157 protein-coding genes and 1 tRNA gene are annotated in these 188,010 nt (G+C 69.9%); 70 read left to right on the plus strand and 88 right to left on the minus strand.

The features are described 5' to 3' along the window. Window positions 1-259: 259 nt before the first annotated feature. Window positions 260-1,156 (plus strand): MarR family winged helix-turn-helix transcriptional regulator, encoded by an 897-nt coding sequence (locus tag AB0I81_RS37730; RefSeq protein ID WP_360667145.1) that lies wholly within the window; start codon window positions 260-262, stop codon window positions 1,154-1,156. Between the two features lie 3 nt (window positions 1,157-1,159). Here the strand turns inward: AB0I81_RS37730 and AB0I81_RS37735 are convergent, their stop codons facing one another. Then, window positions 1,160-1,993 carry an SAM-dependent methyltransferase gene (locus AB0I81_RS37735; RefSeq protein WP_360667148.1) on the minus strand — a complete coding sequence of 278 codons (834 nt, stop codon included), beginning with the start codon at window positions 1,991-1,993 and terminating at the stop codon, window positions 1,160-1,162. Between the two features lie 46 nt (window positions 1,994-2,039). Then, complete coding sequence (locus AB0I81_RS37740) at window positions 2,040-2,990, minus strand: helix-turn-helix domain-containing protein (protein WP_360667151.1); 951 nt, start codon at window positions 2,988-2,990, stop codon at window positions 2,040-2,042. Window positions 2,991-3,061: 71 nt separating this feature from the next. Between AB0I81_RS37740 and AB0I81_RS37745 the strand changes: the two genes are divergently transcribed. Next, a complete protein-coding gene (locus AB0I81_RS37745; protein WP_360667154.1) occupies window positions 3,062-4,327 on the plus strand; it encodes an MFS transporter in 1,266 nt (421 codons plus the stop codon). Continuing rightward, a complete protein-coding gene (locus AB0I81_RS37750; RefSeq protein WP_360667157.1) occupies window positions 4,324-4,983 on the plus strand; it encodes a peptidyl-tRNA hydrolase in 660 nt (219 codons plus the stop codon). The genes AB0I81_RS37745 and AB0I81_RS37750 overlap by 4 nt, the downstream gene beginning before the upstream one ends. A 60-nt stretch (window positions 4,984-5,043) precedes the next feature. On the opposite strand, the gene AB0I81_RS37755 is transcribed toward AB0I81_RS37750, so the two are convergent. Then, window positions 5,044-6,039 (minus strand): DUF3616 domain-containing protein, encoded by a 996-nt coding sequence (locus AB0I81_RS37755; protein ID WP_360667160.1) that lies wholly within the window; start codon window positions 6,037-6,039, stop codon window positions 5,044-5,046. A gap of 71 nt (window positions 6,040-6,110) precedes the next feature. On the opposite strand from AB0I81_RS37755, the gene AB0I81_RS37760 reads away from it, so the two are divergent. The 5 genes from AB0I81_RS37760 (at window position 6,111) to AB0I81_RS37780 (ending at window position 11,190) form a co-directional block, all read left to right on the plus strand. Beyond that, entirely contained in the window at window positions 6,111-6,929 is an 819-nt protein-coding gene (locus AB0I81_RS37760; RefSeq protein ID WP_360667163.1) for a hypothetical protein, read from the plus strand. Between the two features lie 37 nt (window positions 6,930-6,966). Further along, window positions 6,967-8,961: an ATP-dependent zinc metalloprotease FtsH gene (ftsH, locus tag AB0I81_RS37765; RefSeq protein ID WP_360667166.1), complete on the plus strand. Its 1,995-nt coding sequence runs from the start codon at window positions 6,967-6,969 to the stop codon at window positions 8,959-8,961. A gap of 67 nt (window positions 8,962-9,028) precedes the next feature. Then, a complete protein-coding gene (locus tag AB0I81_RS37770; RefSeq protein WP_360667169.1) occupies window positions 9,029-9,736 on the plus strand; it encodes a DUF937 domain-containing protein in 708 nt (235 codons plus the stop codon). Window positions 9,737-9,746: 10 nt separating this feature from the next. Continuing rightward, window positions 9,747-10,334: a nucleoside triphosphate pyrophosphatase gene (locus AB0I81_RS37775; protein ID WP_360667172.1), complete on the plus strand. Its 588-nt coding sequence runs from the start codon at window positions 9,747-9,749 to the stop codon at window positions 10,332-10,334. Between the two features lie 10 nt (window positions 10,335-10,344). Then, complete coding sequence (locus tag AB0I81_RS37780) at window positions 10,345-11,190, plus strand: EI24 domain-containing protein (protein WP_360667175.1); 846 nt, start codon at window positions 10,345-10,347, stop codon at window positions 11,188-11,190. Between the two features lie 116 nt (window positions 11,191-11,306). On the opposite strand, the gene AB0I81_RS37785 is transcribed toward AB0I81_RS37780, so the two are convergent. After that, window positions 11,307-11,633, minus strand: a complete 327-nt coding sequence (locus tag AB0I81_RS37785; RefSeq protein WP_360667177.1) for a DUF4260 family protein — start codon at window positions 11,631-11,633, stop codon at window positions 11,307-11,309. Window positions 11,634-12,127: 494 nt separating this feature from the next. Here AB0I81_RS37785 and AB0I81_RS37790 point away from each other — a divergent pair, with 494 nt between their 5' ends. Further along, on the plus strand, window positions 12,128-13,153 hold the full coding sequence (locus AB0I81_RS37790; RefSeq protein ID WP_360667586.1) for a DUF4192 domain-containing protein: 1,026 nt from the start codon (window positions 12,128-12,130) through the stop codon (window positions 13,151-13,153). A gap of 500 nt (window positions 13,154-13,653) precedes the next feature. Here AB0I81_RS37790 and AB0I81_RS37795 read toward each other — a convergent pair whose 3' ends face one another. Continuing rightward, a complete protein-coding gene (locus AB0I81_RS37795; RefSeq protein WP_360667180.1) occupies window positions 13,654-13,998 on the minus strand; it encodes a hypothetical protein in 345 nt (114 codons plus the stop codon). A 133-nt stretch (window positions 13,999-14,131) separates the two neighbouring features. Between AB0I81_RS37795 and AB0I81_RS37800 the strand changes: the two genes are divergently transcribed. After that, window positions 14,132-14,734, plus strand: a complete 603-nt coding sequence (locus AB0I81_RS37800) for a DUF1707 and DUF4870 domain-containing protein (protein WP_360667182.1) — start codon at window positions 14,132-14,134, stop codon at window positions 14,732-14,734. Between the two features lie 141 nt (window positions 14,735-14,875). On the opposite strand, the gene AB0I81_RS37805 is transcribed toward AB0I81_RS37800, so the two are convergent. From AB0I81_RS37805 to AB0I81_RS37825, 5 genes are all read right to left on the minus strand, one after another. Continuing rightward, on the minus strand, window positions 14,876-15,505 hold the full coding sequence (locus AB0I81_RS37805) for a hypothetical protein (protein WP_360667185.1): 630 nt from the start codon (window positions 15,503-15,505) through the stop codon (window positions 14,876-14,878). 47 nt (window positions 15,506-15,552) lie between these two features. After that, window positions 15,553-16,056 (minus strand): SigE family RNA polymerase sigma factor, encoded by a 504-nt coding sequence (locus tag AB0I81_RS37810; RefSeq protein ID WP_360667188.1) that lies wholly within the window; start codon window positions 16,054-16,056, stop codon window positions 15,553-15,555. Window positions 16,057-16,155: 99 nt separating this feature from the next. Continuing rightward, on the minus strand, window positions 16,156-16,893 hold the full coding sequence (locus tag AB0I81_RS37815; protein ID WP_360667191.1) for a septal ring lytic transglycosylase RlpA family protein: 738 nt from the start codon (window positions 16,891-16,893) through the stop codon (window positions 16,156-16,158). Window positions 16,894-17,195: 302 nt separating this feature from the next. Continuing rightward, a complete protein-coding gene (locus tag AB0I81_RS37820; protein ID WP_360667194.1) occupies window positions 17,196-18,719 on the minus strand; it encodes an ATP-dependent DNA ligase in 1,524 nt (507 codons plus the stop codon). Window positions 18,720-18,956: 237 nt separating this feature from the next. Then, window positions 18,957-19,331: an FKBP-type peptidyl-prolyl cis-trans isomerase gene (locus tag AB0I81_RS37825; protein WP_360667197.1), complete on the minus strand. Its 375-nt coding sequence runs from the start codon at window positions 19,329-19,331 to the stop codon at window positions 18,957-18,959. A gap of 99 nt (window positions 19,332-19,430) precedes the next feature. On the opposite strand from AB0I81_RS37825, the gene AB0I81_RS37830 reads away from it, so the two are divergent. Beyond that, window positions 19,431-20,186, plus strand: coding sequence for an SDR family oxidoreductase (locus tag AB0I81_RS37830; protein ID WP_360667200.1), 756 nt, complete (start codon window positions 19,431-19,433; stop codon window positions 20,184-20,186). A gap of 75 nt (window positions 20,187-20,261) precedes the next feature. On the opposite strand, the gene AB0I81_RS37835 is transcribed toward AB0I81_RS37830, so the two are convergent. Then, window positions 20,262-21,701 carry a GuaB1 family IMP dehydrogenase-related protein gene (locus tag AB0I81_RS37835; RefSeq protein WP_360667202.1) on the minus strand — a complete coding sequence of 480 codons (1,440 nt, stop codon included), beginning with the start codon at window positions 21,699-21,701 and terminating at the stop codon, window positions 20,262-20,264. A gap of 97 nt (window positions 21,702-21,798) precedes the next feature. Here AB0I81_RS37835 and AB0I81_RS37840 point away from each other — a divergent pair, with 97 nt between their 5' ends. Beyond that, entirely contained in the window at window positions 21,799-22,251 is a 453-nt protein-coding gene (locus AB0I81_RS37840) for a GyrI-like domain-containing protein (RefSeq protein ID WP_360667204.1), read from the plus strand. A gap of 1 nt (window position 22,252) precedes the next feature. On the opposite strand, the gene AB0I81_RS37845 is transcribed toward AB0I81_RS37840, so the two are convergent. Further along, window positions 22,253-22,771, minus strand: coding sequence for a helix-turn-helix domain-containing protein (locus tag AB0I81_RS37845; RefSeq protein WP_360667207.1), 519 nt, complete (start codon window positions 22,769-22,771; stop codon window positions 22,253-22,255). Window positions 22,772-22,851: 80 nt separating this feature from the next. Between AB0I81_RS37845 and AB0I81_RS37850 the strand changes: the two genes are divergently transcribed. After that, window positions 22,852-24,069, plus strand: coding sequence for an FAD-dependent monooxygenase (locus AB0I81_RS37850; protein WP_360667210.1), 1,218 nt, complete (start codon window positions 22,852-22,854; stop codon window positions 24,067-24,069). Here AB0I81_RS37850 and AB0I81_RS37855 read toward each other — a convergent pair. Together AB0I81_RS37855 and AB0I81_RS37860 are read right to left on the minus strand one after the other, a co-directional pair. Further along, window positions 24,026-25,177: a cytochrome P450 gene (locus AB0I81_RS37855; protein ID WP_360667213.1), complete on the minus strand. Its 1,152-nt coding sequence runs from the start codon at window positions 25,175-25,177 to the stop codon at window positions 24,026-24,028. The genes AB0I81_RS37850 and AB0I81_RS37855 overlap by 44 nt on opposite strands. Then, window positions 25,174-26,295 carry a CaiB/BaiF CoA-transferase family protein gene (locus AB0I81_RS37860; protein ID WP_360667216.1) on the minus strand — a complete coding sequence of 374 codons (1,122 nt, stop codon included), beginning with the start codon at window positions 26,293-26,295 and terminating at the stop codon, window positions 25,174-25,176. The genes AB0I81_RS37855 and AB0I81_RS37860 overlap by 4 nt, the downstream gene beginning before the upstream one ends. Before the next feature lie 187 nt (window positions 26,296-26,482). On the opposite strand from AB0I81_RS37860, the gene AB0I81_RS37865 reads away from it, so the two are divergent. From AB0I81_RS37865 to AB0I81_RS37880, 4 genes are all read left to right on the plus strand, one after another. Continuing rightward, window positions 26,483-28,030: a protein kinase gene (locus tag AB0I81_RS37865; RefSeq protein WP_360667219.1), complete on the plus strand. Its 1,548-nt coding sequence runs from the start codon at window positions 26,483-26,485 to the stop codon at window positions 28,028-28,030. Beyond that, a complete protein-coding gene (locus AB0I81_RS37870; RefSeq protein WP_360667222.1) occupies window positions 28,027-29,010 on the plus strand; it encodes a 2-hydroxyacid dehydrogenase in 984 nt (327 codons plus the stop codon). The genes AB0I81_RS37865 and AB0I81_RS37870 overlap by 4 nt, the downstream gene beginning before the upstream one ends. 130 nt (window positions 29,011-29,140) lie before the next feature. Further along, complete coding sequence (locus tag AB0I81_RS37875) at window positions 29,141-30,490, plus strand: FAD-binding oxidoreductase (RefSeq protein WP_360667589.1); 1,350 nt, start codon at window positions 29,141-29,143, stop codon at window positions 30,488-30,490. A 4-nt stretch (window positions 30,491-30,494) separates the two neighbouring features. Next, entirely contained in the window at window positions 30,495-31,754 is a 1,260-nt protein-coding gene (locus tag AB0I81_RS37880; protein ID WP_360667225.1) for a class I SAM-dependent methyltransferase, read from the plus strand. A 307-nt stretch (window positions 31,755-32,061) separates the two neighbouring features. Here the strand turns inward: AB0I81_RS37880 and AB0I81_RS37885 are convergent, their stop codons facing one another. The 3 genes from AB0I81_RS37885 to AB0I81_RS37895 all read right to left on the minus strand — a co-directional run bounded on the left by AB0I81_RS37885 (window position 32,062) and on the right by AB0I81_RS37895 (window position 34,209). Next, window positions 32,062-32,283, minus strand: coding sequence for a DUF397 domain-containing protein (locus AB0I81_RS37885; protein ID WP_360667228.1), 222 nt, complete (start codon window positions 32,281-32,283; stop codon window positions 32,062-32,064). 79 nt (window positions 32,284-32,362) lie between these two features. After that, entirely contained in the window at window positions 32,363-32,905 is a 543-nt protein-coding gene (locus AB0I81_RS37890; RefSeq protein ID WP_360667230.1) for a flavoprotein, read from the minus strand. Further along, a complete protein-coding gene (locus AB0I81_RS37895; protein ID WP_360667232.1) occupies window positions 32,902-34,209 on the minus strand; it encodes a helix-turn-helix transcriptional regulator in 1,308 nt (435 codons plus the stop codon). The genes AB0I81_RS37890 and AB0I81_RS37895 overlap by 4 nt, the downstream gene beginning before the upstream one ends. A 172-nt stretch (window positions 34,210-34,381) precedes the next feature. Between AB0I81_RS37895 and AB0I81_RS37900 the strand changes: the two genes are divergently transcribed. The 3 genes from AB0I81_RS37900 (at window position 34,382) to AB0I81_RS37910 (ending at window position 36,974) form a co-directional block, all read left to right on the plus strand. Beyond that, window positions 34,382-35,308: a radical SAM protein gene (locus AB0I81_RS37900; protein WP_360667235.1), complete on the plus strand. Its 927-nt coding sequence runs from the start codon at window positions 34,382-34,384 to the stop codon at window positions 35,306-35,308. Then, window positions 35,305-36,480, plus strand: coding sequence for a methyltransferase domain-containing protein (locus tag AB0I81_RS37905; protein WP_360667238.1), 1,176 nt, complete (start codon window positions 35,305-35,307; stop codon window positions 36,478-36,480). The genes AB0I81_RS37900 and AB0I81_RS37905 overlap by 4 nt, the downstream gene beginning before the upstream one ends. 362 nt (window positions 36,481-36,842) lie before the next feature. Continuing rightward, window positions 36,843-36,974 carry a hypothetical protein gene (locus AB0I81_RS37910; RefSeq protein ID WP_360667241.1) on the plus strand — a complete coding sequence of 44 codons (132 nt, stop codon included), beginning with the start codon at window positions 36,843-36,845 and terminating at the stop codon, window positions 36,972-36,974. Window positions 36,975-37,066: 92 nt separating this feature from the next. Here the strand turns inward: AB0I81_RS37910 and AB0I81_RS37915 are convergent, their stop codons facing one another. Beyond that, window positions 37,067-38,599 carry an AAA family ATPase gene (locus AB0I81_RS37915; protein WP_360667244.1) on the minus strand — a complete coding sequence of 511 codons (1,533 nt, stop codon included), beginning with the start codon at window positions 38,597-38,599 and terminating at the stop codon, window positions 37,067-37,069. 295 nt (window positions 38,600-38,894) lie between these two features. On the opposite strand from AB0I81_RS37915, the gene AB0I81_RS37920 reads away from it, so the two are divergent. After that, a complete protein-coding gene (locus AB0I81_RS37920) occupies window positions 38,895-39,896 on the plus strand; it encodes a LacI family DNA-binding transcriptional regulator (RefSeq protein WP_360667247.1) in 1,002 nt (333 codons plus the stop codon). A 527-nt stretch (window positions 39,897-40,423) separates the two neighbouring features. Here the strand turns inward: AB0I81_RS37920 and AB0I81_RS37925 are convergent. The 5 genes from AB0I81_RS37925 to AB0I81_RS37945 all read right to left on the minus strand — a co-directional run bounded on the left by AB0I81_RS37925 (window position 40,424) and on the right by AB0I81_RS37945 (window position 45,916). Then, window positions 40,424-41,704, minus strand: a complete 1,281-nt coding sequence (locus AB0I81_RS37925; protein WP_360667250.1) for a PHB depolymerase family esterase — start codon at window positions 41,702-41,704, stop codon at window positions 40,424-40,426. Window positions 41,705-41,844: 140 nt separating this feature from the next. Continuing rightward, the gene (locus tag AB0I81_RS37930) at window positions 41,845-42,675 is read right to left on the minus strand and encodes an aminoglycoside phosphotransferase family protein (protein ID WP_360667253.1); all 831 of its coding nucleotides are present in this window, start codon (window positions 42,673-42,675) and stop codon (window positions 41,845-41,847) included. Next, the gene (locus AB0I81_RS37935) at window positions 42,672-43,622 is read right to left on the minus strand and encodes an aminoglycoside phosphotransferase family protein (protein ID WP_360667256.1); all 951 of its coding nucleotides are present in this window, start codon (window positions 43,620-43,622) and stop codon (window positions 42,672-42,674) included. Before AB0I81_RS37935 ends, AB0I81_RS37930 begins: the two co-directional genes overlap by 4 nt. Window positions 43,623-43,632: 10 nt before the next feature. Beyond that, complete coding sequence (locus AB0I81_RS37940) at window positions 43,633-44,304, minus strand: HAD-IA family hydrolase (protein ID WP_360667259.1); 672 nt, start codon at window positions 44,302-44,304, stop codon at window positions 43,633-43,635. A 76-nt stretch (window positions 44,305-44,380) separates the two neighbouring features. Beyond that, window positions 44,381-45,916 carry a long-chain fatty acid--CoA ligase gene (locus AB0I81_RS37945; RefSeq protein WP_360667592.1) on the minus strand — a complete coding sequence of 512 codons (1,536 nt, stop codon included), beginning with the start codon at window positions 45,914-45,916 and terminating at the stop codon, window positions 44,381-44,383. 152 nt (window positions 45,917-46,068) lie between these two features. Between AB0I81_RS37945 and AB0I81_RS37950 the strand changes: the two genes are divergently transcribed. The 4 genes from AB0I81_RS37950 to AB0I81_RS37965 all read left to right on the plus strand — a co-directional run bounded on the left by AB0I81_RS37950 (window position 46,069) and on the right by AB0I81_RS37965 (window position 51,209). Continuing rightward, a complete protein-coding gene (locus AB0I81_RS37950) occupies window positions 46,069-47,616 on the plus strand; it encodes a GMC family oxidoreductase N-terminal domain-containing protein (RefSeq protein ID WP_360667262.1) in 1,548 nt (515 codons plus the stop codon). 150 nt (window positions 47,617-47,766) lie between these two features. Further along, the gene (locus AB0I81_RS37955) at window positions 47,767-49,020 is read left to right on the plus strand and encodes a cytochrome P450 (protein WP_360667265.1); all 1,254 of its coding nucleotides are present in this window, start codon (window positions 47,767-47,769) and stop codon (window positions 49,018-49,020) included. A gap of 34 nt (window positions 49,021-49,054) precedes the next feature. After that, window positions 49,055-49,903, plus strand: a complete 849-nt coding sequence (locus AB0I81_RS37960) for an alpha/beta hydrolase (protein WP_360667268.1) — start codon at window positions 49,055-49,057, stop codon at window positions 49,901-49,903. A gap of 64 nt (window positions 49,904-49,967) precedes the next feature. Then, entirely contained in the window at window positions 49,968-51,209 is a 1,242-nt protein-coding gene (locus AB0I81_RS37965; protein ID WP_360667270.1) for a cytochrome P450, read from the plus strand. A gap of 3 nt (window positions 51,210-51,212) precedes the next feature. Here the strand turns inward: AB0I81_RS37965 and AB0I81_RS37970 are convergent, their stop codons facing one another. Beyond that, window positions 51,213-53,162 (minus strand): hypothetical protein, encoded by a 1,950-nt coding sequence (locus tag AB0I81_RS37970; protein WP_360667273.1) that lies wholly within the window; start codon window positions 53,160-53,162, stop codon window positions 51,213-51,215. 436 nt (window positions 53,163-53,598) lie between these two features. On the opposite strand from AB0I81_RS37970, the gene leuS reads away from it, so the two are divergent. Continuing rightward, window positions 53,599-56,079 (plus strand): leucine--tRNA ligase, encoded by a 2,481-nt coding sequence (gene leuS / locus AB0I81_RS37975; protein WP_360667276.1) that lies wholly within the window; start codon window positions 53,599-53,601, stop codon window positions 56,077-56,079. Here the strand turns inward: leuS and AB0I81_RS37980 are convergent, their stop codons facing one another. Continuing rightward, entirely contained in the window at window positions 56,080-57,048 is a 969-nt protein-coding gene (locus tag AB0I81_RS37980) for a TIGR03557 family F420-dependent LLM class oxidoreductase (RefSeq protein ID WP_360667279.1), read from the minus strand. It abuts the gene before it with no gap. 49 nt (window positions 57,049-57,097) lie between these two features. Next, entirely contained in the window at window positions 57,098-57,526 is a 429-nt protein-coding gene (locus AB0I81_RS37985; RefSeq protein ID WP_360667282.1) for a hypothetical protein, read from the minus strand. A gap of 139 nt (window positions 57,527-57,665) precedes the next feature. On the opposite strand from AB0I81_RS37985, the gene AB0I81_RS37990 reads away from it, so the two are divergent. Further along, entirely contained in the window at window positions 57,666-60,818 is a 3,153-nt protein-coding gene (locus AB0I81_RS37990) for a PDZ domain-containing protein (RefSeq protein ID WP_360667285.1), read from the plus strand. Here AB0I81_RS37990 and AB0I81_RS37995 read toward each other — a convergent pair. Further along, on the minus strand, window positions 60,812-61,861 hold the full coding sequence (locus tag AB0I81_RS37995) for an aminotransferase class I/II-fold pyridoxal phosphate-dependent enzyme (protein WP_360667287.1): 1,050 nt from the start codon (window positions 61,859-61,861) through the stop codon (window positions 60,812-60,814). The genes AB0I81_RS37990 and AB0I81_RS37995 overlap by 7 nt on opposite strands. A gap of 125 nt (window positions 61,862-61,986) precedes the next feature. On the opposite strand from AB0I81_RS37995, the gene AB0I81_RS38000 reads away from it, so the two are divergent. The 3 genes from AB0I81_RS38000 to AB0I81_RS38010 all read left to right on the plus strand — a co-directional run bounded on the left by AB0I81_RS38000 (window position 61,987) and on the right by AB0I81_RS38010 (window position 66,029). Continuing rightward, complete coding sequence (locus tag AB0I81_RS38000) at window positions 61,987-62,829, plus strand: aminoglycoside adenylyltransferase domain-containing protein (protein ID WP_360667290.1); 843 nt, start codon at window positions 61,987-61,989, stop codon at window positions 62,827-62,829. Between the two features lie 159 nt (window positions 62,830-62,988). Further along, on the plus strand, window positions 62,989-64,338 hold the full coding sequence (locus AB0I81_RS38005; RefSeq protein WP_360667293.1) for a glycoside hydrolase family 43 protein: 1,350 nt from the start codon (window positions 62,989-62,991) through the stop codon (window positions 64,336-64,338). Between the two features lie 296 nt (window positions 64,339-64,634). Beyond that, a complete protein-coding gene (locus AB0I81_RS38010; RefSeq protein ID WP_360667296.1) occupies window positions 64,635-66,029 on the plus strand; it encodes a family 43 glycosylhydrolase in 1,395 nt (464 codons plus the stop codon). Window positions 66,030-66,556: 527 nt separating this feature from the next. Here the strand turns inward: AB0I81_RS38010 and lexA are convergent. Then, a complete protein-coding gene (gene lexA / locus AB0I81_RS38015) occupies window positions 66,557-67,264 on the minus strand; it encodes a transcriptional repressor LexA (RefSeq protein WP_360667299.1) in 708 nt (235 codons plus the stop codon). A 621-nt stretch (window positions 67,265-67,885) separates the two neighbouring features. On the opposite strand from lexA, the gene AB0I81_RS38020 reads away from it, so the two are divergent. From AB0I81_RS38020 to AB0I81_RS38035, 4 genes are all read left to right on the plus strand, one after another. Then, window positions 67,886-68,167, plus strand: a complete 282-nt coding sequence (locus AB0I81_RS38020) for a hypothetical protein (RefSeq protein ID WP_360667302.1) — start codon at window positions 67,886-67,888, stop codon at window positions 68,165-68,167. 287 nt (window positions 68,168-68,454) lie between these two features. Then, a complete protein-coding gene (locus AB0I81_RS38025; RefSeq protein WP_360667305.1) occupies window positions 68,455-68,739 on the plus strand; it encodes a LysM peptidoglycan-binding domain-containing protein in 285 nt (94 codons plus the stop codon). A gap of 982 nt (window positions 68,740-69,721) precedes the next feature. Continuing rightward, on the plus strand, window positions 69,722-70,177 hold the full coding sequence (gene nrdR / locus AB0I81_RS38030; RefSeq protein WP_360667308.1) for a transcriptional regulator NrdR: 456 nt from the start codon (window positions 69,722-69,724) through the stop codon (window positions 70,175-70,177). Continuing rightward, window positions 70,174-72,999, plus strand: coding sequence for a vitamin B12-dependent ribonucleotide reductase (locus AB0I81_RS38035; RefSeq protein ID WP_360667311.1), 2,826 nt, complete (start codon window positions 70,174-70,176; stop codon window positions 72,997-72,999). Before nrdR ends, AB0I81_RS38035 begins: the two co-directional genes overlap by 4 nt. Before the next feature lie 54 nt (window positions 73,000-73,053). Here AB0I81_RS38035 and AB0I81_RS38040 read toward each other — a convergent pair whose 3' ends face one another. Together AB0I81_RS38040 and AB0I81_RS38045 are read right to left on the minus strand one after the other, a co-directional pair. Beyond that, window positions 73,054-73,740 carry a hypothetical protein gene (locus AB0I81_RS38040; protein ID WP_360667314.1) on the minus strand — a complete coding sequence of 229 codons (687 nt, stop codon included), beginning with the start codon at window positions 73,738-73,740 and terminating at the stop codon, window positions 73,054-73,056. Further along, window positions 73,737-74,228 carry a SigE family RNA polymerase sigma factor gene (locus tag AB0I81_RS38045; RefSeq protein ID WP_360667317.1) on the minus strand — a complete coding sequence of 164 codons (492 nt, stop codon included), beginning with the start codon at window positions 74,226-74,228 and terminating at the stop codon, window positions 73,737-73,739. The genes AB0I81_RS38040 and AB0I81_RS38045 overlap by 4 nt, the downstream gene beginning before the upstream one ends. 236 nt (window positions 74,229-74,464) lie before the next feature. On the opposite strand from AB0I81_RS38045, the gene AB0I81_RS38050 reads away from it, so the two are divergent. Continuing rightward, the gene (locus AB0I81_RS38050; protein WP_360667320.1) at window positions 74,465-74,974 is read left to right on the plus strand and encodes a hypothetical protein; all 510 of its coding nucleotides are present in this window, start codon (window positions 74,465-74,467) and stop codon (window positions 74,972-74,974) included. Between the two features lie 25 nt (window positions 74,975-74,999). On the opposite strand, the gene AB0I81_RS38055 is transcribed toward AB0I81_RS38050, so the two are convergent. The 5 genes from AB0I81_RS38055 to AB0I81_RS38075 form a co-directional block, all read right to left on the minus strand. Continuing rightward, window positions 75,000-75,494, minus strand: a complete 495-nt coding sequence (locus AB0I81_RS38055) for a hypothetical protein (RefSeq protein ID WP_360667323.1) — start codon at window positions 75,492-75,494, stop codon at window positions 75,000-75,002. A gap of 161 nt (window positions 75,495-75,655) precedes the next feature. Continuing rightward, window positions 75,656-76,480, minus strand: coding sequence for a glycerophosphodiester phosphodiesterase family protein (locus AB0I81_RS38060; RefSeq protein WP_360667326.1), 825 nt, complete (start codon window positions 76,478-76,480; stop codon window positions 75,656-75,658). A 269-nt stretch (window positions 76,481-76,749) separates the two neighbouring features. After that, the gene (locus tag AB0I81_RS38065; RefSeq protein WP_360667329.1) at window positions 76,750-77,376 is read right to left on the minus strand and encodes a hypothetical protein; all 627 of its coding nucleotides are present in this window, start codon (window positions 77,374-77,376) and stop codon (window positions 76,750-76,752) included. 9 nt (window positions 77,377-77,385) lie between these two features. Beyond that, window positions 77,386-83,613 (minus strand): polymorphic toxin-type HINT domain-containing protein, encoded by a 6,228-nt coding sequence (locus tag AB0I81_RS38070; protein WP_360667332.1) that lies wholly within the window; start codon window positions 83,611-83,613, stop codon window positions 77,386-77,388. Between the two features lie 673 nt (window positions 83,614-84,286). After that, window positions 84,287-85,018 (minus strand): amino acid racemase, encoded by a 732-nt coding sequence (locus AB0I81_RS38075; RefSeq protein WP_360667334.1) that lies wholly within the window; start codon window positions 85,016-85,018, stop codon window positions 84,287-84,289. A 582-nt stretch (window positions 85,019-85,600) separates the two neighbouring features. On the opposite strand from AB0I81_RS38075, the gene AB0I81_RS38080 reads away from it, so the two are divergent. Next, complete coding sequence (locus AB0I81_RS38080; protein WP_360667337.1) at window positions 85,601-86,158, plus strand: XRE family transcriptional regulator; 558 nt, start codon at window positions 85,601-85,603, stop codon at window positions 86,156-86,158. 867 nt (window positions 86,159-87,025) lie between these two features. Next, window positions 87,026-88,600 carry an MFS transporter gene (locus tag AB0I81_RS38085; RefSeq protein ID WP_360667340.1) on the plus strand — a complete coding sequence of 525 codons (1,575 nt, stop codon included), beginning with the start codon at window positions 87,026-87,028 and terminating at the stop codon, window positions 88,598-88,600. Between the two features lie 55 nt (window positions 88,601-88,655). Here the strand turns inward: AB0I81_RS38085 and AB0I81_RS38090 are convergent, their stop codons facing one another. Further along, window positions 88,656-89,144: a TIGR03618 family F420-dependent PPOX class oxidoreductase gene (locus AB0I81_RS38090; protein ID WP_360667344.1), complete on the minus strand. Its 489-nt coding sequence runs from the start codon at window positions 89,142-89,144 to the stop codon at window positions 88,656-88,658. Window positions 89,145-89,177: 33 nt separating this feature from the next. Beyond that, complete coding sequence (locus AB0I81_RS38095) at window positions 89,178-89,576, minus strand: ester cyclase (RefSeq protein WP_360667346.1); 399 nt, start codon at window positions 89,574-89,576, stop codon at window positions 89,178-89,180. A 37-nt stretch (window positions 89,577-89,613) separates the two neighbouring features. On the opposite strand from AB0I81_RS38095, the gene AB0I81_RS38100 reads away from it, so the two are divergent. From AB0I81_RS38100 to AB0I81_RS38110, 3 genes are all read left to right on the plus strand, one after another. Beyond that, on the plus strand, window positions 89,614-90,825 hold the full coding sequence (locus AB0I81_RS38100; protein ID WP_360667349.1) for an amidohydrolase: 1,212 nt from the start codon (window positions 89,614-89,616) through the stop codon (window positions 90,823-90,825). Window positions 90,826-90,884: 59 nt separating this feature from the next. Then, window positions 90,885-91,970, plus strand: a complete 1,086-nt coding sequence (locus AB0I81_RS38105; protein WP_360667352.1) for a PrsW family intramembrane metalloprotease — start codon at window positions 90,885-90,887, stop codon at window positions 91,968-91,970. Between the two features lie 73 nt (window positions 91,971-92,043). Further along, window positions 92,044-92,664, plus strand: coding sequence for a pyridoxamine 5'-phosphate oxidase family protein (locus tag AB0I81_RS38110; RefSeq protein ID WP_360667354.1), 621 nt, complete (start codon window positions 92,044-92,046; stop codon window positions 92,662-92,664). Between the two features lie 77 nt (window positions 92,665-92,741). On the opposite strand, the gene AB0I81_RS38115 is transcribed toward AB0I81_RS38110, so the two are convergent. Both AB0I81_RS38115 and AB0I81_RS38120 read right to left on the minus strand, forming a co-directional pair. After that, the gene (locus tag AB0I81_RS38115) at window positions 92,742-92,894 is read right to left on the minus strand and encodes a hypothetical protein (protein ID WP_360667357.1); all 153 of its coding nucleotides are present in this window, start codon (window positions 92,892-92,894) and stop codon (window positions 92,742-92,744) included. Window positions 92,895-93,233: 339 nt separating this feature from the next. Continuing rightward, window positions 93,234-93,677, minus strand: coding sequence for a carboxymuconolactone decarboxylase family protein (locus tag AB0I81_RS38120; protein WP_360667360.1), 444 nt, complete (start codon window positions 93,675-93,677; stop codon window positions 93,234-93,236). Between the two features lie 500 nt (window positions 93,678-94,177). Between AB0I81_RS38120 and AB0I81_RS38125 the strand changes: the two genes are divergently transcribed. After that, on the plus strand, window positions 94,178-94,429 hold the full coding sequence (locus AB0I81_RS38125; RefSeq protein ID WP_360667363.1) for a hypothetical protein: 252 nt from the start codon (window positions 94,178-94,180) through the stop codon (window positions 94,427-94,429). Here AB0I81_RS38125 and AB0I81_RS38130 read toward each other — a convergent pair. The 8 genes from AB0I81_RS38130 to AB0I81_RS38165 all read right to left on the minus strand — a co-directional run bounded on the left by AB0I81_RS38130 (window position 94,421) and on the right by AB0I81_RS38165 (window position 105,986). Further along, window positions 94,421-95,122, minus strand: a complete 702-nt coding sequence (locus AB0I81_RS38130) for a crosslink repair DNA glycosylase YcaQ family protein (protein WP_360667366.1) — start codon at window positions 95,120-95,122, stop codon at window positions 94,421-94,423. The two genes, AB0I81_RS38125 and AB0I81_RS38130, sit on opposite strands and share 9 nt — an antisense overlap. Window positions 95,123-95,153: 31 nt before the next feature. Next, complete coding sequence (locus AB0I81_RS38135) at window positions 95,154-96,851, minus strand: ABC transporter family substrate-binding protein (protein ID WP_360667369.1); 1,698 nt, start codon at window positions 96,849-96,851, stop codon at window positions 95,154-95,156. Between the two features lie 32 nt (window positions 96,852-96,883). Next, window positions 96,884-98,899 carry an ABC transporter ATP-binding protein gene (locus AB0I81_RS38140; protein ID WP_360667371.1) on the minus strand — a complete coding sequence of 672 codons (2,016 nt, stop codon included), beginning with the start codon at window positions 98,897-98,899 and terminating at the stop codon, window positions 96,884-96,886. Further along, entirely contained in the window at window positions 98,896-99,807 is a 912-nt protein-coding gene (locus AB0I81_RS38145) for an ABC transporter permease (protein ID WP_360667374.1), read from the minus strand. Before AB0I81_RS38145 ends, AB0I81_RS38140 begins: the two co-directional genes overlap by 4 nt. Then, the gene (locus AB0I81_RS38150) at window positions 99,807-100,790 is read right to left on the minus strand and encodes an ABC transporter permease (RefSeq protein ID WP_360667377.1); all 984 of its coding nucleotides are present in this window, start codon (window positions 100,788-100,790) and stop codon (window positions 99,807-99,809) included. The genes AB0I81_RS38145 and AB0I81_RS38150 overlap by 1 nt, the downstream gene beginning before the upstream one ends. A gap of 111 nt (window positions 100,791-100,901) precedes the next feature. Continuing rightward, on the minus strand, window positions 100,902-103,253 hold the full coding sequence (locus tag AB0I81_RS38155; RefSeq protein WP_360667380.1) for an AAA family ATPase: 2,352 nt from the start codon (window positions 103,251-103,253) through the stop codon (window positions 100,902-100,904). A gap of 64 nt (window positions 103,254-103,317) precedes the next feature. Continuing rightward, the gene (locus tag AB0I81_RS38160; protein WP_360667383.1) at window positions 103,318-104,214 is read right to left on the minus strand and encodes a haloalkane dehalogenase; all 897 of its coding nucleotides are present in this window, start codon (window positions 104,212-104,214) and stop codon (window positions 103,318-103,320) included. 11 nt (window positions 104,215-104,225) lie between these two features. Further along, window positions 104,226-105,986, minus strand: coding sequence for a hypothetical protein (locus AB0I81_RS38165; protein WP_360667386.1), 1,761 nt, complete (start codon window positions 105,984-105,986; stop codon window positions 104,226-104,228). A 274-nt stretch (window positions 105,987-106,260) separates the two neighbouring features. Here AB0I81_RS38165 and AB0I81_RS38170 point away from each other — a divergent pair, with 274 nt between their 5' ends. From AB0I81_RS38170 to AB0I81_RS38185, 4 genes are all read left to right on the plus strand, one after another. Beyond that, window positions 106,261-107,790, plus strand: a complete 1,530-nt coding sequence (locus tag AB0I81_RS38170) for an MFS transporter (RefSeq protein ID WP_360667389.1) — start codon at window positions 106,261-106,263, stop codon at window positions 107,788-107,790. A 35-nt stretch (window positions 107,791-107,825) separates the two neighbouring features. Continuing rightward, the gene (locus AB0I81_RS38175; RefSeq protein WP_360667392.1) at window positions 107,826-108,509 is read left to right on the plus strand and encodes a DoxX family membrane protein; all 684 of its coding nucleotides are present in this window, start codon (window positions 107,826-107,828) and stop codon (window positions 108,507-108,509) included. Window positions 108,510-108,594: 85 nt separating this feature from the next. Further along, window positions 108,595-109,620, plus strand: coding sequence for a LacI family DNA-binding transcriptional regulator (locus tag AB0I81_RS38180; protein ID WP_360667395.1), 1,026 nt, complete (start codon window positions 108,595-108,597; stop codon window positions 109,618-109,620). A gap of 129 nt (window positions 109,621-109,749) precedes the next feature. Then, entirely contained in the window at window positions 109,750-111,597 is a 1,848-nt protein-coding gene (locus AB0I81_RS38185) for a ricin-type beta-trefoil lectin domain protein (protein ID WP_360667398.1), read from the plus strand. Window positions 111,598-111,613: 16 nt separating this feature from the next. Here AB0I81_RS38185 and sthA read toward each other — a convergent pair whose 3' ends face one another. Then, the gene (gene sthA / locus AB0I81_RS38190; RefSeq protein WP_360667401.1) at window positions 111,614-113,017 is read right to left on the minus strand and encodes a Si-specific NAD(P)(+) transhydrogenase; all 1,404 of its coding nucleotides are present in this window, start codon (window positions 113,015-113,017) and stop codon (window positions 111,614-111,616) included. Window positions 113,018-113,064: 47 nt separating this feature from the next. Between sthA and AB0I81_RS38195 the strand changes: the two genes are divergently transcribed. Further along, window positions 113,065-113,895, plus strand: a complete 831-nt coding sequence (locus AB0I81_RS38195) for a PhzF family phenazine biosynthesis protein (RefSeq protein ID WP_360667404.1) — start codon at window positions 113,065-113,067, stop codon at window positions 113,893-113,895. On the opposite strand, the gene AB0I81_RS38200 is transcribed toward AB0I81_RS38195, so the two are convergent. The 6 genes from AB0I81_RS38200 to AB0I81_RS38225 form a co-directional block, all read right to left on the minus strand. Further along, on the minus strand, window positions 113,873-114,706 hold the full coding sequence (locus AB0I81_RS38200; RefSeq protein ID WP_360667406.1) for a biotin-dependent carboxyltransferase family protein: 834 nt from the start codon (window positions 114,704-114,706) through the stop codon (window positions 113,873-113,875). The genes AB0I81_RS38195 and AB0I81_RS38200 overlap by 23 nt on opposite strands. Next, on the minus strand, window positions 114,703-115,320 hold the full coding sequence (locus AB0I81_RS38205; RefSeq protein WP_360667409.1) for an allophanate hydrolase subunit 1: 618 nt from the start codon (window positions 115,318-115,320) through the stop codon (window positions 114,703-114,705). The genes AB0I81_RS38200 and AB0I81_RS38205 overlap by 4 nt, the downstream gene beginning before the upstream one ends. Then, window positions 115,317-116,072: a 5-oxoprolinase subunit PxpA gene (locus AB0I81_RS38210; protein ID WP_360667412.1), complete on the minus strand. Its 756-nt coding sequence runs from the start codon at window positions 116,070-116,072 to the stop codon at window positions 115,317-115,319. Before AB0I81_RS38210 ends, AB0I81_RS38205 begins: the two co-directional genes overlap by 4 nt. Window positions 116,073-116,079: 7 nt before the next feature. Beyond that, complete coding sequence (locus AB0I81_RS38215) at window positions 116,080-116,865, minus strand: thioesterase family protein (RefSeq protein ID WP_360667415.1); 786 nt, start codon at window positions 116,863-116,865, stop codon at window positions 116,080-116,082. A 3-nt stretch (window positions 116,866-116,868) separates the two neighbouring features. Further along, window positions 116,869-118,359 carry a hypothetical protein gene (locus AB0I81_RS38220; RefSeq protein ID WP_360667595.1) on the minus strand — a complete coding sequence of 497 codons (1,491 nt, stop codon included), beginning with the start codon at window positions 118,357-118,359 and terminating at the stop codon, window positions 116,869-116,871. 241 nt (window positions 118,360-118,600) lie between these two features. Next, window positions 118,601-118,825, minus strand: a complete 225-nt coding sequence (locus AB0I81_RS38225) for a hypothetical protein (RefSeq protein WP_358101974.1) — start codon at window positions 118,823-118,825, stop codon at window positions 118,601-118,603. Between the two features lie 154 nt (window positions 118,826-118,979). Here AB0I81_RS38225 and AB0I81_RS38230 point away from each other — a divergent pair, with 154 nt between their 5' ends. The 3 genes from AB0I81_RS38230 to AB0I81_RS38240 all read left to right on the plus strand — a co-directional run bounded on the left by AB0I81_RS38230 (window position 118,980) and on the right by AB0I81_RS38240 (window position 123,812). After that, window positions 118,980-119,549, plus strand: coding sequence for an HhH-GPD-type base excision DNA repair protein (locus tag AB0I81_RS38230; RefSeq protein ID WP_360667418.1), 570 nt, complete (start codon window positions 118,980-118,982; stop codon window positions 119,547-119,549). Window positions 119,550-119,802: 253 nt separating this feature from the next. Continuing rightward, window positions 119,803-121,896 (plus strand): SpoIIE family protein phosphatase, encoded by a 2,094-nt coding sequence (locus AB0I81_RS38235; RefSeq protein WP_360667421.1) that lies wholly within the window; start codon window positions 119,803-119,805, stop codon window positions 121,894-121,896. A 242-nt stretch (window positions 121,897-122,138) separates the two neighbouring features. Continuing rightward, window positions 122,139-123,812: an RNA polymerase sigma factor gene (locus AB0I81_RS38240; protein WP_360667424.1), complete on the plus strand. Its 1,674-nt coding sequence runs from the start codon at window positions 122,139-122,141 to the stop codon at window positions 123,810-123,812. Between the two features lie 523 nt (window positions 123,813-124,335). Here AB0I81_RS38240 and AB0I81_RS38245 read toward each other — a convergent pair. Then, a complete protein-coding gene (locus tag AB0I81_RS38245) occupies window positions 124,336-125,082 on the minus strand; it encodes a peroxide stress protein YaaA (RefSeq protein WP_360667427.1) in 747 nt (248 codons plus the stop codon). 144 nt (window positions 125,083-125,226) lie between these two features. Here AB0I81_RS38245 and AB0I81_RS38250 point away from each other — a divergent pair, with 144 nt between their 5' ends. Continuing rightward, on the plus strand, window positions 125,227-125,880 hold the full coding sequence (locus AB0I81_RS38250; RefSeq protein ID WP_360667431.1) for a class I SAM-dependent methyltransferase: 654 nt from the start codon (window positions 125,227-125,229) through the stop codon (window positions 125,878-125,880). A 586-nt stretch (window positions 125,881-126,466) separates the two neighbouring features. Here AB0I81_RS38250 and AB0I81_RS38255 read toward each other — a convergent pair. Then, the gene (locus AB0I81_RS38255) at window positions 126,467-126,697 is read right to left on the minus strand and encodes a hypothetical protein (protein ID WP_360667434.1); all 231 of its coding nucleotides are present in this window, start codon (window positions 126,695-126,697) and stop codon (window positions 126,467-126,469) included. Between the two features lie 247 nt (window positions 126,698-126,944). Here AB0I81_RS38255 and AB0I81_RS38260 point away from each other — a divergent pair, with 247 nt between their 5' ends. After that, window positions 126,945-129,011: a DNA topoisomerase IV subunit B gene (locus AB0I81_RS38260; protein WP_360667438.1), complete on the plus strand. Its 2,067-nt coding sequence runs from the start codon at window positions 126,945-126,947 to the stop codon at window positions 129,009-129,011. Between the two features lie 419 nt (window positions 129,012-129,430). Here the strand turns inward: AB0I81_RS38260 and AB0I81_RS38265 are convergent, their stop codons facing one another. The 4 genes from AB0I81_RS38265 to AB0I81_RS38280 all read right to left on the minus strand — a co-directional run bounded on the left by AB0I81_RS38265 (window position 129,431) and on the right by AB0I81_RS38280 (window position 132,671). Then, window positions 129,431-129,817, minus strand: coding sequence for a hypothetical protein (locus AB0I81_RS38265; RefSeq protein ID WP_360667441.1), 387 nt, complete (start codon window positions 129,815-129,817; stop codon window positions 129,431-129,433). Between the two features lie 71 nt (window positions 129,818-129,888). After that, window positions 129,889-131,394 (minus strand): carboxylesterase family protein, encoded by a 1,506-nt coding sequence (locus tag AB0I81_RS38270; RefSeq protein ID WP_360667444.1) that lies wholly within the window; start codon window positions 131,392-131,394, stop codon window positions 129,889-129,891. Window positions 131,395-131,477: 83 nt separating this feature from the next. Then, entirely contained in the window at window positions 131,478-132,101 is a 624-nt protein-coding gene (locus AB0I81_RS38275) for a TetR/AcrR family transcriptional regulator (protein WP_360667446.1), read from the minus strand. Between the two features lie 75 nt (window positions 132,102-132,176). Next, window positions 132,177-132,671 carry a carbonic anhydrase gene (locus AB0I81_RS38280; RefSeq protein ID WP_360667448.1) on the minus strand — a complete coding sequence of 165 codons (495 nt, stop codon included), beginning with the start codon at window positions 132,669-132,671 and terminating at the stop codon, window positions 132,177-132,179. A 139-nt stretch (window positions 132,672-132,810) separates the two neighbouring features. Between AB0I81_RS38280 and AB0I81_RS38285 the strand changes: the two genes are divergently transcribed. Then, window positions 132,811-133,125, plus strand: coding sequence for a hypothetical protein (locus tag AB0I81_RS38285; RefSeq protein WP_360667451.1), 315 nt, complete (start codon window positions 132,811-132,813; stop codon window positions 133,123-133,125). Window positions 133,126-133,135: 10 nt separating this feature from the next. Here AB0I81_RS38285 and AB0I81_RS38290 read toward each other — a convergent pair whose 3' ends face one another. Both AB0I81_RS38290 and AB0I81_RS38295 read right to left on the minus strand, forming a co-directional pair. Further along, on the minus strand, window positions 133,136-133,939 hold the full coding sequence (locus AB0I81_RS38290) for an SAM-dependent methyltransferase (RefSeq protein ID WP_360667454.1): 804 nt from the start codon (window positions 133,937-133,939) through the stop codon (window positions 133,136-133,138). A 151-nt stretch (window positions 133,940-134,090) separates the two neighbouring features. Continuing rightward, window positions 134,091-134,654: a thioredoxin family protein gene (locus AB0I81_RS38295; RefSeq protein WP_360667456.1), complete on the minus strand. Its 564-nt coding sequence runs from the start codon at window positions 134,652-134,654 to the stop codon at window positions 134,091-134,093. 34 nt (window positions 134,655-134,688) lie between these two features. Here AB0I81_RS38295 and AB0I81_RS38300 point away from each other — a divergent pair, with 34 nt between their 5' ends. Beyond that, a complete protein-coding gene (locus AB0I81_RS38300) occupies window positions 134,689-135,060 on the plus strand; it encodes a VOC family protein (RefSeq protein ID WP_360667458.1) in 372 nt (123 codons plus the stop codon). Between the two features lie 94 nt (window positions 135,061-135,154). On the opposite strand, the gene AB0I81_RS38305 is transcribed toward AB0I81_RS38300, so the two are convergent. Then, window positions 135,155-138,208 carry a glycoside hydrolase family 3 N-terminal domain-containing protein gene (locus AB0I81_RS38305; RefSeq protein ID WP_360667461.1) on the minus strand — a complete coding sequence of 1,018 codons (3,054 nt, stop codon included), beginning with the start codon at window positions 138,206-138,208 and terminating at the stop codon, window positions 135,155-135,157. Window positions 138,209-138,473: 265 nt separating this feature from the next. Beyond that, entirely contained in the window at window positions 138,474-140,999 is a 2,526-nt protein-coding gene (locus AB0I81_RS38310) for a DNA topoisomerase IV subunit A (RefSeq protein WP_360667464.1), read from the minus strand. A 143-nt stretch (window positions 141,000-141,142) separates the two neighbouring features. Between AB0I81_RS38310 and AB0I81_RS38315 the strand changes: the two genes are divergently transcribed. Then, on the plus strand, window positions 141,143-141,964 hold the full coding sequence (locus AB0I81_RS38315) for a TauD/TfdA family dioxygenase (RefSeq protein ID WP_360667466.1): 822 nt from the start codon (window positions 141,143-141,145) through the stop codon (window positions 141,962-141,964). Window positions 141,965-142,477: 513 nt separating this feature from the next. After that, on the plus strand, window positions 142,478-144,595 hold the full coding sequence (locus tag AB0I81_RS38320; protein WP_360667469.1) for a RecQ family ATP-dependent DNA helicase: 2,118 nt from the start codon (window positions 142,478-142,480) through the stop codon (window positions 144,593-144,595). On the opposite strand, the gene AB0I81_RS38325 is transcribed toward AB0I81_RS38320, so the two are convergent. Next, the gene (locus tag AB0I81_RS38325) at window positions 144,585-147,296 is read right to left on the minus strand and encodes an ABC transporter substrate-binding protein (protein ID WP_360667472.1); all 2,712 of its coding nucleotides are present in this window, start codon (window positions 147,294-147,296) and stop codon (window positions 144,585-144,587) included. The two genes, AB0I81_RS38320 and AB0I81_RS38325, sit on opposite strands and share 11 nt — an antisense overlap. Before the next feature lie 182 nt (window positions 147,297-147,478). Then, a complete protein-coding gene (locus AB0I81_RS38330) occupies window positions 147,479-148,372 on the minus strand; it encodes a sugar kinase (protein WP_360667474.1) in 894 nt (297 codons plus the stop codon). A gap of 153 nt (window positions 148,373-148,525) precedes the next feature. Between AB0I81_RS38330 and AB0I81_RS38335 the strand changes: the two genes are divergently transcribed. From AB0I81_RS38335 to AB0I81_RS38350, 4 genes are all read left to right on the plus strand, one after another. After that, on the plus strand, window positions 148,526-151,342 hold the full coding sequence (locus AB0I81_RS38335; protein WP_360667477.1) for a GNAT family N-acetyltransferase: 2,817 nt from the start codon (window positions 148,526-148,528) through the stop codon (window positions 151,340-151,342). 132 nt (window positions 151,343-151,474) lie between these two features. Then, window positions 151,475-152,065 carry a DUF5998 family protein gene (locus AB0I81_RS38340; RefSeq protein ID WP_360667480.1) on the plus strand — a complete coding sequence of 197 codons (591 nt, stop codon included), beginning with the start codon at window positions 151,475-151,477 and terminating at the stop codon, window positions 152,063-152,065. Between the two features lie 743 nt (window positions 152,066-152,808). Further along, on the plus strand, window positions 152,809-153,921 hold the full coding sequence (locus AB0I81_RS38345; protein ID WP_360667482.1) for a nucleotide pyrophosphatase/phosphodiesterase family protein: 1,113 nt from the start codon (window positions 152,809-152,811) through the stop codon (window positions 153,919-153,921). 125 nt (window positions 153,922-154,046) lie between these two features. Beyond that, a complete protein-coding gene (locus AB0I81_RS38350; protein ID WP_360667485.1) occupies window positions 154,047-154,814 on the plus strand; it encodes a sulfurtransferase in 768 nt (255 codons plus the stop codon). Between the two features lie 219 nt (window positions 154,815-155,033). On the opposite strand, the gene AB0I81_RS38355 is transcribed toward AB0I81_RS38350, so the two are convergent. The 4 genes from AB0I81_RS38355 to AB0I81_RS38370 all read right to left on the minus strand — a co-directional run bounded on the left by AB0I81_RS38355 (window position 155,034) and on the right by AB0I81_RS38370 (window position 159,909). Further along, window positions 155,034-157,634: a CHAT domain-containing tetratricopeptide repeat protein gene (locus AB0I81_RS38355; protein ID WP_360667488.1), complete on the minus strand. Its 2,601-nt coding sequence runs from the start codon at window positions 157,632-157,634 to the stop codon at window positions 155,034-155,036. Between the two features lie 218 nt (window positions 157,635-157,852). Continuing rightward, entirely contained in the window at window positions 157,853-158,299 is a 447-nt protein-coding gene (locus AB0I81_RS38360; RefSeq protein WP_360667490.1) for a hypothetical protein, read from the minus strand. After that, window positions 158,296-158,823 (minus strand): sigma-70 family RNA polymerase sigma factor, encoded by a 528-nt coding sequence (locus AB0I81_RS38365; protein WP_360667493.1) that lies wholly within the window; start codon window positions 158,821-158,823, stop codon window positions 158,296-158,298. Before AB0I81_RS38365 ends, AB0I81_RS38360 begins: the two co-directional genes overlap by 4 nt. A gap of 72 nt (window positions 158,824-158,895) precedes the next feature. After that, window positions 158,896-159,909, minus strand: a complete 1,014-nt coding sequence (locus tag AB0I81_RS38370; RefSeq protein WP_360667496.1) for a S8/S53 family peptidase — start codon at window positions 159,907-159,909, stop codon at window positions 158,896-158,898. A 177-nt stretch (window positions 159,910-160,086) separates the two neighbouring features. Here AB0I81_RS38370 and AB0I81_RS38375 point away from each other — a divergent pair, with 177 nt between their 5' ends. Next, on the plus strand, window positions 160,087-160,581 hold the full coding sequence (locus tag AB0I81_RS38375; protein ID WP_360667498.1) for a DUF3145 domain-containing protein: 495 nt from the start codon (window positions 160,087-160,089) through the stop codon (window positions 160,579-160,581). Between the two features lie 172 nt (window positions 160,582-160,753). Here the strand turns inward: AB0I81_RS38375 and AB0I81_RS38380 are convergent, their stop codons facing one another. The 9 genes from AB0I81_RS38380 to AB0I81_RS38420 form a co-directional block, all read right to left on the minus strand. Beyond that, window positions 160,754-162,178 carry a carboxyl transferase domain-containing protein gene (locus tag AB0I81_RS38380; protein WP_360667501.1) on the minus strand — a complete coding sequence of 475 codons (1,425 nt, stop codon included), beginning with the start codon at window positions 162,176-162,178 and terminating at the stop codon, window positions 160,754-160,756. Then, the gene (fabF, locus tag AB0I81_RS38385) at window positions 162,179-163,411 is read right to left on the minus strand and encodes a beta-ketoacyl-ACP synthase II (RefSeq protein ID WP_360667504.1); all 1,233 of its coding nucleotides are present in this window, start codon (window positions 163,409-163,411) and stop codon (window positions 162,179-162,181) included. 39 nt (window positions 163,412-163,450) lie between these two features. Then, on the minus strand, window positions 163,451-163,690 hold the full coding sequence (locus tag AB0I81_RS38390) for an acyl carrier protein (protein ID WP_360667507.1): 240 nt from the start codon (window positions 163,688-163,690) through the stop codon (window positions 163,451-163,453). 112 nt (window positions 163,691-163,802) lie between these two features. Continuing rightward, window positions 163,803-164,759, minus strand: a complete 957-nt coding sequence (locus AB0I81_RS38395; RefSeq protein WP_360667510.1) for a beta-ketoacyl-ACP synthase III — start codon at window positions 164,757-164,759, stop codon at window positions 163,803-163,805. Next, entirely contained in the window at window positions 164,756-165,652 is an 897-nt protein-coding gene (locus AB0I81_RS38400) for an ACP S-malonyltransferase (protein ID WP_360667512.1), read from the minus strand. Before AB0I81_RS38400 ends, AB0I81_RS38395 begins: the two co-directional genes overlap by 4 nt. Window positions 165,653-165,755: 103 nt before the next feature. Continuing rightward, window positions 165,756-166,874, minus strand: coding sequence for a helix-turn-helix domain-containing protein (locus AB0I81_RS38405; protein WP_360667598.1), 1,119 nt, complete (start codon window positions 166,872-166,874; stop codon window positions 165,756-165,758). Between the two features lie 103 nt (window positions 166,875-166,977). Beyond that, window positions 166,978-167,409 carry a DUF350 domain-containing protein gene (locus AB0I81_RS38410; protein WP_360667515.1) on the minus strand — a complete coding sequence of 144 codons (432 nt, stop codon included), beginning with the start codon at window positions 167,407-167,409 and terminating at the stop codon, window positions 166,978-166,980. 88 nt (window positions 167,410-167,497) lie between these two features. Further along, on the minus strand, window positions 167,498-168,643 hold the full coding sequence (locus AB0I81_RS38415; protein WP_360667518.1) for a glutathionylspermidine synthase family protein: 1,146 nt from the start codon (window positions 168,641-168,643) through the stop codon (window positions 167,498-167,500). 3 nt (window positions 168,644-168,646) lie between these two features. Continuing rightward, on the minus strand, window positions 168,647-169,060 hold the full coding sequence (locus AB0I81_RS38420) for a hypothetical protein (RefSeq protein ID WP_360667521.1): 414 nt from the start codon (window positions 169,058-169,060) through the stop codon (window positions 168,647-168,649). A gap of 159 nt (window positions 169,061-169,219) precedes the next feature. Here AB0I81_RS38420 and AB0I81_RS38425 point away from each other — a divergent pair, with 159 nt between their 5' ends. Then, window positions 169,220-170,245 (plus strand): PHP domain-containing protein, encoded by a 1,026-nt coding sequence (locus tag AB0I81_RS38425; RefSeq protein ID WP_360667524.1) that lies wholly within the window; start codon window positions 169,220-169,222, stop codon window positions 170,243-170,245. Between the two features lie 241 nt (window positions 170,246-170,486). Continuing rightward, window positions 170,487-171,212, plus strand: a complete 726-nt coding sequence (locus AB0I81_RS38430) for a YafY family protein (protein ID WP_360667526.1) — start codon at window positions 170,487-170,489, stop codon at window positions 171,210-171,212. Between the two features lie 732 nt (window positions 171,213-171,944). On the opposite strand, the gene AB0I81_RS38435 is transcribed toward AB0I81_RS38430, so the two are convergent. The 5 genes from AB0I81_RS38435 to AB0I81_RS38455 form a co-directional block, all read right to left on the minus strand. Continuing rightward, complete coding sequence (locus AB0I81_RS38435) at window positions 171,945-172,682, minus strand: maleylpyruvate isomerase family mycothiol-dependent enzyme (protein ID WP_360667530.1); 738 nt, start codon at window positions 172,680-172,682, stop codon at window positions 171,945-171,947. Window positions 172,683-172,806: 124 nt separating this feature from the next. Then, window positions 172,807-174,306, minus strand: a complete 1,500-nt coding sequence (locus AB0I81_RS38440; protein WP_360667533.1) for an alpha/beta hydrolase — start codon at window positions 174,304-174,306, stop codon at window positions 172,807-172,809. 188 nt (window positions 174,307-174,494) lie between these two features. After that, window positions 174,495-177,242, minus strand: a complete 2,748-nt coding sequence (gene aceE / locus AB0I81_RS38445; protein WP_360667537.1) for a pyruvate dehydrogenase (acetyl-transferring), homodimeric type — start codon at window positions 177,240-177,242, stop codon at window positions 174,495-174,497. A 338-nt stretch (window positions 177,243-177,580) separates the two neighbouring features. Next, window positions 177,581-178,228, minus strand: coding sequence for a response regulator transcription factor (locus tag AB0I81_RS38450; RefSeq protein ID WP_360667541.1), 648 nt, complete (start codon window positions 178,226-178,228; stop codon window positions 177,581-177,583). Beyond that, window positions 178,225-179,664 carry an ATP-binding protein gene (locus AB0I81_RS38455; protein WP_360667544.1) on the minus strand — a complete coding sequence of 480 codons (1,440 nt, stop codon included), beginning with the start codon at window positions 179,662-179,664 and terminating at the stop codon, window positions 178,225-178,227. Before AB0I81_RS38455 ends, AB0I81_RS38450 begins: the two co-directional genes overlap by 4 nt. A gap of 107 nt (window positions 179,665-179,771) precedes the next feature. Here AB0I81_RS38455 and AB0I81_RS38460 point away from each other — a divergent pair, with 107 nt between their 5' ends. The 7 genes from AB0I81_RS38460 (at window position 179,772) to AB0I81_RS38490 (ending at window position 182,981) form a co-directional block, all read left to right on the plus strand. After that, window positions 179,772-179,954: a DUF1918 domain-containing protein gene (locus AB0I81_RS38460; protein ID WP_360667547.1), complete on the plus strand. Its 183-nt coding sequence runs from the start codon at window positions 179,772-179,774 to the stop codon at window positions 179,952-179,954. Window positions 179,955-179,963: 9 nt separating this feature from the next. Continuing rightward, on the plus strand, window positions 179,964-180,371 hold the full coding sequence (locus tag AB0I81_RS38465; protein ID WP_360667550.1) for a YjbQ family protein: 408 nt from the start codon (window positions 179,964-179,966) through the stop codon (window positions 180,369-180,371). A 117-nt stretch (window positions 180,372-180,488) separates the two neighbouring features. Beyond that, window positions 180,489-180,917 carry a DUF3052 domain-containing protein gene (locus AB0I81_RS38470; protein ID WP_360667553.1) on the plus strand — a complete coding sequence of 143 codons (429 nt, stop codon included), beginning with the start codon at window positions 180,489-180,491 and terminating at the stop codon, window positions 180,915-180,917. A gap of 31 nt (window positions 180,918-180,948) precedes the next feature. After that, entirely contained in the window at window positions 180,949-181,410 is a 462-nt protein-coding gene (locus AB0I81_RS38475; RefSeq protein WP_360667601.1) for a peroxiredoxin, read from the plus strand. A gap of 32 nt (window positions 181,411-181,442) precedes the next feature. After that, window positions 181,443-181,763 carry a hypothetical protein gene (locus AB0I81_RS38480; RefSeq protein ID WP_360667556.1) on the plus strand — a complete coding sequence of 107 codons (321 nt, stop codon included), beginning with the start codon at window positions 181,443-181,445 and terminating at the stop codon, window positions 181,761-181,763. 187 nt (window positions 181,764-181,950) lie between these two features. Further along, window positions 181,951-182,892, plus strand: a complete 942-nt coding sequence (locus tag AB0I81_RS38485) for an ROK family protein (RefSeq protein ID WP_360667559.1) — start codon at window positions 181,951-181,953, stop codon at window positions 182,890-182,892. Between the two features lie 17 nt (window positions 182,893-182,909). Then, window positions 182,910-182,981 (plus strand) — tRNA-Val (locus tag AB0I81_RS38490). 59 nt (window positions 182,982-183,040) lie between these two features. Here the strand turns inward: AB0I81_RS38490 and AB0I81_RS38495 are convergent. Genes AB0I81_RS38495 through AB0I81_RS38505 form a run of 3 tightly spaced genes read right to left on the minus strand, consistent with a single transcriptional unit; the run spans window position 183,041 to window position 185,900 of the window. Continuing rightward, on the minus strand, window positions 183,041-184,225 hold the full coding sequence (locus AB0I81_RS38495) for a site-specific integrase (RefSeq protein ID WP_360667561.1): 1,185 nt from the start codon (window positions 184,223-184,225) through the stop codon (window positions 183,041-183,043). Beyond that, window positions 184,222-184,422, minus strand: coding sequence for a helix-turn-helix domain-containing protein (locus tag AB0I81_RS38500; protein ID WP_360667563.1), 201 nt, complete (start codon window positions 184,420-184,422; stop codon window positions 184,222-184,224). Before AB0I81_RS38500 ends, AB0I81_RS38495 begins: the two co-directional genes overlap by 4 nt. After that, window positions 184,419-185,900 carry a replication initiator gene (locus AB0I81_RS38505; RefSeq protein ID WP_360667565.1) on the minus strand — a complete coding sequence of 494 codons (1,482 nt, stop codon included), beginning with the start codon at window positions 185,898-185,900 and terminating at the stop codon, window positions 184,419-184,421. The genes AB0I81_RS38500 and AB0I81_RS38505 overlap by 4 nt, the downstream gene beginning before the upstream one ends. Window positions 185,901-186,010: 110 nt before the next feature. Here AB0I81_RS38505 and AB0I81_RS38510 point away from each other — a divergent pair, with 110 nt between their 5' ends. Continuing rightward, on the plus strand, window positions 186,011-186,886 hold the full coding sequence (locus AB0I81_RS38510; RefSeq protein WP_360667567.1) for a GntR family transcriptional regulator: 876 nt from the start codon (window positions 186,011-186,013) through the stop codon (window positions 186,884-186,886). A gap of 291 nt (window positions 186,887-187,177) precedes the next feature. Here AB0I81_RS38510 and AB0I81_RS38515 read toward each other — a convergent pair whose 3' ends face one another. Beyond that, window positions 187,178-187,918 carry a group II intron maturase-specific domain-containing protein gene (locus AB0I81_RS38515; RefSeq protein ID WP_360667569.1) on the minus strand — a complete coding sequence of 247 codons (741 nt, stop codon included), beginning with the start codon at window positions 187,916-187,918 and terminating at the stop codon, window positions 187,178-187,180. Window positions 187,919-188,010 lie beyond the last annotated feature (92 nt).

Genomic DNA, 188,010 nt, shown 5'->3' on the forward strand with positions numbered 1-188,010 from the left:
GCTGGATCTGTCACAGGTGCGGGCCGTGTCCCGTCCGATGGGCGGGACACGTGAAGGAGGCCACGATGAGAGTCCTGCTCGCCGGTGCCATCGGACGACCGCTCGTCCGCGCACTTGGCCGCGCCGGGCACCAGACCGTCGCGATCGTGCGCGCACAGGCCGGGCTGGAGGCTGTGCGCGGTCTGGGCGCAGAGGCGGGCGTACCGGTCCATCGGCGAGGGGCTGGCCGTACGGGCGGATGTCTGACTAGAGTCAGAGAATGGATGATACGGCGATCGCCAGGGTGCGCCGCTTCCAGCGGACCGTGACGCAGCGCATCGGCGCGCTCAACGACGCTTTCATGGGCCGGGACCGGCCGCTCGGGCAGGCCCGGCTGCTCTGGGAGATCGGCGCGGAAGGCACCGAGGTGCAGGTACGTGCGCTGCGGGCCCGGCTGGGGCTGGACTCCGGCTACCTGAGCCGGTTGTTGCGCGCGCTGGAGGCCGACGGGCTGGCCGTGGTCGACGCCGGCGGGGCCGACGGCAGGGTTCGTACGGTGCGGCTCACGCAGGCCGGGATCGCCGAGCGGGAGGAGCTCGATCGCCGTTCTGACGAGGCCGCCGCCTCGATGCTCAGGCCACTCTCCGAGACCGGACGTGAACGCCTGGTGGCCGCGATGTCCGAGGTGGAGCGGCTGCTCGTCGCCTCCATGGTGGAGGTCGGCGTCTTCGACCCTGGCCACCCCGCCGCCCGGCACTGCCTCGGCGCGTACGTCGCCGAACTGGCCCGCCGTTTCGAGGGCGGCTTCGATCCGGGCCGCAGCATCCCGGCCGGCGACGACGAACTGCGACTGCCCGCCGGGATGTTGCTGATCGCGACGCTGCACGCCGAGCCGGTGGGCTGCGTGGCGCTGAAGCTGCACCCCGACTCCGGCCATGCGGAGATCAAGCGGATGTGGGCGGAATCGTCCGTACGCGGCCTCGGGCTGGGACGCCTGCTGCTCGCCGAAGCGGAGGCCCACGCCGCCGGGCACGGCCTGCGCACGCTGCGCCTGGAGACCAACCGGGCGCTCACCGAAGCCATCGCCCTGTACCGGGCCTGCGGCTACGCGGAGGTGCCCGCGTTCAACGACGAGCCCTACGCCCACCACTGGTTCGAGAAGAGACTGCCGGAATAGGCGTCACCTGCGGCCGACGCCGCCCAGAATGCCCGACCCGACCAGGTCGTACGCGTCGCCCGGTAAACCGCCCGCCGTCCAGTCGCCGACCGGCACCAGGCCGGGGCCGAGCAGTTCGAGACCGTCGAAGAAGGCGGTGATGCCGGCCAGGTCGCGCCCGGCCAGGCCGCCCGCGGCGGTGCCCGAGTAGATCTGCGACCCTTCCCGGCTCGCCTCCTCCGTGGCGTCGCCCGTGTACAGGTGGGACAGGACCAGGAAGGACCCGGGCCCCAGGCGCCCGCGGACCCGGGCGACGATCGCGGCGGCCTCGGCGTCGTCGGGGATGAAGTGCAGCACCGCCAGCATGAGCACCGCGAACGGCTGGGCCAGGTCGAGATGCCCGGTGACGCGCGGATCGCCCAGGATCGCCTCCGGGTCGCGCAGATCGCCCTCGACCGCGATGACCTCCCCGTCGGCGTTCGCGTCCCCGTCCAGCAGGGCGCGGGCGTGGGTGACCACGGAGGGGTCGCTGTCCACGTAGACGACGCGGGAGCCGGCGATGTGCCGCCTGGCCACCTGGTGCACGTTGTCCTGCGTGGGCAGCCCGGCGCCGATGTCGACGAACTGCCGGACCCCGGCCTCGGCGAGCATGCGTACCGCGCGGCTGAGGAAGAGGCGGTTGCCCAGGGCGAGTTGCCGGGCGTCGGCGCCCATGCTCAGACCCAGCTCGATCATCTTCTCGGCCGCCGCGCGGTCGGCGGGGAAGTTGTCCCGGCCGCCGAGGTAGTAGTCATACATGCGGGCGACGCTGGGCACATTCGGGTCGATCCCCGCGGGGACGCGGTCCGCCTCGGCCATCCTCCGGCCCTCCCTGTGATCTTTTGGCCGGATTGTAAGCGCCGGATCAGGTGCGGCGGAAGGTGTGGCGATAGGCCAGTGGGGACACCCCGACGGCCGCGTGCAGGTGCTGGCGCAGCGAGACCGCCGTGCCGAAGCCCGACTGCCTGGCCACCTCCTCCACGCCGAGGTCCGTCGTCTCCAGCAGGCGCCTGGCGTGCTCCACGCGCTGCCCGTTCAGCCACCTGGCCGGGCTCTGGCCGGTCTCCTCGCGAAAGCGCCTGGTGAACGTGCGCACGCTCATCCTGGCGTGCTCGGCCAGCAGGCTCAGGTCGAGCGGGGTGTCGAGGTGGGCCAGCATCCAGTCGCGGGTGGCCGCCGTGCCGCCGCCCTCGCCGTACGGGAGCGGCCGGTCGATGTACTGGGCCTGGCCGCCCTCCCGCCACGGCGGCATCACGCAGCGCCTGGCCGCCCTGTTGGCCACCTCGCTGCCGTGATCGCGCCTGACCACGTGCAGGCACAGGTCCAGGCCCGCCGCCACGCCCGCCGAGGTCAGCACGTCGCCGTCGTCCACGAACAGGACGTCCGGATCCAGCTTGACCTGCGGGAACAGGCGGGCGAAAAGATCCGCCTCGCGCCAGTGGGTGGTGGCCGGGCGGCCGTCGAGCAGGCCGGCCGCCGCCAGCACGAACGCGCCGGTGCAGATGGACATCGTCCTGGGCCGCCCCAGCAGGGCCGCGCGCAGCGTGTCGGAGATCGTGCCGTCCTTCAGCGCCCGGCCCGCGTGGATGCCGGGCACCAGGACGGTGTCGGCCGTGTCGAGCACGTCGAGGTCATAATCGGGCAGCACGCTGTAGCCCGCGCTGCACCGCACGGGCATGCGGTTCTCCGAGCAGGTCACCACCTCGTACAACTTCTCGCCCGACGGCGTCTCCGCCGCCCAGAAGACCTGACCGGGAACCCCGAGGTCGATCGTGGCGAAGTGGTTGAGCACCACGACCGCGACGCGATGTGTCATGGCCGGATTCTTGCACATATTGGCTTCCCGGCCACTCGTGCTCCCGCGTGATGATAAATCAGGATTGGCGCATGACAGTGAGCTCCTCCGCCCCTCCGCGCCGTGGGCTGCACCGGGCCTGGTACGTCGCGGCCGTCGCGTTCGTGGCCATCCTGGGCGCCGCCGGCTTCCGCGCCACCCCTGGCGTGCTGATCACGCCGCTCCAGGAGGAGTTCGGCTGGTCGACCGGCACGATCTCGCTGGCCGTCTCGGTCAACCTGGTGCTCTACGGCCTGACCGCCCCCTTCGCCGCCGCCCTCATGGACCGCTTCGGCATGCGCCGCGTGGTCGCCCTGGCCCTGCTGCTGATCGCCGTGGGCAGCGGGCTCACCGTGCTGATGACGGCGAGCTGGCAACTCCTGCTCTGCTGGGGCGTGCTGGTGGGGCTCGGCACGGGTTCGATGGCGCTGGTGTTCGCCGCGACGGTGGTGGACCGCTGGTTCGTGCGCCACCGCGGCCTGGTGACCGGCGTGCTCACCGCCGCCGGCGCCACCGGGCAGCTCATCTTCCTGCCCGTGCTCGCCCAGCTCGCCCAGGGGCCGGGGTGGCGGGTCGCCTCGCTGACCGTGGCGGGGGCGGCGCTGGCCGTGGTGCCGTTCGTGTGGTGGTTGTTGCGCGACCGTCCCGAGGACGTGGGCACGACGGCGCTCGGCGCGGAGCCGGGCGCGGTGCGGCCCGCGGCGCCCCGGGTCAACGCGGCCGTCAGGGCTCTTTCCGTGCTCTTCTCCGCGGCTCGTACGCGCCCGTTCTGGCTGCTCGTGGGCGGCTTCGCGATCTGCGGCATGAGCACTAACGGTCTCGTCGGCACCCACTTCATCCCCGCCGCCCACGACCACGGCATGGCCGAGCCCATGGCCGCGGGCCTGCTGGCGATCATCGGCATCTTCGACATCGCCGGCACGGTCGCCTCCGGCTGGCTCAGTGACAGGATCAACCCGAAGGTGCTGCTGGGCGTCTACTACGGGCTGCGCGGGCTGTCCCTGATGGTGCTGCCCGGCCTGTTCTCGGCCACCACCGAGCCCAGCATGCTGATCTTCATCATCTTCTACGGCCTGGACTGGGTGGCCACCGTGCCGCCCACGGTGGCGCTGTGCCGGCAGATCTACGGCCCCGACGGCGCCGTGGTGTTCGGCTGGGTGTTCGGCTCGCACCAGGTGGGCGCGGCCATCGCCGCCGTCGGCGCCGGCCTCACCCGCGACCACCTGGGCGCCTACGACCTGGCCTGGTACGCCGCGGGCGCCCTCTGCCTCCTGGCCGCCGGCATGTCCCTGGCCATCGGGCATGCTAGGACACGATGAACGACGAGCTGTATGTCCTGCCCCTGGTGGTCCGGATCGAGCGGGCCACCCCTCCGGAGCGCACCGACGCGCTGGAGGCGGCCGCCATGGCCGTGCTGAGCCTGCTGGACGACCCGGGCGAGTGGACCGCCGAGCTGCACGCCTGGCAGTCCACCGGGAAGATCCGCAAGGTCGTGCGCCGGGCCAGGGGCGCCGAGTGGCGCCGGGCGCTCGCGCTGCCCGGCCGGACGATCGAGCACCGCTCGGCCGAGATGCGCGTGCACCCGCCCGTGCCGCTGGACGACTGGCCGCGCGACCTGGCCCGGCTCCAGGTGTCGGGCACCGAGCTGACCGACACCGCCGTCCCCGGGCCCGCCGGGCCGCCGATCCTGTGGGCCAACCCCGCACTGGAGATGTCCGCGGGCAAGGCCATGGCCCAGGCCGGGCACGCCGCCCAGCTCGCCTGGTGGTCCAGCGACGCCGGTGAGCGGACGGCCTGGCGGGAGCGGGGCCTGGCGGTGTCCGTGCGCACGGCCGCCGACCGGGACGGCTTCGCGGCCATGGTGGCCGCTGGGCTGCCCGTGGTGCGCGACGCGGGGTTCACCGAGATCGAGCCGGGCTCGTGCACGTTCGTGGCGGACGCGCCCTGGCTGGCGGGCCGCGTCGCCAGATCGTGACGGTCGGTTCGCGTCGCCAGATCGTGACGGTCGCCAGATCTTGACGGTCGGTTCGCGTCGCTAGATCTTGAAGATGTCGGCGAGCACGCCGCCCTCCGGCGTGATCCGGTGTTCCGACGGGCTGTCGTAGACGACCATGAGCCTGCCGTCGCCGATGCAGGCCAGCCCCTCCGGATGGTCGCAGCCCACGCCGTAGGGCAGCTCCAGGACGGTCGCCAGTTCCTCCGCCTGGACGACGCTCTGCCGCTTGCCGGGCTTCCAGCGCAGCACCCGTACCGGCCCGTCGAGGTCCATGGTCGGCCCGGCGAGCAGCAGCAGCGCGTCCCCGTACGGGCACATGTCCCGCACGCCGAGCCCCTTCAGGTTCAGGAAGTGCTTGCGGTACGGCTCCCGCAACCGCAGCCGTCCCTTGCCCGCGTCCTCGATCCGCAGCTCCAGCACCACGGCCCAGCCCCGCAGCACGGGACCGCGCAGGCCCACGTACACGCGGTCCGGCGTGACCGCCAGGCCCTCGACGTCGAAGCCGTTGTCCTTGCCCGGCAGGGCCAGGAACGGTCCCAGGTGCGGATCGTCCTTGAGGTGCGTGGTGAGGCTCTGGCCGCCCGACATGATCGATCCCTTGCCGGGCAGTTCGGTGTCGGGACTGAGCGGCAGGCGGGCCAGGATGAAGCGGTTCTCCTCCCTGAGCACGGTGGCCAGCCGCTCGGCCGCCTTCTCGAAGTCCGTGGACTTGATCTTCTTGCGTTTGAGCCCGTGCGAGCCGACCATCCACAGATGGCCGTCGGCCCTGGCCAGGCCCTCGATGTCGGCCTCGTCCTCCGGCCCGGCGGGCAGGTTGACGTAGTCGGCCAGGCGGAACGTGCGCTGGGCACCGAAGTGGTCGCCCGTCCATGTGAGGTGTTCGAAGGTCGCGGTCTCATCACCGGCCACCCAGAGGCCGGTGGAGCTCTGCCGAATGGCTGAGAGGTTCGTGTGTGTTTGTGACGCTTGCGAGGCGTGGTCGAATCGCAGCTCAACCTGTTCCACCCCGCCATGATTGCACTTCGGTCGCTTCATGGGCGCGATGGCGGGATATGTCGTACGCTCCCGTCGTGCTCCATGGGGAAGATGAGATCAAGGGTTCCCGAGTGAGAACCGCCGCAAGGCACGTGATCCCTGCTTCTCCGCCCAAACGCTCCCGCATCGGCGATCTGCGCATGCGGGTGGTGTATCGGGGGCTGGCCGTGGCCGCCGCCGTCGCGGTCGCCGCCGCGACGCTGGTCGCGGTGCTCCCGTCGGAGCCGGACGAGGTAGCGGCGGGGCCGGTAACCGCGCCGCCGACCGCACCGCCCTCGTCCGGCCCCGCACCGACCCCGGTCGTCGCCCCGGGGCAGCGCGCCAGCCCGAGCCCGGGTGTCTCCCTCGCGCCCGGCTACACGGCCATGGACGCCCTGTACGCCGACCCGCGCGTCCCCCGCCTCTCCCGCGGGATCAAGCGCATGGCTATGCGCGACCCCGGCAAGCGCTATCTCAAGGACCGGCGCACGGGCCTGGCCGTGCCGAGGCTGCCCCGGCCGTGGAAGGTGTACGGAGCGGCGCCGTTCACCACCAGGCAACTGCTGCCCAAGCAGCGCGGCACCCCACTGCGCGGCGTGTTCGTCACCTGCCCACTGCCGATCATGGAGCAGAGGTCCCCGCGCGACACCGCCCTGCTGGCCGCCCGATGGACGCTCAACCACCACCCCGAGGGCTCCAGGATCACGTGGCTGGCCTCGCAGCCGGTCAAGCGCGGCTGGATGCTCGTCTACCGCGTCACCTACGGCAAGCGCACGTCACGCGCGGCAGTCCTGATCATGGACGGGGGAATGAGTAAGCCCGGACTTGCGTTCGTGTCTGTGCCGGACTCGCAGCGCGAAAAGTGGCGTGACGTCGGCCGCGTGGCCTCAGGGATGCGTGTTCTAGGCTAGAAAGATCATGTATGCGGCGATGTGGGGGAGTGACGCCGTGGAACGCTCTGGACCGCCGCAGGCTTCGGGCAAAGGCAAGGGCAAGCCGCCCTGGCGCTCCGAGGGCCTGCCCGGGACACCCGGCGGCAAGCCCAAGATCAATTGGTGGCGCTTCATCGTCACCCTGCTCGTGGTGTACGCGGGCTTCTTCGTGGTCTCGTCGTTCGTCGACAGCGAATCGGTGGAGACGATCTCGTACACCGAGTTCACCAAGCAGGTGGACGCCAAGAACGTCAAGGACATCTCCGCCCAGGGCCTGTCGGTCGAGGGCGGCCTGAGGACGGCGGCGAAGAACCCGGAGGGTGGCGAGTCGTACACGTCCTTCACCACCGAGATCCCCGCCTTCGCCAACACCGACCAGCTCGACCAGCAACTGAAGAGCGGGCAAGTCGTGATCAGCTCCTCGCCCATCACCCGCGGCTTCTTCTCCAACCTGCTGCTGTCCCTGCTGCCCGTGCTGCTGCTGGCCGGTCTGTGGATCTGGATCATGCGCCGCGGCGCCAGCATGATGGGCGGCGGCGGCCTGGGCGGGCTCGGCAAGTCCAAGTCGGCCAAACCGGTCGAGGCCGCGCAGGTGCGCGTCACGTTCGAGGACGTCGCGGGCATCGACGAGGTCGAGAACGAGCTCGTCGAGATCGTCGACTACCTCAAGGACCCCGGCAAGTACCGCAGGCTGGGCGCCAAGCTGCCCAAGGGCGTGCTGCTCGCGGGCCCTCCCGGCACCGGTAAGACGCTGCTGGCCAGGGCGGTCGCGGGCGAGGCCAAGGTGCCGTACTTCTCGGCCAGCGCCTCCGAGTTCATCGAGATGATCGTCGGCGTGGGCGCCTCGCGGGTGCGTGACCTGTTCGAGGAGGCGCGCAAGGTGGCGCCGTCGATCGTGTTCATCGACGAGATCGACGCCATCGGGCGCGCCCGCGGCGGCGCGGGCGGCATCGGCGGCCACGACGAGCGCGAGCAGACGCTCAACCAGATCCTCACCGAGATGGACGGCTTCTCCGGCGCCGAGGGCGTGATCGTCATCGGGGCCACGAACCGGCCCGAGGTCCTGGACCCGGCGCTGCTGCGTCCCGGGCGCTTCGACCGTACGGTGCAGGTGGGCCTGCCCGACGCGGCCGGCCGGGCCGCGATCCTGTCCGTGCACACGCGCGGCGTGCCGCTGGACGACGCGGTCAGCGCCGAGCAACTCGCCAAGACCACCCCCGGCATGACCGGCGCCGACCTGGCCAACCTGGTCAACGAGGCCGCCCTGCTGGCCGCCAAGCGCGGCAAGGAGAAGGTCACGATGGCCGACTTCGCCGACGCGCTGGAGAAGCTGCAACTCGGCGCGGCCCGCAGCATCGTGATGCCGGAGGAGGAGCGCACCAGGACCGCCTTCCACGAGGCGGGCCACGCCCTGCTCGGGATGCTCCAGCCCGGCGCCGACCCGGTCAGGAAGATCTCGATCATCCCGCGCGGCCGGGCGCTCGGCGTCACGCTGTCCACCCCCGACACCGACCGTTACGCCTACGACGAGCAGTACCTGCGCGGGCGCATCACCGGCGCGCTCGGCGGCATGGCGGCCGAACAGGTCGTGTACGGCGTCATCACCACCGGCGCCGAGAACGACCTGGAGCAGGTCACCATGATCGCCCGCGGCATGGTCGGGCGGTGGGGCATGTCGGAGAAGGTCGGCCCGCTGACCATCCTGTCCAACGACGGCCAGCCGCCGCAGGCTTCGCCCGCGACGCTGGCCACGGTGGATGAGGAGGCGCGGCGGATCGTGGACGAGTGCTACGAGCGCGCGGTACGGATCCTCAGCGACAACCGCGACAAGCTGGACGGAATCGTGGCGGCCCTGCTGGAGCAGGAGACGCTCGACGAGTTCGGCGCGTACGCCGCCGCGGGCCTGCCCAGGCCGTCCGAGGCCAAGGCGGCTCTGTCACCGGCCTCGTTGCCTGCCGGGCCGGTGGAGGACCCTGCCGGCGAGCAGCCTGTGCGTTTTTCCGAAAACTAGGACATTCCGGACGTTGCTTCGCGTCCGGCAGGGGCAGGTCTCCCGAGACAACGTATGGGGGACCGTCGTGACACTGAATGACGAGCTTCTCGCCGGACTCGGAGACCAAGGACTGGAACAGATCGCCGGCATGCTCGGCACGGACACGCTGACGGCCCGCAAGGTCGTCGAGGCCGTGTCGGGCACGATCGTCGGCGGCATGGCCCGCAACGCCGAACACCCGGACGGCGCCGACGCCCTGCGCGGGGCGCTGGACGACCACATGGACGCCGACCCCTTCAATGGCGACGTGGCCTCGCTGACCCGCGACGGCCACAGCATCCTGGGTCACGTACTGGGCGGCCAGGGCACCGAGCAGGCCGCGGCCGGGCTCTCGCAGCTCGCCGGGGTCAGCTCGGCCACCATCATGAAACTGCTGCCGCTGATCGCGCCCATGATCATGTCGCTGCTTGCCAACCGGGCGGTCAGCCGTGACCTGGACGCCGGGGCCGTGGCCGATGAGGTGAGCCGCGAGCAGTCGGCCATCCCGGGTGGGCTCGGGGAATTGCTCGGCGGGTTGCTGGGGGCCATTTTCGGAGGGCGGAGCGTGCCGCAGCAAGGGGGTCCGTACGAGCCGTACGAGCCCTATCGCACCGAGCGCGAGGTCGCGTCCGAGCCCTACGACCACGACCCGGACGCGGCATCGGAGCCTTACGGCGGCGAGGCGGGGGGTGCTTCGGGACCGCGTTGCGGCGAGCGGGAGGTCGCACCGGGGACGTCGAACCCCGACTGGTGACCGGTAGGCTATGCCGGTGATCGTCTTGGCCTCAGCTTCCCCTGCCCGCCTGGCCCTCCTGCGTACCGCGGGCCTCGACCCGAAAGTCATCGTCAGCGGGGTCGATGAGGAGGCATTCTCCGCCCACACGCCCGCGGCGCTCAGCAAGGTGCTGGCCACGGCCAAGGCGGAGGCGGTCGCGGGCGGTCTCGAAGAGGGCCTGGTCATCGGCTGCGACTCCATCCTGGAGCTTGACGGCCGCCCGTACGGCAAGCCCGCCACCCGCGAGGAGGCCGTGGAGCGCTGGCGTCTCATGCGCGGCCGCACCGGCCGTCTCGTCACCGGCCACTGCGTGATCGACGTCGCGGCCGGCCGCCAGGTGGCCGAGGTCGGTACCACCGTGATCCGCTTCGGCCAGCCGACGGATGAGGAGGTCGCCGCCTACGTCGCCACCGACGAGCCGCTCAGCCTGGCGGGGGCGTTCAGCATCGAGGGGCGCGGCGGCTGGTTCGTGGAGGGCATCGAGGGTGATCACGGCAACGTGCTGGGCATCTCGTTGCCGCTGCTGCGCGAGTTGTTCGCCGAACTCGGGTACGCGGTGACGTCGTTCTGGCGCTAGCCTGCCGGGCATGCGATCAGTGCGTGACTTCACGGCCGGAATCGGCTTCTTCCTGCAGGGATTCGGGTGGGTCGCCAAGAACACCCGGTGGTGGTTGTTCGGGCTGATCCCGGCGCTGATCGCGTTCGCCGTGTACGTGGCGGCGCTGATCTTCCTGGGTACGAACGCCCTTTCGCTGGCCGAGTTCCTGACGCCGTTCGCCGATTCGTGGGGCTGGCGCGACACCTTCCGCACGCTGGTGGGCATCGCCCTGTTCCTGGCGGCGCTGGCGCTGGCGGTGCTCACGTTCGCCGCGCTCACGCTGGCGATCGGGGAGCCGTTCTACGAGAAGTTGTCGGCGGCGGTGGATCCGTTGGCGGAGGAGGATGAGCAGCCGTGGTGGCGTACGCTGCCGCGCTCGATCCGCGACAGCCTGGTGACGCTGTTCTATGTGTTGTTGTTCACGATTCCGCTGTTCTTCCTGGGGTTCGTGCCCGGGGTCGGGCAGACGGTGGTGCCGGTGCTGGGCGCCATTGTGTCCGGATTTTTCCTGACAGTGGAGCTCACCACCCTGGCCCTGGAGCGCCGCGGGATGGCCCGCAAGCAGCGGTTCGCCCTGCTGCGGGGGAACAGGGCGAGCGCGCTGGGGTTCGGGGTGGCGGTGTTCCTGCTGTTCCTGGTCCCGTTCGTGGCCGTCATCGCCATGCCGGCGGCGGTCGCGGGCGCCGCCCTCCTCGTACGCAACCGACTGTCTCCCACACCTCAGCCTCCTGCGCCTCAGCCTCCTGCGCCTCAGCCACCCACACCTCAGCCACCCGCGCCTCAGCCTCCTGCGGCACCACGACCTGGGCACCCCGATCCGGGGACGCCGAGGTAGGCACGCCGACCTGGCTGCGGTGATCTGGGGACGCCCGGGCAGGTGTCCAGACCCGCCGACCCGGATGCGGCTGCTTGCGCGGCCCGCACCCCGCTCAGTGCCCTCTCAGTGCCTGCTCAGCGCCCGCTTCTGGGTGTGATGCCACGCCCGAGCGTCCGATCAAGGGCGATCCGGGTAAGCCAGCCAAGCCCGGCAGTGAACAGCGGCGGCCACACGATCGGCCCGAACGTGTACCCGACCAGGATCACGAGCGGAATCCACACCCGATGCACCGCCTGGTAGAGCACCCCGGGCGCCCGAACCCCGGCAAGCCGCGCCAGGTCGGCCAGCACGAAGAACCCGAGCGCGGCGGCCGTGGTGGGCAGGCCGTACTTGACGCTCTCGAAGACCGCGAACGCGGCCAGGAACAGCCCGAGCACCCCCCAGGCGATCCTCCCCGCCAAACCACCCCCTCCGGGGACAGGTTTCGACGTCTCCTCACGCGATCGTTCAGTCGCCACAGGCACAGCGTAAGACGGGACGCGCCCAGCACCAGCCGGCATCCCACACCCCGAGACGTCCTCGCACGCCGCGCCACTTATCCACAACCCCCAGCCTTCCGCCCACCCCTGTCCACAGAAGCGAACCGACCGCCACGGAGCCCCCTCCAAACCCGGCAGCCTATGGACCCATGACGACCAACGGCCCCACCAGCCACCCAACAACCCCCAACTCCCACCGCCCCACCTCCTCCTTCACCCCCACATCCAGTCCGACCGCGACGTCCAGTCCGGCTGCGGCGTCCAAGCCGACCGCGACGTCCAGTCCGACCACGACATCGAGTCCGATTGCGGCAGCGGGTCCGACTGCGGCCTCTTGTCCGACCACTGCCGCCTCAACCGAGGCCGCTTCCCCCTCCATCGCCGAGCCCTGCCTGACCCTGACCAGCCCCATCGACATCCTGGCCGCCGTGCCCTACCTGGTCGGCTTCCATCCCACCGCCAGCCTCATCGTCATCGGTCTGGCGCGCAGTCAGGCCAAGCTGGTCGCCCGATGGGCACTGCCGTTCCCGCCGGGCACCCTCGACGCCATGTCGCCCCTCTTCGACCGCGAGTCCATCACGGAGATCGTCGTGGTCGGCTACGGCCGGGGCGAGCTGGTCACACCGGCGGTCGACGAGGCCAGAGATCTCGCGGCCAAGGAGGGAGTCCGCGTAGGCGAGGCACTGCGCGCCCACGAAGGCCGCTACTGGTCGTACGTATGCGACCTGGCAACCTGCTGCCCCGCGGACGGCACCCCCTACGACCTGTCCAGCAGCCAGATCGCGGCCGAGGCGACAGTACGCGGCCTGGTGGCGCTCCCGAACCGGGAGGCGCTGGAACGCACGCTGGCCCCCGTCACCGGCCCTGTGCGGATGGCGATGCGCCAAGCCACGGCCGAGGCGATCGCTGCCTTCCAGACCCGGATCATGGCCACGACGGACCTGGACGCGTTCGCGGCGCAGTTCGTGTCCGAGGGCCTGGCCAGAGTGCGGTCCGCGATGGACACCCACGCCGCGGGCGGACGCCTCGACGACGCCGAAGCGGCGAGGCTGGGCCTGGACCTGACGATCATGAGAGTCCGCGACGAGGCGTGGACCGTCATGGACGAGTCCCACGCCTCACTCTGGAAGGACCTGACCCGAAGGCTGGAGCCCCGCTTCACCCCACCGGTCGCGTCCCTGCTGGCGATGGCATCCTGGCGGGCGGGAAACAGCGTCCAGGCCACCATCGCCCTCGAACGCGCCCTGACCTCCGACCCCGCCTATTCGATGGCCAACCTCCTCATGCACGCCCTGCAGAACCTCCTCTCCCCGGCCATCCTCCGCGACCGCCTCCCCACCCCGGCCGAACTGGACACCGCCATGGGCCCCGCCACCTCCGCCTGGCTGCTCCCCTTGATCAACCTCTTCGACGAGGAAGGCCCGCCCCCCACCCTCAAGTAGGAAGGCGGGACAGCGCCGCCCGCGATCGTCCGCCACGCAACGGGATCGCGCGTTCGAGCGGAGGCAGGGCCCTGCGCAGGCGCTTGCCGTAGCTGGATCGGCCGGCCAGACGGGGGAACGTTCCGGGCAGACGCTGGAGATATGGCGTAGCCGACGGGCCTCGCGGTGGACACCGAGCAGATGCTTGGGAGGCCCTGTGGCCGGTGGGACCGCCCACCGCCCGCAGCGTCAACGCCGTCGCAGTTCAGCCGGTGGTGGTCAGTTTCGGCTTGCGTTCCAGTCATGGCCGCTGGTCAAGCCGACCCTCAGCCCTCGACGTACAACGTGGTGTGAAGGGTGTTGTGGGTCTGTGGTCACAGACCGATGGCCAACACCCTTCGTCAGGTACGCGTCCCGAACCGTGGTGGCGCAGGACGCAGGACTCGTGCGTCACGTGCCGGTGGCTCAGGACGCAGGACTCGTGCGTCACGTGCCGGGGTGGCTCAGGACGCAGGACTCGTCTACAAGCTGCCTTCCTCGTTCTTGCGGCGTTCGTTGTAGGCACGCATCCGCTGTGGATACCCGGTGAGCTGAACGTCGTACACCGGCAGGGCAAGGTCGCGGGCCACCTTGTGGATCACCGCCGGTGAGCCGACCCTGCGCCGGGTCCACTCGCCGTCGTCGGCCACGGCCACGGCGGTCGTGTCGGTGGCAAAGGTCTCTGGCTCGACGTAGAACTCGACGCCACGTCGCGAACGTGCGAAGGCGATGAGCGCCTCGATGTCGGCGTCGGTCGCCTCACGGTCGAACTTCGCGATCTTGCGGCCGCGGAGCCGACGAATGCCGTAGCGGTCTCGCCATCTCATGAATCCTTTTTATACCGTCTGAAGCGCTTGCGTCGGGGATGATCTCCGGGACAGATCCGGGATTCTCCCGATGGCACCGGAAGTTCGCAGGACGCAGTATGAGGAGTGACAGCCCGATTCTCGAAGGAGAGGCATGACGATTATGGCTGGGGTACCCCAAACCCCCGGGCCGGGACAGGTGCCGCCAGCTCATCTGCGCGTCACCACCCAGGACCGAGAAAACGTGGTCGAGCACGTCAAGGCCGCGTACGCCGAGGGCCGATTCGACAAGCTCGAGTTCGACGACCGGTTGGAGCGCGCCATGACGGCGCGTACTCACGGCGACCTGGTGCCCATCATGACCGAGCTGTACGGCTCGCAGGCCATGTCCAGGTCCGTACCGTTGTCGCGTCCGGCTCGCCCGGCGAGCACGGCGGGCCCGGCGGAGAGCAACGAGCGCCTCGGTGGCGCCATCGCTCACCTGCTGCCGCTCGTCGGCTTCCCGATCCTGGGCCCGCTGCTCCTGCTGCTCACCGGCGGCAAGACCTCCCCTTATATCCGCAACCACGCCCTGGAGGCGCTCAACTTCCAGATCACCGTGGTGGGCGCTTCGATATTGCTGCCGATCACCGTCGTCGGCATCGTGCTGGTGCCGTTCATCTGGGTCGCGGCCTTCATCCTCTCCATCGTCGGCGGTGTCTCCGCACTGTCGGAGGGCAATTTCCGTTATCCGATGACGCTTCGCCTGGTGAAGTAAGTAACGGGCCACCCGGCGATGGGGCTCTCCGTCACAGCCACAAATCCATATTTCGCCCCCGCTGAGGTTCGCCAACTCAGCGGGGGCGGCCGCTTCCACGATCAGATTTATCCCGCTATGCCCTTCATGATCCGCTGCAGGTCACGCCGGGGCGCGGTCACCACGACGGCCAGACCGAATTCGGGCATCCAGACGAACGTCGGAGCGGTCGCGCTCGCCCTTCAGGCCGGCCGAGACCGCGACCTTCAGCAGGAGCCGGTGGTCGGCGAGCCACATCATCGTGGTGCCGTCGTCCGACAGCACGGGATCGCCGGGCCTGCGCGGCTCGATCGGCCCGCGGAAGACGTTCAGGGAGAGGATGTCCATCCCGTCGCGCATGATCTGGCCCGCGCGGTAGACAGAGACCTGGACGAAAGCCTCGCCCGCCTGCCATCTCAGCGCCTCGCCACGTAACCGTACCCGCCCGGCGTGATCCGTCTCCTGCGCGCGTAATCGCTGCGGCGCGCCGAACCCCTCGGGCAGGTAACCGACCCGCACGCCCGCCACCTCGGGGGAGGTGACGACGGGGTCATACCGGGTGACGGCGTACGGCGACACGAGGCCGACCACGACCAGCACCGCGGCGACTGCCGTGACCACGACCAGCACGGCGGTGAGTGCCGTGGCCACGCCCGCCGCGATCCTGCGCCGTCGCCTGCGTGCCGCCACCCGGTCCGTCACCCGGAGGGCCAGCTCAGGCGCCGCCTCGACGTGCCCGGCGGCGTCGGTCATCCCCGCGGCGCAGCCCTTCCGCGAGCATCCCTTGGCGCAACCGTTCCTCAAGAGCGTCCAACGGTCGCCACCTCCTCGCCCGGCACCGTCCGCAGCCGCTTGAGCGCCTTGGAGGTCTGACTCTTCACCATGCCGACGGAGCAGCCGAGCACCCTGGCGGCCTGCGCCTCGGTCAGGTCCTCCCAGAACCTGAGCACCACCACCGCACGCTGACGAGGCAGAAGCGCCCGCAGCCCGTCCATGACGACCTGCCGCAGCTCGACGTCCACGTGTGCGGCGGGGAGATCCGGCGGAGCGCCGATCGGGACGAACCGTAAGATCGCCAGCCGCCTCGCCCGGCTGATCGCCAGATTGACGATGATCGGCCGGATGCAGGGTTCGGGGTCACCGGCCCTGCACAGCTTCTCCCAGCGCATGCACGCCCGCTCCAGCGCGGTCTGCACCACGTCCTCGGCCTCGGCGAGCGAACCGCAGGTCAGGTACGCCGTGCGTAACAGGCTCGTGCTACGGGCGGCCACGAATTCCGTGAACCCACCCGTGTACGGCGCCACCTGACGTCCTCCGCAATCATGCCCCCATACACGTACGAATTCCGGCGAAGGTTGCCTCGGCGGTACCGCTACGAACTCGGTTCGTACCGCTGAGAAGCGTCAGGACGACTTGCGGCTGAGCACCTCGTACTTGACGCGCATGACGCCGGAGCTGACGTTGCCGATGGAGGAGAAGGCGGCCTTGGACAGGTCGAGGCAGCGTCCGCCGATGTACGGGCCCCGGTCGTTGATGCGGACCGTGACGGTCTCGCCGTTGTCCGGGTTCGTGACGCGTACCCTGCTGCCCAGCGGCAGGGTCTTGTGGGCGGCGGTCATGGCGGCGGGGTTGAAGCGTTCGCCGCTGGCCGTCATCTGGGGCTCTCCGTAGTAGGAGGCGCCGCAGGAGCCGGAGGACAGTACGCGGAACTTCGGCTTCCTGGGCTCGGCCTTGGCCGTCTCGGTTCCGGCCTTCGACGGTTCGGCGGTGGCGGTGGCGGTGGCGGTGGCGGTGGCGGTGGCGGAGGCTTCTGGCGACTCGGTCGTCTTCGGTTGGGCCGCGGCGGCGGCCGGGGTCTTGGGAGCGGACGGGTGCGGCGTGTGCCGGCGGGAGGTCTGGTCCGGAGCCGAGGCCGGAGCGGGAGTCGAGGCCGGTGTCGAGGCCGGGGCGGGAGCTGCGGCGGCGGCGCTCGGGGTTGAGGCCGTTGTGCGCTTGGAGGCGTCATCGTTGCGGATGGCGGCCCAGGCGGTGGTGGAGGCGGTTGCGACGACGGCCGCACCGACGGCGACAGTGGTCCAGCGGCGCCTGCTCGTGAAGAGCTTGCGGTTCTGTGGCGACGGCTTACGAGTGTGCTGGCCCAAGGTAAACCACGGTCCTCGTTAGGGGATGGAGAAGTCAAAGGCCGGGCCGGGCGGACGTGAAGGGGGACGGCGGCCGATTCGCGGGCAGGGTGGGGAGCCCGCGCGACGAGGACGAACATATGCGACAAACCGCAAGTAAAGGCAACTTAACGGGACAACCAGTGAAATATCTCACTTAGGTCACAAGATTGCCCAAAGCGCCAACTGCGGGATGGGTGACTGCGGTCGGGGTGACTGCGGGCAGGACGGCTGTGGCCAGGGGTGACCGCAGGCGTGAAGGGAGTCGTGAAGGGGCGGGCGGGTCAGAGCATGAGGGAGCGGACCGTGTCCACCGTGTCGGCGTCCTCGACCCTCTTGTCCGGGCGGTAACGCAGCACCCGGGCGAAACGCAGAGCCATGCCCCCGGGATAGCGCGGCGAGCGCTGCACCCCGTCGAAGGCGATCTCCACGACCAGCTCGGGCCGCAGCCGCACCGTCCACTCCTCCGTGGAGCCCTCGGCCAGTTCGAGGAAGCGCTCGGTCTGCCAGGCCAGCAGCTCGTCCGTCAGCCCCTTGAAGGTCTTGCCCAGCATCACGAACCCGCCCTCGGGGTCGCGGGCGCCCAGATGGAGGTTCGACAACTTGCCCTCGCGGCGCCCATGCCCCCACTCGGCCGCCAGCACCACCAGGTCGAGCGTGTGGCGCGGCTTGACCTTGATCCAGCCCGCCCCCCGCCGCCCTGCCGCGTAGGGGGAGGCCAGGGACTTGACGACCAGGCCCTCGTGACCAGCCTTCACCACGTCGGTGAAGAACTTCTCCGCCTCTGCGACGTCACCTGTCACCAGCCGCGGCGTCAGCAGGCCCTGCGCGACCGTACGGAGGAGGGCCTCCTGGCGCTGGGAGTAGGGCAGGTCCAGCAGGTCGGCCCCGTCCACCCGCAGGGCGTCGAAGAAGAACACGCTCAGCGGCGTCTGCTCGCGCAACCGCGCCACGTCGATCTTGCTGGAGACCCGGCTCGCGGTCACCTGGAACGGATGCGGCCGCCCGTCGGGCCGCAGGGCGATCACCTCACCGTCCAGGACCAGGTCGTCCGACGGCATCTCCAGGACCGCCTCGACCAGCTCGGGCACCTGTGCCGTGATGTCGTCGAGCGTACGGGTGAAGACCTTCACCTCCGAGCCGGAGCGGTGGGCCTGCACGCGTACACCATCGAGCTTCCACTCCAGCGCCGCGGGCGTGCCGGCCTTGTCCAGCGCGGCGGCCACGTTGGGCGCGCTGCCCGCCAGCATGGGCGAGACGGCCCGCCCCACCTCCAGGCGGAAGGCGTGCAGCGCCGGCACCCCGCCGCTCAGCGCGCCCGCGCCGACGGCCGGGAGCCAGCCGCGCAGCGTGAGCGCCCGCCGTACGTCCGCCGACGGCGCTCCCGACGCCTTGGCCACGGCCTCGATCATGACGCCGTCGAGCGCGCCCTGCCGCAGCTCCCCGAACAGCAGCCGCCGCATGAACTGCTGCTCCTGGCTGGTCAGCCCCGCGAACAGCTCGGTCACCAGGGCCTTGCGCGCCGCCTGGGAGCCCTGGCCGGAGACGGCCTTGATCCGGCTCAGCAGCGCGTCGACCTGGGTCAGCGTGGCGGTGGCCGCCAGCTTGGGCGGGGGGATGTCCTCCAGGGTGCGCCAGCCCACGCCCACCTGGCGCTGGGGCAGCTCACCCGAGAGGTAGGAGATGGCGATCTCCGCCTCCTGCGGGCCGACCCGGCCCAGCAACTCCGCCAGGTGGCCGATCTTGCCGAGTCTCGCGGACGTGCGCGTCACCGCCTCGGACACCCGGACCACGTCGATCAGAAGCACACGCCTATGGTGCCTCACACCGGTGACATTTCCCTACCTGATATCGGCATATCCGCAGAGTGTTGTCGGTTGACCGCAGGACGAAGGCCCGGTGCCGGTCGCGTGAACGCGCCCGGCGCCGGGCCTGGCGCCGTCAGACAGCGGCGGACGTCAGCTCAGAGCCGCGAGCCGCGAGCCGCGAGCCGAAAGCCGAAAGCCGCGAGCCGAGAGCCGAGAGCTGAGCCGAAAGCCGAGAGGTCAGCTCACGCCGAGCAGGTCGACGACGAAGATGAGCGTCTCGTTCGGCTTGATGCGCGGAGGGGCGCCACGGGTGCCGTAGCCGAGGTGCGGCGGGATGACCAGCTTGCGGCGGCCGCCGACCTTCATGCCCTGGACCCCCCGGTCCCAGCCCCCGATGACGCGCCCGCCGCCCAGCGGGAACTCGAACGGCTGGCCGCGGTTCCACGACGCGTCGAACTCCTCGCCGGAGGAGAACGACACGCCCACGTAGTGCACGCTCACGTTCTGGCCGGCCTTGGCCTCGGGGCCGTCGCCCACGGTCAGGTCCTCGATCTCGAGGTCCTGCGGCGGGTTGCCCCCGGGAAAGTCGATCTCGGGCTTCTGGAGTGCCACGAAAGTGCTCCTGTTGACGATCATTGCCGGCTGCCGCCGACTGTTGGTCGAAGAGATTGGACCCGACGACTCTATGCGGTCGGGATATCGTCATCGTTCATGGCCGCCCTTTCGCCCGATTCAATCCTGCTCACGGACCGCGTGGCCGTCGTCACCGGGGGCGCCAGGGGGATCGGCCTGGCGATCGCGGAGGCGTTCGCCGCGTTCGGCGCGCACGTCGCCGTCTGCGACCGCGACAAGCCGCAGGCCGAGCTCGCGATGGTGCTCGACGTGCGCGACCACGTGGCGGTGGAAGTGTTCGCCCAGGCCGTACGCGAGCGCTGGGGCCGGGTGGACGTGCTGGTCAACAACGCGGGCGGCACCTTCCACGCGGGGTTCACCGACACCTCGCCGCGCGGCGAGCAGATCCTCATCGAGGAGAACTTCACGCAGGTCACCGGCATGATCCGGCGGCTGCTGCCGATGATGCCGCAGGGCTCGTCGATCATCAACGTGACCTCCAGCGAGGCGCACCAGGCCGCGCCGGGATTCGCCGTGTACGCGGCCATGAAGGCGGCCGTGGAGAGCCTGACGAAGTCGCTGGCGCTGGAGCTGGCCCCGAAGGGCATCAGGGTGAACGCCATCGCCCCCGACGCGCTCCGGACCGAGGGCGAGGCGGGCGTGCGCGAGCGCATGCTGGCCCGCCCGCTGCCCTACGACCCGGTACGCCTGCCGCCCCTCGGCCACATGGGCGAGCCCTGCGACGCCGCCGCGGCGGCCGTGTTCCTGGCCGGCGACCTGGCCAGGTTCGTGACGGGGGCTACGGTGCACGTGGACGGGGGGATCAACGCCGCGGGCGGGTGGCGCAGGAAGTAGGGCTCGCGGTGTCTGCGGCCGTCCGAAAGTGGACGGCGCAGGCGGCAGGCGTCCGAGGTTGTCCGAGAGCGCGCGTCACCAGCTCTGGTACAGCGGCATGCCCTCCGCGTACCCGGACGAGCTCTGGATCCCCACGACGGCCCGCTCGTGGAACTCCTCCAGCGTCGAGGCCCCCGCGTACGTGCACGAGGAGCGCAGCCCGGCCACGATCGCGTCGATCTGATCCTCCACGCTGGGCCGCTTCGGATCCAGGTACATCCTGGACGTCGAGATGCCCTCCTCGAACAGCGCCTTCCTGGCCCGCTCGAACGCGGAGTCCTCGGCGGTCCGCAGCCGCACGGCGCGCGCGGAGGCCATGCCGTAATTCTCCTTGTACTTGCGCCCGTCGGCGTCGGTGTGGGTGTCGCCGGGCGACTCGTACGTGCCCGCGAACCACGACCCGATCATCACGTTGGCGGCCCCGGCGGCCAGCGCCAGCGCCACGTCGCGCGGATGGCGCACGCCACCGTCGGCCCACACGTGCCGGCCCAGGCGGCGCGCCTCGGCGGAGCACTCCAGCACGGCCGAGAACTGCGGCCGGCCCACGCCGGTCATCATCCGGGTGGTGCACATGGCGCCGGGCCCGACGCCGACCTTGAGGATGTCGGCCCCGGCGTCCACCAGGTCGCGCACGCCGGAGGCGGTCACCACGTTGCCGGCCGCGACGGGGACGCCGGGGTCGAGGGCGGTGACGGCGCGCAGGGCGGCGACCATCTTCTCCTGGTGGCCGTGCGCGGTGTCCACGACCAGGCAGTCGATCCCGGCCTCCAGCAGCTCCTTGGCCTTGGCGGCCACGTCGCCGTTGACGCCGACGGCCGCCGCGATGCGCAGCCTGCCCCCGGCGTCCACGGCCGGCTGGTAGAGGGTGGCGCGCAGGGCGCCCGTACGGGTGAGGATGCCGACCAGGCGTCCGTCGGGCCCCACGATGGGAGCCAGCCGGTGCCGGCCCTCGTGCAGCCGGTCGAAGGCGGCGCGTGGGTCGAGCCCGGCGGGGAGCGTGAGCAGTTCGCTCGACATGACGTTCGTGAGTTGGGTGAACATGTCGACGCCCTGGCAGTCGGCCTCGGTCACGACGCCGACGGGGCGGTTGTCCCAGTCGACCACGATGATCGCGCCGTGCGCCCGCTTGGGCAGGAGTTGCAGGGCCTCGCCGACGGTGGCGTGCGAGGTCAGGGTGAGCGGCGTGTCGTGGACGAGGTCGCGCTTTTTGACCCACTCGACGACGTCCGTCACGACGTCCAGCGGAATGTCCTGGGGGATCACGGTGATGCCGCCGCGCCGCGCGACGGTCTCGGCCATGCGCCGGCCGGCGACCGCGGTCATGTTCGCCACGACGAGTGGGATCGTGGTGCCCGTGCCGTCGACTGTCGAGAGGTCGACTGCGAGCCGGGAGGTGACCGAGGAACGCGACGGCACCATGAACACGTCGCTATAGGTCAGGTCGTAAAGCGGCTCGAGGTCGTTGAGAAATCTCACGTTCATCCATCTTATGTGGTGTCAGGTCAACTAGGGGTTTCCCCCTTTCGCGGGGCTCTATGATCGGCCGGGACACTTTTGGGGGAGGGGAGGGCCTGTGAACATCACGGAACGGGCCGAGTTGGTCGTGGTCGGCTTCGCCGTTCGCACGACCAACGCCGATGAGATGGATCCGGCGCGGGCCAGGCTGCCCGGGCTGTGGCGGCGGGCGGGCGCGCCCGGAGCGTTCGCGCACGTGCCGGGCCGCGTGGACGAGAATCTCTACGCGGTGATCAACGATTACGAGAGCGACCACCACGGCGCCTACACGCAGGTCGTGGGCACCGGCGTGCGCACGGTGCCGCGGCTGCCGGAGGGCATGGTGGCCGTACGCGTGCCGGCCGGGCAGGTGCTGCAGGTGGAGGTACGCGGCCAGATGCCGCAGGCGCTGGCCGAGTCGTGGCAGCAGGTGTGGAAGCACACCGAGTCGGGCGGCACCCCGGCGCGGGCGTTCACGACGGATCTCGAGGTGCACCACCCCGGCGGAGTAGATCTCTACATAGCCGTATAAGTCACAGTCCGAGCACGACGGCCGCCGCCTCGACGGCCGTCGGCTTGACCTCTTCCAGCGGCAGGTGGGCGTACTCCACCGCGCAGTCGGACATGCCGCCCAGCGCCACCGTCGCCCGGATCTGCTGCGCCCGCGTGATCTCGTCCCCGAGCAGCAGCGCGATCAGCTCCCGCCGCCATTCGAACATGCGCGTCCCCAGGTCGAGCTCCCCCAGCGTGGACAACTCGCGCACCATCATGACGAGCACCTCGCGGTGCCGCCAGATCAGCTCGAAGTAGTCGTCGAGCAGCCCCCGGGGGTCGCCTGCCCGCCGGTCGCGGGTGAAGCGCTCACATTCCTCCACCATCGGCGCGACGATGCTGCGCACCAGGTCCTCGCGCGAGGAGAAGTGGTAGTAGAGCGCGGGCTTGGTGATGCCCAGCCGTTCGGAGATCTGGCGGAGGCTGGTGTTGCGCACGCCCTGCTCCGCGAACAACTCGCGGGCCACCGCCTGGATGCGTGCCTTGGTGTCACTGGGCATGGAACCAAGACTATCCCTTACCTACCGTTAAGTAAGAAGGCGTGCTAGCGTTTTACTTAACGGTAAGTAAGGGGGAAATCATGAAGGTACTGATCTCGGGTGCGAGCGTCGCGGGACCGGCCCTGGCGTACTGGCTCACCCGCCACGGCTTCACCGTCACCGTCGTCGAACGGGCCCCCACGCTGCGCAAGACGGGCGGCCACGCGGTGGACCTGTTCAGGCCCGCGATGGACATCGTCGAGCGGATGGGCCTGCTGGAGCCGGTCCTGGCCGCCAAGACGGGCGTGGACTCGCTCCTGCTGCGCACCGAGTCGGGGGCCAGGGCCGAGCTGGAGCTCGCGCGCATCATGGGCGCCATCTCCGACCGGCACATCGAGATCATGCGCGACGATCTGAGCGAGATCTTCTACGACGCCACCCGCCACGACGTCGAGTACGTCTTCGGCGACTCCATCACCTCCATCGCCGACGACGGCGAGGTCACCTTCGAGCGCGGGGCGCCCGCCCGGTACGACCTGGTGATCGGCGCCGACGGCCTGCACTCCAACGTGCGCCGCCTGGTCTTCGGCCCGGAGTCGGACTTCACCACCTGGATCGGCGCGTACCTGGCCGTCGTCTCGGTGCCCAACCACCTCGGGCTCGACCGCCGGATGGAGGTGATCGCGGGCCCCGGCAGGATGGCCGGGTTCGGGGCCGCGCACCTGGACGACGCGCGGGCGCTGTTCATGTTTAGAACGCCCCACCAGCTCGACTACCACCACAGGGACGTCGCCAGGCAGAAGGAGCTGCTGCGCGAGCACTTCTCGGACATGGGCTGGGAGGTGCCCAGGCTGCTGGCGGAGCTGGAGCACGCGCCCGCGTTCTACTTCGACTCCATCACCCAGCTCCGCCTCGACACCTGGTCACGCGGCCGGGTGACGCTCGTGGGCGACGCCGGCTACTGCCCGGGGCCCGCCGTCGGGGGCAGCACGAGCCTGGCGGTCGTGGGGGCGTACGTGCTGGCGGGCGAGCTGGCCGCGCACGACGGCGATCACACGCGGGCCTTCCCGGCGTACGAGGCCGAACTCGGCGAGTACGTGCGCCGCAGCCGCACCTTCGCCATCAACGCGGCCAAGCGGCTCGTCCCGGCCGGCCGCTTCGACCTGTGGACGCTCACCAGGGGCATCCGGTTGATCAACCGCCTGCCCGTCGCCCTGACCAGGGCGGCCGTCAAGCTCGGCAGCAAGGGTGTGCGGCTGCACGACTCGATCGCGCTCAAGGACTACGCAGCACGACGGGAAACGACGTCACGCCCCTGACGAACGCGTTCGGCAGGATGCGCGGCCCCTCGGAGTCGGCCCAGGCGGCCGACCCCACCCGCGCCAGCCACTCCTCGAAGAAGATCCGCAGCTCCATCCTGGCCAGCGCCGCCCCCAGGCAGAAGTGCGTGCCCAGGCCGAACGCGATGTGCCCGCCCGGCTTCCTGGTCACGTCGAAGGCGTCGGGGTCGTCGAACACCTCGGGGTCGCGGTTCGCCGAGCCGTACATGAGCAGCACCTGCTGGCCCTCGCGGATCTCCCGCCCGCGCAGCGAGGTGTCGCGGGTGGCGGCGCGGCACATGTTGAGTATGGGCGTGGTCCACCGGATGAACTCCTCCACCGCCCCTTCCATCAGCCCCGGGTCGCCACGCAGCAGCCGCCACTGATCGGGATGGCGGATCAGCGCGTCGATGGCGGTGGCGATGACCGTCCTGGTGGTCTCGGCGCCGCCGTCGAGCAGCAGCAGCGCGTCGTTGGTCAGGCTCTCGTCGTCGTATCCGGGGCTGGCGCACCACAAGGACACCAGGTCCTCGCGCGGGCGGGCGCGGCGCTCAGCGGCCAGCTCCAGCACGGCCTGCCCGAACTCGCCGGCGGCCACGGCGGCCTCGTGCGTGACGTACCGCAGCCCGCCCCCTGCCACGATCGTGCTCTCCGACCAGTGCTTGAGCCGGGGCCAGTCCTCGTCGGCGAACCCGAGCAGCCAGCCGATCATGCGGGCGGGCAGCGGCGCGGCCAGCTCGCTCACCGCATCCACCGTGCCCCGCTCCAGCGCGCCGGTGAGCAACTCCACGACGACCTCGCGGACGCGGGCGGCGTACGCCTCGTGCACGTGGCGGGGCGTGAAACGGCGGTAGAGGAGCCTGCGGCGCTCGGCGTGGCCGGGATCGTCCAGCCCGATCATCGACGGATCGGAGGGGAGCTGGGGGCGGTATCCGCCGGTGCTGGTCCATAGGCGCGGGTCGCGCTCGACGGCCGAGATGTCGGCGTGGCGCGACAGGCCCCACAGGCCGTTGCCCTCGTCCCAGTGGACGGGGGAGTGCTCGCGCAGCCAGGCGTAGACGGGGTACGGGTCACCGGCGTACAGGTCGCCGTCGAGTAAGTCGATCATGCGAGCACTCCTTGACCGCGTAGTTTGTCCGCCTCCTCCTGCGACAGTCCCCAGCCGGACAGATCGGCCAGACGGGTGGCGGGTGACAGGTCCTGGGCCGGCACGCCGAGCAGGCGCGGCGCGGGCACCGGCTGCGTCACGTCGCCGACCCGCACGAAGGAGCCGCGGGCGGCGTTGTGCGGATGGCCGGCGGCCTCGGCCATGGACAACACGGGCGAGACACAGGCGTCGGAGCCCTCGAACAGCGCCTCCCACTCCGCGCGCGTCCTCTTCCTGAACTCCTGCGCCAGGCGGGCCTTGAGCGCGGGCCACTGCGCCCTGTCGTTCCTGTCGGGCAGGTCACTCAGGCCCATGAGGGTGACCATGGCCTCCCAGAACTGCGGCTCCAGCGAGCCGACGGCCACGTGCCCGCCGTCGGCCGTCTCGTAGGTGTCGTACTGCGGGGCGCCGGTGTCCAGCAGGTTCGTGCCCCTCGGCCCCCAGTGCGCGCCCTGGACCGCCTGGTAGAACATCGAGAACAGGATCGCCGCCCCGTCCACCATGGCCGCGTCGATCACCCTGCCCTTGCCGGTGCGCTCGCGTTCGAACAGGGCCAGCAGCACGCCGTACGCGAGCATGAGGCCGCCGCCGGCGAAGTCGCCCAGGATGTTGATCGGCGGCGTCGGGTCGTGTCCCTCGCGCCCCAGCATGGACAGCACGCCGGAGACGGCGATGTAGTCGATGTCGTGCCCGGCCGTCGGGGCCAGCGGCCCGTCCTGACCCCATCCGGTCATCCGGCCGTAGATCAGCCGCTCGTTCACGGCGTGCAGGTCGCCGGGCCCGATGCCGAGCCGTTCCGCCACGCCCGGCCGGAACACCTCGATCACCACATCGGCGTTGCGTACCAGCTCCTTGAACGCCGCCACGCCCTCGGGCGCCTTCAGATCCAGCCCGATCGTGTGCTTGCCGCGATCCATCACATCCGTGCGCGGCCGGTCGGAAACGGCCTTGACCCGGTCGATACGCAGGACTTCCGCCCCGTGATCGGCTAGCATCATCCCCGCGAACGGCCCGGGGGCGAGGCCGGCGAGCTCCAGCACACGCACCCCGGACAGCGGACCCCGGCGAACCTCAGGCATCGGCATCTCCTTGCTGTGGACCCTGCCCAAGTAGAACAACATTCGGTGAACTGGTGCAAGCGGCCTGCCCGACCTTCCCGCGAACTCGTGGGAGGTATGGGAAACTTGCCCACTGTTCGGGTGTCTACAGATGGCCGCGATCGGTGGCCGTCTGCAGCCGGCGCTAGCGCCGCAACAGGGGTAGGACATGGTTTCGGATAGCAACCGGCTCGTCGCAGGGCGTTACCAGTTACTGCGCGAACTGGGCCGCGGGGGGATGGGCGTGGTCTGGGAAGGCCACGACACACTGCTGAGCAGGCAGGTGGCCATCAAGGAGGTGCTGCTGCCGGACGGGCTGTCGCCCGGCGACCAGGAGCGCCACCTGCTCAGGACCGCCCGCGAGGCCCGCACCGCGGCCAAACTCAACCACCCCAACGTCGTCGCCGTGTACGACGTGGTGGAGGAGGGCGGCCGGCCCTGGATCGTGATGGAGCTGGTCAGCCATCCGTCGGTGGAGCAGGTCGTGCTCACCTCCGGCGCGCTGCCCGTACGCGAGGCGGCGAGCCTGGGCAGGCAGGTCCTCTCCGCGCTGCGCGCCGCCCACGAACTGGGCGTGCTGCACCGCGACGTCAAGCCGGCCAACATCCTGCTCGCCGACGACGGCCGGGCCGTGCTGATGGACTTCGGCATCGCCACCGTCGAGGGCGACGCCTCGCTGACCAGGACCGGCATGGTCACCGGCTCACCGAGCTTCCTGGCGCCGGAACGCGTCCGCGCCGAGACCGCCGGTCCCGAGTCCGACATGTGGTCGCTGGGCGCCACGTTGTACGCGTGCATGGTCGGCCGCTCGCCGTTCGAGCGCGGCGACCCCATGGCCACGCTCAACGCGCTGCTCACCGAGGAGCCCGACTACCGCAGGATCCCGCCGGCCATGCACCCGATCCTGAAGGGCCTGCTCCGCAAGGAGCCCCAGGACCGGGTGGGCGCCGAGGAGGCCGACCGGCTGCTGGCCGACATCATGGCCGCCAGGCCCGCGCACGGCGACCTCGACGTGCCCGAGAGAAGGAAGAAAAAGAAGGGCGCGGGGCCCGGCAGGGCGCTGGTCGCCGCCGCGGCGACGGTGGTGCTGGTGGTCACGGGCGGCACGGTCGCCTACTTCAGGACCGCCGGCCCGGCCGAGGGAACCCCGCGCGCCAGCACCCAGCCGGCCGCCGCGACCGCGTCGATCAGCCCGAGCCTCCCGCCGACGGTCAGCCCCACGCCCACGGCGTCGCCGACGCCCAGCATGACCAGGGCCAGGCCGGCCGTACGGGCGTGGAAGTCGCGTGAGGGCTGGTCGATCCTGCGGCCGAACGGCTGGCGGGGCGCGCGCGCCGACGCCTACACGCAGTGGACCCGCAGGGACGGTAACGCCCACCTCGGCGTTCAGGCCGTCTATTCCAACCTGGACCCCGACCAGATCATCCAGGCCGAGCAGGAGACGTTCCAGCAGAGCGCCCCGAGCCTGATCAACCGCGGTCGCAGGATGGTCACCCATCAGGGGGCCAAGGGCGTGGAGTGGGAGTTCACCTGGACGGCGAGCGAGGCCGGCGAGCAGCCCTGGGCGCGTCCGGGTGTGCGTTACCGCGAGGTGCGCAGGGCCGTGGCGATCGGTGACACCGCGTACGTGTTGTCCTGGACGGTCCCCGAGAAGCAGTGGCTGCGAAATCGGGCCCTTATGCGACAGGTGATCACCAGCTTTACTGTGGGGGCATGAGCCCCTGGAACCTGCTCGCCCTCCCGCCGCTGCCGGAAGAGTTCATGCGCCGCCTGCTCGCCCCGCTGGGCGAGCGGGTGACGGTGCGCGTCCCCGCCACCCGTGACAGGGACGCGCTGCTGGCGGCGCTGCCGGAGGCGGAGATCGTGCTCGGAGACTGGACCGGCACGCTCGTCATGGACGCCGGTGCGGTGCGCGCGGCGCCCCGGCTGGCGTTCGTGCAGCAGCCGTCCGTGGGCGTGGACGGCCACGACCTCGACGCCCTGGCGGCGGCCGGGGTGCCGCTGGCCAACACGCCCGGCGTCAGCGCCGGGGCGGTCTCGGAATGGTGCCTGGCCGCCACGTTGTCGTTGTCGCGCAAGCTGGCCGCCGCCGACGCCGCCGTGCGCGCGGGTGAGTGGCCCCAGCAGGGGCTGCAGCCGTACGAGCTGCGCGGCCGGCGTGTCGGCGTCATCGGCTACGGGCCGATCGGCGCCACCTGCGCCGGGATGTTCCGCGCGCTCGGCTGCCAGGTGTCCTACTGGACCCGCACGCCGCGCGAGGACCCCGGATACGAGGACCTGGACACGCTCGTGTCCGGCAGCGACGTCGTGATCGTGGTGGTCGCGCTGTCGGAACAGACCCGCGGCCTGGTCGACCCCGGCCGCATGAAACAGGGCGCCCTGCTGGTCAACGCGGCCAGGGGCGGCGTGGTGGACCAGGCCGCGCTCGTCGCGGCGCTGCGCGCGGGCCACCTGGGCGGGGCCGCGCTGGACGTCTTCGACGTCGAGCCCCTGCCGGACGGCGACCCGCTGCGCGACCTGCCGAACGTGCTGCTGTCCCCGCACGTCGCGGGCGTCACTCCGGAGTCAACGGGACGCCTGCTGGCGGCCGTCCTGGACAACCTGACGGCCGTGGTCGAAGGACGGGAGGCGGGCAACGTGGTGAACGGCGTGTCGCCCGTGATCAACAGGAAGTTTACGAAATCTCCTGCCACGTAGGGGCTTCACCTGGAACAGTGAACAGTTTTCGTGTCTTTAACGACCCCGGTCTGTTCCGGGTCGCCCTTGGGGGATACGGTCTTACGGACGATCTCTACCAGCTCCAGGGGGTGCTTTCGTGACGACGACGATGTCGGCTCACCGTCGGGCAGTAGAGCAAATCAGGCAGTCGTACGCCGAGATTCCCGGCGACGCCGCGCCTCGCCTGGCGAAGTCCACGTCCAACCTGTTCAGGTTCCGCGACGGTGGCCGCACGGCCAAGCTCTCGGCCAAGGACCTCGCCGAGGTCATCAGCGTCGATCCTGAGACCATGACCGCCGAGGTCCAGGGCATGACCACGTACGAGCACCTGGTGGACGCCACGCTGGCGCACGGGCTCATGCCGTACGTGGTGCCGCAGCTCAAGACCATCACCCTCGGCGGCGCCGTGACCGGGCTCGGCATCGAGTCCACCAGCTTCAGGGACGGACTGCCCCACGAGTCGGTCGAGGAACTGGAGATCCTCACCGGCGACGGTCGCGTCGTCGTCGCCCGCGACGACAACGAGCACCGCGACCTGTTCCGCTCCTTCCCCAACTCCTACGGCACGCTCGGGTACGCGCTGCGCATCCGGATCAAACTGCGCAAAGTGCAGCCGTACGTGCACCTCACGCACCTCAAGTTCACCGACGCGGGCAAGTGCATGCTGGCCATGCAGGAGATCTGCGACAGCATGGTGCACGACGGGGAGAGCGTCGACTTCGTGGACGGCGTCTTCTTCGAGCCCGGCGAGATGTACCTCACGATCGGCCGCTTCGCCGAGCGCGCGCCCTACATCTCCGACTACACCGGCATGCGCATCTACTACCAGTCGATCAGGCAGCGCACCCGCGACTGGCTGACGGTCCGCGACTACCTGTGGCGCTGGGACACCGACTGGTTCTGGTGCTCGCGCGCCTTCGGCGTACAGCAGCCGATGGTCCGCTCGCTCATGCCGCGCCGCTGGATGCGCTCCGACGTCTACCGGCGCCTGGTGGCGCTCGACCGCAAGCACGGCGTGACCGCCCGCGTCGACAGGTGGCGCGGCCAGCCGGTGAGCGAGTCGGTCATCCAGGACGTCGAGACGCCGGTCGAACGCGGGGCGGAGTTCCTGGAGTTCTTCCACGACAAGGTCGGCATGACGCCGGTGTGGATGTGCCCGCTGCGGGCCTCGTCCCGGTGGCCGATCTACCCGCTCGAACCGGGCAAACTCTACGTCAACTTCGGATTCTGGGGCATGGTGCAGCTGCCGCGGGGGCAGTTCGACGGTTACTACAACAGGCTCATCGAGGGTACGGTGCACGACCTCGACGGCCACAAGTCGCTCTACTCCACCTCGTTCTACGCCCGCGAGCAGTTCTGGCAGTTGTACAACGGCGACGCCTACTGGCTGGTCAAGCGGGAATACGACCCGAATGGTCGCCTGCTGGACCTGTACGAAAAGTGTGTACGGGGAAGGTGAGCAGATGGCTTTGGCATCCATCTTTGAAAAGATCGTCGGCACGAACCGGAACATCGCGTTCATGGCGTACGACGGAAGCAAGGCAGGGCCGGACGGCGCCGACCTGGCCATCGAGGTCAGGTCTCCGATAGCCGTGGCGCACCTGGCCCACGCGCCCGGCGAGCTGGGCCTGGCCAGGGCGTACATCTCCGGGCACCTCGACGTCCGCGGCGACATGTACACGCTGCTGGACCGCATGTGGAACATCACCACCAACGACCTGACCGCGGCCGAGAAGATCGAGGCCGTACGGGCACTGGGCATCAAGCCGCTGCTCATGCGCGTGCCGCCGCCGCCGCAGGAGATGCGTCAGAGCGCCCTGGCCCGGCTGGGCTCCCGCCACGCCAAACAGCGTGACGCGGAGGCCATCCACCACCACTACGACGTGTCCAACCGTTTCTACGAGTGGGTGCTGGGCCCGTCCATGGCCTACACGTGCGCCTGTTTCCCCTCTGAGGAGGCGACGCTGGAGGACGCCCAGTACGCCAAGTTCGACCTGGTGGCCCGCAAGCTCGGCCTCGAGCCCGGCATGCGCCTGCTCGACGTGGGCTGCGGCTGGGGCGGCATGGTCATGCACGCCGCCAAGCACTACGGCGTCAAGGCGCTCGGCGTCACGCTGAGCCGCCAGCAGGCGGAGTGGGCCCAGAAGGCGATCGCCGACGCGGGGCTGCAGGAACTGGCGGAGGTCCGCTTCATGGACTATCGCGACATCACCGAGTCCGACTTCGACGCCGTCAGCTCCATCGGCCTGACCGAGCACATCGGCAAGGCGAACGTCCCGTCGTACTTCGAGTTCCTGTACGGCAAGCTCAGGCCAGGCGGCCGCCTGCTGAACCACTGCATCACCCGGCCGACCGGCAAGGAGCGCACGTTCAACAGGGGCGGCTTCATCAACCGCTACGTCTTCCCCGACGGGGAACTGGAGTCGGTGGGCTGGCTGATCAGGCAGATGGAGGACCTCGGCTTCGAGATCCGCCACCAGGAGAACCTGCGCGAGCACTACGCCAAGACCCTGCGCCACTGGTGCGACAACCTGGAGGACAACTGGGAGGACGCGGTCCAGGAGGTCGGCATGGGCACGGCCCGGGTGTGGGCCCTGTACATGGCCGGCTGCATCGTCGGCTTCGAACGCAACAAGGTCCAGCTCCACCAGGTCCTAGGCGTCAAGTTGGACGACGACGGCAACTCCAACATGCCCTTGCGCCCCGCCGTCAACTGGCCCTAAAAGCCACCCACCCGTTGCGCGGTTACCGGCTGGGCCTGCGTTTGCCCGCCCCGAACGGTCCTCGCCTCCGGCATCGGCCTCCAGCCCACCCGTAGCCCGGTTACCGGGTGGGCTGGCGGGACCCCACCCCGAACAAAGGGCTTCGCAAGGGGCGCTTTCGCGCTGTGGAGCTCAGGCGTTTCCAATCGGGCGCCTTCGGCGCACCCCCGCGCCTTCGGCGCCATCGGACCCACCCGTTGACTGGCTACCGGGTGGGCCCGCGGGGTTCAAGAGGGCTCCAACGGGAGGTCCGCTGCGGCCCACTCTCTCAGCCGTTGGGCGGAAGCAGCCCGATGACCTCATCAAACGCACCATCGTTGAGACCCCGGCGAAACGCCAGAATCTCGGGGTCTGTGAAGCTCGGGACCGGGCCGTTCGGGTCCTTGGAGTCGCGAACCTCGATCATTCCGTTGCGCCTTCTCAGTTCGACGCAGTTGCCGTTGCCGCCACTGTGCGGGCTCTTCATCCAGCCGGTGGCCACAGTCTCCATCCCGCGCCCCTTCCGTAACTGCGTCACGCGAGGCGTTCCGCTACTTCTATCACCATAGAAGCTGGATCGTTCGGGCTCATCAATCACCTGATCTTGCGACTTCCGCGAGCGCACGGTCCCAGGGATAGCTGTCGAAGCGGCTACCCCCGGAACTGGGCGGATGCGGCTCGAACTGGCCCGGCCCGAACAAAACCCGCACGCCTTCAGCACGCAGGGAAGCAACGCTTCGGAGGAAGGGCGCGCGAGAGGCGAGGGCACTGTTGACAAAAGGCAGGATCACGACCGGAATGCCCAGCCCTGGAGCTTCGGACAGAACGCCGAGCGCATAAGTGTCGGCGATGCCCTCGGCGAATTTGTTGATCGTGTTGTAGGTGGCCGGCGCCACGATGATCGCGTCCGCACGAGGCGACCTCGGTTCCCCGGGGTCACGGTACTGGCTGCGGACGGGACGCCCGGTCTGCTGTTCGAGCTCGGGCACGTCGATAAACTTCAACGCCGACGGTGTGGCGATGACCTGGACAATCCATTGCTCATCCTGAGCCAGGGCGACGAGACGGCCGACGTCTCCGGCCGGGCCTGCCGCGCACACAACGACGTAGAGGGTCCTGTCAGGCCGGGTCACGTGCCGACTCCGAGAGACGCGGCGTATTCGCGGGCTTCGCGTCGCAAACTGGGTGGCGCGGTCGCCTGGATATCCCGGACCAGGCGCAGTGGCGCGGCGCGGCCCGCGATCTCCTCGATCGCAAGGTCGCCGACGGTACGCAGGATGCGCAGAGCCTTCTCATGCCGGCCTTGCAGCAGGAATGCCCGGGAGGTGTCGAGAAGGAGGGTGGCTTTCCGCTCGTTGACCGGCAGCTTGTCGATCTCGACCTGTCTGGCGTACGCGATGGCCGCGCCGACGTCGCCGAGACGAAGGGCGATGTTCACACGATGGCACAGGACGTTGTGCGGGCCGAACGCGGTCCACATGTGGTTTCCGTCGTGTCCGAGCCGAGCGCCGGCCTCCGCGGCTTCGTCGAGAAGTTCGGCGATCCTGTGCCGTTCTCCGCCGTGAGCCGCGGCGATGGCACCTCGCAGGAGGAGCGACCCGTAGACGGAAAGGCCGTCCGGGGATGAGTCGGTCAGTTCGGCGCTCATGCGCAGGGCGGCCCCGCGCGCCATGTCGGTGGCGGTTCTGTGGTGCCCGCCGTTCATGAGAGCGTGAGTGATGATGCGGGCGCTCGACCCGATCATGAGCGGGTTCTGGCTGGCCTGCGCTGCTTGGACGCTGCGGTCTGCGGCGAGCCACGCGAGCCCCTTGTCATCCTGCTTGAGCAGCATGGAGGCGGCGACGTGGTACGCCTCCGCCGCGAGAGCGTTTGCCCGCAACCGGGCTTCACCATCCAGCACCGCGCAAGCAGTGCGCAGACCTCGCAAGAGCACAGGCAGCCCGCCGACCAGGTGAGAATAGCGACAGGACTGGTAGTTCCGCTTGGCCGTCCAGACCGCACCGGCCAGCGACGGAAGGTCTACTGGGCCGTCAGCGGCCTGCGAATGATCGACAAGGACGCCGGCAAGACTTTCGAACGTGCTGCTGGCTCGGGCCGAGTCGTCGGAAGCGTCCAGGACGGTATCGATCAACGCAGCTCCGGTAAGTCCGACAAACTCACGGCGTCGCACCTCGGTTCCGTCCCCCTCCAACGCATCCACACCGGCGGCCTGCGCGGCATTTGCGAGATTAGCAACCAGAGATATCAGTTCCCCGTTCGCGCCCACCGCCTTGTCGAGTGCCTGCACTACGCACATGCTCGGGGCACACCGTCGTCCATGCTCAAGATCTGATACGTAGCTCTTGCCGCAAATGGCGATGCGAGCCACCTCGCGCACGGACAGGCCCGCACTCAGACGTAGGCGTCGAAGCGCCGTACCGAATGTCTCAACGTCCATGCGGCGCTCCCTGTCATGCCCGCAGCGTCCGCGGACTCAGCGGACACCCAGCGGACAGCCCACATCTGGACCGTGACTGACGGTACCGACAACGTTACTCCTGTGGGTTGTTTTCACCAGCGCCCTCACCCCTCGGCACCAGAAGAGAACCGCCTCACGAAAGAGCATCCTCATGACGGCTGAACCGGCCAGCATCCCCGCCGTGCGCGGCCTGGACCGCGTGTGGTTTCTGGAACTGGAACTCACCCAGAGATGCCAGTTCCAGTGCCCCAGTCTCTGCTATGCCGACGCCGGCCCGACCAAGGGACACGGCACGATGACCTGCGCGGACTGGGAGCACCTCCTGGACACCGCCCCGGCCGCCGGCATCACGACTGTCCAGTGCATCGGCGGTGAGCCGACCATGCACCCGAACTTCCTGCGCCTGGCCGAGCACGCCCTCGGAACGGGCCTGAAGGTGCAGGTGTACTCCAATCTGTACCGAGTCACCACCGCGCTGTGGGAGTTGTACTCCCATCCGAACGTGACGTTGGCGACGTCGTACTACAGCGACGTGCCCGCGCAGCATGACAAGATCACAGGCCGTGAGGGCAGCCATGTCCAGACCCGCACCAACATCGCGGAAGCGGTGAAACGCGACATCCCGCTCAAGGTCGCGATCGTTGATCTCGGGGAGGAGGGCCAGCGCGCGCAGGAGGCCCGAGCGGAGATGATCGCGCTCGGCGTTCCCCGGGTCGGCCCCGTAGACCGGGTGCGCGCGGTCGGCCGCGCCACCGGGCACATGCGCATGGAGTCGAACGTCGGTGAGTTGTGTGGCCAGTGCGGCGACGGCCGCGCCGCCATTTCCTGGGACGGCGACGTCCGCATGTGTGTGTTGTCCCGTTTCCTCCCCTCCGCGGGGAACGTACGCACCACCCCGCTGGCCGACATCCTCGACGGGGCCGCCTGGCTCGACCTGCTTGCGCGGGTGCACCGCCGGCGCATCACTGCCTGCAATCCGGGATCGGACAGCAACGATTGCAATCCGGCCGAAACCCTCTGTGAGGGAAACGCGCTCGTACTCCCCGCCCTCGGCCTCTTCGAGGAGGGAAACCAGTGAACCGCCCGGACCAAGGGGGCGAACATCTGCTTATGGACTCCTGGAAGGAACACGCGGGCCGGCTTGCCGTCACGGTGGCGTCCCCCGGTTCTCGGTGGCGCGACGTGGTCGCCTGTACTCCACGCCACCTGTTCGTGCCCCGCTGGTGGGCGAGTCGAGGCCACGAATGGGAGCTGCGGGAAGGCGACAGCGACTGCTCCAAGTGGCTGGCTGCCGCGTACCGCAACTGGACTCTCGTCACCAGGGTGGGTGACGTGCACGCCGACCACGCCAGGCCGGGTGCCCTCCTGGAAGGGGCCCCGACGTCGTCGAGTACGCTGCCCGGTCTGCTCGTACAAATGTTCCGGCACGCCTCGATCGCTACCCGGTCCACGGTCTTGGACGTGGGTACCGGCAGCGGCTACGGTACGGCGCTCCTGTGCGCCCGGCAGGGCCACGCGAGGATTACGGCCATCGACGTGGACCCGTACCTGACCTCCGCCGCCGAAAAGCGGCTGGACATGCTCGGCTACCGCCCAACGCTCCTCACCGCTGACGTCACAGCGGGCGAACTGCCCGGGCAGTGGGACCGGATCATCGCCACCGTGGCGGTCAAGCCGATCCCGCCCGCACTGCTGGCTGCCCTGAGAACAGGAGGTCGGCTGGTGACCACGATCACTGGTACAAGCATGATCATCACTGCGGACAAGCAAGAGGACGGCGGGGCAGTCGGCAGGGTCGAGTGGGACCGTGCCGGGTTCATGCGCGCCCGGTCCGGCAACGACTATCCGGTCCGTAACCGGGGCTTCCTCGAACGCGCCTGCACCGAGGAGGGAGAGCAGGTCGATTCCAGTCATTACCCGGTGATGGAGGTAGCCGAGGCTTGGGACGTCGGCACGATGCTGGAGATTCTTGCCCCGGGTATCGAACACCGTCTCATCACCTACGACGACAAACCCGACAAGGTCGCGCTCATGGCCCATGAAGATGGGTCGTGGGCCCGCGCTGAGGAGCGGGACGGCAAGGTAACGGTCCACCAGGGCGGACCGCGCCGTCTCTATGGCCTCCTGGACCAAGTGCGCGGGCACTGGCTCACGTACGGCGAGCTGCCGATCCGTGGCGCGCAAGCGACCATCAGCCCACAAGGGGTGATCACGCTCAGGCGCGGCCGGTGGACCGCCACCATCCGATAGACCCGTTTCCGGCTTCGAGTCGATCCCCGTCATGACCCCGGTCACCTGCCCGGCAAACCCGGTCTGCGATCAGCCCCGCGCACGGGGGGACGATGGCCGTCGCCCCCACGACCGGGCCTCCGGCCGGGGTGATGGGAGGCTCACAGCGTCTGCTCCACCGCGCCCTGTTCCTTCAACAATCCGGCGAGTTGGGCGACGTCATTCGCATCGATCGTCTGACAGGGGCCGGTATTTACCTCTCGCACGCCTCTGCGGTGGCCCATTGGTGTCGCTTGTGCGGAATATCGTCTGCAACCAGCGTTCCACCATCCTGACGCCCACGCCACACCGGTCGGCCAGGCTCTGGGACGTGACCTGGGCCGATGCTGCACCTGCGGCGGTACCTGGACGACGGCCTTTTCGACCGGTTCGCCTACCACGCCTCCGAACTGTGGAGCAGCGGCCGTGACGTGTGGCGGCAGCCGCGTCCCGCAGGCCAGGTTCTGAGCGAGTAGTCCAAGAATCGGGTAAGTCGGATCATCGCCGATGGACGGTCTCGGCCTGCGGGCTGACTGATTCGTGTGCGGCTCGGATGACTGGGCGCCCGTTACACCCGTAGAACGGTGACCTGGCGGCCGGATGGTGTGGTGGCCTGCTCGAAAGTGCCTCGTTCTTCCCATGGCGGGGCTTCGGGGCGGCGGTCGAAGATGACCAGGACGCCGGTGGGCAGGGTGAGGCGGTCGAGATATTGGTCGAGCTGGGTCAGGCCGTCGGGCGTCGGGTCGCTCTCTTTTGGTCGCCACACTTTGAGTTCCATGGCGTCGCGTTGCATCAGCTTTTTGCCGTCGGGGCCGGGATAGGGCCAGCGGACGAGCACGTCGAGGCGTTTGGTGCCGGCGGCGTATTCGCGGTCGAGGTAGCCGCCGCCGTTGACCAGGCGGTGCAGGTAGGCCATGAGGATGATCTGGCAGGCGGCTTCGTGGTAGCCCTCCTGCTGGATGAGGACCTCGCCGTGCTCGCGCCAGAAGCCGACGAACTCCCGCAGGAGGCGGGGCAGGTCGAAGCGGCCGTCGGGGAGCACGAAGCTGTGCGGGTCGGCACGCACGTACTGTTCCGACACGTCGCCGAGCACACGCAGGATGACCTCCCGGTAGATCGGGTTGGCCACCTCCATCGGAGGCTTCTGCTTGATCAGGCCCAGATCGCGGACGTAGGACAGGTCGTCGGAGAAGGTGTACTCGGCATGGGGGAAGTCTCCGCTCACGATCGGTTCCATCACCCGCTTGACCCGGGGCTCGTGCAGCCGGGCGGCCAGGGAGTCCAGGTGGGTGGCACGTGCCCGGATCAGCCGCTCCTTGGCGTCCTCCACCTGGCCGGCGGTGATGGTGCCGGTCACCTTCATCTTGAAGGTGACCTCATGGGCGAGGGCGTTGACCAGCCACGGTTGCCCCTGGGTCAGCTCGAAGACCCGGTCCACCGCATCCTTGGCGAACTCCTGGCCGGTCGCCCGGGTGTGCTGGTCGTAGAGTTCGGCGATCTCGTCGGCGGTGAAGTCACCCAGGCGCAGCGACTCAGCGATGATGTTGAACGGGCTGGCCGGGTTCGACCCATCGGCTTTGCCGCCCGAGGCGACCTTGTAGTCACGCACGTCGCGCAACCCGCACAGCACCACGGACCCGGGGAACGGTTCCCTCGACCGCGCGTTGTGGCCGTGCCGGAGTTGGCTGAGGATGCTGACCATGTTGTTGCCCTGCAAGGCGTCGATCTCGTCCATGAACAGCACCACCCGGCGCGGGCAGCGGCGGCACCACTCGCTCAGCGCCGAACCGAACCGGGTGCCCGGTGCGGCCTCCGGCCACGGATCCGGCGGCAGCCACTCTGCTGGCCAGTCCCACCCCGTAGCGGCCTTACGTAGGGCGTCCAGCAGGATCTCTTCCGCGGCGGCGTAGTCGTCGCCGGCCGCCTTGGCCCGCTCGCAGGAGAACATCAGGGCGGCGATGTCACCCTCGGCGGTCAACTCGGATGCGAGGACGTCCAGCGTCGTCGTCTTGCCGGTCTGCCGGGGCGCGTGCAGCACGAAATAGCGGTCCATCTCGATGAGTACGCGCGCCTGCGGGAGCCGCTCCGCGGGAGGCAGCATGAAGTGGCGCTGAGGGTCGCACGGACCGGTGGTATTGAAGTACTTCACTCGGAGTGGCCGCATAGTTACAGTCTGCCATCTCTCCTATGGCAAGCGATGGCTTCTGGCTGAAGAGGGGCCGAGGCTATTATGTGATCTTGGCCGTGAATGCACACATATGTGAGGTGTCCCAACATGTGTGAAGACAGTGCGTGGCATTGTTCCGCGTATGGAACTCCGGCAAGAGTGGTCAGCGGCATGAATGCCTCGATCCGGCGCACTCGCGCGATCTCGGCCTGGGGTGAGTGACGCTCTGATGGCAGTGACCATGCACGATGTCGCCCGCGCCGCCGGAGTTTCCCAGCGCACCGTGTCCAATGTCGTCAACGGCTATGAATTCGTCCGCCCGGAGACACGCCAGCGCGTACTCGACGCGATGGCGGCGCTCGGTTATGTGCGTAATGCGGCTGCCCGCAACCTACGCGGCAGCCGTACAGGATTGATCGCCCTTGTCGTTCCCAATCTGGTGGTGCGTTACTTCAGCGTGCTGGCGAACGCGGTAGTGCGGGAGGCCGAGCAGTACGGGTACGCGGTGCTGGTCGAGCAGACCGGCTTCGACCGGGAACGCGAGCTGATAGCTCTGGGCGGCGGGCAGAACCAGCTGACCGACGGCGCGATCATGCTGGCGGTGGCGCTGAAGGCGGAGGACGGGGAGCGTCGCCGTCCGGACTATCCCATGGTCCTTGTGGGTGATCAAACGTTGGACTGTCCGATGCACTACGTCGGTCTCCCGAACAAGGAAGCGGCCCTGGTGGCGGTGCGTCACCTCGTGGGCCTGGGAAGACGGCGGCTGATGCTGCTCGGATACAGCCCGCACTGGCATACGACGGCGCAGTTGCGTTTCGCCGGATTCCTGGAAGGGCTGGCGGAGGCGGGCCTGGAGGTCTCCGAACAGTTGCTGGTCGAAAGCGACTGGACCCCGGAGGGCGGTCAGCGGGCGGTCGAGGAATTCATGGACTCGGGACTGCCGATGCCGGACGCCATTTTCGCCATGAACGACTCCCTGGCCATTGGCGCGCTGCGAGGATTGAACGCCAGAGGGGCTCAGGTGCCGCAGCAGGTGGCGGTGGTGGGATTCGACAATATCGAGGAAGCGCGGTACGGGACGCCGTCGCTGACCACCATCTCCCCGGACGTGAAGGCACTGGCCGGAAAAGCGGTGGCCATGTTGCATGCGCAGATCAGCGGCGATCTCGACAAGCGCGAGTCGCACAGCGTGGTGGACTTCCGGCTGGAGATACGCGGATCGAGCAGGTGATTCGGAGGCCAACCTGATCGTCCCGGGCCGGGGTGTCTCGGGGTTGTTCTCTGCGCGCCCTCCACCCTCGCCAGTTGCTCACCATGCACGACCGCCCCGGCCGTGAGGCAAGGCGAGCAACTCGGTACGAGGGCGGACTTGCGGTGGCCGCTTTCTGATTCAGTGGAAGCTACGCGAGTTCCACGGCGTCTGCCTGTTCGCCGGACGTCCCCGTGCAGTACTGCCGGTCTTTGGCGTGCCGCCCCTTACTGGGGTGATGCTCGTCTGTGCTGGAATCCTCCTGAGGCTCCTGCGGTTGTTCCTTGCCGTTGTGGGGCTTCGCGTGCCTGCCCACGTGATTCTCCTTCGCTTCTCCACAACTGCTTAAAGTGACCGTATGGCTACGGTCGGCATCTGGGCAAGGGAGAATGCCGAAAGGTGAAGGATTTTCCGCGTGATCGGCCCGGCGGCGGAGGGGTTTGTGCCGCCGGGCCGATGTTCGGGGAGAGTTGTTGTGCCGCTGAGCGCGGATTAGGCGCAGGGGGCTGTCAGGCGGTTGTGCAGGCGGTGCCGTTCAGGGTGAAGGCGGTGGGCTTGGCGGTGTTGCCGCCGTGGGTGGCCTGGAAGCCGAACGAGGCCGAAGCGCCCGGAGCGATGGAGCCGTTGTAGGAGGCGTTCCTGGCCGTCACCTGGCCGCTGTTCGGGGAGATCGAGGCGTTCCAGGTGGAGGTGATCGTCTGGCCGGACGGCAGGGTGAAGGCCAGGCTCCAGTTCGAGACCTGCGCGGTGCCGGTGTTGGCGATCGTGATCGCGGCCGTGTAGCCGGTGTTCCACGTGTTCATGGTGTAGGTGATGCGGCACTGGCCGACCGGGGGAGTGGGCGTGATGGTCGGGTCGGGGCCGCCGCCCTCCGACAGGCCGAAGAAGTCGATCACCATGGCCGCCATCCCGCCCTGGGGCAGGCTGTGGCCCACGCCCTGCAGACTGATCGCCTCTACCGGGGCCTTGACGCCCGTGCTTCCGTAACGGGTCCTGGTCCAGCCGGATCGGGGCTGGTCGGTGAGGCTGGGCGTCTGGCTCAGGCCGTGGACGTTGGTCCACTGTTTGATCTGCTCCTGGAAGTTCGGGTAACGCAGCGTCGAGTCCTCGGTGCCGTGCCAGATCTGCATGCGCGGACGCGGTCCGCTGTAGCCCGGGTAGGCGGCGCGTACCAGGTCGCCCCACTGCTGCGGGGTTCTGATGAGCTGGCCGCCCGAGCAGGTGCTGTTCCACATGGAGCCGTCCGTGGTGGCGAAGCAGGCGAACGGCACGCCCATGAACGACGCCCCCGCCTTGAAGACGTCGGGGTAGGCGCCGATGAGGACGTTGGTCATCATGCCGCCGGAGGAGGCGCCGGTCACGTACGTGCGTTCGGGGTCGGCGTTGTGGCGCTCCTGCACGTACCTGACCATGGACACGATGCCCACCGGGTCGCTGCCGCCGTCGTGGCGCAGCGCTTGTGGCGAGGAGACGTCGAAGCAGGAACCGCTCCTGGTCGCCGATGGGTAGACGACGATGAACTTGTACCGGTCCGCCAGCGAGGCGAACTCGGTGCCCGAGTGGAAGGCCGGGCCGGATCCCGTGCAGTAGTGCACCGCCACCAGCAGCGGGGGCCGCGCGCCGACGCCGTCGGGCACGTACAGGTGCATGCGTAAGTTCGTGGGGTTGGCGCCGAACCCGGTCACCTCGGTGAGCTGGGCGGAGGCGGCGGGTGGCGCGGTCATCAGGCCGGCGATCACGAGCGCGACGGCGGCCAGGATGGCGCTCGCTATGCGGGCTTTCAGCTTCATCGAGATCCTCTCACTCTGCAGCCGAAATATTGCGATTCTCGACAGAAAATTTCGGCCTGACAATGTGGCAGGTGGGGGAGGGGTGGTCCCGGCCTCTTGAGCTTGGGGTGTAGCGGTCGGGTCGATGAAAGTTTCGGTGGTCAGGAGTCGAGGAGGGCGAGTACGCGTCCGGCCTGGCGTTCGAGGGTGCCCGGTGGGTTGCGGGTGGCGGAAGGGCCGCCGGGGCCGAGGATGAGGAGCCAGCCGAGGGCGAGCAGGCGGCGGAACTCCCGTACGCGGGCCTTCTCCGCCGGCTCCGGCACCAGCAGGTCCACGAGCAGGTCGCTGTCGAGATCGCCGTCCACGTGGGAGATGTGCTCGGCCACCTCCGCCAGCTCGAACGCCCGGTCGGCGCGGCCGGAGTCCTCCCAGTCGAGCAGCCGCACCCGCGCCGTCTCCGGATCCCAGAGGTAGTTGGCCAGGTTCCCGTCCGCCAGGCCGAGTACGGGCGGGGTGGCGCCGGCCCGCAGGCGGTCAGAGGTCCGGCCTGCCGCCGCCAGCCAGGAGACGCCCTCGGCGAAGGCCCGCCTGACCTCGGGGTCGTCGCCGAGGTCGGGCTTGGCGGCGGCTCGGGACTGTACGAGCGCGAGTGCGGCGTCGGGGTTCCAGGCGGCGTACGCGAGTTCTTCCCCGGCCGGTACGTCCCGGTGCAGGTGTGTGAGAGTGGCGGCCATCGCCTCGACCACGTGTGGGTTGGCGTGCAGCCCTCGCAGGGGTGTGCCGGGCAGGCGGCTCATCGTCACGGTGGGCGGGGTGCCGTCGAGGTCGGCGGAGATGGGGGCGGGGGACAGGCCGGGGGCGTGTTCGGCGAGGAGGGTGAGGGCGGCCCACTCGCGGTGCGGCTCACGACGGTCCCAGGAGCGGTAGCGCTTGGTGACGACCTCGCCCTGGATGTCGATCTCGTGGGTGGAGGTCTGCTGTGCGGCCGTCACGCGGCCAGATCGTCCAGTGTGCCGGTGAGGCCGGTCCAGGATTGTTCGGCGTCCGGGGTGCGGCCGTGCGGTGAGCGGAACCACTCCACGAACTCGGCCACGTCGTTCAGCGCCCACCGCAGCCGGTACAGCGCCAGCGTCTGACGGTTCACGGGCCGGCCCGTCGCCTCGGTGTACCGGGCCAGGTCGTCGTCGTCCCTGGCCACCAGCCACAGGTCCCGCTCCGGTGCCGCCATCCCGACCGTGTCCCAGTCGAGCAGCAGGAGGCGGTCGCCGGGGGCGCGCAGCAGGTTGCCGGGGTGCGGCTCTCCGTGTGTCACGACCGGTTCGCCGGGTTTGTCCGCCAGCCGGTCGAAGTCCGCCAGCCTGCCTCTCAGCAGGTCCGCCCGGCTGGCGATCAGCTCCTGGGCGGGCTCCGCGTAGGGGCCGCCGAGCCAGGGGAGTGTGGCGTCGTCGTGGAGGGCCTGCTCAAGGATGGCCCGGCCGGGCAGTTCCAGCGGGCGATCGGGGGTCGAGAGCGGCGGTGGGGTGGCGTGCAGCGCGGCGAGCAGGTCGATGACGCGGGCGCGTTCGGTGGGCGGCAACTCGTCGCCGAAGTCGCCGGCGGTCCCGTTCTCGTACGGGTACACGCTCATGGCGTAGCGATGCCGATCGAGGCGGCGCAGCGGGGCGCGGCCGGAGTCGCGCAGCGGGGCGACGACGAACTCCAGGCCCGCCTCCTCACGCAGCGTCGCCGCCGTCTCCATGGCCAGCCGCAACCCTTCATAGGTCTGCCGCCGCACGTCGGCCACCGTCACGAACCAGCGCCGCCCGCCGCGCCCGCCCGCGATCCAGTGGAAGTCCCCGAACCCGACCGGCGCGTACTCCAGCGTCGCGGCCTCGATGCCATACGCGTGCAGCGCGGGTCGCAGCAGCCCTTCGTCGAAGTCGTCGGGTCGATCTCGCATGAAGGGCAAGCTACCGGCCCGCGCCGCCCGGACGCATCTCGATAAGCAGCTTCATCGCCGCGACGACGTCGGTCACGACATGATCGGGTTTACCGGGTCGGCCGGTTGACGCCGGTGGGCGGTTGCGGTCGATCCAGATCGTGCGCAGCCCGGCCGCGCGCCCGCCCCGGATGTCGCTCACCAGGTCGTCCCCCACCATCCACCCGCCGTCACGCAACGACGCCCCGCACCGCGCCGCGCCGATCTCGAACAGCCGGACGTCCGGCTTGCGCACGCCCTCCGCCTCCGAGATCGCCCACCCGTCCACCCGAGTGGCCAGCCCGCTGTGCCGGATCTTGCCCGTCTGGTTGTCGGCCATCCCGTTCGTCACGATCCCGACCGCCCATCCGGCCGCCCGCAGGCGGTCGAGCCCGTCCAGCACCTCGGCGCGGCAGGTGACCAGGTGCGGCAGCCGTGCCCGGTAGGCGCGCCACAACTCCCGCGCGGGCTCGGCCAGCCCGAACCGATCCCGTACGAGGCCGAAGAAGGTCTCCATCGGCACCGACCCGTCGGCGTCGGCCGCCACCAGCCACTCCACGGCCCCCGGCCCCAGCCCCCGCTCGGCCGCGAACTCGGCGGCCCAGCGCTCGAACGCGCCCAGCCGGTCGATCAGCGTGTTGTCGAGGTCGAAAAGGGCAGGCATCAGCAATTCCATCGGGAGATGTGAGGAGATGAGGAACGGCGCGGGCGGGTGGTGCCCGCGCCGTCGTAAGGGAGCGTCAGCGGAGTTCGCGCTTGAGGATCTTGCCTGTGGCCGTCATCGGCAGGGCGTCGCGGAACTCGATGATCCTCGGGTACTTGTAGGCGGCCATGTTCTCCTTGCCCCAGGCGATCAGCTCGTCCTCGGTGATCGTGGTCCCGGGCGTGCGGATGACGTACGCCTTGACCTCCTCGCCGTGCGACTCGTGCGCGATCCCCACGACGGCGGCCAGCGACACGGCCTCATGCGTCATGAGGACCTCTTCGAGTTCACGCGGATAGACGTTGAACCCGCCCCGGATGATCATGTCCTTGGCCCGGTCGATGATCGAGTAGTAGCCGTCGGCGTCGCGCGTGGCGATGTCGCCGGTGCGGAACCAGCCGTCCTTCATGACCTCCGCCGTGGCCTCGGCGCGGCCGTAGTAACCCTTCATGATGTTGTGCCCGCGGATGGCGATCTCGCCGGGACCCTCGCCCTCGACCGTCTTCCAGTCGCCATCGACGAGCTTCATCTCCACGCCCCAGATCGGGGTGCCGATCGTGCCGGGCTTGCTGGGCCGTTCCGGCTGGTTGAAGCAGGCCACCGGCGCGGTCTCCGACAGCCCGTACCCCTCCAGGATGCCCACGCCGAACGTCTGCTCGAAGTCCTTGAGCACCTCGACCGGGGCCGCCGCGCCACCGGAGACGGCCACTTTGAGCGAGCCCGGCACCTCCGCGCCCTCGGCGTGGATCTTCGAGAGCATCGCCCAGTACATCGTGGGCACGCCGGCGAAGAACGTCACGTTCTCCTTGGCGATGAGGCCCAGCGCGTCGCCCGGCTCGAAGCGCGGCAGCAGCACGACCGTGGCGCCGCGCAGGAAGCCGGTGTTCAGAACGGTCGTCTGGCCGAAGGAGTGGAACAGCGGCAGGACCGCCAGGTAGGTGTCGCCGCCCTCGGTGCGGGGGAACATCCGGTCGCTGATGATGGCGTTCATCAGCATGTTCTGGTGGGTGAGCTCGGCGCCCTTGGGCTGGCCCGTGGTGCCGGAGGTGTAGAGGATCACCGCGGTGTCGTCGGGCGAGGTCTGCACGGTCTCGAACTCGCTCGCCATCCCGCCGAGCGCGGCCCAGAACGACTCGCCGTACTCCGACTCGGTGGCCAGCGCCGTCGCGGGCAGCACGATGAACTGCTCGCAGCGCTCGGCGGCCTCGAAGCCGGCCTTGCCGCGCTCGCCGAGCGGCAGTTCGGGCGTGCCCTCGAAGCAGAACAGCGCCTTGGCGTCGCTGTCGTCGAGGTGGTACGCGATCTCGCGCGACTGGAGGAGGACGTTCAGCGGCACCACCGTGGCGCCGGCCTTCAGGATGCCGTAGTACACGAACGGGAAGTACGGCAGGTTGGGACAGGCCAGCGCGACCTTGTCACCCTTGCCGATACCGCGTGTCACCAGCAGATTCGCCACCTGGTTCGCTACGGTGTCGATCATGGAGTACGGCAGCCGCATGTCGTTGAAGACGATCGCGGTCTGGTCCGGGGTGTTCCTGGCGCTGTCCTCCAGGACGATCGACAGGTTGAGCATGACGCCTTCCTCCCTCATAGAACGGCTTCGCGTCATCTTCGCAGTATCGGCATACCGACTGGTAGGTAACTCAGGTCACAAGTGCATATGGACGTGCAAGCCCCCGGTGAAGTAAGCAAGTAGGAAGTTACTTACCCCTTGGAGGGGTTGCCATGGACTACGACTATGTGATCGTCGGGGCGGGCTCGGCGGGCTGCGTGCTGGCCAACAGGCTCTCGGAAGACCCCGGTATATCGGTGGCGCTAATCGAGGCGGGCGGCAAGGACGACAAGCTCGAGATCCGCATGCCCGCCGGATTCAAGAAACTCTTCAAAACCGAGTACGACTGGAATTACACCACCTCCAAACAGAGCGAGATGTCCGGCCGCGAGTTGTACTGGCCCAGGGGCAGGGTGCTGGGCGGCTCGTCGTCGATGAACGCCCAGATGTACGTGCGCGGCTGCCAGCAGGACTACGACCAGTGGGGAATTCCCGGCTGGACCTACGACGACGTGCTGCCCTACTTCACCAATGCCGAGCGCCGCGTCGGCTCGAACGTGGGCGGTGTCTACGGCACGACCGGCCCCCTCTACGTCTCCGAGCTGCGCAGCCCCAACGTCACCACCGCCGCGTTCCTCCAGGCGTGCGAGGAGCTGGGCTACACCCGGCTCAAGGAGCTGAACGGCCGCTCCAACGAGGGCTACTGCCCGACCCCGGTCACCCAGAACCGCGGCAGGCGGTGGAGCTCCGCCGACGCCTACCTGCGCCCGGCGGCCTCGCGGCCCAACCTGCACGTGATCACCGACACCACCGTGGACAAGGTGACGTTCGACGGCAGGCGCGCGACGGGCATCGAGCACAGCGGCGGCGCCCCGATCAGGGCCAGGATGGAGGTCGTCCTGGCGGCGGGGGCGATCGGCTCGCCGTACCTGCTCATGCGCTCAGGCGTGGGCGCGGCCGACGAGCTGCGCGACGCGGGCGTGCCGATCGTGCACGACTTGCCCGAGGTCGGCAAGAACCTCCAGGACCACCTCTCCAGCGGCGTGTTCGTCGAGTGCAAGCAGCCGGTGACGCTGACCAAGGCCGAGTCGATTCTGAACCTGCTGCGTTACATCGTGCTGCGCTCCGGCATGCTCACCACGAACGTCGGCGAGGCCGTCGCGTTCATCAGGACCACCGACGAGGAGCCCGCGCCCGACATCGAGCTGATCTTCGCGCCCGCGCCCTTCGTCGACCACGGCCTCACCCCGCCGACCGGCCACGGCCTGACCGTCGGGGTCGTGCTGCTGCAGCCGGAGAGCCGCGGCAGGATCGGGCTGAGCGGCAGGGACGTGGTGATCGACCCCGGTTACCTGACCGCTGAGGCCGACGTCAGGCGCATGGTCGCGGGGCTGAAGGCGGCCAAGCACGTGTTCGCCACCACCGCGATGAAGCCGTACGCGGGAGGGCCGATGGCGCCGTACTGGGCGCCGGAGAGCGACGAGGAGCTGGCCCGGTGGGCGCGCGAGCGCGGCGAGACCCTCTACCACCCGGCCGGCAGCTGCCGCATGGGCGTGGACGAGAACTCCGTCGTGGACCCCGAGCTGCGCGTGCGCGGCGTCGAGGGGCTGCGGGTGGTGGACGTGTCCATCATGCCGACGCTCAACCGCGGCCACACGCACGCCCCCGCCGTCATGATCGGCGAGAAGGGGGCCGACCTGATCAGGTCGAGCAAGCCTTGAGGTGATCTGGCCGGGTCGGGCAAGCCTTGAAGTGATCTGGTCAGGTCGAGCAAGCCTTGAGGTGATCTGGTCAGGTCGGGCAAGTCCTGACTGGCCTGATCAGGCCCGGCGGGCCTTGACGTAAGTGGACACTTGCGTAGGCTCCTGGGTATGACCTTGCCCGCCGATCTCGACCTGTCGCAGATCCCGTTCTGGGGACGGTCGCAGTCCGAGCGCATGGCGGCCTTCCGCGAGTTGCGCGCGCGGGGCCGCCCGATGTTCGTGCCGGAGCAGGCCGTGCCGTTCATCGGCGGCGGCCCCGGCTACTACGCCCTGGTCAGCCACGCCGATGTGACCGAGGCCAGCAGGAACGCGGCCGTGTTCAGCAGCGAGCCGTGCTCCAACAGCATCCCCGACATGCCGCGCTGGCTGAGCGTCTACTTCGGCTCGATGATCAACATGGACGACCCCCGCCACGCCAGGCTGCGCAGGATCGTCTCGCGGGCGTTCACGCCGCGCATCCTGTCGAAGATGGAGGAGGATCTGGCGCGGGCCGCCGAGGAGATCGTGGACCGGGCGATCGAGGAGGGGCCGGGGGACTTCGTCACGCAGGTGGCCGCCAAGCTGCCCGTACGGGTCATCTGCGACATGATGGGGATTCCGGCGAAATTTCATGACATGGTGTTGCGGCGGACCAACGTCATCCTCGGCAACGCCGACGCCGAGTACACCGGCATCTCGCCCGACTTCAACCGCCTCAACGTCGCCCGCGGCCTGGCCAGGCTGCTGCACGCCGGCTACTCGCTCAACCGGCTGGCCGCCCGCCTGGGCGACGAGCGGCGCAGGAGGCCCACCGGCGACCTGGTCAGCCTCCTGGTCAACGGCGAGGAGCGGCTCACCTCGCAACAACTGGGCTCGTTCTTCATCCTGCTGGTGGTGGCGGGCAGCGAGACCACGCGCAACGCGGTCGCGTACGGGCTCAAGCTCTTCACCGACCACCCCGAGCAGCGGGCGCGGCTGCTGGCGGACTTCGACGGCCGCATCGTCGGGGCCTGCGACGAGATCGTCCGTTACGCGACGCCGGTGATCCAGTTCCGCCGCACGCTGACGCGGGACCATGAGATGAACGGCACGGCGTACAAGAAGGGCGACAAGGTGCTGCTCTTCTACAACTCCGCCAACCGCGACGAGTCGGTGTTCGACGACCCGGACGCGTTCGACATCGGCCGCGACCCCAACCCGCACGTCGGCTTCGGCGGTCCGGGGCCGCACTACTGCCTGGGCGCTCACCTGGCGCGCAGGGAGATGACCGTGATGTTCCGCGAGTTGTTCACCCGGCTGCCTGACGTCAGGACGGTGGGGGAGCCCGACTTCCTGCTGTCCAACTTCATCAACGGCGTCAAGCACCAGCGGTGGGCGTTCTGAGCTTTCCGTACTACCCGTGCGGCCAGGAGGCGGCGTGCTAGGTTTCGCAGGCATGGAGATCAGGACTATCCACGCCAATGGGGTGGAGTTCGCGTATCTGACGTTGGGCGAGGGGCCGCTGGCGTTGTGCCTGCACGGCTTTCCCGACACCGCGCACACCTGGCGGCACCTGATGCCGGCACTGGCCGAGCGCGGCTACCGCGCGGTCGCGCCGTTCATGCGCGGCTACGCGCCCACCGAGATCCCGGCCGACGGCGCGTACGAGACCGCCGCCCTGGTCGCCGACGTGCGCGCGCTGCACGAGGAACTGGGCGGCGACGCGGACGCCGTGGTCATCGGCCACGACTGGGGCTCCTTCCCGGCCTACGCCACGGCCGATCGTTTCCGCAGGGCCGTGACGCTCGCGGTGCCGCCACCCGGCTCGCTGGCGAACGTCTTCGCGGAGTACGAGCAGCTCAAGCGCTCGTTCTACATCTTCCTCTTCCAGACGGCGCTGGCCGAGTCTGCCGCCGCCGCGCCCGGCTTCATCGAGGGCCTGTGGCGCGACTGGTCACCCGGCTACGACGCGGGCCAGGATGTGGAGTTCGTCCGTGGCAGCATCGGCGACCCGGCCAACCTGAGCGCGGCCATCGGCTACTACCGGGCCATGCTGGGCACCACGCCGCCCTCCGGCCGCCACCCGGCCGTCGAGAACACCGTGACCGCCCCCGTCCTCTACCTGCACGGCGCCCAGGACGGCTGCATCAGCGCCGATCTGGTCAAGGACGCCCTGAACCACCTGCCGGGAGGCTCGCGGTTCGAGCAGGTCGCGGGCGCCGGGCACTTCCTGCACCTGGAACGGCCCGCCGAGGTCAACCGGCTCATCCTCGACTGGCTCCGCTGATTCGTACGTACGGCGTACGTCCAACCCATTGACGTAAGTGGCCGCTTGTTTCAATGATGGCCTCATGAGCGTCCTGGACTTCGACCTGTCGGAGCGCGACTTCTGGGCCCAGCCCATGAGCGAGCGCGAGAAGGCGTTCGCGCGGCTACGGGCGCGCGAGACGCCGGCCTTCTTCGAAGAGATGGAAATGTCGTACATGCCCAAGGGCCCGGGCTACTACGCCCTGGCCAGGCATGCCGACATCCTGGAGGCCAGCCGCAACCCCGAGGTCTTCTGCTCCGGCGACGGAGGCGCGACGAACATCCCGGACATGCCCGCGGAGTTCGCCGAGTACTTCGGCTCCATGATCAACATGGACGACCCCCGTCACGCCCGGCTGCGCAGGATCGTCTCGCGGGCGTTCACGCCCAAGATGATCAAGCAGTTCGAGGCGGACGTGGAGTCGGCCGCCGTCGGCATCGTGGACGACCTGCTGGCCAAGGGGCCCGGCTGCGACTTCGTGACCGAGGTGGCCGCGCGCCTGCCGCTGAAGATCATCTGCGACATGATGGGCATCCCCGAGCGCGACTACCGGTTCGTCTTCGACCGCTCGAACATCATCCTGGGCGGCTTCGACCCCGAGTACACCGGCGACGACCTCGAACAGCTCGCCGAGCGGCTGCTCAACGCCGGCATGGAGCTGCAGCAACTCGTGCAGGACCTGGCCGGGCACCGCGCCGACAACCCCACGGGCGACCTGACCTCGTCCCTGGTCAACGCCAACATCGACGGCGAGCGGCTGACCATGCAGGAGCTGGGCTCGTTCTTCATCCTGCTGGTCGTGGCCGGCAACGAGACCACCCGCAACGCCATCTCCTACGGCCTGCGGCTGCTCACCAAGAACCCCGACCAGCGCGCCCTCTGGCTGGAGGACATCGACGGCCACGCGCCCGGTGCCGTGGAGGAGATCGTCCGGCTGGCCTCCCCGGTGAACTTCATGCGCCGCAAGGTCACCAGGGACTTCGAGATGAACGGGCACCTCTACCGCAAGGGTCAGAAGGCCGTGCTGTTCTACTGGTCGGCCAACAGGGACGAGGCCGTGTTCGCCGACCCGCTGCGCTTCGACATCACCCGCCACCCCAACCCGCACGTCGGCTACGGCGGTCCCGGCCCGCACTTCTGCCTCGGCGCCCACCTGGCCAGGCGGGAGATCACGGTGATGTTCCGCGAGCTGCTGCGCCGCGTGCCCGCCATCGAGGGCGGCAGGCCGGACCGCCTGCACTCCAGCTTCATCAACGGCATCAAGCACATGGAGTGCACGTTCTGACGGCTACTGGGCGCTGAGCTTGAGCTGGTTCATCACCACGCGAATGTCGGGCAGCAGCTTCTTGCTCTCGGCCGGGATCGACATGTAGACGATGGCCGGGACCTCGGCGCCCGTGTTGACGGCCATCGTCACGATCGTGGCCTTCTCGGTCTTGGAGGTCAGCGAGTACGCGATCAGCCGCCCCGTCTGGTCGCCCACCTTGATCGGCTGCTGGGCGATCTTGCGTACCTTGTTGTCCGGGGGGAAGAAGCTCCTGCGGGCGCTCAGCACCACCTGCTTGATGGCCGGCTCCAGGTCGTCGGCCTCGTAGTAGGAGGACAGCCGCTGCGACAGCGGCGCCGACATGACCTGGGCGTACCTGTCCGGCGCCACCTGGATGTACTGGCGGGTGTCGAAGCCGTAGGTGCCCTTGACCGTGGCGCGCTGGTCGAGCTGCCAGTTGCCGCCCAGGCGCGGCATCGAGATGCCGGCGGCGGCGTCGGGCACCCGGCCGATGACGGGCGAGGCCTTGCCGGGGTACCTGGGCAGCGCGCCGATCGAGGTCGAGGTCTTCTTGGGGGGCGTCGGGGGCGCGCTCGTGGGCTTCTCGCCCGCGACGTTGGCGCTCGACGGCGCCTCGCCGGCCAGCGGGCCCCACAGGAACGCCCACAACACCGCGGCGACCAGCGCGATCCCGACCGAGCCGCCGAGCGCGTAGATCCAGACGGGCTTGCCCGACCCCTCCTCTTCGTCGAGGGGGTCACGCTCGCCCATGGCCTGGTAGTTGTCGCCGAAGACGGTGTTCCAGAGCTCCTGCTGGCGCTCGGGCGGCGGGGTGCGGGAGCCGCTGATCTGGCCGGCCGTGACGAACCGGTTCTCGGGGTCGGAGGGGTCGCGGCTCAGCTTGCCGCCGGGACGGGGAGGCTGGCCGGCGTTGGGGGGTGCGTCCGGGTGGGGGGAGTTCATGGGGCTTGAGGGCACCGCGCGATCGTTGAGGAGGCTCTCTTTGTGCTGGGCATAAGTGACCGTACGTTCGTCGGCCGGGTGGGACTGGGCAGGCGGCGCGTCCCGGTGCGGCGGTACGTCCCGGGGCGGGGCGTCGGCCGGGGGGTTCGGGTCGTTGTAGACCATCGTGCGCTCGGCGGGCGGATTGGGGTCGTTGTAGACCGCGGGTCGCTCGGCTGGGGGATTGGGGTCGTTGTAGACCGCGGGCCGCTCGGCGGGCGGGTTCGGGTTGTTGTAGGCCGTGGTGCGCTCGGCGGGCGCCTCGGCCGGCGGCCAGGGCGCGGCGTCGGCCAGGTTCGACCAGGCGCCGGGCGCGGGGGCGGGCGGCTGCTCCCACGCGGGGACCGGATCGGGAACCGGCGCCTGCGGGGAGGGGAGCGAGGGGGAGGAATGCTGCGCCGACGGGAGCGGCGGGAGCGACGGGGAGGAGTGTTGCGGGGGCGAGGACGGCGGCGGGGCGCCCTTGGAGGACACCTCCGGCCAGCCGGAGGTGCCCGCGGGGCTCTGCGGCGGCGGCGCGTCGGGCCAGGAGATGGGCACGTCCCCAGGAGAACTGTCGGGCCAGGACGTCGGCACGACCGAGGGGGAGGAGTCCGACCACGGCATCGGCACGTCCTGACGGGAGTCGTGCGGGCGCGGCACGTCGGGCCGTACCGAACCCTGCGGGGCCGGATCCGGCCAGGACGGGTGTGATGCGGAATCCGGCCAGGACGGGTGTGATGCGGAGTCCGGCCACGAGGCGGGGCCGCCGGCCGCGTCGGGGCGGGCGGCGCCGGGCGGCTCGGGCCAGGATGGGTCCGTACGCGGCGGCTCCGGCCAGGCCGGCTCGTCGCGGGCCGGCTTCGGCGTCTCCGGCCAGGAGGTGGGAACCTCGGCGGAGGTGGCGTCGGCCCAGGCGGGGGAGGGGTCGCGACGTGGTGCATCCGGCCAGGAGGATGGCAGATGAGGTCCGGAATTCTCCGTTGCCATTGCGGCCGGCCCTCCCGAGGTTGTGTCCGGATGTCCCGTTATATCCGGATTTGACGTCTCACGCATGATCTCATGGGATTTTCCAGGAGATGTAGGTGGTTCCGCAGCGAAACGAGCGAAGCCATGCGGATCCGTGGGCGGATCCTGCATGGGCAGGTCGCTCCTCGGTCGATCTGGCTCAGCTGGGTATACCACGGCGATAAGGCTATTCTTCTGGGACGAATGAGGTCACAACGGATACATCACCATCAGGTCTCACCGGACCTGAAGCCTCCATTGTGCCCATGGACCTCGATCGTCCACCTGCGTTCCGTCTAAGAGGTGCGCTAGGCTTGACACATGCGTTCCGCGACCCTGCTTCTTAGCGGGCCGCGACGGCCCTGAAGATCTCGCCGTCGCGGCTCCGCCCCTCGTTGTGTGCACGAGGGGTTTTCTTATGGGTCCGAATCAAGCCAGAAGGACAGTAGCCGTGAGTGAGTACGATCCGCAGGCGCTGCAGGCCAAGTGGCAGCAGCGATGGGAGGAGCAGGAGACCTTCCGAGCGAGCGAGGACGCCGCGGACACCCGCGAGCGCCGCTACATGCTCGACATGTTCCCCTACCCGTCCGGCGACCTGCACATGGGCCATGGCGAGGTGTTCGCCATCGGCGACGTCGTCGCGCGTTACTGGATGCAGAAGGGCTACAACGTCCTGCATCCGATCGGCTGGGACTCCTTCGGCCTGCCCGCGGAGAACGCCGCGATCAAGCGCAACGCGCACCCGGCCGAGTGGACCTACGCCAACATCGAGACGCAGGCCACCTCGTTCGGACGTTACGGGATCGCCTTCGACTGGTCGCGTCGCCTGCACACCAGTGATCCCGACTACTACCGCTGGAACCAGTGGCTGTTCATCCGCTTCTTCGAGCGCGGCCTGGCCTACCGCAAGGGCGGCCTGGTCAACTGGTGCCCCAACGACCAGACGGTGCTGGCCAACGAGCAGGTCGTGGCCGGCAAGTGCGAGCGCTGCGGCGCCGACGTCGTACGCCGCGAGCTGACGCAGTGGTACTTCAAGATCACTGACTACGCGCAGCGCCTGCTGGACGACATGGAACAGCTGACCGGCTGGCCCGAGCGGCTGCTGACCATGCAGCGCAACTGGATCGGCCGCTCCGAGGGCGCCGACGTGCTGTTCGAGATCGAGGGCCGCGAGGAGCCGGTCCACGTCTACACCACGCGCCCCGACACCCTGTACGGCGCGACGTTCTTCGTGGTCGCCGCCGACGCGGCGCTGGCCGACGAGATCGTCACCGACGAGCAGCGCCCGGCCTTCGAGGCCTACCGCGCCGAGGTCGCCAAGCTGAGCGACATCGAGCGGCTGGCCACCGACAAGGAGAAGACCGGCGTCTTCCTGGGCCGCTACGCGATCAACCCGGTCAACGGCGAGCGCATCCCGGTCTGGACGGCCGACTACGTGCTGTCCGACTACGGCCACGGCGCCATCATGGCCGTGCCCGCGCACGACCAGCGCGACCTGGACTTCGCCCGCAAGTTCGACCTGCCGGTGAAGGTCGTCGTGCACACCGGCCTGGCCGACCCGGGCGAGACCGGCGAGGCCACGCCCGGCGAGGGCCTGCTGGTCAACTCCGGCCCGCTGGACGGCCTGGCCAAGGCCGAGGCCATCGCCAAGATCATTGAGGTGCTGGAGGTCGAGGGCAGGGGCGCGGGCGCGATCAACTTCCGGCTGCGCGACTGGCTGCTGTCACGGCAGCGGTTCTGGGGCACGCCGATCCCGATCATCCACTGCCCCGACTGCGGCGAGGTGCCCGTCCCCGACGATCAGCTGCCGGTCACGCTGCCCGACATGCGCGGCGAGGCGCTGGCGCCCAAGGGGGTCTCCCCGCTGGCCAGCGCCACCGAGTGGGTCAACGTCGCCTGCCCCAAGTGCTCGGGGCCGGCCAAGCGCGACACCGACACGATGGACACGTTCGTCGACTCGTCCTGGTACTTCCTGCGTTACTGCTCGCCCGGCTACACCGACGGGCCGTTCGACCCCGAGCAGGTACGCAAGTGGGGCCCGATCGACCAGTACGTCGGCGGCATCGAGCACGCGGTGCTGCACCTGCTGTACTCCCGCTTCTTCACCAAGGTCCTGCACGACATGGGCATGCTGGACTTCACCGAGCCGTTCCTGCGCATGCTGAACCAGGGGCAGGTGATCAACGGCGGCAAGGCCATGTCGAAGTCCCTGGGCAACGGCGTGGACCTGGGCCAGCAGATCGACGACTTCGGGGTGGACGCCGTACGCCTGACGATGATCTTCGCCGGGCCGCCGGAGGACGACATCGACTGGGCCGACGTCTCGCCGGCGGCCTCGCAGAAGTTCCTGGCCCGCGTGCTGCGGGTGATGTCGGAGGTGAGCAGCCCGCCCGGCGTGCCGTTCGAGCGCGGCGACGTCGAGCTGCGCAAGGTGACCCACCACACGATCGACGAGGCCACCAAGCTGGTGGAGTCCCAGCGCTTCAACGTGGCGGTGGCGCGGATGATGGAGCTGACCTCCGCCGCGCGCAAGGCCATCGACTCCGGCCCCGGCGCCGCCGACCCGGCCGTGCGCGAGGCCGCCGAGACGCTGGCGATCCTGCTGTCGCTGGTGGCCCCCTACACCGCCGAGGAGGGCTGGGAGCGGCTGGGCCGCACCGGGTCCGTGGCGTTCGGCGGCTGGCCGGTGGCCGATCCCGCGCTGCTGGTGCAGGAGTCGATCACGTGCGTGGTGCAGGTGGCGGGCAAGGTGCGCGACCGGCTGGAGGTCTCGCCCGACATCAGCGAGGGCGACCTGCGGGCACTGGCCCTGGCCTCCGACAAGATCGCCCCCTACCTGCAGGGCACGCCCCGCAAGGTGATCGTCAGGGCGCCCAAGCTGGTCAACATCGTCCCCTGATCACAGGTCGCGCAGGGCCGGCAGCAGCTCCCTCTCCGCCCAGTCGAAGAAGGGCTGCTGCCGGTCGTGGCCGATCTGGACGAGCGCCACGTGGGTGTAGCCCGCCTCGGCGTACTTCTTGACGCCCTGGACGACGGCGTCCACGTCGTCGCCGCACGGCACGCTCTCGGCCACGTCCTCGGGCCGCACCGTGCCTGCGGCGGCGGCGAAGTTCACCGGTCCCGGCAACTCGGCCATGACCTTCCAGCCGCCGACGGCCGCCCAGCGCCACAATTCGTGGGCACGCTTCCTGGCGGCCCCGGCGTCGGTGTCGTAGGCGATCGGCAACTGGCCGTAAACCGGTTTGCCCTGGCCGCCCGCGGCGTTGAACTGCCGCACCACGTCCGGCATCGGTTCGTTGATGACCAGCACGTCGCCGTACTCGGCGGCCAGTTCGGCCGACCGACCGCCCGAGGCGGCGATGGCCAGGGGCACGGGCCGCTCCGGCAGGTCGTACAACTTGGCCGAGTCGACGTCGTAGAACTCGCCCTGGTGGGTGACGTACTCGCCGCTGAACAGCTTCTTGATGATCTGGATGGCCTCGGCGAACATCCGGTGCCTGGTGTCCACGGGCGGCCAGCCCTGGCCGACCACGTGCTCGTTGAGGTTCTCGCCCGCGCCGAGTCCCAGCGTGAACCTGCCCTCGCTGAGCACGCCCATCGTGGCGGCCTTCTGCGCCACCACCGCCGGGTGGTATCGCATGATGGGGCAGGTCACGTACGTCATGAGCGGCAGCCGCTCGGTGACCTGGGCCGCCGCCCCGAGCACCGACCAGCAGTAGGGAGAGTGACCCATCTCCTCGATCCACGGGAAATAGTGGTCGGAGATCACGGCGTAGTCGAAGCCGAGCCGTTCGGCCGCGGCGGCGTAGTCGACCAGTTCGCGCGCCGGGGTCTGTTCGGACATCAAGGTGTAGCCGATTTGTACCATGCGTCACGGCTACCCGGCTTTGCCCGGGTTAGCGGGCGGAGCCGGAAGATCAATGTTGGTCGCGGGCGCGCCACTCCTCGACGATCAGGCCCACTCCGATGCCCAGCAGCCAGACGTCCTTGGCGATGTCCAGGCCCTGCTTGGTCGGCCGCAGGCTGCCCTCCTCGCGCATCCCCGGCGTCCTGAGATACAGGCCGAGCAACCCCGCCGCGAACCCCGTCAGCGCCGCCCCCGCCAGCAGCGACGGCACGAACGGCGTCAGCAGGGCCACCCCGAGGGCGATCTCCCCCTTCGACAGCAGCCGGACGAAGGCGGAGGGGTCCACCCGGCGCAGGAACGGATACGTGCCGGTGGTCAGGCCGTGCAGGGCCGCGGCGCTCTGCTCGTCGGCGGTCGCCTTGCCGAACCCGGAGTCCAGGATGATGGCGGCCGCGGCCAGGCGGGGCGGCATCTGGTGCACACGCGCGAAGATCCTCATTTTTCCTCACAAGTGGTGTGAAAGGCTTCTTCCCCGCCCATGCCGCGACATCGCCGACCTGGTCATTTCCGGGACATCGCACGTCCGCTGGCGGAGGAATTCTTGGGTCCCGCTTGGCGGCGCGGTTTAATGTGCACGTGTGGCAAACGGCGCATACCTGAGATACCCGCACCTGCATGGTGACCTGGTCACCTTCGTCGCCGACGACGACGTCTGGCTGGCACCACTGACCGGCGGAAGGGCCTGGCGGTTCACCGCCGAGCGCGTACCCGTCTCGTACCCGAGATTCTCGCCCGACGGCGGGCGCATCGCCTGGACCGGCACCAGAGAAGGGGCCCCCGAGGTGTTCTCGGCCGAGATCGACGGCGCGGAGGGCGAACGGCTGACCTACTGGGGCGACTCCGCCACCTCGGTCCGCGGCTGGACCGGCGACGGTGACGTGCTCGCGATCAGCTCGACCGGGCAGGGCATGGACGCGCGGCGCTGGGCCTTCGCCGTGCCGCTCGACGGCAGCGGCGCGACGCGGCTGCCCTACGGGTGGGTGAGCGACGTGGCGCGCAGCGGCGCGCGGGTCGCGACCGTGTCGTCGATGTGGCGCGAGCCCTCCCAGTGGAAGCGGTACCGCGGCGGCACGGCGGGCAAGATCTGGGTGGACGCCGAGGGCGACGGGGAGTTCGCCCGGCTGTTCGGCGACAGCGCCGCGCAGTACTGGTCGGTGAGCTGGGTCGGGGACCGGATCGTGTTCCTGTCCGACGAGGACGGCGTCGGCAACCTCTACTCCGCCCTGCCCGACGGCTCCGACCTGCGTAAGCACAGCTCCCACGAGCAGTTCTACGCCCGCCAGGCGGCCGGCGACGGCGAGCGGGTGATCTACGTTCACGCCGGTGACCTGTGGCTGCTGGAGAGCCTGGACGCCGAGCCGTACCGGCTGGACGTGCGGCTGGGCGGTCCGCGGCCGGGGCGGGCCAGTCGGCCGGCGCCGCTGCGGGCGGGCGCCTTCTCGCCGGACAAGACCGGGCGGGCCAGCGCGGTCGAGATCCGCGGGACCGCGCACTGGGTGACCCACCGCGACGGGCCCGCCGGGGTGCTGCGGGCCGAGCCGGGCGTGCGCGTACGGCTGCCGCAGGTGCTCGACGCCGACGGCAAGGCCGTGTGGGTGTCCGACGCCGGCGGCGAGGAGGCGCTGGAGATCGGCACCCCCGGCAGCGAGGTCAGGACGCTGGCCGCCGGGCAACTCGGCCGGGTGCTCGAACTGGTCGCCGCGCCCGACGGCAAGCACGTGGCCGTGGCCACGCACGACGGGCGGCTGCTGGTCGTGGATCTGGACTCGGAGAACGTCCGTGAGTTGGACCGCAGCACGCAGGGAGACGTCAGCGGGCTGGCGTTCTCGCCCGACTCCGGCTGGCTGGCCTGGGAGCACCCGCACGAGCAGCGGCTGACCCAGATCAGGATCGGGCGGGTGGACGGCACCTCGGTGGTCGAGGTGACGCCCGTGCGATTCGTGGACTACGACCCGGTGTTCACCAAGGACGGCAAGCACCTGGCGTTCCTGTCGGTGCGCACGTTCGACCCTGTTTACGACACCCACGTGTTCGACCTGGCCTTTCCCGCCGGGTGCCGGCCGTACATCGTGCCGCTGCAGGCCGCCACGCCGTCCCCGTTCGACCCCTCCCTGCAGGGGCGCGGGTTCAACGGGGAGGACGACAGCCCGGCGAAGGGGGACAAGAAGGACAAGGACGACGAGCCGCCGCGTACCCAGGTCGATCCCGACGGGATCTTCGCCCGCCTGGTGCCCGTGCCGGTGCCGGCCGGGCACTACGGCAACCTGCGTGCCGCCAAGGACGCGTTGTTGTGGTTGCGCTACCCGATCTCGGGCCGTCTCGGCGACGGCAGCGAGCAGAGCGCTGACGTCGTGCTGGAACGCTACGACCTCAAGAAGCGCGCCAAGGCCGAGCTGTGCAGGGAGATCCGCACGTTCGAGGTCAGCGGCGACGGCTCCAGGCTCGTGCTCAACGGCAAGAACGGCCTGCAGACCCGCGCCGCGGGCGAGGGCGACGACGTCGTGTCCATCGACCTCGACCGGATCACCGTGCAGATCGAGCCGGTGGCCGAATGGCGGCAGAGCTTCCGCGAGGCGGGGCGGCTCATGCGCGACCACTTCTGGCGCGCCGACATGAACGGCGTGGACTGGCAGGGCGTGCTCGACCGCTACGAGCCGCTGGTCGAACGGATCGGCTCGCACTCGGAGCTGGTCGACCTGCTCTGGGAGACGCAGGGCGAGCTGGGCACCTCGCACGCCTACGCCTACGGCAACGGGCCTGGCACCGACCCCCGCCGCCGCCAGGGCCTGCTCGGCGCAGACCTGACCAGGGACGCCGACGGCGTGTGGCGGGTCGCGCGCATCCTGCCCGGCGAGTCCTCCGACCACAACGCCCGCTCGCCGCTGCTCGCTCCCGGCGTCGCGGTCCGCCCCGGCGACGCGATCCTCGCGGTCGGCGGACGCCCGGTCGATCCGGTACGCGGCCCGCTGGCCCTGCTGTCCGGCACCGCGAACCAGCCCATCGAGCTGACCGTGCGGCACGCCTCCGGCGGCGACGTGCGCCGGGTGGTGGTCAGCCCGATCTCCGACGAGATGCAACTGCGCTACCACGACTGGGTGGAGGACCGGCGCGCCTACGTCCGGCGGGTCTCGGACGGCAAACTGGGCTACCTGCACGTGCCCGACATGGCGGCGGCCGGATGGGCGCAGTTCCACCGGGACCTGCGTACCGAGATGGCCTTCGACGGGCTGATCGTGGACGTGCGGGAGAACGGCGGCGGCCACCTGTCGGAGCTCGTCCTGGAGAAGTTGTCGCGCAAGGTCACGGGCTGGGCGCTGGCGCGCGGCTACAACCCGATGCGTTACCCCGACGACTCGCCGCGCGGGCCCGTGGTCGCGATCGCGGACGAGTTCGCCGGGTCCGACGGCGACATCGTCAGCGCGGGCATCAAGAACCGCGGGATCGGGCCGCTGGTGGGCGTGCGGACGTGGGGCGGGGTGATCGGCATCGACAATCGCTACTCGCTGGTCGACGGCACCGTGGTCACCCAGCCCCGGTACTCCCACTGGATCGAGGGGCCGGGGTGGAACGTCGAGAACTACGGCGTCGATCCCGACGTCGAAGTGGTGATCACGCCCCAGGATCGGGTGGCGGGGCGTGATCCGCAGCTGGACAAGGCCGTCGAACTGGCGCTGGCGGCACTCGCCGAGCACCCGGCGGCCACTCCGCCGGAGCTGCCGCCGCTTCAGTAGGCGCGGGCCAGGCGGTTGAGGATCTCCTGGAGTATGGCCTCGGTGGTGGCGAAGTTGAGCCGGACACAGTGCTCGCCGCCGGGGCCGAAGCCCGCGCCGTCGTTCAGCCGGACCCTGGCCTCGCGCTCGAACACCTCGGCCATGCCGGGCCGTCCCACGTGCAACCAGGCCAGGTACGTCGCCTCGGGGACGCGGTAGCGGAACGTGTCCGGCAGGCGGTCGGCGATCGTGTGCCGGTTGCGCTCCAGGAGTGCCACCGTCCGCGCCAGCCAGTCGTCACCGTGCCGCCAGGCCGCCACCGTCGCCTCGACGCCGAAGACGCTGGGGGAGCCGTACACGAAGGGGGGCTGCGCCTCCAGCGCCTCGCGGACGCCGCGGTGGCCGAGGTGGGCCACCGAGCACCGGATGCCGCCCAGGTTGAACGCCTTGGTCGCGGACGTGATCGTGACCGTGCGCTCGGGCAGGATCGTGGCGAACGGGATGTGCCGGTTCGGCTCGTAGACCAGATCGGCATGGATCTCGTCCGCGATGACCAGCAGGTCGTGGCGTTCGGCGTGCTCGGCCAACTCGGTCAGCTCGGTCCTGGTGAAGACGCGGCCGGTCGGGTTGTGCGGGTTGACCAGCAGGAGCACCCGGCAGCCCGAGAGGTCGGGCACCTCGAACCGCCACGTGTCGCCGTCCGGCTCCATCTGGATGGGGCGCAGCGGGCGATCCATGACGCTCAGCGTGTCCAGGAACGGGTGGTAGGCGGGCACGTGCAGCGCGACGCCGTCGCCCGGCCGGGTCCAGAGCTGGAGGAGCACCTGGAGGGCCTGGTTGAGGTCGTTGAACGGGCGCACCAGCCCCGGGTCGGCCTGCCAGCCGAACTTTCCGGCCATGCGCTCGGCGAACGCCTCTGCCAGCGGGCCGGCCGCCGGGTCCAGCAGCCAGGCCGGATATCCCAGGTCACCGTCGGCGCGCCGGCGCAGCACCTCGGACACGGCCGGCGCGGTGGGCAGATCCATGTCGGCCACCCAGGCGGGGATCACATCCTGATCGACCACCGCCCACTTAAGACCATCATGCGTGGATTTAAGGCTTAAAGGGGTATATGCGTCGTTCACTCGGCCATTCTAAGATCCTTGAATGTGATGAGGCGCTGGCAAGGACTGTGGCAGGCTGGGCGGCCATGACGCTCCACCCGAAGATCGACGCGATCGTCGAGACCTATCTCTCCGTGGCCGACGCGGAGGCTCCAGGTCTGGTGGCGGGGCTCTATCTGGAGGGCTCCGCGGCCCTGGGCGACTACCGGCCCGGAGCCAGCGACGTCGACTTCGTGGCCGTGACGGCCGAGCCGCCGGCGGCCGAGGTGCTGGAGCGTATCCACACCCGCCTCGGCGCCCATCCCTTCGAAGGCGTCTACCTCACCTTCGACGACCTGCAGCGCGACCCCACCGAACTGGGCGAACGCCCACGGGCGCGGTCCGGGCGGCTCAACCGCAGGGGCGGGGTCGATCCCGTCACCTGGCACACGCTGGCCCGCCACGGCGTGACCTGCCGGGGGCCCGAGCCCGAAGAGCTGAAGATCTGGAACGATCCCGCCGTCCTGGCCACCTGGACCGACCGCAACCTCGACCTCTACTGGCGCCGCCTGGTCACCCGCGCCTCCCGCCCGTTCACGCCGTGGGGGCTGATGTGCCTCGGCGGGTACGGCGTCGTGTGGGTGGTCACCGGGGTCGCCCGGTTGCACTACACGATCGCGACGGGCGAGATCACCTCCAAGACGGGGGCGGGGCGGCACGCTCTGACGGCCTTTCCCGAGCGCTGGCACCGGGTGGTGAACGAGGCGCTGCGCCTGCGCGAGCAGGACACCGCCGTGTCGACGCCGGTCGGGGTGATCTCGGGGCTGGGGGATCATTTCGGTACGCCGCGGCGGTCGTTGTACGGCTCGCCGTTCGAGCGCAGGAGTGACGTGCTGGGTTTCGCCGACCATGCGATCACGGCGGCGCACAAGCTCTACGGGGACCGCTGACGGGGCCTGTGGCATGTCATCCTGCACACGGGATGCAACGCGGCTCGGCGGGGATTGACGGGTCGTCCGTCGCCGGGGTACGAATGCGCGCATCTGCTCTCACCGTTCCCGCTTCATACGCGGTGAGATGTTAACGCTAACACCGCGGAGGGCCGCTGGATGCGTACACGTTCGAGCCTTAGGAGCGTTCTCAGAGCCTGCGCGGCGCTCCTCGTCGCTGCCCTGGTGCTGGTGCCGTCCCCCTCCGCGCACGCGGCTGGACCCGCGCCGCACTACTTGATGACGGCCTTCACCAACGCCAGCGAATCCAACATGTACGTGTACGACTCCTTCAACGGCACCGCCTACAACCTCATCCGGGCCAACGCCTACACGCCGCCCTCCGGGCTGATCCGCGATCCGAGCGTGATCCGGCACACCGACGGTTACTACTACCTCGTCTACACCACCAACTGGACCGGCAACACCATCGGCTTCGCCCGCAGCGCCGACAGCGTGAGCTGGACGTTCCTGCGCAACGTGACCGTCGGGCTGAACGGGGCCACCGGCAGCACCTGGGCGCCGGAGTGGTTCAAGGACGGCGACGGCAGTGTGCACGTGATCTTCTCGGCGTCCACGACGGGCACGGCCGGGCAGTTCAGGCCGTACCGGATCACCGCGTCCAACAGCGCCCTGTCGGCCTGGAGCGCCCCGGTGGCGCTGGGCATCCCGGCGAACTACATCGACAGCTTCCTGGTCAAGGTCGGCTCGACTTACCACAGCTTCCTGAAGAACGAGACGACCAAGTACATCGAGCACGCCACCGCCACCTCGCTCACCGGGCCGTGGACGTTCACCGGCACCGGGAACTGGGCGGGCTGGGGCTCGGGCCTGGAGGGCCCGGCGCTGACGCGGCTGCCCGACGGCCGGTGGCGGATCTACTTCGACAACTACACCGGCGGACGTTACTACTACGCCGACAGCTCGAACCTGTCGTCGTTCGGGGCCAAGATCGAGCTGACCGCCCTGTCCGGGACGGCCAGGCACTTCACCGTGCTGCGCGAGGACGCCGGCGACACGACGGCCGTCCCCACTGGCAACCGGTCGCTGCGCTCGGCCAACTTCCCCGACCGGTACCTGCGCCACCGCGGCGGCCTGGCCTACCTCGACCCGCTGTCCGCCTCCAGCCCCCTCGCCGACCGCCAGGCCGCCACCTTCACCGTCACGGCCGGGCTCGCTCACGCCGGTTGTTACTCCCTGCAGTCGGCCACCCAGCCCGGTTACTACCTGCGGCACTACAACATGCGGCTGGCCCTGCAACGCGACGACGGCTCGGCGATCTTCAAGGGCGACGCCACGTTCTGTGGCCGGGGCGGGCTGGCGGGTGGGGGGACGATCTCGCTCGAGTCCTACAACCTGCCAGGGCGCTACCTGCGCCATTACAACTACGAGTTGCGGCTGGACCTGTGGGCTTCGGGCTCGGTGTTCGCCTCGGACGCTTCGTACACGATCACCTCCCCCCTGTCCTGACCCTCTTTCTTCAAAACGGCGCCCCCAGCCCTTCCACCAGAAGGACACCCATGCCCAGCCCTTCGCACCTCCCACCTGGTCCCGCACACCTCCTGCGTAGGCCCGCACACCTCCTGCGTAGGCCCGCACACCTCCTGCGTAGGCCCGCACACCTCCTGCGTAGGCCCGCACACCTCCTGCGTAGGCCCGCACACCTCCCACCCACTTCGCGTAGCAGCGCGCTCGCCTCGCGTACCGGCGCACTCGCCACCCTCCGCCGGGCGGTGATCCTCACCCTCCTGGCTACGCTGCTCACCGTGACCGCCAACCTCCTGTCACCGGGCGCCGCGCACGCCTCGCCGGCGGTGCAGTACAGCAACCCGGTGGCCGCCCAGCGCGCCGACCCGCACATCTTCCGCCACACCGACGGCTACTACTACTTCACCGCGACCGCCCCCGAGTACGACCGCATCGTCCTGCGCCGCGCCACCACCATCGCGGGCCTGGCCAGTGCCCCCGAGAGTGTCATCTGGCGCAAACACGCCACCGGCGAGATGGGCGCGCACATCTGGGCACCGGAGATCCACTTCATCAACGGCAGGTGGTACATCTACTTCGCCGCCGGCCGCGCCGACGACGTGTGGCGCATCCGCATGTACGTCCTGGAGAACGCCTCCGCCAACCCCCTGACCGGCACCTGGACCGAACGCGGCCGGATCACCACCCCCTGGGACACCTTCTCGCTCGACGCCTCCACGTTCGTCGCGAACGGCGTGCGCTACCTGCTCTGGGCCCAGCAGGAGCCCGGCATCGCGACGAACTCCAACCTGTACATCGCCCGGATGGGCACAAACCCATGGACGATCACCGGCGCGACGACCCGGCTGACGGTTCCGACGCTGGCCTGGGAGACACGCGGCTACAAGGTCGCCGAAGGGCCGTCCGTGCTGCAACGCAACGGCCGGCTCTTCCTGACGTACTCGGCCAGCGCGACGGACGCGAACTACTGCCTCGGCATGCTGACCGCCTCGGCCTCGGCGGACCCGCTGCAGGCGTCGTCCTGGACGAAGAGCCAGAGCCCGGTCTTCGCCGGCAACGCCGCGACCAGCCAGTACGGCCCGGGACACAACTCCTTCACGACCTCTGAGGACGGCCAGAGCGACATCCTCGTCTACCACGATCGCAGCTACCGCGACATCTCCGGCGATCCCCTGAACGACCCGAACCGGCGCACACGGGTGCAGAAGGTGTACTGGCGCTCGGACGGCACACCCGACTTCGGCATCCCGGTGCCCGACGGGCTCACGCCGGCGCGGCTGCTGTCGTACGACACGCCCGGGGCGGCGGTGCGGCACTGGAATTTCCGCGCCCGGCTTGAGCCGAACGTGACGCCGCTCGCGGACTCACAGTTCCGGCTCGCGACGGGCCTGTCCGGGTCGGGGACGGTCTCCCTGGAATCGACCAACTACCCCGGCTACTACCTGCGACATCGCAACCATGAGGGCTGGGTGGAACGGCGGGACGGGTCCGCCCTGTTCAACGCGGACGCCAGCTTCGTCAGAAGGACCGGGCTGGCGGGAACCGGAACGGTGTCCCTGGAATCGGTCAACTTCCCCGGGTACTTCGTGCGGCATCGGGGTGGGCAGGTGTGGATCGAGCAGAATGACGGATCGAGCACCTTCAGAGCAAACGCCAGCTTCGTCCTGGAGTAACGCCCCCACCCGACCAACCACCACCTTGTTCGTCCCGTTTGGGGGCCACTGTCACGGTCCGCTGGTCATGGCGATCAAGGGAACGGCTCGCCGGTTATGTGGGGCCACGGCGCACTTGTTGCGGTGATCATGGGTGCGGCTTGTTTGCCACAGTAACCACGGGTGCGGCTCGCTTGCCACGGTGACCACGCTTACGGTCCGCTGGTCAAGTGGCCACCACGCTCTGTCGTGTGGTGGTGTCGGCGTACACCGTCCCGCGCCCGCTCGGCGGCAAGGAGGCCATCTACGCACCAGTGCAGAAGGGAACCCAGGCCACCCGCGCCCGCTCGGCGGCGAGGCCATCTATGCACCGGTGCAGAAGGAAGGGACACGCCCGCATCCGCTCGGCGGCGAGTCACTAACCCCCTGGACATGCGTTTTGGCACCCCGGAGGGGGTGCGTTTGAAACACCGTGGGCGGTCTGTCTGGCGCGCGCCGGTACGCGGCGCGGGGCGGTTGGACGCGCGCCCGAGCCTGCCCAGGCCCCGCTACAACCGGCGCAGGACCGCTACGACCTTGCCCAGAACGCTGGCCTCGTCACCAGGGATGGGTTCGTAGTTGGGGTTGTGGGGGACAAGCCAAACGTGGCCGTCCTTACGCTTGAAGGTCTTGACCGTGGCCTCGCCCTCGATCATGGCGGCCACGATGTCGCCGCTCTCCGCCACGGGCTGCTGACGTACGACCACCCAGTCGCCGTCGGCGATGGCTGCCTCGATCATCGAGTCACCGGCGACCTGCAGGAGGAACAGGGTGCCTTCACCGACGAGCTGTTTGGGCAGGGCGAAGACGTCTTCGACGCTCTCCTCGGCCAGGATCGGCCCACCGGCGGCGATGCGGCCCACGAGTGGGACGTAGGCGGCAGTGGGCCGGTTGACCGTGGGCTCCACCTCGGTGGAGTCGGGGTCGACCCAGAGCACGGGCTCACCCGGGAGGCGGACCTCGAGCGCACGCGGCCGGTGAGGGTCACGACGCAGGTAGCCCTTGCGCTGTAGCGCGGTGAGCTGGTGCGACACGCTGGACGTGCTCGTCAGCTGCACCGCCTCGCCGATCTCACGCATGGAGGGCGGGTATCCGCGCTGTTGTACCGAGTCGCGGATCACTTCGAGGATCTTGCGCTGCCTGGGCGTCAAGCCCAGGGAGTCTCGCCGGCGCACCGCGAGGTCGCTGACCCCGTTTGCGTCATCCCGCTCGGTCATGCTCTTCCTCCTCGCCTGGCGGCCCGCCTCACCGGCGAACCTCCCGGTCTGTGGTCCTGATGTCGCACACAGCGACCGTATCGCTGTTGAAGATCATCTTCAAACAATTGTTCGAGTCTTCCTCGAAATTGTCGCCAGTGTGGTGTACAACATCGTACGGGAGTTCGATCGACACCGTGTTCGATTTGCTGATCTTTATTTGGCCTTTCCTCAGGCCACACGGCAGGAGGTCAACCATGCGAACACCCACAAATACGGACACGACCAGCGAAGACGTCAAGCAGCTAACACTGATCGCCGAAGCCACGCAGAGTAAGGATCGACGGGGCGACAATACGCGTGCGGGGGCCGGGGCTCGAAGGAATTCCGGCAAGAGGTTGGGGCCCCGTTCGAGTGATGGTGGAAGATCCCATTTGCGCCTCGTCCCGTCACCGCGTGCAACCGATGAGACAGACGAAACCGCGCCATCAGAACGTGATCACACGCAACCAAGACGCGGTAAGGCCGCACCGGCCGGCGACGAGGACACCTCCCCGGACCGGAGATCCCGAGCGAGAGGCACCAGGCAAGGGGAGAAGGCCCAGGGGTCCAAGGGCCGTGGCAAGAAGGGTCGAAGGGGGGATGGACGCTCTGAAGCGGACCGCACTGACGGCACCCGTACTGACGACACCCGTGCGGGTGGTGGCCCTGCGGGGGGCGCACGCCCGGCGGTCGTCCGTACGGAGGGAGCGGTCGTTCGTGCAGAGGGAGAGGACAGCCGTTCGGGGGGCGGCCGTACAGGCAGCATCCGTGCAGACGGCCTTCGTGCAGACGGCCTTCGTGCAGACGGCGTTGGTGCAGATGGCGTTAGCGCAGAGGGCTCCGGTGCGGATGGGGGGCAGCAAGAGAAAGCCGGTCGCGTGAGGAAGGGGGTGGCGGGAAAGATGCGTTCATCGGGCGTTGCCGCAAGCCGAGCGGCCGCTTCTGCACGGAGGCAGGCGGCACTTCGACGGCGGTCCGCTGCCACTTCAGCTTCCATGCGGCGAGTCGCCGCCGCGCCCGCTTCCGCGCGCCGGGCTCCTGCCGCTCCTTCCGCCCGGGGAGCGGGCGTTCCCTCGCGTCGGAGGGCCACGTCCGGTTTCGGCGGACGAGGAAGGGCTCTCGGGGGAAGAGATGCCGCTCCCGTTCGGTTGACCCGAAGAGGGAAGATCGTGCTGGTGGTGGTTATGGCGTTGCTGTCGTTGGGCGGGTTCTGGCTTGGTACGCGGGCCGCCGGGCATGCGGCGGTGCAGGTCGTGACGGCCGATCATGCCGGGTTGCCGTGGGTCGAGGTTCGCAAGGGGGACACACTATGGAAGATCGCCGACGCACTCTCGCAGCAGGGTGACACGGGCGCTCTCGTGGCGGAGATCAAGCGGCTGAACGGCCTGCCCGACTCCCTCATTTACCCGAACACCCGCCTCTACGTCCCAAAGGACACCACCGCCTTACGCTGATCGCTGCCCGAACCGCACCAGTTCACCGCAGCAAGTGCGATACGGACTGGCGTTCACCCGAGACAGCACGCCAGTAGCTTTGGCGGCTGCGGCTGCGGCTGCGGCTGCGGCTGCGGCGGGTGGCGGGTGGCGGCGGCGTCGGTGTGCGTCAGCGTGCCCGTTCTTGCGCACCGCGTCTCCTGCGCAGGCACCCCGCCGCGCAAGGATTCCGCCGCGCAAGGATTCCGCCGCGCAGGCACCCCGCCGCGCAAGGATTCCGCCGCGCAGGCACCCCGCCGCGCAAGGATTCCGCCACGCAGGCACCTCGCCAGGCAGATACCGGACCGGGAACGCGGACCAGGAACGCGGACAGATAGCCACAAACCGGCACGCACCAATACGGTGACGGCCGCTCAGGTGAGGCAGCCTTGGCCACACGCCCGGGTCACACGTCGCCGAGCGCCCGGCCTGCGCCAGTCGGCTCATCGGCCACGGCTCACCGGCCACGGGCTTCGGCCAGGGCTCACTGGCCACGGGCTACAGGTGCGGGCTGCAGGTGTGGGCGGCGGCGTGTGTGCCGGGGGATGGTTGGACAAGCGGCGAGAGGCGTGGGGGTCGGGTGCGAGTGGGGCGTTGTGGGAGAGGTGGTGAGTGGCTGGTGTTTCGTCGGGTACGTTTGTGAGGTTTGTTCACGACCGGGCCTCCAAGCAACGGATGTGACGCTCTCACCTGCAGGAAGATCACCAATCCACCGGCGACACGCCCGGGACTGGTGGGGACAGTGGGCTGATCAGCGACTTCGGTCGGATGGCCCCGCTCAACTTGCGTTCATGGTCGCGCGCTTCTACGGTTGGACCACAACATCTAGTAGTTACACCGATGTAGTTCACCACACCTTGTGTTTTCTGTGAACGCTCCATGGGTAGCCGTGGAGCGTGCGCGAGCGTCCCGTCACGGTGGTCCGGGCGTGTGTGGTGGCCGCAGGCCTTGGAGGGCGAGAAGCGTGCACTGTCCGTTCTGTCGCCACCCTGACACCAGGGTCATCGACAGCCGCTCCACGGAGGACGGCGCGGCCATCCGGCGCCGTCGCACCTGCCCCGAGTGCGGGCGCAGGTTCACCACGCAGGAGACCGTACTGCTCATGGTGAGCAAACGCAGCGGAGTCACGGAACCGTTCTCACGGGACAAGGTGGTCGCGGGCGTGCGGCGCGCGTGCCAGGGCCGGCCGGTCAGCGAGGACTCGCTGGCGCAGCTCGGGCAGCGGGTGGAGGAGGCCATCAGGGCGAAGGGCGCGGCCGAGATCCCCTCCAACGAGGTGGGGCTGGCCATCCTCGGTCCGCTGCGGGAGCTGGACGAGGTCGCCTACCTGCGGTTCGCATCGGTATATCGCGGTTTCGAGAGCCTGGCGGACTTCGAAGCCGAGATCAAACAGTTGAAGGCGGAGAAGGGGGAGTCATGACGGAGACGGCCAGCGGTTCAGTCGCGCGCGGGGGTAAGCGTCCGCGTAAGGGACTGAAGATGAAGCGGATCTTCACTAAGCCCGGTGTGCACCCGTATGACGAGATCCAGTGGGAGCGCCGCGACGTCGTCATGACGAACTGGCGCGACGGGTCGGTCAACTTTGAGCAGCGGGGCGTCGAGTTCCCCGAGGCGTGGTCGGTCAACGCGGCCAACATCGTGACGACCAAGTACTTCCGTGGCGCGGTGGGCACGCCGCAGCGGGAGTGGAGCCTGAAGCAGCTGATCGACCGGGTCGTCGGCGTCTACACCAAGACGGGGGTCGAGCACGGCTACTTCGCCAGCGACGAGGACGCCGAGATCTTCGACCACGAGCTGAAGCACGCGCTGGCGCACCAGGTGTTCGCGTTCAACTCGCCGGTGTGGTTCAACGTGGGCACGCAGTCGCCCCAGCAGGTGAGCGCTTGTTTTATCCTCTCCGTGGACGACGAGATGGAGTCGATCCTGGAGTGGTACAAGGAAGAGGGCGTGATCTTCAAGGGTGGTTCCGGGTCGGGGGTCAACCTGTCCAGGATCCGTTCCTCGAAGGAACTGCTCAGCAGCGGTGGCACGGCCAGCGGGCCGGTGAGCTTCATGCGGGGCGCGGACGCGAGCGCGGGCACCATCAAGTCGGGCGGCGCCACCCGCCGGGCCGCGAAGATGGTCGTGCTCGATGTCGACCACCCCGACATCGAGGAGTTCATCGAGGCCAAGGCGCGCGAGGAGGACAAGGTCCGCGCGCTGCGTGATGCCGGGTTCGACATGGACCTGGGCGGCAAGGACATCGTCTCGGTCCAGTATCAGAACGCCAACAACTCCGTACGCGTCTCCGACGAGTTCATGCGTGCGGTGGAGAAGGGCGACGACTTCGGCCTGCGCGCCCGCCTGACCGGCGAGGTCATCGAGAAGGTCGACGCCAAGGACCTGTTCCGCAAGATGGCCAAGGCGGCGTGGGAGTGCGCCGACCCCGGCGTGCAGTACGACGACACGATCAACGACTGGCACACCACCCCGGAGACGGGGCGGATCACCGCCAGCAACCCGTGCAGCGAGTACGTCCACCTGGACAACTCCTCCTGCAACCTGGCCAGCATCAACCTGCTGAAGTTCCTGAAGGACGACAACTCCTTCAACGTCGCCGACTTCGTCAAGCTGACCGAGCTGATCATCACCGCGATGGACATCTCGATCACCTTCGCCGACTTCCCGACGGAGAAGATCGGCGAGACCACGCGCGCGTACCGGCAGCTCGGCATCGGCTACGCCAACCTGGGCGCGCTGCTCATGGCGACGGGTCACGCCTACGACTCCGACGGCGGCCGGGCCGTCGCGGGGGCGATCACGTCCCTGATGACCGGTGTGTCCTACCGGCGCAGCGCCGAGCTGGCCGGGGTCGTGGGCCCGTACGACGGTTATGCCAGGAACGCCGAGCCGCACAAGCGCGTCATGCGCAAGCACGCCGCGGGCAACGACGACCTGCGCACGGTCGGCTCCATGGACGCGAAGATCCACGCCGAGGCGTCGCGGCAGTGGGCGGAGTGCCTGAAGCTGGGAGAGAAGAACGGCTACCGCAACGCCCAGGCCAGCCTGCTGGCCCCCACGGGCACGATCGGCCTCATGATGGACTGCGACACGACCGGCATCGAGCCGGACCTGGCGCTGGTCAAGTTCAAGAAGCTCGTCGGCGGCGGGTCCATGCAGATCGTCAACCAGACGATCCCGCGGGCGCTCAAGCAGCTCGGCTACCAGCAGGAGCAGATCGAGGCCATCGTCGAGTACATCGGCGAGAACAGCCACGTCGTCGATGCTCCCGGCCTGCGCCCCGAGCACTACGAGGTGTTCGACTGCGCGATGGGCGAGCGGGCGATCGCGCCCATGGGTCACGTCCGCATGATGGCGGCCACGCAGCCGTTCCTGTCCGGGGCCATCTCCAAGACGGTCAACCTGCCCGAGTCGGCCTCGATCGACGACATCGAGCAGGTCTACCTGGAGGGCTGGAAGCTCGGCCTCAAGGCCCTGGCCGTCTACCGCGACAACTGCAAGGTGGGTCAGCCGCTGTCGGCCGGCGACGGCTCCAAGAAGCAGGAGGCCAAGGAGGTCACGGAGCCCGAGGTCAAGGTCATCGAGGTCAACCGGCCGACCCGGCGGCGCATGCCCAACCAGCGGCCGAGCATGACCACCCGCTTCACGGTGGGCGGCGCCAAGGGCTACATGACCGCTTCGTCCTACCCCGACGACGGGCTGGGCGAGGTCTTCCTCAAGATGTCCAAGCAGGGTTCGACTCTGGCGGGCGTCATGGACGCGTTCTCGGTGGCGATCTCCATCGGGCTCCAGTACGGCGTGCCGCTGGAGACGTACATGAGCAAGTTCGTCAACATGCGCTTCGAGCCGGCCGGTATGACGGACGACCCGGACATTCGCATGGCCACCTCGGTGATGGACTACATCTTCCGCCGCGTGGCCCTGGACCACCTGCCCTACGAGGAGCGGGCGGCGCTGGGCATCTTCTCGGCGGCCGAGCGGGCGGCGCAGCAGCGCGGCGAGGACCCGGCGGCCCTGCAGGAGACGGTGGACCGGGAGACCCTGGCCCAGTCGGCCCCCATCGAGGCCGCCAAGCCGAAGGAGGACGGCGACGAGCAGCAGCCGGGTCAGGAGCTGACGCTGGAGAGCCACCAGCGCTTCACCGCCGACGCGCCGCTGTGCATGACCTGCGGCACGAAGATGCGTCCTGCCGGTAGTTGCTACGTGTGCGAGGGCTGCGGCTCGACCAGCGGCTGCAGCTGATATTTGTAGGGAGGTCCGGCCTTGTGGCCGGGCCTCCCTACTCCCCGTGACGGCTCAGGGGTTGCGCGGCTCGTAGACGCCGGCCGTGTAGGAGCCTCCCGGGTACTGGGCGGCCAGTTTGTCCGCGACCTCGCGGTCCTCCAGCCCGAAGGTCGTGTACTTACCCTCGCACTTGATCTCGAAGTCGCACTTGTTATCCACATCCGTGTAAATGGGAACGTCCGCCGCGAACACCCAGTACTCGATCTTCTGCGGCTTGCTCATCCACGCCTCCGCGCCCGTGATCCGGCCCTCCACCGAGGGCGGATCGCCGCACTTCCGGAACCCGCTCGACGTCACCTTGTTGGACGTCGCGCTGTAGTAGTACATGCTGCCGGGCACGGCACATTTCACCCACATGCCCACGGTGGCGCTCTTGGGCCGGTACGTCACCGCGGTGGAAGGCGACCGGCCCGGCTGCTCGGCGACGAGGACGAGATCGTGCTCGGCGACCCGCACGGACTGCGGCAACCCCGTTCCTCCGTTGGCCGCCGGTGCGGGCACAACCGTGGTCGTACCCGCCGGAATCAACCAGAAGGCCGCCGCCAGCGCGGCCCCCGCCGCCCCGAGCCCGATCCCGGCCCTGCGCGCCCGGATCCGCCTGCCCCGCCGCGCGAAGGCGGCCGGGTCGAGCGGCCCGCCCGGTCCCTGCTCGCTGCGCTCGGCGAGCAGCGTGTGAAGGTCATGCTCGCTGTAGGTCATCGTCCCGCTCCCGTGGTCTGGATCTCCGGATTCACGCGCAGTCGTGCCAGCGCCCGGCCGAGTTGCGTCTTCACTGTTCCGAGGGAGCAGCCGAGGGCGTCGGCGCATTGCTGCAGGGTCAGCTCGTCGAAGTAGTGCAGGACGACCACCGCCCGCTGGCGCTTGGACAGCCCTCTGATCGCCGTCCACAACACGTCGCGCTCGCCGGCGTCGCTCGCGAAGTCCGACGGATCGGCCGTGTCAGGCAGTTGCCGGTGCGGCAGCTCGTTCCGCCAGCGCCTGCGCCACCAGGAGGCGTGGATGTTGGTGAGGATCCGGTAGACGTACGGGTCGGGGTCCCCCTCGATCCGCGACCAGGCCATCCAGGCTTTGGTCAGAGCCGTCTGCACCAGATCCTCGGCCGTCGCCCAGTTGGCGGCCAGCAGATACGCCGTACGACGTAGCCGTTCACCGCGCTGCGCCACGTAATCGGCGAACCCGTCGTCCATGTTCCTTGGTCTCCGTCCTCGATGCTCTGTGGATCTATACCGGTTGGCACCGGGGTTTCGGATGACACCATCTCCGATCTTTTTCTGCCGTGATGAGAACTACGGGGACCTGTCAAGAGGAGCTTCTCTACGCCGGCTTCCCCGCCGACCCCGAGACCGCTCGGCACCTGCGGGGAGATGTCCAGTAGCGGACAGCGCATGGATCAAGCGGGCCCCGGTCGGTCATGCTGCCGGATATGAGGCGAATCGCGGTATACGCCGTGGTGTTCGGGGCGCTGCTGTACGGGGTGCACAGGCTGGGCATGGTGGCCGTCGCCCGGCTGATCGGCAACGAGGAGATGATCGTCGGCCTGGACTGCTGCATCGACTACAACAGGAACACGCAAGATCCCTGGGGGAACATCCTGGTCGCCGTCTCGGGCGTGTTCGTCACGCAGGTGGTGGCGTGGGTGGCCATCGGGCTGCTGGCCGCGCGCCGCGGCAACGCCCGGTTGCTGGCGACGCTGGCCGCGACCGCGTACGTGGTCAGCCCGGTGTTGCAGCTCATCGTGTACGTGGTGTGGCACTGGGCGGAGCGCGACTATGTGGCGGTGATCGACTACCTGTGGGTCGCCACGGCGTTGCCGGAGCAGGCGCTGGTCGCGTTGATGTTGTGCTTGTTCGCCGGGTACGCGTTGGTGTTCTGGTGGGCGTGGTGGCAAGCCCGGGACCGGGCCCGCACACTTTCGGTGAGCCACCAACCCTGACGCCCTGCCGTTCACGCAGCTGCCGTTACGGTCGGCCCGGAGTTTGGTCGGTCGTGACTTGCGCCAGGAAACGTCTCAGAGCCTGCGGATTCCGAATCATGTGCAGCTTCGCTTCGGGAGCGTGAGTCGCGATCGCCGCGAGGAGATGCGGTCGGCTCCGGCGTCGGTAGGTCCACACCCACCACCAGAAATCGGCGCGTTCCCGAGAGCGCCGGATCGCCTGCCAGGCGCAACGCCAGAACGAGAAGTCCAGCATGATGATGGTGTCCGCCGCGCGGAGCCGCACCTCGGGAACGTCGTAGGGACCGAGATCACCATCCATGATCCAAGCCCCGGCCTGGACAAGGTCACCTTGGACGGCGGCCCATTGATCGGGAGGAGTCGCCTCAAGCCCTGACCGCCAGAAGTGCTTGTCCAACTCGATGACGGGGAGCCCGGTGATCGCTCCGAGACGGGCCGCGAGGGCCGACTTTCCCGAACCGCCACGCCCAAGGATCACGACTCGCTTCATGGTGGTCATGGTTCCAGGCTGTCCCCGGATCACCCACGACCGCCATGGGATTTCGTCGTCGTACCGGAAGGCACAGGTCAACCCGGTCCGAGAGCCCGGGACCTCGTTGGTCTGGTGTGCAAGGCCGGCGCGCCCAACCGATGCGGTTGGGCGTGCCGGGCGCGTGGGTCTCAGCTGTCGAGTACGTCGTCCAGCACGTCGGGCTTGTTGGTGATGATGCCGTCCACCCGATAGGTGAGCATTCGGCGCATCACATCGGCGTCGTCCACGGTCCAGGTGAGGACCTCCATGTCGAGCGCGTGCACGCGGCGTACGTACGAGGCCGTGAGCGTCCCGTACGGCGGGTTGATCTGGTCGGCGAAGCGCGACAGCTCCCGCAGTTCGCCGGTCGAAGGCGTGCCGAGCAGGCCGATCGGCACGCTGGGCAGCAGGCGGTCGAACCTGCGCATCGAGTCCCAGTCGAACGACTGGACAACCAGCCGGTCAGGCGAGAGCCAGGAGGGGTTGCGGCGCAGTTCGGCGGCGATGCGGCGCTCGATCCCGGAGTAGAGGTGCGGAGCCTTCACTTCCACCAGCACGCCCATGCCCGCGCCGCTCATCGCGCGAAGCGCCTCTCCCAGTGTGGGCACGCGCTCATCGTCGTACTTGTCGGACAGCCACGACCCGGCGTCCAGCTTGCGGATCTGGGCCAGCGTGAGGTCGCCGACGTTCCACGGGGACAGGCCGGGGAAGACCTGCTCGACGTTGGTGGTGCGGGTAAGCGTCGTGTCGTGCATCAGGACCAGCTTGTGGTCCTTGGTCTCCTGGACGTCCAGCTCGAACATGTCGGCGCCCTGGGAGACGGCCAGCTCGAAGGCGGCGATCGTGTTCTCGGGTGCGTAAGCGGAGGCGCCCCGGTGCGCGACGTTGATGACGGTCGCGGCTTGGGCGGGGGCGGTGAGGAGAGTGAGGAGGGTAACGGCGGTCGCGGCGAGGACGGCGAGTCGTCTGGACATGAATCTCCTCGGGTGGAGAGAAGCAACGACTCGACGGTGACAAAATCTTGTGACTGCAAGTTGAGGGCAGAGTAGCCCAGCGGTGCCGTACGGGTGAGCATTCGACACGCAGGCCATTTGGCGGCCGAAGGCGGGTCCGTCAGGCGATCAGATGCGCAGTACGGGAGGTCACGCGCGCTGTCGTCGGCCCTATGGCCCACCGGCTGGTCTCGAAGCTCGCCCTGCCCACGCTCGGGCGGGTCAGGGGCTCGGTCCCAGGCTCGGGCGGGTCAGGAGTTGCCGGTGTCCGGGGGTGGCCAGCCGGCGCAGTGGGCGATGAGCTCGGCCACCTCTCGTCTGGCCTCGCCCTTGCGGGCGAGTTCGCGCAGCCGGTCCTCCAGGACGTCGTGCGGGTCGGCCGGGCCGGCGAGGAGGGTGAGGTCGCGGTTGAACCACAGGTCCTCGACGCCGCGCAAAGTGGTCTTGAGGGTGCGCAGCGGAGGAGCGCGGAAGCCGCCCGCCCGGTGGACGATGTCGTCGCAGCAGTTCCAGAAGTTGCCGGCGATGGCGTTGATCCGGGCGAAGCGCGAGCGCGGGTCCGTGGCGTCGGGGGTGGCGACGAGCAGGGCGATGCCGGCGGCGGTGGACTGGTAGTAGGACGGGAGAGCGACGTCGGTCGCCTCCGCGAGGCGGGCGCGCCACTGGCGCAGGGACGTCACCGCGCCGGAGAGGGCGTCGGAGGCAGCGGCTTCGGGGTCGATGACGGGGGCGGGAGCGTCGCAGTGGGAGACGACCGTGCGCAGGTCCGGGAGGAACGGGGTGTGCAGGACGTCGAGGATCGGCAGGAGGCGCGCGAGGCGCAGGGCACCGGAGATGGTGACCCTGCGCCTCGGCGATGGCTGGTCGAACAGTTCCACTAAAAGGACTCACTCACGTCGGGTGAGAACGCGGTACGGGGTGTTGCCGGTGCGGGAGACGCCCGTGCCGAGGCCGATGTTGGTGGTCTCCAGCCCCATGCCCGTTGCCCGCGCGAAGCAGGGCGGGCACATGCGGGTGGAGGACGCCATGGTGACCAGCTCCCACTCGTCGCCCAGGGCGTTCATGATGGTGTCCTCGGCATGGCCGTCGCCCACGATATACCGGGCGTCCATCCTCGGCGAGTTGGCTCCGCGCCACTCGTCCGGGACGCCGCGTTGTTCGGTCGCGACCCAGGTGTCGGTGACCGACGGGTCGTTGACCTTGCGGACGTGTGCCACCGCGACCGTCGCCGTTTCCGGGTCGGCGCGGGTCGCGGCCAGGTCTCTGGCCTGCTTGTACGCCCGTACACAGCCCTGGGTGTTGTGGACCAGGACGGGGGTCGAGGCCGCCAGGACGTGGTAGGTGTGCAGGTCGGCGACGGTGAAGTTGTGCACACGGCTGTGCTGGGTCCACTTCTTGATGGCTGCGACCTGCACGTACGTACCGGCGGAGGTACGCAGCGACATTCCGGGCCGCAACTGGTCGGCCTTGAGCCACTTGCGCAGGCTCTGCACCCAGAACGGGTGGCCGTCGGTGGCCGTCAGCCGCCCGGTCGCCGAGCCCTTGTCGCCGTCGGTGTCGACGGTGACCTCGACCAGCGCCTTGTCACCTTCGCCGAGGATCAGCTTGACCACGGGCTTGGCCGCGCTCTCGCCGGTCTCGGGATCGGTGGCGACCACCTGCTCGCCGAGTTCGACCTGCTCGATGGGCTTGGTGGTGCCGTTGGCCATCAGGACCAGGGTGCCGGCGACGAAGCTGTTGCAGTCCCCCGCTTTGGCCTTGGTCTTGGCCTTGGCCTTGGCGGCCAGGGCTCTGGCCCTTTCCTTGGCCTCCGCGGCGACGCGTTTGGCCTGCGCCTCGGCCGCCGCCTTTGCCGCGGCGGCCTTCTCCGCCGCTTCCCGGGCGGCTTTGGCCGCCGCCGCCTTGGCGGCCTCCGCGGCTCGCGCGGCGCCGGCGAGGATGGACTTGGCCCATTTCAGCTCCTCGAAGAAGCGGATGACGGCCTTGCCCGCGCGCCAGATCGCCTCGATGATCTTCTTGGCCTTGAAGATCTTGCCCCAGGGCAGGGCGCCGACGACCGCCATCACGCAGGCGCCGAGGTCGCCCTTGAGGCAGTTGACGATGTCGTTGATCCCCAGGACCTCCATGAGGATCTGGCCGCCGGCCTCGAGGATCACGTCGAGGATGGTCTTGCTCTGGAGCTGGTGCGCCTGGGCGACCTCCTCGGGGCTGGGGCCGGTCTCGGTCGGGGCTCCGGTCGGGTCTCCGCCGCCGGTGGTCGGGCCCGCGTCGGGCATCATCCCGGTCGGGTCGGTGAAGACCATCGGGTTGTTGCTCGCGTAGGTGTAGGCGGAGGTCTTGACGGTGCCGGTGGGCATGGGATCGGCGCTGGTGAAGCGGCCGGTGCCAGGGTTGTAGTTGCGGTCCTGGAGGAAGTAGTTGCCGGAGCCGGTGCTGTCGTCCTGGTAGGCGCCGGCGAAGCGGAGGGGGTTGGCGGGGGCCTCGGCGTCGGCCTGGGCCGATGGCGAGCCGTCCGATGGCGAGCTGTCCGATGGGAGTTGGGGGTCGGCGGGTGTGGCCTGGGTGAGGGTGGTGCCGACGCGCGGGTTGCCGAACGGGTCGTAGTCGTAGCCCGCCTCGACCTGGCCGGTCGGGGAGAGCATGTTGGCCACGCCGCCGAGCCAGTCGTGGGTGTAGGCGTGCGTGCTTCCCCCGGTCAGCAGGGCCAGCGGCTCGTCGTCGGGTCCGTAGGTGAACCCGCGGCGCTCCACCGTGGTGCCCGCGCCGTTGACCGTGGCGTCGAGCGCGATCTGCGGCTGGCTGCCGTTGACGTCCCAGCTCCAGCGCTGGGTGGTGTCGTTGGCGGTGGCCGACAGGCGCAGCCCGGTCGCGTCGTAGGCGAACGTCGCGGTCTTGCCGTTGACCGTGGCCTTGGCCAGGCTGCTGTCCAGGTTGTACTCGAACCGGTCGGATCCGGCGCGGATCTGGTTGCCGTTGACGTCGTAGGCGTAATCCTTGGACACGACGCTGCCCGGCTTGACCACGGTCTCGCGCTGGAGCTGGTCGGCGGGGTCGTAGACGTAGGTGGTCAGGTCGTTGCCCGCCGTACCGGTGCGCTTCTGGCTGAGGCGGTTGCCGACCAGGTCGTAGGTGTAGTCGATGCGGCCGGCCATCTCCGAGCCGTGCGCGCACGAGGTGGCGGAGTAGCAGGCCGAGGTGATCCGGTCCACTTTGTCGTAGGCGTAGGCGACCGACTCGGTACGCTCGCCGCGCGTGGTGACGGACTTGACCGGGTTGCCGGCCTCGTCGAGCGTCAGATCGAAGGCCGAGACCGGGGCGGCGTCGCCGTCGGCGGTCCTGATCGAGGTGAGCCGGCCCGCGTTGTCGTAGGCGCGCTTCTCGGTCAGCCCGCCGGCGGGCAGCGTGGTGCTGGTGCGGCGGCCGGCCACGTCGTAGGCGAAGTCCCAGGTCCGGATCTCGCCCGCCAGGCCGTCCGCCACGCTCTGCGAGGTCAGGCGGCTGTCGTCGTCGTAACCCGCGGTGACCTTGGTGCCGTCCGGGTAGGTGCGGGAGGTGACGTTGCCCCGCTCGTCGTAGGCGTAGGAGAACTTCTCCTCCGCCAGTCCCACGCTCTTGCGGGTGACCGACAGGATCTGGTCTTCGTTGTCGTAGGCGATGTCGCGTACACCGGTGGGGTCGCCGTAGGCGGTGGTGCGGTCCTTGGAGTCGTAGCCGAAGGTGTAGAGCGGGCCCTTGGAGCCGAGCGCGGCCTGCGTACGGCGGCCCAGGATGTCGTAGGTGTTGGCGATCGTGCGCTCGGCCCGCTCCTCCGGGCCGAGCCACTCCAGCGGGCCTAGCGCGATCGCGGTCAGCGGGTTGCTCTCGGCGTCGTAGGTGATCTCCACCCGGCGCGCCAGCGGGTCGGTCTTGGTGATCAGGCGGCCCGCGTCGTCGTAGGACAGCCCGGTCCGGCGGCCCATCGGATCGCGGATGGCCTCCAGCAGGCCGTCCGGGGCGTAGGAGTAGACGGTCGAGCCGGCCGACGGAATGAGCGGGTTGTACGGCGTCTCCGGCGTGTGCACCGTGGCGAGCTGGTCATCCTCGCGGTAGGTGCGGTGCGTCTTGCGACCCTTGGGGTCGGTCACGGACGTCGGCCGGTTGACCGCGTCGTAGGTGACCGTGGTGGCGTTGCCCAGCGGGTCGATGGTCTTGACCAGGTTGCCCGCCCGGTCGTACTCGTAGCCGGTGGTGAAGTCGGCCGGATCGGCGCCCTCGACGTTGCCGCGCGGCTCGGTCACCGCGACGAGCAGGCCGTCGTCGTCGTACTTCCAGGTCGTGACGCCGCCGACGGCGTTCGTCTCCTTGATCCGGTTGCCGGCCTCGTCGTACTCGGTCTTCGTGGTCTTGCCGGCCGCGTCGGTGATCCCGGTCTGCCGGCCGGCGTCGTCGTAGGCCATCGAGGTGGTACGGCCCAGCGTGTCGGTCACGCCGGTGACCTGGCCGGCGTTGTCGCGCGCGAAGGAGGACTGCTGGCCCAGCTCGTCCACCCGGTTCGTGGTCCGGTCCAGCGGGTCGACCTTGATGTCGCGCTCGGTGAACCCCCCTCCCGGGTACGGTCGGCGCATCCGGATCAGGTTGTCGTCGAAGTCGTAGAAGTAGGTGGTGGTGAAGTCGGCCTTGTTCGCGCCGGGCTCGTTGCCGCGTGGCGAGGTGACCGTCTTCAGCAGGCCCTTGGCGTCGTAGGCGTAGCTGGTGACGATGGGGGCGCGGGTACGCAGTAGCACCTCCACGGTGGCCTGGCGGCCGGCCGCGGTGTAGGTGTAGGCGGTGGTACGGCGCTCGTTGTCGACCTTCTTCAGCAGGCCGTTGGCGAAGTAGACGTAGTTCGTCGTCTGGCCGGTCGGCGTCTGACGGCGCACCAGCCTGCCGGTCTCGTCGTAGCCGCTGCGCCAGGCGCCGAACTTGCCGGGCTCCTGGGTGGCGGTCAGCCGGTCCTGGGCGTCGTAGCCGTACTTTGTGGTGTGGGCGAGCCGGTCGCCGCCCTGGACGGTGCCGCGCGGGTCGGTGGTGGCGATGCGGCGGCCGGTGAGGTCGTAGGCGGTCTCGGTGCGCCGGCCCTCCGGCGAGAGCACCGCCTTGAGCAGGCCCGCGTTCTGGTTGCCCGCCGGGTGGTACTCGTAGCGGGTGACCTTGCCGCGTTGGTCGGTGGTGGAGGTGCGCAGGCCGCGCGCGTCGTACTCGTGCGTGATCGCGTGGCCGTTCGGGTCCTGGCTGCGTACGAGCTCGTTGAACTCGTTGTAGGTGTCCTTCCACACCTTGCCGTTGGCGTCGGTGTGCTCGGTCGGGTTGTTGCGCTCGTCGAAGGTGGTCTGCTCGGAGAAGGTGAACGGCCTGGGCGCGCCGGTACGGATCCGGTTGCCGTTGGCGTCGAAGGTGGCCTCGTGCTGGTGCTGGTTGCCGTTGACCACCAGGTCGCGGTTGAGGTCCCTGTCGTAGCGGTGGTTGTCGGAGTCGCCGGTGGCGCGCTGGGAGTAGACCAGGTTGTTGCCGCGGTAGCCGTCCCAGACGACCACGCCGTCCGGGTCGGTGGTGGCGGCCTCCTGCTTGGTGGCGTCCCAGGTGAAGGCGGTCTGCTTGCCCAGGCCGTCCTTCTGGAAGGTGACCCGGCCGTCCGCGCCGTAGGTGTTGCTGACGGTGGCCACCCGGTGCGGGTCCACGACCTGCGCCAGGAGCTGGTTGGCGTGGTAGGTGTAGGTCCACGGGAAGCCGCGGGCGTCCAGCACCTTGGTCAGCAGGTTGCCGGTGTAGAAGTAGTTGACGTTACGGCCGTCCGGCAGGCTGATCTGCCTGATCAGGCCGCCCTCGACGCGTACCTTCGCCACTCGGCCGGACGCGTCGGTGATCTTGATGCCGGTCGCCTCGTAGGCCAGCGTGAGGCCCACGTCGCGGGCGTTGCGCACCGCCGACAGCCGGCCCTGGGCGTCGAACAGGTAGCGCACCTGGCGCGGCGTGGTCAGCACCCAGCCGTCGCCGGACTTGCGCAGCGTGGAGCGTACGCCGGCCGGCCGCTTGTACGCGCCACCGTCCTGGGGCGTGTAGCGGGCCTGCGCGCCGTCCTCGGCCCGGACGATCGCGACCCCGTCCTGCTCGGTGACGCGCATGTCGTACGACCACGCCCACCCGAGCCCCATCACGCCTGCCCCGCGGTTCATCGAGGAGTAGGTGCGCCCGCTGGCGAACAGCGGGCCGAAGGAGGCCATCGCCAAGTCCTGCTCCGTACGCACGAACGCGCCGGTGCCGGTGTTGACCCCGAGCCCCCGCGCGGCCTGGCCGGCGGCGGTCAGGGCGAGCGCGTTGCCGCAGCCGCACCCCATCGCCTGCTCGTTGGGGATGGGCGGCGGGTCGATCGTCTGCCGGGGCGCCGACGGGTCCGACGGGTCGGAGACGATCTCGTTCCCGCCGTCGAAGACCGCGGCCGCGGTGACGAAGTACTCCTTGCCGGTCTCCAGCACCCAGCCGTCCGCGGTGCCGAACGAGCGGCAGTAGTCACCGGCGCCGCCGCAGGTGAGCCTGTCCCGCTCCAGCTCCGCCCTGGGCACGAGCACCGAGGCCTGCTCGGTGGGCGAGTCCTTCTCGTACAGCCGGACCCTGGCCCCGGTCCAGGACGGGTCGGCCTGTCCCGAGCGGAAGTACAGCGCCAGCGAGGTGTCACCGAGCGCGAAACCGGGCCGCAGCGACAACTCGCTGAAGCTGTTGGGCGCGGTCCGCACGGCCGCGTCCTGCTTCGAGACCGTCTGCTTCGACGCTGTCTGCTTCGAGACTGTCTGCTTCGAGGTGGTCTGCTTCGAGGTGGTCTGCTTCGAGGTGGTCTGCTTTGAGGTGGCCTGCTTTGAGGTGGCCTGGGCGGCCAGTGAGGACCAGCGGCCCTTGTCGGCCTTGACCGGCTCGCCGCCGGCCTTGGTGCCGGGCGGCACCACCGCGGGGCGCTGATCGGGTTTGACCGCGACGTCCGGCCGGATCCCGGCGGGCATCGGCCGGGCGGGCGGCGCGCCGCCCTGGTGCACCTTCGGCACCGGCGGCGGATCTGCCTGCGCGAACGCCGGTGGGGGCGCCGTCAGTAAGGACGCGAGCAGCACCGAGACGAATAAAGGAATTTTAATGCGGGCATGACGACATCGACTTTTGGCGGACATCGCTGGAACCTCCCCCGTGGAGATACCGGTAGCGAAAGAATGGGCTTACCGATTACAGGGGCAGAAAATCACCAGAATCCCGGCCCGGCAAGGTCGTCGTCCCGACGGCCCCCCGCACCGTGGCACGCGGCTGCCTGACCTGGTCGTGCGCTTTCTAGCTGCGACGGGAGATCAATCGAACGTTCCACAGGAAAAAGACCCGATGTATACGGTGACGGCGACGAGAGGTGTGCGGCCAGCGGAAACACGACCAAAGGCCATAACATCGCGATGATGGAAAAGTAGTATGGCCATTCGGGGAACCGGATCCCGTACCCGATGGAAACCACTTGCTCGGGACGGCGGGACTCGAAGAACGCGGTGTCCATGATGCTGTGACCGGACACCCAGTTGCCGCCCGCCCATACCCCTGTTCACCGAAGAGAGCGTCCTTGTCTCAGCACCCTCCGCCCCGCTGGCCACCGTCACCGTGTTCGCCTCCTGTAGGTCGTGGGTCGTGGGGCATACCCCGTGGGTCGTGGTCACGGGTCGTGGGTCGTGGGGCATACACCGTGGGTCGTGGCCACGGGTCGTGGGTGGGGAGCGGCGAGTGAGGGCGGGGACGTTTGAGCTGTGGTTATGGGGTGGTAGGGGAGCCGCCGTACCAGGTAGGGAAGGGGCGTAGGCCGGTTGCTACGTCGTAGGCGGCGGTTGATAGGAGGCGGGTGGAGTCGAGGGTGGGCAGTGGTGAGTCTGCGGGCTTGATCAAGAGGGGAATTTCGGTGCAGACGAGGGCGACGGCGTCGCAGCCTCGGGCGGCCAGGCGCTTGATGATCTCTACGTAGGCGGCGCGTGACTCTGCGGTGAAGATGCCGTTGACCAGTTCGCTGAAGATGATCTCGTTGATCAGCCGGCGGTCTTCCGGGTCCGGTATCTCTGCGGCGATCCCATGGGAGCCGAGGGCGCGTGGGTAGAGGGGGCCGTCCATCGTGTAGGAGGTGCCCAGCACGCCTACGCGTGTGCGGCCGTCGCGGGCGGCCTGTTCGGCGACCACCTCGGCGATGTGCAGGCCGGGCAGGGCGAGGGCTGGACCGGGGCGGCCTAGTGCCAGGTGGGCGGTGTTGTCGGGGCAGATGAAGAAATCCGCGCCTGCTCGGGCCAGTCGGTCCACGCTCACGGCGAGGGTCTTACGTACCGCGTCGTGATCGCCGGTGTCCCAGGCAGGCATGCTGCGGCCGAAGGGGATGTAATCGAGGGTCACGTCGGGATGGTCATGCTCGCCCAGACGTTGGAAGCCCTCCTGACAGAAGGACAGGAAGCTCAGCGCCGCGCCTTCGGTGCTGTGCGCAAGGATTCCCAGGTGTTTCATGCTTTGCGGAGGTGACAACTTGGGCCTCGGGGGTTGGGGTCGGGGATACGGGTGTGCTTGGGTTCGTGCCGTCGCTGCCGTCGCTGCCGTCGCTGCCGTCGCTGCCGTCGCGGTCGTGGCGGTCGTGGAGGTCGTGGAGGTGCCGGCGGTTACGGCGTTGTGGGTGGTTCGGGTGGTGTGAGCGGTTCGTGCCGTTCTCGTTGTTCTTGTTTCTGGCGTCGTTGTCGCCTTTCCTCCCGTTGTGGCTGTACGCCAGAAGCGCTGTCTCGCTGCCGGATGTGGGGAGCGGTGGCGGGCGTGTCGTCTTCCTTCGACCGAGGGCTGGTCTCGGGCAGGTGAGCAGTTTCCGTTCCTCGCGATGCTTGGTGGTTGCGGGTTCGCTGCCCTGAGGTGTTGCTTCTTGGCGGTGGGTGGTGGTGTGGTCGTTGCCGCTGAGCGTTCGACGCTTGTGGGCGGTTGGGGCCGCTCAGATGGGTTGTGCATGCGCCTTCCTCCTGTTCGCCATATCGGAACGCTTGGCCGTTATAATGGACGGCGAACGAGTGTTCGTCAAATCGAACGGAACGACTTGTGGAGCGAACAGTGGCTGGCGACAGACCTCCCTTTGATCGGATAGCGGCGGCGATTCGGCGGGAGCGTGACCGTGCCGGGATGTCGCTGACGGACCTCTCGAAGCGTTCGGGGCTGGCCAAGTCCACGCTGTCCCAGCTCGAATCGGGCACCGGCAATCCGAGTCTGGAGACGCTCTGGGCCCTCGGCGTCGCGCTCGGGGTGCCGTTCAGCCGGTTGGTTGATCCGCCGCGCCCCCTCGTACGGCTGATTCGGGCCGGTGAGGGGGAGGTCGCTCGCTCAGGTCAGGCCGACTATGCCGCGACGCTGCTGGCCTCCAGCCCGCCTGGGGCCCGGCGCGATCTCTACCGGATCGAGGCCCAACCGGGAGAGTCGCGGCGTTCCGAGCCGCATTCGCCGGGCACGGTCGAACATCTGGTCATCGGTGCGGGTCGGGCGCTGGCGGGTCCCGTGGATGAGCCGGTCGAACTGGCGCCCGGCGACTATCTGTCCTACCCGGGTGACGCGCCCCACGTCTTCACCGCCCTAGATCGGGACACTAGCGGAGTGATCGTGATGGAGCACATCTGAGGGGCCGGTTCGCGGCCCTCCTGCACCGAGGGGCCATCTCGGTAAGTGGAGTGGAACGTGGTGCGTGGCGAGTGAGGAGGGGCGCGGAGAGGAGGAAGGAGCAATACCCGGGCTCGGGGAGGGGGAGCGCTGAGCGGGTTCGAGGCTCGGGGAGGGGGAGCGGCGGATGGGGGCTTGGGAGGTGGGACGGTGAGATGGATGCGGAGTGGGAGGCGGACCGGTGGAGTGGGGATTGGCGAGCGGGAGTCGTGAGCGGGGCTTCGTGGGCAGGAGCGTTGGCGGGGGAGAGGCTCGGCACTGGGTCGGGTAGGCGGCGGGGTTTGGGGAGTGGGGAGGCGGAGCGGGGCTTGGGCTCTGGAGGCGAAGCGGGCTTGGGGCCCTGCGGTGGAGAGGCCCTCCGGTGGAAAGGGCTTGAGGCGGAGGGGGCTTGAGGCGGAGGGGGCTTGAGGCGGAGGGGGCTTGAGGCGGAGGGGGCTTGAGGCGGAGGGGGCTTGAGGCGAAGCGGGCTTGGTGCCCTGCGGCGGAGCGGAGCTTGGGCTCTGGATGCGGAGCGGAGCTTGGGCTCTGGATGCGGAGCGGGGCTTGGGGCTCTGGATGCGGAGCGGGCTTGGGGCCCTGAGGGTGGAGCGGGGCTTGGGTTCTGAGGTGGAGCGGGCTTGGGGCCCTGAGGGTGGAGCGGGGCTTGGGTTCTGAGGTGGAGACGGTGAGTGGTGAATAAGGGTTGGGTTTCAACGGGGGTGGGAGTGGTGGATGTGGCAGGGGTGTTTGGTGATGGTGGTGGGTGTTTGTGGAGTTGAGGGTGGGTGAAAGGGGGTTGGGGGTGGGGTGGTGTGAGAGTGCGGGTGGGGCGCTTTTAGCCTGTCCGTTATGAAATATGGCGGGATGCTGGCTGTGCTGCTTTCGGCATGGTTCATGGCGCAGTTCGACTTCTTTGTGGTCAACGTGGCCGCGCCCTCCATCGAACGTGACCTGGACGCCGGCCCCGCCGCTCTGGAACTGATCGTGGCCGGTTACGCCTTCACCTACGCCGCAGGCATGATCACTGGTGGTCGGCTGGGTGACCGCTATGGGTACCGGCGGTTGTTTGTCTGGGGTGTTGTCGCGTTCACGGTTGCTTCGCTGCTGTGTGGGATTGCCGCGAACCCGGCTCAGCTCGTAGCCGCCCGCCTGCTTCAGGGACTGGCCGGTGCCGTTATGGTGCCGCAGGTGCTGGCCACGATTTCGGCCGGCTTTCCGCCGGAGGAGCGGGGACGCGCTCTCGGCTGGTACGGAGCCGCCGGGGGTCTGGGGTCCATCGCCGGTCAGGTGCTTGGCGGGCTGCTGTTGAGTGCCGATGTGCTGGGGCTCGGCTGGCGGGCGATCTTTCTCGTCAACCTGCCCGTCGGCCTGGTGCTGGCACCGCTGGCGGCCCGTCTGCTGCCCGAGCCGTCTCAGCCTTGGGCCCGGGCAGCAGACGGGTCCAAGGTTGAGGCGGCTCGGCTGGTGTCCGGGTCCGAAGCTGAGGCGGCTCGGCTGGTGCCCGGAGCTGAAGCCGAGATGGCCCAGCGGCCCGGTTTGGATTTGGTGGGTGCGGCTGGGCTGGCTGTCGCGCTGGCGCTTGTGCTGGTGCCGCTTGGGCTGGGTAACAGTCTGGGCTGGCCGGTCTGGGCATGGGTCTGTATGGTGGCGGCCGTTCCGGTGTTCGCGCTGACCTGGCGCTGGCAGCGGGTGCTCAGGGCGCGCGGTGGTCAGCCGGTGCTCGACCTGGATCTGCTCAAGGTGCACTCCTACCAGGCGGGGCTGGCGTCGATCGTGGCGTTCATGGCCTACTTCGCCTCGTTCATGTTCACGCTGACGCTGCTGTTGCAGGGCGGGATGGGGCTCACGGCCGTCCAGGCGGGGCTGGTGTTCGCGCCGATGGGCGTGTCGTTCACGCTCACGTCGCTGCTGGGGACGAGCCTGGTCAGAAGGTATGGCCTGGTGGTCGTCCTGATCGGCGGGACGATCACGGCGCTCGGCCTCGGGCTGCTGGTGGCCGTGACCGGGCCGGGCGGAGGGCTGCTGGCGGTCATGACCGGGCCGGGTGGCGGGCTGCCGGCGGTCACGGACGGGGCGGGCGGCGGGGTGCCGTACGTCGTCGCCGCGCTCGTCCTCGTCGGAGCGGGGAACGGTCTGGTTCTGCCGCAGCTCATCGGGGCGGCGCTGGTCGAGGTGGCCCCGCACCAGGCGGGCATCGGCTCCGGCATCCTGAGTACGGCCCAGCAGTTCGCGGGGGCGGGCGGCGTGGCCGTGATCGGGGCGGTGTTCTTCGCCGTCGCCGAGGGAGGGCACCAGGTGACGGCCATGCGCTGGTCGGCGGGCATCGCCCTGGCGCTCGTCCTCGTCGTGATCTCGACCGTGGCCTACAACCGGCGCCGCGCCATCCGACGGGCAGTGCGGTCTGGTGCAGGCGCGCCATTGTGACGGTGCTATGCGGCAGGCAGTGCGGTCCCGTAAGGTCGCGACATTCTGACGGGCGCTATCCGACGGGCAGCGCGGTCCCGTACAGGCGCGACACTCTGAGCCTGATCACCAGCCGCCGGTCGGTCACCATCTGCCGCAGGAAAGCCTGATCGTCGGCGAAAGGATCTTCTGGGAGGTCGGCGGCGGGGCGTTGCATGGCGAGGAGTTCCTTGCCCACCTCGTCGCCGGGTTCGGCGCTCACCGGTGACAGTTCCGCCTGGCCCTCGGCCACGGCGAAGGACCAGAAGTCGTCGCTGGCCACGTAGAGGGAGGAGCGCGGGTCCTTCTGCAGCTGGCGTACCTTGAGCCGGTCGGCGACCGTCGAGATCCGCACGACGCGCTGCTCCGGGTCCCAGGAGTACAGGACGGTGGACAGGTGCGGGTGGCCGTTGCCCTTGAGGGTCGCCAGGGCGCCGAAACGCTGGGCGGCCAGCAGATTGGACAGTTCCTCCTCGCCCAGCGACTCCGGCGCGGGGCCCGCGCCGGGGCCGTAACTCTCCGACATGGACCACCCTAAAGAGAGAAAAAATCGGAGATATCACCCTATACCGAGAGACCTCATGAACGTCTGAGCATCCGAGATCACCCAGTATTCGGCGAATCTCCCGTCCTGAGCTCGCAGGATGTCGTGTCCGCTGAACGCGATCTCGGTCCCCTTCGCCGCCGTCGCGCCCGGGATCCCGCCCCGGTACGCCCCGCTGAACGTCCACCGGGCGGAAACCAGGTCGCCGTCCACGATCGGCCCCACGTCCAGGGTGACCTTGACCTGCTCGAACGGCTCGTGCCCCTGCCGAATGACCTCGGCCAGCCCATCGGGCCCCGAAACCTCCCTGCCGGGCCAGTGGCCAACGAAGTCGGGGGTGACCAGTTCGTACGCCGCGTCGAAGTCGCCGTTCCAGAGTTCGAGCAGCCATCGTCTGTAGAGGTTGACCATCATCCTGGCCCACTACCCCCTCACCGGTAGGTTACAAGTCATGAATCTTGCCATTACCAGCGGATATGTCGTACCGGTCGACGGCGACCCCATCGACGGCGGAACCGTTCTCATCCAGGACGGGAAGATCACCGCGGTGGGCCGGGACGTGGCCGTGCCCGAGGGAACCCCCGTCGTGGACGCCGCGGGCGGCTGGGTGCTGCCCGGCTTCGTGGAGGCCCACGGCCACATGGGCGTGTACGAGGAGGCCGAGGGCTGGGCCGGCCAGGACACCAACGAGATGACCGACCCCAACGGCGCGAGGCTGCGCGCGCTCGACGCCATCAACCCGGCTGACCTGGGCTTCGCCGACGCGCTGTCAGGCGGGGTCACCACCGCGGTGGTCAAGCCCGGCTCCGGCAACCCGATCGGCGGCCAGACCGTCGCGGTCAAGTGCTGGGGCAGATCCGTGGACGAGATGTTGCTGAAGGAGCCGGTGAGCGTCAAGAGCGCGCTCGGTGAGAACCCCAAGCGCGTCTACGGCGACCAGAAGAAACTGCCCTCCACCAGGCAGGGCGTGGCCGCGGTCATCCGGGACGCGTTCACCAGGGCCCAGGACTACAAGGCCGCGAAGGAGCACGCGGCCTCCGAGGGCACGCCGTTCGACCGCGACGGCACGCTGGAGATCCTGGTCCGCGTGCTGGACGGCGAGCTGCCCTGGTGCCAGCACACCCACCGCGCCGACGACATCGCCACCGCGCTCAGGCTGGCGGACGAGTTCGGCTACCGGCTCGTGATCAACCACGGCACCGAGGGCCACCTGCTGGCCGACACCCTGGCCGAGCGCGAGGTGCCGGTCATCATCGGCCCGCTGTTCACCACCAGGTCGAAGGTGGAGCTGCGGCAGCGCTCGCTGCGCAACCCGGGCATCCTGGACCGGGCGGGCGTCGAGGTGGCGATCACCACTGACCATCCCGTCGTGCCCATCCACTTCCTGGTCCACCAGGCCACGCTGGCGGTCAAGGAAGGGCTGGACCCGGCCGCGGCGCTGCGCTCGATCACCACGGTCCCGGCCCGCATCATGGGGCTCGACGACCGGGTGGGCGCGCTGCGGGCCGGGCTCGACGGCGACGTGGTCATCTGGTCGGGCGACCCGCTGGACGTCATGAGCCGGGCGCTGCGGGTGTTCATCTCCGGCCGGGAGGTGTACTCGTACACGAACGGTGAGCCCGTCGTGACGGATCCGTACTATCGCGAATCAAGTGGCCGTTAAGTGCGCGTAGACGCGCCCGGCGCATAGTAGGCGGAGCCAACGGGAAGAGAGGCACCACAATGACTGCTCCGTTGCTCGCCCAGCGCCCCAGCAAGGCCCTGCTGATCGGACTCGTCGTCTCCGGCGTCCTGGCGCTGGTGCTGCTGGCGGTCATGCTGCTCTCCGGCGGTCCCGTCGGGTTCGGCCTGTCCGCGTTGCTGGCCGTGGCGCCCCTGCCGGTGCTGCTCGCGGCCGTACTGTCGCTCGACAGGCTCGAACCCGAGCCGAAGCTGCACCTCGCCTTCGCCTTCGCGTGGGGCGCGGGGGTGGCCATCGCGGCGGGCATCGCGCTGACGCTCCTCGGCCAGGAGCTGTTCACCAGGGCCGGGTACGCCAGCGCCGCCGTCGAGAACATCGGCGTCGTCATCCTGGCGCCGGTGATCGAGGAGGCGCTCAAGGGCTCGGCCCTGCTGCTGCTCCTGCGCCGGCGGATGGAGATCGACGGCCTTACAGACGGCATCGTGTACGCCTCCATGACCGGCCTCGGCTTCGCCGCCGTGGAGAACGTCGGCTACTACCTGCTCGCGTTCGGCGAGGACGGCGCGGGCGCGGCGGTCCAGCTCTTCGTGGTGCGGGGGCTGATCGACCCGCTCGGCCACCCGATCTACACCTCCCTGATCGGCATCGGCGTCGCGTACGCGCTCACCCGCACCAACGCCGCCAGGTACGCCGCGATCCCGATCGGCTACCTGGGCGCGGTCTTCCTGCACGCCCTCTGGAACGGCGCCGCCACCACGGGCTCGCTGTCCTGGCTCGGCGCCGCCTACCTGGTGATCATGGCCGCGCTGATCCTGATCATCGTCGTGACCGTGCTCGAACGCCGCCACCTCGTCGCCAGGATGGGCTACTTCCTGCCCGCCTACGGCCCCACCGGGCTGGTCAGCGAGACCGACCTGCGGATGCTCAGCACGCTGTCCGCCCGCAAGGCGGCCCGCAAGTGGGCCAGGGGCGCGGGCCTGGGCCGGGCCATGAGCGACTACCAGCAGGCGGCGACCGAGCTGACCATGCTGCACGTACGGGCGGAGCGGCAGGGCATCGATCCGCGCAGGTTCGCGCTGGAACGCGATGCCTACCTCGGCGTGATGGCCCACGCACGCCGCTGGTGAACCAGGCCGGGGCGGCGAGGGCCGTCGGAACGGTTCCTGGCAAAATTCCCTTTGACCCCCGAAGGGAGAGCACATGAGCTGGGCCGAGATCGGATCCGAGGACGAGCTGCGCGAACTGCTCGGCGAGGTGATGCCGAGGGCGGTGTCCAAGGAACGCCCGCGGCTGCACGAACGCGACCGCGACTGGCTGGCGGCCTCGCCGTTCTGCCTGATCGCCACCTCCGACGCCGACGGCAACTGCGACGTGTCACCCAAGGGCGACCCGGCCGGTTTCGTGCACGTCATCGACGACACCACGATCGCGATCCCGGACCGTCCCGGCAACCGCAGGGCGGACGGTTTCCTCAACATCCTGCGCAACCCGCACGTCGGGCTGATCTTCCTGATCCCGCGGCGCAACGAGACCCTGCGCATCAACGGCCGGGCGCGGCTGGTCCGCGAGGCGCCGTTCTTCGATGAGATGATCGTCAAGGGTCACCGCCCGCACCTCGCCCTGGTCGTCGAGATCGAGCAGATCTTCTTCCACTGCGCCAAGGCGTTCCTGCGCTCGTCCCTGTGGAAGCCGGAGGAGTGGGGCTCCGACGGCCTGCCGTCGCACGCCCGGCTGGTCAAAGAGGTGCAGAAGGTGGAAGAGAGCGTCGAACAACTCGAAAGCTACTACGGCGAGACGTACGCCAAGCGCCTGTACGGCTGAGCGGCACCCGGCCGGGCCGTCGCGATGCGGTGGCCCGGACCCCAGGCGTCCCGGCTGTCGCGATGGCGGCCCGGATCTCAGGCGGCAGGAGTGGGTCCGCCGGGAAAGCGGATGACATTCCTGCCGGTGTAGGCGCGCAGGTCGACCACGTTGGGGTCGGCGGGCGGCTTGTGGCGGCGATCGGCCGAACGAATGTCGCGGATCTTGTGCCTGGCAACATGTGGCGGCACTGCCACAAGCCTCTTCATCGTAAGCCCCCCGTGATAATCCTGTTACCTATGTTATTTACAGATTCCCCCGTAAGTTGGCTGTAAGGAGTAAGTCAATAGGGAAGCCTGCGCCCCGCTGGTGACCGCAGATCCAGCTCCGCCGACCGGCTGCGCCGCCTGGCCGGCTTGGTGACTCTGACGCGTTTCATGATCTTCCCCCTCTCGAAGCGCGTCCCGCTCTCCTTCTCCCCGTATGTTCGCCTCCGCTGTTTGGCGTCGGCATGGCGAACGCTTGCGGTCCGCCATGCGCGCCAACTTAATCCGGGCACCCCCGCCCGCTCAACGCATTTCTACCGAAGCTCACGTCCCCGGCGTGATCCGCGCGGTGACGTTGATCCTGTTCCAGGCGTTGATCATCGCGATCGCCACGACGAGCAGCGAGAGTTGCTTGTCGTTGTAGTGCTCGGCCGCGCCCTGCCACACCTCGTCGGACACGACCGCCCGGTCGGCCAGCCTGGTCGCCTCCTCCGTCAGCGCCAGCGCGGCCCGCTCCGCGGGCGTGAACACCGTGGTGTCGCGCCAGGCCGCCACCGACCACAGCCGCTCGTCGCTCTCACCGGCCTTCTTCATGTCGCGGCTGTGCATGTCCACGCAGTAGCCACAGCCGTTGATCTGGCTGGCGCGCAGCTTGACGAGTTCGAGGGTGCTGGTGGGCAACTCGCTGTCGAGCAGCAGTTTCTCCACCGCCAGGTAGTGGCGGTAGACGTCCGGTACGTGCTGGGCGACGTTGATCCGCTGGGTCATGAGAACCTCCATGGTTTCGCAGTAACACCAGCAGGACGGGACAGCCCGTTTCGATGTGACAGTCACTGCGAAAAAGGTTCGGACCAGACCCTTACCCCGGATCGGTCCTGACAATTATCCCGGTCTTCCCGCGGAGGGTTATAGGCGAGGAAAGGGGTGCTGAAAGATGCCGCTGATCGCGGTGTGGGCCGTCTTCTGGGGTTCGTGGTCGGCCCTGCTGCCCGCCATCAAGCAGGAAATTCGGCCTGCCCGCCGCCCTGGCCGCGCTCGGGCCGCTGGGCCTGCCCCTGGTCGCGCGCTCCGCGTTCGAGCGGCCGTGACGGGGCTGCCCCCAAGCAGCCTTCGAGCGGCCGGGACAGGGCTGCCCCCAAGCAGCCTTCGAGCGGCCGGGACAGGGCTACCCCACGAAGTGGTGGCTGCTTCACAGCACCTGAATATGGTGGTTGTTTGGGGAGAAGAGACCACGGAACCGGGTATCCCCCGGCTGAAAGGGGATCACCATGGCTGTCTGCGAAACTTGTGGCAACGACTACGACATGGCGTTCGAGGTGCATGCGCAGGGAGCGGTGCACACCTTCGACTGCTTCCAGTGCGCGATCGAGGCGATGGCGCCCATCTGCGAGCACTGCGGCACCAAGGTCATCGGACATGGCGTGCAGTCCGGCGAGCACTGGTACTGCTGCGCCCACTGCGCCCGCGAGGAGGGCAACAAGGGCATCGTCGACCGCGTGGTGGCCGCCGCCTCAGCCTAGAGCGAGCATGCGGGCGACCGCAGCGTCGAGCGCCGCCCGCGGCACCGGCGCGGCCAGGTCGAGGGTGAGATCACCACCCTTGGCCTCCCACACGCCCGCCACCCGCCCCTCGTGGACGACCACGGGGGAGATCCACCCTGCCTGCCGGCTGACCTTGGCCTTGAGCTCCGGCGGGATCAGCGCGGCGAGCCCGCGCGGCGCGGCCAGGATGTACTGATCGAAGCCCGGCAGCAGGTGAACGGCGGCCGAGGGCGCGGTGGCCGCGAGGGTGTCGAGGTGCTCGGTCAGCGCCAGCAGCGGGCCCGCTCGCCGAGCACGGCGGGCACCACCTCGATGATCGCCCCGATCTCGCTCGCCGTGGCCGCGCTGCCAGGAGCCCTTCTCCCAGAAGCGCAACGTGCTCAGCGCGGCGCAGTAGTCGGCAAGTTGGTCGGCGGGGAGCAGATGCAGGGTGCCGCGCATGATCCACGTCTTGACCAGCGTGCGCTCCTCCCACAGGGCCCGGTCGATCTCCCCGGGATCCGGCCCGGCGCTCCTGACCGCCACCACCAGCCGGGCGGAGGAGGCCACCTGGGCCTGCACCCCGCACAGCCGCCGGGCCACGGCCACCGCGCCGGGCCCGTCCGCCTCGCTCACGAACTGGCGGCGCAGGCGCCAGGACAGGATCTGCGGCCAGGTCAGCTTGGTGCTCACCCGCCCATTCCTACACCCCGCGCCCGAAAGTTCAGCCGGTGGTGAAGCCGATGTCCTCGTAGCGCAGGTCGTAGAAGCCGCGCGCGCCCACGTTCGCCAGTTCCTTCCGTACGGCCACCATCTGCGGCCGCTGGTAGAGCGGCAACACGTTGACCTCCTGCCAGATGAGCTGGTCGGCGGCGTTCGTGGCGGTGCGGGCCCGCACCGGGTCCAGGCTCTGCGCGGCCCGGCTCAGTGCCTGGTCGATGGCCGGAGACCCGGTACGCCCGAAGTTCGCGTTCCAGCTCTTGCCGTTGGCGGCGTTGGCGTAGATCCCGTAGCTGCTGGAGACCGGGAAGGGCGTGCCGATGTAGGCGAACGGCGTGAGATCGAAGTTCCCCGGGATCACGTACTTGGTGAAGAAGTCGTCACTCGGCACGGCCTTGAGGGTGATCTTGACGCCGATCTGGGCGAGCATGCTCTGCGCCAGCTCACCCTCCGCCTTGCTGATCTGCACCCCGGACGGCACCAGGAACCGCAGGTCGAGGGGCTTGCCGTCCTTCTGCCTGACGGACCCGTTCAGCCGCCACCCGGCCGCGTCCAGCAGTTGCTTGGCCTTCTCCGGGTCGTAGACGCCGAGAGCTCCGGCGTTGTCCTGGTAGCCCTCCTGCGTGTTCATGAAGAAGTGGTTGTTCAGCAGCGCGATCGGCCAGTCCAGGCCCTGCAGGTCCGACTGCGCGATGGCCTGGCGGTTGATGCCGAGCTGGATGGCCTGGCGTACGCGCTGGTCCTTGAGCAGTTCGCTGGAGCCGTTGAAGGTGAAGTGCCGGAAGTCGGGGCCGGCGGCCTGCCGTACCTGGGCGTTGGGGGTGGACCTGGCCCGCGCGTAGTCCGGCGCGGACGTCCCGATGTCGATCACGTCGAGCTCGCCGTTGCTGAACGCGCCGATCAGCGAGTCCTGCTCGGACGACCGATAAATGATCTTGTCCAGTTTGGCCCGGTTGCCCCACCACGCGTCGTCGCGTACCAGGGTGATCGTCTTGGCCGTCTGGTCGAACCCGCCGAACTTGAACGGCCCCGCCGTCACCGGGATCTTGTTCACCCAGGCGGTGTTGAACGCCTGCGCGTCACGGTTGGTCGCGGCCGGCAGCAGCGGCCCGAACAACGCCTGCCAGTCCCCGAACGGCTTGCGGAACGTCACCACCACCTCATGGTCGTTCCTGCCCCGCGCCACCTTCTCGATGTCCTGGTAGCCGGTGGAGGAGACGATGTGGAAGTCGGGCTCGCCCCCGCTCAGCGCCTGCCACTGCGCCTGGTAGTCGGCCCAGGTGATCGGCCTGCCGTCGGACCATCTGGCCTTCGGGTTCAGCGTGTACGTCACCACCTGCTTGGGCCGCTGATCGCTCACCTCGGCGCTGACCACGTAGTTGCGGTCCACCGAGATCTCGGCCTTCTCGTTGGAGGTGAACGGCGAGGGCAGCAGCGCGTTGCTGATCACCGCGGCCATCGCCAGGTTGCCGTCCACATGGTTCCGGTTCCACTGCGAGGGGAACTCGTTGATGCCCCAGCGCAGCGTCCCGCCGTCCTTGACCTTCTCGCGCGGCTGCGGATTGACGTCGAAGGCCTTGATCGTACGCTCGTCCCCGGCACTGTCCTGGCCCCCCGGGCCGCTTCCCTGGCCACCGCCGCAGCCCGCCAGCAGCAGCGAGCCCCCCATGGTGACGGCCACGACCAGTCGTGATGCTTTCATTCGGACGGAATTCCTCCCGGATCGAGCGCGGTCTACCCGACTTCGCGCTTGTCTGCGTAATGGCAGGCCACACCCTGGTCGGCGCCCAGAAACCGCACCTCGGGCTCGTCCTCGACGCAGAGCCCCCGCTCCACGTCGGTGAGCTCGGCACGGAACTTGGGACACCTGGTGCGGAATCGGCAGCCCGTCGGAGGGTTGGCCGGGCTGGGCAGGTCACCTTCGAGCAGGATCCGCCGGCGGGAGCGCTCGCGTGCCGGATCGGGCACCGGGATCGCCGACAGCAGAGCCTGTGTGTACGGATGCATCGGATGGTCGTAGACGCCGTCCACCTGCCCGATCTCGGCGATCCTGCCGAGATACATCACTGCCACCCGGTCGGCGATGTAACGCACCACGGCCAGGTCGTGCGCCACGAACAGGTAGGACAGGCCGAGCCTGGCCTTCAGCGAGTCGAGCAGGTTGATCACCCCGGCCTGGATCGACACGTCCAGCGCCGAGACCGGCTCGTCCAGCACCAGCAGCCGGGGCTCCAGCGCCAGCGCCCTGGCGATGCCGATGCGCTGCCGCTGCCCGCCGGAGAAGTCCTGCGGGTAGCGGGCGGCGTGCGAGGGGTCGAGCCCGACCAGGGCGATCAGCTCGCCGATCCGCCGCCCGACGTCGCGCCGGCCGTGTGTGCGCAGCGGCTCGGCCAGGATGTCGTGCACGGTCATACGCGGATCCAGCGAGGCGAGCGGATCCTGGAAGACGACCTGCATGTCGCGCCTGATCTCGGTGCGCTCGCCCCGGCCCAGCTTCGCGGTGTCGTGCCCGAGCACGACGATGTCGCCCTCCTGGGGCGCGACCAGTTCGAGTATCTGCGTCAGCGCGGTCGTCTTGCCACTGCCCGACTCACCGACCAGCCCCAGCGTCTCGCCCTGCCGGATGTCGAAGCTGACCCCGGCCACCGCCCGCACCGTGCCGATCCTGCGCCTGAACACCGCCCCCTTGAGCAGCGGATAGTCCTTGACCAGGTTGCGCACCGACAGCACGGTCCGCTCGCCGCGCACCCGCAGCAGCCGGGGGCCGTCGCCCGCCGGCTCGCGGGCCCCCGGACGCACCTCCTGCCACCGGATGCAGGCGGCCCGATGCCCGTCACCCACCTCGAACAGGGGCGGCTCGCCCGCGTCGCACGCCTCGACCCGCATCGGGCAGCGCGGCGCGAACGGGCAGCCGGGCGGCAGCGCGGCGGGCGAGGGCGGGTTGCCGTCGATGGGCGTCAGCGGCTGCCGCCCGCCGCGATCCACCCGGGGGACGGAGCCGAGCAGGCCCGCGGTGTACGGCATCCGCGTCCGGTAGTAGATGTCGTCCACGCCGCCCACCTCGACGGGCCGCCCGGCGTACATGACCAGCACACGGTCGGCGAACCCGGCCACCACCCCGAGATCGTGCGTGATCATGATGATCGCCGCGCCGGTCTTGGCCTGCGCCCGCTTGAGCACCTCCAGCACCTGCGCCTGGATGGTGACGTCGAGCGCCGTGGTCGGCTCGTCGCAGATGATCACATCGGGGTCGTTGGCGATGGCCATCGCGATCACCACGCGTTGCCGCATGCCGCCGGAGAACTCGTGCGGGAAGGCCAGCGCCCGCTCGGCAGGCCGCGGGATGCCCACGAGTTCGAGCAGTTCGAGCGCCTTGACCAGGGCGGTCTCCTTGCTGACGCGCTGGTGCACGCGTACGGCCTCGGCGATCTGGTCGCCCACCCGGTAGACCGGGGTCAGCGCGGACAGCGGATCCTGGAAGACCATCGACATGGACTTGCCGCGGAAGGAGTTGAGCGTGCGCTCCGAGGCGCCGATCAGCTCCCTGCCGTGCAGCCGCACGGAGCCGGTGACGCGCGCCCCCGGCGGCAGCAGCCCCATGACGGCGGCGGAGGTGACCGACTTGCCGGAGCCCGACTCGCCCACGATGCCGAGCACCTCGCCGGGGCTCACGCGGTAGCTCACCCCGCGCACCGCGCGTACGTCGCCGAAGGACACGTTCAGGTCGCTGACCTCCAGGACCGGGCTCATCGGGCCCCCCTGCGCGAGGACGGGTCGAAGGCGTCGCGCAGCGCGTCGCCGACGAGGTTGACCGCCAGCACGGTGATCACCAGCAGCCCGGCCACGAACCAGAACGTCCACGGCGCGTACACCGCGGTCTTGGAGCCGTCGGCGATGAGCGTGCCGAAGGAGACGTCGGGCGGCTGGATGCCGAACCCGAAGTACGACAGCGAGGTCTCGGTGAGTATGGCGCTGCTGACGTTGAGCGTGGCGTCCACGATGAGCAGCGACGACAGGTTGGGGATCACGTGGCGGAAGATGATCCGCACCGGCGGCACGCCCATGTAGCGGGCGGCCTGGATGAACTCCCGCTCCTTCACCGAGACCGTCATCCCGCGCACGATCTTCGAGGTGACCATCCACAGGAACAGCGCCAGCATGATCACGAACAGCGGCCAGTGCCCGGCCCCGAACAGCGGCGACATGATCGCCAGGATCAGGAACCCCGGCAGCACGAGCAGCAGGTCGGTCACCCAGCTCAGCATGCGGTCGGGCCCTCCGGTGAAGTAGCCGGCGAACGCGCCGATGACCGCCGCCAGCGCCGTGGACACCAGCGCCGCCAGCAGCCCGACGACCAGCGACTTCTGCATGCCGCGCAGGGTCACGGCGAAGACGTCGGAGCCCGTTTGGAGCGTTCCGAACCAGTGGCGCGCCGACGGCTGCTGCATGAACGCGGTGAAATCCTTGTCGGTGTAGGTCCACGGGCTGAACAGCGGCCCCGCGAACGCCAGCAGGAACATCAGCGCCAGCACCGCGAAGCCGACGCGCCCCTGCGTGGAGCGGAAGAACCGCCCGGCGACCACCCGCGCCCTGGACGGGACCCTGCTCGGGGTGCCGTCGGCGAGTTCCTCCGCCAGTGCCTCGTCGGAAAGCGTCATCAGGCCCGCACCCTCGGATCGAGCGCGGCGTGCAGCACGTCGGCGGCCAGCGACGCGCACAGCACCGCGACGGCCGCCAGCAGGGAGATGGCCGCGACGGTGTTGACGTCGTTGCTGAAGATCGAGTTGATCAGCTGCTCGCCCAGCCCGTGCCAGCCGAAGATCTTCTCGGTGAACGTGGCCCCCGTCAGCAGCGCCCCGAACGTGAACGCGAAATAGGTCATCACGGGGATCATCGCGGTGCGCAGCGCGTGCCGGGTCAGCGCCTTGCCCCTGCTCAGCCCCTTGGCCCTGGCCGTGCGCAGGAAGTCGGCCCCCAGCACGTCGAGCATCATGTTGCGCTGGTAGCGGCTGAAGACCGCGATCAGGCCCACCGACAACGAGATCGTCGGCAGGATCAGGTGTTGCAGCCGGTCCACCGCCTGAGCCCAGAAACCGGCGTCGAGTCCCGCGCTGTACTCGCCGCTGACCAGCAGCACCTGGCGGCCGAACAGGTGCTCGTTGGCCCAGGCCGCCGCCAGGATCAGCATGTTGGCCAGCACGACCACGGGCACCGCGAGCACCAGGAAGGACACGCCGGTGGACAGCCGGTCGAACCAGCCGTACTGCCGCACCGCCGCCAGCGCGCCGGTGAGCACCCCGAGCAGGCTGCCGAAGACCAGCCCCAGGATGACCAGCCGGAACGTGACGCCCATGCGGCGCTTGATGTCCTCGTTGACCGGCGCGCCCGCCACCGTCATGCCGAGGTCGCCGCGCAGCACGCCCTCCACCCAGACCGCGTAGCGCTGCAGCAGCGGCGTCTTGTCGTTGAGGTTGAGCGCGGTGAGCTGGGCGTCCACCACGGCGGGCGGCGGCTTGGGGGTGCGGTCGGCGTAGTTGGAACGAGGATCGAGGGCCATGGCCGCCAGCAGGTAGGCAAGGCTGGCGGCCACGGCCACGAGCACGGCGTAGTTGAGCAGCCTGCGGGCCAGGAACCCCGCCATCGCTCCCCCTCCTACGCGCACCGCACGCACGGTGGGTCACTGGACGTGGCCCATCGTAGCCATATAGCTACACCATGTGCGCGTCCTGGCGCAGGGAACCTGCCGAGAAGGTCAAGCTCCGGGCAGTTCGTCCACGGCGGTGCGGACGTCGTCGCTGGTGATCGTGGTCAGGTCGGCGGAACTGGCCGAGCCGCCGCGCGAGGCGTGGGCGGCCAGCCGCACGTCGCGCAGCATGGCCGAGCGCTCGAACAGGGACCTGGCGAAGCGGCCGTTGCCCAGCCGGTCGATCAGCCGGTCCTCGCACACCCAGGTGAAGACCTCATCCAGGCGCCGCAGCGCCTCCTCGTCGAAGGTGTCGCCGGACTTCTCGGCCAGCAGCACCGCGATCTGGGCCAGCTCGCCGGGCGAGTAGCTGGGGAAGGCCACCCGCTGGCTGAAGCGGCTGTCCAGGCCGGGGTTGCTGGACAGGAACGCGTTCATCTCGCTCTCGTAGCCGGCCAGCACGATGACGAGCCGGTCGCGGTCGTCCTCGGCCCGCTTGAGCAGGGTCTGCACGGCCTCCGCGCCGAACGCGTCGCCGCCCATGTAGCCGGGGTTGACCAGACTGTACGCCTCGTCGATGAACAACACGCCGCCCAGCGCCCGGTCCACCAGCTCGTTGGTCTTGATCGCGGTCGCGCCGAGATGCTGGCCGACCAGGTCCGCCCGGTGCGCCTCGACCACGTCGGGCCTGGCCAGCAGGCCGAGCGCGGCGAAGATCCGGCCCAGCACCCTGGCCACCGTGGTCTTGCCGGTGCCCGGCGGGCCGACGAAGACGAAGTGCCGCATCTGCGGCGGGGTGGGCAGCCCGCGCTCCTGGCGCATCCTGGCCACCTGGAGCTGGGCGGCGATCGCGTGCACCTGCCGTTTGACCGGGGCCAGCCCGGCCATGCCGTCGAGGTCGGCCAGCGCCTCCTCCAGGGTGGGCGTGGCCACGTAGCCGCGGAAGCGGGCGGTCAGCCCGTCGAACGCCTTGGTCACGTCGGGCGCGGTGGTGGTGACGAGGTCCTGCGTGGTCGGCGTGCCGCCGTTGCCCACCACGCGTACGTCGCGGGCCTGCGCGGCGGCCTCGACCAGGCTGCGCGCGAACCTGGCATTGCCCAGCTCGTCGAGCAGGCCGCGCCGGTGCACGTCGTCGTAGCGGGCGAGCAGCACCCGCTTGGTCTCGGCGTCCATCGTGTCGCCCCTGCGCTCCTGCAGCAGCTCGGTGACCGCGACCAGCTCGGCGGGGGAGTAGCCGGGAAAACGCACCCTCGTGGCGAACCTGCTGGCCAGGCCCGGGTTGCTGGACAGGAACGAACCCATCTCCTGCTCGTAGCCGGCCAGGATGATGATCAGCCGGTCGCGGTCGTCCTCGGCCCGTTTGAGCAGGGTCTGCACGGCCTCGGCGCCGAACCTGTCGGGCTGCCCGTCGGAGGAGTTGACCAGCCCGTACGCCTCGTCGATGAACAACACGCCGCCCAGCGCCCGGTCCACCAGCTCGTTGGTCTTGATCGCGGTCGCGCCCAGGAACTCGCCCACCAGGTCGGCCCGTTGCGCCTCGACCACGTAGGGGGTCTCCAGCAGGCCGAACGCGTAGAAGATCTTGGCCAGCGCGCGGGCCACGCTGGTCTTGCCGGTGCCGGGCGGGCCGACGAAGACGAAGTGCCTGGTGGGCCGCTCGGTGGTGTAGCCGGCCTCGGCGCGCAGGCGGGAGGCTTCGATGGAGGCGGCGATGGAGCGTACCTGCTCCTTGACCGGGGCCAGCCCGATCATGCTCTCCAGCTCGCCGAGCGCCTCCTCGACGGAGATCTGCGGCGGCGCGCCCGTCTTGTCCTGCGGGGTTCCCGGCCTGCCCTCGCGCACCCTGACGCGTACCTTCTGCTCCTCGGCGGCGGCGCTCTCCGCGCGGGCCTTGCGCGCCAGCACGAACCGGTAGACCAGGACGCCCGCGGCGGCGGCATAGGCGCCCCAGACCGCCGTGCCGTCGGAGAGGGGGGACAGCGCGGCGCCGAGCAGACCGGCGGGGGCCAGCGCCATCAGCGTGGTCATCCACGGCGTCACCCAGCGGATGAGGTGGGCCGCGGCGGCGACGGGCAGGGCCAGCGCGACCATCAGGTGCAGGGTGCCCGCGCCGGGCGGGAACAGGTGGCCGAACGTCGCCAGCGCCAGCACCACCCAGCCCGCGACCACGAGCGCGGTGGCGGCGGCGCGGGGGAAGCGCATGGTCAGCGCCACGAAGGCGAGCAGCAGGAGCACCAGGGGGAAGGTCTTGAGCAGGTCCCACCCGAGTGCGGCGCCCACGCCCATGGTGGCCACCAGCACCACCACGTAGAGCACCCGGCGCGCGGCCGGGGGAATCTGGAAATAACGCAGCCGAACCTTCTCGAACAGATCCCGCGCCGCGACCCGCCCCGCGGCCTGGGCCCTGTCGGACTCACGCATCACGCCTCCCCGGTCCGCCCCCGGTTATACCGCACCAGAGCGACTGTTGGGCGGTCCTGACACGCTAGGTGGAGGTCACGAAAAGGGCTATCTGACGGCCGAATTCGGCGCCCGCGTCCTCCTGCAGGAAGTGCCCGGCGCCCTTGATCACAGGATGTCGCAGGCCAGCGGCACCTTGAAGGGATTTGCGCAATATGGGCGCCATGCCGCCGGTGATCGGATCCCCGTCGGAGAACGCCACCAGGAACGGCCGGTCGAGTGTCGTGAGAATCTGCCAGGCAGCACGGTTGGCGGGCGCGGCGGGATCCTCCGGCGTGATCGGCACCAGGCCCGGCATCGCACGCGGCCCCGCCTTGTACGACTCGTCGGGGAACGGCGCGTCATAGGCCGCCAGCACCCGTCCGGGCAACTCGTTCCTGCACCCGGCCTGGACCAGTCTGGCGATGTCCAGCACCGGGGCCTTGAGCACCGCGTCCCTGAACCGGTGCCACACGTCGGGCATGGGAATGTCACCGGTCGGCAAGCCCGTGTTGGCCGCCACGATCCGCGCGACCCGCCCGGGGTGCTCGGCGGCCACCCGCAGCCCGATCAGGCCGCCCCAGTCCTGACCGACCACGGTGAACCCGTCCAGGTCGAGCACGTCGAGCAGCAGCGCGCGGGTCCACTCCACGTGCCGGGCATAGGTGTGGCCCGCCTGGTCGGCGGGTTTGTCCGAGCGGCCGAACCCGATCAGGTCCGGCGCGATGGCGCGCAGGCCGGCCGCGGCCAGCTCGGCCATGACGTGACGGTAGAGGAAGGACCAGCTCGGCTCGCCGTGCAGCAGTACGACCGGCTCGCCGTCCGGCGGGCCCGCCTCGACGTAGGCCATCCGCAGGCCGTCCGCGACGTCGGCGTGGCGGGGCTCGTAGGGGAAGTCGGGCAGGTTCGCGAAGCGCTCTTCCGGGGTGCGCAGAACTCGCATGGAACAAACTTCTACCTTGGCCGCCGGGAACGCGCCAGCCGCCCCGGGAACTCGCCGACGAGCACCTGCTTGGGCGTGATGCGCAGAACGTCCGCGTCGGCGCTGGCGACGCCGCGTACCTCAACCCAGAAGCGCCGCTGCAGCGGGTCCGTCGCGAACACCGCCACCCTCGGGTCCTCCTCGATGGCCTCCCACGCCTGCGTCTCGGCGATCAGGCGCAGCTCGCCCGAGGACGTGACGGAGGCCACCGCCCCCGCCACTCGGGGGCCGAGCGCGTCGCCGTAGGACAACACGATGCTGCGGGCGTAGGAGAAGGTCTGGCGCACCTCCGGGTTCAGCGCGACCGACGGCTCGGCCCCCATGGGCAGGTCGCTCATGAGCAGGCGGGACCGCCACGGCCCGGGACCGCCCCGCCACCACGTCCGCAGGGCGTGCGCCCCGAACACGACCAGCGCCGCCGCCAGCGCGCCCAGCCCGATCCGCCACGCCCACGCCGAGTGCAGCAGCCCGCCCGCCGCGCAGGCGACGGAGGCCGACACGACCAGCCCGGTCGCGGTGGCCAGCCACCGGTCGCCGCGGTGCCGGGCGCGCAGGTAACCGCGCACCATCGGGTACGGCACCGCCACCGCGGCCACCGCCGCCCCCGGCTCCACCACCAGGGCCCCGCCCAGCAGCGCCGCGAGCACCGACCAGGTCCTGCCCAGCACGATCCAGAGCGTCACCCCGGCATTCCGCCTGGCCGCACGTGCCGCCTCCGGCGACCCCGCCTTCAGTGCCCGTTCCGTCTCCGCCAGCGCCCGCAGCGGCCGGCCGCGCCACGCCTCCGCCAGCATCCGCACGGCCGCCAGCGCCGGCCACCCCAGCACCAGGATCGCCGCCAGCCCCGCCCAGACGGGACCGGACGAGGAAGGAGGCCCGGACACCACCCCGAGCAGCAGCCAGAAGGCGAACGCGAGCACCGACAGCGCCGCAGAAGCCACCGAGACCCCGAGCCACGGATCCCTGGTCAGCATCGCCCTCGCATACGGCCAGACGCCGACCCGCCGCGCCTGCCGGACCGTCAGCGGCGCCAGCAGCACGAGCACGGCCAGGCCGCCGAGCTGCGCCTGCGCGCCCCAGTCGAGCAGCAGCGCGCCCGCGGCGACGGCGAGCGTGGCCACGGCGAGCAGCAGGCGTACCTGACGGGACCAGACCTCCAGCGCGCGCCTGGCCCGTCCGGTCTCGCGCGGGTCGATCGGCCAGGCCGGGTCGTGGTGCGGGCGGGGCGGGTCCCAGCGCAGCAGCGCCAGGCCCAGGTTGACGCGGGCCTGCGGGTCGCCGGGATCGATGGCCAGCGCGGCCCGGTAGGCCCGCGCGGCCCGAGCGTGCTCGCCGCGCAGCAGGGCCAGGTCACCGAGCAGGACCTGCGGGCGCGGCTCCTCCGGCGCGAACTTCGCGGCCAGCGTGGCGTGCTCGGCCGCCTCGGCCCAGCGGCCGGTCACGCGCCGCAGCGCCGCGCCCAGGCGCAGGCGGGCGGGCCAGGACCCGCGGGCCAGGCCCACGGCGTGCTCGGCGGCCGGCACGGCGTCGGCGTCGCGGCCCAGCCGCTCATGGGCGAGGCTGATGAGCCGGTACGGCCAGTCGGCGGCCGGCTCCAGGTCGGCAGCCCGGCGGGCGGCGTCCAGCGCGGACTCGGGTCGGCCCGCGTTCAGCCTGGTCAGGGCCTCGTCACACCATTCGCGTGCGGACCGGTCGGAAAGGTTGCCTTTTGCGCCACTTGCGTCGGTCCCCACATGCCCATGATCGGCTAGCGGACAATTAATGGATAGATACCGACATATGGCTGTATCTCTCTAGAGAGGTACGCGGTGACCGTGGATCGACCGATACCGCTATGACAAGTGCGTGGCATGGCCTAAGCTGCCACGCAAGCCGGAGCGCCGGAGCCGGGCGGCCGAGCTCGGGAAAAGACGAGCTCGCAGTGACGTGTGCCGCCCCGTGGTTCCGCCGCCTGTCTCACGCGAAGCACGCGGGCCCTGTGAATCGGATCGGCCTGCAAGGAGGCCCATGACCGTCACACAGGCCGCGCCCATCGTCCGTACCGCCGATCGGGACCCCCAGCAGCGACGCTGGTCCATCCTCGTGCTGCTCTGCCTGAGCCTGCTGCTGATCACAGTCGACGCTACCGTCCTGCACATCGCGGTCCCCGCGCTCACCGCCGCGCTCGAACCCTCCGCGGTGCAGCTGCTGTGGATCATCGACATCTACTCGCTGGTGGTCGCGCCGCTGCTGATCATGTTCGGCACGCTCGGCGACAAGTACGGCCGCAAGCGGCTGGTCCTGTGGGGCTTCGTGCTGTTCGGCCTGGCCTCGGCCGGCGCCGCGTTCGCCCCGAGCCCGCTGACGCTGATCCTGGCCAGGGCGTTGCTCGGCGTGGGCGGCGCGATGATCATGCCGGCCACGCTCTCGCTGATCCGCCAGGTGTTCACCGACCGGCGCGAGCGGGCCATCGCGCTGGGCGTCTGGAGCGCGGTCGCGGCCGCGGGCGCGGCGGTCGGCCCGCTCATCGGCGGCGTGCTCGTGGGCTGGTGGTGGGGCGCGGTCTTCCTGATCAACGTGCCGATCCTGGTGGTGCTGCTGCCCGCCGCCGCACGGCTGCTGCCGGAGTCGCGCGAGCGCAAGGACCAGCCGTGGGACGCGGTCAGCGCCGCGCTCTCCGTCGCCGGCATCCTGGCGCTGGCGTTCGGGCTGAAGGAGGCGGGCTCGGGCAGCCTGATGCCGCTCTGGGCCTCGATCGCGGTGTTCCTCGGCGGGGTCTGGCTGCTGGTGATGTTCGTCAGGCGGCAGAGCCGGCTGCGCACGCCGTTCCTGGAGGTCGGGCTGTTCCGGCGGCGCGAGTTCACCACCGGCGTCGTGGGCGTGCTGCTCGGCGTGTTCGCGCTGGTCGGCCTGCAGCTCATGCTCGCCCAGTACCTGCAACTCGTGCTCGGCGACAGCCCCGTGCAGGCGGCGCTGCGCATGTTGCCCCTGGTCCTGTCCGCCATCACCGGCGGGCTCGCCGCCGCCCACATCCTGCCCAGGGTCGGCATGCGCGCCACCATGAGCGGCGGCCTCGGGCTCGTCGCGCTGGCCCTGACCCCCACCCTGTCCTGGGGCGTCGAGGGGCATCCCGTGATGCTGGCGGTGTGCTTCGTGGGCATCGGGTTCGGGGTGCAGGTGGCGCTGCTCGCCGCCTCCGACACGATCATGGCCGCCGCCCCCGAGTCCAAGGCCGGCGGCGCCGCGGCCATCGAGGAGACCGCGTACGAGCTGGGGGCCGGCATGGGCGTGGCCGTGCTCGGCACGATCACCGCGATCGTGTACGCCCCCGGACTGCCCACCGTAGCCGGCGTGCCGGAGGGCGGCATGGACAAGGCCAGGCAGTCACTGGCCGCCGCCGCGCACGTGGCCGACGAGATCGGCGGCGGCGTGGGCGGCGCACTGCTCGACGCCGCCCGGTGGGCCTTCGTCAATGCCCTGCACACGACCGTCGTCGTGAGCGTCGTCCTGCTCAGCCTGACCGCCGTCGCGGTGGCCACGCTGCTCAGCCGTGATTGAGGTGTGCCATGCCCCGTTCCGGGCAGACAAATAGCGTGAAACAGGCCCTTCGTGATCTTGCCGCATTAGTCGCCCGCCTGGGGGTGGGCGGTATCTTCTTCGCCAATGGCTGGGCCAAGCTGGAAGACGGGCTGAAGATCACCGGCGCGAACTTCCAGGCGCAGGGCGCGCCCGCGCCCGGTGCCTGGGCCACCGTCACCATGTTGTCCGAGCTCATCGGCGGCGCGCTGCTCATCGCCGGGCTCGCGGTCTCGGTGACGGGGCTGGTGTTGTTCGCCGAGGCGCTGGCGGTCTTCCTGGTGGCCCCGCCGCTCAACCCCATCACCATGAACGAGATCATCCTCCTCGCGGCCGCCGCCCTCCTGCTCGCCGTGGTGGGCGCGGGACGCGTGTCGGTGGACCACATGGTCGTGATCCGGCGCAGGGAGTCGGAGGCGGCCGACGAGTTCGCCGCCGACACCGAGGCCGACCGCGTCATCGCCTCGCTCAGGGAGCCCGAGACGCCGCCCAAGCCGGCTCCCGAGGCGGCGGAGGAGAAGAAGCCCGCGACGGAGAAGTCCCCGGCGGACACGGCGGACACCGCGCCGCAGCCCAGGGTCCGTACGAAGGCGGCGGAGCCCAAGCAGCAGGGCGAGGAGCCTTCGCCCGCGCCGGGGGACACCTTGGTGGCGGGCCGCAAGAAGCCGCCGGCGAGAGGCCGCCGCACCGCCGCCGAATGACCTGCGCTCTTCCCCCTAACCGCGGGGTGGAGATCGGCTCCAGCCGCTGAATATCCTGTCGGCGACGGCGGAGCGGGGAGCGTGCATGGTCAAGGAGGGCAGGGCGCGGGCCACGGTGCGTGATGTCGCGGCCGAGACCGGCCTGTCCATCGCGACCGTCTCGCGGGTGCTCAACGGCCAGGCCAACGTCGCCCCGCACACCAGGGAGCTGGTGCTGCGCGCCGTCGGCCGGCTGGGGGACCAGGCGCCGAGGCCGCGGGTGGCGCCGGAGGTGCCGGGGGGCGCGGTGTACGTGCGCTGCCCGTACCTGCTGACCGACTATTTCGGGCTCATCGTCTCCTCAGTGGGCGAGACCATCGAGCTGCACGGCCGGCAGATGATCCTCGGGGCCGGCGAGGCCGCGCAGGGCAGCGCCGTGCTGCCGGGCCTGCCCGACCGGCCGGGTGTCGCGGGCGCGATCCTGATCCTGCCGCCGGAGCCGGGGGAGGAGCTCGTACGCCTGCGCGACCGCGGCTTCCCCTTCGTCGTGATCGACCCCAGGACGCCGCCCCCGAAGGACATCGTGGCGGTGTCGGCCGCGCACTTCGCGGGCGGGCGCAAGCTGATGGCGCACGTCGTGGAGCTGGGCCACCGGCGGGTGGGGATCATCGGCGGCCCGCCGAAGTGGCTGCCCAGTGAGGCCAGGCTGGCCGGCTACACCGCCTCGCTGGCCGACGCGGGCGTGCTGCCGGTCCCGGAACTGCTGCGCAGTGTGCCGGAGCCCAATGTGGAGCACGGCTACCGCGCGGCCCGCGAGCTGCTCGACCTGCCGGAGCGGCCGACGGCCCTGGTGGCGTTCAACGACAAGATGGCGGTCGGGGCGCTGCGTGCGGCGGCCGAGCGGGGGCTGAGCGTGCCGGGTGACCTGTCGGTGGCGGGCTTCGACGACATCGACATCAGCAGGGCGGCCTCGCCGGCGCTCACCACCGTGCGCCAGCCGCTGATGGAGATGGGCCGGATGGCGGTCACGCTGCTGATGCGGCTGCTCAGCAGGCACACGCTGGAGGCGTTGCACGTGTCGCTGGGCACCGAGCTGGTCGTCCGCGACTCTACGGGGCCGGTCCCGCACTGAGTCGTTTCATTTGTTACATCGGTTGACTCGCCGATTGACTCGTGTTCTGCTGCTCAGTGCAAGCGGCGTTACCAATTTGTTTCATTTGTTACACGGGCATCACCCCCCGCCCCGAAAGGATCAGTAGCCGTGTCCAGAATCCTGCTGGCGTTAGCCTGCGCCGTCGTCCTGGCGGTGGCCGTGCCCGTTCCGGCCCTGGCCGCGAACGAACCCGTGAACGTCTGGCTCACCACGACCTCCGACGCGGGCGGCCGTACCGTCACCCGTGGCCTGCAGCAGCAGGCGCAGGTCGCCTTCGGCCCCGCGGGTGGCACCGCGAACCACACGGTCACCGTCAACGAGGGCACCACGTATCAGCAGTTCGAGGGCGGTGGCGCGTCGATCACGGACACCACCGCGTACCTGCTGCGCGGCGGCCCCGTCAGCGCCGCCACGCGGGACGCGACGATGCGCAAGTTGTTCCACCCGACCGACGGGATCGGCCTGTCCTTCGTCCGCAACCCGATCGGCGCCTCCGACCTGTCGCGCCCCGGCATGGTCTCCCTCGACGACACCTGCTGCGACCTGAACGACTTCGGCTCCAACGGCTACGACACGAACGTGCGCCTGCTGACCGCCCAGGCCAAGCAGCTCAACCCGGCGCTGCGGGTCAAGGGCGTGCCGTGGAGCGCGCCCGGCTGGATGAAGGACAACGGTCGTATGGACCACATGGGCTGGCTGAAGTGGGAGCACTACGGCACCTACGCCCAGTACCTGGTCAAGTACATCCAGAGCTACCAGGCCGCCGGCGTCCCGGTGGACTACGTCTCGGTCCAGAACGAGCCCAACTGCTGCCAGGCGTCCAACCCGACCGCCATGAACTACCCGGGCATGGCCTGGAACGCCTCCGGCCTCGTCGAGCTGACCAAGAACTTCCTCTACCCCGCCTTCCGCGCGGCCGGCATCACCACCAAGGTGCTCGTACACGACTGGAACTACGGCGACTACGGCCAGATCGGCGGCCCCATCCTGGCCGACTCCGCGCTGCGCAACGACCCGCTGTTCGGCGGCATCGCCTGGCACGGCTACTGGGGCGACCCGGCGGTCGGCACGCAGGTGCACGACCAGTACCCGTCGGTACGGCAGTTCAGCACCGAGCACTCGGGCGGCACCTGGATCTCCAACCAGCACAACGAGGACCTGGCCGACATCGTCAACTACGCCCGCAACTGGAGCGGCAGCCTGGTCAAGTGGAGCCTGGCGCTCAACCAGAACATGGGCCCGCACAACGGCGGTTGCGGCACCTGCACCGGCCTGATCACCGTCCAGGAGGGCGGCCCCCGCGCCGGCCAGGTGGACTACACGATCGAGTACTACACGACCGGCCACCTGACCAAGTTCGTCAAGCCGGGCGCGTACCGCATCGACTCCACCGCGAACTCCACGATCCAGAACGTGGCCTACCGCAACCCCGACGGCTCCAAGGCCCTCATCGCCCACAACGGCGGCACCTCCGCCCAGTCCGTCCGGGTCAACTGGGGCGGCCAGTCGTTCGTCTACACGCTGCCCGCCCGCACCACCGCCACCTTCACCTGGTCGGGCACGCCCTCGGGAGGCGGTGGCGGCGCGATCACCGGGCTGGCCGGCAAGTGCGTCGACGTGGCGGGCGGCAGCAGCGCCGACGGCGCCGCCGTACAGCTCTACACCTGCAACGGCACCGCCGCCCAGCAGTGGACCCGCCCCGGCGACGGCACGCTGCGCGCCCTCGGCAAGTGCATGGACGTCCGCGACCACGGCACCGCCGACGGCAGCCAGCTCCAGCTCTGGTCCTGTACGGGCGCCGCCAACCAGCAGTGGACCCACACCGCGGGCCGCGACCTGATCAACCCCGCCGCGAACAAGTGCGCCGACGTCACCGGCAACACCAGCGCCGACGGCACCCGCCTGCAGCTGTGGACCTGCACCGGCGCCGCCAACCAGAAGTGGACCCTGTCCTAATGGGCCGGGGCCCGGCTCACATCTCCGCCGTGAGCCGGGCCACCGTCCGCATCTTGTTCATCGCGTCCAGCGCCGCCACCTTGTACGACTCCGCCAGCGTCGGATAGTTGAACACCGCGTTGACCAGGTAGTCGACCGTCCCGCCGCAGCCCATGACGGTCTGGCCGATGTGCACCAGCTCGGTCGCGCCCGTGCCGAACACGTGCACGCCGAGCAGCCGCCGGTCCTCCGAGGAGACCAGCAGCTTGAGCATCCCGTAGGAGTCGCCGATGATCTGCCCCCTGGCCAGCTCCCGGTACCGCGAGATGCCCACCTCGAAGGGAATCTTGTCCCGGGTCAGCTCGTCCTCGGACTTCCCCACGAAGCTGATCTCCGGAATGGTGTAGATCCCGATCGGCGACAACTCGTTCATCTCCGCCACCGGCTCGCCGCACGCGTGCTGGGCGGCCAGCCGCCCCTGCTCCATCGACGTGGCCGCCAGCGCGGGGAAGCCGATCACGTCGCCCACGGCGTAGATGTGCGGCACCTCGGTGGCGAAGTTGTCATCGACCCTGATCCGCCCCCGGTCGTCGGCGGCCAGCCCGGCGGCCTCCAGGCACAACTCCGCGGTCTTGCCCTGGCGGCCCGCCGAGTACATGACGCAGTCGGCCGGGATCTTCTTGCCGCTCTCCAGCAGGGTCAGCGCGCCGCGCGGGCGGCGTTCGACGGCCGCCACGTTCTCGCCGAACCTGAAGGTCACCGCCAGGTCGCGCAGGTGGTACTTCAGCGCCTCGACGATCTCCAGGTCGGCGAACTCCAGCATGCGCTCGCGCCGCTCCACCACCGTCACCTTGGTGCCGAGCGCGGCGAACATGGAGGCGTACTCGATGCCGATCACCCCGGCCCCCACCACGACCAGCGTCTCGGGGACCCGGTCGAGGCGCAGGATGGCGTCGGAGTCGATCACCGTGCGGTCGTCGAACTCGACGCTGTCGGGACGCGCGGGCGAGGTGCCCGTGGCGATCACGATCTTCTCGGCGGTGATCTTCTTCTCCTCGTCGCCGGTGACCCCGATCGTGTGCTCGTCCAGGAACCGGCCGGTGCCCTGCAGCAGCGTCACGTGGTTGCGGGCGAGCTGGCTGCGGATCACCTGGATCTCGCGGCCGATCACGTGCTGGGTGCGCATGCCGAGGTCGGCGACCGTGATCTCGTCCTTGACGCGGTAGCTGGCGCCGTACAACTCGCGCTGGTTGAGCCCGGTCAGATAGAGGACGGCCTCTCGCAGGGTCTTGGAGGGAATCGTGCCGGTGTTGATGCAGACGCCGCCGATCATGTGCCGTTTTTCGACCACCGCCACGCGTCTGCCGAGTTTCGCCGCGGCTATCGCGGCCTTCTGCCCACCTGGTCCGGAACCCAGGACCACCACGTCAAAGTCCGCCACGCCCACCAGTCTGCGGGCGAGGTGCCGACTCTGGAAGACTTCGGGGTATGTTGCGCAGATTCACGCAGGTGGACGTGTTCGCTTCCGGCCCGTACCAGGGCAACCCGCTCGCGGTCGTGGTGGACGGCGACGGGCTGAGCACCGAGGAGATGCAGCGGTTCGCAAGGTGGACGAACCTGTCCGAGACCACCTTCCTGCTGCCGCCGTCCGCGCCCGAGGCGGACTATCGGGTACGGATCTTCACCCCCGGCACGGAGCTGCCCTTCGCCGGGCACCCGACGCTGGGCTCCTGCCACGCCTGGCTGGAGTCCGGGGGCAGGCCGCGCACGGACGGCGAGATCGTGCAGGAGTGCGGCGCCGGGCTCGTCCGCCTGAGCACCGCCGACGGCAGGCTGGCCTTCCAGGCGCCGCCCCTCATCCGCTCCGGCCCCGTGGAGGAGGAGTTCCTGGGCCGGATCGCCGCCTCGCTCGGCATCGGGCGGGACGACGTCGTGGCCGCCGAGTGGGCCGACAACGGCCCCGGCTGGGTCGGGCTGCTGCTGAAGGACGCCGAGACGGTGCTCGCGCTGCGTCCCGGGCTGGTGGCGCACGACGTGGGCGTGGTGGGGCCGTACCCGGAGGGGGCGCCGTGCGCGTACGAGGTGCGGGCGTTCTTCCCGCTGAACGGGAGCACGGTGGAGGACCCCGTGACGGGCAGCCTGAACGCCTCCCTGGCGCAGTGGCTGCTGCGCACGGGCCGCGTGAAGGCCCCCTACGCGGCCTCCCAGGGCACCGCGATCGACCGTGCGGGCCGCATCCACATCACCACGGACGCCGGGGCGGACGTCTGGGTCGGCGGCGACGTCATCACCGCCGTCACGGGCCACGTCGAACTGTGAACCGCACGTCGTCGCCCGGCCTGAGCTGCGCGACCACCGGCAGGTCGGCGGCGCGCACGACGGCGATCACCGGATAGCCGCCCGTCGGGGGGTGGTCGGCGAGGAACACGATGGGCTGCCCGCTGGGCGGCACCTGCACGGCCCCGGCGACCATGCCCTCGCTGGGCAGCTCGCCCTCTTTGGCGCGCGCCAGCTCGGGCCCGCGCAGCCGTACACCGACGCGGTTGCTGTCCTGCGTCACCGTGTACGGCCGCCCGCACAACTCGGCCATCGCCCCCGGGACGAACCAGTCGTCACGGGGCCCCGGCAGGACGTGCAGCAGCGCCTCCCGGGGCTCGGGCAGCGGCGCGAGATCCACCAGGATCTCGCCCCCGGGCGGGCCGACCGGCAGCAGCGTGCCCGCCCGCAGCGGCTCGGGCCCCAGCCCGGACAACGAGTCGGTGGAGCGGCTGCCGAGCACCGGCTCGACCGCGATCCCGCCGCGCACGGCCAGATAGCTGCGCAACCCCCGCACGGGCGCGCCGAGCCGCAGCTCACCGCCCGCCGGCACCCAGAACGGCGCCCCCATGTCCGCCCCGGCCAGCGGCGCCCCGGCCAGCGCCGCCCACGCCCCGTCCAGGAAGCGCAGCCGCGCCCGGCCGAACGTCAGCTCGATCCCCGCCAGCCCCTCGGCGTTGCCGACCAGCCGGTTGGCCAGCCGCAGGCTCGGCGCGTCGGCCGCCCCCGACCGGGGCACGCCCAGATGCGCGTACCCGGGCCGGCCCAGATCCTGCACGGTCGCGTACGGGCCCGGCGCCAGAACCTCGATCATGCCGGCTCGAACCGCACGCGCGTGCCGGGCCGGAACAACGACGGCGGCTCGGCCGCCACGTCCCACACCCGCGTGGACGTGCGCCCGATGAGCCGCCACCCACCGGGCGAGGCCGTCGGATACACCGCCGAGTACGGCCCCGCCACCGCCACCGACCCGGCGGGCACCGACGTGCGCGGCGTGTCCAGCCTGGGCAGTTCGAGCACCGGATCGAGCCCGGTGAGATAGGCGAACCCGGGCGCGAACCCCAGCCACCCCACCACCAGCTCCCGCCCGGCGTGCCGCGAGACCACCTCGTCCACGGGGATCCCCGCCAGTTCCGCCACGGAATCAAGATCCGCCCCGTCATAGACCACGGGAATCGTCACGACCGGCTGCTCCTCCCCGGTCCCCGCCGCGGCCCGGTCGCGCTCGCGCAGCACGGCCTCCTCCAGCAGCACCCGCAACCGCGCCCGATCCAGCCCCGGCGCGACGACCAGCACCGTCTCGGGCCCCGGCACGATCTCCACGACCCCGTCGGGCCGGCGCGCCCGCAGCGCCGCGTCCAGCCGGTGCGACAACTCCAGCGACCCGGTCTCCACGAGCAGGCCGTGCTCCCCGGCCGCCCTGATCAAGCGAACGCCTGCAGGACTACCCCGGCCGCCAGCAACTCGTCCCGCACCCCGCGCGCCAGCCTGACAGCGTCAGGCGTGTCTCCGTGCACACAGATGGAACGGGCGGAAATCGGTACCGAACTCCCGTCAGCGGCCGTCACAGAGCCTTCCACGGCCATCTGACGCGCACGGGCGGACACCACGGCGGGGTCGTGCACCACCGCGCCGGGCTCGCGGCGCGGCACCAGCATCCCGGCGGGCGTGTACGCGCGATCGGCGAACGCCTCGTTGACCGTCGGCACCCCTTCGGCCGCCGCCACCTTGTGCACCGCCGACCCCGGCAGCGTGAGCACCGGCAGCGTGGGATCGTAGTCGGCCACCGCGTCGATCACGGCCGCCGCCTGCACCTCGTCGCGGCAGATCCGGTTGTACAGCGCGCCGTGCGGCTTGACGTAGGAGACCCGCCCGCCCATCGCCCTGGCGATGCCGTCCACGGCCGCGAGCTGGTAGAGCACCTCGGCGCACAACTCCTCGGGCTCGACGTCCATCTCCCTGCGCCCGAAGTGCGCCAGGTCGCGGTAGGACACCTGCGCCCCGATCGTCACGCCACGGTCGACGGCCGCCGCGCACGTGCGCCTGATCGTCACCGGGTCGCCCGCGTGGAAGCCGCAGGCCACGTTTGCGCTGGTGACGATGTCGAGCAGGGCCAGGTCGTCGCCCAGCCGCCAGATGCCGAAACCCTCGCCGAGGTCCGCGTTGAGGTCGATCGCCATGGACCCATCATGGCGGGTCAGGCGGCCTCGGCGCGACGAACAGCGTCTGCGTGGCCGTGCCGATCTCGCCGGAGGCGTCGTACAAGGTGGAACGGGTCAGGCCGCGCCCCGACGGGCCGATGACGGTGGCCGCGTCCATGAGGATCCACTCGCCCACCGGGGCACGGAACAACGAGATCGTCAGGTCCACGTTCACGGACAGGTGCGTGTCGAAGCCGCGGGCGAGGCTGATGCCGTTGCCGCTGTCGGCGAACACCGCCACGCGCTCGACCGGCGTCGTCTCCTCGCCCTCGACCAGCGGGATCGTCAGCCTGCCCCAGGCCGATGCGGGGCCGAGCTCCAGGGGGCCGCCGGTGACGAAACGCCAGTCGAGCGCCCTGCCGTACCCGAAGCCCGCGCACAACCACGAACGGGCGTGCTCCTCCGAGCGCGGCGGGATCGGGGCGGGCGGCACCCGGGCGGGCGTGGACTCGGTCTCGGCCTCCCTGATGCGCCAGGCACTGGCCCTGACGTACTCCCTGCCGCCCGACGACACGCTCGCCGCCAGGCACTGCACGCGCTTGCCGTCGCGTACGACCTCGGTCGTGACCTCCAGCTCCGCGACGGGAACGGGCGCGAACACGTCCACCACCAGCCGGGACAGCTCCAGTCCCGGCCGCGGCGCGGTCCTGGCGAGCTCGCGGGCGATCAGCGCGGTGACGGGCCCCATGTGCTGGGTACGCGGGTCCCACGGGCCCTGCGTGTGTTCCGAGGCCAGGTAGCGCCCTTGGCCGAGCTCCCCATACATGGCCATGTTCTAAAACTCGTCGGGGATGTCGGCGATGTCGTCGAGGGCCGCGGCCAGCTCCTCCGGGTCGCCGCCGATCCGCTCGGCGATCTCGATCAGCACGTGCAGCACGTCGTGCCGGTCGTGCCCGAGGTCGAGCAGGCGCTGCGCGGCCTCCCAGAGCTGCGGCGGGTCGCCGTCCCACATCCGGGTGGCGATCTCCTCGTGCCAGGCCAGGTGCTCCTGGTCGATCACGCCGCCGTGGTCGATCTCCAGTAATGTGCGCCGGTCGGCGGGGTCGGCCGGGTTGAGCCGGTCGAGCTCGATCCCGTTGTGCGTGCCCTGCAGGTACGGGAAGGCGAAGGCCCGCCTGGCCAGCGCGGAAAGGTCGCCGTCCGGCAGCAGCCGCTCCAGCAGCGGCCGGTCGAGCCCGAACGACGTCGGGTCCCGGTAGGCCTCGGGGAACTTCCCGATCGCCCCCCACACCGCGTCCAGCGTCGCCTTGAGCCCCTGCTCGGGCAGCGCCGTGCGGTGCGCGGCGAAGCGCACCCACGCCGACAGCACGTGCGGCATCGCCTCCTGCTCGGCCAGGCTCAGCATCACCTTGCGCGGCAGCCAGTCCAGCAGGAACGTCTCGCACTTGGTCGGGCTGATCCGCAGCGGCCGGTTGAAGTCCTGCTCGCAGCCGTAGTCGATGATGTGGTCGGCGCAGCGCGAGGCCGCCGACGGGTCGGACAGGTGCTCGGCCGCGTCGGAGGCCAGGAACTCCGCCGCCAGCATGGCCCGCCGCTCCCTGCTGTACGGGGCCTCGATGTGCAGCGGCGCCGGCCGCTTGCGCCCGGGGGGCAGCGCCTTGAGCCGGGCGCGGGCGAAGGCGTGGTAGGCGCTGTAGCTCTCGCTCACCGGCGGCGGCGTCTTCGGCTCGCCCGTGGCCTTCATCGCCGACTCCAGCAGCGCCCTGGCCTGCTCGGGCTGGATCTCCTCGAACAGCAGCAGCGGGTTGCCCGCCGCCTCGGCCCCGGCCTGCTCCAGCAGCTTGTCGACCTCGGATGACACCCACGCGTCGCGCGCCATGCCGCTCATGTTGTAGTCGACCACCATGACCAGCGCGTGCCGGTCGATCGGATCCTCGCTCTCGTTCCAGCGGTAGGCGAAGGTGCAGATCACCGTGTCCTGGTCGCCGTAGGCGTCGCGGGAGACGTAGCAGCCGGCCGGCTTCACCGCGCCCACCCGGTCGGCCCAGCCCGGCCTGGCCACCCCCGACTCCATCATCGCCAGCGCCGCGCCCTCGGCCTTGGCGCCCTGCCGGGCCGTGCCCAGGTAGGCCAGGCAGATGAGCAGCGTCAGCGAGGCCGGCGTGCCGGCCTTGGCCGCGTAGTCGACCAGCCCCTCACCGAGCACCTGCTCGACGTCGCCGCCCCTGACCCGCCTGCCCCACCAGGCCCCGATCATGTCGGAGACCATCAGCTCCGCGTCGAGCGGGGTACGTACGGCCAGCAGTTCGCGAGCCGCCTGCACCATCTCCTTGAACACGTCGTCTGGCGGGGTGCTCTCCCGGGGATCTCGTCGGTGTCGGCGCACACCCTCACTCTCTCGTATTCCAGGCGCAAACGGTGTGTACAACTCGGCCCGGTGACCCCGATGTTATAGGGGAGGCGATTTGCGCGGGCATGCCGGCGCGGACGTTTCGTGCTCGGCCGGCCCCTCTTCTGCCCTCCCGTGATCGGGGCGCGCCGACGGAGGCTTCCTTCCCGGGAGCGCGCTAGCGCAGGCTCCGGGGAGGAGGTGCGGAGTTCACGATCGCGAGCAGGTGCTCGCGAGCGATGCGTTCCACGATCTCGGGCGTGGCGGAGACGCCCAGATGTTGTGCGCACGCGCACACGTCGGCTACGCAGCGGTCGATCGTGTCCACGGGAACGGTCAGGAACTCTTCGGCCAGCCTGAGACTGACCGGCTCCCGCAGGAACCGTGTGGCCAGAGCGAGCATAGAAGTGAGATTCCTCTGGGGACCCCGGGGCAAACCCCCAGGAATGTCGGCAGGGCGACTTGCGCTCTCATTTCACCTTTTCTCGGACGAGTGTCAAGGCTCCGCGACGCCTGTGTTCACTTCACCGGGCGAGCTTTCATGCGAAGCTGTCTCCATGCGCATCCAGCTCGCCCAGCGGAGCGAGGCCGACGAGCTCCTCGGCCGCAGCTCGCTCGCCCTGCTCGTCGGCATGCTGCTCGACCAGCAGATCCCCATGGAGTGGGCGTTCACGGGGCCCTACACGATCTCCGAGCGGCTGGGGCACGACCTCACCGCCGAGGAGATCGCCTCCTATGACCCCGAGGCGTTCGTCGCCCTGCTGGCGGAGAAGCCGGCCGTGCACCGCTATCCCAAGTCCATGGCCGGCCGCGTCCAGCAGCTCGCGGCCTACCTCGTCGAGCACTACGACGGCCGGCCCGAGAAGATCTGGGCGGACGCGGCCGACGGCAAGGACTTGCTGAAACGACTGATGGCCCTGCCGGGTTACGGCCGGCAGAAGGCTCAGATCTTCTTGGCATTGCTGGGCAAGCAGCTGGGGGTCCAGCCTTCGGGCTGGCGTGAGGCGGCTGGCCTTTACGGCGAGGATGGGTCGCGACGGTCGGTCGCCGACGTGGTCGACGCCGACAGCCTGGCCCTTGTGCGTGCGGCCAAGCAGGAGGCCAAGCGCGCGGCCAAGAGCCAGTAGGACCCAGGAGCCGTGGTGGAAAATCGCCCGGCGATCTGGCGCTGTAACCTGATCTTGCTGCGCGATGTGGAGCGACTTTGACAGGATGCGTAGACCCTAAAGGCGACAGGGCCGCGGCGGGGGCTTCCGTCCGTACCTGCCCATCGTCGATGATGTACTGCAGGATCCGGTCGCCCGGAGCTGCGCTACGCCGATACACAGTTATGGAGATGTGCCGCGTGGGAGACCCTGGCACGCGACGGAGGTGCGGACCATGAGCGCCGAGACCTCCGTTCCCCGTCCCCGGGAGTCGGATGTGGACATCTCAGACTCCGCCCTCTTCAAGGGCATGTTGTCGGAGGCAGAGTTCGCCTTCGCGTTCTTCGACGCCGACAGCCGCATCCAGCGGGTCAACGACGTGTTCAGCGATGTCGTCAACGTGCCCGCGGAGCGCATGGTCGGCAGGCCGCCCGTCGAGGTGCTGGCCGCCGACCTCAGCCAGATCATCACGCACGCCGTGCAGGCCGTGATCGAGACCGACGCGCCCGTCACCGAGGGCCGCGTGCGCGTGCGGTCCGCCGAGGGCGACACCAGGCACTGGTCGTTGTCGTTCTCGCCGGTCCACGACGAGGCGGGGGAGCTGCGCGCCATCGCCCTGGTCGGGCTCGACGTGACCGAGAGCCGGCAGACCGAGGAGGCGCTGCGCCGCAGCGAGGAGCGCTACCGCTCGCTGGTCGAGGCGCAGTCCCAGCTCGTCTGGATCACCTCGCCCACCGGCGCGGTCATCGAGGACGCCCCGCAGTGGCGCGCCATCACCGGCCAGGGCCTGGAGGAATACCTCGCCAACGGCTGGCTGGAGGTCGTCCACCCCGAGGAGCACCAGCAGACCGAGGAGGCGTGGCGGGAGGCGCTGCGCGGGCGGACCATGTTCGAGTGGAACTACCGCGTGCGCACCCGCGCCAGCGGTTACCGCCACTTCGAGGTCCGGGCCGTGCCCATCATCCGCCATGGCAGGGTGGTCGAGTGGGTCGGCGCCAACACCGACGTCACGCCGCAGCGCGAGGCCGAGGAGATGCGCGGCCGGCTGACCGACCAGCTCGGCGCCGCCGCCCTGCGCACCGCCCGGCTGCAGGGCGCCACCGCCATGCTGGCGGAGGCGCTGACGGTCGAGCAGGTGGTGCAGGTCATCATCGACGTGGGCCGCACGGCGCTGGCCGCCGACCGCTCGGCGGTGGCGCTGCTGGACACCGACAGGGCCGCGCTCAAGCTGATCAACGGCGAGGGCATCCTGGAGGCGTCCGGCGCGACGGGCGATGAGATCCCGCTGTCGCACTCCAACGTGATGACGATGGCGGTCAACAGCCGCCGGCCGGTGTTCGCCGAGTCTCCCGAGTCGCTGAAGGCCCAGCTCCTGGAGGCGGGCGGCGACGAGGAGGTGCTGGCCGGGTTCCTGGCCCATGGCGACGAGCGGGCCTGGGTGGGCCTGCCGCTGCTGGCCGCGGGCCGTGCCCTGGGAGCGCTCCGATTCTCCTTCACCAGGCCGCAGAAGATCTCCCAGGAGGACGGCGTCTTCCTGGAGGCACTCGCGGGCCAGTGCGCGCTGGCGGTGGAGCGGGCCACGCTGTTCGAACGCGAGCACCGCACCGCCGAGACGCTGCAGCGCAGCCTGCTGCCCGACCGCCTGCCGGTGGTCAAGGGTCTGGTGCTGGCTCAGCGCTTCCGTTCCGGCAGCCGTCACGTGCAGGTCGGCGGCGACTGGTACGACGCGTTCGTCCTGCAGGACGGGCGGGTCGCGGCCGTCGTCGGCGACGTCATGGGCAAGGGCGTCAAGGCGGCGGCGGGCATGGGCCGCATTCGCAACGCCATGCGGGCCCTGGCGCTGACCAACCCGCCGCCCGCGGCCGTGCTCACCGGCCTGGACCGGGTCTTCGAGGCGACCGAGGAAGAGGAGCAGGTCACGACCCTGGCGTACATGGTCGTCGAGCCGGTCACCGGCGAGGGCACGCTGGCCCTGGCCGGCCACCCGCCGCCCGTCCTGGTCTCGCCGCAGGGCACCGCGATCCTGTGCGACGCCGAGCCCGGGACTCCGCTAGGCTGGCCGACCAGCCGAAGGCAGTTCCGGTTCGTGGTGCCGCCCGGCCATACCGCCGTGCTCTACTCCGACGGTCTCGTGGAGAACAGGAAGCGCGGGTTGGATGCCGGTCTCGCAGAGCTTTGCAGTGTTGTGACCGAAGCGCCGCCTGAGGTGGTGAGCAGTCCGCATATGTTGCTGGACTTCCTGGTTGACCGGATGTTGTCTGGATATGAACAGGATGATGACGTTACCGCGCTCGCAATTCACGTCCCACCAGCCACGAAGAGTGACTGAATGAAACAGTCATAACGGTTGCTTTCGGGTATCAGTGCCCCGCTTACGTACGCACTACTGTCTGGGTCGGCCTAGGGTGGAGGTCAACCGCCGGGAGGTGGCCGTATGGAGTGCGGGGTCGTGCCAGAATGCTGTGCAGGTCCGTCGCGGTCCGCACGGCCTCACCGATCTCCGAGAGAGGCAACAGCCCCCCAGCGGGCATCTGGGTCCATTGTCGCCACGCGTTCGTTCGAGAGGTGTTCGTGTCGCCTGCAAGTTCGACTCGCTCGAAGCCACAAGAGCTGAACGAGCCCGTCATTCAGCGACTGCTCGAGCGTGGGCGCTCGCAGGGTTTCCTCGAGTCTGAGGATGTCCGTCAGGCCTTCGAGGAGGCGGACATCCCCATGTCGCACGCCGCCGCGTTCTTGCGGAACCTCAGTAAAGAGGGCGTGACCGTGGTGGTGACCGCCGCGGATTCGGCTGCGCCGAAGAAGTCTCGTGGTCCAGCAAAGCGCCGCACTGCCGCCCCCGTCAAGACCAAGACGGCGGCAGCCGCCAAAGAGCAGCAGCCCGAGACCGTGACCGCGGTCGTGGGCACCACTGAAGCCGAGCCGGCCGCCAAGAAGGCGGCCCCTGCCAAGAAGGCCGCCCCGGCGGCGAAGAAGGCCGCGGCACCCGCCGCCGCCAAGAAGGCCGAGCAGCAGAAGAACGCTGGGCCTGCCGACAACAAGCCGAAGGGGCCCGAGGGCTCCAAGGCCGACTCGGACGACGACGAGGACATCGAGCTCGACGGCGACGTGGAGCTGGAGGACCTCGAGGACATCGAAGTCGACGACGACAGCGACAGCGAGATCGTCAGCGAGGACGAGTCCGACTCCGAGGGCGACTCCGACGACGACACCGAGACCGAGGAAGAGCCCAAGGCCGCCGACGTCGCCGCCGTGCAGAAGACCGAGGAAGAAGTCCTCATCCTCTCCGACGACGACGATGACGCCCCGGTCGCCCAGGTGGCCGCCGCCGGCGCCACCGCCGACCCGGTCAAGGACTACCTCAAGCAGATCGGCAAGGTCCCCCTGCTCAACGCCGAGCAGGAGGTCGAGCTGGCCAAGCGCATCGAGGCGGGCCTGTTCGCCGAGGAGCAGCTCGGTGGCGGCGAGACCGACAACCTGCCGGTCGACGTCAAGGCCGAGCTGGAGTGGATCGCCGAAGACGGCCGCCGCGCCAAGAACCACCTGCTGGAGGCCAACCTCCGGCTCGTGGTCTCGCTGGCCAAGCGCTACACGGGCCGCGGCATGTTGTTCCTCGACCTGATCCAGGAAGGCAACCTGGGCCTGATCAGGGCCGTGGAGAAGTTCGACTACACCAAGGGCTACAAGTTCTCCACCTACGCCACGTGGTGGATCCGGCAGGCGATCACGCGTGCCATGGCCGACCAGGCGCGGACCATCCGCATCCCGGTCCACATGGTCGAAGTGATCAACAAGCTGGCCCGTGTCCAGCGGCAGATGCTGCAGGACCTGGGCCGCGAGCCCACGCCGGAAGAGCTGGCCCGCGAGCTGGACATGACGCCCGAGAAGGTCGTCGAGGTTCAGAAGTACGGCCGCGAGCCCATCTCCCTGCACACCCCGCTGGGTGAGGAGGGCGACAGCGAGTTCGGAGACCTCATCGAGGACTCCGAGGCCATCGTGCCGGCCGACGCCGTCAGCTTCACGCTGCTGCAGGAGCAGCTGCACTCCGTTCTCGACACGTTGTCGGAGCGGGAGGCGGGCGTCGTGTCGATGCGCTTCGGTCTCACGGACGGCCAGCCGAAGACGCTGGACGAGATCGGCAAGGTTTACGGGGTCACCCGTGAGCGCATCCGCCAGATCGAGTCCAAGACCATGTCCAAGCTGCGCCACCCGTCGCGGTCCCAGGTCCTGCGCGACTACCTGGACTAAGCCCGGACCGGGCCACGCGCCCGGTTCGCTGATGCACGCATATCGCACGCCCCGCCGGGATCTTCCGGTGGGGCGTGTGGCGTTCTGGCGGGGCTTTGCGGTGTTTCGGCTTTCGGGTGGGGGCGTGCGGCTTTCGGGCGGGTTGGTGGCGCTCTGCCGGGGTGTGTGCGCTCGTGCGAGCCCTCGGCGCATCGCCCCACACCGCCGCCCTCTCGACCGGCTCCGTCTGACCAGTCACCCACGCCACGAACCCTCCGACCGGCTTCTCCCGGCCTCCTGAACTCGGCCGCCTGTGCCACGAGTTCCAGGCGCCTGTCGTTCGCGCCTTCCAGGTTCCGGGACTCCCAAGCCCTGGTCGTCGGCGCCACGATTTCCCGAGGGGTCTCGGCTGCCTGCGCCGTAGCTCTCAGACCCCTGGCCGTTCGCGCCACGGTCCTCAGACCCCGGCCGTTCGCGCCACGATCCTCAGATTCCGGGCGTGCGCGCTACGACCCACGGGCCCCGGTCATCCGCTTTTGTTCGGTTAGGTGGGGTCTGTGACGTGGACGTCCAAGGTCCAGGGGCGCTTGGGGCGGGGTGGGTCCGTGAGGGTGACGGTGTAGCCCAAGGTGTCGAGGGTCTTGGCCAGTTCCTGAGGTGAGGACGGCTCCATGTCCTGCTGCAGCAGCGCCCTGGCGATCTCTCCCCGGGTCGCCTTGGCCATGTGGCTGACGACCTTGCCGTCCCTGAACACCCGTACCGTCACCGAGCGCTCACCCGGCTGCCAGGCCCCCGCGTAGGTGGCCGAGCGGAGATCCACCACCAACCCCGGAATCCGGTCCAATTCCTTGGTGATCTGAGGGCGCCAGAACGCGCCCAGCCCTCCGACGGGAGGGAGATTGACGCCCATGGAGAGCCGGTACGGCGGAATTCTGTCTGTGATTTTCACCACACCCCACAGGCCGGAGAAGATCACCAACGACTCCTCGGCCCGCTTCGCCGCGTCCTCGTCCAGGGTGTCCAGGCCGAGATTGTCGTAGAGCACGCCGGTGTAGAGGGCGGCGGCGGGAAGGGCCGGTGCGGTCTTCAGTGCCGCGTTCTTGGCCAGTTCGTTCGCCAGGCCCGGTGTCAGGCCCAGCACGTCGAGGGCGTCGCGGCGTTTGGAGGCCCGGACCAGGGCGTTCAGCACGCGCTTGCGGGACTTGTCGAGGGCGGGGAAGGACAGCTCGCCCACGGGCGGGCCGCTGCCCTCTGGCGCCTTGCCCTCCGACGGCGGCAACAGGATCAACACAGCTCAACACCCTATTGGCCCAGGCCAGCGTCCTGTCCGGCGGCCGTGTGAGGCGGCCTTTGGCGCAGCGCTTGACATCGCTCATTCCTATAGCTTAACTCTAGCGACGGTTGCTAGAGTCCAACTCTTAGAAAAGGAGATGCCATGAATGAGCGTCAAGCCGCCAAATGGCCGGCCGAAGCGGACCTGCGTACCGAGCACGGGCAAGAGGAGGCCATCCGGCGCGTGCTGGAGGACTTCTACAGCTCCGGCAAGCCGCCGTGGGACACGGAAACGACGCCGCCCGAGCTGGTGGCCCTGATCGAGGGGGAGGGGTCGCTGCCGCCCGGCCGTGCGCTCGACCTGGGCTGCGGCACCGGGACCAACGCCACGTACCTGGCCAGGCATGGCTGGGAGGTCGTGGCCGTCGACCTGATCGACGACGCGGCCCGGCAGGCCAGGCGGAAGGCCGAGGCGGCGCGGGTGGACGTACGGGTGTTGTGCGGAGACGTCACCCGGCTCGACGAACTGGACGTGCCCGGCTCCTACGACCTGTTCTTCGATCTGAGCTGCTACTGCGGCATCCCAGCGCACCGCCGCGACGCTTACGCCGCCGGGCTGACGCGTCGTGCCGCTCCTGGGGCGCGGTTGCTGATGTTCGGGTACGGGCCGGAGGCGTTCGACGACGGGATCTCCGGTGTTACGGCCGACGAGCTGCGTACCAGGTTTGACGGCTGGGAGCTGACCGAAATCACGCCCGGCACAAACCCGGTGCCCACCTTCTGGTTCACGCTAAGACGCCCCACCGAACCAGCCTGACCAGGATCGCCGGATCCAGGCAGTCGCCGACCCCAGAGGTCGGACGGGGTCCGGGAGTTCCCCGAGCCTGCGGATCCCCGGGAGCGCGCCGAGCCTCGCGGATGCCGGCAGCGTCCCGAGTCCAGAGGATGCCTGGGAGCGGCGACCGCCCGGACTGCGAATTCCCTCAGTTTGGGCATCGCCCGAGCGTGCGACCACCTGAGCCTAGGGACTTGCCTAAGATCGGGACTGCGAGCCTGGCAGTCCTCCTGGGCTTGGGACTCCTGACCTCCTCGTCTTGCGACCCCTGAGTCAGGGCTCCCGAGTCTGCGCTCCCGGGTCTGGGACTCCCGGAGCCAGGGCTCCCCAGTTGGGACTCCTGAGCCTGGCGGGCCCACTGAGCCTGGCGATGCCGCTGAGCCTAGTGGCTGTTGGCTGTCGGGTTTGGTGGGCTTCTGGGGGTGCGACACGCCCGGGGGTGGAGGTGGGGGAGTTGGTTTGGGTGGGGGGAATGGGGTGGTTCAACGCAGAACGGCGGCCCCGGGCGGGCCGGGGTCGCCGTTCTGCGTTTAGCAATATGTGGTTATCTCATCACGACCAGCGCGGGTCAGCGCTCGTCGTTGGGGGCAATTGAAGGGGTTTCGCTGAGGCGAGCCGACTCGTCCAGGATGTCGGCGCCCTTATCGCGCAACGCTGCAATGTGCTGACGCCCATGATGGGCGCAGAACAGCAACTCCCCACCCACAGGCAGGGTTGCGCGAATATAGGCCTGGGCACCGCAGCGGTCGCAGCGGTCGAGGGCCGTCAGCGGCTTAACGGGGGCGAGAGCTCCAGTCACGTATCGCCTTTCGGGTCACCCCCGCCGAAGCGAGGATCTGGCGTCAGTCACTTGGAACAACATCTAACCGGACCTGGACGTTCCCAACCGCCCCCTCTCTACGCCCAGAGCGGAATGTGTCCCAAAGTAATGACGATCAGCCGGTTGGTAACAGCAAACGTGCCGTCATGGCAAGCTTGTACGCGCGCCTACGGGAAGAACGGTAGGCTACGCACACGTGTTCGATGCCTAGACCAGGGGAGCCGGAGTGACGCTAGTGGAGGCGGGTTACACGGCTCGTCACCTGTCGGTGCTTGAGGGACTGGAGGCAGTCCGCAAACGCCCGGGCATGTATATCGGCTCCACCGACAGCCGCGGTCTCATGCACTGCCTCTGGGAGATCGTGGACAACGGCGTCGACGAGGCGCTCGCGGGCCACTGCGACCGGATCGAGGTCGAGCTGTACGCGGACGGTTCCATCGAGGTCCGCGACAACGGCCGGGGCATCCCCGTGGACATCGAGCCCAAGAGCGGTCTGGCGGGCGTCGAGCTCGTCTACACCAAGCTGCACGCGGGCGGGAAGTTCGGTGGCGGCTCCTACGGCGCCTCCGGCGGTCTGCACGGCGTGGGCGCCTCCGTGGTCAACGCCCTGTCCTCGCGGGTCGATGTGGAGGTCGACCTCGACGGCCACGTGCACGAGATCAGCTTTCGTCGCGGGGTCACCGGCGTCTTCGACGGTGACGGTCCCACGGCCAAGTTCAAAAAGAAGTCCGGTCTGCGCATCGGCGCCAAGCTGCCCAAGAAGGTCACCGGCACCCGCGTGCGCTTCTGGGCCGACAGGCAGATCTTCCTGCCCGACGCCGAGGTCTCGCTCGACGAGATCCACGTGCGCCTGCGGCAGACGGCGTTCCTGGTGCCCGGCCTGACCCTGGCGGTCGTGGACAGCAGGCACGAGGAGCGCGTGGAGGAGGAGTTCCGCTTCGAGGGCGGCATCTCCGAGTTCGCCGAGTTCCTCGCCCGCGACGAGCCCGTCTGCGAGGTGCTGCGCCTGCAGGGCCTGGGCCACTTTCGTGAGAACGTTCCGGTCCTCGACGACCAGGGCCACCTGACGCCCACCGAGGTGCAGCGCGAGCTCACCGTGGACGTGGCGATCCGCTGGGGCAAGGGCTACGAGTCCACCGTGCGTTCGTTCGTCAACGTGATCGCCACGCCCAAGGGCGGCACTCACCTGTCGGGGTTCGAGCGCGGTCTCGTACGTACGATCAACGAGCTGTTGCGTGAGACCCGCCTGCTGAAGAACGGCGATGACCCCGTCACCAAGGACGACATCTCCGAAGGGCTGACCGGCGTCGTGACGGTCATGGTGCCCGAGCCGCAGTTCGAGGGCCAGACCAAGGAGGTGCTCGGCACCTCCGCGGCCACCCGCATCGTCTCCCACGTGGTCTCGCGCGAGCTCAAGGAGCTTTTCACCAACCCGCCGCGCGGCTTCAAGCAGCAACTGCGGGCCGTGCTGGAGAAGATCGTGGCCGCCGCGAAGGCCCGCATCGCGGCCCGCGAGCACCGCGACAACCAGCGCCGCAAGAGCGCGCTGGAGAACTCCGCGCTGCCGGCGAAGCTGGTCGACTGCCGTAGCGACGACATCGACCGCAGCGAGGTGTTCATCGTCGAGGGTGACTCCGCTCTCGGTACGGCGAAGCTGGCCCGCGACTCGGAGTTCCAGGCCCTGCTGCCGATCCGTGGCAAGATCCTCAACGTGCAGAAGGCGTCCGTGAGCGACATGCTCAAGAACGCCGAGTGCGCCGCGATCATCCAGGTCGTCGGCGCCGGGTCGGGCCGCTCGTTCGACATTGAGGCCGCCCGCTACGGCAAGGTCATCCTGATGGCCGACGCCGACGTGGACGGCGCGCACATCCGCTGCCTGCTGCTGACCCTGTTCCACCGCTACATGCGGCCGATGGTGGAGGCCGGGCGGGTGTTCGCCGCCGTGCCGCCGCTGCACCGCATCGAGCTGACCAACCCGGGGCGCGGCAAGGACAAGTACATCTACTGCTACTCCGACGCCGAGTTGCAGAAGGTGCTGCGCGACCTGGAGCGGCGCGGCAAGCGCTGGAAGGACCCGGTGCAGCGCTACAAGGGTCTGGGTGAGATGGACGCCGACCAGCTCGCCGAGACGACGATGGACCCGCGCCACCGCATCCTGCGCCGGGTGCGGATCGAGGACGCCGAGGCGGCCGACGGCATTTTCAACCTGCTGATGGGGAGTGAGGTCGCGCCGCGGCGGGAGTTCATCGTCAGCAGCGCGGCCGAGGTGGACCGCGACCACATCGACGCGTAGGAGTACCGGCCCGTCACGGACGGCTCCGCTTCGGTCGGCGCTCGGGAGCCTGGCTGGATCCACTTCAGGCTGTTCTGCCTCCCGGCCGTTGGGCTCGTGGGGTTGTGGGGCGTGGGCGCTCCGGAGGGGATGGGCTGAGGCGTCTGCCGCAGGGCTGGTGGCTGCGCGGCGTGGGTCGGAAATGGGCTGCGCTGGCTGAGAGCCCGCGTCGGCCTTCTGCGGCTGCCGTAGGGCTGGGTCTGCGGGAAATGGGCTGCGCTGGGCTGAAATAGCCCGTATCGGCCTTCTGTGGCTCCCCTGAGCCCCTCTACGCCCTCGTGGCTCCCTTGAGCCCGGCTACGTCCTCCTGGCTTCCCTGAGTCTTTTACGTCCTCCTGAGCCACACACGCATTCACGCGCGGCCGGCTGGCGAAGAGCGGCTACGGGACGAAGTGTGGATGGGCGAATCCTGCGTTGGCCCACGCGAAACGGTAATCGATCAACCGGGTGAGCTTGAACAGTGCGGGAACCATGCGGCGGTCGTGCTGCGCGCTCGCGTGCTGATGGAGGCGCACGTGCGCCGACTGCTCACCAGGGAGCTTCGACACCGTGGCCGCCATGAATCCGACCAGCAGGCCATCTCGCACGGCTGCCACCGCAGGCCCGGTGCCCTGTGACTCCGCCACCAAACGACGGGCCACGCCCACGTCCGCGAAATCCCATCCGCCTGAGCTCGCGCCCGCCCCGCTCGGTGTGTGTGCTTCGGCCAGCAGCGCGGCGGCCTGCCCGACAAAACCGCTCTGGAACGGAACGATCTCCACAGTCATGCCCACCCCTCACGGTCAGAGCCGCGGCAGCTCCGAAACCGTAGACAATGAGCGTGGAAGGCGGCCGCAGCTCACGGCAGGTGTGCCCAGAAGTCGAGGCAGTGCTCGGCCACGTAGTCCGTACCGCCGATCCGTTCGGGTGACAGGGACTGGACGTGGCCGGAGCCGACGTCGGGCCAGGCCGGCAGGGTGGCGCAGGCGGGATCGCCGTTGGCGGCGAAGGCCGTCCAGTATTGGTTCATCTGGTCGGCGAGTGCGCGCTGTGGCGCCGGCAGCGGCGGGGCGCCGGGGAGGTCGAACTGGTACGGCAGCTCGCTGGAGTGCTGGGCGCCGGCCGGGAATCCCGGGAGCGGCACGATCTGTGGGGCGTTCCGGTCGGCGAACTCGTAGAACCAGGTGTCGGTGTGCGCGGCGAAGGTCTGGCCGAGTTCCCAGGCGGGACGCGCCCAGGCCCGGTCCGTGCAGAGTTGTGCCCAGGCGAGGCTCGGTGTCGGGAAGCGCTCGGGCGCGTACCGGGCGGCGATCTTGTCCGCCGCGGTACCGAACGCCTCGGCCAGCAGCCGTGGGTAGCTCTCGGTTGTGACCGGGTTGCCGGCGAGGTCGGCGAAGAGCCCGACGAAGAACCGCGCCTCGTCGCGCGTGGTGCCCAGCATCAGCGGTATGCGGTGGAAGCGTCCGGAGGGCAACGCCTTCTCGGGCGACTCGGGCAAGATGGGGCCACTGAAAGCCGGCCTGATGAAGGCGGCCGACGCCTGGAGCAGTTCGGTCACCGGAACCTGCCGGAGCTGGGCGAGCGCCGACTCGGGAGTGCTGCCCGGCGTGACCCACCCGTTCTCCAAGGCGGTGGCGGCGCCGAACCGGTCCAGCTCGGACGCGGGGATCCACCTCGGCGGAAGCGCGGGAACACCGGGGATGAAGGTGTGCGCCGGTGTCGAGCCCATCACCGCGAACGCGCTCTGCAGGATCGCGCGGTGGAACAACCCGGCCGACGCGGGCGACACCAGGTGTCCGGCGACCATCAGAGCCCCGTACGACTCCCCGAAGAGGGTCACGTTCGCCGGGTCGCCGCCGAATCGCGCGATCTCCCGCCGCACCCAGCGCAGGACGGCCTGCTGATCCTGCAGACCGAAGGTTCCCCCGCCGGCGAGGCCGGGATGGCCGAAACACGCCAGCACGCCGAGCCGGAAGTTCGCGGCCACGACCACGACGTCCCCGGTGGCGGCGAGCCGCCGGGCGTCGTAGGTGGTGGCGGTCCCGTTCGTCCCGCCGCCGCCGTGCAGCCAGACCATCACCGGACGCCCGGTGCCCGGGGACTCCGGCACGGTGACGTCCAGCGTCAGGCAGTCCTCGTCGGCCGAGGTGACGTCCGCGAAGGACTGGGCCGACTGCGGCGCGGGTTTGCCCGGCACGATCGCGTCCCGGATCTCGGACCATGGCGTGACCGGCGCGGGTGGCCGCCATCGCAGCTCTCCGATCGGAGCGGCGGCATAGGGGATTCCCCTGAAGGAGAGGTGCCCATCGAGCCGGCGGCCGCGAATGGCGCCGGTACTCAGCCGTACGGTCACGTGCCGGGTCATCGCGCGTGCTCCCTGGGCGGGCGTCGGGCGGAGCCGGCGGCACCTCGTAGCGATACGATCATATTGCTACGATAGCAGTATGGTCATATTGTTTTTCTCGTAGATGGGTCGGCGAACACGGTGGTGATGACCCGGCGCAGCAGGTCCGGTGCGGAGAACGTGTCCGCGCCCGAGAGCGCGACCTGATCGGCCAGGCCCTGCGTGGTCGCCAAGATCATGCGGGCGGCGAGCACGGCGTCGACATCCGGCTCGACCTCACCTCGCCGCACGCCGTTCCCGACCGCCGCCGTGACGTATCCGAGGAGGTCACGGCCCGCCTTCCGGGCGACATCGGCCAGGTCGGTGTGGGGCAGTGCCTGGGTCTGAAGCCCCTGCCGGACGCGGTACTCGACGTTCCGTTCCTCATCGAGTGGCAACAATTCGGCCAGGCTCGCGAGCAGCACCTCAGCCGTGGGGAGACGGGCGGCCTCGCCTTCGTGGACGCGGGCTCGTACCCGCCTGCTCATCCGGCTCACGGCGTCTTCGTAGGCGAAGCGGAGCAGTGCGTCCTTGCCGGTGAAGTAGTGCTGGATGAGCCCGACCGAGATGCCGGCCTCGGCCGCCACCCGTGAGAACGAGACGCCGGCGAAGCCCTCTGCGGCCAGCAGGCGTTGGAATGCTCGCGCGATCTGGGCGCGACGCTGATCGTGATCGGCAACCCGGGGCATCTCGTTATCGTACAGTCGTATTGCTACCGCGCCCGGGAAATGGGGCGGAGCGGGTCGCGCTCCGCCCGTGGCCGATCAGTGCTCGGAGGGGGCCAGGGAGCCCGTGTGGACGTCGTAGATGGCGCCCGCCACCGGCATGCCCTCCGGCAGGAACGGGGTGGTGCGGATGCGGATGAGGTCGTGGCGCAGGGCCTCGTTCTGGTCGGGAACCGTGTGGAACTCCAGGCTGCGGGTGTCCACGTTCCGCTCCCGCGTCAGAGCGTGTACGTCCGAATCCGTCACCTTCGCCATGCCGCAGTCCGTATGCGGCATGACCAGCACCCGATCCACCCCGAGCACGTAGACGGCCAGCACCAGGGTGCGCAGCACGTCGTCCGTGACGCGGGCGCCGGCGTTGCGCAGGATCTTGGCGTCGCCGGGGTTCAGGCCGAGCAGGCCCAATGGGTCGATACGGGAGTCCATACAGGTCACGACGGCCAGCCCACGGGCGGCGCGGCCGGTGAGCCCGGAGCCTTTGAAACGCTTGGCAAACTTCGCGTTGGCCGCATAAAGGTCGTCGAACGCACTCATGCCACAAATGATGTCGCATGCCCAAAAGCGCAAGATGGCGGGGTGGCGACTGGCTGGACTTGGCAAACGTCCCACGAAAGTGGCTCACTTTGAGTGATTATGATGTTGCCGTACGTACGTGACCCGAGAAGGTATGGTCGTGAGTAGGTCAGAATCGCTCGCCGTGTATCTCCGCGCCCAGGCCCGGCGCCGCCTCGACCGGGTGGAGGTCAAGGATGACGGCCGCAACGCCAAGTGCGCCCTGGCCCTCCTCGACACCGCCGCCTACGCGGCCAGCCTGCCCGACGACGACCCGCTCATCCTCATGCTGGATCAGGCCGGCTGCTTCGGGCCGCTGGGCTGTGAGAAGTTCGATCCGGGCGAGGCGGGCACCAGCCTGATCCGGCTCTGGCAGGGCGGTGAGCCGCACGAGCTGCTGCTCGCCCTGCCGGCCGCCATCACCGCCGCGACCTGAAGTTGGTGGGTCAGGGCTTGTGGGCCACGCCGACGTACCACCACTCGCTGCCCGGGAGCTTCCTCTCACTCGCCTCGTCCGGCCGCCAGTCCGCCACGTTCGTCACCCCGGGCTCCACCGTCTCGAAGCCCTCGAACATGCGCGTGACCTGCTCGCGCCCGCGATGCACCAGGGGAGTGTCCACCTCGTCGTACACCTTGCGGACCGCCTTGCCCACCTCCGGGTGGGCGTCGTCGGTGGCGTGGGAGACGATCAGGGCGCTGCCGGGTGCCAGGCGCTCGCGGAAGGCCGCCACGACGCCCCACGGGTCGTCCTCGTCCGTCAGATAGTGCAGCACCCCGAGGAGCACCACGCCCACGGGCCGGCCGAAGTCGATCAGCTTCCTGGTCGCCGGGGCGTCGAGGATCGAGGCGGGCTCGCGTACGTCGGCGTGCACGGTCGTCAGGTACGGGTCGGTGCCGGCCAGCAGGGCGCGGGCGTGCACGATCACCACGGGGTCGTGGTCCACGTACGCGACGCGGGCCTCCGGGTGGATCTCGCGGGCGACCTGGTGCACGTTGTTCAGGTTGGGCAGGCCGGTGCCGAGGTCGATGAACTGGTCGATGCCGCGCGTGGCGGCGTACCGTACGGCCCGGCCCAGGAAGTGCCGGTTGGCCAGGCAGATCTCCTTGCCCGGCGCCAGGGCCATGATCTTCTCGGCGGCCTCCCTGTCGGCCGCGAAGTTGTCCTTGCCGCCCAGGTAGTAGTCGTACATGCGCGCGGCGTTGGGAACGCTGGGGTTGATTCCCGTCGGTACGCGCGAGGGGTCGATCATCTGGGCCCTTCGGAGATTCGGCGCGGCCAAAATGGTTAAAAGAGATGGTAACTCGATGGTGACAAGATTGTGGATCTTTTGTGTCAATTTCCGTCAGGCCCGGCACGGGCAGCGGTGACCTGCCTCGTGCCGGAGGCCTGGTCCACAGGGGTCACGCGGGTTCGTTGCCCGGCTTCCACTTGATACCGCACCCGATCGCCGCGCGCTGGGTTTCCGGCACCGGCTGCCCGTCGAGCAGGGCGTCGATGGCGGCGCGCAGGGATGATCCGGTCACCGGCACGGAGTTGCCCGGCCGGGAGCCGTCGAACTCGCCGCGGTAGACGAGCCGGAACTGGGCGTCGTACAGGAAGAAGTCGGGTGTGCACGCGGCCCGGTACGCCTTGGCGACGTCCTGGGTGTCGTCGAGCAGATACGGGAAGGAGAAGCCGGCCCTGCGAGCCTGTTCCGCGAGGTGTGTGGGGTCGTCATCGGGGTAGTTCACGCTGTCGTTGCTGCAGATGGCGACGATCGACAACCGCGCGTCGTAGCTTCTGGCCAGGGCGCCGAGCCCCGATTCGATGTGCCGTACGTAGGGGCAGTGGTTCGACAGGAACACCACCAGACTGGCGGGAGAGCCCTTGAGGTCTTCGAGTGAGATGCTGCCGCCGTCGATGGCGGTCAGGTCGAAGGCGGGCGCGGGAGTGCCGAGCGGAACCATGAACGAGTTGGCAGCCATGGCATCCATTGTGGTCTGCGAAAGGTGAAGTGTAATGGGCGGCATCGCCGAGTTCAGGACCGTTGTGCTGGACTGCCCCGATCCCCAGGGTCTGGCAGAGTTCTACGCCAACCTTTTGGGGTGGCCGATCACCTCGGTTGAGGACGACTGGGTGGTGGTCAGTGACGGTGGCCCGCCCAAGCGGCTGGCCTTCCAGCTCGCTCCTGACTTCCGGCGGCCGACCTGGCCGGACCCGGAGCGTCCGCAGCAGGTTCACCTCGATCTGCTGGTTTCTGACATGGAGGAGGCCGAGCGGCAGGTGATCAAGATCGGCGCGACCAAGCACGAGCATCAGCCCAGTGAGGAGGACACCTTCCGGGTGTTCCTCGATCCGGCGGGCCACCCGTTCTGCCTCTGCCGGGATTGACAGAGGTCCCACCCGTTTCGGCCGGACGATGCGGACAGCGTTCGGCCGGGATGAGGGGCTGACCTCGCCCGGCGCGAGGTCAGCCCCGTAACCTCTAGCGGATCGCCCGCGCCAGGAGCTCCACCGCCTCGCTCAGATCGCCCGAGGCCAGCTCATGGTCGGCCGACGCCTGCAGGTCCGGACGCTTCCCGGCGGCCTGCGCGACGTCCCTGGCGACCGAGACGACGGCGTCGCCCACGGCGAAGGAATCGCTCTTCGAGCGTTCGAGCAGCGCCGCGGCCACGCCCAGCGCGCCCAGGACCGCCCGCGTGTCGCGGACCGAGCCGTCGGCCTGCCAGTTGCGGCCGGTCAGGGCGAAAGTCAGCGTCACGGCGGCCGCCTTCGAGGAGCCGTCGCCCCTGGCCAGCTCGTCGCGCGCGGCCTTGAGCCGGTCGCGGGCCCGGTCGGTCCGCAGGCCCCACCCATACGGGAACAGCGGATCGTAGGAGGCGTCACCCACGTTGACCGGGATCTGCTCGACCGACCTGAACCAGCTGAACGGCAGCCGCCCGGTATACGGCACGGCCCCGAACAGCGGATCGGCCACCCCGTCGCCCTCGGTGCCCGGCAGCCAGGACGCCACCACGGCCTCGACCCCCGGCAGGTCGCCCAGCGACATCGGGCGGCCGGAGACCACCAGCACGGCGCACTTCATGGCCCCGCACACCTTCTCGACCGCGGCCCGGTCGGCGGCGGACAACTCCAGCGTGCGCCCGGCGCGGCCCACGTCGCCCTGCCCCTCGGCGTACGGGGTCTCGCCCACCACCACGACGCCCACGTCGTGCCCGGCCAGGCCGGCGGAGGCGTCGCGGGAGTAGGTCGTGGAGGCGGCGCGGGACCGCACGGCGGACAGGATCGTGGTGCCCGGCGTGATCGGCCCCGACGAGCCCTGCCAGGAGATCGTCCAGCCGCCGGACTGGTTGCCGATGTCGTCGGCGTTGGAGCCGGCCACATACACCTTGGCGTCGCGGCGCAGCGGCAGCAGGCCGCCCTCGTTCTTCAGCAGCACCTGGGACTTGGCCGCCGCCTTACGGGCGACCGCCCGGTGCGCCGCCGAGCCGACGTCCCCGAGGCGGGAACGGTCGGCGTACGGGCGCTCGAACAGCCCCAGCCGGAACTTCTGCGTCAGGATCCTGGAAACGGCGTCGTCCACCCGCGCCATCGGCACCCGCCCGGCCTCGACCTCGGCCTTGAGCGCGGCCGTGAACTGCGGATACGCGTACGGCACCATGATCATGTCCAGGCCGGCGTTGATCGACGTGCGCACGTCGCTCGCGTAGTCGCCGGGGATCTGGTCGATGGCCTGCCAGTCGCTGACCACGAACCCCTTGAACCCGAGCCTGCCCTTCAGCGTGCCGTTGATCAGCTCGTCGTGGGCGTGCATTTTCAGCGGCCCGTCACCGAAGTCCACGCTGGAGAACGACGGCATCACGGTGGCCACGCCGCGCCTGACCGCCTCCTCGAACGGCGCCAGGTGGATCTCCTCCAGTTCCTGCCTGCCGACCTTGGTGACGCCCTGGTCGATCGTGTAGTCGCCGGTGGTGGAGGAGCCGTAGGCGGTGCCGCCGTCGCCGACGTAGTGCTTGGCGGTGGCCAGCACCCCGTTGTCCTGCAGCCCGTCCACGGCCGTGGCCATCCGGGTGACCAGCGCCGGATCCTCGCCGAACGACTCATACACCCGGCCCCAGCGGTCGTCGCGGGACACACACAGGCACGGCGCGAAGTTCCACGGGATGCCGGTCGCCTTGACCTCCCTGGCCGTGATCTTGCCGGCCTGCTCGACCAGCCCGGGATCGCGGGCCGCGCCCAGGCCGATGTTGTGCGGGAAGATCGTCGCACCGACCACGTTGTTGTGGCCGTGCACCGCGTCCACGCCGTAGATCAGCGGCACCTGAAGGCGCGTCTGGCGGGTCTGGAGCTGGAAGGCGTCGATCATGTCGGCCCACGCCTCCGGGGTGTTCCGCGGGGGAGTGGAGCCGCCGCCGGACAGCAGTGAGCCGAGCGCGTACCCGGCGATGTCGCTCTGCTTGGCCAGCGCGCCGCGCTCGGCCTGCGTCATCTGGCCGATCTTCTCCTCCGGCGTCATCCGGGACAGCAGGTCGGCCACGCGCTCCTTGACGGGCTTTCTGGCGTTCAGGTACGGCAGGCCGTGCGCGTTGATCACGACGACCGGCGGCTCGGCGGGCGGCCTGGTGCCCGCGCCGGACAACTCGATCGGGATGGTCTCGGCCATCTCGTTCCGGTTGTCGCGCAGCGTGCCGACCGTGAACGTCCTGGTCGATCCCGAGGCGGTGCCCGCGGGGAAGGTCAGGGTGCCCTGCGCGGCCGTGTAGTCCGTGCCCGGGGTCGCCGTGCCCGTGCCGGTCCTGTAATCCACGGCCAGGTCGGCGGTGAGCGGCGCGCCGCCCGCCGTGGTGATCGTGACGCCGACCTCGGCCCGGCCCTTCTCATCGACCGGATAGACCGGCTCGCTCGCCGACAGCCGCACCGGGCGCGGCGGCGCCGTCCCGTAGAGCTGCACCTCGTCCCAGGTCAGCGTGCCCGAGGCGGTGGGCAGGCGCATCGCGTAGCCCCACATCGCCACCAGGTCCAGCTCGCCGTCCGTCGGCGCGCCGCCCGGCTGGTAGTCGGTGCGGCGGGTGAAGCTCGCGAACGGCACCTCCACCTTCCGCCAGCCGGCCGTGTCGTCGGTGAACGAGGACTCGAACAGCTCCGCGGTGCCCGGTCCGCCGCCGCCGTCCTTGACCTCGAAGAAGACCTTCTGTCCCGAGCCGGCGCCCTTCACCCAGAAGGAGAAGCCCTCATACGGTGACCAGTCCTGGGTGGCGGTGAACTCGTGGGACCAGCCGCCCCACTGGCTGATGGCGTAGACGGAGGTGAGCGCCCGGTTCGTGGCGGGCGCGTCCGGCCGGTCGGCGCCGGGGACGATCGTGAGGGCCGGGGTGGAGGCCGCGTCGTTGCCCCAGGCGAACACGCCTGCGGGTACGCCGTCCGACTCGAAATCGGTGATCGTGAGCGGTGCTGCGGCCGCTGGGGCGGGCGGGGCCACGACCAGCGAGGCGATCAGGGCCGCCAGGGCCACCCATAAGGAACGTCTGGGTTGGAACACGGTACCTCCATCAGGGAGAGAGCGCTCTCTCAGATGTGATCGGTGGAGGACCGTGATTCATAACACCGATCGGGTGACCGAAGTGAGACACACGCCACCCGGACGAGCAGCGACGTGCAGACGAAAGCTTCGGGCGTGCGCGGAGTTGCCGGGCGCGCCGGGCTGCCGGGCTGTTGGGCGTGTGCCGAGCTTGGGTTTACGCCGAACCTCAGCTGTGTGCGGGGCTTCGGGCGTGCGCCGAGTCTCAGGCGCACGCCCCGAGCCTCTATTCGTCCGAAGGGTCGTCGTTCGCCGGAGCCTGGCCCGACTCGCCGCCGCCCGGCAGGAGTTCGGGCGCGGAGGCCAGGGCGCCACCGACGGCGCCGATCGTGTGCGTCAGCCGGACGCCCGAGCCGTCCCGGCGGCCGATCTCCTCGGGCAGCGGAATCGGCTTGCCCACCGCCGAGACCGCCTTGGCCGGCGACGGCCCCGCCCAGGCCAGCAGCAACTCGTCCTCACCCTTGAGGAAACGCTGGGCCCGGACCCCGCCCGTGGCCCGCCCCTTGGCGGGGAACTCGGCGAAGTCGGAGACCTTGCCGCCGCCCACCTGCGTGCCGGGCAGCGCCGTGGAGGACCCGGCGACGGTGACCACCTGCGCGGGCAGGTCGGGGTTGACCACGCCGAACCAGATCACCCTGGCCCCGTCGTCGAGCCGGATCCCGGCCATGCCGCCGGCCGGGCGGCCCTGGGGCCGTACCAGCGCGGCGGAGAAACGCAGGAGCTGGGCCTCGGAGGAGATGAACACCAGGTCGTGGGACTCCGACGCCAGCTCGACGGCGCCCACCACCGTGTCGCCGTCCTTCAGGGTGATCACTTCAAAGTCGTCGCGGTTGGCCGGATAGTCGGGCACCACGCGTTTGACCACGCCCTGCGCCGTGCCCAGCGCCAGGCCGGGGCCGTCCGGGTCGAGGGAGCCGAGGCCGACCACCTTCTCGTCGGGCTGCAGCGAGACGTATTCGGACACCGGGTGCCCGCCCGACAACGTCGGCGGGTTGGCCGAGGGCGGCAGCGTCGGCAGGTCCACGACCTGGACGCGGATCAGCCGGCCCTGCGAGGTGACGACGCCCACCTCGCCGCGTACGGAGGTCCGTACCACGCTGACCAGCACGTCGTGTGCCGCGCGCTCGCCCTCGCCCGGCAGCGGCGTGGCGTCGGGGGTGCGGGCCAGCAGGCCGGTCGAGGACAACATCGCCAGGCACGGGTCGTCGGCGACCTGGAGGTCCACCACCGGGGTGCGGGCCTGGCCGCTGGCCTCCAGCAGCACCGTGCGGCGCGGCGTGCCGTACTTCTTGGCCACGTCGGCCAGCTCGCCCGAGACCACCTGGCGCAGCTTGGCCTCCGAGGACAGGATCTCCGACAGCGCGGCGATCTCCTGGCTCAGCGTCTCCTTCTCCTGGTCCAGCTCCAGCTTGTCGAAGCGGGTCAGGCGGCGCAGCGGCGTGTCGAGGATGTACGCGGCCTGGATGTCGGTCAGGTCGAACACCTCGATCAACCGCGCACGGGCCTGCGCCGAGTCGTCGGAGGAGCGGATGACCTGGATGACCTCGTCGATGTTGAGCAGCGCGATGATCAGGCCGTCGACCAGGTGCAGGCGCTCCTCGCGCTTGCGGCGGCGGAACTCCGACCTGCGGCGCACGACCTCCAGCCGGTGGTCGACGTAGACCTGCAGCATCTCGCGCAGGCCGAGGGTGCGCGGCTCGCCGTCGACCAGGGCGACGTTGTTGATGCCGAAGGTCTCCTCCATCGGCGTCAGCCGGTAGAGCTCCTCCAGCACGGCCTCGGGGATGAAGCCGTTCTTGATCTCGATGACCAGCCGCAGGCCCTTGTGACGGTCGGTGAGGTCCTTGAGATCGGCGATGCCCTGGAGCTTCTTGCTGGTCACCAGCTCCTTGATCTTGGTGACCACACGCTCGGGGCCCACGTTGTAGGGGAGTTCGTGGACGATGATGCCCTTGCGCCGTGGCGTGATCTGCTCGACCTCGCACTTGGCCCGCATCCGGAACGTGCCACGCCCGCTCTCGTAGGCGTCGCGCACGCCCTGCAGCCCGATGATCGTGCCGCCCGTCGGCAGGTCGGGCCCCGGCACGAACCTCATCAGGTCGTCGAGCGTCGCGTCGGGCTTCTTGATCAGGTGGCGGGCGGCGGCCACGACCTCCAGGAGGTTGTGCGGCGCCATGTTGGTGGCCATGCCGACCGCGATGCCGCTCGTGCCGTTGACCAGCAGGTTGGGGAACGCCGACGGCATGACCGTGGGCTCGGTCTCCTGGCCGTCGTAGTTGGGCTTGAAGTCGACGGTGTCCTCGTCGAGCGACTCGACCATGAGCATCGCCGCCGGGGCCAGCCTGGCCTCGGTGTAACGCATGGCGGCGGGCATGTCGTCGGGCGAGCCGAAGTTGCCGTGGCCGTCCACCAGCGGCAACCGCATGGAGAACGGCTGCGCCAGGCGGACCAGCGCGTCGTAGATGGCGCTGTCGCCGTGGGGGTGCAGCTTGCCCATGACGTCGCCGACGACGCGCGAGGACTTCACGTGACCCCGGTCGGGGCGCAGGCCCATCTCGCTCATCGAGTAGAGGATGCGCCGCTGCACAGGCTTGAGCCCGTCGCGCGCGTCGGGCAGGGCGCGCTGATAAATCACCGAGTACGCGTATTCGAGATAGCTCGCCCGCATCTCGGCGGACACGTCGATGTCGACGATCCGCTCCTCGAAGTCCTCGGGCGGGGGTGCAGTCGTGCGTCGGGCCATGTCGAACATTGTGCCGAAGGTATTCGGGTGCCCGCGACTCCATCCCCTACTCGTTGTGATGACGAGTCATGTGAGAACCGCTCTTGACCAAGCAATTGCTTGGGTCGTACGTTCGGGTTCGAGGGGTTCCGTCCCGATCTCCCGGAGGCGTCATGATCGAGTTCCATCCTGTGACCAAGCACATCGGCGCCGAGGTCACCGGGGTCGATCTGCGCAAGCCGATGTCGCCGGAGGAGGTCGCGACCCTGCGGGCGGGGTGGCTCAAGCACCTCGTGCTGTTCTTCCGCGACCAGCACATCGACGACGAGCAGCACCTGCAGTTCGCGCTGAATTTCGGCTCACTCAACCATCCGGCGTTCAAGAAGGACTCCACCAGCCCGATCCACATCCTCGACCAGACCGCGCCCAAGGGGGAGGGCGGGGACGAGTGGCACAGCGACAACACCTTCGAGCCGACACCGCCGATGGGCTCGCTGCTGCGCTGCGTGCAACTGCCCAGCGTGGGCGGGGACACCTGCTGGGCGAACACCTACCTGGCCTATGAGACGCTCTCGCCGTCGATCCAGCGGCTGTGTGACGAGCTGACGGCCGAGCACGACATCACGATGTCGATGAAGAAGGCGATCTCGAAGGGGCACCCGTTCGACCTGGCGGAAATCCAGGCGAAGTGGCCGCCGAGGACGCGGCCCGTGGTGCGGGTGCACGCTGAGACGGGACGCAAGGCGCTGTTCGTCAACCGGGCCTCCACCACCCGCCTGGTGGAGCTGAACGACCGGGAGAACGAGACGCTGCTGCCGTTCCTGATCGATCACATCCGCTCGCCGGAGTTCCAGCTGCGGCTGCGGTGGCGGGTCGGCACGCTGGCCTTCTGGGACAACCGCCCGACGCAGCACTACGCGGTCGCGGACTACACCGAGCGCCGCCGGATGCACCGCGTCACGATCAATGCCTTCCCTGAGCATATGGATAAATAATCCACGTTCTTGTACGGCAGAGCCGACGGCACCGCCACCCCTTCAGATGCCCATCTGTTACGGCGGAGCCGACGGCACCGCCACCCCCTTAGATGCCCATCTGTTACGGCGGAGCCGACGGCACCGCCCCCCGCCGCACGTGGCTGAGGGCCTCCAGGAAAACGCCCGCTGATCCCGCACGTGGCCGGGCGCCGTTACGTGCGCGTTCTGGGCCGTCTAAGTGGTTCCGGGTGGCGGCTGTCCTGGGTTCGCCGGGCCGCCGGCCTGCGGTTCTGCCACGCGGACGGCCGGGGTGCGGTTCTGTCATGCGGGCGGCCAGGGCTGCGGTTTTGCCACGCGGGCGGCCCACTATGCGCACGTTACGGCGCTTGACCCGGGAACCGGAGGAGCGTTCCCCTGGAGGGAGGCCGGCCGCGTGCGGTGGGTGGGGCCCACTCCGCGCAGCCGTAAAGTATGGGGTTCTTGGAAGGAGACGCGAGCATTCCGTCGGGCAGAGCTGGTAACAAAGGAGGCATGATTGATGCCCCCGATGCCGCGATGCTCCGTGAAGAGGCCGAGGAGCGCCTGAAGGCACTGGCCGGAGACCACGCGCGGCTCCGCGACGACCAGTGGGCCGCCATTGAGGCGCTGGTGCTCGACCGGCGCCGGGTGCTGGTCGTGCAGCGCACCGGATGGGGCAAGTCGGCCGTCTACTTCGTGGCCACCGCGCTCCTGCGCGAGCTCGGCGAAGGCCCCACCGTCATCGTCTCGCCGCTGCTGGCGCTCATGCGCAACCAGATCGCCGCCGCCGAGCGGGCCGGCATCAGGGCCGTCACCATCAACTCCGCCAACCCCGAGGCGTGGGAGGAGATCTACGGCCAGGTCGCCGAGGGCATGGTGGACGTGCTGCTGGTCAGTCCCGAGCGGCTGAACAATCCCGACTTCCGCGACAACGTCCTGCCCGAACTGGCCGAGAGCGCCGGGCTCGTGGTGGTGGACGAGGCCCACTGCATCTCCGACTGGGGCCACGACTTCAGGCCCGACTACCGCAGGCTGTCCACCCTGTTCACGGACCTGCCGCCGGGCATCCCCGTGCTGGCCACCACCGCCACCGCCAACTCCCGGGTCACCCGCGACGTGGCCGAGCAGATGCGCCTGCCCGAGGAGCTGCGGCCCGACGGCGAGGACACGCTCGTCCTGCGCGGGCCGCTGGAGCGCGAGAGCCTGCACCTGAGCGTCGTACGCCTGCCGTCCGCCGAGCAGCGCCTGGCCTGGCTGGCCCAGACGCTGCGCGAGTTGCCCGGCTCCGGCATCGTCTACACCCTCACCGTGGCCGCCGCCCACGAGATCGCCGGCTATCTGCGCGAGCAGGGGCTGGAGGTGGCCGCCTACTCCGGCCAGACGGAGCCGGCCGAGCGGCTGGCGGCAGAGGACGCGCTGCTCAACAACAAGATCAAGGCCCTGGTGGCCACGAGCGCGCTGGGCATGGGGTTCGACAAGCCCGACCTGGGGTTCGTGGTGCACGTGGGGGCGCCGCAGTCGCCGGTCGCCTACTACCAGCAGGTCGGCAGGGCCGGGCGTGGCGTCGAACGGGCCGAGGTGATCCTGCTGCCGGGCACCGAGGACCGCGACATCTGGGCGTATTTCGCCTCGCTGGCCTTCCCGCCCGAGCCCGTCGTGCGCGCCACGCTGGAGGCCCTTGAGGAGCGCGGCGGCGTCATGTCCACGCCCGCGCTGGAGACCGCCGTCGACCTGAGCCGCAGCCGCCTGGAGATGATGCTCAAGGTCCTCGACGTGGACGGCGCCGTCCGCCGGGTCAAGGGCGGGTGGGTGGCCACCGGGGAGCCATGGGCCTACGACAGCGAGCGTTACAACCGCATCGCCGCCGAGCGCCGCTCCGAGCAGGAGGCCATGCTCGCCTACCTGACCACGACCGAGTGCCGCGAGCAGTTCCTGCGCAGGCGCCTGGACGACGAGACCGCCACCCCGTGCGGGCGCTGCGACAACTGCACGGGCCGGCACCGTTCGCCGGAGATCGGCGAGCAGGCCGTGCAGAACGCCCGCGAGCGGCTGAGCAGGCCCGGCGTGGAGATCGACGCCCGCAAGCAGTGGCCGACCGGCATGCCGGAGTTGTCCGGCCGGATCAAGCCGGAGTTGGGCGCCGAGCCCGGCAGGGCGCTCGGGCGGCTGACCGACATCGGGTGGGGCAACCGGCTGCGCGAGTTGTTCGCCGGGGAGGACGGGCCCATTCCGGACGACGTGTTCGGCGCCGTGATCAAGGTCCTGAGCGCCTGGGACTGGCGGGAGCGCCCGGTCGCCGTGGTCAACGTGCCCTCCGCGTCGCGGCCCAAGCTGGTACGCGGGTTCGCCGAGCGGCTGGCGCAGGTCGGGCGGCTGACCTACCTGGGCGAGCTGGGCTACCGTGCCGGGTCGCCGGGGCAGCAGTTCAACAGCGCCAAGCGGGTGCAGGCGATCAGGGGCACGCTGGCCATGCCGAAGGAGCTGGGGGCGGCGATCGCCGAGTGCGGCGGTCCCGTGCTGCTCGTGGACGACCGGGTGGACACCGGCTGGACGATGACGCTCGCCGCCGCCCAGGTGCGCCACGCCGGCGCCCCTGCCGTGCTCCCGCTGGCCCTGGCCGTCACGAGCTAGCGGCGCGTACGCCGATCGTGACCAGGTCGTACTCTCCGAGCGCCGGGCTCACGTGCAGGTCGGTCGCCCTGTGGCCGCGCAGCAGCAGCGAGCGGCGCCACGTCGTCGGCACCAGCACCGCCTGGTCGGCCACCAGCTTCTCCGCCTGCCGCCACAGCCCGGCCCTGACCTGCGGGTCCAGCGTTCCGGTGGCCTGGTCCAGGAGCTCGTTCACCTGGGGCAGCCGCACGCTCACGTTGACCGTGGGCCGGTCCTCCGAAATGGTCCTGCTGTCCACCTGCTCGGGCAGGAACGAGTAGGTGTCGGGCCAGTCGGAGGCCCACGTCTTGGCGATGAGCCCGATCTTCTCCTTCTTCAGGTTCGCCGGGACGCTGCCCTTCGAGCTGTGGAATTCGTCCACGGGCGCGTGCCGCAGCTCGACCTCGATCCCGACCTTGGCCAGCGCGGACCGCACCGCCTCCGCCGCCTGCTGCTCGCCGGGCAGTTCGCGGTAGATGTATCTGGTCGTGAAGCCGTTCGGCCGGCCGCACCGGACCAGGGCCTCGCGGGCGGCGCCCGGGTCGCCGCGCGGCTTCAGATGGGGATCGTGGTAGTGCTCGCCGGGCACGTCGGGCGGCACCAGCGAGGTCGGCACCTGGTCCGGCATCGCCCGGGACGCCGCCTGCACGGCCTGGAGATCCAGCGCCAGGACCACGGCGCGCCGGCAATCCACGTTGTCCAGCGGCGCCACCTGCGGGTTGACCGCCAGCGTGCGCACCGCCGAGATGGGAGCGTCGGCCTCCGCCTTGAGCTCGGCATCGCCCAGGATGGTGGCGTACTCGTCGTCCGGCAGGAACCCGCCGACCTCCGTGTTCGCCGTCTTCAGCAGCCGCGACACCTCGTCGGCCGCCACCTCGTAGGTCATCTCGAACCGGTCGGGCAGCGCCGTGCGGTTGGGGTCGGTGGCCGGGTCCCAGTGGGGGTTGCGGGTCAGCGCGAGGTGATTGTCCCTGGTGCTCTCGATCTGGTACGGGCCCGACGAGAGCACCTCCGGCGCGTAGTCCTTGCCGGTGTCCTTGGCCTCCGGCACCGGGATCGTCTCCGGCATCTGGACGACGTGGTCGAACGTGGCGAGCGGCTTGCGCAGGTGAAAGATGATCGTCCGGTCGTCCGGGGTCTCGATCGCCCGGTCGGTGTCCAGGTCAGGGGTCTCGTATGGGCCCTTGTAGCCGCCGGGCAGGTCGAGCAGGACGTCGAAGAAGCTGCTGCCCTGGACGAAGTCGGCGTCCATGCTGCGCAGCACCGCGTACTTGACGTCCCGCGAGGTGATCGCGGTCCCGTCCTGAAATTTCACGCCTTGTCGGAGTCTGTACGTCCAGTCTCTGCCGCCGTCGCCCGGTTCGCCCAGCTTCTCCGCCAGGTCCGGCACGATCTGTGTGCCCGCCTTGCCCGGGGCCGGTTTGAACATCGTCAGCGAACGGCCGTAGAGGCGGACCATGTTGCGTGCGGACATGGTCCACATGTCGGCGGGATCGGTGCTCTCCAGGTGGGAGGGGGAGGACAGGCGCACGGTGCCGCCCTTCCTGCCCGTCGGGCGTACGACGGAGGTGAGCGCGCTGCCGTAACCGGCCGCGAGCGCGATCTTCCGAGCGCCCGGCGCCGGCTCCTCATCCACGTTGAGCCGCCCCACCGCCCAGGTCGCGAGCCCGACGATCAGCGCCGTGGCCGCCGCCGCGACGGCGATCAGCGGCCCAGGGCCGGAGCGGCGAGAAGGCGCCGTCCCGGGCGTGTGACCGTATGCGCCCATCGCCTGACCCGGCCTCAACCCCCCGAACTGCGGCGGTCCGTGCTGCGGAAGCCCGTACTGTGGGGGTCCGAATTGGGGTGCTCCGGGTTTCGGCGCTCCGGTGGTGGATCCGGACGAGGCGATGAGCTCGTGCAGGAGCTGGTCGGCCGTGGGCCGCAGGTGGGCGTCCTTGGCCAGCGCGGAGCGCAGCAGCGGCGTGAGCGTCTCCGGCACCCCGGTGAGGTCCGGCTCCCCGTTGATGATCCGATGCATCACCACCGGCAGCGCCCCGAACCCGAACGGCCCCCTCCCCGTGGCCGCGTACACGATGGTCCCGGCCCAGGCGAACACGTCGCTGGCCGGATGCGGATCACCGAGGAACTGCTCGGGCGCCATGAACGCCGGCGTCCCCACCACGCTCGTGCTGACGCTCTGGCTCATGTCGAGCGCCGTCGCGATCCCGAAGTCGATGACCCGGGGCCCGTCCGGACCGAGCAGCACGTTGCCGGGCTTGAAGTCCCGGTGGATCACCCCGGCCTTGTGGATGGCGGCCAGCGCGGTGGCGGTCGCGACGGCCAGCCGTACCAGCGCGGCCCCGCTCAGCGGCCCTTCGTCGCTCACCTGGCCCTGCAGGGAGGGGCCGTCCACGTACTCGCCCACGATGTAGGGCCGTCCGTCGATCTTCCCGACGTCCAGCACCCTGGCCGTGCAGAACTCCGCCACCCGCCGCGCCGCGTCGGCCTCGCGCAGGAACCGCCGTACGGCCCGGTCGTCCTCGGCGAACCTGGAGTGCAGCAGCTTGACGGCGACCCGGTCGCCGGAGGGCCCGTGCCCCAGGTAGACGCCGCCCTGACCGCCCTCACCGAGGAAGCCGACGAGCCGGTAGGGCCCGACGGAGGACGGATCGCTGGAACGCAACGGGCGCACGCCGCGCATCGAACTCCTCATCTAGGCGCTACAGGGAATGATCCACCCTGGCGACAAGAAAATCGAGGAGGCCCGAACAACGGCGCTCAAAATCGAGGAAAACCGAACAAAGGCGCGTCGAACAGCGAAGCCGGGAGCGGCGATGCCGCGAACAGCGATGCCGGGAACAGCGGTGCTTAGAACGGCGGTGCTTAGAACGGCGGGCGGGCGCCCAGGTGCATGATCGCCTTGGCGGCCAGCCGGCAACCCGAGGACAACGCCTCGGCCGGAGGCTTGCCCTCCAGCCACGCCGGCAGGAACCCGGCGCAGAACGCGTCACCCGCACCCGTACCGTCCACGATCTTGTCGACCGGGTCGGCGGCCACGTGCACGGGGTCGGGGCGGCCGTTGCTGTACCAGAGCGCGCCCTCGGCGGTCATCTTGATCACGACCTGCGGGAACCACGCCGTGAGCACCTTGGCGGCGGCCTCGGCGTCGTCGCGGCCCGTCAGCACCTTCGCCTGGTCGATGTTGGCGAACAGCAGCTTGGCGCCGTTGGTCCACTCCAGGAAGGGCTCGGCTCCCGTACGGTCCAGCGGCGCGGACGACGCGCAGTCCACCGAGATCGACATCCCGGCGTGCCTGGCCATGTCGAGCGCCGCGAGGCCGGCGTCACGCGAGCCCTCGTTGATCAGCGTGTAACCCGACAGGTGCAGGTGCGCACCCGAGACGAACAGGTCGCGCGGCAGGTCCTCCGGAGACAGCGCCGCGTTGGCGCCGGGGTCGGAGAGCATGGTGCGCTCGCCCTTGTGCGTCACGAGCACCACGCAGGTGCCGGTCGGCCGCTCGGGATCCATGACGAGCCGGGCGTCTACGCCGTAGCCCATCAGCTCCATGTCGCGGTTGCGCCCGGTGATGTCGGCGCCCCGGCGGCCGATGAAGGCCACCTCCGCGCCCTCCACGGCGAGCCACGACGAAATGTTCGCCCCTGAGCCGCCACCGTGCATCGTCACGATCGCGGGGGTGTCGCTTGCCCGGGCGAGCGCATAACGGGCGCGCGCTACCGCGTCGGTCATGAGATCGCCCACCACGACGACCCGCGTCATGATGTCACCACCTTGCTGCCTTCGATCGACCCTGGCCACGGCGAAACGCCACCGCAAAGCTAACAGCTTCCGGGGTGCCCGTGGGGCGTACCCCGGACACCGGGCGGCAGTCGATGCACAAGCGTTGCCCAACAGGGCCCCTGGTCTTGGCATATGGGATGCGGGTTTACGCTCGATGTTGTGGAGGCACAATATCCGGCCCACTGGGAAGCCGACGTGGTCCTGGCCGACGGCGGCACCGCGCACGTCCGGCCGATCAGGCCCGCCGACGCGGACCGCCTCCGTTCCTTCTACTCCCGGCTGTCGGACGAGTCGATCTATTTCCGGTTCTTCGGGCCCAGGCCCCGGCTGTCCGACAGGGAAGTCGAGCGGTTCACCAACGTCGACTACGTCAGCCGGGTCGCCCTGATCGCCACGATCGGCGCCGAGATGGTGGCCGTGATCCGCTACGACCGCACCGGGCCGGGCGAGGCCGAGGTGGCCTTCCTCGTCGAGGACGCGCACCAGGGCAGGGGAGTGGCCTCCGTGCTGCTGGAGCACCTGGCGGCCACGGCCCGCGAACGCGGCATCGAACGCTTCGTCGCCGACGTGCTGCCGGCCAACATGCGCATGACCGGGCTGCTGCGCCAGGCCGGTTACACGGCCCAGAGCCAGTTCGCCGACGGCGTCGTACGCATGACGCTCGACCTCACCCCCACCGACACCTCGACCGAGGTGACGGCGGCCCGCGAGCACCGGGCGGAGTCCCGCTCGATCGCCAGGCTCCTCACCCCGGGCTCCGTCGCCGTCATCGGCGCCTCGCGCGAGCCGGGCGGCGTGGGCCAGACCGTCCTGCGCAATCTGCTGGCCGCCGACTTCACCGGTCCCGTCTATCCGGTGCACCGGGAGGCGCGGGCGGTGGCGGGCGTGCGGGCCTACCCGAGCGTGTCGGCCATCGACGGCGAGGTGGACCTGGCCGTGGTGGCCGTGCCCGCCGAGGGCGTGATCGACGTCGTCAAGGAGTGCGCGGAGAAAGGCGTACACGGCCTGATCGTGGTCTCCTCCGGGTTCGGCGAGACGGGCGCGCAGGGCCGCGCCAGACAGGACGAATTGGCCCGCATCGCCCGCTCCTACGGCCTGCGCGTCGTCGGCCCCAACTGCCTGGGCATCGCGAACACCGACCCCGCCGTCAAGCTCAACGCCACCCTCGCCGCCACCGTGCCCGGCCGGGGCAAGGTCGGCTTCTTCAGCCAGTCCGGCGCGCTCGGCACCGCGCTGCTGCAACGGGTGGCGCAGCGCGGCATGGGCATCTCGGCGTTCGTCTCCGCGGGCAACCGGGCCGACGTCTCGGGCAACGACCTGCTGCAGTACTGGGAGGAGGACGACTCCACCGAGGTGATCCTGCTCTACCTGGAGTCGCTCGGAAACCCGCGCAAGTTCACCCGGCTGGCCAGGCGCATCGCCCACAACAAGCCCGTCGTGGTGGTCAAGAGCGGCGGCACCCCCACCGGGCACTCGGCGGAGGAGCTGCGGCTGCCCGATTCGGCGATCAGCTCGCTGTTCGAGCAGGCGGGCCTCATCCGGGTGGACGACCTCATCCAGCTCTTCGACGTGGGGCAACTGCTGGCCTACCAGCCGCTGCCCGCCGGTCCGCGGGTCGCGCTCGTGACCAACTCCGACGCCCTCGGCCTGCTGGCCGCCGACGCCTGCCTGGCCGCCGGGCTGGAGCCGCGCACCCCGGTCAATCTGGGGCCGGCCGCCGGGGCCGCCGAGTACGGCACGGCCCTGGCGGGCGAGCTGGCCTCACCCGACGTGGACGCCGCCGTCGTGATCTACATGCCGCCGATCCCCGGCAAGGCCGACGAGGTGGCCGCCGAACTGCTGCGGGTGTCCAAGGACGCCGCCAAGCCGGTGCTCACGACGTATCGGGGGTATTTGGGCATGCATCCGGCCCTGTGCCTGGACTGTCCGGGTGCGGCGCCCTCGCGGGGGTCCATCCCGTCGTACGCGGCGCCGGAGGAGGCCGTACGAGCCCTCGCCCATGTGGTGCGCTACGCCACCTGGCGGGCCCAGCCCTCGACACCGCCACAGGAACTGGAGAACATCGACACCGCCCGCGCCCGATCCCTGGCACAGACCACCCTCACCAGCGCCACCCCCACCCCCACCCCGGAACCCTCCACCGCCACCTCCACCCCGGAGCAGCCTTCCACCGTCACCCCCACCTTGGAGCAGCTCTCCACCTCGGAGGGCTCCGCCGCCACGCCCGCCCAGCCGGGACTGCCCGTCGAGGCTTTCGCGCCCGGGTTCGCGGAGGCCGGGCCGCCGGTGGAGATCGATGCCGCCGAGCTGCTGTCCTGCTACGGCCTGACCGTCTGGCCGGCCGAGGTCGTGCGCTCGCCGGAGGAGGCGGTGGCCGCCGCGGAGCGCCTCGGCTGGCCCGCCGTGATCAAGGTGGCTGACCCGGGGGCCTCGCGCCGCGCCGGGACCGTGCGCCTGGGGCTGACGGGACCGGAGACGGTGCGTCACGCGTACAACGAGTTCGCCGACCATTTCGGCGCGGAGGTGGAGCTGGCCGTGCAGCGGATGGCGCCGCAGCCTGCCGTGCCGACGGTCGTCGGGGTGCTGGAGGATCCGGCGTTCGGGCCCGTCGTGACGTTCGGGCTGGGCGAGGTGACCGCGCGCCTGCTGCTCGACCAGGGCTTCCGCCTGGCCCCGCTGACCGGCGAGGACGCCGCCGCCCTGGTGCGGTCCGTACGCGCCGCGCCGCTGCTGTTCGGCGAGTACGGCTACCCGCCCGTGGCGGTGGACGCCCTGGAGGACCTCCTGGTACGCGTCGGCCGTCTCGCCCACGACCTGCCCGAGCTGGCCCGCCTCGACCTGGACCAGGTGCTCGTGGGGGAGTCGGACGTCATGATCCTCGGCGCCCGTGCCATCCTCCGCACCCCCGCCGGCCCTCGCCTGGACGTGGGCCCACGCAGGCTCTCCTGATTCCTCTTTTGATTCCTCTTCGCCCTGAGCGAATGAAGTGAGGAATGTGCCCACTGCTGCCCAGACAAAAGACGTTATAGAGCGTTATATCCGGCGGGTGAGTGCACTGCCCGGTCCTGGCAGGATGGAGCCATGAGGGAAACCCGAGTCTCAGCCGCGGGCCTGCGTGAAGCGATCGAGCGCAGCGGCTACTACCCCGACCTCGTCACCGATGCGGTCGAATCCGCGCTGGGCAAGGAGGCCGTGACCGCGTTCGTGGTCCATCACGAGGCGACCTTCGATCCCGCGATGGAGGTGCGCCGCCACGTCACCGTCCTGGTGCTGTCGGCGGCACGGCTGCTGGTCTGCCACACCGATGAGCACCCGGCGGTGGAGGGCGTCTCGGCGTCCCACGCCTCCACCACCACGGAGGCCGTACGGCTCAGCCGCGTCCAGTCCGTGGCCGTCACCCGCGTCGTGCCCGACCCCGCCTCCTACGCCCCAGGCGTCCCTCCCACGGAGGTGACGCTCACCATTGGCTGGGGCGCCATCTCCCACGTGGACCTGGAGCCGGCCACGTGCGGCGACGAGAACTGCGAGGCCGACCACGGCTACACGGGCGCCATCACGGCCGACGACCTGTCGCTGCGGGTCAGTGAGGCCGCCGACGGCCCCGAGGCGGTCACCCACGTCCTCGCCTTCGCCAAAGCCCTCTCGGAGGCCACCGCCCGCGCCGCCGCCTGACCCCACCCTCCCCTCCCTCGCCCCCCCGGCCGCCTCACCCCGAGGCGACCCCCTACCGCCATGCCCCCCACCTGCCCACTCGCCACGAAGGGCCCTCGGCGGCCGGGCGCAGGACTACTCGAAGCCTCACCTCAGGGCCGTTCGTACCCACGCTCGGGACCGGCCGAAGGCGGACCTTGGGGCCGCCGCGCGGCCGCCCGAAGGTGGAGCTTGGGGCCGCTCGACGGTTGAGGTCGGGACCGCCCGAAGGTCGAGCCCGGGATCGCCCGAAGGGTTTGGCGCAGGCCGACAGAAGGTCGCGCATCGACTTCGCGCCCGGCCCGACAGCACGTGCGGCGAACGGCGCCCCACGGGCGACACGTGCGGCAACAGCGCCGCACCGGCATGCATGTCCGACGGGAGCGCCGCACGGGCAAATCAGTCCGACAGGAGCGTCGTACCAGCGAGCATGTCCGATGGGGGCGTCGCACCGGTAAGCCCGGCCGACGGGACCGTCGCACTGGCGAGCATGCCCGGTGGGAGCGCTCAGGCAGCACCCCTTTGAGAGCTCCCCGTGCGGTCCTGCGGCGAAGTCCCTCTCCGAGCGGCCCTGCGCGGGCATTCCTTCCCGTGCGGCCCTGCGACGAGATCCCTTCCCCTGTGGCGACGACAGCGGGCGGTGGATGGCGGCGGCAGCGTGTGGGTGAGTGTTGTGGGGTTGATGGGCGGTGGGTGGAGATCGTTGGAGGGCTACACTGAAGGGCATGCTGGTGCCGGGGTACGGCGGTGGGTCGCTGGCCGATCTGCCTGGTTCGTTGCTGGCCGCACTGGGCATGCGTGAGACCAACACGCTGGCCCTGGAAGCCGCCGACCGCATCTGCCTGTTCCTGGTGGACGGGCTCGGCGCCGAATTGCTCAGCGCCCACCCCGAAGCCGCCCCGTTCCTGTCCGGGATGGCGAGCAGGACGCTCACCGCCGGCTTCCCGGCCACCACCGTCACCAGCCTGTGCACCCTGGGCACCGGCCTGACTCCCGGGGAGCACGGCATGGTCGGCCTGATGCTGGCCGTGCCCGGCACCGGGCACCTGTTCAACTGCCTGCGCTGGACCCTGCCCAAACCCCTGACGATGGACCCCGAGGAGTGGCAGCCCGCCGCGACCGTCTACCAGCGCGCCGCCAAGGCCGGGATCGAGCCCGTCTACGTGGCTCCCGCCGAGTTCGAGGGCACGGGGCTGACCAAGGCCGTCTATCGCGGCGTACGGTACGCGCCCGCCGACTCCGTGGACGAGCGCGTCGCTCGCGTACATGCGGCGCTGGCCGAGCGCAGGCCCGCGCACGTCACCGTCTACTACGGCGACCTCGACGCCGTCGGCCACATGGTCGGCTGGGGGAGTGAGGAGTGGCTGCGTCAACTCGGCATCGTCGATGACATGGCCCAGCGGATCGCCGAAGGACTGCCGCCCGGATCCGCCCTGTACGTGACCGCCGACCACGGCATGGTCAACGCGACCGAGAAGATCGACGCGGAGAGCGTGCCCGAACTGACGGAAGGGGTGGCGCTGCTCGGCGGGGAGGCCAGGGCCAGGCACGTGTACACCGAGCCCGGAGCCGCCGGCCAGGTTCTGGAGGCGTGGCGCGAGACCCTGCGCGGCAAGGCGTGGGTGGTGTCCAGGCAGGAGGCGGTGGAGTCGGGCTGGTTCGGGCCCCGCGTACACAGCCGGTGGCTCGAACGCATCGGCGACGTCGTGGCAGTCCCGCACGCCGACCTGGCCATCACCGCCCCGGCGAACCACCCGTTCGAGGCGCTCTTCACCGGTTACCACGGCTCGCTGACGGCGGCCGAACAACACGTTCCGCTCCTGGAGGTTCGCTCGTGACCAGCCCGCTGATCACCCCCGCAACGCTCGCAGAACTCGCAAACGTCGCGGGAGGTGCAAGACGCGTGGGAGGCGCGGAACCGGCGGGAGGCGCGGGCAGTACGGAAGGTGCCGTGCGTGGTGGGGTGACGGTGCTTGACGTGCGGTGGCGGCTTGGTGGTCCGTCCGGGCTGGAGTTCTACCGTGAGGGTCACATCGAGGGCGCCGTCTACTGCGATCTCGACGCCGATCTCGCGGCTCCTCCCGGCCAAGGCGGGCGGCATCCGCTGCCGGACGCGGCCACGTTCCAGAGCGCGATGCGGCGGCTGGGCGTGTCCGACGGCCGCCCCGTGATCGTCTATGACGACGCCGGCGGTACCGTCGCCGCCAGGGCGTGGTGGGCGCTGCGGTACTTCGGCCACCAGGACGTACGCGTGCTCGACGGCGGCCTGCCCGCCTGGACCGAGGCCGGGCTGCCCACCACGAAGGAGACCCCCGAGCCCGCGGCGGGCGACTTCACCGCGCGGCCCGGCGGGATGCCGGCGCTGACGGCCGAGGAGGCGGCGGCGCTGGCCGAACGGGGTGTCCTGCTCGACGCGAGGGCCGCCGAACGGTACCGGGGAGAGGTGGAGCCGGTCGACCCGGTGGCCGGGCACATCCCCGGCGCCGTCAGCGCACCCACGACCGGGAACGTCGGGCCCGACGGCCGCTTCCTCACCCCCGACGCCCTGCGCGACCGCTTCGCCGGCCTGGGCGTGCGGGAAGGCAGCGAGGCAGGGGCCTATTGCGGTTCCGGCGTGACCGCGGCGCACGAGGTGCTGGCCCTGGAGGTGGCCGGCCTCCCGGCGGCCCTGTACGTGGGCTCCTGGTCCGACTGGGTGTCCGACCCTTCCCGCCCCGTCGCCACAGGCTGACCTGGGCTTTGTCAGCAAAGCCCCCACCTGCCCGAGTGGGTGGGAAGCCTCAGCGGAGGTGGCTGTCTCCGGGGTCGGAGCAGGTGGGCGAAGGCGCAGCGGAGCAGCCCGTCCCGGAACAGAGGCTCAGTAGAGGGGCCCGTCCCGGAACGGAGGCTCAGTAGAGGGGCCCGTCCCGGAACGGAGGCTCAGTAGAGGGGCCCGTCCCGGAACGGAGGCTCAGTAGAGGGGTTCGTCGCCGGAGCCGAAGCAGACGAATCCGTACTCGCCGGTCTTGGCCGCCGCCGACGCCAGAGCGGCGTCCGGCGGTTGTCCGGCGGCCACGAGCTCATGGAACGCGCTCATCACCGTCCTGGCCGCCTCGTCCCCCACCGGCACCATCCCGGCCACCACACATCTCGTCCCCTTGGCCAGAAACGTCCCGGGCAACCCCAGTGGCGCGCCTTCCATGGGGGTACGCGACATGCCGGAGTTGCAGGCCGACAGCACCACCAGCCCGGCAGAGCGCGACAGTTCCAGCAGGTCGTAGGCCATGAGCGGCCCGTCGTCCAGCGTGATCCCCGACACCAGCGGGCTGCGCGCGTGGAACACCCCGTGCGCCGCCACGTGAACGACGTCCGCCGTGCCCAGGGCGTCCAGCACCGACTCGACCCGCCCGGGAACCTGCCGCGCCCCGGGATGGCAGGTCAGCACGTGCGCCACCTCGGCGTGCGCGTGCGCCAGTCCGGGCCCGGCCGCCGCGACCACCTGGGGCCGGTGGTCCGGGCGTGAAGGGCGGGTCCTGCGGGCGCGCAGCCAGGCCGCCGCGCTGGCCGCCACGCCGACCGGCCGGCCGCGCAGGTGCGGCAGCGCGCCCCACGGCAGCGTGTGCAGGGCGCCCACCGGCACCGCCACCAGGGGCCGGTCGTCCAGATCCGCCGCCAGGGGGCGCAGCATGAGCCGTTCGACCTCCATGGCCGCGGCATCGACCTCCTGCTCGCGGCTGCGGCGGCGCAGCGCGTACCGCAGGCGGATGATCGCCTCCTTGACCTGCCGCACGCCGCCCAGCCGCCGCAACAGCAGCCGCTCCTCGCTCAGCAGTACGGCCAGCAGCGCGTCGCGGTCGGCCACGTACTCCACCAGAGCCCTGCGCCCCAGCTCGGCGCGTACGCGGTCGGCGTCCACCAGGGCGCACGCGTGCGCGGGAGCCGTCACGGCCCGCCATCGCTCCGCCCACTCGAACACCTCACCCGCGCCCCCGTCGCGTACCGCCAGCTCCAGCCCGAACGCCGCCAGCCGCTCCCCGGCCCTGGCGGCGTGGGCGCGCAGCGACGGGTCCTCGAAGGCGTCCACGCGTCCGCTGACCTCCGTCAGCCCGTCGCGTACCGCATGGAAGGCCCCCGTGACGTCCTCCTGCAGGGCCGACCGCAGCGCCAGCGCGTGCTGGCGCACCTGCGGCGGGATCTGCGCGGCCTGCGCGAACTGCCTGGCCTGCGGCTCGGAGGCCAGCGAGGTCAGCCGGGTGCCCGCGGGCGTCCACCGTTCGCGCGGCTCGGCGTGCCGCGTCAGCCTGTCCAGCTGCGCGGAAGCGGTGGGGTGGTCGTCCACGGCGAGCGCCGCCTCGGCCGCCGCCAGCCGCAGCGCCGCGGCTCCCGCCGCGTGCGCGAACCCGTTCTCCAGCTCGTCGGCGCACGAGATCAGCTCGGCGACCAGCTCGGAGCTGATGGGTCCGACCGCCAGCCTGGAACGCAGGAGGACCTCCCTGGCCAGCGGCAGCCACGACGTCCGCTCCTGCTCGGCCAGCTCCCGCGAGGCCAGCTCGGCCACCCGCATGGCCTCGTGCGGGTCGCCGGTCAGCAGCTCCACCTGGGCCAGCTTGAGCCGGGCCTCGGCCAGCGCGACGTGCGCGCCGGACGACTCCAGATCCGGTACGGCCAGGCTCAGCATGGCCCGGGCCTCGCCCGGCAGGTGGGCGGCCAGCAGGGCGCCGGCGAAGTCCGCCCGCATCGTGGCCAGCCGCTCTGGATGGCCGAACAGGGTGTCCTCGGCGTCGTGATAGTGCCGGAACGCTCCGGCGATGTCCCCTCTGCGTACCGCGAGAAAGGGCAGGTTGGCGGCCGACAGGCAGGCCAGGTGCCGCAGGCCGGCGTGCCGGGAGATCTGCAGGCACGTGGTGAGGTCGCGCATGGCGGCGTCCCAGTCGCCCCGGTAGGAGTGGACGAGGCCGCGGTTGAGCAGCCCGCCGGCCAGGAACCTGCGGTCGTCGACGGTGCCGGGCGCGGTGGACAGGGTTTGCAGCGCGCGGTCGGACGATGCGACGGCCTCCTGGTGGCGGCCGAGGTGGGCCAGGGCGACCGCGCGCTGGGTGTCGAGCTTGGCGCGGTCGAGCGGGGAGAGGTAGGCCCAGGCGAGCGCGGCCACGCGCAGGGCCTGCAGCGGGTGGCCGCGTTCCGTGCGCACGGTGACGAGGGACAGGCGGGCCTGGGCGGTGCGCTCCGCCGGTGCGCCGCGGATCGCGATCGCCTCACGGAGGTGTTGTTCCGCGCTGTCCAGGTCGCCCAGTTCGCGGGCGGCCAGTCCCAGCGACCGCAGCGCCATCACCTCGGCCTCGACGCAGCGGCCGCGCCGTGCCGCGGCGAGGATGGCGCGGCCGGCCCTGATGGCGTGGTCGGGCGCGACCAGCGCACGCACCAGGGCGGCCTCGGCCGCCCTGACGAGCGGGTGCGGACCGCCGGGGAGGGGTGGTGAGTGCGGGTTGCCGGGGACGGGCGGGTGCGGGCCGCCGGGGACGGGCAGGCGGACCTCGCCGGGTGAGCCCAGCCCGTCCGATGCTGCGCTCATGACCGCCTCGGTCGAGGATTGTGGACGGTTCGGCCGGTGTTCATGACCGCCTCGGTCGAGGATTGTGGACGGTTCGGCCGGTGTTCATGACCGCCTCGGTCGAGGTTCGTGGGCGGCTCGGCCGGAGTTCATGACCGCCTCGGTCGAGAGCTCATGGCTGCCTTGGTCGAAGACGGCCGGGAGCGAAGCGCGGTGCTCCCGGCCGGGTCTCTGGCGGGTCAAGGGCGGATGCGTACCCATGTGGTCTGGATGGGCGCGTGGCCGGGCCGGTGGCAGACCACGCTGAGCCAGCCGGGTGGCAGGCCGGTGGCCGCGAACTGGCCGTTGTGGGCGATCCGCCGGGTCAGGGTCAGGTGCGGGGATCTCACATCGACCAGCGCGCCCTCTCCCGGGTACGGGGAGATGTGCCCCGCGACGTCGATGAGCCCGTCGCCCTCCGTCACCTCCAGATCGAAGGTGAGCCCGGCCGCGACGAAACGCACCAGATGTGAGTTGTCGTCGTCGCGGACGCTCCGGATGGCGGCCGACTCGGCGTGTGCGGCGGTCATCGCTTGGGGGATCCGAAGCCGGTAGGCGTCACGTGCGGCGGTGGACACGTGTCTCGGGATCGGATCGTTCCCGGTGGCCAGCCGGAGGGCCGCCAGGAAGTATTCGTCGTTGATCATTGCGCCGTCTCCTGTAGTGAGATCAGAGTGCGCAGTTTTTCCAGGCAGCGTGCCTTGGTTGGGCCGACGCTGCCCGCGGGCATGCCTAGCCGCGCGGCCAATTGCTGGTTGCCGAGATCGCTCGCGACCAGCTGGAGGAGTGTGCGGCAGGGTTCTTGGAGGTCGGAAACCATCTTCCAGAGCAGGCGCCGGCCGTCGGCCTCCAGGACGGCGGTCGCCGGGTCAGGAACTACGAGGATGTCCGTGGCGGAGACGCCTGACAGCTCCCTGCGCCGGAGCAGGAGGGCCTCGCGGCGCACGGTGGTAACGAGCCATCCTCCCACTGCCGCCGGATCCCTGATGCTCTCGAAGCTCTGCAGAAGACGCAGCCAGGCGCCCTGGACCGCGTCCGCCGCGTCGGCGGGGTTCAGGCCGCACGCACGGGCCACGGCCCACATGCGCGGCCCGAACCGCGATTCCAGCTCGTCCCAGGCCGACCGGTCGCCGTCGGCCGCCGCGGCGAACAGCTCCGCTGCCTCACGCATGCGGCCTCCTTCCGTCCGGCACGAAGGGGCGATCATGCCTCCTCGTGATTGACCGGGGACTGTGCGTAAACTCTACAGACTCGCCGGGAAGAGAACCCCCAGATCGGGAATTTGCGGGGTCTCCTCGGAGTCAAGGAGCCGCTTGATCCACTCTTGGGCCGGCTCGTGCCTGGCCGCGTCCGCGATGGCGCCCGCCACCAGCGCGGTGGCGAACGAGGTGCCGCTCCACGCCGCGTAGCCGCCGTACTCGCCCGCGTCGAGATAGCTGCTGGCCAGCCAGTCGCCCCTGGCGCAGGCGTCGACCCAGGTGCCGTATCCGGAGTAGGGCGCCCGGCGCTGCTGGGTGGCGTCCACGGCCGCCACGCCGATCGCGCAGGGCAGCGCGGCGGGCCAGAACGGCCGGTCGGAGCCGGTGTTCCCGGCGGCGGCCACGGTCACCGTCTCGCTCAGCGCGCCGATGGCGTCGGCCAGCAGGGGCGGCGGCCGGTCGTCGAAGGTGTGGCAGCCGAAGGACAGGTTGAGCACCGCGGGAGGGCGCTCGCGCATCCGATGGAGTGCGCGTACGACGCCCGCCTCGTCACCGATCCCGTCGCCGTCGAGCACCCGCCGCACGCGCAGCGACACGCCCGGGGCCCGCCGCATCAGAAGTCCCGCGATGAACGTCCCGTGACCGGCCTGCGACCCCTCGGGGGCGTCGGCCTCGTCGGGGCCGAGCCCGGCGTACCAGTCGCTGCCCGACCACCACGGATGCTTGGCGATGCCGGTGTCGAGCACGCCCACGACCACGTTGGAACGGTTCCTGCCGGGCTTGAACGCGATCGGCGGGGCGGGGAAGGGCCTGGACGCGGGGCCGCCGAAGAACAGGGGCTGACCGCGCAGCACGTGGTTCGGCGAGGCCCGCAGGCCCTGGTCGCGGAGGTCGGCGGTGATCTCGCACGGATCGACGCCGGGGGACAGGTGGATCACGCAGACGCCGTCGGCTTCACTGACCGCCTGCGTCCAGCGCGACGCGGCGGCGAGAGCGGTCCGGTCGGTCAGTACCTGACCTGGGCGGATGAACGCCTCGCCGACAGATTGGATTTCCATGGGCGGGTATGTTTCCGCGTTCGCCACAACTTTCACCCGCCACTCCCGCACCAACTTGGTATGGCCCCCCTCTGGTGCCAGGTGGCGACCGACGGTAGTCTCTCCCTAGTCACTTGTGATCATCCCGAGTATGAGGCCGTTGGGGAAGGCGCACCTCGTACCGAAACGGGAGGTCCGGTGTCTGCTCGTGGCGTCCTTTACGTCCACTCGGCTCAGCCCGCGCTGTGCCCTCATATCGAATGGGCAGTCGCGGGTGTCCTTGGCGTGCCCGTAGACCTGACGTGGACGCCGCAGCCCGCCGCGCCCAATGTCGTGCGCGCGCAGGCGGAGTGGGAGGGCCGCGCGGGCATCGCGGCGGCCATCGCCTCCTCCCTCATGGGCTGGCAGCGCCTCAGGTTCGAGATCACCGAGGACTCCTCGCCGGGCGTGGACGGCTCCCGGCACGCCTACACGCCGACGCTCGGCGCCTTCACGGCGGTCATCGGCGCCGCCGGCGACATCATGATCCCCGAGGACCGGCTGCGCGCCGCGATGATGATGGCCGCCCAGGGCCGGTGCGCGCTGGAGGACGAGCTGGACAAGATGCTCGGCAGACCGTGGGACGAGGAACTTGAGCCGTTCAGGTACGCGGGCGACGGCGCCCCGGTGAGGTGGCTGCACGCGGCCGTCTGAGCACCTCCCGGCCGCTAACGCCACCCCCGGCCCTGGCGCGCCGTAGGTGGAACGCCCAGACGGCGCTAACGGCCCCATACGCCCCCTACGAGCACACGAGCCCCATACGAGCACACGAGCATGCGAAAGGCCCCGTACCGATGGGTACGGGGCCTCCTGCGTCTATCGGTCGTTACAGCGGGATGTTCCCGTGGGCGCCCCTGGCCGGGGTCGCCTGGGCGAGCACCTTGGCGATGGCGCCGCGGGTCTCCTCGGGCTTGATCACCTCGTCGATGACCCCCAGTTCCTGAGCCCTGGCCAGCCCGCCGACGATCTTCTCGTGCTCCTCGGCCAGCCGCCGCTCCAGCTCGGCCCGCTCCTCCTCGGGCGCCGCCGCCAGCTCGCGCCGCTTGATGATGCGCACCGCGGCTACCGCGCCCATGACCGCCACCTCGGTGGTCGGCCAGGCGAAAACCTTGGTCGCGCCGAGCGCGCGGGAGTTCATCGCGATGTACGCCCCACCGTACGCCTTACGCGTGATCAGCGTGACCCGCGGCACAGAGGCCTCGGCGAAGGCGTGCAGCAGCTTGGCGCCGCGCCGGACCACGCCGTCGTGCTCCTGCCCGACGCCCGGCAGGTAACCGGGCACGTCCACCAGGACGACCAGCGGCACGCCGAAGGCATCGCACATGCGTACGAACCGGGCGGCCTTCTCGGCGGAGGTGGCGTCGAGGCAGCCGCCGAGCCGCATCGGGTTGTTGGCGATGACCCCGACCGTACGGCCGCCGAGACGGCCGAGCGAGGTGACGATGTTGGGCGCCCACTTGGGGTGCAGTTCGATGCCCGGCTCGTCGAGCAGACCGTTGACCAGCGGCTTGACGTCGTAGGCGCGGCGCGCGGACTCGGGCAGCAGCGTGGAGAAGTCCACCTCGCCGATCTCGCCCGTGCGCACCCGGCCCTGGTGGCCGAGGAGCGTGGCGAGCTGGCGGGCCTTGACGAAGGCGTCGGTCTCGGACTTGGTCACGATGTGCGCGACGCCGCTGCGCTTGCTGTGCGGCTCGACGCCGCCCAGAGCGGCGCTGTCGACGCTCTCACCGGTGACGCTGCGTACCACGTCGGGGCCCGTGACGAAGATGCGGCCGGAGTCGGCCAGGATGACGATGTCGGTGAGGGCGGGACCGTACGCGGCGCCGCCGGCGGCGGGACCGACCACCACGGAGATCTGCGGCACGACGCCGGACGCCTTCGTCATGGCGGCGAAGACCCGGCCGACGGCGTGCAGGGACTCGGCGCCTTCGAGCAGGCGCGCGCCACCGGAGTGCCAGATCCCGATGACCGGCACCCGCTCGCGGACGGCCACGTCGTAGGCGTGCACGATGTGCTCGCAGCCCTCGCCGCCCATCGCGCCGCCCTGGAAGCGGGCGTCGCTGCAGAAGACGACGACGGGAACGCCCTCGACGCGGCCCATGGCGGCCAGGACGCCGCTCTTGTCCTCGGGAGTGATCAGCCGCAGCGAGCCCTCGTCGAGCAGCGCGGCCATGCGGGCGACTGGATCGCGGGGATCGGCAGGCTCCTGATCGGAGCCGGCACTCACCACCCTGTTGTCGATCACGGTCATTTAAGCCCCCTTAAACACGACGGTCACGTTGTGACCGCCGAATCCGAACGAGTTGTTCACGGCGGCGATGTCGCCGTCCGGCAGCCTGCGGTTCTCGCCGTGGACGAGATCCACTTCGATGCCGTCGTCGATGTTGTCGAGGTTGATGGTCCTGGGCACGATCCGCTCCTGCAGCGCCTTGATCGTGAAGACGGACTCGATGCCGCCCGCGCCGCCGAGCAGGTGCCCGGTCATCGACTTGGTCGAGGTCACCAGCGGGTGCGTGCCGATGGCCTTGGCCACCGCCTGCACCTCGCCGACGTCGCCCGAAGGGGTCGAGGTGGCGTGCGCGTTGACGTGCTTGACGTCGAGGCCGCTCACGCCGGCGTCGGTGAGCGCCTGCGTCATCGCCATGATCTGGCCCCGGCCCTCGGGCTCCGGCTGCGTGATGTGGTGGGCGTCGGCCGAGTAGCCGATGCCCGCGCACTGGGCGTAGATCCGCGCGCCGCGCGCCTTGGCGTGCTCCTCGGACTCCAGCACGACGACGCCGGCGCCCTCGCCGAGCACGAACCCGTCACGGTCGCGGTCCCACGGGCGCGAGGCGCCCTCGGGGTCGTCGTTGCGCTGGGACATGGCCCGCGCCGCGGCGAAGGCGGCGATGTTGAGGCCGTGGATGGCCGCCTCGGTGCCGCCCGCGACCACCACGTCGGCGCGGCCCGCCCTGATCATGTCCATCGCGTAGCCGATGGCCTCGGCGCCGGACGCGCAGGCCGAGACCGTGGCGTGCACGCCCGCCTGAGCGCGCAGGTCGAGCCCGATCCAGGCGGCGGGGCCGTTGGGCATGAGCATCGGCACGGTGAAGGGCGACAGCCGGTTCCAGCCGCGCTCCTTCCACAGGTCGTACGCGCTGAGCGTGGTCGAGATGCCTCCGATGCCGCTGGAGACCACGACGCCGAGCCGCTCGGGCGCCACCTGGGGCGTGCCCGCGTCCTGCCAGGCCTCCCTGGCGGCGACCAGCGCGAACTGCTCGCTGCGGTCGAGGCGGCGAGCCTCGGGCCGCGGCAGCACCTCGGCGGGATCGACCGCGGCCGTCCCCGCGAACTTCACGGGGACGGAGTCGATCCAGTCCGAGGTCAGCGTTTTGATACCCGACTGACCGGCGAGGAGCGCCGTCCAGGTCGAGGTGACGTCTCCACCGACGGGCGTCGTCGCGCCAAGCCCGGTGACGACGACACGTACCCGGTTCGCACTCACGTTTCGCGCTCCTTACTGATCAAGTCGGGATAAGGCTGGTCAGCCCTGGATGAAGTTGATGACGTCCTTGACCGTCTTCAGGTTCTTGAGCTGGTCGTCGGGGATCTCGGCGCCGAACTCGTCCTGGGCGGCCACGGCGATCTCGACCATGGACAGGGAGTCGATGTCGAGGTCGTCCACGAAGTTCTTCTCGGGCGTCACGTCCGAGGCGGGGATGCCCGTGATCTCGTTGATGATCTTGCCGAGGCCCGCGAGGATTTCCTGCTCGGTGGCAGCCATGTCGCTAGTTCTCCTTCTGGTTTTCCTGGGTACTGCGCGGACGACGCCGCACAAGCTTGACTTGCGGTGACACCTTGTTGAGAGGGCCGCCGCGAGTAGCGGTCACTGAAACTTACGGGATCTCGATCACTTGTCCGGCATAGGTCAGGCCCGCGCCGAAGCCGAGCACCAGTGCCAGGCCACCCGAGCGGACCTCGCCACGCTCCAGCATGCGCGAGAGCGCCAGCGGGATGGAGGCTGCCGAGGTGTTACCCGCACTGACGATATCGCGGGCGATGACGGCGTTGTCCGCACCGACCTTGCGGGCGATGGCCTCGATGATGCGCAGGTTGGCCTGGTGCGGCACGAAGGCCGCCAGCTCCGACGGGTCGACGCCGGCGCGTGCGCAGGCTTCGAGCGCCACCGGGTGCAGCGCCGTGGTGGCCCACCGGAAGACCGTCTGGCCCTCCTGGTAGAGGTAGTCGTTACGGTCCTTGATCGAGATCGCTTCCGACTTGTCACCGGAACTGCCCCAGACCACGGGGCCGATGCCGGGTGTCTCGGACGGGCCGACCACCGCCGCGCCGGCGCCGTCGGCGAAGATCACGGCGGTGGACCTGTCGGTCCAGTCCACCCACTGCGACAGCTTCTCCGCGCCGATGACCAGCACGTTCCTGGCCGATCCCGCGCGTACGGCGGAGTCGGCGGTGGCCAGCGCGTAGCAGAACCCGGCACAGGCGGCGTTGACGTCGAACGCGCCGGGAGACTTGATGCCCAGCCGGTGCGCCACGACCGCGGAGGCGTTGGGGATCTGGCTCTCCAGCGTACAGGTGGCCACGATGACCAGGTCGACGTCGTCGGGGGACAGGCCACTGGCGGCCAGCGCCTTGCCGCCGGCGATGGCGGCCATGTCCTCCAGCGGCTCCTCGGCAGGGGCGACCCTGCGCTCCTTGATGCCGACCCGGGACTGGATCCACTCGTCGTTGGTGTCCATGGTCTTGGCCAGGTCGTCGTTGGTGACGACGTTCGACGGCTGGTAGTGGCCGAGGGCCAGCACCCTGCCGCCGGGGGCGATAGCGGGAATCTTCACTTGGTCAGCTCCCTGGCCGCGTCGAGATCGTCGGGGGTCTTGAGCGCCACGACCTGCACCCCGTTCAGGCCGCGCTTGGCCAGCCCGGTCAGCGTGCCGCCGGGCAGCAGTTCGATCAGCTTGGTGACGCCGAGTCCGGCCATGGTCTCCATGCAGGCGCCCCATCTGACGGGGTTGCTCACCTGGTTGACCAACCTTTGGAGAAACTCGGCGCCGGAGGCGACCGCCCGGCCGTCGGAGTTGGACAGCAGCGCGATGCGGGGATCGGCCGGTACGACGTTCCAGGCGGCCTCGCGCAGGCTTTCGACTGCGGGGGCCATGTGGTGGGTGTGGAAGGCCCCCGCCACGGAGAGCGAACGCAGGCGGGCGCGGGCCGGCGGCTCCTGGTTGAAGGCGGCGAGCTGCTCCAGCGTGCCGCCCGCCACGATCTGGCCGGCGCCGTTGATGTTGGCGGGGGTCAGCCCGTGCTTCTCGATGCAGGCCAGCACGTCCTCCTCGACGCCGCCGAGTACGGCGGTCATGCCGGTCTCGGTGACGGCGGCGGCCTTGGCCATGGCCATGGCGCGGTCGCGGACCAGGCGCAGCGCCTCCTCGTGGGTGATCACTCCGGCCAGCGCGGCGGCGGCGAACTCGCCGACGCTGTGGCCCGCCAGCAGGTCGGGGGCCACCCCGAGCGCCTCGGCGGAGGCCAGCGCGGCGGCCACGAGCAGCGGTTGCGCGACGGCGGTGTCGCGGATCTCGTCGGCGTCGGCGGTGGTGCCGTAGGCGACCAGGTCGATCCCGACGATCTCCGACCAGCCGCCGAGTCTGTCCGCCAGACCGGGCAGTTCGAGCCAGGGAGTCAGGAAGCCTGGAGTTTGGGCACCTTGGCCCGGAGCGACGAGTACAAGCACAAAAACCACCTTGCCCTGTAGAACTTCGACACGCGGCTGGAGATCCGTACGAACTTTGTCCGGGGTGATTTGTAGGAAACCTACAGTGGGGATTTCGGCGGCATTACGTTAGGGCCCGCCAGGTTACGGCGCTTTCCGAGAGCCTGCCGAGGATCAGGCCGACCTGGAGCGTGAAGGCCGACCTGCCCTCCGTCGGCTGGTAGCCGGTCAGCTCGGTGATTTTCTTCAGCCGGTAGCGCACGGTGTTGGGGTGCACGAACAGTAGCCGCGCCGTCGCCTCCAGTGAGGTGCCCTGCTCCAGGTAGGTCGCCAGGGTATCGAGCAGCGGCGTGCCCGCGAGCGGCAGGAACACGTTCTCGATGAGCTGCTCCCTGGCGTCTGCGTCGCCGTCGAGCGCCCGTTCGGCCAGCAGGTCCTCCGCGTGCACCGGCCTGGGGGCGTCCGGCCAGCCGCAGGACGCCTTCAGCCCGGCCAGCGCCGCCCTGGCGGACCTGGCGGCGGCGTGCAGGTCGGGCACCTCGGGTCCGATGACGATGGGGCCCACGCCGAAGCGGGCCACGACCTGCTTGGCCGCCTCGTTGACGCTGCCGGCGCCGCCCACGATCACGATGAGCCGGTCGGCCTGCACGCCGGCCAGCAGGTCCATGCCGATCCTGCGGCCCTTCTCGCGCAGCCCGTCGATGACCGCGCGGGGATCGTCGTCGGGGGCGTGACCGGCGATGACGACCACGGGGGAGGAGGTCCAGCCGAGCGCGGCGGCCCAGGAGTGCAGGCCGTCGTCCACCTCGCCGCGTACGAGCGCGTCCACGATCAGGGCCTCGAGCCTGGCGTCCCACGAGCCCCTGGCCTCGGCCTCGCGGGCGTAGACGTGGGCGGCGGCGAAGGCCACGTCGCGGGTGTAGCGCAACATGGCCTGCTGGAGCTGGTCCTCGCCGCCCGGCGCGGCCAGCTCGTGGGCCTGGGCCTCGACGACCTCGACCACGACCCTGACGATGTCGACCGTCTGCTGCAGCGAGATGGAGCGCTTGAGCTCGCGCGGCGCCGTACCGAAGAACTCGATGCTGGGCGTGTCCCTGCCCGCCTGCTGGAACCACTCCACGAACGCGGCGATCCCGGCCTGGGCCACGAGCCCCACCCACGACCGGTCCTCGGCACTGAGCGCGCGGAACCACGGCAGCTGCTCGTCCATGCGCGCCATGGCCGCCGTGCCCAGCGAGCCCATGGCGCGCTCGAGCCTGCGGGTCGTGTCCTCCCGGGTCCGGTCTGTCACGCCTCCTAGAGTGCCAGGTCCCTTCGGATGGCCGGAACGCCGGTTCGTGCCGGTGCTAGATCACGGCCACGGCGGTGATCAGGCCGATCATGACATGGGTGACCGCCAGCAGCCGCGCGCCCGGCTGCAACTCCTGCTCCTTGACCAGGTCGCGTACCGAGATGCCGACGATCTTGTCGAACAGCAGCATCGCCACCGTCTGCACCACGATGCCGACCAGGCCGAACACCGCCGTGCCCGCCAGGCCCTCGGAGAGCCGGCCGCCGGAGGCGAAGATGGAGGCGGCCACGATGAGGCCGATGGCGGCCAGGGCGGAGGTGGTCAGCAGGGTGGCGTTCGGGTTGCGCTCGCTGCGGATGACCTCGCTCAGCTTGCCCGGGGTGGCCCAGTCGATCACGTAGAAGCCGACGATCATCAGGATCACGCCGACGGCGGCGTACGCGGCGATGGCGCCGGAGCCGCGGGCGAGGGTTTCGAGAAGGGTCACTTCGGGTCCGTTCTGGAGGTGGTCTCGGTGAAGGAGTCGTCGGTCAGCTGTTGATGCGGGTGTGGGACGAAGGAGGAGGTGTCGTCGGTCAGCTGTTGATGCGGTGTGGGACGAAGGAGGAGGTGTCGTCGGTGATCAGGCCGGTCGTCTCCCTGAGGCCCAGCCCGGCGGCCTCGTCGGCGACCACCCACGCGCCGAGCACCGGCCGCTGCCCCTCGAACACGGGCAGGGCCTCGAAACCCTGGTAGACGTACCCCTCCTGGCCGTACACGCCCGGCGTCTCCTGCGTGCCCTGCGGCGTGACGATGCGCATCGAGGCGCCCTCCCTGCCGAGCAGCGGCTTGGCGATGTAGGAAGTCAGGTCGCGGGGGCCGTCGAGATAGGCGGGCAGCAGGTTGGGGTGGCCCGGGTTGAGCTCCCACAACACCGCCAGCAGCGCCTTGTTCGACAGCAGGGTCTTCCACAGCGGTTCGATCCAGGTGGAGTGCCGTACGGCGTGGTGCCCGAAGTCCTCGGCCAGCATCCACTCCCACGGGTAGAGCTTGAACGCCGAGCGCATGACGCGCCCCTCCATGTCCGTGAAACGCCGGTTGAGCGAGTCCCAGCCGATGTCCTCCATGGCGATGGCCACGGTCTGCAGTCCGGCCTGCTCGGCGGTCTCCTGTAGGTAGGCCACCGTCATGGCCTCCTCGCCCGTCTCGTCGGAGTTGGTGAAGGCGAAGTGGGTGGGCCCCGGTGGCAGGCGCAGCTCGCGCCAGCGGTCGATGAGCCGCTCGTGCACCGAGTTCCACTGGTCGTCGCCGGGGAAGACGTCCTGCAGCCAGAACCACTGCACGACCGACGACTCCACCAGCGAGGTGGGCGTGTCGGCGTTGTACTCCAGCAGCTTGGCCGCGCCCGTGCCGTCGTAGCGCAGGTCGAAGCGGGCGTACAGGTGGTCGTCGCGGCGCTCCCACGAGCGCGCGACCTCCTCCCAGGCCCACTCGGGGATGGCGAAGTCGGCGTAACGCCCGGCGGAGACCACGTGCTCGACGGCCCCCAGGCACATCTCGTGCAGCTCCTCGACCTGGCGCTCCAGCTCCTCGACCTCGTCCATCGAGAAGACGTAGTGGACGGACTCGTCCCAGTACGGCCTGTTAAGCCCGGCCGGGTGGGCCGCGCGGTGATAGGCCAGGCCCTGGCCCTCGATCGTCTTCTCCCAGTCGTCCCTGGGAGTGGCGTGCTCGCGGCGCATCGGTCAGCTCCCGCCGGTCCCGCTGCGGCCGAAGCCGCCCCGCTGGATCTCCTTGCCGCTCCTGCTGGTGATGGTCACGTCGGAGGGGCGCAGCGTGGTGCCGTTCCGGACGTGGGTGCCGACGCGGTGACCGCCGTAGTACCACAGGTACGCGCCGTGGGAGCCTCCGTAGCTGCGGGTGGAGTCGTCGCAGTAGGAGTCGTCCACCACCTCGTAGGAGCCTGCCGGTGGGGAGGAGGTGCTGGTGGTCGGGCTCGGGGATGCCGAGGGGGTGGGGGTCGGCGTGAAGTCGCCGTAGCCGGCCTGGGTGGTGTCGTCTCTCACCCTGACGCAGTCGGCGGTGACGTCATCGTCGTCGTCGTTCACGGCGGCGCAGTAGCCCACGACCATTACGGACAGGACCCCCAGTACGGCCAATGGGATGATCTTCGAACTTTTGCGCGGCGGCGTGGGCGCCTGCGACGGCTTAACCATTCAACTCCTGCTTTCCTGGGCCGATCAGCCTAGCGGCGGCCCTTGTCCCCGTTCAATGAGTAATGGCCTGTGGTTGCGGTTCACTTGGGTATGACTGGAGGCATGGATCCGGTCGAGGCCCTGCGCGAGATCGCCTTTCTGCTGGAGCGCGCGGGTGAGCCCACGTACCGCGTGCGTGCCTTCCGCCGCGCGGCCGCCGTCGTGGCCGAGCTGTCCCCCGACGAGCTCGACCACCTGGCACACAGCGGCGGGCTCGGTGACTTGCCCGGGATTGGGAAGGTCACCGCTCTTGTAGTAAACGAAAGCCTTGATGGACAGGTTCCGACCTACTTGCGCCGAATGCGGGCCACTGCGGGGGTTGAGCTCGACGCGGAGACGGCCGAGCTGCGCGCGGCGCTCAAGGGCGACCTGCACAGCCACTCCGACTGGTCCGACGGCGGCTCGCCGATCGAGGAGATGGCGGAGGCGGCCGTCGCGCTCGGGCACGAGTACTGGGCGCTGACCGACCACTCGCCGCGCCTGACCGTGGCCAAGGGGCTGTCGGCCGAGCGGCTGGAGCGCCAGCTCGAGGTGGTGGCCAAGCTGAACGAGCGGCTGGCGCCGTTCAGGATCCTGACCGGGATCGAGGTGGACATCAACGCCGACGGCACGCTCGACCAGGAGCCCGAACTGCTGGAGCGGCTGGACGTGGTGGTGGCCAGCGTGCACTCCAAGCTGCGCGCGGACGGTCAGGAGATGACGCGCCGGATGGTGACCGCCATCGCCAATCCGCTCGTGGACGTGCTGGGCCACTGCACGGGGCGGATCGTGCAGGGCGGTGGGAAGCGGGGGAACAAGCGGCCCGAGTCGGAGTTCGAGGCCGAGCTGGTCTTCGAGGCGTGCCGGCGGTTCGGGGTGGCGGTGGAGATCAACTCCCGGCCCGATCGGCTCGATCCGCCGAAGCGGTTGATGCGGCTGGCGTACGAGATGGGGTGCGTGTTCTCGATCGACTCCGACGCGCACGCGCCAGGGCAGCTCGACTGGCAGCGGTACGGGTGCGAGCGCGCCGCCCGCTGCGGGATCGAGGCGGAACGGATCGTCAACAGCTGGCCGCTGGACCGGTTGATGGAGTGGACGCGGGGCGGGTGAGAGCCCGTCGATCGCGTGCCCTCGGGACGGTTGCCCCTCGGGACGGTTGCCTCCCGGCGGAGGGTGAGAAAACGGGCCGTCGTTTGCGTGGTGGGAAACCCGGGCCCGGCGTACCCTCTCGGGGAGGAAGCTCTGGGGCAGTAACCGAACCGTGAGACCCCTGTGGCCGCCCGGCTATGTGAGTGTCGCGTGGCTGTGGAGCGGCCCGCGATTGTCGGTGGCGGCGCGTAGCGTCTCGGCTGTGAACCGTACCGATCGGCTCTACGCGCTCGTCGAAGACCTGCGCGCCATCGCGCCCCGCTGCCGCTCCGCCCGCGAGTTGGCCAAGCGGTTCGAGGTGAGCCTGCGCACGATCGAGCGCGACATCGCCGCGCTGCAGGAGTCAGGTGTGCCGATCTACGCCGAGGCGGGACGCAAGGGCGGTTACGCCATCGACAAGAAGATGTCGCTGCCCCCGCTCAACTTCAGCCCGGCCGAGGCCGTGGCCATCGCGGTGGCGCTCAGCCGGGCCGGCGACCAGCCGTTCGGCCGCCAGGCACGCAGCGCGTTACGCAAGGTGGTGGCCGCGATGCCGGGTCCCGAGGGCGAGCTGGCCAGGGAGTTGGCCCGGCGCGTGCAACTCGTCCCGTTGCAGGAGAGCGGTGGCGAGATCCAGCCGCTCGGGGCCGAGGGCATCTCGCGGGCCATCGAGGAGGCGCTGCTGCGCCGCCGGGTGCTCAGGCTCGAGTACGCCGACGCCAAGGGCGCGCTCACCTCGCGCGACGTGGAGCCGGGGGTGTTCCTGGGCGGGCGGGGCGGGTTCTGGTATCTCGTGGCGTGGTGCCGGCTGCGCGACGACGTACGCGTCTTCCGCCTCGACCGCATCGCCGCCGCCACCGTCACCGCCGAACGTTGCCCCGAGCGGCCACTCGAAGGCTTCGCCACCGAGGTCCCCGAGATGGTCGTGCACGGCACTCTGCTCGATTAATCAAGAGAAAACACCGACATAGGGTTGTCGCCCACGCGTTAGATCGTTGTCTTGTTCGAGAGAGGCAAGGAGACGGTGACATATGACGTGGGCCCGCCGGCCGGGGACAGCGCCTTCCCCGCGAACACCCCGGCCCTGGTGAGCGGCTCACGTCCGAGGGCCGGCCCTCAGCGGCTCGCCCCATCGCCCTGGACACGCCGCCGATCGCCGAACGGCGGCGCGTCCAGGGCCCTTGTCCTTGAGCCCTTGTCCTTGAGCCCTTGTCCGTGGGACCGCCACCCCACCGAGCTTCGGTGGAGGTCCATCGAGGGCGGCCGCCTCTGCGACGAGCCGTCATCCAGGTCGCCCTGCGAGCCGGAGCGGGACGATCAGCGGCCGGAGGCGGGACCGTCGGTGCGGCCGGAAGACGGGCCGGTGGCGGGACGATCGGCCGGGCCGGGGGTGGTTCCGCGACGGGCTGGTGGGTGCGGGTTGAAGGGGCGCCCGGACGGCCGACTTGTCGGCGCGCGCCGGAGACGAGCCGGTCGGCCGGGCCGGAGGGCTGGTGAGCGGCTCGGCGGGTCTGGGAGGCGGGCGGACCTCGTAACCCGGGCCGAAAGGCGGGTGGACCTCGTGGCCGGGGCCGAAAGGCGGGTGAGCGGGGTCAGAGGGCCGTGGCGGGGCCAGTGGTCCGAGCGTGAGGTGGGTTGGGTGGAGGGTGGTGGGGAGTCGGTGGCCAAGGTGTGAGGGGGGTCAGAAGGCTGCGGCGGTGAGCCAGCGGTCCAGGAGGGCGCGGTCGCCGTGGACGGTGAGCGCGTCGGGGGAGCGGCGGCCGTACAGCAGGAGCAGCAGGTCGCTCACCGGGCCCTGGACGGCGACGTCGCCCTTGGCGTGGCCGCGCGCCCATTCGATCTTCCCGGCGGGACCCTGCGTGATGGTCCACTCGCCGTCGGCGTCACTCGCGTGGAGGTGGATCGTGGCCCCCTCCACGCCGAGTTCGGCCAGCGGCCGGGTGACCCACACGGCGGACGGCAGGTTGTCGAGGTACTCCTCGATGCCGTCGATCGCGGTCATCGCCGGGATCTCCGGGTCGATGCCGAGCGCGAGTTCGGCATCGACCCGGTGAATCACCAGCTCGAACAGCATCCGGCGCGGCCACCAGGAGGCCCGCCCGTCCGGCCCCCAGGTCCAGACCTCCATCGCGGGGTCCGTGACGCGCAGGGTCTCCACCAGTTCGGCGGCCCCGGCCGTCAGCCAGGCGGCGTCGCCGCTCTGACCCTCGGCCAGCCCGCTGGGCACCTGCCGGGACCAGATGCGCTCCTGGACCCGGTCACGCAGCACGTGCACCGCCCACCGGTGCGTCTGCCCTACGTGGGTGACCAGCTCGGCGATCGTCCATCCCGGGCACGTCGGCACCGGGACGGACAGGTCACCCGCCAGGTCGGCCAGGCGCGCGGTCTCCGTCTGAATCTGAGGCTTGTAGTCCGTCACGCGGTCCAGACTAGGCCGCCGGACCGCGCTCGCACCTCGCCCGCCCCGGATCAGGTCGTTGGGCAGCTCACGCCCTTGCCCAGATGATGCCGTCAGGACCGCTCGCGTTCCTGCCGGCCTCAGATCACGCGGCCGGGCAGCTCGCGTTCTTGCCCGGCATCTTGCCCTCCAGCAGGTAGGCGTCCACGAGGCCCTGGATGCACTTGCTGCCCGACAGGTACGCCCCGTGCCCCTCCCCCTCGTACGTCACCAGCGTCGCGGTCTTGAGCTGGGCCGTCAGCTTGGGCGCCCACTCGTAAGGCGTGGCGGGGTCGCCCTTGCCGCCCACCACCATGATCGGCGCGGAGCCGGTGGCGTTCACGTGCCGCGCCTCGTCGTTGCCCTTGGCCGGCCAGACCCGGCACAACCCGCCCGAGCCCTCGCTGCCGAACAGCGGCGAGATCTTCATCGCGGCCGCCTCGGTGCGCCGCAGCGCGGCCTCGTCCGGCCGTTCGGCGGTGTCCACGCAGGTGATGGCGGGGAAGCTGGTCATCTGGGTGGAGTAGGTCCCGTCGGGGCCGCGTCCGGTGTAGGAGTCGGCCAGGTACATCAGCGCCTCGCCGTTGCCCTTGAGCGCCTCACTCAGCGCCTGTTCGAGGAAGGGCCAGGTCAGCTCCGAGTACAGCGCGGCGGCCACGCCCGTGGAGGCCAGGCCCTGGGTCAGCTCGCGGCCGTTGACCTGCAGCGGTTTCTCGGTGAGCTGGTTCATGAGCTTGCCGACGTTCGCGTTGGCGGTGGCCTGGTCCTTGCCGAAGTCGCAGGTCTCCTTGACGCAGGAGCGCAGGAAGCTCTCGTAGGCCTTCTGGAAGCCGCGCGTCTGGGCCAGCGTGCGCTGTTCGAAGGTGACCGTGGGGTCCAGCGGCGCGTCGAGCACCATGCGGCCCACCTTCTTGGGGAACTGCGTGGCGTAGACGCCGCCGAGCTGGGTGCCGTACGACATGCCGACGTAGTTGAGCTTGGCGTCGCCGACGGCGGCGCGGATGCGGTCCATGTCGCGCGAGGCGTTCGCGGTGCCGACGTGCGGCAGGATCTCGCCGGAGTTCTGCTGGCAGAGCGAGGCGAAGCGCTTGTTGGCCGCCTCGACCTCCTGGTCGGTCTCATCGCCCGCCGGCAGCGTGTCCAGGGAGGTGAACCTGTCCATCTCGGCCGCGTCGCCGCACTTCACGCCCGAGCTGCGCTCGACGCCGCGCGGGTCGAAGCTGATCAGGTCGTAGCGGGCGCGCAGCGTGGTGAGCGCCTTGGCGGCCTGGTCGAGGGTGTCGACGCCGGAGGCGCCTGGGCCGCCGAAGTTGAACACCACCGAGCCCAGCCGCTTCTGCTTGCCGGTGGCCGGCAGCTTGATGAGCGCCAGGTCCAGCTTCTCGCCGTCGGGCTTGGCGTAGTCGAGGGGCACCGCGAGCTTGCCGCACCGTACCGAGGCGTCCTGGCGGGCAGGAGTCTCGCCGTCGGGGCGTTTGATGTCGGTGCAGGGACCCCAGGCGATCTGGTCGGGATCGGCCGTGGACTCCGAGGCGGGCTCGGCCGGCGCGGTGGAGCAGCCGGCGGTGGCCGCAAGGAGTAGAGCGGCGGCAATAACGCGACGCATGACGAAACTTCCCCTCACATCAGTTCAGGGGGAAGTAGTGCCCACAATACGTGAACCCGCACCAGACCGAGGTGAGGCGGCACGTACCCCTCCTGAAACGTGCCGCCTCACTTGGCCAACGGCGGGGACGGCCGAATATGACGGCGCTCCCGCGAAGAGTATTCGCGGGAGCGCCGCCGTTGGATGACTCAGACTCCCATGGATTGGGTGTCGTTGCTCTCCGCGCCGCCCGCCTCGGTGACGCCGTTCTTGAGGTGGTAGCGGGCGATGGCCTCGCGCAGCACCTCGCCGTCCAGTTCGCCCCGCTGGACGAGGCTGGTCAGCACGGCCAGCGTGATCGAGGCCGCGTCCACGTGGAAGTGGCGGCGCAGCGCCGAGCGGGTGTCGGACAGGCCGAATCCGTCGGTGCCCAGCGAGGACCAGTCACCCGGCACCCACTGCGCGATCTGGTCCTGCACGGCCTTCATGTAGTCGCTGACGCCCACGAACGGGCCCTGGGCCTGCGAGAGGACCTGGGTGACGTACGGGACGCGGCGCTCGGCGTCGGGGCTGAGCAGGTTGTGCTCGTCGCACGCCAGCGCCTCGCGGCGCAGCTCGGACCACGACGTCGCCGACCACACGTCGGCCGACACGCCCCAGTCCTCGGCCAGCAGTCGCTGCGCCTCCATCGCCCACGGGCCCGCCACGCCCGAGGACAGGATGTTGGCCTTCGGACCCTGCGTCTGCGGCCCGTCGGCGAACTTGTACAGGCCCTTGAGCAGGCCCTGCACGTCGATGTTGGCGGGCTGGGCCGGCTGCAGGTAGGGCTCGTTGTAGACGGTCAGGTAGTAGAAGATGTCCTCCGGCTGGTCGCCGTACATCCTTCGCAGGCCGTCCTTGACGATGTGCGCCACCTCGAAGGCCCAGGACGGGTCGTAGGAGACGGCGGCCGGGTTCGTCGAGGCGATGAGCGGGGTGTGGCCGTCCTCGTGCTGCAGGCCCTCGCCGTTGAGCGTGGTGCGGCCCGCGGTGGCGCCCAGCAGGAAGCCGCGGCCCATCTGGTCGCCCATCTGCCACATCGCGTCGCCGGTGCGCTGCCAGCCGAACATCGAGTAGAAGATGTAGATCGGGATCATGTGCTCGCCGTGCGTGGCGTAGGAGGTGCCGGCCGCGATGGTCGAGGCCATCGAGCCGGACTCGCTGATGCCCTCGTGCAGGATCTGCCCCTGCACGGCCTCCTTGTACGACAGCAGCAGCTCGCGGTCCACGGCCTCGTACGTCTGCCCGTGCGGCGAGTAGATCTTGGCCGTCGGGAACATGGCGTCCAGGCCGAACGTACGGGCCTCGTCCGGGATGATCGGCACGAACCGGTGGCCGATCTCCTTGTCGCGCATGAGGTCCTTCAGCAGCCGGACGAAGGCCATCGTGGTGGCCACCTGCTGCTTGCCCGAGCCCTTGGCGAAGCCGCCGTAGACCTCGTCACCGGGCAGTTTGACCGGTTTGGCGCGCATGACCCGCTTGGGCAGCACGCCGCCGAGTGCCGCGCGGCGCTCCTTCATGTACTGGATCTCGGCGTCGTTCTCGCCCGGGTGGAAGTAGGGCGGCAGGTCGCCTTCCAGCGCCGAGTCCGGGATCGGCAGGTAGAGCCGGTCGCGGAACTCCTTCAGCTCGGCCTTGGTGAGCTTCTTCATCTGGTGCGTGGCGTTGCGGGCCTCGAAGTCCTTGCCCAGCGTCCAGCCCTTGATGGTCTGGGCCAGGATCACCGTCGGCTGGCCGACGTGCTCGCGGGCCGCCTTGAAGGCCGCGTACACCTTGCGGTAGTCGTGGCCGCCGCGCGACAGCTTGCGGATGTCGTCGTCGTTGAGGTGCTCGACCATCTTGCGCAGGCGCGGGTCGGAGCCGAAGAAGTTGTCGCGGATGTAGCCGCCCGACTCCACCGAGTAGGTCTGGAACTGGCCGTCGGGCGTGGTGTTCATCTGGTTGACCAGCACGCCGTCCACGTCGGCCGCCAGCAGCGGGTCCCAGTCGCGGCCCCAGACAACCTTGATCACGTTCCAGCCGGCGCCGCGGAAGTACGACTCCAGCTCCTGAATGATCTTGCCGTTGCCGCGTACCGGGCCGTCGAGCCGTTGCAGGTTGCAGTTGATCACGAACGTGAGGTTGTCGAGCTCCTCACGCGAGGCCAGGCCGATCGCGCCCAGCGACTCGGGCTCGTCCATCTCGCCGTCGCCCAGGAAGGCCCATACGTGGCTGCGGCTGGTGTCCTTGATCTGCCGGTTGAGCAGGTAGCGGTTGAACCGCGCCTGGTAGATCGCGCCGATCGGGCCCAGGCCCATGGAGACCGTCGGGAACTCCCAGAAATCGGGCATGAGCCGCGGGTGGGGGTAGGAGGGAAGACCGTGGAAGCCGTGCGACAGCTCCTGGCGGAACGCGTCGAGCTGGGACTCGTTGAGCCGGCCTTCGAGGAAGGCGCGGGCGTAGATGCCCGGGGCCGCGTGGCCCTGGAAGAAGACCTGGTCGCCCGACTCGCCGTGGTCCTTGCCGCGGAAGAAGTGGTTGAAGCCCACCTCGTAGAGCGAGGCGGCCGAGGCATAGGTGGCGATGTGGCCGCCCACGTTGGTGCGGGCGTTGGCCCTGGACACCATGATGGCCGCGTTCCAGCGGATGTAGGCGCGGATGCGGCGCTCGACGTGCTCATCGCCGGGGAACCAGGGCTCGCGCTCCGGCGGGATCGTGTTGATGTAGTCGGTGCTGCGCAGGCCCGGCACGCCGACCTGGTGCTCGCGTGCCCGCTCCAGCATGCGCAGCATGAGATAGCGGGCTCTGGTGCGGCCCTCGGTCTTGACGACGTTGTCGAGAGACTCGAGCCACTCGTTGGTCTCGCTGGGGTCGACATCAGGCAGCTGGCTGGGTAGGCCGTCGCTGATGATCGAGAAACGCTGGCGTCCGGAAGCCACTGGGTCTCGCCTTCCGAGATGGACTGATGTCTGGTCTGGGTCGCCTTCCATCCTGGTCGCTAGCCGTAGAAAACGCATCTCTACTAGCCAGTAACCAGAGTGTCCCTGCTGGCAGGGCCCTCTGCGATGGCCTAGACCACCGATGGTAGGACGAATTGCCCCCAAAGGTTACATCCCGGGAGCAATTTAACAAGACCGGAAAACTAACGAAATTTCGCTCGAATGCCCACGCTGACCGGGATGTCGCCTCCGTTGCTCTTAGCCTCCCCAACCGGGGGAGTGTTCACCCGCGGCGGGCGAGTCTAGCGGCCATCCCCGTGGCCCATGGCGTTGCCCTGTCACAGGGCCTCGTCGAGCGGCACCAGCCCCTGCTGGAGCGCGTAAATGGCCGCCTGCGTACGGTCGGCCACGCCCAGTTTGGCCAGGATGCTGGAGACGTGTGACTTGACCGTCTCCTTGCCCATCCGCAGATCCCTGGAGATCTCCGCGTTCGACCGGCCCCGCGCCAGCGCGCCCAGCACCTCACGCTCGCGCGGGGTGAGCGTGTCCAGCGGGCGCGGCGGCCCGCCCCTGCGCACCTGGCCGAGCAGCAGGGCCGCGACCCCGGGCTCCAGCACGCTGCCGCCGCGCGCCGCCGCGCGTACCGCATCGACCACCCGATCGACGGCGGAGGTCTTGGACAGGTACGACAGCGCGCCCAGCCGCATGGCCGCCACCACCCGGTCGTCCTCCTGGAACGAGCTCAGCACGATCACCGCGGGCCGCCTGCCGCGCGCCGGCAGCCGCTCCAGCACGCCCAGGCCGTCCAGGCCGGGCATCACCAGGTCCAGCAGCATCACGTCGGGTTCGAGCCGTGCGGCGGCGCGCAGGGCGGCCTCGCCGTCGCCGCTCTCGCCCACGACCTCGACGCCGTCCTCCTGGTCCAGGACGAAGCGCAGGCCCTGCCTGACGACCTCGTGGTCGTCCACGATCAGCACCCGGATCATGCCGTCCCCAGAATCGCGGTCACCGTCGTGCCACTCCCGTCGCTGGTGATCTCCAGCCGTCCGCCGAGTTCCCCGACCCGTTCGCGCATCAGCTTCAGGCCCATGCCGTGCCTGCCCGCCGCCTGCGCCGGGTCGAAGCCCGTGCCGTCGTCGGAGACCGACACGGTGACCTCGCCGGCGCGCTCGCTCAGGCGTACCTCGATCCTGCCGGGGTCGGCGTGCTTGACCGCGTTCCCGAGCGCCTCCTGCACCAGGCGCAGCACCGCGTGCTCGGCCGGGGGCGGCAGCGCCGTCTCCTCCAGTGCGGTCTCCACCTCGATGCCGAGCCGCTCCTGGTAGGCGTGGCAGAGCTCGCGCAGCGCGGGCAGCAGGCCCGCGTCCTCCAGTGCCACCGGGCGCAGCTCCAGCAGCAGCGCCTGCATCTCGCGCATCGCCCGCGCGGCGGTGCGCTCCATCGCCTCCGACTGCTCGCTCAGGCCCTCGGGGGCGGCCCTGCGCATGCCCGCGGCCAGCAGGCTCAGCGAGAACAGGTCCTGGGAGATCGAATCGTGCAGTTCCCTGGCGATCCTGCCGCGCTCGGCCTGCCTGGCCTCGGCGTGCGCGCTCGTCCTGGCCGCCTCCACCGCCGCGCCGAGCCGGTCGGCCATCAGGTTGACCGAGTGTTCGAGCGTGCTCACCTCGTCGGAGCCCCGCACCGCGACGCGCGGCCGGAAGTCGCCTGCCGCGACCGCCGTCGTCACCCCGGCCAGGCGGCGTACGCGGCCGGTCAGCCCGCGCGTGCTCAGCATCCCGAACACCAGCCCGATCGGCACCACGAGCACCAGCGCCAGCCCGCCCGCCACGACCAGGGGCCACAACTCGCCGACGTCCGGGGCGGGCGGCGCGGCGTCGGACGGCGCCTGTACATAGACGTGGCCCAGGGTGGCGAAGCCCGTGCCGCTGTCCGGCGCCTTGATCAGCACAGGGCTGAAGTGCCAGCTCGCCAGGCCCGTCCTGGTCCTGGTCAGCCCCTGTTCGCGGCCAGGCAGGGGCACGTCGAGCGTGCCTCCCACCGGATAGATCGCGGGCGCGGAGCTGGCGACGACCCTGCCCGAGGTGTCCACCAGCGTCTCCAGCATGGCGAACCCCGGCTCCGCCCGTGGCCTGGCGCCGCCCGCCACCGTCCTGTCACCGGCCTGCCCGGCGACCTCGGCCAGGAGCTCGCCGGGCGGCAGGCCGGGCCGGGCGGTGGAGATCCTGGCCACCTCCAGGCTCAGCACCTTGGTGTCGGTGCCCGCCTGCTCCTGGAGCACAGCCGCCAGATCGGCCGCGTTGGCCCTGGGGAACAGGTAGAAGGCCGCGATCACGGCCTCGACCAGCAGGACGGCCGTGGCGGTGACGAGGACGTAGGAGGCCGCCATCCTGCCTCTGAGACCTCTGAGACCGAAACGCCACATCCCGCGCAGCGTAACGGTTTGGTCATCTTTTCTCCTCCCCCTCCAGGGGGAGCAAAACTTAGGATTCGCTCTTTTCGTTCAGCTTTCCGCGTACCAATGTGAGAGGTATGAATGCGACGGTTGGCGACCGGCTCCTGATGCATGGCAATACCGTTGGCGAAAGGGACCGGGGCGGAGTAATCACGGAGGTCCAGGGCATGAACGGCGGGCCGCCGTACGTGGTGCGGTTCGACGACGGGCACACCGGGCTGGTGTTTCCCGGCCCCGACGCTGTCGTGGTGCCTAAGTAAGATTTGCCTGTGAGATCTGAAATCATCTCCGTGGACACCGGTTCACGAGAGACGGTGCACGACATCACGGCCGAATGCGCCGATTTCGTACGTGCCCAGGGTGAGGACGGGCTGCTGCACATCTTCGTGCCGCATGCGACCGCGGGCGTCGCGCTGCTTGAGCTGGGCTCACGCAGCGACGATGACCTACTGGCCGCTCTGCGGGACCTGCTGCCCGCCGATGACCGGTGGGGCCATGCCCATGGTTCCCGCGGTCACGGCAGGTCGCACGTCATGCCCGCGCTGATCCCGCCGTACGCCACCATCCCCGTGCTGGGAGGGCGAATGGCGCTGGGCATGTGGCAGTCTGTCGCACTCGTGGACCTGAACGTCGACAACCCGCAACGCCAGGTTCGCCTGTCGTTTTTGTCTGATTGATTCTGGCCGACTACGGCCGTACCCGTGGCGACCGTTGACGACTGAGGGTCACACCGTGTGGACTGTGCCGAAGCGATAAACCGCATAAGCGGGGCCACTCAAGCAGGAGGGATAAACGTGAGCGCGACCGCGGGTCAGGCGCAGGGCGAGCGCGGCCTGGCCGAACGACTCGGCCTCAAGCCGGGTCAGGTGGTGCAGGAGATCGGTTGGGACGAGGACGTCGAGGACGAGCTTCGCGAGTCCATCGAGGACCTGACCGGCAACGAACTGCTGGACGAGGACAGCTACGACGTCGTCGATGTCGTGCTGCTGTGGTGGCGCGACGGAGACGGGGATCTCTTCGACGCTCTGACCAGCGCCATGCGAGTACTCGCCGATGGCGGGCAGATCTGGCTGCTGACGCCCAAAGCAGGGCGCGACAACCATGTCGAGCCGAGCGACATCGGGGAGGATGCCACTACCGCAGGTCTCTCGCAGACCAGCAGCATCTCCGCCGCACCCGACTGGTCCGGCACCAGGCTCGTCCCGCCGAAGGGTCGACGGTAGGAGCCGGCGGCGCCTGCCGTACGGCAGGATGATGGCTGTGAACGCACATCCTGCCGAGGTCGGCGCCCTGGCTCCGGAGTTCGAGCTGCAGGACCAGCACGGCACCCCGGTGAGCCTTGCTCAGTTTCGGGGCGGGAAGGTCGTGCTGGTCTTCTACCCGCTGGCGTTCAGCGGGATCTGTCACGGTGAGCTGTCCGCCCTGCGCGATCAGCCCATCGACGACGCACATGTGCTGACCGTCTCGGTCGATTCCGTGTTCACGCATCGTGCCTGGGCGGATCGCGAGGGTTACACGTTCGGCCTGCTCTCTGATTTCTGGCCACACGGACAGGTCGCGCAGGCGTACGGTGTGTTCGATGAGGCGAAGGGGCTCGCTCGGCGGGGGACCTTCATCATCGACGGCGAGGGCGTGATCCGGTGGTCGGTGGTCAATCCCATCTCCTCCGCGCGCGACGTCGCCGACTATGTCAAGGCACTCGCCGATATTTCGTGACTTCGCGGACTTCGTGACTTTCGGAGGGAAGGATGCCCTGCTACCGCTGCGGGGCCCGGCAGACGGACCCGGTGCGCGGCGCCAGCCCGTGGCAGCGCGGGGTGCGCAACGAGACCCAGGTGCTGATCTGCCCGGACTGTCAACGGCTGCACGACCTCGACCTCGACTCGTGCGCCACCTGCGCGTCCACGGCGCTGATCTGCCGGTTGGGCGAGGTGGAGTGCCGGTCCTGCGGCGCCGTGTGGCTGGCGGCGCGCTCCTCGGAGGCGCTCGACCCGGCCCCGGTGTCGCCGCCGCCCGGGTTGTCGGCTGAGGTGGAGGCGGCGCTCAACCGGGTGCTGGGACGGGCCTGAAGGGCCCTGGAGGCCGCGCCGGGGTCCGCCGTGCCCTCAAGGGCCGCTCGGGACCGCTCGGGGGGCTACGGGGCTTTGTGGGGGCGACGGGGCCTCGGTACGCGTGCTGAACTGCGCCGCCGTGCCCGGGGCCGCCTCGGAGACGGACATGTACTGAGCTGCGCTATCGTACCCTTCCGTGTCCGCAATGAGTTCGTTCGTTGTCGCGCTCGACGTCGGTGGCACGTCCATGAAGGGCGGCCTGGTCGGCGAGTCCGGCGCGGTGCTGCTGAGCGAGCGGCGTCCGACCCCCCACGCGGAGGGCCCGGAGGCGGTCGTGACGGCCATCTCCGACTTCATCGATCATCTGGCCGCCGCGGGCGACGGCACCCCGGCCGGCGTCGGCCTGGCGGTGCCCGGCCTGGTGACCGAGGACTCGGCCGTCTACGCCACCAACCTGGGCTGGCGCGACGTTCCCGCCGCGGCCTTCACCAGCCTGGACATCCCGGTGCTCCTGGGGCACGACGTACGCACGGGCGGCCTGGCCGAAAGCGTCCTCGGCGCGGGCCGCGGCCTCGACGACTTCCTCTTCCTGCCCATCGGCACGGGCATCGCCGGCGCCTCGATCATCCGCGGCGAGCCGTACGGCGGCTCCTCCGGCTGGGCGGGCGAGATCGGCCACACCCCCGTCTTCCCCGACGGGGAGCAGTGCGCGTGCGGCCAGCTCGGCTGCCTTGAGACGTACGCGTCGGCGGCCTCCGTCGGACGCCGCTACAGCCAGCGGGCCGGCGTGGAGGGCGTCAAGGCGGAACAGGTGGTCTCCTCCGACGACCCGATCGCCATCGAGATCTGGGACGAGGCCGTGGAGGCGCTGTCGCTGGCGCTGGCCACGTACACGCTGCTGCTCGACCCCTCCGTCATCGTCCTGGGCGGCGGCCTGGCCCAAGCCGGCCCCGCCCTCTTCGACCCGGTACGCACGCGCCTGGTCAAACGCCTGGCCTTCCGCGACGCGCCCCCGCTGGTCCCGGCCGCGCTCGGGGTGGACGCGGGCATGTTCGGCGCGGCCCTGCTGGGCTGGCGAGCGGCGGGCCGGCCCGAGCTGGGGCCCGGGTGGGCCGTGGATGTGCGATCGGGGCCGTTGGTGTCGTAAGGTGTAGTGCCGATCAGGGGCGGTTAGCTCAGCGGTAGAGCACTCGCCTTACAAGCGAGGGGTCACTGGTTCGAACCCAGTACCGCCCACCTGCGGAAACACTCTGTGTGCGATCTTGGAAATTGCGTCTGAGTGACTAAGTGAGTGACTAGCTCCCGAAGATCTTGTCCATCGCCGCAGCTCCTTGCATGATCACGGGCCTGATCTGGTGTCGGTAGACCGTCTCGGTGACCACCGTGTTGGAGTGGCCGACCAGGCGTGAGATGTCCTCGATCGGGACGCCGGAGTCTGACAGCACGGACACAAAACTGTGCCGCAGCTCGCGAGGCGACCACTCCCGCCCGGTGAGCCCTGCCGCCTCCACGACCTTTCGGAAGTCGCGCCGTACGTTGTGCGCCGTGACGGGAGTGCCCGTGCGCGTGCAGAACACGAGATCCGTGGCCTTCCACCGATCTCCCGCCTTCTGCTGCGCGATGTCCTGGGCGTCCTTGAGCAGACGCAGCGCGGCCACGCAGCGCTGGGGCAGCTTGAGCGAGCGCCGAGACCTGACGGTCTTGGTGTCGCCCTTCTGCCGGACGGATCGCCAGACATAGACCGCGAACTCTTCGTGCTCCCAGCCCACCTGGCCCACTGGTAGCCAGGCGGTACGGGCCTGGTCGTACGCCACGACGTGAGACCAGAGGAGCGCCCTCAGCTCCTCCGTACGAGCGCCGATCAGCAGCGAGAGGACGATGTAGGCCCGCATGCGCTCGCCGCCCCGTTCCGCCTGTGTGAGGACGGTGAGAGCTTGGGCCAGCGTCAGAGCCTTGGAGGGACGACCGGCGCGTCCTTCCGGGATGTCGCAGAGGTCCACGACGTTCCGCTTCACCTTGTCGCGGCGCATCGCGCTCTTGACCGCCCGGTTGAGGATGCCGTGGATCAGCTTGAGCGACCGAGTGCCCAGCTCGCCGGTCTTGCCAGCGAGCCACTTGTCAACGTCCTCCACCGAAAGATCACGTAGCTTGCGAGCACCGAGAGCAGGAATCACGTGCTTGTCGGCGTAGGTGTTGTACATCTTCACCGTGGCGTCCGACCGTGCGCCGAGGCCGTGCTGCAGCCAGTAGCGCACCGCCTCAGCGACGGTGTAGTAGGTCGGCGCGATGGCCAGGCCGTCTTCGTAGTCGCGGATGATCTCCTTGAGCTTGGCCTTGGCTTCGGTCTTGGTCTTGCCGCTGGCCTTCTTGACGATGCGCTTGCCCGCCGGGGTGTAGCCGACCGTCACCGAGGCGATCCAGCGTTGCCGGGTCTCGTCCCAGTGCAGGCCGCCGTCTCCTCGGCTGCGTCGTTCGGTCATGAAGCCTCCTGTTCGAGTAGGGCGATGTAGTCCTCTATGGCTGAGGCGGGGATGAGCCGGGTGCGCCCTTGAGTGACGGAGCGCAGCCGCCCGGAGCGGAGGAGTTCGTAGATCACGCTGCGGCTGAGGCTGAGTAGGTGCATGGCGTCGCAGACGCGGTAGAGCCGCCGCTCGTGGGCGGGTAGGGGTGGGGTCATTCAGCGGCGCGCTGGGCCGCGATGTGTCGGGCGGTCGCGACGTTCTGGCGGATGTGTTCGGCCATGATCGCTTCGCCGGGGGTGTGGCCGATGCCGGCGAAGCGCCAGTGGCCCAGGACGAGGGTGGTGGCGTCGCCGAGGGCGGGCAGGCCGTGGCGTTCGCGGGCTTCGGCGGCGCGGTGGGCGGCGCGGGCGTCGCGCAGGTCGGTGAGGTTGAGCGAGTAGGCGCGGCTCTTGCTGGAGAAATGGCCGCGGAAGCCGAGCATGTGCGCCCACGGACGGAGGCGAAGCGCCCGGAACTCGGGGCGGGCGCCGAGGTCCCAGCAGGTGCGGATCATGCGTCGGGCGTGGCCGGTGACGGGCAGGGCGTCCAGGCTGAGGCCGGGCTTGAGGCCGCTGCCGTGGCAGTGCCCGCAGACGGTCATGAGGTGCAGCCGTCCGCGTCCGCCGCAGGCCCGGCAGGACAGGCGGTAATCGACGGTGCCGGAGGCTTCGGCACCCTTGGTGGCGTACTTGGCGATGTAGGAGGCCACGGCGCGTTCGCTGAGCCCGTCCGCGCGTGGGTCGAACAGGATGGGCCGGATGTCGAGTTGCTGCCCCCAGGCGAGCGTCCACCGGCCGAGATCGCTTGCGGGGGTGGTGACGGTGACGTGGCGCGCGGCGGGTGGGATGGCGCGGGCGAGCAGGTGGTGGTCGGCCCAGTCGGGTGGCGGTTGGTCCGGTCCGTCGGATCCGTCGAGGCGGATGATGGCGTGGAAGTGGATCAGGCCGCGCCGCTGGTATTCGGCGACCTTGGCGAAGGACACCTTGACGTGTTCGGCGAAGGTACGGCGGCTCATCCCCGCCTGGTGGGCGAGTTCTTGCCGGAGGAAGAGGGTGAAGCGGTGCCACAGCGCGCCCGCGTGAGCCTGCCAGAGCACCGCGCCGGGGTAGTCGTAGCAGCCGGGGCAGAGGGGTTGGCCGAGTCGTTCGTCGTGGGGTTCGTGTCGCAGGTGGCAGCCGATCGGCCGGTCGTGTTCGCAGTGGGTGTCGTGCTTACGGGGGCGGCAGGTGCGGCCGTTGCGGTGGGAGTGGACGGGGCCGAAGGAGGGGGCGGTCAGGGTGACGAACGCGCGGGGGTGTGCGCTGACCGTCTCCGGGACGCCCTTGCCGCCGGACAGGCCCGCCCGGATCAGGTGGAAGGTGTCGGCCTGGTAGGTCTGGGAGCAGGCCGGGCAGACCGATGCCCGCCGGTTGCCGCAGGCCACCAGGAGATGTCCGGACGGTTCGCCGTCCGTGGTGTAGCTGTGCAGGACCTCGCCGGTTCCCGCGTTCACGATCATGGATTGTCCGGTCAGGTGCACCGGGTGGGCGCAGCCGCCGGTCGCCGCGACCATGGAGCGCCACCGCTCGTAGCCAGGCGCGTTGACCAGGCGGGCGAGATCGGTCATCCATTCGCCGCCGAACGGCTGCTCCTCGGGCCGTTCCGTCTTGCTCAAAGGGCACCACCTCCTTGTGTAACTACCTGTACTACATGTTGACACACATGGCGGCGTACGTCAACCTGTAGTACAAGTGGTCCTGGAAGTTTTACCAAGGAAGGCGCGGCATGCAGAGCAGCACCGAGGACAAGGACGCCCGCTGGCGCGTCATCGCCACCGACCTACGGGCCGCCATCCTGGACGGCCGCTACCCACCCGGCGGCGCACTGCCCAGCGAACCCGAACTCGTCCGCACCTACGACGTCTCCCGCCCCACCGTCCGCAAGGCCATCGACACCCTCGTGTCTGAAGGACTGGCCTACGTCATGCGCGGACGCGGCTCCTTCGTCCGCCCCATGCCCGAACGCCGCGCCATCATCATCACCGACCGCGACCGGCCCGACCTCGCCGCCCCCGGCAACCACCCCGACGTGCAAGAGTTCGGCTGGAACCTCGCCCTACGCGACCACGACCCCGACGCCCCGCTGTTCACCGGCGACAAGATCACCGCCAACCGCGACATCGCCGCCATGCTCAACGTCCGCCCCGGCCACCCGGTCATCCACCGCCGCAGCATGTGGCACCGAGGCCACACCGCCGTCATCCATGGCGCATCGGCCCGCCTGGAGATCAACTCCTACACCAACGCCGACATGCTGCCCGACTGGGACGACCCCAAGCGGCACGCCCAATACCGCAAGCGCCCCGCCTTCTTCTACCAGTCCCTCATCCGCGAGCACGGCCCGGTCCGCTGGATGACCCTCACCAGCGCCCGCATCGCCTACGAAGACGAACGCGCCGCCCTTGGCATGGACTACGCCGAGGCCGTCCTGCTCATCCGCCGCACCATGGCCCACCCCAACGGCCACCCCATCGAGGTCACCGAGGTCAAAGCCCCCGCCAACCGCTACGAGATCGGCTACCACCGTGAGCTTGCCGACGACGCCGAAGCCGACTTCACGCCGCAAGAACTCAGCAAGAGCGGCATTGATCTCGTCATATAGAGGCTGTGCTGGCTCAGAGTTTCTTTACTGGGTCAAGGGCTCGCTGCGCTCGCCACGGGGCCGCCCGCCCGCTTAGCGGTCTGGCGGGCTTGCGCGTGCGGCCTGGGGGCCGTTCGCGCCCGCCACCGCACGCGGGCCGCCGGCCCCGACGATGAGCAGGCATGACGGTGAGTATTCAAGAGTCTGTGGGGTCGGACCGGAGCGCGGTGTCAGCCTTGCGGCTGGTCCGTTTCTCCGGCCCGCCCTCCGAACCCGGCGTGCGACTTTCACCGCACCGGGCTCTCCACAGGTTCATGCCGCTGGTGATGGTTCTGTTCGCCGTGACCATGGTGTCGGGATGTCCCAGGCGCGCCAGCGATACCGGGTGACCGGGATCGATGCCGCGTCCAGCAGGACGATTCCCTGTGCGGAGATCTCCCAGCCGTTGTCGAGCAGCCGGGTCCGGATCTTCCGCCACGACATGCCACCGTGCCGTTTGCGCAGCCACCAGTAGAGGCGGTGCCAGACGTAGTGGCCCAGGTAGCTGAACGTCCGTTTGGACGAGCCGTGCCGGAAGTAGTTGCACCATCCCCGGATCACCGCGTTCACGCGGATCAGCAGGGTTCTCAGGTCAGGTTGTCCTGGGTGGATCAGCGCCCGCACCTTGGCGATCACCCTGTTGACCGCCTTCTTGCTCGGGTAGGTGTAGACGGTCCACCGGCGGGATCCTCGTTTACGGCGCCGCTGGATGTGGTGCCCGAGGAAGACGAACCCGTCATCGAGGTGGGTGACCAGGGTCTTGGCCCCCGACAGGCGCAAGCCCATCGGGGCCAATACCGCGGCCGCCTGCTCCCTCAACCGTTCGGCGTCCTGGCGGGCGCCGTTGACCAGGGCGACCCAGTCATCGGCATAGCGGATCAGCCGCCAGTTCGCCACGCCGCGTTGACGCCGGTTATCGCGCTGCCGGACGGTGGCCATCGTCTCCTGGTGCTCGGCCATGAACCACTCGTCCAGGACCGACAAGGCGATGTTGGCCAGCAGCGGGGAGAGCACGCCTCCAACGCAATGGGCAACTTTCAGAATGATCACTCTCCGTATCGGTACTAAGGGTGCCCTGGTTGCTGGGTTCGGGGCGGTCTCGGACG

Source organism: Nonomuraea sp. NPDC050404, from assembly GCF_040655495.1.
Taxonomy (GTDB): Bacteria; Actinomycetota; Actinomycetes; order Streptosporangiales; family Streptosporangiaceae; genus Nonomuraea.

Bases quoted from the DNA above. Each gene is read 5' to 3' on its own strand.
- AB0I81_RS38265 (WP_360667441.1), bottom strand. From the start codon at position 129,817: ATGACTGTGGAGATCGTTCCGTTCCAGAGCGGTTTTGTCGGGCAGGCC.
- AB0I81_RS38460 (WP_360667547.1), top strand. From the start codon at position 179,772: ATGAATGCGACGGTTGGCGACCGGCTCCTGATGCATGGCAATACCGTT.
- AB0I81_RS37985 (WP_360667282.1), bottom strand. From the start codon at position 57,526: ATGAGGATCTTCGCGCGTGTGCACCAGATGCCGCCCCGCCTGGCCGCG.
- AB0I81_RS38380 (WP_360667501.1), bottom strand. From the start codon at position 162,178: ATGACCGTGATCGACAACAGGGTGGTGAGTGCCGGCTCCGATCAGGAG.
- AB0I81_RS38355 (WP_360667488.1), bottom strand. From the start codon at position 157,634: ATGAGCGCAGCATCGGACGGGCTGGGCTCACCCGGCGAGGTCCGCCTG.
- AB0I81_RS37880 (WP_360667225.1), top strand. From the start codon at position 30,495: ATGGCTTTGGCATCCATCTTTGAAAAGATCGTCGGCACGAACCGGAAC.
- AB0I81_RS37830 (WP_360667200.1), top strand. From the start codon at position 19,431: ATGGCCGCCCTTTCGCCCGATTCAATCCTGCTCACGGACCGCGTGGCC.
- AB0I81_RS38150 (WP_360667377.1), bottom strand. From the start codon at position 100,790: ATGGCGGGGTTCCTGGCCCGCAGGCTGCTCAACTACGCCGTGCTCGTG.
- AB0I81_RS38005 (WP_360667293.1), top strand. From the start codon at position 62,989: ATGCGTACACGTTCGAGCCTTAGGAGCGTTCTCAGAGCCTGCGCGGCG.
- AB0I81_RS38105 (WP_360667352.1), top strand. From the start codon at position 90,885: ATGACTGCTCCGTTGCTCGCCCAGCGCCCCAGCAAGGCCCTGCTGATC.
- AB0I81_RS38405 (WP_360667598.1), bottom strand. From the start codon at position 166,874: ATGGGCTCGCTGGGCACGGCGGCCATGGCGCGCATGGACGAGCAGCTG.
- AB0I81_RS38295 (WP_360667456.1), bottom strand. From the start codon at position 134,654: ATGGCTGCCAACTCGTTCATGGTTCCGCTCGGCACTCCCGCGCCCGCC.
- AB0I81_RS38000 (WP_360667290.1), top strand. From the start codon at position 61,987: ATGACGCTCCACCCGAAGATCGACGCGATCGTCGAGACCTATCTCTCC.
- AB0I81_RS38060 (WP_360667326.1), bottom strand. From the start codon at position 76,480: ATGTCCAGACGACTCGCCGTCCTCGCCGCGACCGCCGTTACCCTCCTC.
- AB0I81_RS38120 (WP_360667360.1), bottom strand. From the start codon at position 93,677: ATGACCCAGCGGATCAACGTCGCCCAGCACGTACCGGACGTCTACCGC.
- AB0I81_RS37805 (WP_360667185.1), bottom strand. From the start codon at position 15,505: ATGACCGACGCCGCCGGGCACGTCGAGGCGGCGCCTGAGCTGGCCCTC.
- AB0I81_RS38235 (WP_360667421.1), top strand. From the start codon at position 119,803: ATGAGCGCCGAGACCTCCGTTCCCCGTCCCCGGGAGTCGGATGTGGAC.
- AB0I81_RS37855 (WP_360667213.1), bottom strand. From the start codon at position 25,177: ATGATCGACTTACTCGACGGCGACCTGTACGCCGGTGACCCGTACCCC.
- AB0I81_RS38055 (WP_360667323.1), bottom strand. From the start codon at position 75,494: ATGACCACCATGAAGCGAGTCGTGATCCTTGGGCGTGGCGGTTCGGGA.
- AB0I81_RS38085 (WP_360667340.1), top strand. From the start codon at position 87,026: ATGAAATATGGCGGGATGCTGGCTGTGCTGCTTTCGGCATGGTTCATG.
- AB0I81_RS37745 (WP_360667154.1), top strand. From the start codon at position 3,062: ATGACAGTGAGCTCCTCCGCCCCTCCGCGCCGTGGGCTGCACCGGGCC.
- AB0I81_RS38440 (WP_360667533.1), bottom strand. From the start codon at position 174,306: ATGCGTCGCGTTATTGCCGCCGCTCTACTCCTTGCGGCCACCGCCGGC.
- AB0I81_RS38335 (WP_360667477.1), top strand. From the start codon at position 148,526: ATGGGATGCGGGTTTACGCTCGATGTTGTGGAGGCACAATATCCGGCC.
- AB0I81_RS38310 (WP_360667464.1), bottom strand. From the start codon at position 140,999: ATGTTCGACATGGCCCGACGCACGACTGCACCCCCGCCCGAGGACTTC.
- AB0I81_RS38220 (WP_360667595.1), bottom strand. From the start codon at position 118,359: ATGGTGCAGGCGGCTCGCGAACTGCTGGCCGTACGTACCCCGCTCGAC.
- AB0I81_RS37795 (WP_360667180.1), bottom strand. From the start codon at position 13,998: ATGAGATGGCGAGACCGCTACGGCATTCGTCGGCTCCGCGGCCGCAAG.
- AB0I81_RS38495 (WP_360667561.1), bottom strand. From the start codon at position 184,225: ATGACCGAACGACGCAGCCGAGGAGACGGCGGCCTGCACTGGGACGAG.
- AB0I81_RS37970 (WP_360667273.1), bottom strand. From the start codon at position 53,162: ATGGCAACGGAGAATTCCGGACCTCATCTGCCATCCTCCTGGCCGGAT.
- AB0I81_RS37750 (WP_360667157.1), top strand. From the start codon at position 4,324: ATGAACGACGAGCTGTATGTCCTGCCCCTGGTGGTCCGGATCGAGCGG.
- AB0I81_RS38450 (WP_360667541.1), bottom strand. From the start codon at position 178,228: ATGATCCGGGTGCTGATCGTGGACGACCACGAGGTCGTCAGGCAGGGC.
- AB0I81_RS38250 (WP_360667431.1), top strand. From the start codon at position 125,227: ATGAATGAGCGTCAAGCCGCCAAATGGCCGGCCGAAGCGGACCTGCGT.
- AB0I81_RS37850 (WP_360667210.1), top strand. From the start codon at position 22,852: ATGAAGGTACTGATCTCGGGTGCGAGCGTCGCGGGACCGGCCCTGGCG.
- AB0I81_RS38360 (WP_360667490.1), bottom strand. From the start codon at position 158,299: ATGATCAACGACGAATACTTCCTGGCGGCCCTCCGGCTGGCCACCGGG.
- lexA (WP_360667299.1), bottom strand. From the start codon at position 67,264: ATGACCGAGCGGGATGACGCAAACGGGGTCAGCGACCTCGCGGTGCGC.
- AB0I81_RS38330 (WP_360667474.1), bottom strand. From the start codon at position 148,372: ATGACGCGGGTCGTCGTGGTGGGCGATCTCATGACCGACGCGGTAGCG.
- AB0I81_RS38195 (WP_360667404.1), top strand. From the start codon at position 113,065: ATGTTGCGCAGATTCACGCAGGTGGACGTGTTCGCTTCCGGCCCGTAC.
- AB0I81_RS38315 (WP_360667466.1), top strand. From the start codon at position 141,143: ATGATCGAGTTCCATCCTGTGACCAAGCACATCGGCGCCGAGGTCACC.
- AB0I81_RS37945 (WP_360667592.1), bottom strand. From the start codon at position 45,916: ATGCTCAACCTGTCGATCGTCCTGGAGGACAGCGCCAGGAACACCCCG.
- AB0I81_RS37875 (WP_360667589.1), top strand. From the start codon at position 29,141: ATGTCGGCTCACCGTCGGGCAGTAGAGCAAATCAGGCAGTCGTACGCC.
- AB0I81_RS38365 (WP_360667493.1), bottom strand. From the start codon at position 158,823: ATGCGTGAGGCAGCGGAGCTGTTCGCCGCGGCGGCCGACGGCGACCGG.
- AB0I81_RS37895 (WP_360667232.1), bottom strand. From the start codon at position 34,209: ATGGACGTTGAGACATTCGGTACGGCGCTTCGACGCCTACGTCTGAGT.
- AB0I81_RS37935 (WP_360667256.1), bottom strand. From the start codon at position 43,622: ATGCGAGATCGACCCGACGACTTCGACGAAGGGCTGCTGCGACCCGCG.
- AB0I81_RS38125 (WP_360667363.1), top strand. From the start codon at position 94,178: ATGGCTGTCTGCGAAACTTGTGGCAACGACTACGACATGGCGTTCGAG.
- AB0I81_RS37845 (WP_360667207.1), bottom strand. From the start codon at position 22,771: ATGCCCAGTGACACCAAGGCACGCATCCAGGCGGTGGCCCGCGAGTTG.
- AB0I81_RS38390 (WP_360667507.1), bottom strand. From the start codon at position 163,690: ATGGCTGCCACCGAGCAGGAAATCCTCGCGGGCCTCGGCAAGATCATC.
- AB0I81_RS38210 (WP_360667412.1), bottom strand. From the start codon at position 116,072: ATGGCGATCGACCTCAACGCGGACCTCGGCGAGGGTTTCGGCATCTGG.
- AB0I81_RS37915 (WP_360667244.1), bottom strand. From the start codon at position 38,599: ATGCTGCCTCCCGCGGAGCGGCTCCCGCAGGCGCGCGTACTCATCGAG.
- AB0I81_RS37775 (WP_360667172.1), top strand. From the start codon at position 9,747: ATGCCGGTGATCGTCTTGGCCTCAGCTTCCCCTGCCCGCCTGGCCCTC.
- AB0I81_RS37755 (WP_360667160.1), bottom strand. From the start codon at position 6,039: ATGAAGCGACCGAAGTGCAATCATGGCGGGGTGGAACAGGTTGAGCTG.
- AB0I81_RS38290 (WP_360667454.1), bottom strand. From the start codon at position 133,939: ATGATCGACCCCTCGCGCGTACCGACGGGAATCAACCCCAGCGTTCCC.
- AB0I81_RS38020 (WP_360667302.1), top strand. From the start codon at position 67,886: ATGGACGCTCTGAAGCGGACCGCACTGACGGCACCCGTACTGACGACA.
- AB0I81_RS38225 (WP_358101974.1), bottom strand. From the start codon at position 118,825: ATGCTCGCTCTGGCCACACGGTTCCTGCGGGAGCCGGTCAGTCTCAGG.
- AB0I81_RS38075 (WP_360667334.1), bottom strand. From the start codon at position 85,018: ATGAAACACCTGGGAATCCTTGCGCACAGCACCGAAGGCGCGGCGCTG.
- AB0I81_RS37910 (WP_360667241.1), top strand. From the start codon at position 36,843: ATGCTGCACCTGCGGCGGTACCTGGACGACGGCCTTTTCGACCGGTTC.
- AB0I81_RS37865 (WP_360667219.1), top strand. From the start codon at position 26,483: ATGGTTTCGGATAGCAACCGGCTCGTCGCAGGGCGTTACCAGTTACTG.
- AB0I81_RS38045 (WP_360667317.1), bottom strand. From the start codon at position 74,228: ATGGACGACGGGTTCGCCGATTACGTGGCGCAGCGCGGTGAACGGCTA.
- AB0I81_RS38415 (WP_360667518.1), bottom strand. From the start codon at position 168,643: ATGCGCCGCGAGCACGCCACTCCCAGGGACGACTGGGAGAAGACGATC.
- AB0I81_RS38155 (WP_360667380.1), bottom strand. From the start codon at position 103,253: ATGCGTGAGTCCGACAGGGCCCAGGCCGCGGGGCGGGTCGCGGCGCGG.
- AB0I81_RS38485 (WP_360667559.1), top strand. From the start codon at position 181,951: ATGAGTTCGTTCGTTGTCGCGCTCGACGTCGGTGGCACGTCCATGAAG.
- AB0I81_RS38455 (WP_360667544.1), bottom strand. From the start codon at position 179,664: ATGTGGCGTTTCGGTCTCAGAGGTCTCAGAGGCAGGATGGCGGCCTCC.
- AB0I81_RS37955 (WP_360667265.1), top strand. From the start codon at position 47,767: ATGACCTTGCCCGCCGATCTCGACCTGTCGCAGATCCCGTTCTGGGGA.
- AB0I81_RS37965 (WP_360667270.1), top strand. From the start codon at position 49,968: ATGAGCGTCCTGGACTTCGACCTGTCGGAGCGCGACTTCTGGGCCCAG.
- AB0I81_RS38345 (WP_360667482.1), top strand. From the start codon at position 152,809: ATGCTGGTGCCGGGGTACGGCGGTGGGTCGCTGGCCGATCTGCCTGGT.
- AB0I81_RS37950 (WP_360667262.1), top strand. From the start codon at position 46,069: ATGGACTACGACTATGTGATCGTCGGGGCGGGCTCGGCGGGCTGCGTG.
- AB0I81_RS38280 (WP_360667448.1), bottom strand. From the start codon at position 132,671: ATGAGTGCGTTCGACGACCTTTATGCGGCCAACGCGAAGTTTGCCAAG.
- AB0I81_RS37740 (WP_360667151.1), bottom strand. From the start codon at position 2,990: ATGACACATCGCGTCGCGGTCGTGGTGCTCAACCACTTCGCCACGATC.
- AB0I81_RS38480 (WP_360667556.1), top strand. From the start codon at position 181,443: ATGCCCTGCTACCGCTGCGGGGCCCGGCAGACGGACCCGGTGCGCGGC.
- AB0I81_RS38135 (WP_360667369.1), bottom strand. From the start codon at position 96,851: ATGAAAGCATCACGACTGGTCGTGGCCGTCACCATGGGGGGCTCGCTG.
- AB0I81_RS38340 (WP_360667480.1), top strand. From the start codon at position 151,475: ATGAGGGAAACCCGAGTCTCAGCCGCGGGCCTGCGTGAAGCGATCGAG.
- AB0I81_RS38425 (WP_360667524.1), top strand. From the start codon at position 169,220: ATGGATCCGGTCGAGGCCCTGCGCGAGATCGCCTTTCTGCTGGAGCGC.
- AB0I81_RS37800 (WP_360667182.1), top strand. From the start codon at position 14,132: ATGACGATTATGGCTGGGGTACCCCAAACCCCCGGGCCGGGACAGGTG.
- AB0I81_RS38095 (WP_360667346.1), bottom strand. From the start codon at position 89,576: ATGATGGTCAACCTCTACAGACGATGGCTGCTCGAACTCTGGAACGGC.
- AB0I81_RS38475 (WP_360667601.1), top strand. From the start codon at position 180,949: ATGGCTGTGAACGCACATCCTGCCGAGGTCGGCGCCCTGGCTCCGGAG.
- AB0I81_RS38230 (WP_360667418.1), top strand. From the start codon at position 118,980: ATGCGCATCCAGCTCGCCCAGCGGAGCGAGGCCGACGAGCTCCTCGGC.
- AB0I81_RS38215 (WP_360667415.1), bottom strand. From the start codon at position 116,865: ATGGCCATGTATGGGGAGCTCGGCCAAGGGCGCTACCTGGCCTCGGAA.
- AB0I81_RS38275 (WP_360667446.1), bottom strand. From the start codon at position 132,101: ATGCCCCGGGTTGCCGATCACGATCAGCGTCGCGCCCAGATCGCGCGA.
- AB0I81_RS38200 (WP_360667406.1), bottom strand. From the start codon at position 114,706: ATGATCGAGGTTCTGGCGCCGGGCCCGTACGCGACCGTGCAGGATCTG.
- AB0I81_RS38100 (WP_360667349.1), top strand. From the start codon at position 89,614: ATGAATCTTGCCATTACCAGCGGATATGTCGTACCGGTCGACGGCGAC.
- AB0I81_RS38325 (WP_360667472.1), bottom strand. From the start codon at position 147,296: ATGCGCGGCGTGCGCCCGTTGCGTTCCAGCGATCCGTCCTCCGTCGGG.
- AB0I81_RS37860 (WP_360667216.1), bottom strand. From the start codon at position 26,295: ATGCCTGAGGTTCGCCGGGGTCCGCTGTCCGGGGTGCGTGTGCTGGAG.
- AB0I81_RS38510 (WP_360667567.1), top strand. From the start codon at position 186,011: ATGCAGAGCAGCACCGAGGACAAGGACGCCCGCTGGCGCGTCATCGCC.
- AB0I81_RS37925 (WP_360667250.1), bottom strand. From the start codon at position 41,704: ATGAAGCTGAAAGCCCGCATAGCGAGCGCCATCCTGGCCGCCGTCGCG.
- AB0I81_RS38160 (WP_360667383.1), bottom strand. From the start codon at position 104,214: ATGCGAGTTCTGCGCACCCCGGAAGAGCGCTTCGCGAACCTGCCCGAC.
- AB0I81_RS38320 (WP_360667469.1), top strand. From the start codon at position 142,478: ATGATTGATGCCCCCGATGCCGCGATGCTCCGTGAAGAGGCCGAGGAG.
- AB0I81_RS37885 (WP_360667228.1), bottom strand. From the start codon at position 32,283: ATGGAGACTGTGGCCACCGGCTGGATGAAGAGCCCGCACAGTGGCGGC.
- AB0I81_RS38050 (WP_360667320.1), top strand. From the start codon at position 74,465: ATGAGGCGAATCGCGGTATACGCCGTGGTGTTCGGGGCGCTGCTGTAC.
- AB0I81_RS37940 (WP_360667259.1), bottom strand. From the start codon at position 44,304: ATGCCTGCCCTTTTCGACCTCGACAACACGCTGATCGACCGGCTGGGC.
- AB0I81_RS37920 (WP_360667247.1), top strand. From the start codon at position 38,895: ATGGCAGTGACCATGCACGATGTCGCCCGCGCCGCCGGAGTTTCCCAG.
- AB0I81_RS38270 (WP_360667444.1), bottom strand. From the start codon at position 131,394: ATGACCCGGCACGTGACCGTACGGCTGAGTACCGGCGCCATTCGCGGC.
- AB0I81_RS38035 (WP_360667311.1), top strand. From the start codon at position 70,174: ATGACGGAGACGGCCAGCGGTTCAGTCGCGCGCGGGGGTAAGCGTCCG.
- leuS (WP_360667276.1), top strand. From the start codon at position 53,599: ATGGGTCCGAATCAAGCCAGAAGGACAGTAGCCGTGAGTGAGTACGAT.
- AB0I81_RS38145 (WP_360667374.1), bottom strand. From the start codon at position 99,807: ATGACGCTTTCCGACGAGGCACTGGCGGAGGAACTCGCCGACGGCACC.
- AB0I81_RS38110 (WP_360667354.1), top strand. From the start codon at position 92,044: ATGAGCTGGGCCGAGATCGGATCCGAGGACGAGCTGCGCGAACTGCTC.
- AB0I81_RS38300 (WP_360667458.1), top strand. From the start codon at position 134,689: ATGGGCGGCATCGCCGAGTTCAGGACCGTTGTGCTGGACTGCCCCGAT.
- AB0I81_RS38180 (WP_360667395.1), top strand. From the start codon at position 108,595: ATGGTCAAGGAGGGCAGGGCGCGGGCCACGGTGCGTGATGTCGCGGCC.
- AB0I81_RS37900 (WP_360667235.1), top strand. From the start codon at position 34,382: ATGACGGCTGAACCGGCCAGCATCCCCGCCGTGCGCGGCCTGGACCGC.
- AB0I81_RS38370 (WP_360667496.1), bottom strand. From the start codon at position 159,909: ATGGAAATCCAATCTGTCGGCGAGGCGTTCATCCGCCCAGGTCAGGTA.
- AB0I81_RS37735 (WP_360667148.1), bottom strand. From the start codon at position 1,993: ATGGCCGAGGCGGACCGCGTCCCCGCGGGGATCGACCCGAATGTGCCC.
- AB0I81_RS38500 (WP_360667563.1), bottom strand. From the start codon at position 184,422: ATGACCCCACCCCTACCCGCCCACGAGCGGCGGCTCTACCGCGTCTGC.
- AB0I81_RS37730 (WP_360667145.1), top strand. From the start codon at position 260: ATGGATGATACGGCGATCGCCAGGGTGCGCCGCTTCCAGCGGACCGTG.
- AB0I81_RS37980 (WP_360667279.1), bottom strand. From the start codon at position 57,048: ATGGTACAAATCGGCTACACCTTGATGTCCGAACAGACCCCGGCGCGC.
- AB0I81_RS38090 (WP_360667344.1), bottom strand. From the start codon at position 89,144: ATGTCGGAGAGTTACGGCCCCGGCGCGGGCCCCGCGCCGGAGTCGCTG.
- AB0I81_RS37870 (WP_360667222.1), top strand. From the start codon at position 28,027: ATGAGCCCCTGGAACCTGCTCGCCCTCCCGCCGCTGCCGGAAGAGTTC.
- AB0I81_RS38140 (WP_360667371.1), bottom strand. From the start codon at position 98,899: ATGAGCCCGGTCCTGGAGGTCAGCGACCTGAACGTGTCCTTCGGCGAC.
- AB0I81_RS37780 (WP_360667175.1), top strand. From the start codon at position 10,345: ATGCGATCAGTGCGTGACTTCACGGCCGGAATCGGCTTCTTCCTGCAG.
- AB0I81_RS38040 (WP_360667314.1), bottom strand. From the start codon at position 73,740: ATGACCTACAGCGAGCATGACCTTCACACGCTGCTCGCCGAGCGCAGC.
- AB0I81_RS38170 (WP_360667389.1), top strand. From the start codon at position 106,261: ATGACCGTCACACAGGCCGCGCCCATCGTCCGTACCGCCGATCGGGAC.